At 65.4% G+C, this 228,191-nt stretch carries 214 protein-coding genes, 1 tRNA gene and 2 pseudogenes (1 of these 217 running past the window's edge); 95 read left to right on the top strand and 122 right to left on the bottom strand.

Features of this window, described 5'->3' with window-relative positions; genetic code table 11:
* The first annotated feature begins 776 nt into the window (after positions 1–776).
* Together BLS91_RS00005 and BLS91_RS00010 are read left to right on the top strand one after the other, a co-directional pair.
* Positions 777–2,027 carry a low temperature requirement protein A gene (locus tag BLS91_RS00005; RefSeq protein ID WP_158252793.1) on the top strand — a complete coding sequence of 417 codons (1,251 nt, stop codon included), beginning with the start codon at positions 777–779 and terminating at the stop codon, positions 2,025–2,027.
* Positions 2,028–2,206: 179 nt separating this feature from the next.
* Positions 2,207–2,584, top strand: a complete 378-nt coding sequence (locus BLS91_RS00010; protein ID WP_241983044.1) for a DUF7882 family protein — start codon at positions 2,207–2,209, stop codon at positions 2,582–2,584.
* 79 nt (positions 2,585–2,663) lie between these two features.
* Here BLS91_RS00010 and paaZ read toward each other — a convergent pair whose 3' ends face one another.
* The 6 genes from paaZ to BLS91_RS00040 all read right to left on the bottom strand — a co-directional run bounded on the left by paaZ (position 2,664) and on the right by BLS91_RS00040 (position 11,897).
* A complete protein-coding gene (gene paaZ, locus BLS91_RS00015) occupies positions 2,664–4,721 on the bottom strand; it encodes a phenylacetic acid degradation bifunctional protein PaaZ (protein WP_092338012.1) in 2,058 nt (685 codons plus the stop codon).
* Positions 4,722–4,771: 50 nt separating this feature from the next.
* Positions 4,772–5,665, bottom strand: coding sequence for a 3-hydroxyacyl-CoA dehydrogenase family protein (locus BLS91_RS00020; protein WP_092338014.1), 894 nt, complete (start codon positions 5,663–5,665; stop codon positions 4,772–4,774).
* Complete coding sequence (locus BLS91_RS00025) at positions 5,665–6,849, bottom strand: thiolase family protein (protein WP_092338016.1); 1,185 nt, start codon at positions 6,847–6,849, stop codon at positions 5,665–5,667. Before BLS91_RS00025 ends, BLS91_RS00020 begins: the two co-directional genes overlap by 1 nt.
* A 144-nt stretch (positions 6,850–6,993) precedes the next feature.
* Complete coding sequence (locus BLS91_RS00030; RefSeq protein ID WP_104129885.1) at positions 6,994–8,241, bottom strand: hypothetical protein; 1,248 nt, start codon at positions 8,239–8,241, stop codon at positions 6,994–6,996.
* A 64-nt stretch (positions 8,242–8,305) separates the two neighbouring features.
* On the bottom strand, positions 8,306–9,550 hold the full coding sequence (locus tag BLS91_RS00035) for a metal-dependent hydrolase family protein (protein WP_092338020.1): 1,245 nt from the start codon (positions 9,548–9,550) through the stop codon (positions 8,306–8,308).
* Between the two features lie 187 nt (positions 9,551–9,737).
* A complete protein-coding gene (locus BLS91_RS00040; RefSeq protein ID WP_092338021.1) occupies positions 9,738–11,897 on the bottom strand; it encodes a DEAD/DEAH box helicase in 2,160 nt (719 codons plus the stop codon).
* Positions 11,898–12,157: 260 nt separating this feature from the next.
* On the opposite strand from BLS91_RS00040, the gene BLS91_RS00045 reads away from it, so the two are divergent.
* Positions 12,158–12,619 carry a GNAT family N-acetyltransferase gene (locus tag BLS91_RS00045; RefSeq protein ID WP_092338750.1) on the top strand — a complete coding sequence of 154 codons (462 nt, stop codon included), beginning with the start codon at positions 12,158–12,160 and terminating at the stop codon, positions 12,617–12,619.
* A 1-nt stretch (position 12,620) separates the two neighbouring features.
* On the opposite strand, the gene BLS91_RS00050 is transcribed toward BLS91_RS00045, so the two are convergent.
* A complete protein-coding gene (locus tag BLS91_RS00050; RefSeq protein WP_092338023.1) occupies positions 12,621–13,697 on the bottom strand; it encodes a GTP-binding protein in 1,077 nt (358 codons plus the stop codon).
* Positions 13,698–13,751: 54 nt separating this feature from the next.
* On the opposite strand from BLS91_RS00050, the gene ykgO reads away from it, so the two are divergent.
* A complete protein-coding gene (gene ykgO, locus BLS91_RS00055; protein ID WP_092338025.1) occupies positions 13,752–13,874 on the top strand; it encodes a type B 50S ribosomal protein L36 in 123 nt (40 codons plus the stop codon).
* Between the two features lie 135 nt (positions 13,875–14,009).
* Here ykgO and BLS91_RS00060 read toward each other — a convergent pair whose 3' ends face one another.
* Positions 14,010–14,777, bottom strand: coding sequence for an IclR family transcriptional regulator (locus tag BLS91_RS00060; RefSeq protein ID WP_092338027.1), 768 nt, complete (start codon positions 14,775–14,777; stop codon positions 14,010–14,012).
* Positions 14,778–14,875: 98 nt separating this feature from the next.
* On the opposite strand from BLS91_RS00060, the gene hutH reads away from it, so the two are divergent.
* Both hutH and BLS91_RS20900 read left to right on the top strand, forming a co-directional pair.
* On the top strand, positions 14,876–16,459 hold the full coding sequence (gene hutH / locus BLS91_RS00065; RefSeq protein ID WP_092338029.1) for a histidine ammonia-lyase: 1,584 nt from the start codon (positions 14,876–14,878) through the stop codon (positions 16,457–16,459).
* 136 nt (positions 16,460–16,595) lie between these two features.
* Positions 16,596–18,251, top strand: a complete 1,656-nt coding sequence (locus tag BLS91_RS20900; RefSeq protein ID WP_134505219.1) for a peptidoglycan DD-metalloendopeptidase family protein — start codon at positions 16,596–16,598, stop codon at positions 18,249–18,251.
* Between the two features lie 240 nt (positions 18,252–18,491).
* Here the strand turns inward: BLS91_RS20900 and BLS91_RS00075 are convergent, their stop codons facing one another.
* The gene (locus BLS91_RS00075; protein ID WP_092338033.1) at positions 18,492–21,689 is read right to left on the bottom strand and encodes an efflux RND transporter permease subunit; all 3,198 of its coding nucleotides are present in this window, start codon (positions 21,687–21,689) and stop codon (positions 18,492–18,494) included.
* A gap of 26 nt (positions 21,690–21,715) precedes the next feature.
* Positions 21,716–23,176: a MocR-like transcription factor YczR gene (gene yczR / locus BLS91_RS00080; RefSeq protein ID WP_092338035.1), complete on the bottom strand. Its 1,461-nt coding sequence runs from the start codon at positions 23,174–23,176 to the stop codon at positions 21,716–21,718.
* 63 nt (positions 23,177–23,239) lie between these two features.
* On the opposite strand from yczR, the gene yczE reads away from it, so the two are divergent.
* Positions 23,240–23,845 carry a membrane protein YczE gene (gene yczE, locus BLS91_RS00085; RefSeq protein WP_092338037.1) on the top strand — a complete coding sequence of 202 codons (606 nt, stop codon included), beginning with the start codon at positions 23,240–23,242 and terminating at the stop codon, positions 23,843–23,845.
* Between the two features lie 278 nt (positions 23,846–24,123).
* A complete protein-coding gene (locus BLS91_RS00090) occupies positions 24,124–24,582 on the top strand; it encodes a pyridoxamine 5'-phosphate oxidase family protein (RefSeq protein WP_092338039.1) in 459 nt (152 codons plus the stop codon).
* Here BLS91_RS00090 and BLS91_RS00095 read toward each other — a convergent pair.
* The gene (locus BLS91_RS00095; protein WP_092338041.1) at positions 24,569–25,735 is read right to left on the bottom strand and encodes a M20/M25/M40 family metallo-hydrolase; all 1,167 of its coding nucleotides are present in this window, start codon (positions 25,733–25,735) and stop codon (positions 24,569–24,571) included. The genes BLS91_RS00090 and BLS91_RS00095 overlap by 14 nt on opposite strands.
* A 118-nt stretch (positions 25,736–25,853) precedes the next feature.
* On the opposite strand from BLS91_RS00095, the gene BLS91_RS00100 reads away from it, so the two are divergent.
* From BLS91_RS00100 to BLS91_RS00115, 4 genes are all read left to right on the top strand, one after another.
* Complete coding sequence (locus BLS91_RS00100; protein ID WP_092338043.1) at positions 25,854–26,648, top strand: CPBP family intramembrane glutamic endopeptidase; 795 nt, start codon at positions 25,854–25,856, stop codon at positions 26,646–26,648.
* Positions 26,649–26,734: 86 nt separating this feature from the next.
* Positions 26,735–27,613 (top strand): DUF4097 family beta strand repeat-containing protein, encoded by an 879-nt coding sequence (locus tag BLS91_RS00105; RefSeq protein ID WP_092338045.1) that lies wholly within the window; start codon positions 26,735–26,737, stop codon positions 27,611–27,613.
* Complete coding sequence (locus BLS91_RS21085) at positions 27,610–28,368, top strand: PadR family transcriptional regulator (RefSeq protein ID WP_420838484.1); 759 nt, start codon at positions 27,610–27,612, stop codon at positions 28,366–28,368. The genes BLS91_RS00105 and BLS91_RS21085 overlap by 4 nt, the downstream gene beginning before the upstream one ends.
* An 82-nt stretch (positions 28,369–28,450) precedes the next feature.
* Entirely contained in the window at positions 28,451–30,580 is a 2,130-nt protein-coding gene (locus tag BLS91_RS00115) for an APC family permease (protein WP_092338752.1), read from the top strand.
* A 6-nt stretch (positions 30,581–30,586) separates the two neighbouring features.
* Here the strand turns inward: BLS91_RS00115 and BLS91_RS00120 are convergent, their stop codons facing one another.
* Positions 30,587–31,672, bottom strand: a complete 1,086-nt coding sequence (locus BLS91_RS00120) for an NAD(P)-binding domain-containing protein (protein WP_092338047.1) — start codon at positions 31,670–31,672, stop codon at positions 30,587–30,589.
* Positions 31,673–31,824: 152 nt separating this feature from the next.
* Between BLS91_RS00120 and BLS91_RS00125 the strand changes: the two genes are divergently transcribed.
* On the top strand, positions 31,825–32,112 hold the full coding sequence (locus BLS91_RS00125; protein ID WP_092338049.1) for a DUF3073 domain-containing protein: 288 nt from the start codon (positions 31,825–31,827) through the stop codon (positions 32,110–32,112).
* Positions 32,113–32,356: 244 nt separating this feature from the next.
* On the opposite strand, the gene purM is transcribed toward BLS91_RS00125, so the two are convergent.
* The 3 genes from purM to BLS91_RS00140 are packed head-to-tail and all read right to left on the bottom strand — an operon-like array spanning position 32,357 to position 35,502.
* Positions 32,357–33,460 carry a phosphoribosylformylglycinamidine cyclo-ligase gene (gene purM, locus BLS91_RS00130; RefSeq protein ID WP_092338051.1) on the bottom strand — a complete coding sequence of 368 codons (1,104 nt, stop codon included), beginning with the start codon at positions 33,458–33,460 and terminating at the stop codon, positions 32,357–32,359.
* Positions 33,457–35,046, bottom strand: a complete 1,590-nt coding sequence (gene purF / locus BLS91_RS00135; protein WP_233197286.1) for an amidophosphoribosyltransferase — start codon at positions 35,044–35,046, stop codon at positions 33,457–33,459. Before purF ends, purM begins: the two co-directional genes overlap by 4 nt.
* Before the next feature lie 12 nt (positions 35,047–35,058).
* Positions 35,059–35,502: a hypothetical protein gene (locus tag BLS91_RS00140; protein WP_092338053.1), complete on the bottom strand. Its 444-nt coding sequence runs from the start codon at positions 35,500–35,502 to the stop codon at positions 35,059–35,061.
* 38 nt (positions 35,503–35,540) lie between these two features.
* Here BLS91_RS00140 and BLS91_RS00145 point away from each other — a divergent pair, with 38 nt between their 5' ends.
* Positions 35,541–36,458, top strand: a complete 918-nt coding sequence (locus tag BLS91_RS00145) for a ribokinase (RefSeq protein WP_092338055.1) — start codon at positions 35,541–35,543, stop codon at positions 36,456–36,458.
* A 144-nt stretch (positions 36,459–36,602) separates the two neighbouring features.
* On the opposite strand, the gene BLS91_RS00150 is transcribed toward BLS91_RS00145, so the two are convergent.
* Complete coding sequence (locus tag BLS91_RS00150) at positions 36,603–40,559, bottom strand: lamin tail domain-containing metallophosphoesterase family protein (protein WP_092338057.1); 3,957 nt, start codon at positions 40,557–40,559, stop codon at positions 36,603–36,605.
* Between the two features lie 208 nt (positions 40,560–40,767).
* On the bottom strand, positions 40,768–41,136 hold the full coding sequence (locus BLS91_RS00155; protein ID WP_092338059.1) for a sterol carrier family protein: 369 nt from the start codon (positions 41,134–41,136) through the stop codon (positions 40,768–40,770).
* Between the two features lie 52 nt (positions 41,137–41,188).
* Here BLS91_RS00155 and purD point away from each other — a divergent pair, with 52 nt between their 5' ends.
* The 3 genes from purD to BLS91_RS00170 all read left to right on the top strand — a co-directional run bounded on the left by purD (position 41,189) and on the right by BLS91_RS00170 (position 44,574).
* The gene (gene purD / locus BLS91_RS00160; protein ID WP_092338061.1) at positions 41,189–42,454 is read left to right on the top strand and encodes a phosphoribosylamine--glycine ligase; all 1,266 of its coding nucleotides are present in this window, start codon (positions 41,189–41,191) and stop codon (positions 42,452–42,454) included.
* A gap of 129 nt (positions 42,455–42,583) precedes the next feature.
* Positions 42,584–43,549, top strand: coding sequence for a phosphoribosylaminoimidazolesuccinocarboxamide synthase (locus tag BLS91_RS00165; protein ID WP_092338754.1), 966 nt, complete (start codon positions 42,584–42,586; stop codon positions 43,547–43,549).
* A gap of 194 nt (positions 43,550–43,743) precedes the next feature.
* Positions 43,744–44,574, top strand: a complete 831-nt coding sequence (locus tag BLS91_RS00170; RefSeq protein WP_092338756.1) for a VOC family protein — start codon at positions 43,744–43,746, stop codon at positions 44,572–44,574.
* A 3-nt stretch (positions 44,575–44,577) separates the two neighbouring features.
* Here BLS91_RS00170 and BLS91_RS00175 read toward each other — a convergent pair whose 3' ends face one another.
* Entirely contained in the window at positions 44,578–45,297 is a 720-nt protein-coding gene (locus BLS91_RS00175; RefSeq protein ID WP_092338063.1) for a TetR/AcrR family transcriptional regulator, read from the bottom strand.
* A gap of 96 nt (positions 45,298–45,393) precedes the next feature.
* Here BLS91_RS00175 and kynA point away from each other — a divergent pair, with 96 nt between their 5' ends.
* The 7 genes from kynA (at position 45,394) to BLS91_RS00210 (ending at position 50,604) form a co-directional block, all read left to right on the top strand.
* Complete coding sequence (gene kynA, locus BLS91_RS00180; protein WP_092338065.1) at positions 45,394–46,248, top strand: tryptophan 2,3-dioxygenase; 855 nt, start codon at positions 45,394–45,396, stop codon at positions 46,246–46,248.
* Complete coding sequence (locus BLS91_RS00185; RefSeq protein WP_092338067.1) at positions 46,245–47,144, top strand: amidohydrolase family protein; 900 nt, start codon at positions 46,245–46,247, stop codon at positions 47,142–47,144. Before kynA ends, BLS91_RS00185 begins: the two co-directional genes overlap by 4 nt.
* Positions 47,141–48,433, top strand: coding sequence for a kynureninase (locus tag BLS91_RS00190; protein WP_092338069.1), 1,293 nt, complete (start codon positions 47,141–47,143; stop codon positions 48,431–48,433). The genes BLS91_RS00185 and BLS91_RS00190 overlap by 4 nt, the downstream gene beginning before the upstream one ends.
* An 86-nt stretch (positions 48,434–48,519) precedes the next feature.
* On the top strand, positions 48,520–48,804 hold the full coding sequence (locus BLS91_RS00195) for a phosphoribosylformylglycinamidine synthase subunit PurS (RefSeq protein WP_092338071.1): 285 nt from the start codon (positions 48,520–48,522) through the stop codon (positions 48,802–48,804).
* Positions 48,804–49,502, top strand: a complete 699-nt coding sequence (gene purQ / locus BLS91_RS00200) for a phosphoribosylformylglycinamidine synthase subunit PurQ (RefSeq protein ID WP_092338073.1) — start codon at positions 48,804–48,806, stop codon at positions 49,500–49,502. The genes BLS91_RS00195 and purQ overlap by 1 nt, the downstream gene beginning before the upstream one ends.
* Before the next feature lie 101 nt (positions 49,503–49,603).
* Complete coding sequence (locus BLS91_RS00205; RefSeq protein WP_092338075.1) at positions 49,604–49,993, top strand: YciI family protein; 390 nt, start codon at positions 49,604–49,606, stop codon at positions 49,991–49,993.
* A complete protein-coding gene (locus BLS91_RS00210) occupies positions 49,990–50,604 on the top strand; it encodes a sigma factor (protein ID WP_167552404.1) in 615 nt (204 codons plus the stop codon). The genes BLS91_RS00205 and BLS91_RS00210 overlap by 4 nt, the downstream gene beginning before the upstream one ends.
* On the opposite strand, the gene BLS91_RS00215 is transcribed toward BLS91_RS00210, so the two are convergent.
* From BLS91_RS00215 to BLS91_RS00225, 3 genes are all read right to left on the bottom strand, one after another.
* The gene (locus tag BLS91_RS00215) at positions 50,594–51,460 is read right to left on the bottom strand and encodes a DMT family transporter (protein ID WP_092338077.1); all 867 of its coding nucleotides are present in this window, start codon (positions 51,458–51,460) and stop codon (positions 50,594–50,596) included. The two genes, BLS91_RS00210 and BLS91_RS00215, sit on opposite strands and share 11 nt — an antisense overlap.
* An 85-nt stretch (positions 51,461–51,545) precedes the next feature.
* A complete protein-coding gene (locus BLS91_RS00220) occupies positions 51,546–53,192 on the bottom strand; it encodes an MDR family MFS transporter (RefSeq protein ID WP_092338079.1) in 1,647 nt (548 codons plus the stop codon).
* Positions 53,189–53,833 carry a TetR/AcrR family transcriptional regulator gene (locus BLS91_RS00225; protein ID WP_158252792.1) on the bottom strand — a complete coding sequence of 215 codons (645 nt, stop codon included), beginning with the start codon at positions 53,831–53,833 and terminating at the stop codon, positions 53,189–53,191. Before BLS91_RS00225 ends, BLS91_RS00220 begins: the two co-directional genes overlap by 4 nt.
* Before the next feature lie 116 nt (positions 53,834–53,949).
* On the opposite strand from BLS91_RS00225, the gene BLS91_RS00230 reads away from it, so the two are divergent.
* The gene (locus BLS91_RS00230) at positions 53,950–54,438 is read left to right on the top strand and encodes a DUF3817 domain-containing protein (protein ID WP_241983061.1); all 489 of its coding nucleotides are present in this window, start codon (positions 53,950–53,952) and stop codon (positions 54,436–54,438) included.
* A 113-nt stretch (positions 54,439–54,551) separates the two neighbouring features.
* Here the strand turns inward: BLS91_RS00230 and BLS91_RS00235 are convergent, their stop codons facing one another.
* Genes BLS91_RS00235 through BLS91_RS00260 form a run of 6 tightly spaced genes read right to left on the bottom strand, consistent with a single transcriptional unit; the run spans position 54,552 to position 61,218 of the window.
* On the bottom strand, positions 54,552–55,754 hold the full coding sequence (locus BLS91_RS00235; RefSeq protein WP_092338085.1) for an alcohol dehydrogenase catalytic domain-containing protein: 1,203 nt from the start codon (positions 55,752–55,754) through the stop codon (positions 54,552–54,554).
* A gap of 2 nt (positions 55,755–55,756) precedes the next feature.
* Positions 55,757–56,503 carry a phosphonatase-like hydrolase gene (locus BLS91_RS00240; protein WP_092338086.1) on the bottom strand — a complete coding sequence of 249 codons (747 nt, stop codon included), beginning with the start codon at positions 56,501–56,503 and terminating at the stop codon, positions 55,757–55,759.
* Positions 56,500–57,669, bottom strand: a complete 1,170-nt coding sequence (locus BLS91_RS00245) for a TIGR03364 family FAD-dependent oxidoreductase (RefSeq protein WP_092338088.1) — start codon at positions 57,667–57,669, stop codon at positions 56,500–56,502. The genes BLS91_RS00240 and BLS91_RS00245 overlap by 4 nt, the downstream gene beginning before the upstream one ends.
* Positions 57,666–59,351, bottom strand: coding sequence for a PhnE/PtxC family ABC transporter permease (locus tag BLS91_RS00250; RefSeq protein ID WP_092338090.1), 1,686 nt, complete (start codon positions 59,349–59,351; stop codon positions 57,666–57,668). The genes BLS91_RS00245 and BLS91_RS00250 overlap by 4 nt, the downstream gene beginning before the upstream one ends.
* The gene (gene phnC, locus BLS91_RS00255; RefSeq protein WP_369827327.1) at positions 59,348–60,217 is read right to left on the bottom strand and encodes a phosphonate ABC transporter ATP-binding protein; all 870 of its coding nucleotides are present in this window, start codon (positions 60,215–60,217) and stop codon (positions 59,348–59,350) included. Before phnC ends, BLS91_RS00250 begins: the two co-directional genes overlap by 4 nt.
* Before the next feature lie 47 nt (positions 60,218–60,264).
* A complete protein-coding gene (locus BLS91_RS00260) occupies positions 60,265–61,218 on the bottom strand; it encodes a phosphate/phosphite/phosphonate ABC transporter substrate-binding protein (RefSeq protein WP_233197284.1) in 954 nt (317 codons plus the stop codon).
* 261 nt (positions 61,219–61,479) lie between these two features.
* On the opposite strand from BLS91_RS00260, the gene BLS91_RS00265 reads away from it, so the two are divergent.
* Positions 61,480–63,072: an AMP-binding protein gene (locus tag BLS91_RS00265; RefSeq protein WP_092338094.1), complete on the top strand. Its 1,593-nt coding sequence runs from the start codon at positions 61,480–61,482 to the stop codon at positions 63,070–63,072.
* A 142-nt stretch (positions 63,073–63,214) separates the two neighbouring features.
* Here the strand turns inward: BLS91_RS00265 and BLS91_RS00270 are convergent, their stop codons facing one another.
* On the bottom strand, positions 63,215–64,060 hold the full coding sequence (locus BLS91_RS00270; RefSeq protein ID WP_092338096.1) for an endonuclease/exonuclease/phosphatase family protein: 846 nt from the start codon (positions 64,058–64,060) through the stop codon (positions 63,215–63,217).
* A 129-nt stretch (positions 64,061–64,189) separates the two neighbouring features.
* On the opposite strand from BLS91_RS00270, the gene purL reads away from it, so the two are divergent.
* On the top strand, positions 64,190–66,496 hold the full coding sequence (purL, locus tag BLS91_RS00275) for a phosphoribosylformylglycinamidine synthase subunit PurL (RefSeq protein WP_092338098.1): 2,307 nt from the start codon (positions 64,190–64,192) through the stop codon (positions 66,494–66,496).
* A gap of 137 nt (positions 66,497–66,633) precedes the next feature.
* Positions 66,634–67,572, top strand: coding sequence for a hypothetical protein (locus tag BLS91_RS00280; RefSeq protein ID WP_092338100.1), 939 nt, complete (start codon positions 66,634–66,636; stop codon positions 67,570–67,572).
* 47 nt (positions 67,573–67,619) lie between these two features.
* On the opposite strand, the gene BLS91_RS00285 is transcribed toward BLS91_RS00280, so the two are convergent.
* The 9 genes from BLS91_RS00285 to BLS91_RS00325 form a co-directional block, all read right to left on the bottom strand.
* Complete coding sequence (locus BLS91_RS00285; RefSeq protein WP_092338102.1) at positions 67,620–68,630, bottom strand: aldo/keto reductase; 1,011 nt, start codon at positions 68,628–68,630, stop codon at positions 67,620–67,622.
* 121 nt (positions 68,631–68,751) lie between these two features.
* Positions 68,752–69,675: an SDR family NAD(P)-dependent oxidoreductase gene (locus tag BLS91_RS00290; RefSeq protein WP_092338104.1), complete on the bottom strand. Its 924-nt coding sequence runs from the start codon at positions 69,673–69,675 to the stop codon at positions 68,752–68,754.
* An 81-nt stretch (positions 69,676–69,756) separates the two neighbouring features.
* The gene (locus BLS91_RS00295) at positions 69,757–70,206 is read right to left on the bottom strand and encodes a chorismate mutase (RefSeq protein WP_092338106.1); all 450 of its coding nucleotides are present in this window, start codon (positions 70,204–70,206) and stop codon (positions 69,757–69,759) included.
* A 21-nt stretch (positions 70,207–70,227) separates the two neighbouring features.
* The gene (locus BLS91_RS00300) at positions 70,228–71,187 is read right to left on the bottom strand and encodes a DMT family transporter (protein ID WP_338061534.1); all 960 of its coding nucleotides are present in this window, start codon (positions 71,185–71,187) and stop codon (positions 70,228–70,230) included.
* Between the two features lie 374 nt (positions 71,188–71,561).
* Positions 71,562–72,356 carry a GNAT family N-acetyltransferase gene (locus tag BLS91_RS00305; protein WP_092338108.1) on the bottom strand — a complete coding sequence of 265 codons (795 nt, stop codon included), beginning with the start codon at positions 72,354–72,356 and terminating at the stop codon, positions 71,562–71,564.
* A gap of 84 nt (positions 72,357–72,440) precedes the next feature.
* Positions 72,441–73,727, bottom strand: coding sequence for an adenylosuccinate synthase (locus tag BLS91_RS00310; RefSeq protein ID WP_092338110.1), 1,287 nt, complete (start codon positions 73,725–73,727; stop codon positions 72,441–72,443).
* A complete protein-coding gene (locus BLS91_RS00315) occupies positions 73,728–74,213 on the bottom strand; it encodes a DUF3151 domain-containing protein (RefSeq protein WP_092338112.1) in 486 nt (161 codons plus the stop codon). It abuts the gene before it with no gap.
* A 76-nt stretch (positions 74,214–74,289) separates the two neighbouring features.
* On the bottom strand, positions 74,290–74,658 hold the full coding sequence (locus tag BLS91_RS00320; RefSeq protein WP_092338114.1) for a nuclear transport factor 2 family protein: 369 nt from the start codon (positions 74,656–74,658) through the stop codon (positions 74,290–74,292).
* 42 nt (positions 74,659–74,700) lie between these two features.
* Positions 74,701–75,336, bottom strand: a complete 636-nt coding sequence (locus BLS91_RS00325) for a TrmH family RNA methyltransferase (protein ID WP_092338116.1) — start codon at positions 75,334–75,336, stop codon at positions 74,701–74,703.
* Positions 75,337–75,410: 74 nt separating this feature from the next.
* Here BLS91_RS00325 and BLS91_RS00330 point away from each other — a divergent pair, with 74 nt between their 5' ends.
* Both BLS91_RS00330 and BLS91_RS00335 read left to right on the top strand, forming a co-directional pair.
* Positions 75,411–76,682 (top strand): Nramp family divalent metal transporter, encoded by a 1,272-nt coding sequence (locus BLS91_RS00330; RefSeq protein WP_092338118.1) that lies wholly within the window; start codon positions 75,411–75,413, stop codon positions 76,680–76,682.
* A gap of 21 nt (positions 76,683–76,703) precedes the next feature.
* Complete coding sequence (locus BLS91_RS00335) at positions 76,704–77,348, top strand: metal-dependent transcriptional regulator (protein ID WP_092338119.1); 645 nt, start codon at positions 76,704–76,706, stop codon at positions 77,346–77,348.
* Positions 77,349–77,361: 13 nt separating this feature from the next.
* On the opposite strand, the gene BLS91_RS00340 is transcribed toward BLS91_RS00335, so the two are convergent.
* Positions 77,362–78,558 carry an ATP-binding protein gene (locus BLS91_RS00340; protein WP_092338121.1) on the bottom strand — a complete coding sequence of 399 codons (1,197 nt, stop codon included), beginning with the start codon at positions 78,556–78,558 and terminating at the stop codon, positions 77,362–77,364.
* A gap of 220 nt (positions 78,559–78,778) precedes the next feature.
* On the opposite strand from BLS91_RS00340, the gene BLS91_RS00345 reads away from it, so the two are divergent.
* Complete coding sequence (locus BLS91_RS00345) at positions 78,779–79,579, top strand: HAD-IIA family hydrolase (RefSeq protein ID WP_092338123.1); 801 nt, start codon at positions 78,779–78,781, stop codon at positions 79,577–79,579.
* 19 nt (positions 79,580–79,598) lie between these two features.
* Here BLS91_RS00345 and BLS91_RS00350 read toward each other — a convergent pair whose 3' ends face one another.
* The 4 genes from BLS91_RS00350 to BLS91_RS19435 form a co-directional block, all read right to left on the bottom strand.
* Positions 79,599–80,666: an NAD(P)-dependent alcohol dehydrogenase gene (locus BLS91_RS00350; protein WP_092338125.1), complete on the bottom strand. Its 1,068-nt coding sequence runs from the start codon at positions 80,664–80,666 to the stop codon at positions 79,599–79,601.
* A gap of 83 nt (positions 80,667–80,749) precedes the next feature.
* Positions 80,750–82,210 carry a hypothetical protein gene (locus BLS91_RS00355; protein ID WP_092338127.1) on the bottom strand — a complete coding sequence of 487 codons (1,461 nt, stop codon included), beginning with the start codon at positions 82,208–82,210 and terminating at the stop codon, positions 80,750–80,752.
* Positions 82,210–82,758, bottom strand: a complete 549-nt coding sequence (pyrE, locus tag BLS91_RS00360) for an orotate phosphoribosyltransferase (protein ID WP_092338129.1) — start codon at positions 82,756–82,758, stop codon at positions 82,210–82,212. Before pyrE ends, BLS91_RS00355 begins: the two co-directional genes overlap by 1 nt.
* Before the next feature lie 288 nt (positions 82,759–83,046).
* Positions 83,047–83,235: a hypothetical protein gene (locus BLS91_RS19435; protein ID WP_134505220.1), complete on the bottom strand. Its 189-nt coding sequence runs from the start codon at positions 83,233–83,235 to the stop codon at positions 83,047–83,049.
* Between the two features lie 63 nt (positions 83,236–83,298).
* On the opposite strand from BLS91_RS19435, the gene BLS91_RS00365 reads away from it, so the two are divergent.
* On the top strand, positions 83,299–84,222 hold the full coding sequence (locus tag BLS91_RS00365) for a LysR family transcriptional regulator (RefSeq protein WP_092338131.1): 924 nt from the start codon (positions 83,299–83,301) through the stop codon (positions 84,220–84,222).
* 64 nt (positions 84,223–84,286) lie between these two features.
* Here BLS91_RS00365 and BLS91_RS00370 read toward each other — a convergent pair whose 3' ends face one another.
* The 9 genes from BLS91_RS00370 to BLS91_RS00410 form a co-directional block, all read right to left on the bottom strand.
* A complete protein-coding gene (locus tag BLS91_RS00370; protein WP_092338133.1) occupies positions 84,287–85,786 on the bottom strand; it encodes a CoA-acylating methylmalonate-semialdehyde dehydrogenase in 1,500 nt (499 codons plus the stop codon).
* Positions 85,787–85,813: 27 nt separating this feature from the next.
* Complete coding sequence (locus BLS91_RS00375; RefSeq protein WP_233197282.1) at positions 85,814–87,136, bottom strand: aspartate aminotransferase family protein; 1,323 nt, start codon at positions 87,134–87,136, stop codon at positions 85,814–85,816.
* Positions 87,137–87,236: 100 nt separating this feature from the next.
* Positions 87,237–88,373 (bottom strand): ABC transporter substrate-binding protein, encoded by a 1,137-nt coding sequence (locus BLS91_RS00380; RefSeq protein ID WP_092338137.1) that lies wholly within the window; start codon positions 88,371–88,373, stop codon positions 87,237–87,239.
* Positions 88,374–88,418: 45 nt separating this feature from the next.
* A complete protein-coding gene (locus BLS91_RS00385; protein ID WP_092338139.1) occupies positions 88,419–89,189 on the bottom strand; it encodes an ABC transporter permease in 771 nt (256 codons plus the stop codon).
* Positions 89,186–90,106 carry an ABC transporter ATP-binding protein gene (locus tag BLS91_RS00390; protein ID WP_092338141.1) on the bottom strand — a complete coding sequence of 307 codons (921 nt, stop codon included), beginning with the start codon at positions 90,104–90,106 and terminating at the stop codon, positions 89,186–89,188. Before BLS91_RS00390 ends, BLS91_RS00385 begins: the two co-directional genes overlap by 4 nt.
* Positions 90,103–91,062 carry an ABC transporter permease gene (locus tag BLS91_RS00395; protein WP_092338143.1) on the bottom strand — a complete coding sequence of 320 codons (960 nt, stop codon included), beginning with the start codon at positions 91,060–91,062 and terminating at the stop codon, positions 90,103–90,105. Before BLS91_RS00395 ends, BLS91_RS00390 begins: the two co-directional genes overlap by 4 nt.
* Positions 91,063–91,076: 14 nt before the next feature.
* Positions 91,077–92,093: a TIGR03842 family LLM class F420-dependent oxidoreductase gene (locus BLS91_RS00400; protein WP_092338145.1), complete on the bottom strand. Its 1,017-nt coding sequence runs from the start codon at positions 92,091–92,093 to the stop codon at positions 91,077–91,079.
* A 28-nt stretch (positions 92,094–92,121) separates the two neighbouring features.
* Positions 92,122–93,555 carry a dihydropyrimidinase gene (hydA, locus tag BLS91_RS00405; RefSeq protein WP_092338147.1) on the bottom strand — a complete coding sequence of 478 codons (1,434 nt, stop codon included), beginning with the start codon at positions 93,553–93,555 and terminating at the stop codon, positions 92,122–92,124.
* A 91-nt stretch (positions 93,556–93,646) separates the two neighbouring features.
* The gene (locus BLS91_RS00410) at positions 93,647–94,531 is read right to left on the bottom strand and encodes a nitrilase-related carbon-nitrogen hydrolase (RefSeq protein WP_092338149.1); all 885 of its coding nucleotides are present in this window, start codon (positions 94,529–94,531) and stop codon (positions 93,647–93,649) included.
* Positions 94,532–94,683: 152 nt separating this feature from the next.
* Here BLS91_RS00410 and BLS91_RS00415 point away from each other — a divergent pair, with 152 nt between their 5' ends.
* The gene (locus tag BLS91_RS00415) at positions 94,684–96,066 is read left to right on the top strand and encodes an aminotransferase-like domain-containing protein (protein WP_092338151.1); all 1,383 of its coding nucleotides are present in this window, start codon (positions 94,684–94,686) and stop codon (positions 96,064–96,066) included.
* 21 nt (positions 96,067–96,087) lie between these two features.
* Here the strand turns inward: BLS91_RS00415 and fgd are convergent, their stop codons facing one another.
* Complete coding sequence (gene fgd / locus BLS91_RS00420; RefSeq protein WP_092338153.1) at positions 96,088–97,092, bottom strand: glucose-6-phosphate dehydrogenase (coenzyme-F420); 1,005 nt, start codon at positions 97,090–97,092, stop codon at positions 96,088–96,090.
* Between the two features lie 174 nt (positions 97,093–97,266).
* On the opposite strand from fgd, the gene BLS91_RS00425 reads away from it, so the two are divergent.
* From BLS91_RS00425 to cofD, 4 genes are all read left to right on the top strand, one after another.
* The gene (locus BLS91_RS00425) at positions 97,267–98,262 is read left to right on the top strand and encodes a putative F420-0 ABC transporter substrate-binding protein (protein ID WP_233197281.1); all 996 of its coding nucleotides are present in this window, start codon (positions 97,267–97,269) and stop codon (positions 98,260–98,262) included.
* Between the two features lie 79 nt (positions 98,263–98,341).
* Positions 98,342–99,373, top strand: a complete 1,032-nt coding sequence (locus tag BLS91_RS00430) for a putative F420-0 ABC transporter permease subunit (RefSeq protein ID WP_092338157.1) — start codon at positions 98,342–98,344, stop codon at positions 99,371–99,373.
* On the top strand, positions 99,364–100,143 hold the full coding sequence (locus tag BLS91_RS00435; protein WP_092338159.1) for an ABC transporter ATP-binding protein: 780 nt from the start codon (positions 99,364–99,366) through the stop codon (positions 100,141–100,143). The genes BLS91_RS00430 and BLS91_RS00435 overlap by 10 nt, the downstream gene beginning before the upstream one ends.
* Positions 100,140–101,120 carry a 2-phospho-L-lactate transferase gene (gene cofD, locus BLS91_RS00440; RefSeq protein WP_092338161.1) on the top strand — a complete coding sequence of 327 codons (981 nt, stop codon included), beginning with the start codon at positions 100,140–100,142 and terminating at the stop codon, positions 101,118–101,120. The genes BLS91_RS00435 and cofD overlap by 4 nt, the downstream gene beginning before the upstream one ends.
* A gap of 220 nt (positions 101,121–101,340) precedes the next feature.
* Here the strand turns inward: cofD and BLS91_RS00445 are convergent, their stop codons facing one another.
* From BLS91_RS00445 to BLS91_RS00460, 4 genes are all read right to left on the bottom strand, one after another.
* Positions 101,341–103,023, bottom strand: a complete 1,683-nt coding sequence (locus BLS91_RS00445; protein ID WP_159433807.1) for an HNH endonuclease signature motif containing protein — start codon at positions 103,021–103,023, stop codon at positions 101,341–101,343.
* 215 nt (positions 103,024–103,238) lie between these two features.
* Positions 103,239–103,865, bottom strand: a complete 627-nt coding sequence (cofC, locus tag BLS91_RS00450) for a 2-phospho-L-lactate guanylyltransferase (RefSeq protein ID WP_159433808.1) — start codon at positions 103,863–103,865, stop codon at positions 103,239–103,241.
* Positions 103,855–104,262 carry a PIN domain-containing protein gene (locus BLS91_RS00455; RefSeq protein ID WP_233206207.1) on the bottom strand — a complete coding sequence of 136 codons (408 nt, stop codon included), beginning with the start codon at positions 104,260–104,262 and terminating at the stop codon, positions 103,855–103,857. Before BLS91_RS00455 ends, cofC begins: the two co-directional genes overlap by 11 nt.
* Before the next feature lie 2 nt (positions 104,263–104,264).
* On the bottom strand, positions 104,265–104,501 hold the full coding sequence (locus tag BLS91_RS00460; RefSeq protein ID WP_092338169.1) for an AbrB/MazE/SpoVT family DNA-binding domain-containing protein: 237 nt from the start codon (positions 104,499–104,501) through the stop codon (positions 104,265–104,267).
* Between the two features lie 135 nt (positions 104,502–104,636).
* Between BLS91_RS00460 and BLS91_RS00465 the strand changes: the two genes are divergently transcribed.
* The gene (locus tag BLS91_RS00465; RefSeq protein ID WP_092338171.1) at positions 104,637–104,987 is read left to right on the top strand and encodes a hypothetical protein; all 351 of its coding nucleotides are present in this window, start codon (positions 104,637–104,639) and stop codon (positions 104,985–104,987) included.
* On the opposite strand, the gene BLS91_RS00470 is transcribed toward BLS91_RS00465, so the two are convergent.
* Together BLS91_RS00470 and BLS91_RS00475 are read right to left on the bottom strand one after the other, a co-directional pair.
* Positions 104,984–105,772: a coenzyme F420-0:L-glutamate ligase gene (locus BLS91_RS00470; protein ID WP_092338764.1), complete on the bottom strand. Its 789-nt coding sequence runs from the start codon at positions 105,770–105,772 to the stop codon at positions 104,984–104,986. The genes BLS91_RS00465 and BLS91_RS00470 overlap by 4 nt on opposite strands.
* A gap of 48 nt (positions 105,773–105,820) precedes the next feature.
* A complete protein-coding gene (locus tag BLS91_RS00475; RefSeq protein WP_092338173.1) occupies positions 105,821–106,822 on the bottom strand; it encodes a TIGR03557 family F420-dependent LLM class oxidoreductase in 1,002 nt (333 codons plus the stop codon).
* Positions 106,823–106,930: 108 nt separating this feature from the next.
* On the opposite strand from BLS91_RS00475, the gene BLS91_RS00480 reads away from it, so the two are divergent.
* Complete coding sequence (locus BLS91_RS00480; RefSeq protein ID WP_092338175.1) at positions 106,931–107,767, top strand: exodeoxyribonuclease III; 837 nt, start codon at positions 106,931–106,933, stop codon at positions 107,765–107,767.
* On the top strand, positions 107,768–108,352 hold the full coding sequence (locus BLS91_RS00485) for an antibiotic biosynthesis monooxygenase (RefSeq protein ID WP_092338177.1): 585 nt from the start codon (positions 107,768–107,770) through the stop codon (positions 108,350–108,352).
* A gap of 82 nt (positions 108,353–108,434) precedes the next feature.
* Here BLS91_RS00485 and putP read toward each other — a convergent pair whose 3' ends face one another.
* Positions 108,435–109,940 carry a sodium/proline symporter PutP gene (gene putP, locus BLS91_RS00490; protein WP_092338179.1) on the bottom strand — a complete coding sequence of 502 codons (1,506 nt, stop codon included), beginning with the start codon at positions 109,938–109,940 and terminating at the stop codon, positions 108,435–108,437.
* Between the two features lie 157 nt (positions 109,941–110,097).
* Between putP and BLS91_RS00495 the strand changes: the two genes are divergently transcribed.
* Entirely contained in the window at positions 110,098–111,792 is a 1,695-nt protein-coding gene (locus BLS91_RS00495; RefSeq protein WP_092338181.1) for a dihydroxy-acid dehydratase, read from the top strand.
* A gap of 18 nt (positions 111,793–111,810) precedes the next feature.
* On the opposite strand, the gene BLS91_RS00500 is transcribed toward BLS91_RS00495, so the two are convergent.
* A complete protein-coding gene (locus BLS91_RS00500) occupies positions 111,811–114,627 on the bottom strand; it encodes an FAD-binding and (Fe-S)-binding domain-containing protein (protein WP_092338183.1) in 2,817 nt (938 codons plus the stop codon).
* 176 nt (positions 114,628–114,803) lie between these two features.
* Between BLS91_RS00500 and BLS91_RS00505 the strand changes: the two genes are divergently transcribed.
* The 6 genes from BLS91_RS00505 to BLS91_RS00530 are packed head-to-tail and all read left to right on the top strand — an operon-like array spanning position 114,804 to position 119,942.
* The gene (locus tag BLS91_RS00505; RefSeq protein WP_092338185.1) at positions 114,804–115,553 is read left to right on the top strand and encodes an SDR family NAD(P)-dependent oxidoreductase; all 750 of its coding nucleotides are present in this window, start codon (positions 114,804–114,806) and stop codon (positions 115,551–115,553) included.
* A gap of 7 nt (positions 115,554–115,560) precedes the next feature.
* Entirely contained in the window at positions 115,561–116,160 is a 600-nt protein-coding gene (locus BLS91_RS00510) for a carboxymuconolactone decarboxylase family protein (protein ID WP_233206205.1), read from the top strand.
* Positions 116,157–117,353 (top strand): CaiB/BaiF CoA transferase family protein, encoded by a 1,197-nt coding sequence (locus BLS91_RS00515; RefSeq protein ID WP_092338189.1) that lies wholly within the window; start codon positions 116,157–116,159, stop codon positions 117,351–117,353. The genes BLS91_RS00510 and BLS91_RS00515 overlap by 4 nt, the downstream gene beginning before the upstream one ends.
* Positions 117,346–118,506 carry an acyl-CoA dehydrogenase family protein gene (locus tag BLS91_RS00520; RefSeq protein WP_092338191.1) on the top strand — a complete coding sequence of 387 codons (1,161 nt, stop codon included), beginning with the start codon at positions 117,346–117,348 and terminating at the stop codon, positions 118,504–118,506. The genes BLS91_RS00515 and BLS91_RS00520 overlap by 8 nt, the downstream gene beginning before the upstream one ends.
* A gap of 30 nt (positions 118,507–118,536) precedes the next feature.
* Positions 118,537–119,214 carry a GntR family transcriptional regulator gene (locus BLS91_RS00525; protein WP_092338193.1) on the top strand — a complete coding sequence of 226 codons (678 nt, stop codon included), beginning with the start codon at positions 118,537–118,539 and terminating at the stop codon, positions 119,212–119,214.
* A gap of 41 nt (positions 119,215–119,255) precedes the next feature.
* Positions 119,256–119,942 carry a GntR family transcriptional regulator gene (locus tag BLS91_RS00530; protein WP_092338195.1) on the top strand — a complete coding sequence of 229 codons (687 nt, stop codon included), beginning with the start codon at positions 119,256–119,258 and terminating at the stop codon, positions 119,940–119,942.
* Positions 119,943–119,957: 15 nt separating this feature from the next.
* On the opposite strand, the gene BLS91_RS00535 is transcribed toward BLS91_RS00530, so the two are convergent.
* Complete coding sequence (locus tag BLS91_RS00535; RefSeq protein WP_092338197.1) at positions 119,958–120,692, bottom strand: fumarylacetoacetate hydrolase family protein; 735 nt, start codon at positions 120,690–120,692, stop codon at positions 119,958–119,960.
* A 52-nt stretch (positions 120,693–120,744) separates the two neighbouring features.
* Here BLS91_RS00535 and lhgO point away from each other — a divergent pair, with 52 nt between their 5' ends.
* Positions 120,745–121,932, top strand: coding sequence for an L-2-hydroxyglutarate oxidase (gene lhgO / locus BLS91_RS00540; protein ID WP_092338199.1), 1,188 nt, complete (start codon positions 120,745–120,747; stop codon positions 121,930–121,932).
* A complete protein-coding gene (locus tag BLS91_RS00545; protein ID WP_092338201.1) occupies positions 121,929–122,348 on the top strand; it encodes a cupin domain-containing protein in 420 nt (139 codons plus the stop codon). The genes lhgO and BLS91_RS00545 overlap by 4 nt, the downstream gene beginning before the upstream one ends.
* A gap of 20 nt (positions 122,349–122,368) precedes the next feature.
* Here the strand turns inward: BLS91_RS00545 and BLS91_RS00550 are convergent, their stop codons facing one another.
* From BLS91_RS00550 to BLS91_RS00565, 4 genes are read right to left on the bottom strand one after another with little or no spacing between them, the layout of a single operon-like run.
* Positions 122,369–123,025 carry a GntR family transcriptional regulator gene (locus tag BLS91_RS00550; protein WP_092338203.1) on the bottom strand — a complete coding sequence of 219 codons (657 nt, stop codon included), beginning with the start codon at positions 123,023–123,025 and terminating at the stop codon, positions 122,369–122,371.
* 54 nt (positions 123,026–123,079) lie between these two features.
* A complete protein-coding gene (locus BLS91_RS00555; RefSeq protein ID WP_198412758.1) occupies positions 123,080–124,054 on the bottom strand; it encodes a dihydrodipicolinate synthase family protein in 975 nt (324 codons plus the stop codon).
* A 4-nt stretch (positions 124,055–124,058) separates the two neighbouring features.
* Positions 124,059–124,844 (bottom strand): SDR family oxidoreductase, encoded by a 786-nt coding sequence (locus BLS91_RS00560; RefSeq protein WP_092338205.1) that lies wholly within the window; start codon positions 124,842–124,844, stop codon positions 124,059–124,061.
* Positions 124,845–124,872: 28 nt separating this feature from the next.
* Positions 124,873–125,763 (bottom strand): NAD(P)-dependent oxidoreductase, encoded by an 891-nt coding sequence (locus BLS91_RS00565; RefSeq protein ID WP_198412759.1) that lies wholly within the window; start codon positions 125,761–125,763, stop codon positions 124,873–124,875.
* Between the two features lie 194 nt (positions 125,764–125,957).
* Here BLS91_RS00565 and BLS91_RS00570 point away from each other — a divergent pair, with 194 nt between their 5' ends.
* From BLS91_RS00570 to BLS91_RS00585, 4 genes are all read left to right on the top strand, one after another.
* Positions 125,958–126,950, top strand: coding sequence for a TAXI family TRAP transporter solute-binding subunit (locus BLS91_RS00570; protein WP_092338209.1), 993 nt, complete (start codon positions 125,958–125,960; stop codon positions 126,948–126,950).
* Between the two features lie 6 nt (positions 126,951–126,956).
* Entirely contained in the window at positions 126,957–127,487 is a 531-nt protein-coding gene (locus tag BLS91_RS00575) for a hypothetical protein (protein WP_092338211.1), read from the top strand.
* Positions 127,484–129,550: a TRAP transporter permease gene (locus tag BLS91_RS00580; protein ID WP_092338213.1), complete on the top strand. Its 2,067-nt coding sequence runs from the start codon at positions 127,484–127,486 to the stop codon at positions 129,548–129,550. The genes BLS91_RS00575 and BLS91_RS00580 overlap by 4 nt, the downstream gene beginning before the upstream one ends.
* A 79-nt stretch (positions 129,551–129,629) precedes the next feature.
* Positions 129,630–130,484 carry a fumarylacetoacetate hydrolase family protein gene (locus tag BLS91_RS00585; RefSeq protein ID WP_092338215.1) on the top strand — a complete coding sequence of 285 codons (855 nt, stop codon included), beginning with the start codon at positions 129,630–129,632 and terminating at the stop codon, positions 130,482–130,484.
* Positions 130,485–130,491: 7 nt separating this feature from the next.
* On the opposite strand, the gene BLS91_RS00590 is transcribed toward BLS91_RS00585, so the two are convergent.
* Positions 130,492–131,412 (bottom strand): AEC family transporter, encoded by a 921-nt coding sequence (locus BLS91_RS00590; RefSeq protein ID WP_092338217.1) that lies wholly within the window; start codon positions 131,410–131,412, stop codon positions 130,492–130,494.
* Positions 131,413–131,493: 81 nt separating this feature from the next.
* Between BLS91_RS00590 and BLS91_RS00595 the strand changes: the two genes are divergently transcribed.
* Positions 131,494–132,309: an alpha/beta fold hydrolase gene (locus tag BLS91_RS00595; RefSeq protein ID WP_092338219.1), complete on the top strand. Its 816-nt coding sequence runs from the start codon at positions 131,494–131,496 to the stop codon at positions 132,307–132,309.
* A 75-nt stretch (positions 132,310–132,384) separates the two neighbouring features.
* Here the strand turns inward: BLS91_RS00595 and BLS91_RS00600 are convergent, their stop codons facing one another.
* Both BLS91_RS00600 and BLS91_RS00605 read right to left on the bottom strand, forming a co-directional pair.
* Positions 132,385–133,788 carry an APC family permease gene (locus tag BLS91_RS00600; RefSeq protein ID WP_276326776.1) on the bottom strand — a complete coding sequence of 468 codons (1,404 nt, stop codon included), beginning with the start codon at positions 133,786–133,788 and terminating at the stop codon, positions 132,385–132,387.
* A 166-nt stretch (positions 133,789–133,954) separates the two neighbouring features.
* Positions 133,955–134,791 (bottom strand): SDR family NAD(P)-dependent oxidoreductase, encoded by an 837-nt coding sequence (locus BLS91_RS00605; RefSeq protein WP_092338222.1) that lies wholly within the window; start codon positions 134,789–134,791, stop codon positions 133,955–133,957.
* Between the two features lie 83 nt (positions 134,792–134,874).
* On the opposite strand from BLS91_RS00605, the gene BLS91_RS00610 reads away from it, so the two are divergent.
* Positions 134,875–136,017 (top strand): cation:proton antiporter, encoded by a 1,143-nt coding sequence (locus tag BLS91_RS00610; protein ID WP_092338223.1) that lies wholly within the window; start codon positions 134,875–134,877, stop codon positions 136,015–136,017.
* A gap of 317 nt (positions 136,018–136,334) precedes the next feature.
* Here the strand turns inward: BLS91_RS00610 and BLS91_RS00615 are convergent, their stop codons facing one another.
* Positions 136,335–136,766, bottom strand: a complete 432-nt coding sequence (locus BLS91_RS00615) for a DUF3592 domain-containing protein (RefSeq protein WP_233197275.1) — start codon at positions 136,764–136,766, stop codon at positions 136,335–136,337.
* A 113-nt stretch (positions 136,767–136,879) separates the two neighbouring features.
* On the opposite strand from BLS91_RS00615, the gene BLS91_RS00620 reads away from it, so the two are divergent.
* Together BLS91_RS00620 and BLS91_RS00625 are read left to right on the top strand one after the other, a co-directional pair.
* A complete protein-coding gene (locus BLS91_RS00620) occupies positions 136,880–137,875 on the top strand; it encodes an LLM class F420-dependent oxidoreductase (RefSeq protein WP_092338227.1) in 996 nt (331 codons plus the stop codon).
* Positions 137,872–138,765: an amidohydrolase family protein gene (locus BLS91_RS00625; RefSeq protein ID WP_241983063.1), complete on the top strand. Its 894-nt coding sequence runs from the start codon at positions 137,872–137,874 to the stop codon at positions 138,763–138,765. The genes BLS91_RS00620 and BLS91_RS00625 overlap by 4 nt, the downstream gene beginning before the upstream one ends.
* 3 nt (positions 138,766–138,768) lie before the next feature.
* On the opposite strand, the pseudogene BLS91_RS00630 reads toward BLS91_RS00625, so the two are convergent.
* Positions 138,769–139,383: pseudogene (locus BLS91_RS00630) on the bottom strand (DNA alkylation repair protein); the annotation flags it as partial.
* A gap of 460 nt (positions 139,384–139,843) precedes the next feature.
* Between BLS91_RS00630 and BLS91_RS00635 the strand changes: the two are divergent.
* From BLS91_RS00635 to BLS91_RS00670, 8 genes are all read left to right on the top strand, one after another.
* Positions 139,844–141,244 (top strand): DUF6421 family protein, encoded by a 1,401-nt coding sequence (locus BLS91_RS00635; RefSeq protein WP_092338229.1) that lies wholly within the window; start codon positions 139,844–139,846, stop codon positions 141,242–141,244.
* On the top strand, positions 141,244–141,915 hold the full coding sequence (locus tag BLS91_RS00640) for an SDR family NAD(P)-dependent oxidoreductase (RefSeq protein ID WP_092338231.1): 672 nt from the start codon (positions 141,244–141,246) through the stop codon (positions 141,913–141,915). Before BLS91_RS00635 ends, BLS91_RS00640 begins: the two co-directional genes overlap by 1 nt.
* 2 nt (positions 141,916–141,917) lie before the next feature.
* Positions 141,918–143,237 (top strand): sensor histidine kinase, encoded by a 1,320-nt coding sequence (locus BLS91_RS00645; protein WP_092338233.1) that lies wholly within the window; start codon positions 141,918–141,920, stop codon positions 143,235–143,237.
* The gene (locus BLS91_RS00650; protein WP_092338234.1) at positions 143,234–143,932 is read left to right on the top strand and encodes a response regulator; all 699 of its coding nucleotides are present in this window, start codon (positions 143,234–143,236) and stop codon (positions 143,930–143,932) included. The genes BLS91_RS00645 and BLS91_RS00650 overlap by 4 nt, the downstream gene beginning before the upstream one ends.
* Before the next feature lie 96 nt (positions 143,933–144,028).
* Positions 144,029–144,913 carry an ABC transporter ATP-binding protein gene (locus tag BLS91_RS00655; protein ID WP_092338769.1) on the top strand — a complete coding sequence of 295 codons (885 nt, stop codon included), beginning with the start codon at positions 144,029–144,031 and terminating at the stop codon, positions 144,911–144,913.
* Entirely contained in the window at positions 144,910–146,022 is a 1,113-nt protein-coding gene (locus BLS91_RS00660; RefSeq protein ID WP_092338236.1) for an ABC transporter permease, read from the top strand. Before BLS91_RS00655 ends, BLS91_RS00660 begins: the two co-directional genes overlap by 4 nt.
* A gap of 17 nt (positions 146,023–146,039) precedes the next feature.
* Positions 146,040–147,122 carry a threonine aldolase family protein gene (locus BLS91_RS00665; RefSeq protein ID WP_092338238.1) on the top strand — a complete coding sequence of 361 codons (1,083 nt, stop codon included), beginning with the start codon at positions 146,040–146,042 and terminating at the stop codon, positions 147,120–147,122.
* Positions 147,119–148,804, top strand: a complete 1,686-nt coding sequence (locus BLS91_RS00670; RefSeq protein WP_092338240.1) for a long-chain-fatty-acid--CoA ligase — start codon at positions 147,119–147,121, stop codon at positions 148,802–148,804. Before BLS91_RS00665 ends, BLS91_RS00670 begins: the two co-directional genes overlap by 4 nt.
* A gap of 9 nt (positions 148,805–148,813) precedes the next feature.
* On the opposite strand, the gene BLS91_RS00675 is transcribed toward BLS91_RS00670, so the two are convergent.
* Entirely contained in the window at positions 148,814–149,482 is a 669-nt protein-coding gene (locus tag BLS91_RS00675) for a hypothetical protein (RefSeq protein ID WP_134505222.1), read from the bottom strand.
* A 123-nt stretch (positions 149,483–149,605) separates the two neighbouring features.
* Between BLS91_RS00675 and BLS91_RS00680 the strand changes: the two genes are divergently transcribed.
* Positions 149,606–150,196: a nitroreductase family protein gene (locus tag BLS91_RS00680; protein ID WP_092338243.1), complete on the top strand. Its 591-nt coding sequence runs from the start codon at positions 149,606–149,608 to the stop codon at positions 150,194–150,196.
* A 79-nt stretch (positions 150,197–150,275) separates the two neighbouring features.
* Here the strand turns inward: BLS91_RS00680 and BLS91_RS00685 are convergent, their stop codons facing one another.
* Both BLS91_RS00685 and BLS91_RS00690 read right to left on the bottom strand, forming a co-directional pair.
* Positions 150,276–151,325 (bottom strand): zinc-dependent alcohol dehydrogenase family protein, encoded by a 1,050-nt coding sequence (locus tag BLS91_RS00685; protein ID WP_092338245.1) that lies wholly within the window; start codon positions 151,323–151,325, stop codon positions 150,276–150,278.
* Between the two features lie 120 nt (positions 151,326–151,445).
* Positions 151,446–153,626 carry an ATP-dependent Clp protease ATP-binding subunit gene (locus BLS91_RS00690; RefSeq protein ID WP_092338247.1) on the bottom strand — a complete coding sequence of 727 codons (2,181 nt, stop codon included), beginning with the start codon at positions 153,624–153,626 and terminating at the stop codon, positions 151,446–151,448.
* A gap of 269 nt (positions 153,627–153,895) precedes the next feature.
* On the opposite strand from BLS91_RS00690, the gene hisC reads away from it, so the two are divergent.
* The 4 genes from hisC (at position 153,896) to BLS91_RS00710 (ending at position 157,773) form a co-directional block, all read left to right on the top strand.
* Positions 153,896–154,963 carry a histidinol-phosphate transaminase gene (gene hisC / locus BLS91_RS00695; protein ID WP_198412762.1) on the top strand — a complete coding sequence of 356 codons (1,068 nt, stop codon included), beginning with the start codon at positions 153,896–153,898 and terminating at the stop codon, positions 154,961–154,963.
* A 70-nt stretch (positions 154,964–155,033) separates the two neighbouring features.
* Positions 155,034–156,029 (top strand): ABC transporter substrate-binding protein, encoded by a 996-nt coding sequence (locus BLS91_RS00700; RefSeq protein ID WP_092338250.1) that lies wholly within the window; start codon positions 155,034–155,036, stop codon positions 156,027–156,029.
* A gap of 30 nt (positions 156,030–156,059) precedes the next feature.
* Positions 156,060–156,974, top strand: a complete 915-nt coding sequence (locus BLS91_RS00705) for an ABC transporter permease (RefSeq protein WP_092338252.1) — start codon at positions 156,060–156,062, stop codon at positions 156,972–156,974.
* Between the two features lie 7 nt (positions 156,975–156,981).
* On the top strand, positions 156,982–157,773 hold the full coding sequence (locus BLS91_RS00710; protein ID WP_092338254.1) for an ABC transporter ATP-binding protein: 792 nt from the start codon (positions 156,982–156,984) through the stop codon (positions 157,771–157,773).
* A gap of 77 nt (positions 157,774–157,850) precedes the next feature.
* Here BLS91_RS00710 and BLS91_RS00715 read toward each other — a convergent pair whose 3' ends face one another.
* The 4 genes from BLS91_RS00715 to BLS91_RS00730 are packed head-to-tail and all read right to left on the bottom strand — an operon-like array spanning position 157,851 to position 161,026.
* A complete protein-coding gene (locus tag BLS91_RS00715) occupies positions 157,851–158,612 on the bottom strand; it encodes an alpha/beta fold hydrolase (protein WP_092338256.1) in 762 nt (253 codons plus the stop codon).
* Positions 158,613–158,615: 3 nt separating this feature from the next.
* Positions 158,616–158,945 (bottom strand): biotin/lipoyl-containing protein, encoded by a 330-nt coding sequence (locus tag BLS91_RS00720; protein WP_092338258.1) that lies wholly within the window; start codon positions 158,943–158,945, stop codon positions 158,616–158,618.
* Complete coding sequence (locus BLS91_RS00725; protein WP_092338260.1) at positions 158,938–159,963, bottom strand: alpha-ketoacid dehydrogenase subunit beta; 1,026 nt, start codon at positions 159,961–159,963, stop codon at positions 158,938–158,940. Before BLS91_RS00725 ends, BLS91_RS00720 begins: the two co-directional genes overlap by 8 nt.
* Positions 159,956–161,026 carry a thiamine pyrophosphate-dependent enzyme gene (locus BLS91_RS00730; RefSeq protein WP_092338261.1) on the bottom strand — a complete coding sequence of 357 codons (1,071 nt, stop codon included), beginning with the start codon at positions 161,024–161,026 and terminating at the stop codon, positions 159,956–159,958. Before BLS91_RS00730 ends, BLS91_RS00725 begins: the two co-directional genes overlap by 8 nt.
* Positions 161,027–161,202: 176 nt before the next feature.
* On the opposite strand from BLS91_RS00730, the gene BLS91_RS00735 reads away from it, so the two are divergent.
* The 4 genes from BLS91_RS00735 to BLS91_RS00750 all read left to right on the top strand — a co-directional run bounded on the left by BLS91_RS00735 (position 161,203) and on the right by BLS91_RS00750 (position 167,550).
* Entirely contained in the window at positions 161,203–161,706 is a 504-nt protein-coding gene (locus BLS91_RS00735) for an Lrp/AsnC family transcriptional regulator (protein ID WP_092338263.1), read from the top strand.
* A 184-nt stretch (positions 161,707–161,890) separates the two neighbouring features.
* Positions 161,891–165,421, top strand: coding sequence for a DEAD/DEAH box helicase (locus tag BLS91_RS00740; protein ID WP_134505223.1), 3,531 nt, complete (start codon positions 161,891–161,893; stop codon positions 165,419–165,421).
* A gap of 222 nt (positions 165,422–165,643) precedes the next feature.
* Positions 165,644–166,960 carry a glycosyltransferase 87 family protein gene (locus BLS91_RS00745; protein WP_092338265.1) on the top strand — a complete coding sequence of 439 codons (1,317 nt, stop codon included), beginning with the start codon at positions 165,644–165,646 and terminating at the stop codon, positions 166,958–166,960.
* Positions 166,957–167,550 carry a histidine phosphatase family protein gene (locus BLS91_RS00750; RefSeq protein ID WP_092338267.1) on the top strand — a complete coding sequence of 198 codons (594 nt, stop codon included), beginning with the start codon at positions 166,957–166,959 and terminating at the stop codon, positions 167,548–167,550. The genes BLS91_RS00745 and BLS91_RS00750 overlap by 4 nt, the downstream gene beginning before the upstream one ends.
* Before the next feature lie 13 nt (positions 167,551–167,563).
* Here the strand turns inward: BLS91_RS00750 and BLS91_RS00755 are convergent, their stop codons facing one another.
* From BLS91_RS00755 to dnaK, 5 genes are all read right to left on the bottom strand, one after another.
* Positions 167,564–168,688: a class I SAM-dependent methyltransferase gene (locus BLS91_RS00755; RefSeq protein ID WP_233206203.1), complete on the bottom strand. Its 1,125-nt coding sequence runs from the start codon at positions 168,686–168,688 to the stop codon at positions 167,564–167,566.
* A 145-nt stretch (positions 168,689–168,833) separates the two neighbouring features.
* Positions 168,834–169,247: a heat shock protein transcriptional repressor HspR gene (locus BLS91_RS00760; protein WP_092338270.1), complete on the bottom strand. Its 414-nt coding sequence runs from the start codon at positions 169,245–169,247 to the stop codon at positions 168,834–168,836.
* Between the two features lie 2 nt (positions 169,248–169,249).
* The gene (locus BLS91_RS00765; RefSeq protein ID WP_092338272.1) at positions 169,250–170,251 is read right to left on the bottom strand and encodes a DnaJ C-terminal domain-containing protein; all 1,002 of its coding nucleotides are present in this window, start codon (positions 170,249–170,251) and stop codon (positions 169,250–169,252) included.
* Positions 170,244–170,858: a nucleotide exchange factor GrpE gene (locus BLS91_RS00770; protein WP_092338274.1), complete on the bottom strand. Its 615-nt coding sequence runs from the start codon at positions 170,856–170,858 to the stop codon at positions 170,244–170,246. Before BLS91_RS00770 ends, BLS91_RS00765 begins: the two co-directional genes overlap by 8 nt.
* Positions 170,859–170,867: 9 nt before the next feature.
* On the bottom strand, positions 170,868–172,742 hold the full coding sequence (gene dnaK, locus BLS91_RS00775; protein WP_092338276.1) for a molecular chaperone DnaK: 1,875 nt from the start codon (positions 172,740–172,742) through the stop codon (positions 170,868–170,870).
* 218 nt (positions 172,743–172,960) lie between these two features.
* Between dnaK and BLS91_RS00780 the strand changes: the two genes are divergently transcribed.
* Entirely contained in the window at positions 172,961–174,271 is a 1,311-nt protein-coding gene (locus tag BLS91_RS00780; protein ID WP_233197271.1) for an MFS transporter, read from the top strand.
* Between the two features lie 88 nt (positions 174,272–174,359).
* Positions 174,360–175,160 carry an isocitrate lyase/PEP mutase family protein gene (locus BLS91_RS00785; protein ID WP_092338280.1) on the top strand — a complete coding sequence of 267 codons (801 nt, stop codon included), beginning with the start codon at positions 174,360–174,362 and terminating at the stop codon, positions 175,158–175,160.
* A 45-nt stretch (positions 175,161–175,205) separates the two neighbouring features.
* Here the strand turns inward: BLS91_RS00785 and BLS91_RS00790 are convergent, their stop codons facing one another.
* On the bottom strand, positions 175,206–175,727 hold the full coding sequence (locus tag BLS91_RS00790; protein ID WP_092338282.1) for a hypothetical protein: 522 nt from the start codon (positions 175,725–175,727) through the stop codon (positions 175,206–175,208).
* Between the two features lie 86 nt (positions 175,728–175,813).
* Positions 175,814–176,395, bottom strand: coding sequence for a dCTP deaminase (gene dcd, locus BLS91_RS00795; protein ID WP_092338284.1), 582 nt, complete (start codon positions 176,393–176,395; stop codon positions 175,814–175,816).
* 71 nt (positions 176,396–176,466) lie between these two features.
* Between dcd and BLS91_RS00800 the strand changes: the two genes are divergently transcribed.
* A tRNA-Gly gene (locus BLS91_RS00800) sits at positions 176,467–176,537 on the top strand.
* 77 nt (positions 176,538–176,614) lie between these two features.
* On the opposite strand, the gene BLS91_RS00805 is transcribed toward BLS91_RS00800, so the two are convergent.
* A complete protein-coding gene (locus BLS91_RS00805) occupies positions 176,615–176,878 on the bottom strand; it encodes a hypothetical protein (protein ID WP_420838485.1) in 264 nt (87 codons plus the stop codon).
* Between the two features lie 205 nt (positions 176,879–177,083).
* On the opposite strand from BLS91_RS00805, the gene BLS91_RS00810 reads away from it, so the two are divergent.
* On the top strand, positions 177,084–177,947 hold the full coding sequence (locus tag BLS91_RS00810) for a Rossmann-fold NAD(P)-binding domain-containing protein (RefSeq protein ID WP_092338286.1): 864 nt from the start codon (positions 177,084–177,086) through the stop codon (positions 177,945–177,947).
* A 20-nt stretch (positions 177,948–177,967) separates the two neighbouring features.
* On the opposite strand, the gene BLS91_RS00815 is transcribed toward BLS91_RS00810, so the two are convergent.
* Complete coding sequence (locus BLS91_RS00815) at positions 177,968–178,372, bottom strand: MarR family winged helix-turn-helix transcriptional regulator (RefSeq protein WP_159433809.1); 405 nt, start codon at positions 178,370–178,372, stop codon at positions 177,968–177,970.
* Positions 178,373–178,674: 302 nt separating this feature from the next.
* On the opposite strand from BLS91_RS00815, the gene BLS91_RS00820 reads away from it, so the two are divergent.
* The 4 genes from BLS91_RS00820 (at position 178,675) to BLS91_RS00835 (ending at position 180,656) form a co-directional block, all read left to right on the top strand.
* A complete protein-coding gene (locus tag BLS91_RS00820) occupies positions 178,675–178,962 on the top strand; it encodes a hypothetical protein (RefSeq protein WP_092338290.1) in 288 nt (95 codons plus the stop codon).
* A 179-nt stretch (positions 178,963–179,141) separates the two neighbouring features.
* Positions 179,142–179,405, top strand: a complete 264-nt coding sequence (locus BLS91_RS00825) for a GlsB/YeaQ/YmgE family stress response membrane protein (protein WP_092338292.1) — start codon at positions 179,142–179,144, stop codon at positions 179,403–179,405.
* A gap of 204 nt (positions 179,406–179,609) precedes the next feature.
* Positions 179,610–180,020 (top strand): DUF4383 domain-containing protein, encoded by a 411-nt coding sequence (locus tag BLS91_RS00830; RefSeq protein ID WP_092338294.1) that lies wholly within the window; start codon positions 179,610–179,612, stop codon positions 180,018–180,020.
* Positions 180,021–180,068: 48 nt separating this feature from the next.
* Positions 180,069–180,656: a hypothetical protein gene (locus BLS91_RS00835; RefSeq protein ID WP_092338296.1), complete on the top strand. Its 588-nt coding sequence runs from the start codon at positions 180,069–180,071 to the stop codon at positions 180,654–180,656.
* Between the two features lie 43 nt (positions 180,657–180,699).
* Here the strand turns inward: BLS91_RS00835 and BLS91_RS00840 are convergent, their stop codons facing one another.
* A complete protein-coding gene (locus BLS91_RS00840) occupies positions 180,700–182,055 on the bottom strand; it encodes an ATP-dependent DNA helicase (RefSeq protein ID WP_092338298.1) in 1,356 nt (451 codons plus the stop codon).
* A gap of 133 nt (positions 182,056–182,188) precedes the next feature.
* Between BLS91_RS00840 and BLS91_RS00845 the strand changes: the two genes are divergently transcribed.
* On the top strand, positions 182,189–183,271 hold the full coding sequence (locus tag BLS91_RS00845) for a hypothetical protein (protein WP_092338300.1): 1,083 nt from the start codon (positions 182,189–182,191) through the stop codon (positions 183,269–183,271).
* Positions 183,272–183,277: 6 nt separating this feature from the next.
* On the opposite strand, the gene BLS91_RS00850 is transcribed toward BLS91_RS00845, so the two are convergent.
* The 14 genes from BLS91_RS00850 to BLS91_RS00915 form a co-directional block, all read right to left on the bottom strand.
* Positions 183,278–185,269 (bottom strand): bifunctional copper resistance protein CopD/cytochrome c oxidase assembly protein, encoded by a 1,992-nt coding sequence (locus BLS91_RS00850; protein WP_092338302.1) that lies wholly within the window; start codon positions 185,267–185,269, stop codon positions 183,278–183,280.
* A 251-nt stretch (positions 185,270–185,520) separates the two neighbouring features.
* Positions 185,521–185,808 (bottom strand): HU family DNA-binding protein, encoded by a 288-nt coding sequence (locus tag BLS91_RS00855; protein WP_035835256.1) that lies wholly within the window; start codon positions 185,806–185,808, stop codon positions 185,521–185,523.
* 300 nt (positions 185,809–186,108) lie between these two features.
* On the bottom strand, positions 186,109–186,414 hold the full coding sequence (rpsN, locus tag BLS91_RS00860) for a 30S ribosomal protein S14 (RefSeq protein WP_092110538.1): 306 nt from the start codon (positions 186,412–186,414) through the stop codon (positions 186,109–186,111).
* A gap of 2 nt (positions 186,415–186,416) precedes the next feature.
* On the bottom strand, positions 186,417–186,584 hold the full coding sequence (gene rpmG, locus BLS91_RS00865) for a 50S ribosomal protein L33 (protein ID WP_035880539.1): 168 nt from the start codon (positions 186,582–186,584) through the stop codon (positions 186,417–186,419).
* Positions 186,584–186,820 (bottom strand): 50S ribosomal protein L28, encoded by a 237-nt coding sequence (gene rpmB, locus BLS91_RS00870; RefSeq protein ID WP_035835252.1) that lies wholly within the window; start codon positions 186,818–186,820, stop codon positions 186,584–186,586. The genes rpmG and rpmB overlap by 1 nt, the downstream gene beginning before the upstream one ends.
* A gap of 243 nt (positions 186,821–187,063) precedes the next feature.
* Positions 187,064–187,465 carry a Fur family transcriptional regulator gene (locus tag BLS91_RS00875; RefSeq protein ID WP_092338304.1) on the bottom strand — a complete coding sequence of 134 codons (402 nt, stop codon included), beginning with the start codon at positions 187,463–187,465 and terminating at the stop codon, positions 187,064–187,066.
* A complete protein-coding gene (locus tag BLS91_RS00880) occupies positions 187,462–188,313 on the bottom strand; it encodes a metal ABC transporter permease (protein WP_092338306.1) in 852 nt (283 codons plus the stop codon). The genes BLS91_RS00875 and BLS91_RS00880 overlap by 4 nt, the downstream gene beginning before the upstream one ends.
* Complete coding sequence (locus BLS91_RS00885; protein ID WP_241983064.1) at positions 188,313–189,197, bottom strand: metal ABC transporter permease; 885 nt, start codon at positions 189,195–189,197, stop codon at positions 188,313–188,315. The genes BLS91_RS00880 and BLS91_RS00885 overlap by 1 nt, the downstream gene beginning before the upstream one ends.
* Complete coding sequence (locus BLS91_RS00890; protein WP_233197269.1) at positions 189,198–189,995, bottom strand: metal ABC transporter ATP-binding protein; 798 nt, start codon at positions 189,993–189,995, stop codon at positions 189,198–189,200.
* 7 nt (positions 189,996–190,002) lie between these two features.
* The gene (locus BLS91_RS00895) at positions 190,003–191,046 is read right to left on the bottom strand and encodes a metal ABC transporter substrate-binding protein (RefSeq protein ID WP_092338310.1); all 1,044 of its coding nucleotides are present in this window, start codon (positions 191,044–191,046) and stop codon (positions 190,003–190,005) included.
* Between the two features lie 57 nt (positions 191,047–191,103).
* Complete coding sequence (locus BLS91_RS00900) at positions 191,104–192,459, bottom strand: dihydrolipoamide acetyltransferase family protein (protein ID WP_092338312.1); 1,356 nt, start codon at positions 192,457–192,459, stop codon at positions 191,104–191,106.
* A 22-nt stretch (positions 192,460–192,481) separates the two neighbouring features.
* Positions 192,482–193,486, bottom strand: coding sequence for an alpha-ketoacid dehydrogenase subunit beta (locus BLS91_RS00905; RefSeq protein ID WP_092338314.1), 1,005 nt, complete (start codon positions 193,484–193,486; stop codon positions 192,482–192,484).
* Complete coding sequence (locus BLS91_RS00910; RefSeq protein WP_092338316.1) at positions 193,486–194,577, bottom strand: thiamine pyrophosphate-dependent enzyme; 1,092 nt, start codon at positions 194,575–194,577, stop codon at positions 193,486–193,488. Before BLS91_RS00910 ends, BLS91_RS00905 begins: the two co-directional genes overlap by 1 nt.
* 91 nt (positions 194,578–194,668) lie before the next feature.
* Positions 194,669–195,775: a histidinol-phosphate transaminase gene (locus BLS91_RS00915; protein ID WP_092338318.1), complete on the bottom strand. Its 1,107-nt coding sequence runs from the start codon at positions 195,773–195,775 to the stop codon at positions 194,669–194,671.
* Positions 195,776–195,878: 103 nt separating this feature from the next.
* On the opposite strand from BLS91_RS00915, the gene BLS91_RS00920 reads away from it, so the two are divergent.
* A complete protein-coding gene (locus BLS91_RS00920; protein ID WP_092338319.1) occupies positions 195,879–196,271 on the top strand; it encodes a phage holin family protein in 393 nt (130 codons plus the stop codon).
* An 18-nt stretch (positions 196,272–196,289) separates the two neighbouring features.
* Here the strand turns inward: BLS91_RS00920 and BLS91_RS00925 are convergent, their stop codons facing one another.
* Together BLS91_RS00925 and BLS91_RS00930 are read right to left on the bottom strand one after the other, a co-directional pair.
* Positions 196,290–197,756, bottom strand: coding sequence for a hypothetical protein (locus BLS91_RS00925; protein WP_092338321.1), 1,467 nt, complete (start codon positions 197,754–197,756; stop codon positions 196,290–196,292).
* A complete protein-coding gene (locus tag BLS91_RS00930) occupies positions 197,744–197,980 on the bottom strand; it encodes a hypothetical protein (RefSeq protein WP_092338323.1) in 237 nt (78 codons plus the stop codon). The genes BLS91_RS00925 and BLS91_RS00930 overlap by 13 nt, the downstream gene beginning before the upstream one ends.
* Positions 197,981–198,160: 180 nt before the next feature.
* Here BLS91_RS00930 and BLS91_RS00935 point away from each other — a divergent pair, with 180 nt between their 5' ends.
* Positions 198,161–198,688, top strand: coding sequence for a low molecular weight protein-tyrosine-phosphatase (locus BLS91_RS00935; RefSeq protein WP_092338325.1), 528 nt, complete (start codon positions 198,161–198,163; stop codon positions 198,686–198,688).
* On the top strand, positions 198,685–200,067 hold the full coding sequence (purB, locus tag BLS91_RS00940; RefSeq protein WP_092338327.1) for an adenylosuccinate lyase: 1,383 nt from the start codon (positions 198,685–198,687) through the stop codon (positions 200,065–200,067). Before BLS91_RS00935 ends, purB begins: the two co-directional genes overlap by 4 nt.
* 70 nt (positions 200,068–200,137) lie before the next feature.
* Here purB and BLS91_RS00945 read toward each other — a convergent pair whose 3' ends face one another.
* The 11 genes and pseudogenes from BLS91_RS00945 to BLS91_RS00995 all read right to left on the bottom strand — a co-directional run bounded on the left by BLS91_RS00945 (position 200,138) and on the right by BLS91_RS00995 (position 209,630).
* On the bottom strand, positions 200,138–200,407 hold the full coding sequence (locus BLS91_RS00945; RefSeq protein WP_092338329.1) for a hypothetical protein: 270 nt from the start codon (positions 200,405–200,407) through the stop codon (positions 200,138–200,140).
* Complete coding sequence (locus tag BLS91_RS00950) at positions 200,404–201,030, bottom strand: hypothetical protein (RefSeq protein WP_092338331.1); 627 nt, start codon at positions 201,028–201,030, stop codon at positions 200,404–200,406. The genes BLS91_RS00945 and BLS91_RS00950 overlap by 4 nt, the downstream gene beginning before the upstream one ends.
* A 144-nt stretch (positions 201,031–201,174) precedes the next feature.
* Positions 201,175–202,602: a replicative DNA helicase gene (gene dnaB / locus BLS91_RS00955; protein ID WP_092338333.1), complete on the bottom strand. Its 1,428-nt coding sequence runs from the start codon at positions 202,600–202,602 to the stop codon at positions 201,175–201,177.
* Positions 202,603–203,058: 456 nt separating this feature from the next.
* Entirely contained in the window at positions 203,059–203,508 is a 450-nt protein-coding gene (gene rplI / locus BLS91_RS00960) for a 50S ribosomal protein L9 (RefSeq protein ID WP_092110565.1), read from the bottom strand.
* Between the two features lie 9 nt (positions 203,509–203,517).
* A complete protein-coding gene (gene rpsR, locus BLS91_RS00965) occupies positions 203,518–203,781 on the bottom strand; it encodes a 30S ribosomal protein S18 (protein WP_035835236.1) in 264 nt (87 codons plus the stop codon).
* A gap of 48 nt (positions 203,782–203,829) precedes the next feature.
* Positions 203,830–204,348: a single-stranded DNA-binding protein gene (locus tag BLS91_RS00970; RefSeq protein ID WP_092338335.1), complete on the bottom strand. Its 519-nt coding sequence runs from the start codon at positions 204,346–204,348 to the stop codon at positions 203,830–203,832.
* Positions 204,349–204,594: 246 nt separating this feature from the next.
* Positions 204,595–204,963: pseudogene (gene rpsF / locus BLS91_RS20270) on the bottom strand (30S ribosomal protein S6); the annotation flags it as partial.
* 164 nt (positions 204,964–205,127) lie between these two features.
* A complete protein-coding gene (locus BLS91_RS00980) occupies positions 205,128–206,468 on the bottom strand; it encodes an ABC transporter substrate-binding protein (protein WP_092338337.1) in 1,341 nt (446 codons plus the stop codon).
* A gap of 43 nt (positions 206,469–206,511) precedes the next feature.
* Entirely contained in the window at positions 206,512–207,342 is an 831-nt protein-coding gene (locus BLS91_RS00985; protein ID WP_092338339.1) for a carbohydrate ABC transporter permease, read from the bottom strand.
* A complete protein-coding gene (locus BLS91_RS00990) occupies positions 207,329–208,135 on the bottom strand; it encodes a carbohydrate ABC transporter permease (protein WP_369827319.1) in 807 nt (268 codons plus the stop codon). Before BLS91_RS00990 ends, BLS91_RS00985 begins: the two co-directional genes overlap by 14 nt.
* 64 nt (positions 208,136–208,199) lie before the next feature.
* Positions 208,200–209,630, bottom strand: a complete 1,431-nt coding sequence (locus BLS91_RS00995) for a CCA tRNA nucleotidyltransferase (protein ID WP_092338343.1) — start codon at positions 209,628–209,630, stop codon at positions 208,200–208,202.
* A gap of 81 nt (positions 209,631–209,711) precedes the next feature.
* Here BLS91_RS00995 and BLS91_RS01000 point away from each other — a divergent pair, with 81 nt between their 5' ends.
* The 6 genes from BLS91_RS01000 (at position 209,712) to BLS91_RS01025 (ending at position 217,647) form a co-directional block, all read left to right on the top strand.
* Positions 209,712–212,030, top strand: coding sequence for a DUF6049 family protein (locus tag BLS91_RS01000; protein ID WP_092338345.1), 2,319 nt, complete (start codon positions 209,712–209,714; stop codon positions 212,028–212,030).
* Positions 212,023–213,651: a murein biosynthesis integral membrane protein MurJ gene (murJ, locus tag BLS91_RS01005; protein ID WP_092338347.1), complete on the top strand. Its 1,629-nt coding sequence runs from the start codon at positions 212,023–212,025 to the stop codon at positions 213,649–213,651. Before BLS91_RS01000 ends, murJ begins: the two co-directional genes overlap by 8 nt.
* Positions 213,652–213,830: 179 nt before the next feature.
* Positions 213,831–214,793 (top strand): thioredoxin-disulfide reductase, encoded by a 963-nt coding sequence (trxB, locus tag BLS91_RS01010; RefSeq protein ID WP_092338349.1) that lies wholly within the window; start codon positions 213,831–213,833, stop codon positions 214,791–214,793.
* 53 nt (positions 214,794–214,846) lie between these two features.
* The gene (gene trxA, locus BLS91_RS01015; protein WP_092338350.1) at positions 214,847–215,170 is read left to right on the top strand and encodes a thioredoxin; all 324 of its coding nucleotides are present in this window, start codon (positions 214,847–214,849) and stop codon (positions 215,168–215,170) included.
* Between the two features lie 146 nt (positions 215,171–215,316).
* Positions 215,317–216,648 (top strand): aminotransferase-like domain-containing protein, encoded by a 1,332-nt coding sequence (locus BLS91_RS01020; RefSeq protein WP_241983065.1) that lies wholly within the window; start codon positions 215,317–215,319, stop codon positions 216,646–216,648.
* A 42-nt stretch (positions 216,649–216,690) separates the two neighbouring features.
* A complete protein-coding gene (locus BLS91_RS01025; RefSeq protein ID WP_092338354.1) occupies positions 216,691–217,647 on the top strand; it encodes a D-alanine--D-alanine ligase family protein in 957 nt (318 codons plus the stop codon).
* 751 nt (positions 217,648–218,398) lie between these two features.
* On the opposite strand, the gene BLS91_RS01030 is transcribed toward BLS91_RS01025, so the two are convergent.
* The 8 genes from BLS91_RS01030 to rpmH form a co-directional block, all read right to left on the bottom strand.
* On the bottom strand, positions 218,399–219,349 hold the full coding sequence (locus tag BLS91_RS01030) for a ParB/RepB/Spo0J family partition protein (protein ID WP_092338356.1): 951 nt from the start codon (positions 219,347–219,349) through the stop codon (positions 218,399–218,401).
* Positions 219,349–220,302 carry a ParA family protein gene (locus BLS91_RS01035; protein WP_092338358.1) on the bottom strand — a complete coding sequence of 318 codons (954 nt, stop codon included), beginning with the start codon at positions 220,300–220,302 and terminating at the stop codon, positions 219,349–219,351. The genes BLS91_RS01030 and BLS91_RS01035 overlap by 1 nt, the downstream gene beginning before the upstream one ends.
* Before the next feature lie 76 nt (positions 220,303–220,378).
* Entirely contained in the window at positions 220,379–221,011 is a 633-nt protein-coding gene (gene rsmG, locus BLS91_RS01040; RefSeq protein WP_241983082.1) for a 16S rRNA (guanine(527)-N(7))-methyltransferase RsmG, read from the bottom strand.
* Between the two features lie 119 nt (positions 221,012–221,130).
* Positions 221,131–221,739: a Jag family protein gene (locus BLS91_RS01045; RefSeq protein ID WP_092338775.1), complete on the bottom strand. Its 609-nt coding sequence runs from the start codon at positions 221,737–221,739 to the stop codon at positions 221,131–221,133.
* A gap of 11 nt (positions 221,740–221,750) precedes the next feature.
* Positions 221,751–222,734 carry a membrane protein insertase YidC gene (gene yidC / locus BLS91_RS01050; protein WP_092338362.1) on the bottom strand — a complete coding sequence of 328 codons (984 nt, stop codon included), beginning with the start codon at positions 222,732–222,734 and terminating at the stop codon, positions 221,751–221,753.
* Between the two features lie 8 nt (positions 222,735–222,742).
* Positions 222,743–223,054, bottom strand: a complete 312-nt coding sequence (gene yidD / locus BLS91_RS01055; RefSeq protein WP_092338364.1) for a membrane protein insertion efficiency factor YidD — start codon at positions 223,052–223,054, stop codon at positions 222,743–222,745.
* A complete protein-coding gene (gene rnpA, locus BLS91_RS01060; RefSeq protein WP_092338366.1) occupies positions 223,051–223,428 on the bottom strand; it encodes a ribonuclease P protein component in 378 nt (125 codons plus the stop codon). Before rnpA ends, yidD begins: the two co-directional genes overlap by 4 nt.
* 40 nt (positions 223,429–223,468) lie before the next feature.
* Positions 223,469–223,606, bottom strand: coding sequence for a 50S ribosomal protein L34 (rpmH, locus tag BLS91_RS01065; protein WP_010204566.1), 138 nt, complete (start codon positions 223,604–223,606; stop codon positions 223,469–223,471).
* A gap of 474 nt (positions 223,607–224,080) precedes the next feature.
* On the opposite strand from rpmH, the gene dnaA reads away from it, so the two are divergent.
* The 3 genes from dnaA to recF all read left to right on the top strand — a co-directional run.
* The gene (gene dnaA / locus BLS91_RS01070) at positions 224,081–225,499 is read left to right on the top strand and encodes a chromosomal replication initiator protein DnaA (protein ID WP_092338368.1); all 1,419 of its coding nucleotides are present in this window, start codon (positions 224,081–224,083) and stop codon (positions 225,497–225,499) included.
* A gap of 492 nt (positions 225,500–225,991) precedes the next feature.
* A complete protein-coding gene (dnaN, locus tag BLS91_RS01075; RefSeq protein WP_092338370.1) occupies positions 225,992–227,149 on the top strand; it encodes a DNA polymerase III subunit beta in 1,158 nt (385 codons plus the stop codon).
* A gap of 5 nt (positions 227,150–227,154) precedes the next feature.
* On the top strand, positions 227,155–228,191 hold the 5' portion of the coding sequence (gene recF / locus BLS91_RS01080; protein WP_092338372.1) for a DNA replication/repair protein RecF. It continues 130 nt past the right edge of the window; 1,037 of the gene's 1,167 nt are visible here — the first part of the coding sequence; it begins with the start codon at positions 227,155–227,157; the stop codon falls past the right edge of the window.

A 228,191-nucleotide genomic window follows, 5' to 3' on the forward strand; every position in this document is an offset into this window, starting at 1 on the left:
TGGCATTTGACATTGTGCACGCTGTTGAGTTCTCAAGGATCGGACACACCCGACTTCAGGCCCTGTTCTGGGCTGTCGCTCCGGGGCAACTTGTCTAACTTACCCACCCAGCCAGTCGCTGTCAAATCGGCCAAACCGGGCAGTTTTCGGCATGCAAAGCACACCAAAACGCTCAGAAAACCCGACTCAACCAGCAACACACACTCGATGGGAGGCTTACTATCCTAGCCCAACTTCAACGCACTTGAAACAAGCACTCTCAGCTGATTTGGCTACGATCTGGTCCCACATGAGGCCGAAAAGCACTGCGGCTTTTCGCACCTTTGGGGTACGTATAGATACATTACGGCCACCACACCCACCCGTCAAAACGCACCCCACCCGGGCGTGTCGCCCGCGCCCGGGCCGGTCTGCACCCGCCACGCAGACCGACCAGCGTTGGCCGATGACGATCTCGACAAGCTCGATCAACGATCTATGGACCCGACTGCGCTCCGCGCCCCCCGGGCCCACTTTCTAACCCGGACCCAGTTCATAAACTGGGCCCACGGACGGGGCCTGGGCCCCGTCCTCAAAGCATGCGTAAACCGCGCGAGGAAAGCGGGCGAGGCAGCATCCGCTGGGCCGCACCCAGAACGACGACCGGGCCCACCTTCTAGCCCCGGGCCCAGTTTATAAACTGGGCCCGGGGACGGGGCCCGGGCCCCGTCCGGAATTGCACTGGTGGATGAGGGAGGTGTCGTGCGGGTTTGACCCGCACGGGGGAGACTGGGGAGGTGAGCCGATCCGGGAAGACGAAGCAGCAGCATCCGTTTGAGCATCGCGCGTGGATTCTGCGCCTGGGGTTTCGCCGGAGCCTGCTGCGGCCGGCCGATTCCGCCCGAAGCGACCGGGTCACCTACATCGAGCTGTTCTTCGACCTGATCTTCGTCTTTGCCCTCACCCAGCTGTCGCGCTACCTGTACGCCAACCAGTCCTGGGTCGGTGCGCTGGAATCGATCATCCTGGTGCTCGCGCTGTGGTGGCTCTGGGTATACACGACGTGGGTGACCAACTGGCTCGACCCGGCCAAGCTGCCGGTACGCGGCGTGGTGATCGGGCTGTCCCTCGTGGGTCTGGTGATCAGCACGTCGATCTACGAGTCCTTCGGCGATCAGGGGTTGGTCTTCGCCATCGCTTATGTCGTTCTGCAACTCGGCCGCACGGTGTTCATGGTGCTCGCCCTGGCCCGCCACGATCCGGCCCTGCACGCGACCTTTCTGCGCATTCTGCTCTGGCTGTCCGTGGCCAGCGTGTTCTGGATCATCGGTGGTCTCATGCCGTTGTCCGTGCGGCTTCCGGCCTGGCTGATCGCCCTGGCCATTGAGTATGGTTCGGCGAGCCTCGGATTTCGCATCCCCGGGCTGAAAGCGCCGGGCGTCGACGATTGGGATGTCTCCGGGCCGCACATCGCCGAGCGCAGCGCCCTGTTCGTGATCATCGCCGTCGGTGAGTCTTTTCTGGTGACCGGGTTTGCTTTCGTCGACCAGGAGGCATCCGCTCTGGGGATAACCGGGTTGTTTCTCGCCTTCGTCAACGGGCTGGCGATGTGGTGGCTGTATTTCGATCACGGCGAGCGAGCCGGCAGCAAGGCGATTGCGGCATCGAGCGAGCCGGGCCGCATTGCTCGGCTGGCATACACCTACGTGCATGCCATCATCATCGCGGGCATCGTGCTGACCTCGGTCGCCGACAAGTCGGTGCTGGAACACCCAGAGGATGCCATGACGCTGCCGGTGGCCGTGACCATCGTTGGCGGGCCGCTGTTCTACCTGGTGGGACTGTTGCTGTTTCGCTGGATCGTCACGCGCACCCTGCTCGTGTCGCACCTCGTGGGGATCGGGTTGCTCGCCCTGGCCGGTGCTGCGGGTGCTCTCTTGACCCCGCTCGGGTTGGGCGTCGTGACCTCGGTTATCTTGGTGATCGTCGCGGCCGGGGAGACGATCTCGCGCGTTCGCGCCGGCACGACCGACGACGACGCTGGCTGAGCGGATGCCGGGCCCACCTTGTGACCGCGGGCCCAGTATAGAAACTGGGCCCAGGGACGGGGCCCGGGCCCCGAACGTGGTGCGGACGGGGCAAGTGAGGACGTTGGACCCTACTAGTGTGCGCGCGCGAAAGTAATACTGAGATGAGTTGCATCGCTGAAACGGACAGGAAAGCAATCATGGGTTCACTTACGTATGACCGCGTCGTCGTGGAGATCGATGATCGCACCCTGGCGCACCTTCAGCTCGTGATTGCGCAGAAGCTGCGCCGGAGCGAGAGTTTTCTCCTGTCCTGGCAGGACTCCGCCGCGGTCGGTTCCGGTCACAGCTCGATCTGGATGAATCCGGCGATCCCGCTGTACTTCAAGTACGCCGGCGGACACGCGGCCAAGCTCAACCGACAGTGGATCGAAGACCTCAGCCGCTCAGCCAACAGCGCCCAGGGACTCTTCATCGTCAGTGAGGCCGGTTCCTTGCCCGCGACGACCCCAACCTCGCGGCCGAAGACCACGATCGAGGCGCGCACGACAGCGCGCACCGACACCGTGTTGGTTTAATCCGCGCTGCGCCCAGGTGCAAGCTGGATGACGAAAGCGGGCCCACGATCTTTGCGCGGGCCCGCTTTCGAATCCCTACCTAGTGCTTGGCGACCAGGGTCAGCACGTCGTAGGAGGCCACGAGCTCGTCGTTCTGATTGGTCAGCACGGCATCCCAGCGCACATCGCCGTAGTCGTCGGTCTCGCGCGGGGTAATCTGCTTCGCGGTGAGCGCGACGCGGATGCTGTCGCCGGGCGACACCGGCGTGACGAACTTCAGGTTCTCGAGACCCGAGTTGGCCAGCACCGGCCCAGGCGCCGGATCGACGAACAGACCGGCGGCCCAGGAGACCAGCAGGTAGCCGTGCGCCACCCGGCCCGGGAAGAACGGGTTCGCGGCGGCGGCTTCCTCGTCCATGTGGGCGTAGAAGGTATCCCCGGTGAACTGGGCGAAGGTTTCGATGTCGTCGAGGGTGACCGTGCGGTAATCGGACACGATCTGGTCGCCGATCACGAGTTCGGCCAGGCTCTTTCGGAACGGATGCGTGTCGCCGGCTCGCGCAGACGCGCCCTGGTGCCAGATTCCGGTGATGGCCGTGAGCATCTCGGGCGAGCCCTGAATGGCGGTGCGCTGCATGTGGTGCAGCACTGCACGGATACCGCCGAGCTCTTCACCGCCGCCGGCCCGCCCGGGTCCGCCGTGCACGAGCTGCGGCACCGGCGAACCGTGCCCGGTGGAGGTGCGGGCGTCATCGCGGTCGAGCACCAGCACGCGGCCGTTGAAGGCCGAGATGCCGGTCATCAAGGCGACGGCCACTGACGGGTCGTGGGTGGCGATACTGGTCACGAGCGACCCGCCACCCCGGCGCACGAGGGCGATGGCCTCATCGAGGGTGTCGTAGCCGAGCACACTCGAGACCGGGCCGAAGGCCTCGACCTCGTGCACGGCGGCAGCGGAGGCGTCGTCGAAGCGCAGCAGCAGCGGCTCGACGAAGGCACCGTCGGGAGCGAGCGCGGTCGTGCCGTCTGCGTGGAGAACGAGCGGAGCATCCGTTTGGCCGACGACCAGCTTGCCGCCGGCCTCCTGCAGGCGGGCAACCTGCTTGAGCACCTCGAGGCGCTGCGCGGCGGAGGCGAGCGGGCCCATGGTGACTCCCTGGGCGCGCGGGTCGCCGAGGACGATGCGCTCGGTGATGCGCGCCTGCACGGCCGCGATGACGTCATCCATGGCCGCACGCGGCACGATGACGCGGCGGATCGCGGTGCACTTCTGGCCGGCCTTGACCGTCATCTCGGTGACGACCTGCTTGACGAAGGCGTCGAATTCGGGGGTTCCGGCGGCGGCATCTGTTCCGAGAATCGAGGCGTTGATCGAGTCGGTCTCGTTGGTGAAGCGCACTCCCCCGGTCTGCACGGAGTCGCTCGCGCGCAGCTTCTCGGCGGTGGAGGCCGACCCGGTGAAGGCAACAAGGTCGCCGAGGCGCACGTCGTCGAACAAACTGGGCACGCTGCCGGACACGAGCTGCAGCGAGCCCTCGGGCAGCAGGCCGGAGTCGGCGAGGATGCGTACGAAGGCCTCGGCGAGGTAGCCGGAGGGCGTCGCGGGCTTCACCAGAGTCGGCACCCCGGCGAGGAAGGCCGGTGCGAACTTCTCCAACGCGCCCCAGACCGGAAAGTTGAAGGCGTTGATCTGCACGGCCACTCCGGGCAGGCGTGAATAGATGTGGCGGGCGATGAAAGAGCCGTCCTTGGAGAGCGGCTCAACCGGCCCGTCGACGTAGACGCGGGCGTTGGGCAGCTCGCGGCGTCCCTTGGAGGAGTAGCTGAACAGCACGCCGATGCCGCCGTCGATGTCGACCCAGGAGTCCACCTTGGTGGCGCCGGTACGGCTGGACAGCGCGTAGAGCTCCTGCTTGTGCTCGGTCAGCAGCAGCGCCATCTGCTTGAGCAGAACGGCACGCTGGTGAAAGGTGAGCTCGCCGAGCGATTTCTGGCCGACGGTGCGGGCGTACTCGAGGGCGGCGGCGAGGTCAAGGCCCCGGGTGCTGACGCGGGTGACGACCTCACCGGTCGAGGCGTCACAGACGTCGACGGCGGCGTCTGTGGAAGTCGGGGTCCACCAGGCGCCCTGAACGTAGCTGGGCAGGATGGTCATCATGGGGTCTCCTTCAATGCGCGTGCGGGGTGCGGTATCGGTGCGGGCGGGCATCAGGCTTCGTCCCAGCGGTAGAAGCCCTGGCCGGACTTGCGGCCGAGCTTGCCTTCGGCGACGAGCTTGCGCAGCAGCGCGGGCGGTTCGAAGCGGGCGCCGAGCTGCTGGTGCAGGTATTCGGCGATGCCGAGCCGCACGTCGAGCCCGACCAGGTCGGTCAGTTTCAACGGCCCCACCGGATGCTTGTAGCCCAGCATCATCGCGGCATCAATATCCGAGGCGCTCGCGACACCCTCCTCGAGCATGCGGATGGCTTCGAGCCCAAGGGCCACGCCGAGGCGCGACGAGGCGAATCCGGGGGCGTCACTGACGGTGATCGGAGTCTTGCCGAGCGCGGAAACCCAGCTCTGGGCATCCGCTACCAATTCGGGCGAGGTAGCGCTGCCGGTGACGAGTTCGACCAGGTTCGAGGCGGGCACCGGGTTGAAGAAGTGCAGGCCGAGAAAGCGGGCCGGGCGCTTGAGCTCGTCGGCGAGGTCGTCGATCGAGATCGACGAGGTGTTACTGGCGAGTGCGGCATCGGCGGGAAGGTGGGCCTCGACCTTCTGCAGGGCTTCCACCTTGAGTGCGCGTACCTCGGGAACGGCTTCGACGACGAGTTCGCGGTCGCTGAACAGGCCGAAATCGGCGCCAACGGCGAGGCGGGCCTCAAGCTCGGGGCGGGTCTCCCCGGTAGCGCCGCGGGTGATACTGGCGTCGACGGCGCGCAGCACTCGCTCGCGGGCGGCCGCAGCCTCGGTGTCGTCGCGCTCGACCAGAGCCACGTGGGCTCCCGCGAGCAGGAAGGCGTGGGCGATTCCGGCGCCCATGCGCCCGCCGCCGAGCACGCCGACGCGATCAGGCACGCCACTTTCGCCGCGGTCACCGAGTTCAAGTTCAGACACGCTCATCAGACACGCTCCAAAATGAGGGCCGAGCCCTGGCCGACGCCGACACACATGGTGGCGAGGCCGTGCTGGGCGTTTTCCCGCTCCATGCGGGCGAGCAGGGTGACGACCAGGCGTGCACCGCTTGACCCGAGCGGATGCCCGAGCGCGATCGCGCCGCCGTCGCGGTTGACAATTTCTTCGTCGAGGCCGAGGCGGCGGATGCACGCGATCGACTGGGTGGCGAAGGCTTCGTTGAGTTCGATGGCGCCGAGGTCGGCGAGGCTCAGGCCGCTGCGCTCGAGGGCTCGCTGAGTGGCGGCGACCGGCCCGAGGCCCATGATCTCCGGGGCCAGGCCCACGTTGGCACCGACCACGATGCGAGCGCGCGGCGTGAGGCCGTACTTTTTCACGGCCTCGCCGCTCGCCACGAGAACCGCGGAGGCGCCGTCATTGAGCGAGCTCGCGTTGCCGGCTGTAACGACGGAGCCACCGGCGACAATGGGCCGCAGGGCGGCGAGGCCCTCGAGGGTGGTCTCGCGGCGCAAGCCCTCATCGACGAGGACCTCGCCCTTTTTGGTAGGCACGCCGACGATCTCATCGACGAAATGGCCCGCGTCGATCGCGGCGGCGGCGCGCTGGTGGCTGCGAAGGGCGAAGGCATCCGCTTCTTCGCGGGTGATGCCGTCGAGGCGGGCGACCTCTTCGGCGGTCTCGGACATCGAGAAGGTGGCTTTGTCGCGGGCGGCGAGTTTGGGGTTCACGAAACGCCAGCCGATGGAGGTGTCGAACTGGGCACCGGGCTTGGCCCAGGCGCGGTCGGGTTTGGCCTGCACCCAGGGGGCGCGGGTCATCGACTCGACGCCGCCGGCGATCATGAGATCGGCGTCTCCGGCGCGGATTGCCTGCGCGGCCATGGTGATCGCCGACATGCCCGAGGCACACAGCCGGTTCACGGTGATCCCCGGCACGTGGTCGGGCAGCCCGGCCAACAGCCCGGCCATGCGGGCGACGTTGCGGTTGTCTTCGCCGGCCTGGGTGGCGGCGCCGAAGATGATCTCTTCGACCAGGCCCGGATCGATGCCGGCGCGGCGCACGGCCTCGCCGACGACGAGCGCGGCGAGGTCATCGGGGCGAACTGTGGCCAGCGCTCCGCCGTACCGACCTACGGGGGTGCGTGCTCCTCCAACGAGGTAGGCCTCAGCCATGTTTTCTCCTGACGACGGTGTCTGCGTGTGCGTGTGGAAACGAGTCGTAACTTACCGACCGTTCGGAAAGTAATTCTGGCAGACGGATGCTCGCGCGGCAACTCCCGAATTCTCAGTCGGTGCCGACGCGAGCGGTCACGCCGACTAAATGGTCTGCACCAGAATCGATGCCACCACGATCGACGCCGTCGTGACCGTGGTGAAGCCGCCCACGAGCATGGGAGTGATCAGCTCATCAAAAATCGCCTTTTGCTCGTCTGCAGTGCGCCCCACGGAACGGCTGATTTCCTGGCAGAGAATGTAATCCCCCGGAAAGCCAAACATTGCCGTCAAAGCAACGGGAATGCCCTTCAGCGGGTCCCACTTGAAAATTTTCGAGGCGATCCACCCTCCGCCGATAATGCCGATTCCGCCAACGCCGAGGATCAGCAGCACGGGCCAGAATGCCTGAAGCATGTCGTTCCAGGTGACCGAGCTCATACTCGCGAGGACGACCACGATGACCGTCGCCATGGCGAGACCGAAAGCATTTGCCCGCTGCATTGCCTTGGGCGGGAAAATTCCGAGCACGTGGCCAATGATCCCGATTGCCAGCGCCCAGATTCCATAGTTGACACCGGTGATCGATCCCAGCAACGTGGCTAAACTTCCCGAAGCCAGCAACAGCATCAGGATGATGGTCGGTTCCTGAAAGCGTTCCGGCAGCAGCTGAATTTTTTTCGCTGTGGTGGTCGCGGGGCGCGCCTGCAGGTGGGTGGCAAGTGCGGTGCGCGCACCGGCGGCACTCACACGGTCGGTGCCGCCATCGGCACTTGATGCGATCGAGTCTGATGCGGAGGTCGGTTGCAGCTGTCCGCCGTCACGAAGTTTCACCGCGTACTTACGCAGAAGAATGTTCGCCAGCGGCATGCCGATGAGGCTTTGCACGCCCAGCACGAGTGCGGGGATGACGACGAGATGATTCAGGCCCAACTCGGTCAGTCGCTCAGCGGTGATGATGTAGGCAAGGATGCCCCCGGTCACCGGCCCGGCACCGGCCACGGCCGTGGCGTAACCGAGGATCGGCGACACGACCAGCAGGATCAGCCCCGCACCGAGAACGATTCCGAACAGTGCGATCAAGATCGCTTTGTATTGCGAGCGGAGCTGACTGATCGGTATCAGCGTGCCCATGTGCGTGATGACGGCCGCCACCAGAAGCGAGCCCACGGCCGCAAACGCCGAGTTCGGTATCAGGTCGGCCGGCAGGACGCCGGTCCAGATAAGCACGAGATAGCCGACGAAGATAATCAGGAGGGACGGTATCCAGGCCTTCGACAGAATGGAAATCACCTCGCCGACGGCGAGGAGCAGAATAATCACCGTAGCGACATAAATCGGTTGTTCTAACATCAATCCAGGCCTTTTCTTCTCAACACTGAGCGAAACGTTCCGACAGGCGACGGGGCGAAATCAGCTACGCGGGGAACTGGTTTCGGCCGTCCTTCCACACCTGGTCGATCATGGTGGGGAGTGAGGCGAGCTGGTCGACGGAGTCCAGGCGAGTGTTCAGAACCACGGCGTCCGCCAGGTACGACGGAGCCAATCGCCCAATGGATCCGATGGGAGTGATGAGCTCTCCGGCCACCGACGTCGTGGCTGCGAGCACCTGCTCGAGTGTCATGCCCACTCCGGCGAGCAGGGCCAGCTCCTGCAGGTTTTCGCCGTGCACGCCCACCCCGGAGTCGGTGCCCATGGCGATGCGCACACCGGCGGCGACTGCTCGCCGAATGGATTCGCGGTGAATGTCAATCACCTGGTGGGCTTTCGCGATGACCAGCGGCGAAAGTCCGCTCTGTCCCGATGCCGCCTTGCGGATGACAGCCTCCGGCGCGGCAAGGGTGGGAACGAGGTACGCGTTCTTTTCCAGAAACAGGGCGATGGCTTCGTCGTCGAGATAGATTCCGTGCTCAATGGTGCGCACGCCCATGCGCAGAGCGTTCTTGATTCCGGCAGCTCCCTGCGCGTGCGCCATGACGTATTTGCCCTGCGCTTCGGCCTCGTCCACGATGACCCGAATCTCGGCCTCGGTGAATTGCGAGTGGCGCGGGTCGTCCGTGGGCGAGAGCACACCGCCGGTCGAGCAGATCTTGATTTGGTCGGCGCCGGCCCGAAGCATGCGTCGAGTGACCTTGCGCACTTCTTCGACTCCGTCCGCGATTCCGCTTGGGCGGCCGGGGTGCGATCCCATGGTCGGGGACTCCACGCCGGACGGCTGCCAGAAGTCCGCGTGCCCGCCGGTTTGGGACATGATGCTGATGGCTAGCCGAAGGCGCGGACCCTTGATCAGTCCGCTGTCAACGGCAAGCTTGGTGCCCAGATCGGCGCCGCCAGCGTCGCGTGCCGAGGTGATTCCGGCGCGCAGGGTGGCTTCGAGATTACGCACCGATTCGTAAAACTGCAGGGAGAACGGTTCGGTGAAGGCTTGGAGTGAGCCCGGATTCGACGTTGTGGAGTGAATGTGCAGGTCGATCAGCCCGGGCAGCACCGTCTTGCCGCTGCAATCGATCACGCTGGCGTTCGCGAAGGCCGGGTCCGATCCTGCTTGCGGGCCAACCGCCGCGACAGTGGTTCCGGTGAACACGATGTCCGCCGGCTCGGGAAGGAACCGTTCGCCGTCAAAAACGTGGGCATTCTGAAAAACAGTGGTGGAGACAGTCATGAGGACCTTTCAGTGGGTGCCGGCGGGGCGACCGGGGAGCCCATCGGCTGCGTCAGTGCGGCCGATCCTCGTGCATTTCCCCCGGTTGCCTACAACTGATCGTGCCCCTAATGGGGAAGAAAACAAAATGAGCACCCACCGAACGGTGGATGCCCATCTTGTCTACAAACGAATCTTCAAGCGGATGCTAGATGCTCGCGAGTTCGCGCACGGCCGCGTCACCGGGGGTGGCGGAGGTGTAGCTCGCGTCGATCTCGGCACGGTCGAGCAGCTCGTCCATGCGGCGCTTGCGCTGCTTGGGAATGAGCGTCACGACGGTTCCGGTCTTGCCGGCGCGGCCGGTGCGTCCCGCGCGGTGGAGGTACGTCTTGTACTCGTCGGGGGCATCGGCCTGGATGACCAGGTCGATGTCGTCGACGTGGATTCCGCGAGCAGCGACATCCGTTGCGACGAGAACGTTGACCCGGCCGCTGGTGAGCATCTGCAGGTTGCGGGTGCGGCGGGCCTGGTTGAGGTCACCGTGCAGGCTGGTGGCCTTGACTCCGGCGTCTTCGAGCTGGTCAGCGAGCTGCTCGGCGTAGGCACGGGTGCGGCTGAAGATGAGCGTCTTGCCCTCGCGGTTGACGAGCTCTTCAATGATGCGGCCCTTGTCGCGGTGCTCGATGACGAGCACGCGGTGGTCGATCGTCGAGGAGGCCTGGTCTTCACCGGCAACCTCGTGCACGGCCGGGTTGGTCAGGAATTCCTTGACCAGCGAGGCAACGCCCTTGTCGAGGGTCGCGGAGAAGAGGAGCTTCTGGCCGCCGGCTTTGGTCTGGCGCAGGATGCGCTGCACCGGCTCCAGGAACCCGAGGTCGCACATGTAGTCGGCCTCGTCGAGCACGGTGACGACAACTTCGGAGAGGTCAAGACGACCCTGGTCGATGAGGTCTTCGATGCGACCGGCGGTGCCGATGATGATGTCCACGCCGCGCTGGAGGGCGCTGACCTGACGGTACTGGGGAACTCCGCCGTAGATCTGGGTGGTGAAGAGGCCGACGCTGCGGGCGATGGGCTGCACGGTGCGGTCGATCTGCAGGGCGAGTTCGCGGGTCGGGGCCAGGATGAGCGCGCGGGGCTTGCGGGCCATCTTGCGGTCCTTGGCTCCGTTGTTCTCCATGAGTTTCTCGACGAGGGGAGCACCGAAGGCAATGGTCTTGCCGGATCCGGTCTTGCCACGGCCAAGCACGTCGCGCCCGGCGAGCACGTCGGGGATGGTCGCGGCCTGGATCGGGAACGGTGACGGAGCACCAAGGGCGGCGAGCTCGCGCACGATGTTCTCGCCGAGGCCCAGGTCGCCGAAGGTCACACCGACGACATCGGATGCCGTCGTCGCGATGGCTTCGAGACGCTCGAGTACGACGTCGTCGCCGCCGGCGAAGCTCGGCTTGGCGCCGTGTTCGCTGCGCTTCGGGTAGAACTTGCTGTCGCCATCGCTCGGGCGGTCGTTACCGAAGTCGCGACGGGGCGCACGCTCGGCGCGATCACCGTAGGACGGACGCTCCGTGCGGGCCGGACGGTCGTTGTTATAGGCCGGACGATCTGTGCGCGGGGCACGGTCACCGTAGGACGGACGCTCCGTGCGGGCCGGACGGTCGTTGTTATAGGCCGGACGATCGCTGCGCGGGGCACGGTCACCATAAGAGGGACGCTCCGTGCGGGCCGGACGGTCGTTGTTATAGGCCGGACGATCTGTGCGCGGGGCACGGTCACCGTAGGACGGACGCTCCGTGCGGGCCGGACGGTCGTTGTTATAGGCCGGACGGTCGTTGTTATAGGCCGGACGATCGCTGCGCGGGGCACGGTCACCATAAGAAGGACGCTCGGTGCGCGGAGCACTGTTGCGGTCGCCATAGGCCGGACGGTCGTTGTTATAGGCCGGACGATCGCTGCGCGGGGCACGGTCACCATAAGAGGGACGCTCGGTGCGCGGAGCACTGTTGCGGTCGCCATAGGACGGACGGTCGTTATTATACGACGGACGGTCTGTGCGGGGGCGGTCGTTGTTGTATGCAGGGCGCTCGTTGCGCTCGCTGTTGGTACGGCCACCGTTTTCGGGGCGAACGGAACGCGAGCCGTAAGCCGGACGCTCGCCCGAGGGGCGCTCGTTCGAACGCGCGGCGCGCTCGTCAGCGTTCCAGCGCTGCTTCTTGGGGGCTCCCTCGTCAGCGCGGTAGCCGCGGTGTCCGGGGCTCTTGCTGCCGGCGTTGTTGGAACCGCCGTGGCCCGATCCGCCCTTGGAGTATTTGGGATCGAAGTTCTTACCATTACGACCGACGGTGGAGTTGTGCGAATTGCCTTGAGGCATAAAGATATCTCTGGGTTGTGTTCAGTACATGGCAGAACAACATCGCACATGCGACGTAACTGAGAACCCGAGCAATCTGTGGTCGGGGCCGTTCACATACAGTGATTTTTCACCAGCGGATTACTGGGAAACCGGCCCAACTTGACTTACAAACCCATCCGCGCACAGCGCGGTGTCAAGAGCCGACTTGTCTACGCTACCCGATACACCCGGAAAAGTCACGCGCAAGTGTGCACATTGTCTCGCTCTATTCTGATGACATGACCATTTCGATCAGTATTGAGCAGCCCCGGCAGGCTGACGTCGAGGCCCTACTGGCCGCCGGAACCGTCTTCGCATACTCGCTCTACCCCGTGGAGAACACATTCCTACTTAGTACTGACGAACTCGAGCGTCCGGGCGTCGCCGTGTATGTGGCCCGCGATGCGCACGGGGCTGCCTGCGGCATGGCGGCTCTGGTTCCGCTGGACTCCGCCGACACGGCCGAACTGAAGCGACTGTTTGTGCACGCCGAGGCTCGGGGCCGCGGTGTGGCCGGCCGCCTGCTCGACCGCATCGAAGCGGATGCCGCTGGCCGCGGCATCCGCTCGCTCGCGTTGGAGACCGGCACGCTGCAGGACGCGGCGGTGGCGCTCTACCGTCGTCGCGGCTACGAGCAGATCGACCTGTTCGGCCCGTATGTCGGCGAAGAGCTCAGCCTCTGCTTCGCCAAGAGCCTCTGACTCAGGCGGCACCTTGGAGCACCCAGGCCGGGAACGGGTCGGCCAGTGTGTTCCAGAACATGGGGCCGGCGAGAAACTCGGCGTCGGTGAGCAGGCAGTCGTCAAGGTTGGCACTGAGCAGGCGCGCGTCGAGGTCGCGGCCGAAGAAGGCGATCTCCTGGCCGAGCGGGGACTCGGGGTCGTGGCTCGCCATGCTGGTGGGTTCGAAGGTGATGGTGGGACCGGCGCTGCTCCAGGAGCCGACGGTGGCGGGCCGCGTGGCGAGACGAAACAGTCCGCGGGAGCGCAGGATCTCGCCGGCCTGCTCGGCGCGGTCGCGAAAGAAGTCGGCCAGGCGCGCTGGGTGGAACGGTCGCACGTCCCGGTAAACGACACAGGTGAGCCCCTGCGGACTGCGCGAGAGCAGGGCGTCGCCGTTGAGTTGGCGCACCCAGCCCGGGCTGCGCTGCAGCCAGGCGAACATGTCGCGGCGCGGAACGGGCCAGCCGTCGGCACTGCCCTGGCCGTGTTCGGCGAACACGATGTGGCTGGCCGGGTTCAGTAGGCGCACGAAATCGCGAATATCGGCGGAATCGCTCATGGGCACGAGGTCGGTCTTGTTGATCACGACGATACTCGCCCACTCGATCTGTTCGATCAACAGGTCACCGACGGTGCGCTCGGGGTCGTTGTGGGCGTGGCCATAGTTCACGTCGTGTTCGTCGGGAGTCGGCGCGAGGGTTTCGCGGTGGAGGTCGGACCAGAATCGCTCGGCATCCAGCACGGTGATGAGGTCGCCGAGACGCACGGCGTGGCCGCTGGCCAGTCGCTCGGGTGAGTCACCGGTTTCGACGAGGGAACTGGCAATCTCGAGCGGCCCGACCGCGGTCGGTGCCTCGACGAAAACGTCGAGAGCGGATGCCTCGCCCCTGCCCGTTGGAACACTGTCGGCCGCTTCGATGAGCACAGTGCGCAGGGCGTCGGACGCCGATGTGGTCAGGGCGAACGGTTGGCGCCCGAGGTTGTGCGCCACCGACGTCTTGCCCGCGCCGGCCAGGCCGCTCACCACATTCACCCGAAGATACGTTTCTGTCTGCATGCCTGTTACTCTAATTGATATTCGTTCTCAATAAAAAATCTAAATCGGGGAAATATGAAGGTACGCAATTCGCTCAAGGCGCTCAAGGCGGTTCCGGGCTCGCAGATCGTGCGGCGACGCGGACGCACGTTCGTGATCAACAAGCTCAATCCGCGCGCCAAAGCACGCCAGGGCTAGCCGCGCGGCCTTCGCAGCGGTCGCGGCACGTGTTTGAGAAGTTGGCACTGGTTTGAACACGTGCCAACTTCCTGGAGGCGTACCACGACGCTCAGCGCGGCCAGGCTCACCGCAGGGGGCCTCACCGAGGCCGGCTCATCGCGGCCGGCCACCGATCCGACGAGACAGCTCCGCGGCCGTCGCCGCCACGGTTTCGGCGAGCGCCGGCCAATCCCCGGGTGCGAACCGGTCCTGCGCGAAGGTCACCGCAATGGCGGCGGCGGGCCAGCCGGCGTGGTCGTGCACGGCGAGCGCGACGGAGGCGATGCCGGGCGTGATCTCGCCGTTTTCGGTGGCATAGGCATCCGTTTTGACGCGGTCGAGCACCGCTCGCAGCTCGAGCCTCGTGTGCGGGCCACGGCCGTCGCGCTGTTCGAGCGCCGCCTGGTTCGGATAGAGCGCACGCAACTGGGCGGCGGGCAGGGCCGCGAGCAGGGCGCGTCCGCTGGCGGTGAGGTGGGCGGGCAGCCGCACCCCCACGTCGGAAACGAGGGACGGGCGGTGCGCGGCGCGTTCCTCGACCAGGTAGATCACGTCACGCCCGTGCAGCACCACGAGGTGCGCGCTCTCCCCCAGCCGGTCGACGAGCTGGGCGATCAGCGGGCGGCCGAGCCGGGAGAGCGGTTCCTGCCGGCTGAACCCCGAGCTCAGTTCGAAGGCGGCGATGCCGAGCCCGTAGCGGTGTTCTTCCGGCAGGTGCACGACGAACCCCTCCGCTACGAGCACGTCGAGCAGCTGGTATACGGTCGAGCGCGGCAGGCCGAGGGCGGCCGCCAGCGCTGCCGCGGGGATCGGTCCACGCTGGGCGGCGAGATGCGTCAAAACCCGCAGGGTGCTCTGCGCGGCCGGAACCTTCGAAGCCATCACGAATCCTTTCAGAGCGGATGCTCATGTCCGGTATCCCGGACACCGTCCAGCGTATCGCCCTGTTGCCCGGGCCCGCGAGGGTGTCCAATCGAAGTATGACCCTTGCAGCCACGCCCAGAACCGACCGGACCAACCCGAGCGGGGCATCCGCGTCGAGCGTCGTTGTGGGAGTCGGAGCGCTCTCGTTCGCCGACGTGATCGCCGTCGCCCGCCACAAAGCGCGCGTCACCCTCGACCCGGCGAGTCTGGAACAGGTCGGGGCGACCCGCACCATCATTGACGCCCTCGCAGCTGACACCGAGCCGCACTACGGCATCTCCACCGGCTTCGGGGCCCTCGCGACGACGTTCATCACCGCCGACCGGCGCGCCCAGCTGCAGGCGAGCCTCGTGCGCTCGCACGCGGCCGGAAGCGGACCGGAGGTGGAACGCGAGGTCGTGCGCGCCCTCATGCTGCTGCGGCTTTCGACGTTGATGACCGGGCGCACCGGCGTGCGGCCGGCCACCGCCGAGACCTACGCGGCCGTGTTGAACGCCCAGATCACCCCGGTCGTGCACGAATATGGATCGCTCGGCTGCTCCGGCGACCTCGCCCCACTCGCCCACTGCGCCCTCGTCGTGATGGGCGAAGGCCAGGCGCGCGACGCGGCCGGCGCCCTGCTCGGCGGCGACGAAGCCCTCAAAGCTGCCGGCATCAAGCCGGTCGTGCTCGCCGAAAAAGAGGGCCTCGCCCTGATCAACGGCACCGACGGCATGCTCGGCATGCTCGTGCTCGCCCTGGACGACCTCGCCCGCCTGCTCGTGACAGCCGATATCGCGGCGGCGATGAGCGTGGAGGCACTGCTTGGAACGGATGCCGTCTTCGCGGCCGATCTGCAGCAGCTGCGGCCCCAGCTCGGCCAGGCCGACAGTGCCGCGAATCTGCGCCGCCTGCTCCACGGCTCAGGCCTGCTGGCCAGCCACGCCGGCCCGGAAGACACGTCGGTGCAGGACGCCTACTCGCTGCGCTGCGCCCCACAGGTGCACGGTGCAGCGCGCGACACCGCCGCGCATGCCGCCCTCGTGGCCGGCCGCGAACTGGCCAGCGCCATCGACAACCCCGTCGTCACCGTCGGCGGGCGAGTCATGTCGAACGGCAACTTTCACGGCGCCCCGCTCGGCTACGTGCTCGACTTTCTCGCCATCGCCTCAGCGGATGTCGCGAGCATGAGTGAGCGCCGCACCGACCGTCACCTCGACGCGAGCCGCAGCAAGGGTCTGCCACCGTTTCTCGCGCACGAAGTTGGCGTCGACTCCGGACTCATGATCGCCCAGTACACCGCCGCCGGGATCGTGTCGGAGTTGAAGCGGCTGGCTGCACCGGCGTCCGTTGACTCGATTCCGTCGTCGGCCATGCAGGAGGACCACGTATCGATGGGCTGGCACGCCGCCCGCAAGCTGCGCCGCTCGCTCGACGGGCTCGGCCGGGTGCTCGCGATCGAGATCATGACCGCCGCCCGATCGCTCGACCTGAGGGCACCGCTCACTCCCGCCGCGGCAACCGGAGCGGTGCGCGACCTCGTGCGCACCGTCGCCGCCGGCCCCGGGCACGACCGCTTTCTCTCCCCCGAAATTGAGAGGGTCGTGGCGCTCGTGGCGTCGGGCGCGGTGCGCTTGGCTGCCGGCTCGGGACTGGTGTAACGCTCGACCGACCTTGTAGCGACCTTGTACGGTGAATTTGCCCCGTTGTGAGCGCAGCGGTGCCGTGCCATACTTGCGCCACGCTGGCCCGCCCGAGCCGCGTAAATCCATTACCCGAAATGGATCAGGTTCTGCAATGTTGCCACCCGCGAAGCGCCAACGCACCGTGCGGTTCGGGCGAGCGAAACCGCGGCATCGGGCCACTGTTAAGCGGATGCTGGTTCGTCGCGACGGCTGGCTCGCCGCGGTCGTTGTCACGGCCCTCGTACTCTTCGGCGCACCGATCGCGGCCAGCGCCGACGACCTGCCAGCGGGCTCGTCGGCCACGCCGACGCCCGTCGTGAGCGCCATGACGGAGCCGGTGCCCACGCCCACGCCTGAACCAACCGCGCCCGCGCCGGACCCCGTGTCGGCGCCTACTCCGGCGTCGACACCGACGCCGGAGCCCACGCCTGAACCGATCGTCGCGCCGACCCCTGAGCCCACCCCCGAACAGACCCCCGAACCGACCGCAGAGCCGACATCCACACCAACACCGACCGAGGCACCCGTTCCTGAACCCAGTGATGGTCCCGTCCCGCCGGTGACCGAAACTCCGCAGCCAACCCCCGACCCAACCGTCGCCCCCAACCTGGTTACACCGATTGATACCGCGGCAACCGCGGCACAAGCCGCGGCCACGGTATCCGCTCAGGCAACGGCGCGCGCGGCCGCAGCCCAGGCACTCGCGGCGCAGCGGACGGCCGCCGAACGGGTCGCTGCCGAGCGCTCCGCCGCCCAGGAACTGACCGTTCAGCGAGCCGCAGTATTGGCGACCGCGCTGACCCGCTCGCAGACCGCGCAGGTCGCCCTTGACACCGCGCGCCGCGAACTGGAATCAACACGCGCGAGCCAGTCGATCGCTCTCGGTCGTGCTTCCCTCGTGCACCGCCTTGCGCTGGAGGCGTCACAGCAATCCGCCGTCTCCCGGCGCAGCTTCGCGGTCCTCGCGCGCAAGCTGGCCCAGCAACAAAGCGGTGCCGGCGTCGCCGACGTCTTTCTCGGCGGGCATTCGCTGGGCAATGTGCTCGATCAGCTCAGCACCCTTGACCAACTGGACCGCGTCAGCGAGAACATTGAGACGATCCAGGCGCGCGCCGAGGCCGACTCAGCGCGCGCAGAGCGGCTAAACCAGCAAGATGCCGAGACGCGCGCCGCCGCGAGCACGGTGTCGGTCGACGCCAGCCAGGCCACACTCGACGCGGCCACGAGCGACTTCGAGCGGGCCGGCCTCGACCTGGTCGCCGCAGCAACGCAGGCCGCGACCGCCGCCGCGAGCCTGGCCGCCATCGACGTGCGCCCGATCGTGCGCACCGACGTCGGGCAGCTGAGCGACCAGGGCTGGGCCAACCCGGCACGCGGACCCATCACGGATGCCTACGGTCCGCGCCCGGTTCGCCCGCTCCCCGGAGTCGGCGCGTTCCACCACGGCACCGACATCGGGTCGAGCTGCGGAGCGCCCGTCTTCGCCGCCACCGCCGGAATCGTTCGCGCAGTGGGCTCCGTGGGAAGTTACGGCAACTGGATCCTGATCGACCACGGTGAGAGGGTGCAGACGGGCTACGCCCACCTCGCCACCGGTGAAACGCTCGTCACTGTCGGTGATCCCGTCGCCGCTGGCCAACGAATCGGCAGTGTCGGCAGCACCGGTCTGTCCACCGGCTGCCACACCCACGTCGAGGTGCGGGTCGACGGCGTGCGCATCGACCCGCAGCCCTTCTTCCTACTTCGCGGCGTCGTGCTCGGAGGCTGACGGCATCTGCACGTCGTGCTGGTTGCACCGCGACTGCGTCACCGGCAGCCGATCCTCGGGGGCCGCTATCGGCCATCCGCTGCGGCAGGTCACATTCAACGCAGGAGATGCCATTTCGGCCCCACGGGACCCGTCCACCACCCGTGAGATGCCATTTTCGGCCCCTTGGACCCCGGCCAAGGGGCCGAAAATGGCATCTCGCAAGAATCAAGGGGCCGAAGTTAGCCTCTCGCACCGAATTCAGGCGACCCGACGCACCGAACGCCGCTCGCGCGTGCCCTCGACCAGCAGGTAGAGCACCGGCAGCACGATCAGCGTCAGCACCGTCGACGACACCAGACCGCCGATGACGACGAGGGCGAGCGGCTGCGAGATGAATCCGCCGTGGCCGGTGAGGCCGATCGCCATCGGCAGCAGCGCGAAGATCGTCGCCAGGGCGGTCATCAGGATGGGCCGCAGCCGTCGGCTGGCACCGGCCACGAGGGCGTCGGGCACCGAGAGGCCGCGTCGACGGTACTGGTTGACCAGGTCAACGAGCACGATGGCGTTGGTGACCACGATTCCGATGAGCATGAGCACGCCGATCAGCGACGGCACCCCCAGCGGAATGCCGGTCACGACCTGCAGTGCGATGGCCCCCGTCGCCGCGAACGGCACCGACACGAGCAGCAGCAGCGGCTGCAGTAGCGAGCGGAACGTCGCCACCATCACGATGTAGACGATGAGAATGGCCACGAGCATCGCGATCCCGAGCTGCGAAAAGGCTTCGGCCTGATCGGCGCTGACCCCGCCGAGGGTTGCGGTTGCCCCGGTCGGCAGCGCCGTGTCGGCGAGCATCTGGCCCAGCTGCGCGTTCGCCGTGCCCAGGTCATCGCTCGCGGGGGTCGCCGATACGGTCGCCGTGCGCAGCCCCTTCGCCGTGGTGAGCGTGCTCGGACCGTCGACTTGTTCCACGGTCGCGAGGGTATCCAGGGCCACAGCTCCGGTGCGCGTGGGAATCTGCCGGGCCGCGAGATCGGCGGCAGTCGTCGGCGGCGATTGCGCCGACAGGTAGACGGTGAGGTTGGTCTCGTCGATCACGATCGATCCGATCGCGCTCGGCTGCATGGCCTGCGACACGAGCGTTCCAAGAGCGAATTCGCTCAGACCGGCCGTGGCGGCCGCCTCCCGATCGATGGTGACGGCCAGATACGGCAGCGAGGCGGCGAGGGTGCTCGCGCTCTCCTTGATCGCACCAAGTTTCTGTACCGCGCTGAGAATGGCGGTGGTCGCGGTCTGCAGGTCGGCATCCGTTGCGGCCGTGATATCGACGGCGATGTCGGAGGACGCCCCGAAACCGCTCGCCGCGGCGACCGAGATCTCGCCCACGTCGCCCAGTTTGGCCAGGGCCGTGCGCGCGTGATTTTGCACCGTATCGGCGTTGGCGCCGTCGGCGGTGGTGATCGAATAGGTCACCGCGCTCGACGTGGGCGCCCCGCCGCGGAACGCGCTCGCGGCGCTTCCTCCGCCGATCGAGAGCTGCACGATGTCGATTCCGTCCAGGTCACGCAGCGCTTTTTCGACCGAAGCGGATGCCGCATCCTGCGCGGCCAGACTGCTGCTTACCGGCAGCGTCTGGGTCACCCGGAACGTGTCCTGCCCGGTCGACCCGAGAAAATTCACCTTCATGAACGGCACGAGCGCCGCCGTTCCGCCGAGCACGAGCACGGCGAGCAAAAGCGTCGCGACGGCGTGTTTCAGGGTGAACCGAATGACCGGCAGATAGCCCTTCTGCAGCCGCCCCGGGTTCTCGCCGGCCTCGGCCGCCGCCGACAGTCGCGTTGGCAGGTTTGGTGCCATGCCGGTCGAAGCGGATGCCGCGGCCGCGTGCCGCGAGTGCCCGCCGGTCTCCAGAATCGCCGGCTCCGGTTCGGCGGCGAGCGCGGTTTGGTCAGCCGTGACGGCCTTGGGCGCCCGCAGAAACCAGTACGCGAGCACGGGAACGATGGTGAGCGACACCAGCAGTGAGGCCAGCAGGGCGATCGTCACGGTGAGCGCGAACGGTCGAAACAGTTCGCCGGTCGACCCGCCGACAAAGGAGATCGGCAGGAAGACGGTGACCGTCGTGATGGTCGAGGCGGTGATCGCTCCGGCCACTTCGCGCACCGCGAAGACAATCGTGGCGGCGCGGTCGGCACCCGCCACGAGGTGCCGCTTGATGTTCTCGATCACCACGATGGAGTCGTCGACGACCCGGCCGATGGCGATTGTGAGCGCGCCGAGAGTGAGGATATTGAGCGAATAGCCCACTCTCTGCAACCCGATAAAGGTGATCAGGACCGAGGTCGGAATGGAGATGGCCGTGACGAGGGTGGCCCGCACCGACAACAGGAACAGTAAAATCACGATCACCGCGAAGCCGAGGCCGAGCAGGCCCTCCTGGGTGAGCGCGTCGATCGACTGCTGAATGAACGGCGCCTGGTCGAACACGACCGTGAACGTCGCGGGCGCGACCGCGGCTTCAAGCTGCGGCAAAATCGCGCGCACCGCCTTCGACACGTCGACCGTGTTCGCAGCGGGAACCTTGGTGACGGCGATGGTGAGGGCGGGTTCGCCGTTCACCCGGGAGATGCTCGTGATCGGGTTTTCGACGAGCGCGACCGTGGCGACGTCACCGATGGTCGCGGGGGCGGCATCCGCTACACCGGTGAGACCGGTGGAACCAGCAATCAACGGGAGCGCGCTGATGTCGTCGACCGAGCCGAGCTTGCCGCCGGCCTGCACCGACAGGGTCGTGTCGCCCTCGGTGATGGTGCCGGCCGGAATCAGCGACCCGTTCTGCTGCAGCGCATCGCGCAGGTTTTGGGTGCTGAAGCCGCGGGCGGCGAGTTCATCGGCGTTGGGCGTGATCGTGACGCGGCGGCCGATATCGCCGACCAACGCGGCATCGCGCACGCCGGCCACGTCGCGAATATCGCCGAGCACGCTGCGTTTCAGCTGGTCGGCAAGCGCCACGGTATCACTTGAGGCGACCGCGAGCGAGATCACCGGAAAGTCGTCGATGCTGCCGCTGATCACCTGCGGGTCGACGTCGGCCGGCAGCACGCTCTTGATGCGGTTGATGGCCTGGTCAATGCGGGATTCCGCCTTGACCAGGTCGGTGCCGTAGGTGAAGGTGGCGCTCACCAACGAGGAGTTCGTGCTGCTCGTCGTCGACGTCGTTTCGAGGCCGACCAGGCCCTGAATGGCCGTCTCGATCGGGGTCGATACGTCGTCGTTGACCACCTGCGGCGACGCACCCGGATAGCTCGTGGACACGAGCAACTGCGGCAGCTGCAGCGACGGAATCAGCTCCTGTTTGAGCCCGGTCAGGGCCAGGCTGCCGAACACGGCCGCCACAATGGTGATGAGGGCGATCAACGCCCGATTCTTCATGCTCACTACCGCGAGAAAATGCACCCGCTCAGTATGCCAGTGCGCGCGGGTCAGACCACCTCGGCCAGGTACCCGGTATCAGCGAACGGATGCCGCAGCAGCGACCCCCAGGCGGCCTCCAGCGCGTCGACGGCCCGGTCGGTGTCCGGGGCGGAGTGTGAGAAAGGCAATCGCAGGAACCGCTCGAAAGCGCCATCGAGGCCGAACCGCGGACCAGCAGGCACGAGCAGGCCGTGGCTGCGCGCCGCGAGCGTGAGCTGCGAACTCACGGGACGGCCGAGGTTGACCCAGGCGGTGATGCCGCCGTCGACGTGCGGCACCTGCCAGTCGGGGAAGGTCTCGGCCAGGCGGCGTTCCAGGTGGTCGCGGCCCACGCGCAGCAGCTCACGGCGGCCGGCCAGGATGGCGGGCATGTCGGCGAGCAGCCGCGTCACGATGAGCTGTTCGAGAATGGGGGTGCCGAGGTCATTGGTGCAGCGAGCGGCCACGAGCTTGCTAATGAGCGCCGGTTCGGCGCGAATCCAGCCGATACGCATGCCGCCCCAGACGGTTTTACCCACCGAGCCGACACTCACCACTCGCGGTGCCGACCGCATGTCGGTGCAGGCCGCGAACGGCAGAAACTCGCCAGCGCGGTCAATGTCAAGTTCGGCGATGGTCTCGTCGATGATGAGGGTTGTGCACGCGTCCGCAGCGGCAGAGGCCACCCGTTCGCGTTGCTCGGCCGGCATGCTCTGGCCGGTGGGATTGTGAAAGTCGGGCATGAGATAGCCGACGACCGGGCTGCTGCGCTGAAGCGTTTGCAGCAGGGCGGCTTCATCCCAGCCCCGTGTGCCCGGGTCGTCACCCGGCCCGCCGGCCGACACGTTCACGGCGGCGAGGCGGGCGCCGGCCGCACGCAGGGCCTCGGCCGCGTGCGGATACGTCGGTGATTCGATCAGGGCGCGGTCTCCGCGGCCGACGAGCACGCGGGCCAGCAGGGCAATGGCGTGCTGGGCGCCGAGGGTCACCATGATCTGCTCCGGCGCGGTCGGCAGGCCGCGAGCGGTATAGCGGTCGGCAATCGCAGCCCGCAACTCAGGAATGCCCACGGGGTCGAACCCGGAGTCATCCAGGTGCCGCGGTAGCTCGGCGGCGGCGTGCGCTGCGGCATCCGCCAGGCCGGGCAGCGCCGGCATCGTGGCCTTGCTGAAGTCCAGGATTCCCTCCGTTTCCGGAGTGGGGCTGGGCGCGCCGGCCCCCGGCAACCGCACGATGCTGCCCGACCCGCGCACACTGCGCAGGTAGCCCGCGTCGCGCAGCTCACGATAGGCCGCCGTCACCGTGGTTCGACTGACACCGAGGCGCTCGCTCAGATCACGTTCGGCGGGCAGGCGGCTGTCGGTGGGGATACGCCCGTCGAGGGTCAGCAAGCGGATGCGATCGCTCAAGGCGCGATACGCGCTCGCTCCGCCGCGCCACTCGCCTAACAGGGTATCGAGGCCCCGAGCACTCAGGTGATTCTCGCTCATGAGGCCACCCTAGTCAGATTGGCATCTTGATAACAGGCCAGTTATGCAATTGGATTGGCAACTATGACCCGTCGAATCACGCAACTGCTTATTGGCCTCTTCCTCTACGGAATCGGCATTGCTCTGATCGTGCGTGGCGGCATCGGAGTGGCCCCCTGGGACGTGCTCACCCAGGGAATCGACAACCACACCCACCTGGGCTTCGGGCTGATCACGATTCTGACCAGTGCGGTCGTTCTGGTGCTGTGGATTCCGATCCGCCAGAAGCCGGGCTCCGGAACGCTGCTGAACGCCGTACTCGTGGGCCCGGCGGCCGACGTCGGCCTGTGGCTCATTCCGGCCGACCTCGACCTGTGGCTGCGGGTGCTCTTGTTCGCCGCCGGCCTGATGATGATTGCCGTCGCCACCGGCCTCTACATCGGGGCACACTTCGGCCCCGGCCCGCGAGACGGCCTGATGACCGGTCTGCACAAGCGCACCGGCTGGAAGATCTGGATCGTGCGCACCGGCATCGAGGTGACCGTGCTCGGCATCGGCTGGGCCCTGGGCGGCAACGTGGGAATCGGCACCGCGCTGTTCGCCGTGCTGATCGGCCCCCTCTGCCAGCGCACTCTCCCTCTCTTTGCGATCAAGCGCCCCGCGCCCGCCGCCCTCGTTCCCACGCCGTAGCAGGAGCCGCACCGAAGCCGAAGCGAGGCGAGGCCGAGCAATCTTGCGAAGCAAGGAGCGAGGCGGTTGGGTTTCCTGCGGGGTTGTGAGTTCTGAGCGAGGAGCGGGTGACCCACCCGGCGTCCCTGGAATGCCGCGCAACCACTCGAACTGCCGCTTGGCCAATCCGTGCGCCTCGTCACCAGCCGGGTCGATGCCCCGCGCCGCGGCTGCCTGGCGTCAAGGTCAAGCGGCAATGTCATGTTTCAGTGTCGGTGCCCCGGAGTACCGTTTATGGCATGGCAACGTGGCAGGAAGTTCAAGCGGATGCGCCGCAATTCGCTTCAAGGGTTCGCGCAATTTTCGACGCCGGCACCAACAAGACGATGGCCTCCCTGCGCCGGGACGGCTCCCCGCGCATCAGCGGCACCGAGCTCGTGTTCGAGCCCGAGCGCATCACCCTGGGCATGATGCCCGATTCGCAGAAGCTGCACGACGTGCTGCGCGACCGGCGGGTGGCCATCCACTCGCCCACCCTGGAACCCCCGGCAGGTCAGCCGTCGGACTGGGCCGGCGACGCGAAACTGGCCGGCGTGCTGGTAACCAAAGAGCCCAACCCGGCCGATCCGCCGGGGTCTTCGAGTTTCGAGCTGCGGGTGCACGAGGTCGTGCTCACCTACATCGATCCCGACAACACACACCTGATCATCGAGTCCTGGCACGAGGGCCGGGGGTGGAAGCGAATCAGCCGGCTGTAGGCCCGCAGAACTCGGTGATCGTGCCCTCGAGAATCTTCGCGAGTGCCCGCACCGACTCGGCGTCGGCCCACTCGGTATCGGCGTGCAGGCCCTCGCCGTCAGCGCCGAACACGACGCAGGGAATTCCGGCTTCGAGAATGAGCCCGGCATCGGTCCAGAACGGTTCGCCGCGCGTGACCGCCGGGCGTCCGAGCACCCGCTCGGCGTTGCCGGTCAGCGCCCGAACGATGGGCCAGTGTGGCTCGGCCTCGAAGGCCGCCCGCGCCACCAGCCGCGTCAGCGTGAACTGAAACTTCGGCTCCTCCACTGCCAAAGCAGTGAACAGCGCGCGCAGCTCGGACTCGACCTGCTCCGGGGACTGGCCCGGCAGCATCCGTCGTTCCAGGGTCAGCACACAGTGGGCCGCGACCGTGGCCGCATCGTCGCCGCCGGCGATCTTCGACACCCGCACGGCGCCGTGGCCGAGCGTGGGGTGGGCCGGTTCCGCGTGAAGTCGCTGCCGCAGGCCGTTGAGGGCGCCGAGCGCGAGGCCCGCATGCCAGATGGCGTCGACGCCCAGCTCGGGCTGCGAGCCGTGTGCGGCCAAGCCGGTCAGTTCGAGTTCGAACCAGGCGAAGCCGCGGTGGGCGGTAGTGAGTTCAAGGCTGCTCGGCTCGATCACCAGGGCGGCGTCGGCGCTCACTGTGCGCAGCACCTCCTCGGTGCCGATGCTGCCGAATTCCTCGTCGGCGACCAGCGTCACGATCACATCGCCGGCCAACTCGCCGGCGGATGCCCGCGCCGCTCCCACAAGAATCGCTGCGAGTCCGCTCTTGGTGTCGACGGCCCCGCGCCCGTGCACCCGGCCGTCCCGGAGCTCGCCGCTGAACGGGTCGCCGGCGTAGGTCGCGACGCCGACCGTGTCGAGGTGGGCGTTGAGCATGATCGAGCGGCCGGTGCCGGTGCCGCGCTTGACGCCGACGACCGACGGACGCCCGGGGGTCTGCTCCAGCACGGTGACCTCGAAACCCTGCTGGCGCAGCCACTGGCCGCACCAAGCCGCGATCCGGGCCTCCCCGGCGGCTCCCGGCACGAGGTCGGGGTTGACCGAATCGATGCGCACGAGCTGCTGCAAAATCGCGACCGGGTCGCTCTCGGAGGGTAAGCGGGACATCCTTCGAATCTAGGCCCTCTCGCGAGAGCGGGAAAATCGCCGCTTCCGGGGGCTGCTGCAACACTTTTTCCGCTCTCGCGGAACTGGGAACTGGGAACTGCGCTGGGTAGGGTGCAGCATGGGCACAACATCACGGTGGGGGCTGATTCCGGCGGCGCTGGTGAGCGCATCCGCTGTGCTGTTGTTTGCCGTGAGGATGCCGCTTGCCGGCTACTTCGTGCTCGCCGCAGCCCTCGTGCTCGCGTTTCTGATCAACCGGGCCCTGTTTCGCGACCTGTTGCTCATTGCCGTGGGCCTCGGCATCATCAGCACGATCTCGGTCGAGGCGAACATCAGCTACCCGAACATCGCGTTGATGGGCACCGTCCTGAGTCTCTCGGTGCTCGTGCCGTACCTCCTCTCGCGGTACTACTTCAAGGATCACGCGATTCGGTTTCCGATTCGCACCGGGCAGCGCTGGACCACCCTCGAGAAGGCGTACCTGCCGATCGTGGTGTTGCTCGGGTACTTGATTCTGCCGAGCTACTTCATCGGAAGCGGCGCGTACCAGAATTGGCCGGCGGTAACCCAGCCCGATGAGATCGCCCGACTGTTCGTGGGCGTGGGCTTCGTGGGCATCTGGGATGAACTGTTCTTCATCTGCATCGCCTTCGCCCTGCTTCGACGGCATTTTGCCGACTGGCAGGCCAATATTCTGCAGGCGGTGATCTTCTCGTCGTTTCTCTGGGAGCTCGGATATCAGAGTTGGGGGCCGCTGCTCACCGTGCCGTTCGCGCTGCTGCAGGGCTATACGTTTGCCCGCACCCGGTCACTGACCTACGTGGTCTGTGTGCACCTTCTGTTCGACGTCGTGGTGTTCCTCGTGCTCGTGCACGCTCACAATCGCGACTGGTTGAACATTTTTCTGTACTGACCCTCTTGCGCCTCTCAGGAACGCGATATATCGTGTCCTTTAGAACACGCGATATAGCGCGAGTTTACCTCTGAAAGGACAACCCAGTGTCACTGGAAAAATGGCTGGTCGCCCCCGGGCAGACCAAGATTATCGATGTCGAACTGGTGCGCAAGCTCAAGGTCGGCCTCATCGCCGGCACGGTCGACATCATCGGCCATGACGAACCCGGCGCTCGCATTGAAGTGCACGGCGTTACCGGCAAAGACCTGAAGATCTCGATGGACGGCGACCGCCTCGAGATCGACCACCCGCAGCTGCGCTGGGACAACTTCATCGAGGTCTTCGCCTCGTTCCGCGGTACCGCACGCGCCGAGGTGAGCATCTCGGTTCCCCGCGACGTCGCGCTGCGCTTTGGCGTGGTCTCGGCCGACGCCCTTGTCTCGGGCCTCCGCAATGACGCCAAACTCAGTACCGTCTCCGGTGACCTGGTGATCGACGACGTGCTGGGCGACCTCGAACTCAACGCGGTGAACGGCGAAATCTCCGTGCGCAATCACGTGGGAGCGCTGACCGTGCACACGGTATCCGGCGATATCACGGCGAGCGGCAGCATCCGTCAGTTCACGCTCGACGGGGTCTCGAGCAACGTGTTCCTCGACGTCACCGGCACGCCAGACCAGATCGTCACGAACTCGGTCAGCGGTAACCTCACCGTGCGGCTCGAGCCGGGCGTCGCCGCGCGCTACCACCTGAACACCCTCTCCGGCACGCTGCAGCTCGACGACCACACCGTGCGCACCGCGTTCGGCAAGGGCTACGAGGGCTCCACCGGCGCCCTCGACGGCAGCTGGGTCGACGTGCGCTCCAACTCGGTGTCCGGCGACATCTCGGTCGTGCGCAGCGAGATCACGAGCCCCGCATCGACCACGCAAGCGGATGCCGCAGCGCCCGCCGCGGTCCACTCTTCCCAGGACCCGGCATGAGTGCCATGTTCGCCCACGGCAGCCTGCGCCTATACCTGCTGAGCCTGCTGGCCGAGCGACCCCGGCACGGCTACGAGCTGATCCAGGCACTCAGCGACCGCTTCGGCGGCACCTACAGCCCGAGCGCCGGCACGATCTACCCGCGGCTGGCCAAGCTCGAGGAGGAGGGCCTCGTCACCAAGCAAGCGGATGGCCGCAAGACCGTCTACGAGATCACCGACGCCGGCCGCGCCGAACTGCACGCCCGCGAAGGTGAACTCGGCGCAATCGAAGACGAGGTGACCGACTCGGTGCGGCGTCTGGCCGACCAGGTGCGCACCGGAGTCAACTCCGCCATGAAGACCCTGCGGGCTGACCTCGCCTCGGCCGCCCGACAGGCGCGCGACGCGTCGTCGCCCTCGGCCCCGCGTGGCTACGACGGCACGCCGGAATCGTGGGACCCCACGGGCTCGTCCACCTGGGAGGCCCCCACGCCCCCGTCCGCAGGCCCGCCCCCGCACGCGGCCCCAACGTCGCCCGACAAACCGCCCACATCACTGACCCCGACCTCCCCGAACGAGGACACGTCTGCTCGCCTAGACTCCCGCCGCGCCCTGAACGAAGCCGACATGGTGCTGAACGAGTTCCGGCAGCAGCTGCGCACGGACCTCCGAACGCAGGCCGCCCACTCCAATGTCCCGTCGCAAACTGTGCCGTCGCTTCGTCGGCAGCTGGCCGACGTGCGCGCAAGCATCCTCGCCACCCTCCACCCCTAGCAGCGCCGACGACGGCCCCAGGAATCGCCCAAGAACAGAGGCGGATTTGACAGGGGCCGTCGTAGGTGTAGTGTCGTCCCTCGTGACACCCGAGGCGAACGCCCCAGTACCGGAAAGCCGTTCACCCAAGCGGTGGATCATCGGCGATCCGCTCCCAACCGAGCATTTGGACGGCCAACTGCTGCCCAAACACCTCGCCCTCCCCATCTTCGCGAGCGACCCACTGTCGAGCGTGGCCTACGCGCCGCAAGAACTCCTCATGATCCTGACCCTCGGCGGGCTCGCCTTTCTGAGCTTCGCGCCCTGGGTTGCCGCGGTCGTCGTCGTGCTGCTCGTCGTTGTCGTCGCCTCCTATCGCCAGCTGATCAAGGCCTACCCCTCGGGCGGCGGCGACTACGAAGTCGCGCACAAGAACCTGGGTGAGAAGGCCGGTCTGGTCGTCGCATCCGCTTTGCTGGTGGACTACGTGATGACCGTGGTCGTGTCGGTTGCCAGTGGTGTGGACAACATCATCTCGGCGATACCCGCGCTGGCCCCCCTGCGCGTCGAACTCGCCGTCGTGTTCATTATCCTGCTCGCAGCAGCCAACCTTCGCGGCGTACGGGAGTCAAGCAAGGCCTTCGCCGTTCCGACCTACCTGTTCATCGGCAGCGTACTGCTCATGATCGTCGTCGGCCTGGTTCGCGCGCTGCTCGGCGATGCGCCGGTGGCCGAATCGGCCGGCTATGACGTGAAGGGCGAGAACCTCGCGCAGGCCGCTTTCATCTTGCTTCTACTGCGTTCCTTCGCGAGCGGATGCTCCGCCCTCACCGGCGTCGAAGCCATCGCCAACGGCGTGCCCGCCTTCAAACACCCCAAGGTCAAGAACGCCCAGCGCACGCTCACCCTCATGGGCGGTATCGCCATCGTGCTGTTCGTCGGGCTAACGACTCTCGCGCTCATTTCCCAGGTGCACTACGCGGAACGCGCCTGCGACCTGATCGGCTGGGCCGAGTGCGCCACAGCTCCGCAGCGCAGCCTGATCGCCCAGGTCGCCGCGGCAACGTTCGGCGACTTCTCCATCATGTTCTTCGTGCTGCAGGCGGCCACAGCGGCCGTGCTGTTGCTCGCTGCGAACACCGCTTTCAACGGCTTTCCGCTGCTCGGATCAGTGCTCGCCCGCGACTCCTATGCGCCGAAGTCGCTCAGCACCCGCGGCGACCGCCTGATCTACTCGAACGGCGTGGTGCTGCTGGCCCTCGCGGCCTGCGTGATCATGGTGGTCTACCGGGCCAACCTCACCGTACTGATCCAGCTGTACATCATCGGTGTGTTCGTATCGTTCACGCTCGGCCAGACCGGCATGGTGCGGCACTGGATCAAACTGCTGAAGAAGAACCCGCCGAACCGGGGCTCGATCATCCTGAGCCTGTCGATCAACGGTTTTGGTGCCGCCCTGACCGGTGTGGTGCTCATCGTCGTCACCATCACCAAGTTCACCCACGGCGCCTGGCTCGTGTTCGTCATGATGCCGGTGCTGTTCTTTCTCATGATGGGCGTCAACCGGTACTACCGCGACGTCGCCAAGGAGATCGAGGTCGACCCGATCACCACCTTCGGCTCGCAGGGCGACCACGCCATCGTGCTCGTCGGCAAGATGCAGAAGCCGGTGCTCAAAGCACTCGACTACGCCATCGCCGCGCGGCATGTGAGCCTCGAGGCTGTGCACGTCTCGATCGACACCATTGAGACCAAGGAGCTCAAACGCGCCTGGGTGAAGCAGAACATCCAGGTTCCGCTGCGCATCGTCGCCTCGCCCTACCGCGACATCAGCTGGCCGCTGATCAACTACATTCGTGGCCGCCGCGACGATCACGGCTCCGAAGTCATCACCGTGTACACCCCCATCTACATCGTCGGCCACTGGTGGGAGGGCCTGCTGCACAACCACAAGGCTCGCCGCCTGCGCCAGAAGCTGATGCTCGTGCACGGCGTCACGATCGCCCTCGTGCCGTGGCTGCTCGACTCCTCCGAACTCATCTACGGCCGCAGATCCCGCCCCATTCCCGGTCAGGACCGTCGCGGCGAGCCGGTACGTTCGCGCCCGGTTTCCCGACGGCCGCTCGCACCGCCAAACGGAGCGATCGACACTGCGACCAAGTCGACCACGACCAGCGGAACCGTTCCGCCGCAGTCGCGACCCTCGGCATCCCGTCGGCGCAAGCGCAAATAGCGCCTGTTACAGCTTGGCCATGATCTGGCGCGCAATGATGCGTCCGGCTCGGTTGGCGCCGACCGTGCTGGCTTGCGGACCGTACCCGGCGAAGAAGATGCGCGAATCGGTCCAGGACGCACCGGAACCAACCGAGACTCCGCCGGCCTTTTCCCGTAGTTTGAGCGGGGCCAGGTGCCGCAGCTCCGGCCGAAAACCGGATGCCCAGACGATCGCGTCGGCCTCGGTGAAGGTTCCGTCGCTCCAGCGCACCCCGGTCGGTTCGATGCTCGCAAACATGGGCCGGGCCACGAGCAGCCCACGGTCGATGCCGGCCGCGATGCGGCGGGTGACCGGCACTCCGGTGCCGCTGACGATGCTCGGGAGGGCCTTGCCGGCACGGGCCGCACGATCCTGTTGCATCACGGCCGCGACGGCGGTCACCTCGGCGAGCTCGTCGGTGTGACTGAAGTCGATCGGGCGACGTGACGCCCAGGTCAGGTCGCTGGCCACCCCCTCAAGCTCGAGCAGAAAGCCGATCGCCGACGTGCCGCCGCCCACCACGATCACCCGCTGGCCGGCGAACGCCTCACTCGAGACATAGCTCGCGGTGTGTACCTGCGTTCCTTCGAACGTGCTCGCGCCCGGGTAGTGCGGCACGAACGGCGCTCCCCAGGTGCCGGTCGCGTTGACGATCATGCGCGCGTTGGTCTTCTGGTCGCCGAAGAGGGGTGAGCTCGTGGCTACGACCAGGTCGGACTGCAGCGGTGCCACGCTGGTCACGGTGACCGGGCGCACCACGTTCAGCTCGTAGTGCTGCTCATAGTCGCGGTAATAGTCGCTGACGACGTCGCGGGCCGGCAGGTTTCGGTCGGCCGTGTCAAAGCTCAGGCCGAGGTCTTTCATGCCGGGAAGATCGTTGACGCGGTGCGCCGACCCGAGTTGCAGGGCCTGCCAGCGGTGCTGCCAGGCACCGCCGGTGCCCGGTCCGCGGTCGAAGATGATGAAGTCCCGGCCGGCCACGAGCTCGAACCGGCGCAGGTAGAAACCCACGGAGAGTCCGGCCTGGCCGGCGCCGATGATGACGATGGGCATGCTGACAGTGCCCGTCATATCGCCCCATTCCTACGGATTAGCCTTGCGAACGGCGTCCGCGGGGCGCAAGGCCCATCATGCTAAACTAAACCCTAGTTTTTACACATTCCGTTCGGCAAATCCCGAGGGTCTCGCGACTCGCTCGGCCTGGCATCGTAAGGGGGTCACGCATGGGGCGCGGCCGTCAAAAAGCAAAGCACACCAAGGTAGCTCGGGAGTTGAAGTATTTCAGCCCGGATACCAACTACAACGCGCTCGAACGCGAGCTCACCGGGCATCCGTCCGACCCGCGTCTCGACGAGGATCTCGCCAAGTGGCCGGAGTACGAAGCGGACAAGGCCAAGAAGTCCGCTGACGCTGGCACCGCTGATTCCGCTGACGATGACGACGATCCCGACGGTGACGATGACCGTTACGTCGACCACTACGCCACCGAAGACGAGAAGAAGCGCGCCTGACGCCGCCCTCGTCGTTCGCAGCATCCGTTCGCGGCATCCGCTCGCGCTGCCGCGACTCGTAGTCGCCACGATTCGTTGATCACGGGTCGCGCAACCGTTCACTGCTTGCGCGCCTGGCCCGCCACGCGCGCAGTCAGACCGCTGCAGCGCGTGCACCAACCGGCCGCGCCGGGCGCTACCGGGCCCGGCGCAGCCCGCGCCCCCACTCGTGCGCTCGCACCGCCCGAGGCGCTGGGGCGCGGGGTTAGCTCGCGTAGGCCCCGACAAGACGCACAGCGCCACCGTTGACGCCCTTAGCGCCCTGTTCGAATCCGGTCAGGTCGTGAGCGGCGCGCGAGACCCGACCGGTGACCCAGGCGGGAATGCCGCTCGTGGCCAGCCGGGCGATGACCGACGAAGCGGATGCCGCATCCACGACCGCAAACATGCCCACTCCGAGGTTCCAGGTTCCCTCGGCGCTTTCCAGCGTGGAGCCGGCCATGTCACCGAGAACCCGGAACACCGGGGCCGGGGACCACGTGGAGCGGTCAACCTCGACCCAGGATCCGACGGGCAGCACGCGGGCGAGGTTCGCCGCTATGCCGCCGCCGGTGACGTGACTGAGCGAGTGGATAGCGCCTGCCAGCTCTGGATCGTTGATCACGTCGAGCAGCGGCCCGGTGTACAGCCGGGTCGGCTCGAGCAGAACCTCACCGACCATGCCGCCGAGGTCGGCCGAGGTGTCGGTGTAACCGATGCCGCGCTGCGCCAGGATGTGACGCACGAGCGAATAGCCGTTGGAGTGCAGGCCGCTCGAGGCCATGGCGATGACGACGTCGCCGGACACGACCCTGTCGGCGCCGAGAACCTGGTCGGCTTCGACCACGCCGGTGGCCGCGCCGGCCACGTCGTAGTCGTCAGGGCCGAGCAGGCCGGGATGTTCGGCGGTTTCGCCGCCGACGAGGGCGGTTCCGGTCTCGGAGCAGGCGCGGGCGATGCCGGCCACGATTGAGGCGATGCGCTCGGGGACGACCTTGCCGCAGGCGATGTAGTCGGTCATGAACAGCGGGCGTGCTCCGACGACGATGATGTCGTCGACGACCATGCCCACCAGGTCTTGACCGATGGTGTCGTGCTTGTCGATGGCCTGTGCGATAGCGACCTTGGTGCCGACACCGTCTGTTGACGTGGCCAGGAGGGGCTGACGGAACTTGGTGAGGAACGACACGTCGAACAATCCGGCGAAACCACCGACACCGCCCCAAACCTCGGGGCCGTGCGTCTTAGAGACGGCCGACTTCATGAGCTCGACCGCGAGGTCACCAGCCCGGGTGTCGACTCCGGCTGCTGCATATGAGGAGTTGCTCATTCTGGTCTTCCCGGGTCACCGAACGGCACCTGGCCCAGGCGGGCCAGGGCTTCTTCTTTGCGTGCGGCGGGTGCCAGCACGGCTTCCAGGTCGGAATCCGGACCGGGGTCGCATCCGTTTGCCGCTGCCGGTCGCTCCAGCAGGTTCTTGCCGAGGTGCTGCGCTTCGGGCAGCGCGATCGGGTAGACGCCGGTGAAGCAGGCGGTGCAGAGGCGTTCGCGCGGCTGCTCGGTGGCGGCGATCATGCCGTCTTCGGAGAGGTAGCCGAGGCTGTCGGCGCCGATCGACTGGCGCACCTCGTCGATCTCGAGGCCAGTCGCAATGAGTTCGGCACGGCTGGCGAAGTCGATGCCGTAGAAACACGGCCAGGTGATCGGCGGGCTCGAGATGCGCACGTGCACCTCGGCAGCGCCGGCCTCCCGCAGCATGCTGACGAGTGCACGCTGCGTGTTGCCGCGCACGATCGAGTCGTCGACCACGATGAGACGTTTGCCCTTGATCACGTTCTTGAGCGGGTTCAATTTCAAGCGGATACCACGCTGCCGGATGGTCTGCGACGGCGCGATGAAGGTACGCCCGACGTAGGAGTTCTTGACGAGGCCCTGGCCGAACGGAATGCCCGATGCCTGCGCGTAGCCGATGGCTGCCGGGGTGCCGGATTCCGGGGTGGGGATGACGAGGTCGGCCTCGACCGGGTACTCGGCGGCGAGCTTGCGGCCCATCTCGACCCGGGCCTCGTGCACGCCGCGACCCGCGATGGTGGTGTCGGGGCGGGCGAGGTAGACGTATTCGAAGACGCAGCCCTTGGGGTCGGCCTTAGCGAAGCGCTGCGTGCGCAGCCCGTTCTCGTCGATGGTGATGAGCTCACCCGGTTCAACCTCGCGCACGAAGCTGGCACCGACGATGTCGAGGGCTGCGGTCTCGGAGGCGACGACCCAGCCGCGTTCCAGGCGGCCGAGCACCAGCGGCCGCACACCCTGGGGGTCGCGGGCCGCGTAGAGGGTGGTTTCATCCATAAAGACGAGGCAATAGGCGCCGCGGAGCCGTGGCAACACCTCGAGCGCTGTGGCTTCGAGGGTGTGGTCGAGGTCGCCGGTGAGCAGCGCGGTGACCACGGCGGTGTCGGTGGTGTTGCCGCGGGCGAGTTCACCGTCAACCTGCGGGTAGCGTTCGTGCACGAGCTGCAGCAGCTCGGCGGTGTTGGTGAGGTTGCCGTTGTGGCCGAGGGCCACCGTTCCGCTCGCGGTACGCCCGAGCGTCGGCTGGGCGTTCTGCCAGCTCGACGATCCGGTCGTGGAATAGCGGGTGTGCCCGACGGCGATGTGCCCCAGCAGGGTGCTCAGCGAAGCCTCATTGAAGACCTGCGAGACGAGTCCCATGTCTTTGTAAATGAGAATTTTGGTGCCGTCGCTCGTGGCGATTCCGGCCGATTCCTGGCCTCGATGTTGCAGGGCATACAGGCCGAAGTAGCTGAGTTTCGCTACCTCTTCGCCGGGAGCCCACACTCCGAAGACACCACAAGCATCTTGTGGGCCCTTCTCATTGGGAAGAAGATCGTGATTTAACAGTCCGTCGCCACCGGGCAAGCCGCAGCCTCTTTACTTCTCGTTGAACGCTTGGGAATCATCGTTGGGGGTGCCGGAGCCAGGCTCAGCGGCACGGTCGTTGGTGCTGTGTTCGTTCGCGCCCAGTCTATCGGCGACCACCGTCATTCGCGATCGACCCACAATACGGTCGATCACCAGCGCCACAGCGGCACCGAGGGTTGTGCCGACGGCTAGGCCTCCGAGCAGCAGAAAGCCGAAAATCTGTGCCCGGTCGTACTCATCATTCTCCGGAAAGGAGACCGTGAGAATGAGGGCGAGCAGCACACCGAGGACCGCTCCGAGCAGCATGAAGTTGCGGTAGCGCGGGGCCCGGTGCACGGTCACGGTCGCCTCAGCCAGCACGGTCTCGTCGGCGCTGCCAGGTGCCGTCGCACCGCCGCTGCTGGTCGACGGGTCTTGGGGTTGTTCAGCGCTGGGCTGCTCGGAAGAACTCACCCGCTCATTGTCCCATGGGCAGATGCGAGACTGACTATATGAACACGATTGCCGTACTCGGAAGCGCCAACATGGATCTCGTCGTACGCCAGGCGCGACTCCCCCGTCCCGGCGAGACGATGTTCGGGGCCAGTTTCACGACGGTTCCGGGCGGTAAGGGGCTCAATCAGGCGGTCGCCGCCGCCCGGTTGGGAGCGGATGTGACTTTTCTGGGAGCGGTAGGAGCGGATGCCTACGGGACGCAACTGCGCGCGCTGCTGGCGACCGAGGGCATCCGTTCTACCGAACTGGCCACAGCGGATGCCCCCACCGGCACCGCCCACATCTCCGTCGTGGACAGCGGCGAGAATTCGATCGTCGTGGTGTCGGGCGCCAATGCCACCGTGACCACCTTGAGTGTGGAGCAGCGCGCGATCGTGGCCGACTCAGCCTTTCTCGTCATGCAGTGCGAGCTGCCGGTTTCTGTGCTGGTCGAGGGGATCCGGGTTGCCCGCGCGGCGGGTGTGTTCACCGTGCTGACCCCGGCGCCGGTGGTGTCGCTGCCCGCCGGTTTTCTCTCCTCGGTCGACCTGGTCGTGCCGAACCAGATCGAAGCCGCCGCGCTCACCGGGGAAAGCGACCCGGTGCGTGCCGCCGAGGTGCTGAGCGCCGGGCAGACTTGGGCGATCGTGACCCTGGGCTCGGAAGGGTCGGTCGTGGCGTTTGACGGCGAGGCCCTCGGGCTCGCGCCGGCCCGCCCGGTGACGGCCGTCGATACGACGGCGGCGGGCGACACCTTCGTCGGAGCACTCGTAGCGCGCCTGGCGGTCGATTCCGGGCGCGGCACCGCCGTAACCCCCGATCAGATGATCGAGGCTGTGCGCTACGCCACGGTGGCGTCCTCAATCGCGGTGACCCGCGCCGGCGCCACCACCTCGATGCCGGTTTCGGCCGAAGTCGCAGCAATCCTCACCTGACAGCTGCGCAGCGCGCGCGAGATGCCACTTTCGGCCCCATGAGACGCCGCCAAGGGGCTGAAGATGGCAACTCGCGCCACACCGCCACATCCGCCCCACGAAACCTCGCGTGATGTCTCAGGACCGTGCTGACTCTTGGGCCCGTTAGCGGCGCGCGCGGATTGTCACCACGGCGATTGCGGCCGCAGCTACTGCGCCGAGCAGGATCAGCGCCAGGATCCAGATGTTGAACGGCACGACGTCATCGACGACGGTGACCTCCCCGGCGGCACCGATATCGTCGCTCGGGGTGTCGGCACCGGGGGCGGCGTATGGGGCGGTGGCGGCAGCATCCGTGTGTGCGGCGGCTATCTCGGCCGCGAGCGCTGCGCTGGCGGTGTCAGCGAGGGCCTGCGAGGCAGCCGTGAGCACGGCCGGAACCACGACCCGCGACGAAATGGACGTGCTGGGCCCAGGTTCCGCGGGTGGAACAACCTCGGGCACGATCGCCTCTGGCACGACCGGCGCGGCTACGGTCAGACGCCGCACCTCGGAGTAGGCGGCAGCTCCGTGAGGATCTTCGGAGTAGGCGAACCAGCCGTGGGTGCCGATGCCGGGGTTCCAGCTCGCGGTGACTGCGGTGCCGCTGGCCACGGCCTCGAAGGCGGCGATGGGGGTGGTCGTCAGGATGTCGACGGTGAAGGCATCCGTCGCGAGGGTTTTCTGCATCGATGTCATGCCGAAGGCCGCGTAGGGAACCGTGAATTCCTGGTGCTCGAGGTCGAGAGTGGGATCGTCGGAGTTGTACGCGTTGAGGTAGGGCGAGTAGGTGCGCACGCTGATCTGTTCGGCGGCGTTGTCGAAGTGCAGCAGCCGCAGAAAGGACTGGCCGCCCTCCGGCAGGCCCTGATAGTCGAACAGCATCTGGTAGACCGAGCGGTCGGGGGTGCCGTCATCGTTGTCGTCGAACTGATCGATGCGCGTGAAGGCGTCGTGGTAGTGCCCGGAGAAGACCATGGCCACGTTGGCGTTGGGTGCGACGACCTCGTCGTAGATCTGCTGCGGCACCGCCCCGAGGCCGCCGGTGGTGAGCATGTACTCGTGCAGGTTGAGAATGGCCGTGCGCTCGGGATACTGGGCCAGCACCTCGTTGAGCCAGGCGATGCCCTCCGTGCTCGGCGCCCAGCCGAGGTAGAGCATGATGAAGTCGATTCCGCCGGCCGTGATCAGGTCGTAGTGGCCGCGGTTGTCTTCGAAAGTGCCGCCGTACCAGGGGTTGGCGTCGTAGCGTTCGGCCCCGAAATTGGTCTTGTACGCGGCGTAGTCGGCGTCTTTTTGGCCGACATCGTGGTTGCCGGCCAGTACACCGTAGGGCAACTGGGCGTCGTCGAGCATGCTGTAGGCCGCGTTGGCGTTGGTCCACTGGTGTTCGTCTTCGAAGTTGTCGACGATGTCTCCAGTGTGGAACAGATACTGCAGGTTGACGGCGGCGCGCTGCTCGAGCAGGTAGTCGTGGATGTCGAGCTGGCGCTGGTAGAACGTGTCGTTGTAATACTGGGTGTCCGATTCAACGGCGAGGGTGAAGTCGTAGTTCGACCGTGCGGTGTCGTTCACATTGTTGACCGGCAAGGTGCTCGACCGATCGGAGAGGTCGGCGCCAGCGAAGCCCTCGGAGTGCTGGATCAGCACGGTCATGACCTGGTTCTGCACGTGGTCCACGGCGGGCACCATGGCGTCGAGAGTGAACTCGGTCGCGCCGGCCCCGATGGTCACGTGCCGGTCGAATTCTTCCCACACTCCCGTCGCCAGGTTCTGCACGTAGAGCAGCACCTTGGCGTCGGCGTTCGCCGTGCCGTCCCAGCGCACCCGCGCGGTGAAGTCGGCGCCGGCATCCGCTGGCACGTCCACCTCGAACAGTTGGTAGGGAAATTGCGAGTCCGAGGTGACCGGCTCGATCGCGCCATCCAGGCGCGCCATTGCAGTGACCTGGTCCCCGGTCAGCAGTGTTCTGGTGCCCCGATCGGTGCCGTTCGCAATGGCCGTGGTACCCGAATAGCCGCGCACACTGGCGTCAGCAGCGGATGCCACGAATCCCCGCCGAAAAGTGACGTCGAGCTGGTCACCGGTCGGGTCGGTTGCCCGTGCAGTAAGGCCGAGCGGCCCCTCATCGACGACGGCGCCGTCGAGTGGCGTGATCAGTTCGTTGCCGGGTTCCTCGACCGGAGTGGAGAAGACGGTGCTGAGCTCGCCGACGTTGCCGACCGTGTCCCGGGCGCTCAGCAGCAGGGCGTGTTCGCCGTCGGCCAGCTTGATCGACGAGGTCGCATAGGGCAGCTCGATGACTCGGCCGTCGAGGGTCGCGACGAGCGAGTCGAAGCCGGCACCGGCATCCGTCCCCGCACCGTTGAGCATGAACTCGCCCTGGTAGAGCTGGCCAGCCACAGCGGATGTCGTGACAACGGGAGCCGTGTTGTCGACCGTGATCGTGCGGGTCACCGCGTCGACGCCGTTGCTCGCGAGCACGGTGTGTGCACCGTCGGCGACGGCGGTGGTGTCCCAGGCGTGGGCAACGGCCATGTACGCGTCGTCCGGGATGGTGAAGCTCGCGTCGTAGAAGTCGAACCGGCCGGCGCTGTCGCCCATGTTGAGCACGGCGGTGGGATCGGTGTAGCCGTCGGGTTGAAGGCTGCGGCCGTCGGGCAGCACGAGGCGCGGGTTGCGAATTTGAAAGTCGTCGTTGTTTTCGTTCGGGTTGATCTCCGGGGCTACTTTCGAGCCGGCCCAGACGCTGACGACCAGGTCCTCGCCCTGCGTCACGTAGCTGAGCGGCACCGGGGTCCCGATGGTTTCCCAGCCCTCGGGGATTCCGTCGTCGAAGATGCGCAGCACGTCGGTGCCGACGAGCACGCCGTTTTGAAAGAAGGTGTTCACGGCGGTGACCTCGAACACGAACTGGGGTGCGAACTCCAGCTCGGGGTTCGTTATTACGGTCTGGCCGTCGATGTCCAGGGTCATACCGTCGGTGCTGCTGTCGCCGGCGGCCGACATCATCGTGCTGCCGGCGACGAATTGGCCGTCGGTGAGGTTGAGGCGCACCGGCGAGTTGTCGACCCCGGTGAGGTCTACGCGCTTTGTCGGAGAGATGGACTCCTTGCTGCCATCATTGGCCGTGAAGTAGTACTCGTACCACCGCTTGCCGGTGAGGTCGACCCGCTGCAAGTCGTACCGGTAGCCGTCGGCGCCGTCGGTGGACAGGTTTGTGGTCGCGTACTCAGCGTCGATATTGCTCTTGAGGTGCAGCTCGACGGTTCGTGCCTGCACGTTGTCGGTGACGGTGGCCGACAGAGCGAAGTTGTACGCCGGGTCGATCTCCGTGAGCGTGTGATCGGTGATCACGGGCGCGGTCGTGTCGGCGGCGACGTTCTTGAGGTCGCTCGGCACCTGTGCCGCGAAAACGTTGCCCGGATTGGCTGCGGCCTTACCGAGGTTCAGCTGCCGCCCGGGATTGCTAGTGTCGATGCCGTATTGGATGCCGACGTTGGGGTCGACGTCGTCTGCGCCGGCGAGGTTGTAATAGGCCGTGTTGACGCTGAAACCCGTGTTGGTCAGAATTTCGATGCCGCGCGCCGAACCGTTGGCCATTCCGCCGCTGAAGACCTCGACCAGATCACGACCCATGGTGAGGTTGGAGCCGAATGCGGCGTTGAAATCAGAGTCGGTGAGGGCGTCGTTCTGGCCGTTCTTGATCCAGAAGACGAGGTTTCCGCCGGGCGCGATGACCACGTCGGTCGGGGTGCTTGGCCAGAGCACCGTTCCGCTGTTGGTGAGGTCGGCGAGCGGATACAGGTAGTTGAGCGTGTAGTCCCCGAAGTTGATGGTGGCATTCGTGGCGTTGTACACCTCGATGAACTCGCCGCCGTCGGCCGATCCGACGTTGGTCGTGTCGGGCGTGATCTCGGTGATCTGCAGCGGCGCGGTGTCGGCGTTGGAGGGAGCGGGAGTCGCCATGTCGGTGGCCGCCATGGCCGAACCAGCCGGGGCGATCATACCCGCTCCGCCGATCAACAGCACGAGGCCCAGCGCGGTCAGCGACGGACGGAAGGAACGGGAGAGAATGCGCACTGAGCAGGCCTTTGTTTCATGGGCGGTCTCGCTCAAGCTAGGGGCGTCGAAGGTCCGGCCTGTGACGTCCCGGTGAACGGACGGGGCCGCTCCGAATCAGTCCCGCGTACTGGGGATGCGATTCATAACCACGGAAATACCGAGCACGACGAGCGTTTCCAGCCTTATTCCACAGATATCGGCCGGAATCTCCGCAGTTCGGTACGCGCTAGTTCAGGGGCAGCACCGGCACGTGCCCGGTCAGGTCGGCCCGGGCCCCGGAGGCATGGATGGCGCCCGACGCGACGCCGTCGGCGAAAGCGAGGGTGCCGGTCGCGAGGCCGAGCCAGGTGGCGACATCCATTTCGACCACATTGGGCGGCGTACCGCGAGTGTGCCGCGGTCCCTCAATGCACTGCGTGGCGCCGAACGGCGGCACCCGCACTTCGAGGGTGTTGCCCTCGGCCTGTTCCGCGAGCAGTTGCAGGGTGTAGCGCACGGCTTGGGCACGGATATCCCGGCTCGCGCTGGCGCCTTCGGCGAGCGCGGCCCGCACGGCCGCCCGGCCGGCTCCGTCGTCGATGCGCGCTCGTGCCATGGTCCCAGTCTGCCGGATCAGGCGGGCGCGAGGCATCGGGTAGCCTGAAACGGTGAAAATTCTGGTCCTTGGTTCCGGTGCCCGCGAGCACGCCATCATCACCGCGCTGCTTCGTGAGCAGCCGCGTCCGAGCGTGGAGTGCGCCCCCGGCAATGCCGGTATCGCCGCCGAGGTGCCGGTCGTGGCGCTCGACCCGAACGATCCGGTGGCCGTGACCGACTACGCGGTGCTGCACGGCGTTGAGCTCGTCGTGATCGGCCCGGAGGCTCCGCTCGTGGCCGGCGTGGCCGACGCCCTGCGCGAGCGCGGCATTGCCGTGTTTGGGCCGGACAAAGCCGCCGCCGCGCTCGAGGGCAGCAAAACCTTCGCCAAACGCATCATGGATGAGGCCGGCGTTCCCACCGGCCGGGCCGTGCGCGCCGGCACCCTCGCCGAGGCCGAATCCGCCCTCGACGAGTTCGGTGCCCCCTACGTCGTCAAAGCCGACGGACTCGCCGCCGGCAAGGGCGTGCTCGTAACCCCGGATCGGCCGGCAGCCCTCGCGCACGCGACGTACTGGCTCGAACACGGCAGCGTGCTCATCGAAGAGTTTCTCGACGGGCAGGAGATCTCGCTCTTTCTGCTCAGCGACGGCCAGAACGTGCTGCCGTTCTCCCCCGCCCAGGACTACAAGCGTGCCCTCGACCACGATGCCGGCCCCAACACCGGCGGCATGGGCGCCTACTCCCCGCTGCCCTGGCTCGACGCCTCATTCGGCAGCGAGACCGCGTTCATCGACGAGATCATCGAGACCGTCGCGCTTCCGACCGTTCGTCAGCTCGCCGCCGAGGGCACTCCCTTTGTCGGGCTGCTCTATTGTGGGCTCATTTTGACGGATGCCGGCATTCGCGTGATCGAATTCAACGCGCGCTTCGGAGACCCAGAGACGCAGGTCGTGCTGCCGCGCCTGGTCACGCCGCTGTCCGGCCTGCTGCTGGCCGCCGCGACCGGCGTGCTCGGCGACCTGCCCCGGCCCGAATTCTCCGCCGACGTGGCGGTGACCGTCGTGCTGGCGAGCGAGAACTACCCGGACACCCCGCTCATCGGCCGCGAAATCACCGGGCTCGAGGCCGCCCTGGCCGTGGACGGCGTCACGATCGCGCACGCCGCGACCCGGCTTGACGATGGCAGGCTCGTCTCGACGGGCGGGCGGGTGCTCAGCGTCGTCGCCGTCGGTGCCTCCTTCGCCGAGGCTCGGGCTCGCGCCTACGAGGCTCTCGGCCACGTATCCCTCGCCGGCGCCCATTTTCGCACGGATATTGCCGCCCGCGTGGCCTGACCGCTCTCCCTCATCGGCATCGGCATCGGCATTACTCCTGCAATCTGCTGACCGGCGCCCAAACTTGCCCGTCATTTCAGGGGTCCGATGTGTCGGGCAGATTTTCTGCAGGAGTTATGCCGCGTGGAGATGCGGGAGAATGAACGGGTGAGCCAATCTGAGCACGAGTCCCCCGCATCCGTTGCCGTCTTGGACGGGTGGACCCGCGTCTACTCGGGCAAGGTGCGCGACCTGTATCTCGAGAACGGCGAGACAACGGATACTCCCTCCCTCACGACCGCAGCCCGCGTGCTCGTGGTCGCAAGCGACCGGGTGAGCGCGTTCGACCACGTGCTCGAGCCCGGAATTCCGGGCAAGGGCGAGCTGCTCACCACCCTGAGCCTGTGGTGGTTCGACCGGCTGACCGGTGTGCCCAACCACCTCATCGCCGACCACGAGCAGGTCGGCAGCGCCGTGCGCGAGCTCATTCCCTCGAGCGTCGCTGGCCGGGCCATGCTCTGCCGCACCCTCGACATGTACCCGATCGAGTGCGTCGTGCGCGGCTACCTCACCGGCAGCGGCTGGAAGGAATATCTCGAAACCCAGTCGGTGTGCGGCATATCGCTTCCGGCCGGGCTGCAGAACGGCGACCGCCTGCCCGAACCCATCTACACCCCGGCCTGGAAGGCCCCGATGGGCCAGCACGACGAGAACATCTCGTTCGAGCGCACCGTCGAACTCGTCGGGCTCACCATTGCCGCCGAACTGCGCGACCTCTCGCTGGCCCTGTTTCAGGCCGCCGGAACGATCGCCGAGAAGGCCGGCGTCATTCTCGTCGACACCAAGTTCGAGTTCGGTGCCGACCGACACACCGGCGTGACCGTGCTCGCCGACGAGGTGCTCACCAGCGACTCCAGCCGCTATTGGGATGCCGCAGCCTGGCGAACCGGCACCACCTCCGAAACCCGCATGGCCAGTTTTGACAAGCAAATCGTGCGCAACTGGCTCGCGGCGAACTGGGACGGCACCGGCACTCCGCCCGAGCTGCCGACGGAGATCGTGCAGCAGACCGCGGCCCGCTATCGAGAACTTCTCGAACGCCTCACCGGCGCCTGAGCACACCAACACCGCGGCACACCAGCACCACAGCACAGCACAGCGGCACACCAGCACACCAACACCACTGCCGGCCCATCCCGTCGCAAACGGGGGAATCCGAACACTGCGAATCGCGGAATAGCCGGGGCGGCGCATCCGTTGAGCCTGCTGTGACCCTCACTGCGAAAGACCTGCTGGCCGCCGACACCGGAATGGGCGCGGTGACCCTGCGCGTGGGCAACCTCGACGCCATGATCGCCTATTACCGCGACATCGTGACGCTGGAGTTGCAAAGCCACGACGGCCCGGTAGCGGTACTCGGGCGCGGCCAGACCCCGCTCGTGATCCTGCAGCACGCCCCCGAGCTCAAGGCCGCCGAAGCACGCTCGGCCGGGCTCTACCACACAGCGATTCTGTTCGACACGCAGGCCGACCTCGCCGCCGCCGTGTACTCGATCGGCACGAAGGCCCCCGGAACGTTCACCGGCAGCGCCGATCACCTGGTCAGCCAGGCTTTCTACTTCACCGACCCCGAGGGCAACGGCATCGAGCTGTATTGGGACCGCGACCGCACCCTGTGGAGCTGGACCCACGGCCAGGTCGAAATGGCCTCGCTCTACCTCGACCCGAACGCATTCATTTCCGAGCATATGTCGGTTGAGCCGAGCGAGGGCCATGCCATCGTCGGCCATATCCACCTCTCGGTGGGCGACGTCGCGAGCGCCCGGGAGTTCTATGTGAACCGGCTCGGCTTCGAGGCGACCGCGAACTTCGGGCCCTCGGCGCTGTTCGTCTCGGCTGGAAGCTACCACCACCACATGGCCATGAACACCTGGGAAAGCTCGGGCAGCGGCAAGCGTCGCCTGGCCCTCGGCCTCGGCGAGGTCAGCATCATCGTGCCCAGCACCGACGACGTGGGTGCCTTGGGCGAACGGATGGCCCACTACAAAGTCGACACCACTCACGACGGCCAGACCCTCGCTTTCGACGACCCGTGGGCCAACCGCATCCGAGTGAGCGCAGCCGACCCAGCGACCGTCTAACCCTTACCGGGCGGCGCGGGCCGCCCGACGGGTCAGGCCGTGCACTGTGGCCTGATAGTCCTTCACGTCGAGCGGGCGGCCGGGCAGCTTGGGCCGAGGCGCGTCGGCGGCACGCAGGCCGTCGAGCACGATGGAGAGCTGACGGCGCCACTGGCCGGCGTAACCGTCGCCGAGGCCGCCGAGCGACCCGACCATGGTGACGAGCACGGCGAGGTCGACCGCGTCGACGTCGCGGCGCAGGGTGCCGTCCTTCTTGGCGCGGGCCACCAGGCTCGCGATGAAGCCGTCGAACTCGGCAGCGGGCCTGGCTGACGGGTCGAGCTGTGCCATGCGTCGCAGGATCGGCGGCAATGACGGGGCGGCGACGAGCCATTCGGCGACCCGTTCGGTGTAGACAACGAGCGCCTCCCACGGGGTGGGGGCAGCCTCGATCTCCCCGCGCACCGCGTGCAGTTCTGCCAGAGCCAGGTCGTAGAGCGCCCGAACCAGGTCGTCGCGCGTCGAAAAGTTGCGGTACAGCGTGGCAACACCGACCTCGGCCTGACGCGCGATCTCCTCGAGTGAGGCGTCGATCCCGTACTGGGCAAACTGGGCGCGAGCCGACACTACGAGACGGTCCCGGTTCAGCCGGGCGTCGCGGCGGCGGGGCGCACTCGCTGCGGTTCGCTCGGGTGCAGACGGGGCTGGCACGCCATCCTGGGGCTTTCGGGTCGGCGGGGTCATGCGCTCCAGTCTAGAACTTTGACGTGCCCGGTTCGCTGTGGTGTTGCGCCGACAGCCGCAACCTGCGCACAATTTGAACAAGCCGAACGGAACCCGATGACTCTCAAGAACAACACCCGTGACTTCGACCCCGAGATCGTCACCGATTTTCGAGAGAAGATGAGCTACGGGGCCTACCTCGACCTACCGACCCTGCTCGACGCCCAGAAGCCGGTCAGCGTACCGGAACACCACGATGAGCTGCTGTTCATCATCCAGCACCAGACCACCGAGCTCTGGCTCAAGCTCGTGCTGCACGAACTACAGGCTGCCATCGAGGCGCTGCGGCAGGACCAGCTCGCTCCGGCTCTCAAGGGCATCGCCCGGGTCAAGCACATTCAGCGAACCCTGACCGAGCAGTGGTCGGTGCTCGCGACCCTCACGCCCACCGAATACGCCCAGTTTCGGAATTTTCTCGGCTCTTCCAGTGGCTTTCAGTCGTATCAGTACCGCGCGGTCGAGTTCGCGCTCGGCAACAAGAACCGCCGCATGCTCACGGTTTTCGAAGCGGATGCCGCTGCCCACACCCTGCTGACCGCCACCTTTGAGTCCCCCAGCCTCTACGACGAGTTTCTGCGCTACCTTCACCGGGCCGGCTACGACATTCCCGCCGCTGTGCTCGAGCGCGACGTCACCGAGGCGTGGACCTTGCACCCCGAACTCGTGCATACCTTTCGGGGAATATACGAGAACGCCTCCGAGCACTGGGCCGCCTATGAGGCCTGCGAAGAACTCGTCGACCTTGAGGACAACTTTCAACTCTGGCGCTTTCGCCACCTCAAGACGGTGCAACGCATCATCGGTATGAAGCACGGCACCGGCGGATCCAGTGGAGCGGCCTTTCTGCAGAAGGCCCTCGAACTCACTTTCTTTCCCGAGTTGTTCGCCGTGCGAACGGAGATCGGCGCGTGACCACTCACTTTCTGGTCGGCCGAGGTACCGTGCTGCCGGGCTTTCTCGACGCACACCTTCACCTGGCCCTGATCGACGGAACAGTTTTGCCGAGCGGTGGAATCGCACGGGCCATCGACCTCGGTGGCTGGCTGCCTGACGACCTCCGGACATCTATGCCCGATCTGGCATACGCGCACCAGTTCATCAACTCTCCCGGCGGCTACCCCAGCCGGGCCAGCTGGGCCGAGCCCGCCTGGAGCTGCGCGGTCGCCTCCATAGCGGATGCCACCACCGCGGTCGATTTGCAAGCCGCGGCTGGGGCATCCGTTCTGAAAATTACCCTCAACTCGGTCGCCGGCCCGGTGTTCGGCGCCGAGGTATTGGCCGCACTCGTGGGGCGGGCGCACGAACGTTCCCTGCCGGTCGTGGCGCACGCCGAGGGTGCGGGTCAAGCCGATCGCGCGTTTACCGCTGGAGTGGACGCGTTCGCCCACACCCCGTTTTCGGAGCGCCTCGCCGATGATCTCGTGACCGCGATGGCCGCCCGCATGTCCTGGATCAGCACCCTGGACATTCACGGCTGGGGTCGCCCCACTGCCGCGTTCGAGATTGCCAGCGACAATCTGCGTCGGTTCCACGCGGCCGGCGGGCGGGTGCTGTACGGCACCGACCTCGGCAACGGCCCGCTGCCGCTCGGGTTGAACTCGGGTGAGATCGCGGCGCTGCTCGACGCGGGGCTGACTCCCGGCGAGGTCTTGACCGCCCTCTGCTCGCCGGCACCGCTCGGCCTGACCCTGGCCGATAGCCGGGTGACCTTCATCCCGGGGGAACGGCCGCGCGATCCCCTGGACTTCACCGACTGGCTCTGCACCGCCCGCGCCCTCACCCGCCCCGAACTCGAGGTTCTCGCATGACTCCCAGCTTCACCAGCTCAACCGGCCAGGGCGCCCACCTCGCCTTCGCGCGACGGATGGACCGCATCGACGGCCTCGCCCACTACCGCGCCCGGTTCCTCGGCACCGACGCCGACCCCGCCACGGCCAATCCTCGCTCGTACCTCGACGGCAACTCGCTCGGCCGTCCGCTGCGGGCCAGCGCCGAACGCATCGCCGACTTTCTCGCCAACGACTGGGGCACCCGACTCATTCGAGGCTGGGACGAGCAGTGGATGGAACTTCCCCTGCAGATCGGCGACGACCTCGGCCGCACCTGCCTCGGCGCCGCGGCCGGCCAGGTCTTCGTCGGCGATTCCACCACCGTGCTGCTCTATAAACTGGCCCGCGCCGCCGTGGATTCGCGGCCGCGCCGCACTGAAATCGTGGTCGACAGCGACAACTTTCCCACCGACCGGTACATTCTGGAGGGCATTGCGCGCGAGCGCGGTCTCACCCTGCGCTGGATCGAATCCGACACTGAGGGTGGGGTAACCGCCGACCAGGTGCGCAGCGTGGTCGGCCCGCAGACCTCGCTCGTGCTGCTCAGCCACGTGGCCTACCGTTCCGGCTACCTCGCCGATATGCAGGCCATCACCGCCGTCGCCCACGAACACGACGCCCTCGTGCTCTGGGACCTCAGCCACTCGGTGGGGTCGGTTGCGGTCGATCTCGATGCCTGCGACGTCGACCTCGCGGTCGGCTGCTCCTACAAGTACCTGAGCGGTGGGCCGGGCGCACCCGCGTTCGGCTATGTAAAGAGTGATCTGCAGGACGTGCTTTCCCAGCCAATCCAGGGTTGGATGGGCGCGCAGGCCATCTTCGAGATGGGGCCGGGGTATGTGCCGGCCACCGGCATCCGTCGTTTCATGAGCGGCACTCCCGCAGTCGTGGGCATGCTCGCCATGCAGGACACGATTGCCATGATCGATGAGGCCACGATCGGGTCGGTGCGGGCGAAGTCGGTGGCGCTGACCGAGTTCGCCATCACCCTCGTCGATGAGTGGCTGGCACCGATGGGCGTCACCGTGGCCTCGCCGCGGGAGCAGACGCATCGCGGCGGTCACGTGACAATCAACCATCCGCTCATGCGTCAGGTCACGAGAATTCTGTGGGATAACGATGTCATTCCCGATTTTCGCAGCCCCAACGGCCTGCGGCTCGGCCTCGCCCCGCTCAGCACGAGCTTTGTCGAAACCTACGACGGAGTGGCCGCCGTGCGTGACGTGTTGCGCGGCATTCTGCTCGGCCAGAACGGCATCTCCGAGTGACGCGCGCCGGGCCGCCCAAGCTGCGGCCTGTAGAATTGCAGTGATTTGCCACGACTATAAGCCCCAGACTGTATGCGGAGTGCCCTGTGCCAACGATCGTCGTCGAAGTAATGCCCAAGGCTGAGTTGCTTGACCCCCAGGGTAAGGCCGTCGCTGGCGCCCTCGGTCGCCTCGGTCAGACCCAGTCAGCGCTGGCCACCGTCACCGGCGTGCGCGTCGGCAAGCGCTTCGAGATTTCCATTGACGGCGAAGCGGATGCGGCCACCCTCGCGGCCGTGCGCGAGCTCGCCGACACCGTGCTGTCGAACTCCGTGATTGAGGATGTCGTCGGCATCCACGTGCAGAACGCGCCCTCGGCAGCGGTCGTCTGATGCGCATCGGCGTCGTCACCTTTCCCGGCTCGCTCGATGATCGTGACGCTGCGCGCGCGATCCGTCTGGCCGGCGCCGACTCCGTAGCCCTCTGGCACGGCGACCACGACCTGCACGGTGTCGACGCGCTCGTGCTGCCCGGCGGGTTCAGCTACGGCGACTACCTGCGGGCCGGCGCCATCGCGAGCCTCTCCCCAATCATGACCGAGGTCATCGACGCGGCCAATAAGGGCATGCCCGTGCTCGGTATCTGCAACGGATTCCAGATGCTCACCGAAGCCCACCTGCTCGACGGCGGTCTCATTCGCAACGAAGCCGGCCGCTTCATCTGCCGCGACCAGGGCCTGCGCATCGAGAACAATACGAGCGACTGGACCACCGGATTTTCGGCGAACGCCGAGATCGTCATTCCGCTGAAGAACGGCGAGGGCTCGTTTATGGCCAGCGCCGAGACCCTGAAAGCACTCGAGGGCGACGGCCGAATCGTGGCCCGCTATATCGGCGGCAACCCGAACGGCTCGCTGAATGACATCGCCGGCGTCACCAACGCCCGCGGCAACGTCGTCGGCCTCATGCCGCACCCCGAGCACGCCGTCGAGGCCGGCTTCGGCCCCGACACCGATACCGCCATGGCGAGCGGCGTCGACGGGCTCGTCTTCTTCACCTCGGTCATCGCCCAGGCACTCGTCTCGCGCTAACGTCCTCAGAAAAGTTTCTGCGGCTGTCCTATCCACGGGCGCTGGTTCGTTCCTAAGGTAGATCCATCAACGAATGGGTTCACCATAAAAAGGAGCGCACCATGACCAGCTATGTCGCATTGATCTACTCGCCCGACATCGATTGGAGCCAGCCCGAGTTCGCCGACGGTATGGCCGAATATCAGAAGTTCGGCGAGGACACCGCGAGCGTCATCCGCGGCGGCGCCGCGCTGTACCACACCCCCACGACCACGACCGTGCGGGTGACCGGAGGCAAGGGTGGCGACGTCGTGCTCAGCGACGGACCGTACGCCGAAACCAAGGAGGCCCTTACTGGCTTCTACCTGCTCGAATGCACCGACCTCGACGAGGCCATCAAGGTCGCGTCCATGATTCCGGGAGCGTGGAACGGTGCCGTCGAGATTCGTCCAGCGCTGCCGCTGACCGTGAAGGTTCCCACGTTCGAGACGAGCGACACCGTCAGCCAGTGAGCACGGGCGAGTTCACGGGCGACCGCGCGGCTAAGCCCCGCGCGGTTTCCCGTGAACTCACTGACATTCTGCAGAACGAACGGCGCCAGGTTCTTGCCTCGCTCACCCGACTGACCGGTGATCTCGGCATCGCCGAAGACGCCGTGCAGGACGCCTCGATCCGTGCCCTGCAGACCTGGCCCGGCACCGGCATTCCGCCAAACCCGCGCGCCTGGCTGATCGTCACGGGCAAGCACCGAGCGATCGATTTGCTGCGCCGCGAGGGTTCGCGCTTTGCCAAAGAGAGGGAGGCCGCCCTGATGGAACTGCAGCAGGCTCCCGACGACTTTCCTATCGGCGTACTGCGCGACGACCAGCTGCGCCTCATTTTCACCTGCTGCCACCCGGCCCTGGCCGCGCAGGCGCAGGTTCTGGAAGCCCTCGTTGCCGTCGACGCGCTGCACGGTCTCGACGACTACTTCTGGCTGCACGCCACCCGGGCCGAACTGCTGCGCCGCCTCGGTCGGGAGTCCGAGGCAGCCGTTGCAGCGACTCGGGCGCGCGGCCTCACCGATTCGCCCGCGCAGCAGCGGTTGCTCGAGCATCGGCACCCGGGGCGTGCTACCCGTTGACCGCGATGGCGGCGACCGCGGCCAGGGCGAGGCCCATCCCCGCCACTTGCAACCGGCCGACGCGCTCCTTGAGTACGAGCACCGCGAGCAGCACGGTCACGGCCGGATAGAGGGAAATAAGCACCGACACGAGCGACAGCAGGCCGCCCTGAAATGCGTAGAGCATCGTGACGACCCCGATCACGTCGAGCACCGCCACGAGAAACGCGAACCCGAGAATCGCCCGCGGCGGCCGCGCCAGCTGCCGCGCCCCGGTCGCCACCGCGATGACGATCACGGATGCCACGGTGCGCGACACCACCAGCGGCCACAGTCCGGTTCCGGTCTCGATCTCGTGGGTGAAGACGAAACTCAGGGCGAACGAGACGCCTGAACCCACGGTGAACCAGGCGACCCGGCGGGTGAATCGTGGCGCACGCGCGCCCGAAACGGTGTGGTCGGCGACTCCCGGCGGTTCCCGGCTCACCAGAATGACCGCGACGATGGCGAGGGCGATGCCGCCGTAGGAGATCACTGAGGGGCGCTCCCCGATGATCACCCCGACGATCACCGGAATTCCGGCGACGATCACGGCGGTCAGCGGCGACACCACGCTCATCGGCCCCTCAGCGAGGGCTATATAGAACCACCACATGGCCAGGGCCATCACAGCGCCCGACGCTGCGCCGAACAGCATCGACCGCCAGGAGAATTCCCCGCCGACGAACGCGGCGGCGATCGTGATGATCACCACCGAGATCGGATACGACATGAGCACAACCCGCAGCGCGGCCACCCGGCGCGACGCGATGCCGCCGAGAAAGTCGCTCATGCCGTAAGCGGCGGCCGAAACCAGGGCGAGGACGACGCTGATCATGCGTGGTGTCGGGGTGAACTGGTGCGCATGAGTTCACGCTAGCAGCGCGCCGATACGAGAGTGGCCCGGCGGGTCACTGTTCAGATCAGTTCAACGTTGGTCGAGCGGATGCTGCCTGCTCGGCCGGGGCGCCGGCTCCTGCCGAAGCTTCCAGGCGAACGTAGGTGGCGCCATCCGTTTCGAGGGTTTCGGGCAGGATGTCACGTTCGATCGTGGTGGCGAGCGGCTTCTCGGTCACGAAGCAGAGCAGGATGACAGCCACAATGACGAGCGGCACCATGTAGAGGAACACCGGGGTGAGCGCGTCGTTGTAACCGCTGATGATGATCTGGTGGGCGGCCTCGGGAAGGTCACGCACCATGGCCGGGGTGAAGGAGTTGGCGGCACCGGCGCCACCGGCGGGCATCCGCTCGGTGAGTAGTTCGGTCAGTCGGGCGGCGAACAGGCTGCCAACCACGGCGGAACCGATGGAAGCACCGATCTGGCGGAAGTAGTTGTTCGAGGCGGTCGCCGTTCCGACCTGGGAGTTCGGGAAGGAGTTCTGCACGATCAGAATGAGAATCTGCATGCTCAGGCCGAGCCCGAGGCCCATGACGGCGAGGTAGCTGCACAGGATCCAGATTGGCAGGGTCGGGGTCATGGTGGAGAGCAGCACGAGGGCGACGCCGACGATGATCGTGCCCACGATCGGCATCCACTTGTAGCGGCCGAACTTGCTGACCAGCCAGCCGGAGCCGATCGAGCTGATCAGCAGCGCGGCCATCATCGGGATCATCAGGAAGCCGGCCTCGGTGGCGTTCGCGCCGGTGACCATCTGCAGGTAGGTGGGCAGGTAGGCGAGGGCGCCGAACATTGCGATGCCGGTGATGAGGCCGGCTACGGTCGTGAGGTTGAAGTTGCGGTCCTTGAACAGGTGCAGGGGCATGATCGGCTCGTTGGCGCGACGCTCGATCATGACGAAGGCCACGGCGGCGACGACGGTCGCGATGATGAGCGAGAGGACCAGCAGGGAATCCCAGTCGTAGGTCGTGCCGCCCCAGGTGGTGGTGAGCACGAGCCCGGTCGAGGCCAGGGCGAGCAGGCCCATGCCGGCGACGTCGAGCTTGGGGTTGGCATGGTCTTTCACCGGCAACCGCAGGAAGAAGACGGCGGTCACGATGGCGAGGGCGCCGAGGGGGATGTTCATCCAGAACGCCCAGCGCCAGCCGATGCCCTCGGTGAACCAGCCGCCGAGCAGCGGGCCGGCCACGGACGACAGCGCGAACACGCCGCCCATGATGCCCATGTATTTGCCGCGCTCGCGTGCCGGCACGACGTCGGCGATGATCGCCTGGGAGAGGATCATGAGCCCGCCGCCACCGAGGCCCTGAACGGCACGCCCGATGATGAGCCAGGTCATGTCGGGAGCGAGTCCGCCCACGATTGAGCCCAGGATGAAGATGCTGATTGCGCCGATGAACAGACCCTTGCGGCCGATCAGGTCGCCGAGCTTGCCGTAAACCGGCAACATGATGGTCGACGCGAGAATGTACGCGGTCGTCACCCAGAGCATGTGGTCGACGCCGTTGAGCTCGCCGACGATGGTCGGCAGCGCGGTGCTGAAGATGGTCTGGTCGAGCGAGGCGAGCAGCATGGTGACCATGAGCCCGGCGAAAACCAGCAGAATGTGACGCTTGCCGGGGTTGGCGGCGGCCTCGGCCGCATCGGGCTGCGGGGCAAGTGTGGTGGTCATGAAAGTTTTACGGATACCTCTCTGGCGAGCGAGATTGCTCGTGATTCAAGTTGTTCGGCCGCACCTTCGGCGTCGGTCGGGTTCATTTCGGCCCATTCCTTGACGGCCACGCGCACCGCCCCGCCGCACAGGGACAGCACCAGGTCAGCGGATGCCGCCTGCTCGGCTGGCGAGTCGCCCGCGAAGCGCGCGTCCCGCGCCACAAGGGCGGTGACCGCGCTGGCGACTTCGGTGGTCAGTTGGGTGAATTGGGCAAGCTGGGTGGTGAGTAGCTGCGGGTGCCGGCGCAGAATCTCTAGCCGGTCTTCCCGCATGGTCGGTCGGGTCGACGGCGGGCCGATGACGGTCAGCAGCAGGTGGATGACGGTGTCGAGCAGTCCGTTTTCGGCCACTCGGTCGCAGTGTTCGGCAAGCTCGGACTCTGCGATTTCGACCTGGCGGAGGCCGAGGATCGCGGCATCCTTGCTCTCGAAGTAGTTGAAGAAGGTGCGCGGCGACACATCGGCGAGCTCACTGATCACGTCGACCGTGGTGTGCTCGAGGCCATCGCGGAGCACGAGGGTGACCGCGGCGTCTTCGAGCCGCAGGCGCGTTTCGAGGCGCTTGCGGTCACGCAGGCCGAGGTTCGGTTCAGTTATCACGTGGATAATTCTTGCGCTCAGTGCTTTTTTGCGCCACTGCAAATTTACAGTGATGCAAGTTTCTCGGTGAATGCTCAGGTGGTTGTTCAGGTGCGGCTGCGACGATGGAAGCGCCCATGCCCCGCCATCACTGGAAAGTCTCGATGACCCCGCGCCTGCTGTTTCGTTCTATTGCCATTGCCGAAGCCGTCACCTGGGCGATGTTGATCGCCGGGATGCTCCTGAAGTACGTGTTCGAGGTCGGCGAGGTCGGGGTGCAGATCGGTGGTTTTGTGCACGGCCTCGTCTTCATCGCCTTTGGACTGATGGCCCTGCTCGTGGGCGTGAACCAGCACTGGGGCGTACGCCTCACTCTGATCGCCATGTTCACTGCGATCGTTCCGTTCGGCACGATTCCCCTCGACCGAGGGCTCGAGAAGAACGGCCTGCTCGACGGCGGTTGGCGGCACACCCGCACCGACGACCCCCGCGATCACACCCGGGTGAGCGCTCTATTGCGGCAAATGCTGGCCCGCCCGGTGTTGCTGACGCTGGTCATGGGCATCGCCCTGGTCGGGGTCATGGCCACCCTGCTCCGGATCGGCCCGCCCGGCGGCGCCAGCTAGCCTCCCCTCAATACGGACGGGGCCCAGGCCCCATCCCCGGGCCCAGTCTATAAACTGGGCCCTTGGACGGGGCCTGGGCCCCGTCCAAGGAGACGGAGCGCGAAGCCGGCGGGTCAGCCGAGGGTCGCGGGCGGCTGCGGGGCGAGGCCCACGCGGGGGTGGCGGGCCGTCGCGGCCAGGGCGAGTGCGGCATCCGCTCGGGCGAGGGGGAAAGTCGTTCCAACCAGGGCCGAGAACGGATGCCGGTGCCAGGCTCCCCCGAGATAGGTCACCGCCTGCGCCAGGTCGCCCGGCGTGTAGTTGTGCACGCCGCGCACGGTGACCAGGCGGCGCACTATCAACTCCGGGTCGAGCAGCACCGGGTCATCGGGCGAGACACTGCCGACCAGCACGACCACTCCGCCGACGCCGATCAGGTCCAGCGCGGTTTGCACGGCCGGCCGGGCGCCGCTCAGCTCGAGGGCGATCGTCGGCTCGGCGGCAGCGGCATCCTGCATCGCGGCGAGTACGCTCGCCACCCCGGTCGGCGACTCGCGCGGCGCGCTCGGGTCGGCGACGGCGGCGGCCCCGAAGGCGAGCGCGAGCTGACGCCGGGCGGGGTCCGGGTCACTGACCACCACGAGAGCACCGGCATCCGTCGCCATCGCGCAGGCCGTCACCCCGAGCATCCCCGCGCCGGTCACCAGCACGGTCGCTCCGGCCAGCGGCACAAGAGCGGATGCCGCCCCCAGCGCCGCGACCACCGTCGCGGTCGCGCAGGAGGCCGGCGCCAGAACCGTGGCCGGCACGTGTTCGTCGACGACCACGACCGCTGTTCCGGCACGCACCTGCACGTGGGTGGCGAATCCGCCGCTGAGTTCCCAGCCGCGCTGCATACGCTCGTGGCCGTATTTAACCAGCTCGAGGCACTTGTGGGGCAGGCCGCGGCGGCAGCGCACGCAGGTTCCACAGCTCACGGCGACCGACCAGACCACCCGCTGCCCGACCCGCAGTGGCATTCCATTTGCGGCATATGACTGATCGGTGACGGCCACGATGCGGCCGACCTGCTCGTGCCCGAGCACGAGCGGCTTCGAAGCGAGGCGGTGGCCCAAAGCCGTGTGCACGTCGGAGCCGCAAATCGTGGCCAATTCGACCTCCACCAGCACGTCGCCGGGCCGAAGCAGCACCCCGGGTACCGCCACGCACTCCAGGGGCAGGCCGACACCCGACCAGACCATGGCTTCGGCGGCGCGCGGCAACACGACCTCCCGGCCGACGCCGAGAGTGAGGGCCGGCAGCGTCACCGGTTCAGCGATTGGATCGTGTTCGGGCATGGCTACTCGATCGTTTCCTCACGCAGGCCGAGCAGTTCGGCCAGGTCGGCGACGCTCGCGACGACGACGTCGGCCCCCGCATCCTCGAGGGTGTCGGTGTCGTGCGTGCCGGTCAGCACGCCCACGACCAGGCCGGCGCCAGCGCTCAGGCCGGAGAGCATGTCGCTCGCCGTGTCGCCGACGACGACCATGGCCGCGACGCTTGACGCGCCGGTACGGAGCAGCGCGGTGAGCGGCAAGTCGGGGTATGGGCGGCCACGGCCAGCTTCGGCCGGGCAGAGGCTCACATCGATGAGGTCGCTCCAACCGAGCGCATCGATGAGCGTGTCCTGCGTCGCACGGGAGAAACCGGTGACGAGGGCCACTTTCACGCCGGCGTCCCGCAGCTCCTGGAACAGGTCGGCCGCGCCCGGGATCGCGGTCACCCCGACCTGTTCAACGAGTTCGCCGTAGGCCTTTTCGAAGGCCGCCGTCGCAGCGACCGCCGCCTCTTCGGAGTCGGTCAGCTCACGAAACACGTCGAGCTTGGACTGCCCCATGGTCTCGCGCACAAAAGCGACGGCCTCCTCGAGGTCCTCGGCGGTATCGACCAGTCCGCTGCGCTCGGCGGCGAGCACGAACGCCCGCTCGACCAGTCCGTCGTCGCTCACGGTCGTGCCGGCCATGTCGAAGACGACGAGCTCAACGTCCACGTCTTCGGTGTCGAAATCATCAAGGTCCAACTCAAGATCAAGGGGTGCGGTGCTCATGGGGTGCCTTTCAGGGTGAGGGAGGGAATGGCGAAATTGCAGACGGTCGAGATGACGTGTTCGGCCAGACCAAGCCCGGTGGTCATGCCGATTCCTGTGGTGGCCGCTACGAGGTAGACACCGGGTTCGGGCTGGTCGATGAGAAAGTCGGCACGCCCGGAGGCATAGACGCCCTGCCACCGCTCGAGCACCCGCGGGCGCCGCACGCCGAACAGTTCGGAGGTGAGCTGCAGCAGCTGTTCGAACGCATTCTCATTCTGGAATACAGAAACGGATGCCCCGCGATAGTGGGTGTCCCCCACGATCAGCGAGCCGTCCTGCAGTTGGGTATACATCTGGTTGAGGTCCAGTTCGGCCAGCAGCGGATACTCCCTCCGCAGCCGTTCGCCCAAAGTGGCTGCCGCCGGAAGGCTGGAAAATGCTCCGTAGCGCAGCAGCGACCAGCCGGTCAGCACCGGCGCGGGCAGCGGCGCGCGCAGGCCGGCGTCGACGCGCAGCATGTCGAGGCCGCACCGCACAATGCCGTCGCGCTCGGCGATCTTCGGGTAAAGCTGGTCGATGTCGTGGTTGACCGCCACGATGACCGTTCCGGCGTGGATCGGCCCGCGCGTGGTCGTGACCCGGCCTGGCCGTACGGCCGTCACCGCGGTGCGGTAGCGAAAGTCGACACCCCGGCTGGCCAGGTACGCGGCCAGACCGGCGGCGGCCTGGCGCGGATTGACCTGTAGGTCCCAGGGCAGGTGCGCGCCGCCCACCGCGGTGCCGTCGGCGAGCGGCAGACGCTCCGACACCTCCGTTGCGTCGAACAGCACGACGTCGGGCTCGCCGACGCCGAAGACCGACTCGGCTCCGCGCTGCGCCGCCAGCTCCCGCAGCACTGCCAGTTCGTCGTCGTGCCGGGCGAGCACGACCGTGCCCGACTCGCGCATCCAGACTCCGGCGTCCGCTTCGAGCCGCAGCCAGAGCGGGCGGGACCGCAGAGCGAATTCTCGGGCCGGCCCACTTTGCGGGGTGAAACACAGGTGCCCGAAATTGCGAACGGATGCCCCGCCGATGGCCGCCGCGCGGTCCACGACGGCCACGGACAGACCTCGGTCGCTGGCGGCGAGGGCGTGCCCGAGGCCCACGATGCCGCTGCCAACGACGACCACGTCGAAGCTGGTCATCGAAACACCCGCCGCATCCACATGGCCAGTCCTTCGACCGCGACCACCGTCACGAGAATCATGAGCACGATCGTGGTGACCAGGTCGTAGCGAGACCCCTGGCCTGCGTTCAGCAGGTAGTAGCCGACCCCTCCACCGCCCACCAGGCCGAGGATGGTGGCCGCCCGAATATTGGTGTCGAGCATGTAGAAGCTGTGTCCGATCAGGGCTTTCATACCCTGGGGAGCCGTGGCGCCGGCGTAGACCTGCAGCCTCGTCGCGCCGGCCGCTCGGAGGGCCTGTTCCGGACCGGGTCTGACCTCTTCGAGCGAGTCGGCGAGCAGCTTGCCGAGCAGGCCCACGCCGCCGATGGCCAGGGCGATGGTGCCGGCCTGGGTACCAAGACCAGTCACGACGATGAGCACGATGGCCAGGATGATCTCCGGAATGCCGCGGATCGTCACGAGCACCAGCCGAAAGCCGGCCCGCACGCGTCTCGACGGCGCCACGTTGCGGGCGGCGAGCGAGCCGATCACGATCGAGGCGACGATCGTGAGAATCGTCGCGGCCAGGGCGATCGCGATGGTTTCGCCCATCGCCGCGAGCATTACCGGGGCGTCATAACTTCCGAAGCTCGGCGGCCAGAACTTGGCGGCGGTCTCGGGCAAATACGACCAGACGGTGAGAAAGTCGCCCCACTTAATATCGCAGATCCAGACGCTGCCGATCACGATGAACGCGGCGAGCAGGCCCCAGACCGCGTTGCGCAGGCGGGCGTAGGTCCAGGGATGGTGCGAGGCATCCGCTTTCTGGCCGGTCACTCCGAGACGGCGCAGCAGCCGGTCGCCGATCCCGTGGCGGGTGGGCGCGAGACCGAGCATGACGGTGCGCACGGCGCTCGACACGATCTCCATGACCACACAGAGTGCGAAAATGACCAGCGCGATGCCGAGTCCGAGCGAGTAGTTGAGCGATTTGAAGGCGTAGGACATCTCGAGACCGAGCCCGGCGACGCCGACGTAGCCGAGGATGACCGAACCGCGCAGGTTGATGTCGTTGCGGTGCAGCACGGTCGCTACCCACGACGGAAGCACCTGCGGCAGCACGCCGGAGAAGAATTCCTGCATTCGGGTCCCACCGGCGGCCCGAATTGCCAGCCGGGGGCCTTCATCGATCTGCTCGATCGCGTCAGCGAACATCTTGCTGATCATGCCGATCGAGTGGATGCCGATCGCCAGGATTCCGGGCAGGGTGCCGAGTGAGAACATCAGCACGAACACCATCGCGAGCACGACGTCGGGCACCGCCCGGGCCAGCACGCCGAGAAAGCGGGCGACGGCCATCCACCCACGACCGGGCGAGGTGTTCGCGGCGGCGAGCCAGGACAGCGGCACCGAGAAGAACGCGGCAAACAGGGTTCCGAGCAGCACGAGGCCCACCGTGAGCGCGGTCAGGTAGAGCAGCTCACCCGGCGCGGGAAAGCTTATGATTCCCACGCGGGCGAAAAAGTTCTGGGCATTCCCCCAGCTCGCTACCATCTGCGGCAGCGAGATATCCACGCTGATCAGCGAGAAAACGGATGCCGCCACCAGCGCCACGAGGGTGAGTGCGGCCGCGATTTTCTGCGGGTGAGCGCGGCGTTGCGGGGCCGGCGTGGCCGCATCCGCTTGGCTGGCTTGGGGGCGTTCGAGCGTGAGCGTCACCGGCGGTTGTCCCGCGCCGAGCTGAAGGTCGCCAGGTCGAGCTCGCCCTGTTCGTCGGGCTCGCCCGCTTCACCGGTGCCCAACTCGGTGCCCAACTCGGTCTCGATCGCGTCGAGCTCACCGGTCGAGGTCGTGACGCGGCCGTAGATCTCCATCACGTTCTGCTTCGACAGCCCCTGCGTTATGGTGTCGAGCACCACCTGGCCGTGGCGCAGGCCGACGATGCGATCGCCCCAGGACAGGGCCAGATCAACCTGATGCAGGCTGCACACCACGGTGAGACCACTGTCAATGGCGATCTCCCGGATCAGTGCCATGACCTGGGCGCTGGATTCCGGGTCGAGCGAGGCCACCGGTTCGTCGGCGAGCAGAATGCGCGGGTTCTGCATGAGTGCTCGCGCGATGCCGACCCGCTGCTGCTGGCCGCCCGACAGGGTGTCGGCGCGTTGGTAGGCCTGGGCGAGTAGTCCCACCCGGTCGAGATGGCCGAGCGCAGCCAGCTTGAGGTCGCGGCGGTACCCCCAGAGGCCCAGTCTTGGCCCACGCACCCGAAACAGGGCGCCGGTCAGCACATTTTCGAGCACGGTCAGCGACCCGACCAGTTCGAACTGCTGAAAGACGAAGCCGACCTGACCGCGCAGCGCACGCAGCGGCCGGCCCTTCAGGCTCGATACCGCGGCGCCGAGCACGGTCACCGAGCCCGAGTCGGGCCGGTCGAGGCCGTCGAGGTGTCGCAGCAGGGTGGATTTGCCCGAACCGGACAGCCCAAGCAATACGACAATTTCGCCGCGGCCGACCGTGAGCGACACGTCATTGAGGGCCGTCGTCTCGCCGAAGGTTTTGGTGATGTTGCTCACGTCGATCACCGGTTCCGCGCGCGAAGCGGAACCGGTGGTGACGCTGGACTTACTGGTTAGCCCTGGCACTGCGAGGCCGACGTCTTCACGCAGATGTCGCGAATGGTGTCGTAATACTTGTCGTCGACCGGCTCGGTCGCGTAGAACGTATCGCGAAAGGCCTGGGTGTCGGCGCTCGTCACGCCCGACGCGATGATGTCGTCGATGGTGACCTGGCCGAGCACCTCGGTGAGCTGGGTCTTCAGTTCGGTCGGCAGGGTGTCAGAGACGACGATCGGTGCACCGGGAACCATGGTCTCGGCGATGACCTTGACCTTGTCGCTCTTGGCGACCTCGCTGTCCTCGGCGAAACCGACCTCACACTCCTTGCCCTCGCCGACCTTCTGCACGCTCACGTCGTGCTTGCCGGCGAACACCGGGGTCACATCGGAGACCGGGTCGACGCCGGCTTCGAGCAGGTTGTAGGAGGGGAACAGGTATCCGCTCGTCGATGACGGGTCGACGAAGCAGACCTTCTTGCCGGCGAACTCGGCGAGGGAGGTGATGGCGCTGTCTGCCGGAACGATCGCCTGCGAGTAGTAGCCGGGCACCTCGCCCTCGGTCGTCACGATCGAGGAGATCGGAGTGATGGCCGCGCCGTTGTTGGTGGCGGTGATGTAAGTGAAGCCGGAGAACGAGGCCACGTCGATCTTGCCGGCGATTGCGGCTTCGATGAGGGCGGCGTAATCGGTGGACTCGTGGTATTCCACGGTCTTGCCGGTCTCCTGCTCGATGTAGTCCATCAGCGGCTGGTAGTTGGTCTGGGTATCGACCGAGTCGGGAACCACACCGAACACCAGGGTGTTCTCATCGGCGGCGTAGCTGACGCCGTCGATGCCAGTGCCGGCCGCGTCGGCGGTGTCCGCCGAGCAGGAGGCCAGGCTCAGGGTGAGCAGAACTGCGGCGCCGGCGGCGAGGGCCGTCTTGGCGCCGAGAGAAGTGGTGCGTGAAAAAGCGCTGTGGATTGCCACGTGAAACCTTCCTGAGTCGAGGGCATTACGTGTAGCTACGTTAGGCAGGCCGCGCCAACAGCACGGGAGCCCGGGGTAACCGGCAGGTGAACGCGCCGTGGCAAGTGCGCGAGCAGGAATCCGCTCACCCACGCGGATGCCCGCGCCCGCTCACTCAAACGGATGCCCCGCCCGGTCAAAGCCACTCGGGTCACATGCACAGTTTCGCGGCAGCCCCGAGCGGTACCGTGTGCATGCCACACCGATCGAAGGAGATCCTAAGTGTTCACGAGCCCCTACGGCCCCGTTGAGATTCCCACGCAAAGCATTTTCGACTACCTGTTCGGGGACCTGACCGAGGCCGAGCTGGATCGCACCGCCGTCATCGACGGTGCCAGCGGGGCCGCTCTCAGCTACCGCACCCTGGTCGATCAGATCACCCGGGTGGCCGGCGCTCTTGCCGCCGACGGCGTCGGTCCCGGCACAGTCGTGGGCCTGCTCTGCCCGAACACGCCGGAATTCACGGCCATCTTCCACGGGATTCTGCGCGCCGGAGCCACGGTCACCAGCATCAACTCGCTCTACACTCCCGACGACATCCAGCGCCAGCTCCACGATTCCGGTGCGACCTGGCTCGTGACCGTCACCCCGCTGCTGGCCGGCGCCAAGGCGGCAGCGCACGCGGCGGGCATCTCCGACGAGAACATCGTGGTGATCGATGGTGAGCCGGGGCATCCGTCGCTGGCTGATTTACTTGCAGTGGATGCCGCCGCCCCCGCCCTCAGCATCGACCCCGCCACGCACGTGGCTGTTCTCCCCTACTCTTCGGGCACCACGGCGGCGCCGAAGGGCGTCATGCTGAGCCACCGCAACCTCGTGGCGAACGTGCAACAGGCCCGCGATCTGATCGGGGTTATTCCAGACGACAAAGTGCTCGCGCTGCTGCCGTTTTACCACATCTACGGAATGACGGTGCTGCTGAACCTCGCCTTCAAACAGCGGGCCTCGCTGGTCACCATGGCCAAGTTCGACTTCGTCGAGTTTCTGCGCATGATCCAGGATCACCGCTGCAGCTACGTCTTTATCGCGCCGCCGATTGCGGTGGCCGTGGCGAAGCATCCGCTAGTAGAGGAGTATGACCTGTCGAGCGTGCACACCATCCTCTCGGGGGCAGCCCCGCTCGACGGTGCTCTCGCCGCGGCGGTGGCCACCCGGCTGGACTGCCGCATTCTGCAGGGCTACGGCATGACCGAGGTCAGCCCGGTGAGCCACCTGATTCCGATCGACGCGCCACACCTGTCGCGCGCGTCCGTGGGAGTGACCGTGCCGAACATGGACTGCAAGCTCGTGTCGACCGAAACCGGCGAAGAGATCGAGATTCCCGAAGACGGGGTCAGCGAGCCCGGTGAGCTGCTGGTGCGCGGCCCGAACGTGATGCTCGGCTACCTGAACAACGAGAAGGCCACCCGCGAGACCATCGACGCCGACGGATTTCTGCACACCGGCGACATCGCCACGGTCAGTGCGCTCGGCGAGGTGACCATCGTCGATCGCAGCAAGGAGCTGATCAAGTACAAGGGCTACCAGATCGCTCCGGCCGAGCTGGAAGCGCTGCTGCTCACCCACCCGCGCATCAAGGATGCCGCGGTGATCGGTGCAGCGGATGCCGACGGCCAGGAGATCCCGAAAGCCTTCGTCGTCGCCGTGGCTGAGTCGGCGGTCACGGCCGAGGAGATCATGGCCTACGTCACCGAGCGGGTCGCCCCGCACAAGAAGGTGCGCGCGGTGGAATTCATCGACGCGATCCCGAAGTCGGCGTCCGGCAAGATCCTGCGCAAGGACCTGCGCGCCAAGGAAAAGGCGGCCGCCGTCTAGCCGTGCGGGCGAGCCAGTACCCGCTGCCGGACATACGGTTCCAATCGGGCATGCGCGCGACGCGACTTTTCACTTCGGTCTGACTTGCCCTCTCACTGAGAGCTGCAGTGAGGGCGCAGTGAAGACGTGTCAGGGATCGCTTTCACTTCTCACCTTTCGGAGGCGATGCCGCGAGATTGACGACGGCCTGCACCGCGGCGTGGTCCGACGGCCAGCCGCCGACATAGCGCTTCACGTTGATGGCGGCCTTGCGCACGGGGACGCCGGGCGTGACGAGGAGCCAGTCGATGCGTTTGAGATTGCGCTGCGGCGAGCGATAGTTCAAAAACGTTCCCCACTCTTCGGTGAGACGTTCGTCTGCTGTGTTCCAGGCATCCAGAAGCAGGCCTTGGCCGGTTAGGCGGTCATAGGGGGCGGTATTCGCATCCGTATTGAAATCGCCGGTCACCACAGTGGGAAGCTGCGACGCCAACACGATGCGTCGAATTACGTCGGCGGATCGCAGCCGCGAGGTACGGGAGCGGTGGTCGAAGTGCGTGTTCACGGCCTGGAAATCGACGCCCATGGCGAGATCGTGAAAGACCGCGTCAACGACGACGCGCGGAGTGTGATTGCCCCACGAGGTGGAGCCCGGCCGCAACGGAGTGTCAGAGAGGGCCGTCTGCTTCCATTCGAGCACGCGCAGTCGACGTGAATCGTAGAAGATCGGGCAGCCTTCCCCGCCCTTGTTGGCTTCCCGGCCATATCCGATCGAGCGGTAAGGATCGCCGAGCGCGTGGCGCACGAAGTTCGCCTGGTCGAACAGTGCTTCTTGCACGCCGATCAGTGCGGGCTGTTCCGCCGCGAGCAGACGTTTCAGTATTGGCCGGCGGCGCACCCACCGATCGGGGCTGCGCGGGTTGAGATGCGGCAGGCGCCGACGGATGTTGAAACTCATGACATGCAAATCCGGCGCGGCGACGGGGCCGATGAGTGCGCTGTCTGTCATGGGACCAGCCTATGGCGAGCGTTGTACTCCCGATCCGCAGTAGGTCGCACGCAGCGCCACGCTGGCCGGGCGAGGCGACCGGTAGACTTGCCGGGTCAAGCATCCGCTATCTCGGGGAGAATTCCACACGTGACCGCTGTTTCCAACACCTCTTCCCGCGGCGTCGCCGACACCGTTTCCAATGCCATTGCGACACCCGAGAAGGAGCAGCCCTACGGCGCGCTCGGGCTCAAGGCCGATGAGTACGCGAAGATTCGCGAGATTCTGGGCCGCCGCCCCACGAGTGGCGAGCTTGCGATGTACTCGGTGATGTGGAGCGAGCACTGCTCCTACAAGAGCTCGAAGATGTACCTGCGCCAGTTCGGCGACAAAGTCACCCCCGCCATGAAGAAGAACCTTATGGTCGGAATGGGCGAGAACGCCGGCGTGCTTGACGTCGGCGAGGGCTGGGCCGTCACCTTCAAGATCGAATCGCACAACCACCCCTCCTACATTGAGCCGTTCCAGGGCGCCGCCACCGGCGTCGGCGGCATCGTGCGCGACATTATCTCGATGGGCGCCCGCCCGGTCGCCGTGATGGATGCCCTGCGTTTCGGCGACATCACCGACCCCGACACCGCCCGTGTCGTACACGGCGTGGTCTCTGGCATCAGCTTCTACGGCAACTGCCTCGGCCTGCCCAACATCGGCGGCGAAACCGTGTTCGACCGGGTCTACCAGGGCAACCCGCTGGTCAATGCGCTCTCGGTCGGCGTGCTGCGCCACGAAGACCTGCACCTGGCCAACGCCCGCGGCGTCGGCAACCAGGTCGTGCTGTTTGGAGCCCGCACCGGCGGCGACGGCATTGGCGGGGCATCCATTCTCGCCTCCGACACGTTCAGCGCCGGCGGCCCGACCAAGCGCCCCGCAGTACAGGTCGGCGACCCGTTCGCCGAGAAGGTACTCATCGAGTGCTGCCTCGAACTGTTTGCCGGCAAGCTCGTCGAGGGAATTCAAGACCTCGGCGCGGCCGGCATCAGCTGCGCCACTTCTGAGCTCGCCTCCAACGGCGACGGCGGCATGTTCATCGAACTCGAGAAGGTGCTGCTGCGCGACCCCACGCTCACCGCCGAAGAGATTCTGATGAGCGAGAGCCAGGAACGCATGATGGCGATCGTCACTCCCGAGAAGCTCGAGGGCTTTCTCGCCGTCACCACCAAGTGGGACGTGGAAACCAGCGTGCTCGGCGAGGTCACCGACACCGGCCGCCTTATCATCAACTGGCACGGCGAAGAAATCGTCAACGTGCTGCCACGCACCGTGGCCGTCGACGGCCCGGTCTACGAGCGTCCGCTCGCGTACCCGACCTGGATCGACGCCCTGCAGGCCGACACCGCCTCCGTACTTCCCCGCGCGCTCGACGGCGAGACCCTGCGCGAGCAGTTCCTTGACCTGCTCGGCTCGCCGAACCTGGCCGACCCGAGCTGGATCACCGACCAGTACGACCACTACGTGCAGGGCAACACGGCGCTCTCCTTTCCCGACGACGGCGGCATGATCCGCGTCGACGAAGAGAGCGGGCTCGGTTTCGCGATCGCGACCGACGCGAACGGCCGCTACTGCCAGCTCGACCCGTACCGCGGCGCGCAGCTGGCCCTCGCCGAGGCATACCGCAACGTCGCCGCGACCGGCGCCGTTCCGGCCGGCGTCAGTGACTGCCTCAACTTCGGCTCCCCCGAGAACCCCGAGGTCATGTGGCAGTTCCGTGAAGCCGTAACGGCCCTCGCCGACGGATGCCTGGAGCTCGAGATTCCCGTCACCGGCGGCAACGTGTCGTTCTACAACCAGACCGGCGACCAGCCCATTCACCCCACCCCGGTCGTGGCCGTGCTCGGCGTGATCGACGACGTCGCCCGCCGCATTCCGAGCGGCTGGCAGGACGACGGGCACAACATCTACCTGCTCGGCGAGACCCGCCTCGAGCTCGACGGTTCGGCCTGGGCCGGCGTCGTGCACAACCACCTTGGCGGAACGCCGCCGGTCGTGGATCTCGGCCGCGAGAAGGCCCTGGCCCGCCTGCTGCACGCCGCCTCGAAGGAAGCCCTCATCGACAGCGCCCACGACTTGAGCGAGGGCGGGCTCGCCCAGGCCCTCGCCGAAGCCGTCATGCGCTTTGGAGTGGGCGCGCGCGTCTGGCTGGGTGACATTCTGGATCGGGACGGGGTGGACGCATCCACTGCCCTGTTCTCCGAATCGGCCGGTCGCGTCATCGTTTCGGTGCCGCGCGAAGACGACGTGAAGTTCCTGGGCCTCTGCGCCGGCCGCTACATTCCGGTGCTGCGCATCGGAGTGACGGACAACACCCTGCACGCCCTCGAGGTACAGGACGTCTTCGCTGCGACTCTCTCCGAGATGCGCAATCGTCACCAATCCCCTCTCCCCGCCGCCTTCGCCTAACTCCCCAGCTCGCGAGAGCGCAAAAAGTGCCCGATTGAGAAGCCCAATCGGGCACTTTTTGCGCTCTCGCGAACCTGAACGAGCTTTGGGGTGTGGATAACTCATTTGACACCAAGACGGCGCGACACACTGTTGGCATGAATCGAGCTCGCAGGCTGCCGCTGGACTTCGAGGGGCGTCCATTCAGCACGGCCGAAGGCAGTGACGCGGGCCTGTCCAAGAAGCGGATGCGCGCGTCCGACCTAGCGCGCCCCTTTCCTGCAACGCGCACCCCGCGTGCAGATAGCAGCTCGGCAGACCTTCTCATCCGCGCCTACGCACAGCGGATGTCCGAATCAGACTTCTTCAGCCATGTGACGGCTGCGCGCGTGCACGGGCTCCCGATGCCTTTTGCCGTTGAACACACGCAAACTATTCATGTCTCGACGGAGGAACCCACCCTGCGCGACCGGGTACTCGGTGTCCGCGGCCACCATGTCGCACCCAAGACGGTCACCGTCGTTGCGGTGCGCGGCGTGCGCGTCACAAGTGCGGTGGACACCTGGTGCCAGCTGTCCACCATGCTTGGGCTCGACGACCTCATCCGGATTGGCGACACGCTCGTGCGCCGCAAGCATCCGTTCGCCGAGATGCGTGACCTGCTCGCCGCCGTTCGACGGTATTCGGGGCGACGGGGCGTCAAGCTGCTGCGCGAGGCGCTGATCTGGATACGACCCGGCGTCGATTCACCCCGCGAGACCGACCTGCGGCTGCTCATCGTGCGGGCCAGCCTGCCCGAACCGGAGGTCAATGCCATCATCATGAGTCGCACCGGGGTGAAGCTCGCCACCGGCGACCTGGTCTTTCGCCGATATCGTGTTCTGCTCGAGTACGACGGCGGGCAGCATCGCACCGACGAGAACCAGTTCCACTGGGATGTTGACCGCCTCGACGCGCTCATGGAGGAGAGGTGGCGGGTGATCCGCATCAACAAATCCCACCTCCACAATCCCCCAGAGGTGATCCGCAGAGTAACGGTGGCGCTCATGGCCGGTGGCTGGCGTCCTGTCGCGAAAGCGCAAAAAGTGCCCGATTGAGAGGCCCAATCGGGCACTTTTTGCGCCTTCGCGAGGAACGAGAGTCGCTACTCGCGACCGGCTGAGACCCACTGGGGGTTGAATGATCGGGCCGCGACGATGCGGTCCGCGAGCGCGTCCAAGCGCGCTACGTGTGCGGCATCGAGACGGATGTTCGTGGCCGCGAGATTTTCGTCCACTCGCTCGGTGAAACGCGACCCGGGGATCGGGGACAGAGCAAGCCCGAGGGTACGACCCTTGTCATAGAGCCAGGCAAGCGCGACCTGCGCTGGTGAAACTGCCGCCTCGCGAGCCACCGCGATCACCTCGTCGAGAATGGGCTGGTTGGCGGCGAGGGCATCCGGGGTGAACCGGGGAAACTTATGCCGCCCGTCTGCATCAGTGAGCGCGCTGCGGTCGAATCGCCCGGTGAGCCACTGGCGACCCAGAGGCGAATACGGGACGAACCCGACGCCCAACTCGATCGCGGTAGGGACAACGTGCCGCTCGACGTCTCGGCTGATAATGCTCCACTCGGACTGCACTGCGGCGATCGGGTGAATGGCGGCAGCGCGGCGCAGCTCGTCACCAGTCGGTTCGGAGAGACCGATGTGGCGAATCTTGCCCGCCTGAACCAGTTCGGCGAGGGCCCCGACGGTCTCTTCGATGGGCACGTCGGGGTCGACCCGGTGCTGGTAGTAGAGGTCCAGGTGGTCGGTGGCGAGGCGCGCGAGGCTCAGATCGATCTGCTCGAACACGTAGGCACGATCACCACGGATGCCGCGTGCACCGATTCCCCCGCCCGAAAGGATGCCGAACTTGCTCGCCAGCTGCACCTCATCGCGTCGGGTGGCGATCAATCGGGCAATGGTGCGTTCGCTCAACCCGTTGCCGTAGACGTTGGCCGTGTCGATGAAGGTGAGGCCCGAGTCAACGGCGTGCGTCAGCGTGCGCAGGGCATCGTCGGGATCGATCGGGCCGTAGACCGGCGTGAGCGACATGCCTCCATAGCCCTGCGGGCTGACGGTGAGTCCGTCTCCCAGTGTGACTGCGGTCTGGATGGCGGGCGATGAAGTCATCTTGTCAGGATAGCCGCGCGGTGCCTCGGGGTCCCTCGTGTTACGTGCCGTCTCACGAGAGCGCAAAAAATGCCCGATTGAGAGGTCCAATCGGGCACTTTTTGCGCTTTCGCGTGAACACCTAGAGGAACGGCTCGCCGATGAGGGTCTCAGCTCGCTCCCAGAGACGACTCGCGACCGCTCGGTCTCGGGAGGTGCGGGTCGCCGGCTGACGGGTTGGCGCACCGCGGGTGAGCAGGCGCGGGCCGAAGTAGTCGCCGCCGTGGGCATCCGGGTCGATCGCGGCACGCACTGTCGACCAGGCTCCGTGATGCTTGCCCTGCGCGCCGACCAGCGTTTGCAGGCCGTCGATGACCCGCTTGGCCGGGGTGATTTCGTTGACACCGGGAAGGGTGGGGGTCAACCCCGAAATCGAATATCCCGGATGCGCCACCAGCGACTGCACCATGCCCGCCCCATTGGCCCGCAACCGTCGATCGAGCTCGAACCCGAACACCTGCATTGCGATCTTGGACTGCGCGTACGCCTTCCACCCGTTATACGTGGTGGCCAGCTGCAAATCGTCAAGCGAGGAATCCATCAGCCGGGAGATCAGCGACCCGAGGGACACGACCCGGCTGCCGGGAGTACGCCGCAAGGCCATGAGCGACCCCGCAGTCAAAGCAAAATGCCCGAGAAAGTTCGTCGCAAAGACCAGCTCGTTGCCGTCGAGGCTCACGGCGCGATCCGTCGGCGGGTGCACGATTCCAGCGTTGAGAATCAGGCCGTCGAGGCGAGGAAAAGCGCGCAGGGTTTCGCTGACGTCGCGAACTGACTGCAGATCGGCGACATCGAGCTGCAACACCGAAACGGATGCCCCCGCCACGCGGGCGCGAATCGCCGAGGCCGCGGCATCCGCTTTCACCGGGTTACGGCAGGCGAGCACGACGTGGGCGCCCGCGCCGGCGAGCTGCTCGCTAGTGAAGTAGCCGAGGCCGGCGTTGGCACCGGTGACGACAAAGGTCTTGCCGGTCTGGTCGGGCAGAGCCCGCGGGTTCCAGTTCATGAGTCCTGCTCGGCGACGAGCTGACGCCCGAAAACGTCTGTCTCGACGGTCACAGCGCCGAGATCTCCGAGCCGGCGGGAGTCACGACGCCGAGCTCGGTACGTGCGCGGTCGGCGGGTGCGGAAGCGGGTGCGGCTGCGCGGGAGCGGCCTGCTCGGCGACAGCAGCGGAAGTCGGCGCAGAGCCGGCGGCCCGCCCCGGCTGCACAGCATCCCCACCGGCGATCTTCACGTGGTGGTGGATGACCTCGGCGATGATGAAATTGAGAAACTTCTCGGCGAAGGCCGGGTCGAGATGGGCCTCCTCGGCGAGGCCGCGCAGCCGATCGATCTGCATGAGTTCACGCGCCGGGTCGGCGGCCGGCAGCCCGTGCGCTGCCTTGAGCCGCCCAACTTGCTGGGTGAACTTGAATCGCTCGGCCAGCAGATGAATGAGCGCGGCGTCGATATTGTCGATGCTTTCGCGAATGCTGTGCAGCTGCGCAATCGCAGCAGCGTCAGCGTCGCCGGGTAACTCCTCGTGTACGACCATACTTTTACGATAATGCATGGCCTAAGCGGATGCCGCCGCCTCCCGGCCGCCGGGCCGCAGCCAGCTGAATCGCAAGCGTTTCTGCGTCAGCAGGATGCCGAGCAGCACCAACAGCGCCCCGGTCGGCTCGTGCCAGGAGAATGTTTCGGCCAGCACGAGCACCCCCAGCACCACGCCAACGACGGGCGTCACGTAGGTAACCGTGGACGCGTTGGTAGGCCCCCAGGCGCGCAGAACGTTGATGTTCCAGATGTAGGCCAGGCCGGTGCCGAGCGCGCCGAGGGCCAGCAGGCACAGCACGATCGGCAGCGTCAGGTGCACCGGGCTCGAGGCCAGAACTGGGGTGAGCAGCAGCATGATCCCGCCAGCGATGCCGATATTGAGAAAGGCGAACGTGCTCGCGGCAATTGGGCGCCCACTCAGAAACCGGCGGGTGTAGCCGAAGGTGAAGCCGTAGCAGACCGCAGCGCCGAGGCAGGCGAGCTGGCCCCAGAGGTCGCCGGTGAGCGAGGAATATTGCCAGGGCCCGATGATCACGACGACACCGATGATGCCGAGCACGACACCGGCCACCTGCGCACGCACGAGCTTCTCCACCCGAAACGCGAGTGTCGCCATGAGCGCGGTCATGATCGGCGTGACGGCGTTGTAGATGCTCGCGAGGCTCGAGGAGACGTACTGCTCGGCCCAGGCGAAGAGCAGGTGTGGAATCACGCATCCGCTAATTGCAATCACCAGAAAGTGCAGCCACACCACGCCTTCCCGCGGCAGTACCGGCCCGTTGCCTATGCGCGGCCGGTTCACCAGCACGATCAGCCCCAGGGTCAGTCCGCCGAGCACGAGCCGCGACCAGGCGATCTGCCCGAAGCTGACTCCGTCGAGGGCGATCTTCATGAACAGAAAACTCGAGCCCCAGATCAGCCCCATACCGAGAAATTGCAGCAGGATGAGGCTCTTGCTGGCGGGAGGGGTCGGGGACACGTTCCGAGCCTATAGCTGGCGCCGACGCACCAGTGCCGGCGCCAGAGCACAAGGTCGGAAAAGCGCCGAAGAATGGCAGCGGATGCTGCACGCCCCCGCCTGACGTCCACCCCGGTCAAGGCGACGAAACCCGGTCTCGCCGGGTCGTCGCCGCATAACTCCTGCAATCTGTCGCCGGCGGCAGTACCGTGCCCCTGATTATGCGGAACTGAAAGTCCGCCATGAGCAATTTGCAGGAATTATGACGGATGGCTCGGGCTGCCTCGGTGGCTAAGCCAGCAAGTCCTCGCCAGGACCGGCCGAAACGGCCTCGAATCGGCCGTCGCGTCCCAGATTTCCTGAATTCGCCACCAGCCAGGTGCCGAACACAACACCTACTGGGACGTGTCGGCCCCGGCGCTCTGCTCCGCATCGCTTCCAGATTCCGGGACCGGACCGGCCGCACCCGAAGCAGCCTCAGGAGCACTTCCCGCGCTCGGACCAAAGCCGCCCCGCGGCCCGCCGCCGCTGATGGTGCCGCTTGGACCGGCCGGTCGCAGGCTGCGGTAGGTGACGAACCGGCCCTCGAACGCGTCAAGGCGTGCCTCGAGCCCGGCGCGCACGGCCGGCCACTCGTCGGCGAGGATCGAGTAGACGGCGCTGTCTCGCCAGGTTCCGTCGGCGCGCGGGCGGTCGCGGCGCAGGATGCCCTCGAATGTGGCCCCGATGCTGAGGATGGCGGCGCGGGAACGCTCGTTGATGGCATCCGCTTGAATCTTGACCCGGCCGAAGCCGTTCTCGAAGGCGGTGCCGAGCACGAGCAGTTTGGTTTCGGCGTTGACAGCGGTGCCCCAGACCCGCGGGTCGTAGGCGGTCCAGCCGAGGTGGATCGACTCGTTTACCTCGTCGATGTCGGCGAGGGTCGTGGTGCCGACGACGTCGCCATCGTTGGGGCCGCCGAGCAGACGCACCACGTAGGGCAGGCTTTCCCACTGAAAGTAGTCGTGTGCCCATTTGATGAAGCCGTCGACATCGCGGTGCAGCGTGGCCGGGCCGCCGCCATAGCCCGCGGCGAAGACTTCGGGGTGCGCGATGGCGCGCGCCAAGTCGGGCAGCACCGCACTTCCGAGCGGTTGCAGCTGCACAAAACGACCGGTCAAGGTCAGGGAATGGGGTCTCACGGCGTTCACTCGCCTAGTGTGACAGGTCAAAGTGAGGAATTGTGCCCTGATTGTGCCAACCGGGCAGATTGGGGGCCCGGTTGGCGATTACTTCTAGTCGATCAGGTCGTGCCGCACCACGATGGCTTCACGGTCGGGGCCGACGCCGATCGCGGAAGTGCGCGATCCGCTCATGCCCTCGAGGGCGAGTACGTAGTTCTGCGCGGCCTGCGGCAGGTCGTCGAAGGTGCGCACGCCGGTGATGTCCTCGGTCCAGCCGGGGAAGTTCTCGTAGATCGGAACGGCGTGGTGAAAGTCGCTCTGCGAGACCGGAACTTCTTCAACGCGCACGCCATCGACCGAGTAGGCCACACAGACGGGAATCTCGGCCAGACCAGTGAGTACGTCGAGCTTGGTCAGCACGAAGTCGGTGACGCCGTTGATGCGCGCGGTGTAACGGGCGATCGGGGCGTCGTACCAGCCACAGCGGCGCGGGCGCCCGGTGGTGGTGCCGAACTCGAAGCCGTTGGAGCGCAGGTATTCGCCCGACTCGTCGAACAGTTCGGTGGGAAACGGGCCGCTGCCGACGCGGGTCGTGTACGCCTTGACCACGGCGATAACGCGGTCGATGCGGTTCGGGGCGATGCCGCTGCCGGTCACCGCGCCGCCGGAGGTGGCGTTCGACGACGTGACGAACGGGTAGGTGCCGTGGTCGACGTCGAGCATGGTGGCCTGGCCGCCCTCGAACAATACGGTCTTGCCGGCGTTCAGGGCCTGGTGCAACAGCAGGGCGGTGTCGGTAACCATGGGGCGTAAGCGTTCGGCGTAACCGAGCAGTTCGCTGACGATCTCCTCGGCCTCGATGGCACGGCGGTTGTAGACCTTGACCAGCATATGGTTCTTCTGGTCGAGGGCTCCCTCGACCTTCTGGCGCAGAATGTTCTCATCGAACAGGTCCTGCACGCGAATGCCGACCCGGTTGATCTTGTCGGCGTAGGCCGGGCCGATGCCGCGCCCAGTGGTGCCGATCTGGCGCTTGCCGAGAAAACGCTCGGTGACCTTGTCGAGGGTGCGGTGATACGCGGTGATGACGTGGGCGTTCAGGCTGACCTTGAGCCGGGAGACGTCGACACCGCGTTCCGAGAGAGCGTCGAGCTCTTCAAAGAGCACCTCGACGTCGACGACAACGCCGTTGGCGATGACCGGGGTAACACCAGGACTCAGGATGCCCGACGGCAGCAGGTGCAGCGCATACTTCTCGTCGCCGACGACGACGGTGTGCCCAGCGTTGTTGCCGCCGTTGAACTTGACGACATAGTCGACCCGGCTGCCGAGCAGGTCGGTGGCCTTACCCTTGCCCTCGTCGCCCCACTGGGCTCCGATGAGTACGATCGCGGGCATTTAGTCTTCTCCTCGAATAACGAAAGCTTCGGTGGGCGGCGCCGGGTCGAAACCCGGGCTGCCGGTGTAAAGGGCCCCGATGATGTCGATGGCGTCCACGTCAGCATCCGTCAAAAAGGCCGTCAGGCGGGAGACCTCCTCGGCCTCACCGATCTCCTCGGCACCGCGGCGCAGCGCGAACAGGGCGCGGAGCACACCGCGGTTGGGTTCGTGGCGCCACGGAATGGGGCCGTGGCCGCGCCAGCCAGCCTTACGCAGGGCGTCAAGTCCGCGGTGGTACCCGACGCGGGCGTAGGCATACGACTCGAGGATGCGCCCCTCAGAGTGGGTCGCATCGGCCAGTTCAGCCCAGGCGAGCGGAGAGGTCGGATGCACCTGCACGACGCCGGCTATCTCGCTCCTCGCGGTTCGCCGCAGGGCTTCGAGCACCTCCGGTTCCGCGGGAAGAAGGGTCTCGGGCTCTGAAATCAAATTGTCGCCGGTCACACTGAATGCTATCAAGCCCGGGGCCGGTCTCCCCGGCGACGGGCCAGACGAGCCTGAAACGCCAGTCCCTAAATGGTTAGGCCTGGCTCTGCTGCCGCGCCGCGACCCGCCAGCCACCGTTGACGAACAGGTAGGTCGTCGACATGTTCAGCTCGGCGACGACCTCGCCGCGACGGGCGATCGCCTTGTAGACGACGACACCGGCGTGCTCGCCGAGGCGAATGATGGCGGGTTCGTGAATGCCGTAGCTCTCCCACGGAGCCGCCTGGTCGAAGTAGGCGGTGACCTGGTCGCGCGTAATGACGGCCCCCGGCACAATCATCAGACCGTCGTCGGTCATTTCGCGCTGGTAGTAGGCGCCGCCGTTCCCGCCCAGAATGGCCTCCCATCCGGCGTTTTCTTCGTGGAGGAGTCGGGCCGGAAGATCGTCAGTGATCGCAGTCATACCGTCACGCTAGCCCGTATTCAGCCCGCAAACCAGTAAAGATCAGAACCGGTGCTGAACCACCCAGGCATGCATGGTCACGGCGGCGGCCGCCGAGGCGTTGATCGACCGGGTCGAGCCGAACTGGCTTATTTCGACGATGGAATCGGCGGCGGCGATGGCCGCTTCCGACAGGCCGGGGCCTTCCTGACCGAACAGAAGCACGCAGCGTTCGGGAAATGTAAACGTCTCGATGATGACGCTGCCGGGCACATTGTCGATGGCGATAATCGGCAAGTCACCCTTCAAACACCACTCGACGAACGCGGCGACATCCACGTGGTGCAGCACGTGCTGGTAACGGTCGGTGACCATGGCGCCGCGCTTATTCCAACGCTTGCGGCCGATGATATGCACCGTGTCGGCGCCGAACGCATTGGCGCTGCGCACGATCGAGCCAATATTCATGTCGTGCTGCCAGTTCTCGATGGCCACGTGAAACGGATGCCGATGCTCGTCCAGGTCAGCCACGATCGCGGCCATATTCCAGTAGCGGTAGCGGTCGATCACGTTGCGGGTGTCGCCGTGCTCGAGCAGGTCGGCGTCGTAACGGTCTTCGCTCGGCCATTCCCCCGGCCAGGGACCGACGCCGTAGGTTGAGCGCTCTGGCGTGGAGTTGTCGACTGCAGATTCTGGCACTACCCAACCGTATCCTGCCAACTCCGCCCAGAATTGGGGTTTCGGTGCGCCTAAATTCTGGCTAGGGTTTCGGTATGTCTAAAACGGATGCCCCCGCCCCTGACCGCGTGCTCGCCAAGGCTCCCACCACGGTCGCCTCCAGCCGCCTGCTCTGGCTGCTCGGACCGGCCCTCGTCGCCGGGGTCGCCTACCTCGACCCGGGCAATGTCGCGAGCAATATGACCGCCGGTGCCCGCTACGGCTACCTGCTGGTCTGGGTGGTGGTCGCCGGCAACGTCATGGCCTGGCTCATCCAATACCTCTCGGCGAAGCTCGGCATCGTCACCGGGGCGAGCCTGCCCGAGATCCTCGGCGTGCGCATGAAGCGGCCCACCGCGCGCAGGCTGTACTGGATCCAGGCCGAACTCGTTGCCATGGCCACCGACCTGGCCGAGATCATCGGCGGCGCGGTCGCCCTCAACCTTCTGTTCAGCCTGCCGCTCATCTGGGGCGGCGTGATCACCGGCACCATCTCCATGGTCGTGCTCATGGTGCATTCTCGACGGGGGCCGCGCATCTTCGAGCGCGTCATCATCGCGCTCATGCTCATTATCACGATCGGTTTCACGGCCGGCGTCTTTATCTCCCCGCCGGATGGCGGTGGCGTGCTCGCCGGAATGGTGCCCCGCTTCGAGGGGTCGAACTCGGTGCTCCTCGCCGCATCCATCCTGGGTGCCACGATCATGCCGCACGCCATCTACGCGCATTCGTCGCTCACCCGTGACCGGTTTCCGGAGTGGCAGGGCATCGTGGCCACGCGTCGCCTGCTCTGGGCCACGAAGTGGGACGTCACCATTGCCATGGCGATCGCCGGAACGGTGAACCTGGCGATTCTGCTGCTCGCGGCATCCGCTTTGCAGGGTGTGGATGGAACCGACACGCTCGAGGGCGCTTACGCGGCGCTGAAGGACACGCTCGGGCCGATCGTTGCGACCCTGTTCGCCGTCGGGCTGCTCGCGTCGGGGCTCGCCTCGACCTCGGTCGGGGCTTATGCGGGGGCCGAGATCATGCACGGCCTGTTGCACGTGCGCATTCCGCTGCTGCTGCGCCGACTGGTCACGCTGATTCCGGCGCTGTTCATTCTCGGGGTGGGGTTCGACCCCACGCAGGCGCTCGTGCTCAGCCAGGTTGTGTTGTCGTTCGGCATTCCGTTCGCGCTGATTCCGCTGGTCTGGCTCACCGCCCAGCGCGGCCTGCTGGGAACCTTCACCAATCGCTGGTTCACGACCGCTGCCGGGGTCGTCTGCGCGTTGGCGCTGGTGGCGTTGAACGTGGTGCTGCTCTTACTGGTGTTCACCGGCGCGTGACCCGGATACCCTGAGAGGGTTATGACGCACACGACCGGCGCGGCCGAGGACTACCTCAAGACCATCTATGCCCACACCGAGTGGCAGACCGATTTGATCACCCCGTCGGCGCTCGCGGTGCGACTGGGCGTGGCACCGTCATCCGTCACCGAAATGGTCAAAAAGCTTGCCGCGAGCGGGCTCATCACCCACGTTCCTTACGGCCCACTGGCGCTGACGGATGCCGGCCGGCTGCGTGCGACCGCCGTCGTGCGGCGGCATCGCCTGATCGAGACCTGGCTGGTCGGCGAGATGGGCTATGACTGGGACCAGGTACACGACGAAGCCGAGATTCTCGAGCACTCCATCTCGGATCGCCTGCTCGAAGCCATCAACGCGCGGCTCGGTTTTCCGGCGCACGATCCGCACGGCGACCCGATTCCGGCCGCCGATGGTACCGTGCTGCGGCCGCCGGCCGTGCTGCTGGCCGACGCCACGGTCGGGCACCGGGCTGCCGTGCTGCGAATCAGTGACCGCGACCCGTCGGTGCTGCGCGAGCTCGCCGCCGACCTGATCGGGCCGGGCACCGAGTTCACACTCAGCGCGCCCTTGACCATCGTTCTAGCGGATGGCCAGAGTCGCCTGGTCACGCCCGCTGCGGCCGCGTCAATCTGGGTGACTGCCTGAGGCTGGGCAGCTTTCACGGACCGAGCAGCCCCAAGGGAATTACCGCAATTCCGTCAGTGCGCCGATAGGCGACTTTTCCGGTCGTGATAACCGCCGAATCCACGAGGTCCGGGCCGATCTCATCGGCCAGCCATCTCAGATGCCGCGTGTCCTTATCGTCTACGGTTCCGGACAGCTTTACTTCCAACGCCACCACCCGGCCATCCGGTCGCTCGATAATGAGATCCACTTCGTGCTCGCCGCCGTGGGTTCGCAAATGATGCACAGATGCCCCCGCAGCTTGTGCGTAGACGCGCACGCTCAGAGTCACCAGGGATTCAAACAGAGCGCCCAGCATCGGACCGTTGCGAAGTTCAGCCGGGCCGATATCTGCCTTATTGATGAGCGTCTCCGCTGAAACACGGAGGAGGCGCGCGGCCAGCGCAGGGTCGGCGAGGTGGTGCTTGGGCGCCTGCCCCAATCCTTTGAGGCGATTTCTGCTCGGCAGCCAGCCGGGAACCTGGTCCAAGAGCCACAGCTTGGTGAGCATTTCCCGGTAGTCCTGCGCGGTGGCTTTTGAGGGTTTGACTGCATCGCCCGAAGTCGCCGCGCGGATAATGCTGTCGTAACTCGCCGTCGTCGAGCTGGCTGCAGCGTAGGCCGCCAGCCACGCTCTGAGCGTTGCCGATCTATATTCCTTCGTTTGGAGTCGGATCGCCGGAAACCCCGACCGCGTCACCTCGGAGGCATAGTCCTCCAAAGTCAGTGGGCTTGCGCCTTCTATTGCTGCAGGCGGGCCGGCAAGAAGAGTCCCTAGTGAGACTGTAGGCGGGGTGAGCTGCCGCTCGGAGAAGGCCATCGGTCGCATCCGCAGGTGCACAATACGGCCGGCACCGGAATGCGCAGGCGCCTTCGTCGGGCTTGCGCTGCCGGCCAGGATGTACTGACCTGGCCGTGCATCGTGGTCGACGCTGCGGCGAACGGTATCCCAAATCGCTGGAAACGTCTGCCATTCATCAAGCAAAACCGGGCGGGACAACCTCGTTATCCGCTCGCGGTCTGCCTGCAGCAATGCGAGCTGATCCGGATCGTCGAGCTGAATGATGGACCCAGCCCTCCGCGACGCTGTGGCAGTCTTTCCGACAGCCTTTGGCCCGTCGAGGGCGATGGCTGGCAACCCGGCGAGCATGGCCGTCAATTCGGCATCGACGATGCGCGGCGAGTAGTCCATAGGGCTCGGTTACCATTTCTGGGGATCATACTTTACTGTTTCAAGTCCCTGTGCGTTACCGTTTCCGGAGGCCGTACTTTACTATTTCCGAAATTGGTGGCTGAGGCCCGTCGAGCGGCGACGTGGGAGCACGCGGCGGCATCCGCTTATTTGAGCGATACCCGTAACCGCGGGGAAACGTCGCGCAGCTAGGCTGAGAGTCGACGAAAAGGAGCGCCTGATGGCACGACGCGACGAGATCGAATGCTGGCTCACCGACATGGACGGTGTGCTCGTGCACGAGAACCAGGCCCTTCCGGGGGCGGCCGAGCTGCTGCAGCAGTGGACCGACTCGGGCACGCCGTTTCTGGTGCTCACCAACAACTCCATTTTCACCCCGCGCGACCTGAGCGCCCGGCTGCGTTCGAGCGGGCTGAATGTGCCGGAGGACCGCATCTGGACCTCCGCCCTCGCGACGGCGGATTTTCTGAAGTCGCAGGTTTCCGGCGGCACCGCCTTCGTGATCGGTGAGGTCGGCATCACGACCGCGCTGCACGAGGCCGGGTTCATCATGACCGAGACCGACCCCGACTACGTGGTCGTCGGCGAGACGCGCAACTACTCGTTCGAGGCGATTACCAAGGCGATCCGGCTGATTCTGGGCGGCGCGCGATTCATCGCGACCAACCCCGATGCGACCGGGCCCAGCAAGGACGGCCCGATGCCGGCGACCGGCGCGATCTCGGCGCTGATCTCCAAGGCCACCGGCATGGAACCCTACGTCGTCGGCAAGCCCAACCCCATGATGTTCCGCTCGGCGATGAACAAGATCGGCGCGCACTCGGAGAACACCGGCATGATCGGCGACCGCATGGACACCGACATCGTCGCGGGCATTGAGGCCGGGCTGCACACCATTCTCGTAATGACCGGCATCAGCGACGAAGCCGAAATCAACCGCTACCCGTTTCGGCCCGATGAGATCGTGGCCGGCGTGCACGAGCTGCTCTCGACCGAGCTCATCGAGAGCGACGAGATCTAACCCGGCGGCAAGCTGCGCGTCAGTTCGGGTAGACGATCGACTTGAGGCTGTTTTCGTCGCGGTCGCTGTCGAGCGCTTCGGCGACGTGGTCGAGGTCGAATCTGCCGGTGACGAGCGCGTCGAGGTCGACCTGCCCCGAGGCCACGAGATGGATCGCGGTCGGCCAGGTGTCGACGTAGCGAAAGATGCCCGTGACCGTGAGCTCAAGGTTTTGGATGTGCGCCACCGGGAGGGTCATCTCGGGGTTCCCAAGCCCGACCAGCACGACCGTGCCGGCCGGTCGCACCGAGCGGATGCCGCTGTCCACGGCCCGCGCCGACCCGCTGGCGTCGATGAAGGCGTTCACGTCGAGACCCAGGGTGGCGGGGTCGGTGGCCACCGGGTCGATGACCCGGGTGGCCCCGAACTTCAGGGCACGCTCACGTTTGGCGGGCACGAGGTCGGAGACGATGATCTCGCCAGCCCCGAAGGCCCGCGCGGTCTGGGCCGTGATGATGCCGATCGGGCCGGCGCCGGCGATGAGAACCGACGACCCCGGAACGATCTGGGCTTTGCGAATGCTCGCGATGGCCACCGACAGCGGCTCGAGCAGCGCGCCGGCTTCGAACGACACCGAGTCGGGAATGCGGTGGGCAAATTCGGTCTGGCTCGTCACGTACCCGCAGAACGCCCCGTCAATGGGCGGCGTCGCGTAGAACTCCATTTTCGAGCACAGGTTGTATCGGCCAGCCCGGCATTCGCGGCACGAGCGGCACGGCCGCTGCGGTTCGACGGCGACCCGCTCTCCGATGCGTGCGGCGTCGATGTCAGCGCCGACCGCGACGATGGTGCCGCTGAGTTCGTGGCCGAGCACGAGTGGAGAGTCGACGACGAAGTCGCCGATGCGCCCCTCGCGGTAGTAGTGCACGTCGGAGCCGCAGACCCCGACCGCTGCGACCTTCACGAGCACTTCATCGCTGTCGGGCGTGGGAACGGCGCGGTCTTCGATGGTCAGTTGCTGCTGGTGCAGCAGAACGCTAGTGCGCATGGTCGCCGGCAGCACGGTCTGCGAAAGTGTCGTCTCGGGCAACGCTGGTGAACTGGTCATGATGGGTCTTCCTTCTCCACGGTGTGTGGCGTTGACATCGTTGTCGGCTGGCCGATCAGGCCGCGCAGGTCAGGCCGCGCGGGTCAGGCCGGGCCGGTGCCCATGATGGTCGCGGCCAGCGGTTCGGCCGAGGCTCGGCTTACGAAGCAGTAGTAGTTGCGCGGGCCGGTGGTCCACTGTTCGTCGGTGATCGGGTAGCTGCCCTGCATTTGCAGGTTCGGGTAGGCGCCGGCGGCGTTCAGGTCGAGGATGCCGGGTGCCGTGCAGAGCAGGTTGATCTGGGCGGCGAGCGCGGCCTCGCCCGGAAACACGGTGGTCGTGTCGCCGCCGAAGCTGCCGCGATCGACCAGCTGGGCGGTGTGTGCGACGGCGCAATCGACCACCGTAAACTCTTCCTCCCACGGCGAGACATACGGTTCGAGGCACTCGCCACCGAACAAGGTGTTCCACTCGTGCGCACCGGCGGCCTGCACCGCGGTGATCTCCGGGGTTAGGGTGGGCGTGGGCGTGGGGGTCGGCGTGGGCGTCGGCGTCGCGGATTGGGTCGGTGCCGGAGCCGCTACCGGACTCGCGACCAGACGCTGGCCGAGATAAAACAGCCCAACCAGCACGATGAGGGCAAGCAGCCCGACGGCGGTCCAGACTAGGGTGGCCTGCGTTCCCCCGGCAAGGACTCGCCGGGACCGGTGTCGACTCGGCGCCTCAGTGTGCGTTGGCTGGTCGGCTTCGGCTTCGGCCAAGCGGATGCCCGCGCCCGCGTCGGGCGCATGAGTATCCGTTGCAGAGACCGGCAGCAACTCGGTTGCGGCCGTGGCCTGCGCCTCGAGAGGCTCAGGCGCGACAACGGCCGGTGACGCCGGCGCGAGCTGTTCGACAGAGGCGACCGTGGCCGTTTCGTGGTCGGCCGCGACGGGCTCAGCAGCAACAATCTCTGCCCTTATTACTGGGGCGGCCGTCACCGGACCGTCCGTGACGGGTTCGACGGCTGCCGATTCGCTCATACTCGGTTCGCTCGCGGCTGGCACAACGACGGCCGGGATGACTGCGGCCGGAACTTCGGCCGTTGGAATGGCTGGGGCGGGATCGGCTGCGGCCGCCACGACATCGGCCGCGCTGGGCTCGGGCCCTGCAGTGGACTGCTGGTCCGGCTCTGGCTCACTATCGCTCGGCGGAATGACTTGGGGCTCGGCATGAGTGGCCGGTGCAGCGTCATCCGCGGAATCAGCGGCGCCGGCGGCGGCTTCTGCTTCGACCGGTTGCGGCAGCGGGGTGGTCCACCAGGGAGCCGGCCCGGCCGGAACTGCCGGAACGGGCGGCTCAACGGGCTCGGCGACCTCGGGCTCGTCGACGACCGGCTTGGCTCGGCGCGCGCGGCGACCAAAGCGGCTCGTGGGTGCGGCGGTATCCGGTTTGGCGGCATCCGTTTTAGCATCGCCTGTAGCTTTGGCAGCTGAGTCGTCTGGCGAGTCAGCCCCGGCACCGGTGGTTTCCGGGTCGAGCTGCGACGCGAGCCAGTCGATTCCCCGCTCGTCGTCTGATGCCACTAGTTGAGCCCCAGGTCCTCAAGGGAGATCGCGGCGTAATAGGGGTAGCCGGCGGCCTCGATCACTTCGCGAGCACCAGTGTTGCGGTCGACCACGACGGCGACGCCGGCGATCTCGGCGCCGACCTTGAGCAGGGCTTCAATGGCGGCGAGCGGTGACCCGCCGGTGGTCGAGGTGTCTTCGAGCACGATCACACGCTTGCCGGCGAGGTCGGGGCCTTCAACCTGGCGGCCTCGGCCGTGATCTTTCGGTTCCTTACGAACGACGAAGGCGTCGTAGTTGGCGCCGCGGGCCGCGGCCTGGTGCATGACGGCGGCGGCGATCGGGTCGGCGCCCATGGTCAGGCCGCCAACGGCGACGACATCGGGCACGTCCTTGATCAGGTCGAGCATGACCTGCCCGATCAGTGGAGCCACCCGGTGGTCGAGGCTCACCCGGCGCAGGTCCACGTAGTACGTGGCCTTCTTGCCGCTGGTGAGAACGAAGTCTCCGTGAAAAACGGCCTCGGCCGAGATGAAGTCGATGAGTTTCTGCCGCGTATCAGTCACAATCGCCAGTTTAGGGCATGCCCGACAGCCCCCTCCGTGTCCAGAACACGAGGCGGGGGCAGGGTATTTTCCGCGGGGTTGCGAGTTTTGATGTGTGGCGGCGTCCCGCGCACGCCGATTGTTGAGCTTGTCGAAACACGCGGAGGCCTCCGGAACGCCTCAATGTCTGAGCGGGGAGCGGGTGACCCCCGCCCCCGCCGACACCCAGAAAACACAAGCAAAAGCCGCAAAACAAGCCGGCAAGCGGCTCTTTTCGCAGGCCGCTCCCGTGAATCTCGGGGGCGGAGCCTAGAAGATGCGAACCAGGTTGCGACGCTCGGTCTGACGGTAGCCGTCGCGGTGAACCTCGACGACGAGGGCTGCGATGGAAACAACGGCAACGAGCAGGATGGCGATGAGGATGAACACGAGATGCCTTTCGAAGGAGGTGGCGTGGCCCGGCACGGAGGCGACATTGCTCGTGTGTGACCCTCTCATTTGACCACTCCTGACCGTGCAGCACAATCGTATTATTCTGCATGCATTGTGTAGATTGTCTACATGGACGTGCAACGACTCGAACTGCTCCGGGAACTCGCCGACCGCGGCAGCGTTACGGCGGTCGCCCTGGCCACTCACCGCACTCCGTCGGCGGTCTCCCAGCAACTCAAGGTGCTCGAACGCGAAGCCGGGTTGCCGCTCACGCAGCGTCAGGGTCGCGGACTCGTGCTCACCTCGGCTGGCCGCGCCCTCGCCCGCAGCGCAGCGGATGTGGCGGTATCGCTCGCGAAGGCCACCGCGCTCTGGGACGAATTCCGCAACCACGCCTCGGGTGAAGTGAGCCTGGTCACCTTTCCCACGGCCGGCCAGATGCTGCTGCCCGGCGTCATCAAGATTCTGGGGCCGGACCTCCTGCTCAACTGCGCCGATGAAGACCCGGAGCTGAGCGACTTTCCCGCCTTCACTGCCGAGTACGACATTGTGCTCGCGCACTCCATGAGCGGCCAGCTCTCCTGGGCCGGGCGTGGCCTCACGGTTGTTCCACTCATGACCGAGCCGCTGGATGTGGGACTGCCGGTGGGGCATCCGCTCTCCGATCGCGCCTGGGTTGGCCCCCGCGACCTGATCGGCGAGACCTGGATCGGCGTGACCGACGGCTACCCGTTCGAACGCATTCTGCACGCGATCGAGCAGGAGGCCGGCGCCCGCCTGTCGATGTCGCAGCGTTTCGCCGACCTTGCGCTGATCGAATCGTTCGTGATTGCAGGGCTCGGCATTGCGCTCGTGCCGCGGTATACCTCGGGTGGCGGGCAGCCCGGTCGACTCGTGCTCAAACCGCTGCGCGGCATCGAATCGCAGCGGCAGATCGTGGCTCTGATGCGCCCCGACCGAGCCGAGCGCTTAGCCGTGCGCACCGTCATCCAGGCCCTGCAATCCGAGGCCGCCAAGGTTGAGCAATCCCACAGCACCGTAACAGCTCGTTGAGAGCGCAAAAAGTGCCCGATTGGATGGGCCAATCGGGCACTTTTTGCGCTCTCGCGGGGTGTGACTAGGCGTTTTGGGGGAAGCCCAGGTTGATTCCTCCGTGGCTCGGGTCGAGCCAGCGACTCGTGACCGCCTTCTCCCGGGTGTAGAAGTTCACTCCGGCGGGGCCGTAGGCCTTGGCGTCACCGAACAGCGAGTTCTTCCAGCCGCCGAAGGAGTGGTACGCGACCGGCACCGGAATTGGCACGTTGATGCCAACCATGCCCACCTGCACCTCGTTCTGAAAACGGCGAGCAGCTCCGCCGTCATTCGTGAAGATCGCGGTGCCGTTGCCGTACTGGCTCGCGTTGATGAGGTCGAGACCCTCCTGGTAGCTGGCCACGCGCACGATCGACAGCACCGGGCCGAAGATCTCGTCGAGGTAGACGGCGGAGTCGACGCTGACCTTGTCGAACAGAGTCGGGCCGAGCCAGAAGCCGTTGGGGTCACCGTCAACCTTGACGCCGCGGCCGTCGATGACGATGTCGGCGCCGTCTGCCTGGGCGATGTCGATGTAGCCGGCCACCTTGTCGCGGTGCACCTTCGTGATCAGCGGTCCCATGTCGCAGCCGCGCGTGCCGTCACCGACCGTGAGGCCCTTGACCCGCTCGGCGATCTTCGTGATGAGTTCGTCGGCCACGGGCTCAACGGCGACGATGACGCTGATGGCCATGCAGCGCTCACCGGCGGATCCGAACCCGGCGTTGACGGCGGCATCCGCGCTCAGGTCGAGATCGGCATCGGGCAACACCAGCATGTGGTTTTTCGCGCCGCCGAGGGACTGCACGCGCTTGCCGTTTCTGGCCGCGGTCTCGTAGATGTAGCGGGCGATCGGGGTGGAACCGACGAAGGAAATCGCCTGCACGGTGGGGTTCGCCAGCAGGGCGTCCACAGCCTCCTTGTCGCCGTGCACGACGTTGAGCACACCATTGGGCAGGCCGGCCTCGGTGAAGAGCTCGGCGAGCCAGTTCGACGCCGAAGGGTCTTTCTCGCTCGGCTTGAGTACGACGGTGTTGCCGGCCGCGATCGCGATGGGGAAGTACCAGAGCGGCACCATCGCCGGAAAGTTGAACGGGCTGATGATGCCGACCACGCCGAGCGACTGACGAATCGAGTAGACGTCAACGCCGGTCGAGACGTTCTCGGAGTACTCGCCCTTGGTCAGGTGCGGCATCCCGAGGGCGAATTCGACGACCTCGAGGCCACGAATAATCTCGCCGAGCGCGTCGGAGGTGACCTTGCCGTGTTCGGCGGTGAGAATGTCGGCCAGGTCTCCCTTGCGTGCGTTCAGCAGCTCGCGAAAGTTGTACATGATGGTCTGGCGGCGAGCCTGGCTCGTGTCACGCCAGGCCGGGTAGGCGGCCTGAGCGACGGCGACGGCTGCGTCGAGGTCGGCGGTGCTCGCCAGCAGCACGTTCTTGGCGACTGTGCCGGTGGCCGGGTTGTAAACGGGCGCGGTGCGGGTCGAGGTACCGGCGGCGGCTTCGCCGTTGATGTAGTGCTGAATGGTCGGGGTGTCAGTCATTGTGAAAATCCTTAATGGTTGGAACGGTTAGGCGAGAAGGTCGAGGCTGAGCACCTCGTCGTAGATGGCGAGCGCTTCGGCCACCTCAGCGTCGGTGACGACACAGGGCGGCACGACATGGATGCGGTTCTCCATCAGGAACGGCAGCAGGCCGCGGCCGAGCAGTTCGGCCTTCACCCGGGCCATGACGGCGGCGCTCACCGGTTCGCGGGTGGCCGGGTCGGCGACGAGTTCGAGCGCCCAGAACACGCCGACACCGCGTACCTCGCCGATGATCGGGTGCTTGGCCTGCAGGGCCTTGAGGCCCGGCTCGAGCACGTCGCGCCCGATGCGGGCCGCGTTCTCGACGATGCCCTCGGCCTCCATCGCGTCGAGGGCGCCGACGATCGACGCCATAGCGAGCGGATGCCCGCTGTAGGTGAGCCCGCCGGGAAAGACGGTCTCGTCAAAAGTTGCAGCGATGGCATCGGAGATGATCACGCCGCCGGTGGGCACATAGCCGGAGTTGACGCCCTTGGCGAAGGTGATCAGGTCGGGCACGACGTCGTAGGCCTGGAAGGCGAACCAGTGGCCGGTTCGGCCGAAGCCGCACATGACCTCGTCGAGAATCAGTACGATGCCGTATTTGTCGCACAGTGCGCGCACTCCGGGCAGGTAGCCGGCCGGCGGCATCATGATTCCGGCGGTTCCCGGAATCGACTCGAGCAGAATGGCCGCGACCGAGGCCACACCCTCGCCCTGGATGACGCGTTCGAGATGGTGCAGCGCGCGGGCGCACTCCTCGGCCTCGCTGGAGGCCCAGAATTCGCTGCGGTAGAGGAACGGACCGAAGAAGTGCACGTGTCCGCGCGCGAATTCGTTGGGAATGCGACGCCAGTCGCCGGTGGCGACCACGGCAGCTCCGGTGTTGCCGTGGTACGACTTATAGAGGGAGAGCACCTTGTCGCGACCGGTGTGCACGCGGGCCATGCGCATGGCGTTTTCATTCGCATCCGCTCCACCGTTGGTGAAGAAGACCTTGTTGAAACCGGCCGGGGCACGGTCGGTGATGCGCTTGGCCGCCTCGCCGCGGGCCAGGTTGGCGGTGGACGGCGCAATGGTCGTCAACAGCGCGGCCTGCTCGGTGATGGCTTGCACCACGGCCGGATGCTGATGGCCGATATTCACGTTCACCAACTGACTCGAGAAGTCAAGATACGAACGTCCGTCATGATCCCAGACGCGGCAGCCCAACCCGCCGGCGATGACGAGCGGTCTCAATGCCGCTTGTGCCGACCAGGAATGGAACACGTGCGCCCGGTCGAGTTCGCTGGTGTGCGCGTTGAGAGTTTGTGTGCTGGTGTCAGTCACGTATATCGCTGGCTTTCTGTGGTGTTGGTATGAACGGTAGGTTTGGTGAATCGGAAAAATTGTGGCCCGGGCGGCCCTCGCGGGCCGCCCGGCAGGTGAGCTAGTTGCCGCCCTCGTTGAGGGTGACCTCGGTGGGCTTCCAGTCGGTGCCCATGACATCGACGCCGTCAGCCTTCAGCTCATCGAGTGCCTTGGTCACGTACTCGTTGGAGTACGCGGTGGCGGGCGGGTCGGTGGTGATGATGGTCGCCCCGGTCTCATTCTTGGTATTCATGGCGATGTCGACCGTGTTGGCCCAGGCCGCTTCGTCGATCATTCCCACGCCGTTGCTCGACGGGAAGATGAGTTTGCTGACCTCGTTGGTCATCCACAGCTGGTGGCTCTCGCCGAGGGTCGAACCGGCCGCGGTGACGATACCGGCCGCTTCGGACGGGTTGTTGGCCGCGTAGATCCAGCCCTTGATCGACGCCTTGATGAACTTCACCGTGTTGTCGGCATAGTCGGCGTCACTTTCGAGCTTGTCGGCGTTAGCCCAGATGGAGTCCTGGAGCATCGCGGTGCCCTCGTCGTTCCAGTCGATGACGTTGAGTTCATCGGGCTGGAACAGCTCGCCGGTGTCGGGGTTGATGGTTTCCAGAACCTGGGCGTACTCGTTGTACGTCATGGCCTGGGCGGCATCGATATCGCCGGCGAGGAATCCGGTCATGTCGAAGGCCTGCTGAATGAGGTTGATGTCGCCGAGCTCAACGCCGGCTTTCTGCATGCCGGCAAAAAGTTCCCACTCGTTGCCGTAACCCCAGCTTCCGACGTTCTTGCCCGCGAGGTCGGCCGCGGTCGTGATGTCCTTGTCCTTGAGCGAGATCTGGGTGGTGGCGCTGCGCTCGAAGATCTGGGCGACGTCGGTGATGTTGGCGCCCTGCTCGATCGAGCCGAGCACCTTCGGCACCCAGGAGATGGCGTAGTCGGCGTCGCCGGCGGCGAGTACGTCCTGCGGCACGATGTCGGCGCCGCCTTCGTCGATGGTGACGTCGAGGCCCTCATCTTCGTAGTAGCCCTGGTCGAGCGCGGCGTAGTAACCGGCGAACTGGGCCTGCGCGAACCACTGCAGCTGCAGGGTGATCGGGGTGAGATCGCCGGCGGCATCCGTTGAGGGAGCAGTGCTCGCCGTGCTGCAGCCGGAGAGAACGAGCGCGCCGACGGCCGTGATTGCGCCAAGCCATGTGATGCGGTGTTTCATGGTGCCTCCTTGGTTACTGGTGCTGTGTGTGGCGGGGTGGGTGGTTTAGCCGCCGGAACGGCGGGTGACAAGCTTCTCCACGATGAGAGCTGCACAATAGAAAGCGAGTCCGAGAATGATCGAGCCGAGCACGTAGGCCCAGGCCAGCCCGTAGTTGCTGCTCGACGCGGCCGAGGTGATGGACTTGCCGAGGCCGCCGACCGGTCCGCCGAAGTACTCGGCGATCAGGGCGCTGATCACGGCGAGCGACGATGCGATGCGCAGCCCGGTGAAGACGAACGGCAGCGCGGTGGGCAGGGTGACCGCCCGAGTGGCCTGCCAGCTGGTGACGGCGTAGGCACGCATCAGGTCACGGTGCACCGGGCGCACCTGGCGCAGGCCCTTGAGGGTGTTGAAGTAGACCGGCACGAACACGGCGAGCGCCGCGACCAGCTGCCGAGCGGTCTCGGCGCCGGCGCCGAACATCGTGTAGAGCACCGGCGCGAGAGCCACGATCGGCACCACCGAGAGGGCTGCGACGATCGGTGCGGCCATCTCATCGAGCAGGCGGGCGAGCGCCGCCACGATCGCCAGCGCAATGCCGAGCACGGCGCCGATGACCAGGCCGATCAGGGAGTTACGGCCGGTGACCGTCATTCCGCCGGCGACATTGTTCAGATTGCCGGCGAATTCGGCGCCGATCGCAAACGGTGCCGGCAGGATGAACGCCTTGATCGCCAGCCCGGTGACCAGGCCCTGCCACAGCAGAATAACGGCCACCCCGAACACGATCGGGGCGAGTACGGTCTGCAGCAGTCCGGGCTGGGCGGTTCTCATCGCGTCTCGACCCCGCGAGCTCCGGTCTTCGGCACGACTCCCGTCGGCAACCCCGTGCCCGATGAATCGGGGTCGCCGTGCAGCAGATCGCGCACCTCGCTGAGGGAACGAAAGAAACCCTCGTCTTCGCGCAGGTCTTCGCCGCGGCCACTCATATCGCCAAGCCCAACGCCCACAATAGAACGGATGCGTCCGGGCCGTGGCTCCAGCACTACCACCCGGTTGGAGAGAAACACCGCTTCGGGAATGGAATGGGTGACGAAGACCACGGCGGCCTGAGTTTCGGCGCAAATGCGCACGAGTTCGTTCTGCATGCGCTCGCGGGTCATTTCGTCGAGGGCGCCGAACGGTTCGTCCATGAGCAGCAGGCTCGGGCTTTCGGCGAGCGCGCGGGCGATCGCCACGCGCTGCTGCATGCCGCCGGAGAGCTGGTCGGGATAGTGCGCCGCGAAGTCGGAGAGCCCGACCAGCGCGATCAGTTCGGCGGCACGCCCCCGCCTCGCCGCCTTGCCGACCCCGTGCAGCTCGAGCGGCAGCTCGATATTGCCGGCGACCGTGCGCCAGGGCAGCAGGCCGGCCTGCTGAAAAGCGATGCCGTAGTCCTGGTCGATGCGGGCCTGCCGGGCCGGTTTGCCGAATACCTCGATGCTGCCGCTCGTGGGCACGTCGAGGTCGGCGATGAGTCTCAGCAGCGTGCTCTTGCCGCATCCGCTTGGCCCGATCAGGCTGACGAATTCGCCGGGCGCGACGTCAAGGCTCACGTCGTCGAGGGCGGTGACGCCTGGACCCTTGCCGGCGGCGAAGATGCGGCTGACGCCGTGCACATTCACTGCGGGCACATCGACTGCGGGCACATCGCCTCCGGGCACATCGCCTCCGGGCACATCGCCTCCGGGCACATTCAGTGTGTCGGTCATGCTACTTCTCCCCTGCGAAAACGACGAAGGAACAGCCCGATCAGGCCCACAAAGCCGGCGGCGACGAGGCCGACCAGGATCGATCCGAAGATGGGTGCCCAGGGCTTGCCCGGGTCGTTGCCGGCCGCGCCGGCGTACTCAACGATGAGCCGGCCGATGCCGCCGCGCAGCCCGATCGATACCTCGGCGACGACGCTGCCGACGACCGCGCTGACCGCGGCCAGGCGCAGGGCCGGCAGCAGGTAGCCGACGCTGGTCGGCAGGCGCAGCCGCCACAGCGTCTTCCACCAGCCGACCGCATAGCAGTGCATGAGGTCGACGTGGTTGGCGTCGGGCGAGGCGAGGCCGCGCAGGGCGCCGATCGACACCGGGAAGAACGCGAGGTAGGAGGCGATCAGGGCCACCGACATCCAGCTTTCCCAGGTGAATTCGCCGAACTGGATCTGCGCGCCCCAGCGCCGCACCAGCGGGGCGATCGCGATGAGCGGCACGGTCTGGCTCAGAATGATCCACGGCAGAATCGCCGACTCGGCCAGGCGAAAGCGCTGCATCAGCAGGGCGAGGGCGAGCCCAACGGTCACGCCGACCAGCCAGCCGACCGCGGCGATGCCGAGGGTGAACAGCGAGCCCTGCAGCACCGCCTGCCACAACGGCAGAGCGGATGCCGCGCCCGTCACCGGGTCGAACAAGCGCTCGGCCATGACCGCGAGGTGCGGCATGGCGAGGTCGGTCGTGCGCGGCAACACCGTGATGCCGCCAAGAACCACTCCGTCGGCGGGTCCGAGCGTTTTGTAGAGCTCCCAGATCAGGGCGAGCAGCACGAGACCGGCCAGGCCGAACAGACCGCCGCGCAGCCGCGGGTGCACGACGGCGCTCCGGCGGCGGGACACGCGCGGTTTGGGTACGCCAAGCGCGCCGCGATTAAGCGGTGCGCTCTGCTCGGTCTGGGTGGTCATCCGCTTATTTCTTATTACTTCTTAGCCGTGATGGCGTCGGTCAGAGCCGGAATCACGGTCTCGCCGTAGACGCGCATCGTTTCTTCCTTGTTGTCGTGCTGCAGGTAACCGGCGAACTGGTCGACCCCGAGCTCCTTGAGGGCCTCGAGCTTCTCGATGTGGTCCTTCGCCGTACCGAGCAGGCAGAACCGGTCGACGATCTCGTCGGGCACGAACGCGGCGTGCTCGTTGCCGGCCTTGCCGTGCTGGTTGTAGTCGTAGCCCTCACGGTCTTTGATGTAGTCGGTGAGCGCCTTCGGCACGGCGGAATCGGCACCATACTTGGCCACGATGTCGGCCACGTGGTTGCCGACCATGCCGCCGAACCAGCGGCACTGGTCGCGCATGTGCTCCCAGTTCGAACCGACATAGGCGGGGGCGGCGACACAGAATTTGATCTCCAGCGGGTCGCGCCCGGCGTTGGACGCTGCGGTGCGCACGCTTTCGATCATCCACTTGGCCACGTCGAGGTCGGCCATCTGCAGGATGAAGCCGTCGCCCACCTCGCCGGCGAGCTTGAGCGCGAGGGGACCGTAGGCGGCGACCCAGACGTCGAGGCTCGACCCGCGGCTCCACGGAAACTGCACCGTGGCACCGTTGTATTCCACCGGGCGGGAGTTGGCGAGCTCGCGAATGACGTGGATCGATTCGCGCAGGGTCTTCAGCGTGGTGGGCGCACCGTTGGTGGTGCGCACCGCCGAGTCGCCGCGGCCGATGCCGCAGATGGTGCGGTTGCCGTACATCTCATTGAGGGTCGCGTACGTGGATGCCGTGACTGTCCAGTCGCGCGTGGCCGGGTTGGTGACCATGGGGCCGACGATGATCTTGCTGGTCTCGGCCAGGATGCGGCTGTAAATCACATACGGTTCCTGCCAGAGCAGGTGCGAGTCGAAGGTCCAGACGTGGCTGAAACCGTGCGCCTCGGCCAGTTTGGCCAGTTGCACGGTGCGCGCCGACGGCGGGTTGGTTTGAAGTACTGCTCCGAAATCCATGTCCTGTCCCTGTTATCCGGTTCTTGGCCTAAATCAAGTACTGGCTCAGGCCGCGCTTGATGTAGCGACCGTCACCCTTGGCGCCGAGATAGGCGAAATCGTCGACGACGACCTTGCCGCGGGAGATGACGGTATCGACGTGGCCGTCGATCTCGTAGCCTTCCCAGGCGGAGTAGTCCATGTTCATGTGGTGTGACTTTCCCACTCCGATAGACGTGTGCCCGTTCGGGTCGTAGATCACCACGTCGCCGTCGGCTCCGGGAGCAATCACGCCCTTCTGGCCGTACATGCCGAACATGCGTGCCGGGGTGGTGGAGCAGACTTCGACCCAGCGTTCGAGCGAGATCTTGCCGTCGACGACGCCCTGGTAGAGCAGGTCCATGCGGTGTTCGACCGAGCCGATGCCGTTGGGGATCTTGGAGAAGTCGGTCAGGCCCATGTCTTTCTGGCCCTTCATGCAGAACGGGCAGTGATCGGTGGAGACCATCTGAATGTCGTTGGTGCGCAGGCTTTGCCACATGTGGTGCTGGTGGCCTTCAGCCTTGGCGCGCAGCGGCGTCGAACAGACCCATTTGGCTCCTTCGAAGGTGCCCCACTCGTCGCTCTCGGCGCCGAGGTTGTCCTCGAGCGAGAGGTAGAGGTACTGCGGGCAGGTCTCGCCGAACACGTTCTGGCCGTTGTCTCGGGCCTGCGCAATCTGGTCCACGGCCTGCTTCGCCGACACGTGCACGACGTAGAGCGGAGCGCCGGTGAGGTTGGCGAGCATGATGGCTCGGTGGGTGGCTTCTTCTTCGGCCTGCCAGGGCCGGGTGAGACCGTGGTAGAGCGGGCCGGTGTTGCCGGCGGCGACGGCCTGCTGCACGAGCAGGTCGATGACGCTGCCGTTCTCGGCGTGCATCATGATCATGCTGCCGTTCGTGGCGGCACGCTGCATGGCCTTGACGATCTGGCCGTCGTCGCTGAGAAAGACCCCCTTGTAGGCCATGAACAGTTTGAAGCTCGAGACGCCTTCGTCGACGAGCGTGTCCATCGCGGTGAGGGAGCTGTCTTGCACGTCACTGAGGATCTGGTGGAAGCCGTAGTCGATGGCGCACTGGCCGGCGGCTTTCTGCTGCCAAGCGGCATAGCGCTCGAGCACGTCTTCGCCGGCGTACTGCACGACGAAGTCAACGATGCTCGTGGTGCCACCCCAGGCGGCCGCGCGGGTTCCGGTTTCGAAGGTGTCGCTGGCCTGGGTACCGCCGAACGGCATTTCCATGTGGGTGTGGGCGTCGATGCCGCCCGGGATGACGTACTTGCCGCCGGCGTCGATGACGCGGTCGACGTTGCTCGCCACATCGAAACCGAGCAGGGTGGAGCCGGGTGCGAGCACGGCGACGATTTTCTCGCCATCGATGAGCACGTCGGCGAGGCCTCGACCCGTGGCGTTGACCACGGTGCCGTTCTTGATCAAAGTCTTCATGGCATCCTCTTCGCTGAAAGTGTCAGGGGTAGCGGATGCTGCCGGCTGCGTTTTGCAGGCCGGCCGGCAGCATCCGCTTGTGGCCTAGTTACTAGGGGGCGACGAGGGGCTCGTAGGAGTCGGGGCGACGGTCCCGGTAGAACTGCCAGGAGTTGCGCACCTCGCGGATGACGCCGAGGTCGAGGTCTCGCACGAGGATCTCCTCGGTATCGGTCGAGGCGACCTCGCCGACGTAGTTGCCCTTGGGATCAACGAAGTACGAGCTGCCGTAGAAGGTCACGGCTTCGTCGCCGAACTCGGCCTCTTCATTGCCGATGCGGTTGTTGGCGCCGACGTAATACTGGTTGGCGACGGCGGCGGCCGGCTGCTCGAGCTCCCACAGGCGGTTGGAGAGGCCGGGCTTGGTGGCCGAGGGGTTGAACACGATCTCGGCGCCGTTCAGGCCAAGTGCACGCCAGCCCTCCGGGAAGTGGCGGTCGTAGCAAATGTAGACGCCGATCTTGCCGTACGCCGTGTCGAACACTGGGTAGTCGGTGTTGCCGGGGCGAAAGTAGAACTTCTCCCAGAACTGCGGCAGGTGCGGGATGTGGTGCTTGCGGTATTTGCCGAGGTAGGTTCCGTCGGCGTCGATGACCGCGGCGGTGTTGTAGAGCACGCCGGGCTGTTCTTCTTCATACATCGGCACGACGATGACCATCTTGTACTCGCTCGCGAGCTTCTGAAAGCGCTCGACGATGGGGCCGGGCACGGCCTGTGCGTAGTCGTAATACTTGGCGTCCTGCACGATACCGAAATACGGCCCGTGGAAGAGTTCCTGAAAGCAGATCACCTGCACGCCCTGGGCGGCCGCGGTGCGCACGAAGCCTTCGTGCTTCGCGATCATGGATTCTTCGTCGCCGGTCCAGGTGGCCTGGGTGATGGCGGTTCGAACAATGTTTCTTTTGTCGGTGCTGGTGCCGGTCGTACCCGTGTTCATGCTGTGCCTTCCACTTGCTTTCGTTAGTCAAGGGCCGATACGAACCGCGCTGTTCGTATTGTTATTATTTGACGTAAACATTTCAAATGTGTTTCTCTGTGTATCGCACGCATTAATCATCCTGTCGTCCGACGCAGCCAGGGGCAAGAGCAATGCAGAACTTTATCGACGAAATCGAACAACGCACGCCCGCAGGCATCGCCGCGGCCATCGGCCGACTGATTGCCTCCGGGCGACTCGCGCCGGGCGACCGTCTGCCGACCGTTCGAGTGCTCGCCGGCGAGCTCGGCGTGAGTCCCGCCACGGTCAGTCATGCCTGGCAGGCCCTCTCAGCCGTCGGCCTGATCGTGTCGCGTGGTCGGGGCGGCACCTTCGTTCAGGATGCCGCGCCCAAGTGGCTGCCGGCGCGCAGCCAGTCCATGGTCGGCCCGATCGGCCCGGCCCGCCTCGATCTCTCCCGCGGCACGCCCGACCCGCGGTTGTTGCCAGCGCTCGGGCCGGCCCTCTCCCGGGTATCGCAGCGCGCGGTGACGCCGAGCTATCAGGACCTGCCCATCCTTCCGGAGTTGCTCGAGGTGCTGCGCGGGTCGTGGCCGTACCCGGTCGAGACGATCACCATCGTCGACGGTGCCCTCGACGCCATCTCGCGCTGCCTCGACGCGGTCACCCGGTTCGGCGACCGGGTCATCGTGGAGAACCCGTCGTTTCCGCCGTTCTTCGACCTGCTCGACCAGCTCGGCCTCGAGCGACTCCCGGTAGCGGTCGACGAGCACGGCATTGTTCCGGCCGACTTCGCCGCGGCGCTGAAGCTCGGCCCGACCGTGGTGCTGCTGCAGCCGCGGGCGCAGAACCCCACCGGCGCCTCGATGACGGCGCATCGGGCCGAGGAGCTGGCCCGTCTGCTGCGCGCTACGCCGGCGAGCGCCGACACCATCGTGATCGAAGACGACCACTCCGCCGAGATCAGCATCGCCCCCGACGTGAGTCTCGGCCTCTGGCTGCCGGAACGCACCCTGCACGTGCGCAGCTTCTCCAAATCGCACGGCCCCGACCTGCGCATGGCCGCGCTCGGCGGCCCGGCCGCGCTGATCGACCCGATCGTATCGCGGCGCATGCTCGGCCCCGGCTGGACCAGCCGCATGCTGCAGACCATTTTGCACGACCTGCTCACCAACGGCGAGAGCATGGCCCAGGTCAGCGAGGCCCGCCGCATCTACTTCGCCCGCCAGCGTGCCCTCGCCGATGCCCTAGCCGAGTTCGGGCTTGACGTGGTGCAGGCCGACGGCATCAACACCTGGCTGCCCGTGCAGAACGAGCGGGATGCCATGGTGCGGCTCGCCGCCTCCGGCATTCGCGTGGCTGGCGGTTCGCCGTTTCTGGCCGCCCCGGATTTGTCCAACACTGGCGGCCCCGCATTCATTCGCGTGACCGCCGGCGCCCTGCCCGACGATATCCGACCGGTGGCCGAGGCGCTGGCTGCGGCGGCGCATCCGCTTGATTCGGCCGTGCACCCCATCGGTGCGCGCTGGTCGTAGCCGGATTCGTTCGCTTAGGCCTCAGCCCAGCTGGCGCAGCCGCGGGGCCAGGTCACGCTCGAACAGGTCGAGAAAACGCTTCTGGTCGTGGCCGGGCGCGTGGAAGACCAGGTGGTTGAGGCCTGCGTCGAGGTAGGGCTTGATCAGAGCGACGGCTTCGTCGGGGTCGGAGGCGACGATCCAGCGCTTGGCGACCTGCTCGATCGGGAGCGCATCGGCGGCGGCCTCCATCTCGAGCGGGTCGTGAATGGACTGCTTCTGCTCGGGCGTGAGCGACAGCGGGGCCCAGAACCGGGTGTTCTCCAGCGCGGCCTGCGCGTCGGTGTCGTAGGAGATCTTGATCTCGATCATGCGGTCGATGTCGTCCTGAGCGCGACCGACCTTGTCCAGCCCCTCGGCGACGGCGGGAAGGAGTTTCTCGGTGTAGAGCTCCATACCCTTACCCGAGGTGCAAATGAAACCGTCGCCGGCACGGCCGGCATAGCGAGCCACGACGGGGCCGCCGGCCGCGATATACACCGGCACCGGGGCATCCGGAGTGTCGTAGAGGGTGGCGCCGACGGTGGAATAGTACTCACCCGTGAAGTCGATGCGCTCGCCGGTCCAAAGCTGCCGCATGAGGTCGACGGCCTCGCGCAGGCGCGCAAAACGTTCCTTGAACTCGGGCCACTCGCCCTTGTAGCCCGTGGCGATCTCGTTGAGGGCCTCGCCCGTTCCCACACCAAGCATGATTCGCCCGGGGTACAGGCAGCCCATGGTTCCAAAGGCCTGCGCCAGCACGGCCGGGTTGTAGCGGAACGTGGGAGTCATCACCGACGTGCCGATCTGCACCCGCTTGGTGCGTTCGCCGACCGCGGCCATCCACGCCATCGCGTAGGGCGCATGGCCGCCTTCGTGGCGCCACGGCTGAAAGTGGTCGCTCACGGTGACGCTGTCGAGCCCGTGCTCTTCGGCCATGACGCCGAGTTCCACTAGCTCTCGCGGTGCGAACTGCTCCGCCGACGCTTTCAATCCCAGCTTCAACATGCGCTCTCCCTCTTGTCGTACCCAATATTCGCACTGACTCAATATTTGCACTGGCCGGTCCCTGCTACGGTATTCGTGACCACCAATTAGGTTTTATTGGTTGAGCTTGCCTCGATTTGGGCAGCAGGTCTCTGGACAATCCAGTCTCCCGTGCCCAAAATAATGAGGTTCTGCATGCGTCATTCTCGTTTTCTGTTCATCGGCGTGGCCACCAGCGCCGCTCTGCTGCTCAGCGGATGCGCCGCCGCCGCAACACCGGCCGCCACCCCGGCCGAGTCCCCCGCTGCCAGTGCGAGCTACCCGGTCACCGTGGAGAATTGCGGCACGAACCTCACCGTCACGAAGGCACCCGAGCGGATCGTGTCGATCAAGTCGTCGGCGACCGAGCTGTTGCTCGCACTCGGCCTCGGCGACCGGATCGTCGGGTCGGCCTTTCTCGACGGTCCGCTGCCCTCGGAACTCGCCACCGCGGGCGCCGACCTCAACGTGGTCAGCGACTTTCTGCCCGGCCAGGAGGTGGTACTCGGCCTGAACCCCGACTTCATCTACGGCGGCTGGGAATCCAACTTCAGCACCGACGGTGTGGGCGAACGCGACGCCCTGACGGCGCTCGGCGTCGGCACGTACGTCTCACCGGCAGCGTGCAAGGGCGACTTCATGCCGAACCCGCTCACCTTCGACTCGGTGTTCACCGAGATCGAGGAAGCCGGCGCAATCTTTGGCGTCGAGTCCGCCGCCGCCAAGCTGGTCAGCACCCTGAACGACGACCTCGCCGGACTGACGCCGTCGACCGCCGGAACCACCACGGCCCTCTGGTACTCCAGCGGCACCACCACCCCCTACGTGGGCGCCGGCATCGGCTCACCCGAAATGATCATGGACGCCGCCGGGCTCACCAATATCTTTGCCGATGTGCGCGACACCTGGACCTCGGTGGGCTGGGAATCGATCATCGAGGCCAACCCGAGCGTCATCGTGCTCGTCGACGCCACCTGGAACACCGCCGCCTCGAAGATCGCCCACCTCGAATCGGACCCGGCCACCCAGGTCCTCGATGCGGTGAAGAACCAGCGTTACATCATTTTGCCGTTCGCCTCCACCGAGGCCGGGATCCGCAACGTAGAAGCGGCGTCGTCGACGATCACCCAGTTAGCCGACCTGAACGAGTGATCTCCTCCCCCGTGACGCGAAAGCGGGTGAAGTGTTGCTTCAGCAGGGTTGAGGCAACAATTCACCCGCTGTCGCGAACCTGGCGGGGGCTCGCGTGACCCGGAGTGCGTACCTCGGGTGGTTCGTTGCGGCCTCTATCGCGCTCATTCTCGTGTGCGCGGTCGCGGTGACCATTGGGCCGGCAGCCGTCAGCCTCGCGCAGGTGGCGGGCAGCATCGGCGCCCACCTCGGGCTCGCGGCCCCGCCGGTACCAGTGTTGGTCGACTCGATCGTCTGGCAGCTGCGGCTCCCCCGAGTGCTCACGGCCGCGCTGGTCGGCGCCGGCCTCGCCCTCAGCGGCGCGGTGATGCAGAGCGTGACGCGCAACCCCCTCGCCGACCCGTACCTGCTCGGGTTGTCGAGCGGGGCATCCGTCGGAGCGGTGTGCGTGGTCATTCTCGGCATCGGATTCGCCTTGCCGGCCGCAGCCTTTCTCGGCGCGCTGCTCGCTCTTGTCGCCACGCTCAGCATCGCCCGGGTCGGTGGCACGATCACCCCGGTGCGGGCCGTGCTCGCCGGGCTGGCCATCGCCCAGCTCGCCGGCGCGCTGACCTCGTTCATCATCTTCTGGGCCGCCAAGGGCGACTCCTACCGGGAGATTCTCAACTGGCTGCTCGGCTCCGTGGCCGGCGCCACCTGGGAGAGTGTCGCGATCGCCGGAACGGCCGTTTTGGTCGTGGGCACCGGCATCCTCTTGTCGGCGACTCGGCTCGACGCGTTCGCGTTCGGTGACACCTCGGCGGCGAGCCTCGGTATCAACGTGAACCGCACCCGCTGGGCGCTGCTCGGATCGGTGGCCTTGCTGACCGGTGCCATGGTGGCCGTCAGCGGATCGATCGGGTTCGTGGGGCTTATCCTGCCGCACCTCGTGCGCGGCGTCAGCGGGCCGGGACACCGCCGACTGCTGCCGCTCGTGGCCGTCTGCGGCGGGCTGTTCCTGGTCATTGCCGACACGCTCGCCCGCACAGTGTTCGACCCGCGCGAGCTTCCCGTGGGGATCATCACGGCGTTCATCGGCGTGCCGGTGTTCATTCTGCTGATCAAGAGAAAGAAGTCGCACCTGTGGGCGTAGACCTCGACCAGCTGTCGTTCTCGATCGACGGCACCAGAATTCTGCGGAACGTCTCAGCGTCGCTGCCCACCGGCAGCGTCACCGGCCTGCTCGGCCCGAACGGCGCCGGCAAGTCCACCCTGCTACGGCTCATTGCCGGCATCGACAAAGCGGATGCCGGCACCGCCGCCCTCGACGGCGTCTCGGTCGGGTCACTGAACCGGCGCGACGCGGCCCGACGCATCGCCCTGCTGGAACAGAATGCTGCACCGAGCGTGGAGCTGACCGTGCTCGAAGTCGTGCTGCTCGGGCGCATTCCGCACCGCACCAGGCTCATGGGCTCCTTCAGCGGCGACGAGGATCGCGCCGTCGCTCTCGATGCCCTCGAGGCGGTAGGTGCCCTAGCGCTCGCCGACCGGTCCTGGCACACCCTGAGCGGCGGGCAGCAGCAGCGCGTGCAGATCGCGCGGGCCATGGCGCAGCAACCGAGCCTGTTGCTGCTCGACGAACCGACCAACCATCTCGACGTGAGCGCCCAGCTTTCGCTGCTCGGCCAGGTAAGGGAGCTCGGGGTGACGTCCATCATGGCCCTGCATGATCTCAATCTCGCGGCGGCGTATTGCGACCACATTCTGTTGCTCGACGGCGGCCTGCTGGTGGCCTCCGGCACGCCCGCCGAGGTGCTCACCCCGGAGATCATCGGCGCCGTCTACGGCGTGGACTGCTTCATTCTGGAGCATCCGCGCGGCGGGCATCCGGTCATCGTCTATTCGGCGGCGGTGTCGGCGTGAAGCGAGTCACGGTTTTGGCCGGCGGCGTCGGCGGTGCCCGCTTCACTCGCGGGCTGCTCGCGCACCTCGCCGTTGTCGCCCCGGACGCGGCCGTGACGGTGATCGTGAACACCGGCGATGACATGTGGCTCGACGGGCTGCGAATCTGCCCCGATCTCGACACCGTCATGTACACACTCGGCGGCGGCATCAACGAGGAGCAGGGCTGGGGGCGCCCCGACGAATCCCGGCGCGCGTCGGCGGAGATCGCCGCCTACGGCCGCGGCTGGTCGTGGTTCACCCTCGGCGACCTCGACCTGGCGACGCACATCGTGCGCACCGACCTGCTGAGAAACGGCTCAACCCTGTCGCAGGCCACCGAATTTCTGTGCCGCCGCTGGCAGCCCGGGGTGCGCTTGCTTCCCATGAGCGACCAGCCGGTCGAAACCCACGTATGCCTCGCCGAGAATATCGATGATCACACGGCGGGCGACTATATTCACTTTGAAGAATGGTGGGTTCGGTATCGGGCTCGAGTGGCGATCACCGGGTTCGAGCAGCGCGGACTGGCCGACTCGGTCGCCGCACCCGGTGTGCTCGCGGCCATCACCGAAGCCGACCTCGTGGTGCTACCACCGTCGAACCCGGTCGTGTCGGTCGGCACGATCCTGGCCGTGCCAGGCGTGCGCCAAGCCCTGCGTGCCACTCGCGCGCGCGTCGTCGGGGTATCCCCGATCATCGGCGGCGCGGCGGTGCGCGGCATGGCCGATGTCTGCCTGCACACCATCGGCGTCGAGACCAATGCTCTCGCCGTCGGTCTGCACTACGGCGCGCGCACGAACGGCGGACTGCTGGACGCCTGGCTGATCGACGAAACGGATGCCGCGGCGCTGCCCGCTCTCTTGCATGCTGGCATCCACTCTGCTGCTGCGCCGTTGTGGATGACCGACCTGCCCGCGACAACCGCGATGGCCGCGGCCGTGCTGGCTCTTGTCTGACAAGAAATCTCGCGAATCTGCATTGGTCTGGCTTCGCTCAACTGGCTGCGTTGATCTGGTTGAGCTGATCTGATCTGGCTGAGCTGATCTGGCTGCGTTGATCTGGCTGAGCTGATTCGGCTGACCTGATTCGGCTGACCTGATCTGGCTTGATTGATTGATTGATTGATTGATTGATCTAGCTTGATTGATTGATTTGACCGGTGTCGCGAGCTAGACGTTACTTTTCCCAGGTGGGCTTCTCAACAGCGGTGGCGGCGCGGTTTTGGCCGGCGGGGCGCCAGGTGTGGGTGGGGTCGAAGATGAGGGGTCCGCGGATCCAGGGGCGTCCGTCTCGCATGTCGATGTCCCAGCCTGAGGTGTCGATGCTTGAGTGGGCGGCGTTGCAGATCAGCACGGCGTTATCGATATCGGTGAGGCCGCCCTGGCGCCAGGGGACGACGTGGTGAACCTGGGTGAGATGGGGTGGCACGGTGCAGCCGGGGATGACGCAGCCGCCATCGCGGGCGGCCAACGCTCGGCGTTGACTGGCGCTGAAGAACCGGTTGCTGGCGCCGAGGTGCAGGATTTTGCCGGTGTGGCCGAACAGGATGGGTTGGTAGCCGCCGGCGCAGATGAGTTCGTCGACTTGGTGGGGGGTGAGGGGGCCGTCGATGCCGTCGATCCAGCCGGCGCCGCGGCCGTCGAGGAGGTCGGTGATGTTGATGTGTACGAGCACGGTCGGGGCGGCTCCGCCCATCGTCGGGGTACCCGGGTGTCGGGCGGCGGCTTCGAATACGGCGCGGAGGATGCCGGCCTGCTTTTCACTACGGGAGCGGGTGTCGTCGGGTTGCTGCGGGCACGGACTGAGGAGGTGCGGACTGATCCTGTCGGACGCCCGGGTCGCGGCGCCGTCGGCGCCGGGAACCGGGTTGGCCGCGGCGGCGAACAGGTACGCGTCACTCAGTTGACCGGCACAGACGTTGCCGAGGGTGGCGCGGTCGAGGGTGGTGAACCAGCCGTTGAGGCTGTAGCCGCCATTGCTGAGGGTGCCGAAGGTGAGCCAGCTGCGCCGCTCGGTCGGGGCCTCGCCGGGCGCGCTGCCGTCGGGGGCGAGGCGAGCTTTCCACTGGATGCCCTGCTGCCGCAGCAACTCCGGCGCAAACGCGATGCCAGCACCGGGCAGGTCTTCAGTTTCGGGAGTGATCGCACCGGAGCCGCTGGCCACCAGAGAGCGTTCGACCCGGTCGAGGTCGGACACCAGCACGGAGGAGCGCAGGCCGTCGAGCACCTGCACGATCACCCGGGCCTGTTCCAGGCCGAGCTCCCCGCCCTGCAGGGCCTCTCCGAGCACCGGGTAGGTGGGGGCCAGCGGGCGGCCGAGCAGCATCCGCTGCCCAGCCTTCTCACCGAGCACGGCCCGCTGACGTACTTCGTTGCGGGAGAGGCGGGCGAGGGCGCAGACCAGTTCGACGCCGCTGCGACAGCCGAGCCGACGGGCCAGCGTCGGCGCAGCCAGAGACGCGGCCGCACGCGCCACGCTCGGAGAAGCCGCATCAGCCGCAGCACCCTCCGGGATCACGGATTCCGCACCAGCCTTGCCCGAACCAGCCTTCTCCCGGGCTGCATTCTGCGCGGCGGCGGCGCTCTGATCAACAGCAGCCTGGGCGGCGGCTTTCGCTGCGGCAGCATCAAAGTATTCGGAGCGGCGCAGCACATCCGACGTGGAGAGCACCCGGGCCCCGTCGACGACCCGGCCCACGCTCTCCACCGCCAGCACAAGGGTCAGTGATTCTTCATCGCCCAGCAACCCGAACGACACCCCACCCAACGCCGCCAACAGAATCTCCCGAGCCTGCTCCACCGCCACAACGACGGGGTTCGAACTGGCCTCGTTCGGGTTTTCCATGAACATGGGCGCCATTGCCTCCTTGACACCCATTCTACCGCAAATCGAACACAAAAGCGAGAGAAACTCAGAAATAGTCTTGCCAGCAAAGTTGATCGATTAATCCATGATTGCCGCTCTTAGCGCCTCTCCCGCCCGTCAATACGTAAACCGTCGCTCGCAATTCACGGCCTCAGCGTCGTGGTGCCACTTGTGCGGTTTCGAAGTAGTAGACGATTCAGTATCATGAACTAGAACAGAGCGCTCGTGTGCGGCCCAAGTCCGATCAGTCGCGCGGCTTCGAGGTCGGCCGCGGTGTCGACGTCGCGCCGCAGAGACGAAGTCGGCGGCAGGTCGAGCACGACGTGTCCGTCGCCCTGGTGCGCATCGCGGGAGCCGAGACCGAACCGCGGCGTGACCGTGACTCCTACGCGGGCGAGCAGGGTCGTCGTGCCCACACCTTCGGCATCGGGCACCATCGAGCGCGGCTGCGCTGCGCCGAGCGCGAATGCAGCGTCGATGTCACCTGGCCGCAGGGCGGGCAGATCCCCGGTCATCACCGCCAGATTTACTTGGGGATAGGCGAGCCGAGCGGCAGCGATGCCCTGCACGATCCCGGCGTTCAAGCGGGCATGCCCCGTTTCAACGACCGGCGCCTCCGGCACGATGACAGCACCGAGCCCGCCGAGCAGCGCGCCCAAACGCGCACTCGCGGTCACCACGAACACGCGCTCCACAGCGGATGCTGCCACCAGCGCCGTCACCGTGTCAAGCGCGAAAGCGTCGGCGAGCGCCGCCCGCCCCGGCCCGACACCGAGCCGGCTCTTCGCCTCGGAGCTTCCCTTCACCGGGACGACGACGACCCAGTTATCGGCCAACGATTTCAACCCGAACGCCAACGGCGTCATATGTTGGCTTGGCGCGAGAATCCCGGGTGGCGAGAACACAATCGTTTTCCTGCGCCGCGAGGGCCACCACGGCGTCGTAGACGGCACCACCGGCAATGCCCAAGTTCGCGAGTAAGGCTGGCAAACGAAAGGCCGTTTCGGCGGTCATCACAAGGGGCAGAGCAAACCGCGACGCCAGGAGCCGGGCTGCCGTTTCAGGCGCAAGCCGGGCCTCGCTCGGCAATCTCGTGAGCACCGAATAAGTTTCCGCCAGAGCGTGACCCGCCAAGGCGACTTCACGCCCCTGCCACCAGTCAACGACAGCGTGGTGCGCTGGGTGGGTCGTGACGAGCAGTGGCACCGCCACACTGGTATCGAGTGCGAGCACCTTCAACGACGTCCGGCATCGATCAGGCCGAACATGGTGTCATCGTCTATGGCCGTCGAGGACGTAGCGACGAGGACCCCGTCTTCGTCGACGAGCCGAGCCGTTCGCCCTGCCGGTACAACCTGCAGCCCGCTGCCGTACTGAGAAATATCCACGGTTGAACCGGGATGGAGCCCCAGCGCATCGCGCAGGGCCTTGGGAACCATGAGACGCCCGACCGCGTCGAGGGAAACTTCCATAGGGAATACGTTACCAGCGACTTCCCGCTCCAGCTAGGGCGATCCCTGGCGCGCCCGGCGCGCGGTAGCCTCAAGGGTCGACTGCAAACATCCGTCGACTCGATTACGTTCGCTTTGAACGGCCCAGGAGGTTCCATGTCACTCACCACTCAGTCCCGCACGTTGCCGATGGCCATCATGATCTACCTCGAACGCAGCGCCAGCGCGAAGCCCGCCTCCGCTGGAGCAACCTTCACCGAAAATGCGGTCGTCATCGATGACGGCAAGACCTACATGGGCGAGACGGCCATCACCGCCTGGCTCGCCGGCGGCGCCGCCGAATTCGAGTACACGACCACCCAGCTGCGCACCGAGAAGGACGAGTCGTCGACGACCGTCGTCAACCGCGTCGAGGGCAACTTTCCGGGCCGCAGCGTCGACCTGAACTACCGCTTCGAGCTCGACGCCGAGAGCGGCCTGATCCAGGCCCTCACCATCTCGATCTAGCTTTTACCGGCCGCTGCAGCCAAGCCGGCCGCGAACCCCTCGGCATACCCTTCAGCGCGCGCTTCGGCTGTGCCGAGTCGGAACATGTCGGTGTCGCTCGGGCGCTGCAGCGCCCGAGCGCCAGCGGCGTCCAGCTCGCCGACCAGTCGTCCGAGTCCGCGCACGACGGCGACCGGGTTGCCGCTGGTCTTGCCCTTGACCAGATCGGCGGCGCCGGCGATCTCGTCGGCGATCGCCGCGACGGTGACGTCGAGGCGACGACCCGAGACATCCGCTGTGCCGCGCAGGTCGTCGAGCACGGCGAGCCCTGCCGCGCCAATGGCGATGTCGGTCTGGCCTTCCCGCCAGGGGCGCCCGGCGGTGTCCGTGATCAGCACGCCGAGGCGCAGCCCGGTGCGTTCGCGGAGGGCCGAGCAGATCGCCCGCGCCGACGCGTCCGGATCGACCGGCAACAGCAGCACCACACCCTCGGGTGCATTGCTCGTGTCGACGCCGGCCGCCGCCATGACGAGGCCCTGCCGGTTCTCGACGATGCGGGTGACCCCGCCCGGGTGCGCCCGCGATGCTACGACGCGCACGGTCTCGTCGGTAATCGCCTGTTCGCGGTCGGCGGCCTGAACGACGCGTCCCTCAGCTTTGGAGACAATCTTGCTGGTCACCGCCACAATGTCGCCGTCGGCGAGGCGGGACTGCGCGGCTTCAGCGATCAGGTCCGCGAGGTCGTCGCCGGCAGTGATCTCGCCGAAACCCCCGAGCGTGAATACTTTGAGACCGAACAGCTCCATGGCGCCCACTTCGGCGGCGGCAGCGTCGGGCAGCGAATCGTGCGGCATCTAGCGCACCAGTTTCGGCAGAACGGATGCGCCGAAGACGTCGATCCACTGTTTCTGGTTACGGCCAACGTTGTGCAGGTAGATACGGTCGAAACCGAGGTCGACGAACCTCTGAATGTATTTGCGGTGCTCGTCGGGGTCGGCCGAGATGATCATGCGACCCTCGAAGTCCTCCGGGCGCACGAGTTTGGCCAGCTGCTCGAACTCGAATGGCGAACGGATGTCGCTCTTCGGAAATCGCATGCCGCCGTTCGGCCACTCGTGCAGCGCATTGGCCATCGCCTCTTCGTCGGTCTCGGCCCAGCTCAGGTGCAGCTGCAGCACCCTGGGCATCGTCGAGGGGTCTTTTCCGGCCTCGCGCGCACCGTCGTCGAATTTGCCGAACAGCATCGAGATCTTCTCCAGCGGGGCGCCGACCGTGATCAGGCCGTCGGCCAGCCGACCGGCGCGCTTGGCGGTGACCGGGCCGGCGGTGGCGACCAGAATCTCGGGGGCAACCGGCGGCATGGTCCACAGCCGGGTCGACTCGAGCTTGAAGAACTGGCCGGCGTGCTTGACGTCCCGGCCGGCCAGTGAGCCGGCGAACAGTTTGGAGATGATCTCGATGGCCTCGAACATGCGGTTGATGCGCTCGGGGGCCTCGGGCCAGTAGCCGCCCACGATGTGTTCGTTCAGAGCTTCTCCACTGCCCAGTCCCAGCCAGTGTCGGCCGGGGTACATCGAGGCGAGCGTCGCCGAGGCCTGGGCGACCATGGCGGGGTGCCAGCGAAACGTCGGGGCGGTCACGCCGGGCCCGAAGTTGCCGGTGGTGCGCTCGGCGATCGAGGCGAGCACGCCCCAGACAAAGCTCGACTGCCCCTGCGCCGGAACCCAGGGCTGAAAGTGGTCGGCCGCCATCACACCGGTGAAACCGTGCTGCTCGGCGTACGCCGAGAGTGCGACCGCTTCGGCCGGTGGAAACTGCTCCAACATAGCCGCATAGCCAATTTGCAATTGGGTCACTGTGACCTTTCCGCGCTCAAGAATGTTGTACCCATTCAATCGCAACACGGCCGGGGTCGCTTCCGATACCGCCGCCTGGCATCCGCTTCAGGCTTATAGGCTTGACGAATGCGCATTGCCACCTGGAACGTCAACTCCGTTCGTGCCCGCTCCGGGCGAATCGTCGACTGGATGGAACGCGAGGACATCGACGTTCTCGCCATGCAGGAGATCAAGTGCAAGCCGGAGCAATTTCCGTCGCAGGCGTTCGAGGATGCCGGCTACGACCTGGCCATTCACGGCCTCAGCCAGTGGAACGGTGTGGCGTTCGCGAGCCGGGAACCGATGACGGATGTTGTCACCACCTTTCCGAATATGCCCGGCTTCCAGAAGGGGTCAGTTGGCCCTGACCAGCCGCTCGAGGCGCGCGCGCTCGGCGTGACCGTGACCGACCTGCGGCTGTGGAGCCTCTACGTGCCGAACGGTCGCGCGCTCGGCGACCCGCACTACGCCTACAAGCTGGCCTGGCTGAAGGCGCTCCAGACCCACACGGCCGAGGAACTCAGCCAGCACCCCGCGCTCGCGCTGGCCATGATGGGCGACTGGAACGTCGCGCCGCGCGACGAAGACATGGGCGACCCGAGCTTCGTGCCCGGGCTCTCGACCCACATCTCTGTGGCCGAGCGGGCCGCGTTTGACGCCTTCGAACGGGCAGGACTGACCGACGTCGTGCGGCCGATCGTGCCCGAAGGGTTCACCTTCTGGGACTACAAGCAGCTGCGTTTTCCGCGCAACGAGGGCATGCGCATCGACTTTATTCTCGGCTCCCCAGCCTTCGCCGATCTGGTGACGGATGCCAGCATCCACCGCAACGAACGCAAGGGCGACGCCCCGAGCGACCATGTGCCGGTGCTCGTCGACCTCGATCTCGGCGGCGATGACGACGACCGCCCGATGATTTTCTAAATGGCTCTCACACCCCCATCCGCGTCACCATCCGTCACCGTTTCCATCACCCGCACGGTCGATCCGGCGCGCTTCACCGAGGCGAGCGAGTGGGTGCAGTACGGCATCAACCTCGCCCACAAATACGCCGGGTTTCTCGGGTCGGGCTGGGTGCGGGGCAGCGAAGATTCCGCGACCTGGAACATGCTGTACCGCTTCTCCGACCCCGAGAGTCTTGAGGCCTGGGAGAATTCCGACGAGCGCACCGAGTGGCTCGAGGCCGGAACCGACCTGGTGCTCGACGCCCACGTGGAGAAACGCACCGGCATCGAGGGTTGGTTCGACGGCATGCAACCGGAGCCGGGAGAACCTGCCCTGGTGCCGCCGCCGCGCTGGAAGCAAGCGATCAGCATCTGGCTCGGCTTCTTTCCGGTCAACCTCGTCTTCACCCTGCTCGTGACCTGGTTCGTTCCCGGCTGGGGCGACCTCGCGACGGCGCTCAAGGTGCTGCTGACCACCCTCGTGCTCACGCCGCTGATGGCCTACTTCGTGCTGCCGTGGGTGACCCGGATGCTGCGTCCCTGGCTGCAGAAACAGCCCCGCTGACCAAGGCCAACACCAACACCAACGGCATCCGTCGGCGAGAAGCCGACGACGGATGCCGCCCAGGTGTGAAGCGCGAGGTGCGTTAGACGGACACCTTTTCGGGCGCCACGTACTTCGAGTGCGCCTGTTCGGCGGCCAGATCGAACTCGGCGTCGATCTCAGCGTTCGGCTTGTAGGTGAGCAGCGAAACGACGACGGCCACGATCAGGCTGGCGGCGAAGCCCGGCACGATCTCGTACATCACGCCGGCCAGGGGGGAATTTCCCCAGATGAACACGACGACAGCGCCGGTGACCATCGAGGCGAGCGTGCCCCAGGTCGAGAGCTTCTTCCAGAACAGGGAGAGGAGTACGACCGGTCCGAACGCGGCACCGAAGCCGGCCCAGGCAAAGCCGACCAGCGCGAGGATGGTCGTGTCGCGGTTCAAGGCGATGATGCCGGCGACGACTGCCACGAGCAAAACTCCGATACGGCCGAGCATCACCAGGTGCTTCGACGAGGCGTTCTTCTTGCCGACGATCTTGTAGAGGTCTTCGACCAGCGCCGAGGACGAGACGATCAGCTGCGAGGAAATGGTGCTCATGATAGCGGCGAGAACGGCTGCCAGGACCAGACCCGCGATGAACGGGTGGAACAGGGTCTGAGCCAGCATCAGGAAGACCGTTTCGGGGTCGGCCAGAGTCAGGTCCGGGTTCTGCTGGAAGTAGGCGATGCCGATGAGGGCCGTCGCGACGGCACCGAGGGCGGTGAGAATCATCCAGCCGATGCCGATGCGGCGACCCGCCGTGGCATCCTGCGGGGTGCGCATGGCCATGAAGCGCACGATGATGTGCGGCTGGCCGACGTAGCCGAGGCCCCAGGCTGCGGCGGAGATGATGCCGAGTGCGGTTCCACCGGCCGTGAGCGAGAGCAGGTCGGGGTTGAACTCACGAATGGAGTCCAGGGTGGCCGTGATTCCGCCGGTGGCGTTGAGGGCCACGACGGGAATCGCAATCAGCGCGACCAGCATGAGAATGCCCTGGGCGACGTCGGTGAGGGTGGCGCCGAGAAAACCGCCGAACAGTGTGTAGAGCAGGGTCACTCCGCCGACGATCAGCATGCCAGTGAGGAACGTCGAGCCGAAGGACGTCTCGAAGAACACGCCGCCGGCGACCATGCCGGAGGCCACGTAGAAGGTGAAGAACACCAGGATGATCACGCCGGAGACGATGCGCAGCAGGCGTGATGAGTCTTTGAGCCGGTTCTCGAAGAAGCTCGGGATGGTGATCGAGTTGTTTGACACGAAGGTGTAGGAACGGAGCCGCGGGGCCACGAACTTCCAGTTCAGCCAGGCGCCGATGGTCAGGCCGATGGCCATCCAGGCTTCGACCAGGCCACCCACGTAGATTGCTCCGGGAAGGCCAAGCAGAAGCCAGCCGGACATGTCGGAGGCTCCGGCGCTCAGGGCTGCTGTGCCCGGTTTGAGGCCTCGGCCGGCGAGCATATAGTCGTCAAGATCTTTCGTTTGCCGAAAGGCAAAGTACCCGATGGCGACCATGCCAACGAGGTATAAAACGATTGCGATTAACTGAAATGTTTGATCCGTCAATGGGATTCCTTTGTTGGGATGCCCGACGTACTGGACGTGATTACCCGAGGTGCCGGGCAAGCTCAAAGCTCCAGTCTCGCAGAAACACGGGCTTTTTACCATTGTTTGTCCCCCATTTACTCTTCCAGCTCGCGAGGGTGTGCGATCCTGAGTGGTCATGCACACAAATGACAGAGCTGTCGGCGTTGACCGCAAACTGACCAATTATGCCGACCGGGATTTCAGCAAATTCATTCGGCGGGCCTTTCTTGCCTCGGCCGGATTGGACCCCGAAGACCTCGACCGACCGGTCGTTGGCATCGTCAATACCTCCTCGGATTTCACGACCTGCCACCGGGATATGCCTCAGCTCATCGAGAGCGTGAAACGCGGAGTACTCGAGGCCGGCGGCCTGCCCTTCGTCTTTCCGGTCATGTCCATCGGTGAAATTCTGACCACCCCCACGAGCATGCTCTTTCGCAATCTCATGGCCATGGAACTCGAAGAGCAGCTCGGCAGCCAACCGATGGATTCGGTGGTTCTGCTGGGAGGCTGCGACAAGACCGTGCCGGCCGAACTCATGGCGGCAGCGTCTGCCGACATCCCGGCAATCTCGCTCGTCGTCGGCCCGATGTCCGTCGGAAGCTACAAGGGCGAACGGCTCGGCGCCTGCACCGACTGTCGCCGCCTGTGGTCGGAGTTCCGCGCCGGTACGATCGACGAGACCACCATCGGCGAGATCAACCAGGAACTCGCGCCGACCGCCGGTACCTGCATGGTGATGGGTACGGCCTCAACCATGGCCTGCGTCGTTGAAGCGATGGGAATGTCGCTCCCCTTCGCAGGCACCGCACCGGCCGTCTCCGCCCACCGGCTGCGGCTCGGCGTGCAGACCGGCCGTCGGGCCGTCGAGATCGCCGCCGCCGACCGCCGACCGTCGCAGATCATGACTGCGGGGGCATTCCACAACGCGGTGACCGTACTCGCTGCCATCTCCGGTTCGACGAACGCGATCATCCACCTGACCGCGATTGCCCGGCGGCTCGGCATTGAGCTCGACCTCGACGACTTTCACGAGATCGCGGCGCGCACTCCGCTGCTGGTGGACTGCAAACCGGCCGGCCAGAACTACCTGCCGGACATGCACCGCGACGGCGGGGTGCCCGCCCTGCTCAAAACCCTGTCCCCGCTGCTCGACCTCGATGTGCTGACCATCACCGGCCAGATCCTGGGCGAAGCCCTCGACGGAGCCGTTGCTCCCCAGGCCTGGCAGAGCACGGTGCACGCGCTCGACGATCCACTCGGACCGACCGGTGCGCTCGTGGCGTTGACCGGCTCCCTCGCGCCGGACGGCGCCGTGATCAAAGTGGCAGCGGCATCCGCTCACCTGCTGGTGCATGAGGGGATCGCTGCGGTGTTCGATTCCCTCGATGATGTGGAGGCGCGGCTGAACGATGAGAGTCTCGCGCTGACCCCGGATCACGTGCTGGTCATGCGCAACATCGGCCCGGTCGGGGCCGGCATGCCGGAAGCCGGATCGATTCCCATCCCCCGCTATCTGGCCCGGCAGGGCGTTCGCGACATGGTGCGCATCTCGGACGGGCGCATGAGCGGCACCGCCTATGGCACGATCGTGCTGCACTGTGCACCGGAGGCCGCGATCGGCGGGCCGCTCGCGTTGGTTCGTGACGGCGATCGGATTCGGCTCGACGTGCCCGGTCGCACAGTCGACCTGCTCGTGGACGACGAGGAGCTCGCCCGTCGGCGTGCCGACCTGCAGCTGCCGGCCCTGCCTGCGCGCGGCTGGAGTCGACTGCACGCGTCGACGGTTCTGCAGGCCCCAGAGGGTGCCGATCTGGCCTTCCTGCAATAGGTACTGTTGCGCTAGTTGTCAGGACGGGTCGAGCAACTGCGCCAAGTGGATGCCGCGGCGGTCGCTGAGATCCTGCAGCTGGGTTCGGCAGGAGAAGCCATCGGCGAGCATCACGGTCGCAGCCGCGGCGCCGCGCACCGCCGGAAGAAGTTGCTGTTCGGCCACGGCGATCGACACGTCGTAGTGGCCGCGCTCCACGCCGAAGTTGCCGGCCAGCCCACAGCATCCGCCCAGTTGGGTCAGTTCGGCGCCGGCCTGCTGCAGCAGCGCAGCGTCGGGGCTCCAGCCCATCACGGCGTGGTGGTGGCAGTGCGGTTGGGCCACGACGGTGGTGCCTTGAAGGTTCGGCGGCAGGTAGTCGGGGAGCGTCGCCAGAAATTCGGCGAGCGTATGGGTGGCCGCGGCCACCGGCTGCGCCGCCTCATGGCCGAGTAGTTCGAGGGCGTCGGAGCGGAGCACACCGGTGCAGGAGGGCTCGAGTCCGACGATCGGGATACCGGCGTGCGCGACCGCGGCGAGCTGGCCGACGGTTTTGCCGAGAATGGTGCGCGCCGCATCGAGCTGCCCGGTGGAGATCCAGGTGAGGCCGCAACACAGCGGCTGCTCGGGGATCTGCACGGTGCATCCGGCGGCTTCCAGCACCCGCACTGCGGCACGGCCCACCTCCGGCGTGAAATAGTTCGTGAAGGAATCCGCCCAGAGCAGTACCGGGCGCGCATTCTCGGCGCTAGGGCGCGGCTCGCGAGCCTGAAACCAGTCAGTGAAGGTCTGTTCGGCGAAGGTTGGGATCGAGCGACGGTGGTCGATGCCGGCCAGCCAAAGAGCCAGTCGGCTCAGCAGGGGCAGCCGCACCAGCCGGTTGAGCAGCTTCGGGGCGACGGAGGCCAGGCGAGCCCACCTTGGCAGCCAGCCCAGCGAGTAGTGGGTGATCGGGCGCAGCCGACCCTTGAAACTCTGGTGCAGCACCTCCGCCTTGTAGGCCGCCATGTCCACCCCGGTCGGACAATCCGAGGCGCAGCCCTTGCAGGACAGACACAGATCGAGGGCATCGTGCACTTCCGGTGAACGCCAGTTCGCGCCACCCTGGTTGATCATCTCCTGCAGCACCCGGGCCCGGCCCCGCGTGGAATCCTTCTCATCCCGGGTCGCCAGGTAGGAGGGGCACATCACGCTGTCGCCGGTGTTCTCGGCTCGACACAGGCCCACTCCGGTGCAGCGGTGCACGGCCTGGCTGAAGTCGCCCCCGTCAGAGGCATAGGACAGGGCCAGCCCGGTGCGCACCGACGGCGCGTGCGCCGAGCGGATGTCCGCATCCAGCGGGCGCGGATCCACGACGATCCCCGGGTTCAGCACGTTGTCCGGGTCCATGATGGCCTTCACCGAGCCGAACAGGGCGAGCGCGGCCTCGGAGTACATGATGGGTAGCAGCTCGCTCCGGGCCCGGCCGTCGCCGTGCTCGCCGGAGAGCGACCCGCCATAGCTGGCCACGAGCCGGGCCGCATCCGTCATGAACGCCCGGAATCGGGCCCGGCCGTCGGCGCGGCCGAAGGGAAAATCGAGGCGGACGTGCACGCAGCCATCGCCGAAGTGCCCGTAGGGAAACCCGACCAGGTCGTGCTCGCGCAGAAGCTCGTCGAAGTCGCGCAGGTAGGCGCCGAGGCGCTCCGGCGGAACGGCGGCGTCTTCCCAGCCGGAATGGGCCGGTGCCCCCACCGGCGACCGACCGGCCAGTCCGGCGCCGTCTTCCCGAATCTTCCACAGTTGGGCGGCCTGGCGCGGGTCGGTGATCACCCTCGCGTCCACCGCGGAATCGATCTGGCTCACGCGCAGGGCTCGGTCACTGACCTCCTGCGGGTCTCCGCCGGACACCTCGATGAACAGCCAGGCCGTGCCGGCCGGAAGGTCGGGAACGGCCTCTCGGCCTTTTCGGGTGCGCACGACATCGACGATGCGCGAGTCGAGCCCCTCGCAGGCGGTCGGCTGAAAGGGCAGCACGGCCATGACCGCGTCGCCGGCCGAACCGATGTCGGAGAAGCCGAGCACGACCATCCGCTTGTGAGCGGCGTCGGCGACCAGGCTGACGCCGGCTTCCAAGACGATCGCCAGGCTGCCCTCGCTGCCGACCAGCGCGCGCCGCAGGTCGAAATCGCGCTCGGGCAGCAGATGTTCGAGGGCATAGCCGGAGACCTGGCGGCCGAAACGGCCGAGTTCGGTGCGGATGGTGCCGAGTTCACCGCGCACGAGTTCGCGGAGGGCGTCGGTTTGGGGCGAGGCGGGGGTGCCGTCGCCCCCGAGAAAGAGCCGTTCGCCGGTTCCGGTCAGCACGTCAAGGTGGGTCACGTTGTCGGCGGTTCGGCCGTAGGCCAGGGTGCGCGAACCGCAGGCATTGTTGCCGATCATGCCGCCAATGGTGCAGCGGGTGTGCGTCGACGGGTCGGGGCCGAAGCGCAGACCGAGCTTGAGCGCCGCCTGCTGCAGGGTGGCGTGCACCGTTCCCGGCTGCACCACCGCCGTGCGGGCCTCGGCGTCAATCGACACGACCTGGTTCAGGTACCGGCTGAAATCCAGGATGACGCCGGCACCGATGGCGTTTCCGGCCACCGACGTGCCGGCGCCGCGCGAGGTGAGGGGAATGCCCCGGTCTAGGCAGAGCGCCAACGTCGTGGCCACGTCATCGACGTCGCGCGGCAGCACGACGGCCGACGGAACGACGCGGTAGAGCGAAGCGTCCGAGGAATACGCCGCCCTCGTCGTGTCGTCGTCGCGCACATGCCGCACCCCCCGGGAGCGCAGAGCGGTGGCCAGAGATTGCGGCTGTGCGACGACGGTGTGCATGGGTAGCAATGCTACCGGCGTCGTATTGTGCACAATGCGCTCCGAAAGTTCTTGCGCCCGAGTCTTTGACTCCCGCCTCAAATTGGATACAGTATCCAAATGAGCCTTTGCAACGATGCAATCCAACCGACACTCGCTCCGGCGCACGTTCCGGCACCCTGTGGCCGGAGCACGCGATGACCGGCACGACGAATGACTGGCTCGGCCTCGCCACCCAGCGCGTTCTCGTGGCGGGTGCCGGGGGAATCGGCACCGCCTGCGCTCTCGCCTTTCTGGAGGTTGGTGCCCAGGTTGTCGTGGCCGATCTCAGCCCAGAGCGTCTCGCCGAGCTGGATCCCCGCATCATCGGCGTACAGGCAGACCTGACGACCACGGCCGGGTGCGAGAGTGTGGTCGCCACGGTGGTGGAACGCCTCGGCGGCCTCGATGTGCTCGTGCACGCCGTGGGGATCAACCATCGGGTTCCCGTGCTCGACCTGAACGACGACGACTGGCAACGCATCCTCGACGTCAACCTCTCCAGCGCATTCCGTCTCGGCAAGGCTGCCGGCCGAATCATGATCGATGCCGGCTACGGGCGTCAGGTATTCTGCTCCTCGGTTTCGAGCACCCTCGCCCACGCCGACCACGCGCCGTACGCGGCGAGCAAGGGCGGCCTCAACCAACTCGTGCGGGTGATGGCGCGCGAATGGGCCGCCTCCGGCGTCACGGTCAACGCCATCGCGCCGGGTTACACCGAGACCAAGCTGACCCGCGCACACCTGGACCGGCCCGGAATGCGGGACCACTACATCGAGCTGGTGCCGGCCGGCCGGCTCGGCACCGTGGATGACCTCACCGGTTCCGTGCTCTTTCTGGCCTCACGCCAGGCGGCCTTCGTCACCGGTCAGGTGCTGTTCATCGACGGCGGGCGGACCCTTGTCTGATCGGGCCGTGATCGAACACGCACAGGGCGGGCGTCTTCCGCTGCTGTCCCCGTCCGACCTCGACCCCGCCGGGCGACGCCTCTACGACGAGATCATCGCTCCCCCGCGCGGCGACGGGCCGTTCCTCGTGGTCGACGATGACGGGCTGCTGGCCGGCCCGTTCAACGCGCTGCTGTACTCCCCCGCCCTGGGTCAGGCCGTTTCGGCCCTCGGTGCCTCGCTGCGTTTTGCCGGCACGCTCGAGAACCGCACCCGCGAACTGCTGGTGTGCTTGATCGCCGCCGTATATGGCTGTGAGTACGAGTGGTACGCCCACAGCCGAGTGGCGGCCACGGTCGGCATCACGCCGCTTGAATTGCGGGCGCTCGCCCAGGGGGTGACGCCCGAGACGGCCACCGAGGCGGAGGCATCCGCTCTCGCCTTCGCGCTGGCGCTCGTGCGAGACCGCGCCGTCGATGCGGCCACCCACGCTCGGGCGGAACAGCATCACGGCCACGCCGGCCTGGTCGAGATCACCATCTTGGCCGGGTATTACCAGCTGCTGGCCGGTCTATTGATCGCGTTCGACGTTCCCGCTCCGTCTGGCGTCACGGAGGTCTCCTCATGATCGACACCGATACCGGGTCGCCGCTCGGCGGCATCAAGGTCGCCGATTTCTCCCGGGTATTGGCCGGTCCGTTCGCCTCCATGATGCTCGCCGACTTTGGAGCCGACGTCATCAAGATCGAGCACCCGGCCGGGGACGACACCCGGGCCTGGGTTCCGCCGGTCGACGCGAACGGCATGGGCTCCTACTTTGCCAGCGTGAACCGCAACAAGAGATCCATCGTCTGCGACCTGCGCACCGAAGCCGGGTTGGCCGAAGCCCGCAGCATCGCCCTCGCCGCCGACGTGGTGATCGAGAATTTTCGTCCGGGCGTGATGGAAAAGTACGGACTCGACGATGCTTCGCTCCGACTGGAGCGACCGGATCTGGTCTACTGTTCGATCACCGGTTTCGGTACGGATGCCGGGGCTCACCTTCCCGGGTATGACCTGCTGGTGCAGGCCGTCGGTGGTCTCATGAGTGTGACCGGATCCCCCGATTCCGAGCCCAGCAAGGTGGGCGTCGCGCTCGTCGATGTGATCACCGGCCAAAACGCCGTCGTGGGAATCCTCGCCTCACTGCGGGTGCGCGATCGCACCGGGCAGGGGCAACGCGTGGAGGTGAACCTGCTCTCCTCGCTGCTGGCCGGCATGGTCAACCAGTCGTCGAGCACGCTCGCCACCGGAACGGCGCCGCGCCGAATGGGAAACGCACACCCGAGCATTGCGCCCTACGAAACCTTCAGCACCCAGGATGGCCCGATCGCCGTAGCGGTCGGCACCGACAAACAATTCGTCAACCTGGTGCGCGTACTCGGTCTGCCCGAGCTGGCCGACGACGACCGTTTCGGCAGCAATACCGAGCGTCTGGCCCACCGGGCTGCGCTCAAGGAACTGCTCGAGGAGCGCTTGCAGCATCGGCCTGCCGCAGAGTGGTCGGCCGCTCTGCTCTTGGCCGGAGTACCGGCCGGCAAGGTGAACTCGATTCTCGAAGCGCTCGAGCTTGCCACGACGCTCGGCCTTGCTCCCGTCGTGGACGTGACAGACGGCTCCCGTACCAGTCGGCAGATCGCTAACCCGATTCGCCTCTCCCAGACCCCCGCGCGCTATCTGCGACCGCCACCGTTGCTCGGCGAACACGCCGGAGCCACGTTCAACACCACAGCACTGAATACCACAGCAACCACCACGACCAGAAGGACAGCCCATGCTTGACACCTCAGATCTCATCGGCATTGAATCCCTGCTCACCGACACGGAGATCGCCCTGCGCGGAGAAGTTCGTTCCTTCGTCGACTCGACGATCAAACCAAACATTGCGAATTGGTACGAGAAGGCGATTTTTCCGCTCGAAATTGTGCCGGAAATGGCCAAGCTCGGTCTTCTCGGCATGCACCTCAAGGGCTACGGCTGCCCCGGGCGCACGTCGGTGGAGTATGGCCTCGCGGCGATGGAACTGGAGGCAGGCGATTCCGGGCTGCGCACCTTCGTGAGCGTGCAGGGCTCCCTCGCCATGAGCGCGATTCACAAGCACGGCTCCGAGGAGCAGAAGAACGAGTGGCTGCCCCGCATGGCCGCCGGTGAGATCATCGGCTGCTTCGGCCTGACCGAGCCGACGGCCGGGTCTGACCCGGGAAGCATGACCACCTTCGCCCATCGTGATGGCTCCGACTGGGTGCTGAACGGCACGAAACGGTGGATCGGACTCGCCTCGGTGGCCCAGGTGGCCATCATTTGGGCGATGACCGGAGACGGTATCCGCGGGTTCATCGTGCCCACCGACACTCCCGGCTTCGTCGCGACCCCGATCGAGCCGAAGCTGTCGATGCGGGCGTCGATCCAGTGCGAAATCCAGCTCACCGACCTGCGACTGCCGGAGTCAGCGATGCTGCCGAAGGCTCGCGGTCTGCGCGGACCATTCGAGTGCCTCAACGAGGCGCGCTACGGCATCATCTGGGGCGCGATGGGCGCTGCCCGAGACAGCTACCTGACCGTTCTCGACTTCTCTCGCGAGCGGATGCAGTTCGGCAAGCCGCTCGCCGGCTACCAGCTGACCCAGCAGAAACTCGTCAACATGGCACTCGAAATCAACAAGGGAACCCTGCTGGCCCTGCAGATCGGGCGGCTCAAGGACCTCGGAACGCTGTCGACCCACCAAATCTCGGTGGGCAAGTTGAACAACTGCCGGGAGGCCATCGAAGTCTGCCGGGAAGCGCGGGCCATGCTCGGCGGGAACGGCATCACCCTGGACTATTCCCCGATGCGCCACGCGAACAACCTGGAAAGCGTGCGCACCTATGAAGGTACCGATGAGGTGCACACCCTCATTCTCGGGCAGCACATCACCGGCATCGCGGCCTTCCGCTGAGTAAGTGTGAGTGAGGGGTGGGTTAGAGTCATGACCGTGACACGACTAACTCCCCCCTCGGTGACCGGCCCCCGGCCATCGACGGCCCCGGAATTCGTCCTCAAGGAGCTGCGGCGGCTGATCGTCGTCGGCGAGCTGGTTCCCGACCAGCCGCTTCGCCAGGACACGCTCGCCGAACGCCTCGGGGTGAGCCGGGTGCCGGTTCGCGAGGCACTGAACACGCTGGCAGCCGAGGGTCGGGTGGTGCACGAGCCGCACCGTGGCTACCGGGTGGCGCGGTTGTCGTTGGGCGACCTGCTGGAGGTCTACCGACTTCGGCAGCTGCTCGAGACCGAAGCCGTGCGCACGACCATGGCCAATCCGCCGGCCGGCGTGCTGAGCGATTTTCGCGACGCTGCCCGCGCGGTCGAAATCGCCAGCGACGGTGGCGACCTCCTGGCGATGACCGAAGCCAATCGACGGTTTCACTTCGTGCTGGTGGCGGCAGCCGGGCTGCCGCGGCTGGAACGTATTGTCGGAGCCCTGTGGGACTCGACCGAGGCCTACCGGCTGCTGTACTACGAAACCCCCAGCAACCGGGAGCGCGTGGAGAGTGAACACTCGCAAATGGTGGAGGCTTTCGCCGCCGGCGACACCGACCGGCTGATCCAGCTCCTGGACGATCACCGGCGACACGCCACGAACGCGCTCCGTGCCCTGCTGACTTAGAGCACCAAACTCGTCCAAACTATAGCCGGTAGGATTTTACTATGGCACGAGACGACGCACCGGAACGCACAACGCACGCTGACAAGGTCTACGCCCTCTTGTTCGGCCAGTTGATGAACGGCACGTTCGATCCGGGTGCCGCGCTGAACATTCCCACGCTGTCGCGCAAGTTCGAGGTGAGCCAGACTCCGATCCGCGAGGCGCTCGCCCGTCTCGAACACACCGGGCTCGTGCATCGCGAAGCTCTTCGGGGCTACTTCGTGGCACCGCTGTTCAGCGAAGTCGAGCTGGATAAGCTGATGGAAGCCCGGCTCGTGCTCGAGCCGGCCCTGGCTCTGGAGGCTGGCCGGCGGGTGACGCCGGAGTTCCTTGCGAAACTCCTGGTGCCGATCGATGACCTGCTGCGCCTCTCGGAGTCCCAGGTGGTGCGTTCCTTTCGGGAGTACTGGTCGGCTGACGAGGATTTTCACTCTCTCATCGCCGAGCAGTCGGCGAACCCCTTTCTCGAGGGGGCCTATCGGTCCCTCGGCGGTCAGGTGCAGCGCTTTCGCCTGTTCGTGAAACTCGGTTCAGCGGATGCCCGGTTCGCTGCTGCAGAACACCGGCAGATCTACGATGCTTTCGTGGCGCGTGCGCCCGAAGCCGCTGCCGACCTGATGCGCCACCACATCGAGAGCGCCCGGTTGCGCGCTCTCAGTGATCGCAAAACCATCCTCGCGAACGAATAGCGGCGATTCGCCGGGTCAGACGACGCGAAAGCTCAGCTCGCCGATTCCGTCGACACCACCACGAACCTCGTTGCCGGCCACGATGGCGCCCACTCCGGCCGGAGTGCCGGTGAAGATCAGATCGCCCGGCCGGAGGGTGACGAAGCGCGACAGCGACGCGACCACTTCCGGAACGGACCAGATCTGGTCGGCGAGATCGCCGTGCTGGCGACTGTCGCCATCCACGCTCAGCCACACGGTTCCGGCAGCCGGATGGCCGATTCGGGCTGCTGCCACAAGCGGGGTGCAGGGGCCTGAGAAGTCGAACCCCTTGGAGAGATCCCACGGCCGCTTCAGCGCCTTGGCCTCGTCCTGGAGGTCGCGGCGCGTCAGGTCGATCCCGGCGCCGTAGCCCCAGACGTGGCTGAGGGCATCCGCTACCGTGATATCGCTGCCGCCGGCGCCGATCGCCACGACGAGTTCCATCTCGTAGTGCAGATTGGCGGTCTGCGGCGGGTAGGGCACCTTGTGCGGGGCGATCCCGAACTCCGGAACACCCTCGTCGACGGCGAACACGGCATCGGCCGGCTTGGCGAAGAAGAAGGGGGGCTCCCGATCGGGGTCGTTACCCAGTTCGCGCGCGTGATCGGCATAGTTGCGCCCCACGCAGAACACCCGGCGCAGGTAGTAGCGATCATCCGAGTCGATGATCGGAAGGCTGGGCGCGGTCGGCGGCGAGGAGACGGCAGACAGTGGATTGATCGGGTGCATTATTTCACTATAGTATGCTCTCAGTAAGCAAACTATAGGCGGGATCGAATCAATGAAGACTCACGTCATCGTCGCCGGAGCGGGCATCGTCGGACTTTCCACCGCGTACGAGCTCACGCGCCGAGGCCACCGCGTGACCGTGCTGGAGAAGGAACGCGGCGTTGCGGCGCACCAGACCGGCAACAATTCCGGCGTCATCCACTCCGGCCTGTACTACACCCCCGGAAGCCTGAAGGCGACGCTGGGCCAGGCCGGGGCCATTTCAATGGAGCGCTTCGCGAAAGACAACGGAGTCGCCATTGATATCTGCGGAAAACTCGTTGTCGCCACGAGTTCGTCTCAGATACCAGCGTTGGAACGACTCTACGAACGCGGCCAGGCCAACGGAGTGGGCTGCAGCATCGTCAGCGCGTCCGAGGCGCGCGAGGTTGAGCCTCACGTCAACGCCGTGGCCGCGTTGAAGGTGCCATCCACCGGCATCGTGGACTATCGCGGCGTGTGCGCCGCACTGCGTCGGCTGATCGAGCAGGGCGGCGGTGAAGTTCTCTTCGACCAGAAGATCGTCGGCGTGACGACCCATCCGGACGTGGTGACGGTCACCACGAAAGTGGCGGAATATCGCGCCGACGAGTTCGTGAACTGCGCCGGGCTGCACAGCGACCGGGTCGCCAGTCTGGCCGGCCTGAAACCCGACGTGCGGATCATTCCGTTTCGGGGCGAATACTTTGAGCTCACGCCCGAGTCGACGCACCTGGTGAACGGCCTCATCTATCCGGTGCCGAACCCGGCGTTTCCGTTCCTCGGAGTGCACCTGACCAAAATGGTCAAGGGGGGCGTTCACGCCGGACCCAATGCCGTCTTCGCCCTCGCCCGCGAAGGCTATACCTGGCTTCAGATCAACCCCCGGGATACCTGGGAAAGCGCCAGATGGCCAGGTTTGTGGAAGTTGGGCAAGAAGTTCTGGCGAAACGGACTCGATGAGGTCGCCCGTTCCCTGTCGCAGAAGCGCTTTCTGGCAAGCCTGCGCGAGCTCGTTCCCGCACTGGCCGACGACAGTCTGGTGCCCACCCACGCCGGAGTACGCGCTCAGGCCATGCGACGAGACGGCAGCCTGGTCGACGATTTCTACTTTGAACGCGCCCCCCGGCAAATTCACGTGCTGAATGCGCCATCCCCCGCCGCGACGGCCGGGCTGGAAATCGGCCGGGCTGTTGCCGATGAATTGGCAGCCCTACGATGACCGAGCCGACGCGCGTGGTGCTGCCGCGCATTCTGGTTCCGGCCGCCCTGCCGGCGCGGGATCGCGGCAACGGCGCATCCACTGTTGCTCTCGTCACCAAAGCGATTGGCGCAGACACTTTTCTCAATGGCCTGACGACCTTCGAACCTGGGGCAGCGATCGGCCACCACAGCCACAACTGTATCGAGAGCGTGGTCGTCGTTCAGGGTGAAGCAGTCGTGAACATCGACGGCGTTGAAACACGGTTGTCGACCTTCGACACCACCTTTGTTCCCGCCGATATTCCGCATCACTTTCGCAATGCGTCGCTGGTCAACCCCATGCGCATCCTCTGGACCTACGGGTCAGCCGATGCGACCCGCACGATGGTGGACACCGGTGTCACGGGCCGAATCGACGGCGAAGACCACGGTTAGCCCCTTCCCGTTGAACGGCGCTAGGCGCGCGCGTCGCCGAATCTGCGGTCGACGAAAGCGTGATGGGCGATGCCGAGGTGGGCAGCCATGAGCGCGGCCGCCACCTCGGGGTGCTGTTTCAGGATGGCGACGGCGAGATCACGGTGAAACGCCACGCTGCGGGCGATATCCTCGTCGGAGTAGTAATAGAAGGTACCCAGCGACAGGGACGACGCCGTGAGCGTACGCACGATCTGAACCAGTCGGGGGGCTCTGGCCGCCGCCAGAATGAGATCGTGGAACTCCTGGTTATTCGTCAGGAGTTCCGCGCGATAGCTCGGCGACCGCGCTTCAATGATCGCCTCCATCGCCCGCACCGATTCAAACAACGCATCGGCTTCATCGTCCGAGCGGATGAGCGCGGCCAGCCCCGCCGCTTTGGACTCCAAATTTTGTCGCAGGTCAAAGACTTCGTCGATGTCCGAGCGGGTCAGCTGCGCCACGAAAGCACCCCGATGGGGTTCCGTGATGACCAGACTTTCCTCGGTCAACCGGCGCAAGGCCGCACGCACGGGAGAACGGCTGACGCCGAGCTCAGCGGTGAGAACGGACTCGAGCAGGTGCTGGCCTGGTGGATAGGCACCCGACACGATGCGGCCCCGCACCACCGCGTAAACGCTGTCGTCTGCACCTGCCATTGTTCTTCCCGTTCTCAGTTGACTCGGCTGCTGTACAGCAGCTGTAGCTTAGCGTCAGTGTTCTCGCGACATTTTCGCCCGGGGGTCATGGTGCGACAAACGTTCCAGCAGGTAATCAACCTCGGCCTTGGTTGTTTCTGTCATTCGGCCGGACGGTGACCGTTGGGCTGCGGAAGCGAGAACACCACGGCGCGCGAAGACGTACTTGCGAACCGCCAGACCGATTCCCGGCTGCTGCTCGTAACGAATAAGCGGCAGGTGGGCGTCGAACAGGTCGTGGGCCGCGTCGCGGTTCCCCGCAGCGGCCAACGCTACCGTGTCGACGAGCATTTCCGGAAAGCAATAGCCGGTCATGGCGCCGTCGGCACCACGTTCCGTTTCGAAGTCCAGAAAGAGGCCGCCATTGCCGCAGAGGATCGACAGCCGAGGCATGCTGCCGTCAGCTTCATAGCCGCGCAGGGTGGTGATCTTCTCGAGCCCCGGCCAATCCTCGTGCTTGAGCATGAGGGCGTTGTCGTTCTCGAGGGCAATCCGTCGAATCACCTGGGGCGTCATCACCACCGAGAAGGTCAGCGGGTAATCCTGGATAACGAACGGTGTTTCGGCGCCGATGGCCGCACTGGCACCCGCGTAGTAACCCACGATTTGATCGTCGGTGCGCAGCGAAACGGGTGGGGCAATCATGACGCCCGCCGCTCCGGCATCCATCACGGCCGCCGTTAGGGCCTGCATCGCCGCAAAGCCCGGTGCGGACGCTCCGACGATGATGGGAAAGGTCGTGCGTTCCACGAACCGCGTGGCGATCCGCACGGCTTCCTCGGCCGAGAGCTTCGGTGCTTCGCCGAGCTGTCCCAGAACGGTCAGCCCATCGACACCAGACTCGTTGTAGAACTCGATCAGGCGGTCGAGCGAGACGTAGTCCACCGCCCCGTCCTCGAGGAAGGGGGTGGGGGCGATGGCGTAGACCCCGGCGGTAGAACGCGAAAATGCTCCCGCCTTCGCCATCGTGCTAGCCGTGTGCGCAGTCATCCGCTCAGACACTGGCGATCAATCCTCCATCAATACGAATGGTCGACCCGGTGATGTAGGAAGCCGCCTCGCTGGCCAGGAACGCGACCGTTTTGCCGTACTCATCGGGGGTGCCGTAGCGGCCGAGCGGAATAGCGGCTTCGCTCTCGGCGGTCACGTCGGCCACCGCACGATTCTCGCGTGTCGCCTTCGCTTCGTCGAGAAAGGCGATGCGGCCAGTAAGGATGCGGCCGGGCAGCACGGTGTTCGCGGTGATGCCATCGCCACCGACTTCGCGTGCCAGGGTCTTTGACCACCCGACCAGGGTCGACCGCAGGGCATTCGACAATCCCAGATTCGGGATGGGGGCGATCACTCCCGAACTCGTGCTCGTGATGATGCGACCCCACTGTCGTTCGCGCATTCCGGGAAGCACTCGATCGGTCAGTGCGATCACCGGAAGGACCATCGATTGGAAGTAGCTGGTCCACTCTGCGGCGGGTACTCCGCTGACCGGCGTTGGTTTGGGTCCGCCGGTCATATTGATGAGGATGTCGATTCCGCCCAGGCGCTGTTCAATCAGGCTGACCTGTCGGTCCATCTCGACCAGATCGGCGAGGTCCCAGGCGAAGGCTTCGGCTCGGCCTCCGGCGTCGGTGATGGCGCTGACGGTGGCAGCGGCCCCCGCCAGGGTTCTGCTGGCGACAGCGACAGAAACTCCCTCGGCGGCCAGGGCGCGGGCGATGGCTCCTCCCAGGCCACCGCCGGCACCCAGCACGAGTGCCGTTTTCGTTCCGATTCCTAGGTCCATGGTGATCCTTTCGTTGACGTGCCGGCGGTCAGTTCTCGTTGCGCGCGAGCGTGGATTCGAGCAGCCAAGCTACCGCTGAGTCAATGTGATCTGCCGTGCCCGAAGGTGCCGGGCTTTCGCGCAGGGAACGAATCGTCTGCTCGTAACGCCCTGACGTGCCGGCGAGTACCGTTCCCGGCAGGCCGATGTCATTCAGCTGGGCGATGGCCCGATGAACCTCGTGGGATCGCCGCTCGGCGTGCACCACGTGCGTGCGCACGATGGCGTTGAGAAATTGCGTGAATCCGGCCTGGTTGATGTCGTCGAGAACCAGGTACAGCTCGTCCCGAACACCCTGGCTCTCGGCCGCGATCAGGCATTCCACTCCGAGGGCTTCCAGCCCCTTGGTGAGCACCGTGCGCAAAAGCTTCAACGTCATGGCATCGCCCGGTTCACCATCGGCGAGTGCACGGGCCGGGGCCTGAACCGTCGCGAAATCGGCCAGCGCGGTTTCCGCTCGAGGCCCGGCGAGCAGGATCGGGGTCTGCAACCCGGTGAGTGCGATGGCGCCCATGATCGCGGCGTCGACATACGCGACGTTCCTGGCGGACATCCGCTGGCCCATTTCTTTCTTGCCCGCGGTGGTCGCGGTACTCAGATCGACGTAGACCGTGTCGGCACGAAGAAAAGGCAGGGCGGCTTCGGCCGCGCTGTCTGCGACATCGCCGGGCACGCAGGCCCAGACCCGATCTACCTCGCCGAGCCACTCGCCAATGGTTTCCTTCAACTCGACGTCGAGGTGCCGGGCGCATTCCCGGGCTTGCGATGAGGGGAACGAATCGCACAGCACCACGTCGAATGCCGCTGCCGCGGCGGCAGCATAGAGCCGTCCGACCTCGCCACAACCGATGATGGCCAGCTTCATTGGGTTCCTGTCCATCGAATTGATTGGGTTCACACTAACTGCATTGATCCCGACTGTACGAAATTTAGACAATCCTGTCAATGTTGAGGAATTACATGCCGATAATTCGGGTTTGTTGACGTAGATGGTACGACGAATGTATAAATGTACAGAGGGATGATCACATTCCCAAGCCCGCTCGAACCAATGAAGTTTGGAGCACACAGCTCATGACCATCCGCTCTCGTTCAATCCCGCAACGACGCACAGTACGCATTGCCATTGCCGCTCTCGCGGTACCGGCCCTCTTTCTCACCGCCTGCAGTGACGGCGGCGGCGCGGCCGGCGGCTCCACCGCCCTGTCCATTGCGGCCGGGGGCACCGGCGGTGTGTACTACCCGCTGGGTGGCGGTATCGCCACAATGATCGGCAACGACATCGAAGGGTACAGCGCCACCGTCCAGGAAACGAACGCATCCGTCGACAATCTGCTTCTGATCCAGACAGGCGCGGCCGACTTGGCCCTCGTGGTGGGCGATGTGGTCTCCGATGCCGTGGATGGTGTCGGTTCCTTCGCGGACAATCCTGCCGACATCTGCTCGCTCGGTAACCTCTACAACAACTACATGCAGCTGGTCACCTCGTCCGGCACCGGCATTGAAAGCGTTGAAGACATGAAGGGCTTGCGCGTCTCCGTCGGATCCCCGTCCTCGGCCACCGAAGTCGGCGCCGTCCGCATTCTCGAAGCCGCCGGCATCAACGTAGAGACCGACATCGACCGCCGCCAGCTCGGCGCCGCCGAGACCGCCGACGCACTGCGCGACGGCACGATTGACGCCGGCTTCTGGTCTGGCGGCCTCCCCACCGGTGCGCTGGTCGACTATGCCAGCACCGGCGACATGGTGCTGGTGAACTTCGGCGAATACGCCGATGCTCTCGCCACCGAATTCGGTGCCTACTACGTCGAACAGGACATCCCGGCCAACACTTACGAGGGCCAGACCGAAGCCGTGTCGGTGATCGTCTCGCCGAACCTGCTGGTCGCCAGCAATGACATGGACGAGACCCTGCAGGAGCAGATCACGGCAGCCATCTTCGACAATAAGGAAGCCCTGATTCAGGTGCATCCGGCAGCCGAGGAACTGGACGCCGCGACGGCCGGTAACGTTCCCTACATCACCACCTGCGCGGGCGCCCAGACGTACTTCGACCAGGCCAGCTAAACCGCGATGCGCAAGCCAGCCGTTGCCATCGCGGCGGCGCTCGTCACGCTCACCGTCGGCGCTTTCGGCCTCGTCACCGCCTTCGGGCCGGTCGGCGCCAGCGCCGACGGGGGCGGCGAACGGATGATCGTGGTCCGTGACCAGGACGGCGACGTGCTGGCCAGCCTTCCGCTGAACGGAGACTCGTTCTCCGTCAGCTATCGCAATTCGATCTACCAGACCATGGCTGAGGAACGCTACGTCGTTGCCGCCGACGGAAAATACGAACTGGTCGAAATAGCGGCCGATCAGCTGGCCGTGATCGAAGAGTATTACGCCGTGCCCGACGCTCCGCGCCGCGCATCGCCCGGCGACCGACGCGCCTATGTCGTCGAGCCGGACCCCAGGCATCCGGCCGTGTTCGAGGCACTCTCGATCGCGGCAACCGACCTCGGCGAACGAACCATTCACATTCCCGGGTCGTCGCCCTACGCACTCTGGCAGCTTGTCGACGATGCCGCCCCCTACCTAGTACTTGAGATCGAGGAGACACCATGACCCAGGAAACGGGCGGCAGCGCAGCCGTCAACACCAAATCACCGCCGAGCGCACCGGGCGGCACCGCATCGGACCTGCTCGACGAGGCCGATCCCAAAATCGATGAGGAAGCGCTACTCGCGGAGTTCGATGCTGAAATACCCGCCCGAAAGCTCAGCGGTGTTCCCCAGCTCGTGGTCAAGATCATGGGGGTCGCTCTTTCCCTGTTCGGTCTGTACTGGGTTTTCAACCCGATGGCCTCGCAGTTCTACCTCCCCGCATTCCTGATGCTCGCCCTGTCGGCCACCTTTCTCGCCTACCGTGGTTGGGGCAGCAAGAACAAGGCCAAGGCCCCGGGCGCGAAAGACAACCCCCGCGTCGCGGACTGGTTACTCGCCGTGGTCGCGGTTGTGCCCTTTGCGTACATCATCTCCGACTGGGACGCATTCTTTCGTCGGGCGATCATTCCCACCGACCTCGACGTCATCATGGGCACGCTCGCCATTCTGGTGACTCTCGAAGCCGCGCGCCGCACCGTGGGTCTGATGATCCCCATTGCCGTCATTGTCTTCTTCGCCTACGCCCACTGGGGTTCCTATATTCCGGGCGTGTTCGGCACCTCATCGTTCGACTGGTCCCGCCTCGTCGGTCACAACATTATGGGCACCCAGGGATTGTTCGGCGTTCCCACCAATGTGGCGGCCACCTTCGTGATTCTGTTCACCCTGTACGGCGCCGTCCTGACCGGTTCCGGGGCGAGCAAATTTTTCATCGATCTCTCGTTCGCAGCCTTCGGACGATCCGCTGCAGGCCCTGGTCGCACTGTCACCCTGGCCGGCTTCCTGCTCGGCACAGTTTCCGGTTCCGGCGTTGCCACCACGGTGACCCTCGGTGGAATCTCCTGGCCACTGCTGCGCCGTGCCGGCTACCCGCGCGAGCACGGCGGCGCCCTACTCGCGGCTGCCGGTATCGGCGCGATCATGGCTCCGCCGATGATGGGTGCTGCGGCCTTCATCATCGCTGCTCTGCTCGGCGTCTCTTACCTGCAGGTGCTGATCTGGGCCATCATTCCGACGATCCTGTACTACTTCGGACTCATCCTCTCCATTGAAATGGACTCGCGCCGCTTCAAGACGACCGACGTGAAGATGGAGGTGAAGCCGATCGGCAAGCTCCTGCTGCGGTTCGGCTACCACTTCAGTTCGCTCGCTGCGATCGTGGTGTTCATGTCGTTCGGGATGACGCCGTTCCGCGCCGTTGTCTACGCCACGGTGCTTGCCCTCGTGCTGAGCTTCTTTGATCGCTCGTCGTGGATGACGCCACGTCGAATCTGGGACGCCTTGGCCACGGGAGCCGCCGGCGCCATGTCGATCATCCCCGTGATGGCCGCGGCCGGCCTCATCGTCGGCGTGCTCACTCTCACCGGCCTCGGGCTGAAGCTGGCGGGCATCATCGTGTCCGCCGCCGGCGGCAACCTGCTGCTGACGGCCATCCTCTCCGCTGTCGCGGTCACCCTGCTCGGCCTGGCCGTTCCGGTCACGGCGAGCTTCATCATCTCCTGGGTCATCATCGGTCCGGCCCTGCAGGACGTCGGTGTGCCGGCATTCGCCGCGGCCATGTTCATCTTCTACTACTCGGTGCTCAGCGAGGTGTCCCCGCCGACGGCGCTGTCGCCGTTCGCAGCATCCGCTATTACCGGTGGCAAACCCATCACGACGATGTGGCTGACCTGGAAGTACACCCTCACGGCCTTCCTGGTGCCATTCGTATTCGTGCTGTCCGAGGCCGGGATCGGCCTGCTCCTGCAGGGTGGGGTCTGGTCAATCGTGCTGGCGACTGTGACTTCCCTGCTGGCTGTCGCCGCTCTCGCTGTCGCAACCGGCGGCTGGCTCTGGGGCCCGGCGAAGTTGCCGGAGCGGCTCCTGATCGGTGGCGGTGCCTTGCCGCTCGTCACCCTGTCCCTCCTCCCCATGGCCATCGGGGTCGGCATGATCGTGCTGGGAATCGTCGTGCACCTGATCGGGCGTCGGCGTCGGGCCGCCGAGACAGCCGAACCGGCAGTCTCACACAGCACCACGGCCTGATCCGCAGGGTGACCAAGCGTGTTGGTCGCCCCCCGCTTCACCCTGTAGACCACATTTCGCGCTACGTGAAAGGCTGCCCATGCGTCTCTGTACTGTTCGTGAAGGTTCGTTTGAAATCGCCGCCGTCATCCTTCCTGACCGCGGAGTAGCGCTGATTCGCGATCTCCTGCCGGGCTTCACGGGCGACGTGCTTGAGGTCCTGACTGCGGGCACAGCAGATGCGATCGAGGCGGCAGCTCTCGCCGCTGACGCTTCGGTCTTTCGCCCGACGGATTCCGTGGCGTTCGGTGCGCCGTATCGGCATCCCCGCATGTTGTGGGGCATCGGATTGAACTATATGGAACATGCGTCGGATCTCGCCGAGGGCGTACCGGACGAGCCGGCCTCGTTCATCAAGGGCGACCACACCATCATCGGTCCGGGCGAGAACATCCCGATCCCCTGGCAAAGCATCCGCACCACCGCTGAGGCCGAACTGGGCATCGTGATCGGACGATACTGCCGCAACGTAGAACCGGACGATGCGTTGGGCTATGTGGCCGGCGTGGTTCCGCTCCTCGACCAGACGGCCGAAGATATCCTGCAGAGAAATCCCCGGTTTCTGACGCGGTCGAAGAACTTTCCCGGGTTCTTCTCCTTCGGGCCGAGCATCGTTCCGTTGTCAGAAGTGTTTGAGTCCTACGATTCTTTGGCCGACGTCACGGTGTCAACGGTCATCAACGGTGCCGTTCATCGCAGTAACACCGTTTCAAACATGCGCTACGACCCGGCTTTCCTCATCAGCTTTCACAGCAAGGTCATGCCGCTCTATCCCGGCGATATCATTTCGACCGGAACGCCCGGTGCGGTGCAGGTTCGGCCGGGGGATGTCGCGGAGTGTCGCATCCCGGGGATCGGTGTTCTGCAGAATCCCGTTGTGGACCAGTCGCGCTAAAGCGCAGTCACGCCAGCAGGGCCGCGACGACGATCAATGCCGGCATTGAGAGGATCGTCGTGAGTAACACGGTGTCGCGGGTGACGACGATCGCCCGGTCGTAACGCGAGGCGAAGTTGAAAATGTTCTGCGCGGTCGGCAGGGCCGACACGGCGACGACCGCGAACAGCTGGGCGCCGTCGAGGTCGAACACGAAATGACCGAACAGGTACGCGATGATCGGTGCCAGTACGACCTTGATCACCGTGGCCACGACGACCTGTTTGCGGCCGGTGCCTGCCTGCAGCAGGCGCTGGCCGTGCAGGGACATGCCGAACGAGAGCAAGACCATGGGAATGGCTGCTCCGCCGATGAGCTCGAACGGTGCCAGTACCGGGTCCGGCAGGGTGATGCCGGACACCGCAACGACCACACCGGCGAGTGAGGCGAGAATCATCGGATTGCGAAACGGTTGGGTGAGGATCGATCGCAGGGATGCCCGGCCGTGGGTGGCCAGGTCGAGAATCGCCAGAATGGTCGGGGCCAGAATCACCAGCTGCAGCAGCACCACTGGCGCCACATACTGGGCACTGCCGAGCACATAGATGGCCACCGGCAATCCGATGTTGTTGACATTGATATAGGTCGCGCTCGACGCACCCAGCACCGTCTCGGCCAACGGAGTGCGAAAGAACAAGCGGGACGCCACCACATAGAGCAAAGCGCCCACGAGGACCGTGCAGACGATGGCGGCCAGAAACTCGGAGAACAGCACCGAGACGTCAGCGTGCGAGAGCACGGTGAACAGCAGCGCGGGGGTCGCGACGAAGTACGCCATGCGGTTGAGCACCCGGCCGGCGCCCGCCCCGACCAGACTGAATCGCTCGGCGAAGTACCCGATCAGGATCACAAATCCGATAATCGAAAACCCGACCAGAACACCGCCCATTTAGTTGAGCCTACGGGTTCACTCAGCTGATCTCCCGCGCGGCCCTTTCGGTCGTGCGATCGACGTTGCTACGATCCAAGCATGCCCCGACTCGACGTTCCTGGCGCTTCCCTCTACTACGAGACTCAGGGAGACCCCGCCTCGCCAGCCCTGCTGCTGATTCACGCGGGCATCGCGACCCTGCGCATGTGGGATCCGCAGGTAGCCGCCCTCGCAGCGCACCACTACGTCATCCGCTTCGACACCCGTGGTTTCGGTCAGACCACGGCCGAGAATGTGGAATTCTCCAACCGAGCGGATGCCACGGCGCTGCTCGATCATCTCGGCGTCGCTCGCGCCACCCTGATCGGCTGCTCACGCGGAGGCACGATCGCGATCGACTTCGCCGTGGCGACGCCCGAGCGAGTCGCGGGCATCGTGACGATCGGGTCAGGGCCCAGCGGGTTTCCCGATGTGGAACTCACCGAGAAGGAAGATGCCCTGTTCGACAAGCTGGATGCGGCCTTCGAAGCCCGCCAGTGGCCGCGGCTGGCGCGGCTCGAGGTTGCGCTGTGGGCGGTTGGACCCACGCGCAAGGCGGCCGACGTAGATCCCGCTTTTCTGGCCCTCGCGCAGGAACTGAATCTGCGCAACGTCATCCACGCCACGGAAGCGCCGATCCTGATTCCGTTGGAGCCGCCGGCGCTCGACCGGGTGAGTGACATCGACGTTCCCGCGCTGGTCACTGTGGGTGAGCTCGACGTCACGTCATCGCTGGCGCAGTACGAGTTCTTGTTGGAGATGCTGCCGCAGGCCAGCGGATGCACGTTCCGCGACACCGCGCACCTGCCGAGCGTCGAGCATCCGCTGGAGTTTCAGCGCGTACTGATCAGCTGGCTCGCGACCAACAGTCTCTGATCCCTCTTCCTCTCCTGCTCCGGGCAGAAACAAACCGCTGCCCGGTTCTCCCACACCCGAACCGGGCGACCCGAGTCAGGAGCGGCGCGCGCCCAGGCGCTCCAGCAGGCGCTCCTCGGCGTCGTGACCGGGCGCGATTCCGGCCGGAATGCGCAGGTAGAAGAAGACGCCGCCGACCCACCACAGCCCGAATAACACCCAAGGCTCGAACGACAGCGCCGCCGGCATCCCGGGCATATACAGGCTGAGCAGGCCCAAGCACAGGGCGGCAGCGGCGACGCCGATCACGACTCCGCCATTACCCTTGCCGCCCACGCGCAGCGGGCGGTCCATTTTCGGTTCGCGGCGGCGCAGCACCACGAAGGCGACGGCCACCAGAATGTAGGCCATGACGATGCTCGGGGCACCGGAATCCACGAGCCAGCGGAGCATCTGCGTGCCGAAGAACGGCGCCACAAACGACAGGGCACCGATGAAGGAGAGCGCGTTGGTGGGGGTACGAAACTTGGGGTGCAGCCTGCCAAACCAGGCCGGCAGCATGCCCGAACGCGCCATGGAGAACATCAGGCGTGAAGCGCCGAGCAGCAGGGAGTTCCACGAAGTGAGAATTCCGGCGATTCCGCCGGCGATGAGCACCTTCGCCATGACATCGCTGCCGAACAAGGCGCCCATAGCATCCGCTGTGGCGATATCGGCCTGGCCGATGGCGGCAGCCGGCATCGACGACGAGGTGGTGAGTACGATCATGACGTACCAGATAGTCGCAAGAATCACAGCGACGACGACAAGCTTGCCGATCTGTCGCGGCGCCACATTGACCTCTTCGGCCGACTGCGGAATGACATCGAAACCCACGAAGAGAAACGGCACCACGACGAGCACGGCGAAGAATCCGCCCATGCCGCCCGTGAAAAACGGTTCCATGTGCACGGTCGAACCACCGGTGAACGACCCGAGCACGAGCATCGCGCCGACGATCAGCAGGAACAATACGACGAAGGTCTGCACGACACCGGCCAGTTTCACACCACGGATGTTGATGCCCGTGATCACGACGGCGGCCACCGCTCCCACCAGCGCCCAGGTCAAATACACCTGCTCGCCGGCGATCTGCCAGAGCGGAATCTGACTCAGGTCGGGAAAGAGGTACCCGGCCGTGCGTGGCAGTGCCACGGCTTCGAACGCCACGATGGTGACGTAGCCGCCGGTGATTGCCCAGGATCCGACGAACGACCAGCGCGGCCCCATGGCTCGCAGCAAAAAGTTGTGTTCGCCGCCGGCCTTGGGCATGGCCGCGGTCAGCTCGGCGTAGGTGAGGCCGACGATACCCATGATGATGCCGCCGGCGATCATGGCCGTGACGGCACCCAGCGTGCCGGCGTCGTTGATCCAGCCGCCGGTCAGCACGACCCAGCCGAAGCCGATCATGGCTCCGAAGCCGAGAGCGAGCGCATCTCGATTTCCAAGGACTTTGAGCAGAGAATTCGGCGTGTGGTGATGGTGCGTGGTAGTGATGGTGTCCCCGATTGTTTCGGCTCACGTCAACGCTGATGCGACGTCGGATGGTGTGCTGGCCGCGAACCGGTCGGCCCGCCGCGAGCGCTTGTCTGCCTTGATTCTGTCACCCCGGCGGCGCCGCAGAACGTTATCCGTGGCCGACCCAGCGATCCATTGACCGGTAAACGCCGAAAACACGGCCGGCGATGGCGTCCCACGCGGTCAGCGGCAACACGCCGCGGAGCACCTTCGACAGGTTCACCGTCCATGGCAGTAACAGCTGCGGCTTGCCGGCGAGCATCGCCCGCCAGACCCGATCCACCACGTATCCCGGCGTCATCAGTGGGGTGAGCAACGGCCCGCGAGCCCCCGTGAACATGCCGGTGTCGATGTAGCTCGGGCACACCGTGGTCACCTTGACCTGCCCGTGGCCCTGCTGCACTAGTTCGAGCCGCAGCGAATCGCTCCAGCCGATCAGGGCCGCTTTCGAGGCGGCATAGACACTCATGCGGGGGGTGCTGAGGGTGCCGGCGGCCGACGCGATGTTTACAATGCGTGATTCGCGGTATCCGCTCGCAATCATCGCCGGCAGAAACTCGCGGGCGATGTACATGGGCGCGAGCGCATTGATCTGCATCGTCGGGCGGGTGTCGGCGCCGTTGTCGTGCTCCCAGAAATACTTGCCGCGCACGATACCGGCGTTGTTGATGACCACGTCGGGGTCGCCGACCTCGGTGCGCACCCGCTGCGCCGTCTGCGCGATGGCCCCCAGATCGGCGATATCGACAACGTAGGGCGCGATCGTCGTGCGCCCGTTAGACCGATCGTTCAGGATGGCGGTGGTCGCCGCGAGCGCGGCACCGTCGCGATCCCAGAGAATGAGCGCTTTCGCCCCCTCGGCGACAGCGCGCTCGGCATACAGGCGGCCCATTCCCATGGCTGCTCCGGTAATCAGCACGCGGGCTCCGGCGACGGTTCGACTCATACTCCCATCATGCCGCCTGCGGCGGCTTGGCGGGACTACGCTCGATGCAGCGCGCGATTGCGGCAGACCGTGGGGAGGTGCGTATGGACTTTCGGACCCTCGCGATCATCTCCGTGGTCGCCCTGCTCGGGCCGCTTTTGGCTACACCGCGCCGCTGGAACATTCCCGTCGTGATCGGCCAGCTCGCCGCCGGCGTGATCGTCGGCCGCACGGGTTTCGGCCTCATCGACGCGACCGACCCTACGCTGACTCTTCTAGCGGATGTCGGATTCGCGTTAATCATGTTCGTGGCCGGCACGCACGTGCCCGTTCGCGCCGGTGCGATTCGCGCCGCCCTCGCCACCGGCCTGGTAAGGGCAATTCTCGTGACCGTCTCGGCGACCGCCCTCGGCGTGGCGATCGCGATGGTCTTCGGAACCCAGCATGCACCCCTTTATATAGTGTTGCTCGCCTCCTCGTCCGCCGCGCTCGTGCTGCCGCTCATTCACTCGCTGGGGCTGCGCGGCCGATCGATGCTCGAGCTGACCGCGCAAGTCGCGATCGCCGACATCGCAGCGATCGTGGCCCTGCCGCTGGCCATCGACCCGCCCAATGCCGGCCGCGCCGCCCTCGGCGCTGCCGCTGTCGCGCTTCTGGCCGTGGTCATCTACATTGTGTTGGCCAGGCTGGAACGCAACGGCTCTCGCGTAAAGCTGCACAAGCTGTCGGCCAATCGCAAGTTCGCTCTCGAGCTGCGCATCCAGCTGGCCATTCTGTTCGCCCTGTCGGCCGTGGCCGTGTTCAGCCACGTCTCGGTCATGCTCGCCGGCTTCGCTTTCGGCCTCGCCGTCGCTGCGGTCGGCGAACCGCGCCGACTGGCCCGCCAGCTGTTCGCCCTCGCCGACGGATTCTTCGGGCCGCTGTTCTTCGTCTGGCTCGGCGCCTCGCTCGCGCTGCGCGACCTCGCGGACCACCCGGAGATGATCGTGCTCGGCCTCGTGCTCGGTGTCGCCACCCTGCTCACCCACGCGACCACCCGCGTGCTCGGACTCCCCCTGTCGTTCGGACTGCTGTCGGCGGCCCAGCTCGGCATTCCGATCGCAGCGGCAACGATCGGCACCCAGTTGCGCGTGCTCGCCCCCGGGGAGGCAGCGGCCCTGCTGCTGGGCGCGCTCGTGACCATCGCGGTGACCGCGGTGGCGAGCGGATGGGCCAAGCCGCGCGCGGCATCCGTTTCGCCGGTCTGACCGGCAGCCGGCGATCGCCGCCTGCGCCCGCTCCGCGGACTCGGCCGGGTCACGATCGCTGGCCCATTCCTGACGGAATCGCGGGGGTAACCGCAGGGTGGGCACGTGGTCCTGCACGAGGTGCAACTCGTCAGCGGTCAACAGGAACCGAGGCATTGCCGCCCCCGCCCCCAATGATTCCATCACGCGTCCCCGTATAGTCCTTCACCACCTACCGAGAATGCGCGCGCATCTCGGGCCAGCATCCGCTTTGCTGCACACGATCGTCCTGGGCGTAGTTAGCAGCCCTGGGAAACGCCCATTCGCGTTTGTGGGCCTCAGACGAACATCAGCACGATGCCGGCCACACCGGCGAGAACACCGATGCCGAGCAGCACCAGGCCGATCAGGCGCAGACCCTTGCCGTCGAGGTCGGGGTCGTGCGTGCGGCACTTCTCGGGCTGGCGATTGCGAAACCAAACGCGTACGTCATCTCCGGGCGCCAGGTGGTGCGTCTCCTGGGTGTCGGCTGAACGCTCGTGCACATCGCCGTCGTTATCAAACCAGCGGATGACCGTGGCCGGCCCCGCCTGTGCTGTTCCCGACGCTGTTGTTCCCCACGCTGCGATCACGGCGGTCGTGCGCGTCCAGCGGCCACTGATGCCGCGCACAGACAGCCCGACGATATAGAGGACTGCACCGATGATGAGGCCGACGAGTGTGAGAATCTCGCTCATGATGCCGGCGAAGTCGAGCGCGTGCACTGCCACCGCCATCCGTTGTCACGTGGGTCGTATATATCGAGGTTCCCTGGCGGCGCAAGCACCACTGGCTAAATCGTATCGTTTCACGTCAGGCCAGCAGGCCCGTCTAGGCTGAATCCATGCGATTTGGACTCTTTGTACCCCAGGGCTGGCGACACGATCTGGTCGGAATCGAACCGGCGGCGCAGTGGGCCACCATGAGCGGCCTGGCCGCGCACGCTGATGCGGGCGCCTGGGAGTCGATCTGGGTGTACGACCACTTTCACACCGTTCCGGTGCCGAGCGAGCAGGCCACCCACGAGGCCTGGTCGCTCATCTCCGCTTTCGCTGCGACCACGAAACGGGTGCGCCTCGGGCAGATGTGCACCTGCATGAGCTACCGCAACCCCGGCTACCTGGCCAAGGTCGCCTCGACCGCCGACATCATCTCCGGCGGCCGCATCGAGATGGGCATTGGGGCCGGCTGGTATGAGCATGAGTGGCGCGCCTACGGCTACGGGTTTCCCGGCCCAGGCGAGCGCCTCGCTCGGCTCGACGAGGGTGTGCAGATCATGAAGCAGGCCTGGACCACGGGCACGGCGACCCTCGACGGTGTGCACTATCAAATGGATGGCGCGATCTTTCGGCCGCTTCCGTTGCAAGCCGGTGGTCTTCCCATCTGGATCGCCGGCGGCGGCGAAAAAGTCACCCTTCGCATCGCCGCGCAGTACGCCGATTACACCAACTTCGACGGCTCACCGGACGGCTTTTCGCAGAAGAGCGCGCTCCTGGCCGAGCACTGCGTGGCTCAGGGAACCGACTTTGGGCGCATCGTGCGCTCGGCGAACTACAACACCGTGATCGGCGCGACCGAGGCCGAAGTTGCCGAACGGCTGAACGCGATCGAGGCCCGGGTGGCCCCCTATCTCGGTGCCGAGGGAGCCGAGAAGTTCATGGCCGAGTATCGAAGCGGCAAGGCGCAGGGCGTTGGCACGCCGGAACAGGTCGTTGAGCGTCTGACCGCCATGAAGAAGCGCGGCCTCGGCTACGCAATCCACTATTTTCCCGAGGCGGCCTACGACCGTTCCGGCATCGAACTGTTCGAGCGCGAGGTCATGCCCGCCCTGAAGCAATGATGCTCACCGACAACGAGGTACCGGCCTGGTGGCGCGGCCTCGGCCTGCCCGGACTGGTCGACCTGCACACCCATTTTCTGCCAGAGCGGATGCTGCGGCGCGTCTGGGCGCACTTCGACGAGATCGAACCGCTGATCGGCCTCGAGTGGCCGATCCACTACCGCGACGATCAGGATTCGCGCCTGGCGACGATGCGGCGCCTGGGCGTGCGGCGCTTCACCGCGCTGTCCTACGCGCATCGCCCGGGAATGGCGGCTTCCCTGACCGATTTCTCCCTCGAACTGGCAGCGGAGCACGCTGATTGCGTGCCGAGCGCCACGTTCTACCCGGAGGAGGGCGTGCTCGAGCAGGTGCAGTCCGCCCTCGATCGCGGCGCTCGGGTGTTCAAGATTCACGCCCAGATCGGGGGATTCGACCTGCGCGAGCCCCGGCTCGACCCGGTCTGGGGGCTGCTCGCCGATGCCGGGATTCCGGTCGTGATCCACGTCGGCAGCGGGCCGGTGTCCCGGCCGGGGATCACCGGGCCGGACAAGCTTGCGGGAGTTTTGGCGCGGCATCCGCTGTTGACGGCCGTCGTCGCCCATCTCGGCGCCCCGGAATACGGCGAGTTTCTCGATCTCGCCGAACGCTACCCGTGGGTGCACCTGGACACCACCATGGTCTTCACCGATTTCTTCGAGCAGTTCGCACCGTTCGACCCGGCCCTGCTTCCACGGCTGGCCGACCTGCCCGACCGGGTGGTGCTCGGCAGCGACTTTCCCAACATTCCGTACCCGTATGCGCACCAGCTCGAGTCCCTCGAACGCCTGCGCGACCGGGAACCGCGGCTCGACGACGACTGGCTGCGCGCCGTCTGCTGGTACAACGGCCTGCGGCTGATCGGCGAATAGCCTCTATCGGGCGGCGCGGTAGGCGGCGCGCTGCTCGGGGCGGAGGTGCTCGGTGGCGTAACTCAGGGCCGTGCGCGGCATCTGCGCGGTGTGCTGGTCGAGAAATGCGAGCAGCAGGTTTCGGTCGATGCGCTTGCCGACCTCGCGCAGCATCCAGCCGACGGCTTTGTGCATCAGCGGCTGCTTGTCGTTCAGCGGGAGCGCGGCGAGCTCGAGCGTGGTGCTCGCGTCGCCACGCATGATCAGGCCGAGCGTGCCGACCATCGCCACGCGGCGCTCCCACAGAATGTCGCTCTGTGCCAGCTCGGTGAACACGTCGCGCGAGAGATCAAACCGGTACTCACCGAGCAGGGTCGGAGCTGAGCAGTCGACCAGATCCCAGTTGTTGACCCGGCCGCGGCCAAGGGCCCTGAGGTAGGCCTCGGCCAAACGCGTGCGGGCCGCATCGTCGCGGGAGGCGGGCTTGCTCGCCCGCTTGAATTGGGCAACCAGAATCAGCAGTCCAGTCATGCGGTGCTCGTGAATAGGGCTGTCGAGCAGCAGATCGACCTCGTTCAACGGCAGGTCGACGAAACGCTTCACAACGGTGCGCAACACCGGAACTTTCATACCGATAAATACGTCACCCTCGCCGTACTGGCCGGGACCGGTCTAAAAGAAACGAGCAACGCCGACGGCAAGCTCGGGGTCGGCGAGCACGGCGAGATCTTCGGTGACAGCGGAGGCCGTCGGGGAACAGGGCATCAACGCAGACCATCGCGGTCGCATTTCTCAGGTGCTCGTGCAGAACTGCGGAGATTCTCGATCGGTGCGGGCGTGCCTGCTACACAGAGCGCGTATCGAAGGGTGCGGTGCACGACGACGGCGAGCAATCTCCGCAGTTGTGTACCGCCACTCCGGTAAGAAGTGCGCGAACGGGGCCAATGCGGCGATTCTCAGCGCGAAAACCCGGCCAGGCACGTTGTTCGTTGCAAGAAATCGCAAGAAAACGCCGCGCGGCGCCCGATATTCTGAAGGTGTGTCTTTTTGGCGCGCACGCCCGCCGCAACCGCGGCACACACTCGAATCGGAGGTTCCCATGTCGATATCTGTTGAAAAAACACACGTAGCTAACGCTCTGGTCGGAGAGCCCGAGGTTCTCGAAGACACCCTCGCCAAGCACCCCTCCTGGCTCAGCCTCAAGGCAGCCGCGACGGCACTGCAGGGTGTGCAGTCGCAGAACGGGTCGATCACCGACGCCGAACGGCACACGGATGCCGCAGCATCCGTTTCGCGCATCACCGCAGCCATCACCGACCTCGCGCCGCACTTTGCGCACGACGCCGCGTACCTGGCAGCCCTGGTCACCGACTTCGATCGCTGGGTGTCGGAGGAATTCGGCGTGCCCGACTTCTACGACTCCCTGATGGCCTTTCAACCGCAGCAGCACCGCGTGAACGGGCTGCGCCACCTCGTGGTGTTCCCGATGTACACGCAGAACGGCAGCGCCAACCGCCTGGTTGAAGCCGTGCTGATCGAGGTCATCTGGCCGGAATTCGTCGGCGAACTCGAAGCCGGCTACACGAACAAGCTGTTCGTGCCGATTCGTTTTCTCGACTTCACCCCTGGCTATGACACCAACTCAGCCGTGCTGTTTCCCGAGACGGTCGCCATGCGCGAAATTCCGACGTTCACCTGGGGGGCGATCTTCGCCGACCGTGAAGCCGCCCGTTTTCGCCGGGTTGTGCGTGCGGCCGCCGAAATCACCCGGCTCGAGCTACCCGCCGACGCCGCCGCGCTACTGGGCGACCAGCACCTTACTGAAGAAACCTTCGTGATGTGGGACCTCATCCACGACCGCACGCACATGCGCGGGGATCTGCCGTTCGACCCGTTCATGATCAAGCAGCGCATGCCGTTCTTTTTGTATTCGCTCGAGGAGTTGCGCTGCGACCTGACCGCGTTTCGTGAATCGGTCACGATCGAAGGCAGTGAGCTGGCAAGCCCCGAGGCGCGTCGGCACGCGAAGCTGGTGCAGTACGCGGTCATCTTCGACCGCATCTTTCGGTTCGCCATCACCGGTAACCGGGTGCGCAACTATGACGGCCTCGGCGGTCAGTTATTGTTCGCTTGGATGCACCAGCACGGTGTGCTGCACTGGACCGACACCCGCCTCAGCTTTGACTGGGATGCCGTGCCCGAGGTGGTCATTGCACTCGGAGCGCAGATCGACGAGCTGTACTGGGCGTCGATCGACCGGCCGAAGAAGGCACACTGGCTCGCGGCCTACGAGATGATCTCGAAGACCCTCACGCCCAACCCCGCGTCGACCTGGGCCCGCGGACTGCCGCTCGACGTGCTCGCCGGCGCACCGAAGGGCTACACCGACCAGGTTCTCGACGACGAATTTCCGCTGTCGATGTTCTTCGAAGCGCTCGAGAAGAAGATGCGCACGGTCATCGAATCCACGGCCGGCATCACCGGCAGCGCGGTCGGCTGATGAGCGCCAGCTCGGCCGTCGCTGGTCGCACCGTGCTGATCGCCGGTGCGACCAGCACGGCCGGGCTGGCCGTCGCGCGCTCACTAGCGGATGCCGGCGCGCACGTGATTGCCGTCGGCTCCGCTCGAGCACGACTCCAGTCGGTGCTCGACGTCGCGCCGGACGCCGCGTTGTATGAGTGCGACCTGACGGATTTTGCCGCAGTGACCGCTCTGGCGGCCCAGGTCTCCCCCATCGACGGTCTCATCCACCTCGTCGGCGGCTGGCGCGGCGGCGGCGGGCTCGCTGGCCAGACCGATGAGGACTGGGATTTTCTGCACTCGCACGTGGTCACCACGCTGCGCAATACCACGCGGGCTTTCAATGCCGACCTGCTGGCCTCGTCGGCCGGGCGGCTCGCCATTGTCTCGAGCGTGTCCGTCGACCGGCCTCTAGCTGGCGGCGCAAACTATGCGGCCGCGAAGTCCGCGGCCGAGACCTGGGTGCGCGCGGTCGGTCAAGGATTTACGAAAGCCGGCGACACGGCCGCGGCCGTGATTTTCGTCGTGCGTTCGCTGGACGGGCTCGAGACCGAGCTGGCTACCCGCGTGAGCGGTTTGTGGGACGAGGCGGCGGCATCCGCTAATGGTAGCCGGGTGCTGCTTGCGTCGGAGGATCCCGCTAGCGTGTAGTCATGAGCACCACAGACTCCCCCCTCAGCGACGAGTGGCGGAGGCCCACCCCCAGCGGGCCGAGCCTGCGTAAGGACCTGTGGGTCGCGCTGGTTCTGGCCGCCGCGACCGCCGTGAGCGTGTCGCTCACCCGTACCTCCGGCGTCTTCAGTGACTCCCCGGTGTGGATCGTGGCGTTGTGGGTCGCACTCATCACCCTGCCGCTCGCGCTGCGTCGTCGCTGGCCCGAAGTCGTGGCTCTGACGGCCTCGGTGGTTTTCGCCGCCGGCGCCATGCTCGAAGCCGGCGACATGCTGTTCTCCAATATCTGCCTCTATATTGCTCTCTATTCGGTCGGTGCCTGGGGCCGCCACCGCATCGCCGCCAAGTGGGTGCGGGTCGCGATCGTGGCCGGCATGTTCATCTGGCTGTTCGCGCAACTGATCGTGCAGGCCAACCAGCTCACCATGATGCCCGACCTCTCGCGCGACGGCTTCTTCTCCCCCTACGCGGCGTTCGGCGTTCTGCAGGTCTTGATCAATCTGGTCTATTTCGGTGCGGCCTGGTATTTCGGCGAATCCGCGTGGATTTCCGCGCGCAACGGCGCCGCCCTGAAAAGCAGCACCGCGGAGCTCGTAGCCGAGCGCGAGCGCACGGCCGCCCAGGCCATCACCCTGGAACGGGTGCGCATAGCCCGCGAGTTGCACGACGTCGTCGCCCACCACGTGTCGGTCATGGGCGTGCAGGCCGGCGCGGCCCGGCGCATCCTCTCGAGTGACCCCGGGCAGGCGGCCGACGCGCTCACCATCATCGAACAGAGCGCGCGCAGCGCGGTCGATGAACTGCACACCATGCTCGGAGCCCTGCGTGGCGACGATGCGCCGGGTAGTGAACCCACCAGCCAGAGCAGCAGCACGCGCGGCATCGCCCAGCTCGGCGAACTTGCCGACGAGAGCCGCACCGCCGGCGTTCCCGTGCGCTTGTCGATCGTGGGCGATGAACGTGCGATTCCCGCCACGATCGGCCTGAGCATCTATCGCATCGCCCAGGAAGCCCTGACCAACACCCGCAAACACGCCGGCCCCGGCGTCAGCACCGACCTCCGCTTGCGCTACGAAACGGATGCCGTCGAGCTCGAGATCACCGACGACGGCGTCGGCCCGCGGCGACAATTCGCCGCGGCGCTGCCCGGCGGCGCGAGCGCCGAGACCACCGGGCTCGGACAGCGGGGCATGCGCGAACGGGTCGCTGCCGTCGGCGGCGAACTGCACCTCGGGGGACGACCGCGCGGCGGCTACCTCGTGCGTGCCCGGTTTCCGCTCATGAAACGAGAGAACGCATGAGCGAGCCGGCCGGCATCCGCGTGCTGCTCGTCGACGACCAGGCTCTCGTACGCGCTGGGTTTCGTATCATTCTGCAGTCCGAGCCGGGCATTCTCGTCGTGGGCGAGGCCGCCGACGGCGCCGCCGCTCTCGTTTTGGCCCGAACGTTTCAGCCCGACGTCATCTGCATGGACGTGCAGATGCCCGGCGTCGACGGCCTCACCGCCACCCGGTCCATCGTCGACGACCCGTCGATCCACGCCGCGGTGCTCATGCTCACGACCTTCGACCGCGAGGAATACCTTTTTGCCGCACTGCAACACGGCGCGAGCGGTTTCATCCTGAAGAATTCCACGCCCGAGGCGCTGATCGAGGCCGTTCAGGTGCTCGCCCGCGGCGATGCCCTGCTGGCCCCGGATGTGACCCGGCGCGTGATTGAGCGATGCGTGAACCCGGGTGGGGCATCCGTTTCACCGGTTGCAGCGGTGCCGAGCGAGCTGCAGGAGCTGACCGAGCGCGAGTCCGAGGTCTTCGCGCTGCTGGCCCAGGGCCTGGCCAACGCCGAAATTGCCGCGCAGCTCTTTCTCGGCGAGGCCACGGTGAAATCACACGTCTCCAAGGTGCTGATGAAGCTCGGGCTGCGCGACCGCATCCAAGCCGTTGTCTACGCCTACGAGCACCGCGTGATCGTGCCCGGAGGCGCGCTCGAGGCGTAGCTCCGCCGCCCGGTGGAGACCGGTTCACCCGCCAGGCGGATGCGTCGCCTGAACGCCCCGCGCTACCGTGAAGGCACACGCAACGAGAGGGCGAGCATGCTCGACATCAGGGGAGTCACCAAGAGCTATGGCATCAGAGAGGTACTCACCGACGTGAGCTTCACTGTCGGGGACGGCCGCATGACCGGCTTCGTCGGCGCCAACGGCGCCGGTAAAACCACGACAATGCGAATCATTCTCGGCGTACTCTCGCCGGATACGGGCACCGTTTTCATCGACGGCGTGCCGGTCACCGCGAGCGACCGCCGCCGGTTCGGCTACATGCCCGAAGAGCGCGGCCTCTACCCGAAGATGAAGGTCGCCGAACAGCTGGTGTACCTGGCGCGCCTGCACGGGCTGACGCCGGCATCCGCTCGCCGCAATACTGCCGACCTGCTCGAGCGTCTCGGGCTCACCGAACGCGCCGGCGACACCGTTGAGTCACTCTCGCTCGGCAACCAGCAACGCGCGCAGATCGCCGCCGCGCTCGTGCACGATCCCGAGTTTCTCGTGCTCGATGAGCCATTCTCCGGCCTCGACCCACTCGCGGTGGAGGTCGTGATGAGCGTGCTCGCCGGCTACGCCGCCCAGGGCGCGCCCGTGCTGTTCTCCTCGCACCAGTTGGACATCGTCGAACGGCTCTGCGACGACCTCGTCATCATCGCCGACGGCGAGATTCGCGCGAACGGTTCCCGCGAGGCGCTGCGCGAGCAGCACAGCAGCCCCCGCTTCGAAATTCGCACGCAAGGCGACACTGGCTGGGTCCGCTCGCAGCCGGGCATTACCGTGATCGACTTCGACGGCGACTTCGCCGTTTTTGAAGCCGAAACGGATGCCGCCAGCCAGGCCGTTCTGCAGCACGCGATCACGCTCGGCGCCGTTCACAGTTTCAGCCAGCAGAGGCCCACCCTCGCCACCATCTTCAAGGAGGTCATCGCATGAGCAACGCTACCCGCCCGGTGCACACCGCGCCCACCTTCGCCCAGAGCGTTTGGCTGGTCTCCAACCGGGAGATCACGGCCCGCCTGCGCAGCAAGTCCTTTCTGATCGCGACCGGCATTCTGCTGCTCATCTCCGTGGCGTCGGTCGTCGTCGGCAGTCTTCTCAGCCAGAACACGACTCTGACCAAGGTCGCCGTCGTCGGCACGGCCATCAGCGTCGTCGAACAGACCGAAGCCTTCGACATCGTCGAATCCGACACGGTCAAGGAAGCCGAAGCGCTCGTGCGCGACGGCTCGGTCGACGCGGCCGTTGTGCCCTCTGGCAGTGCCGATTCGCTGCTCGGAATCACGGTGATCGCCCTGGATTCAGCGCCGATCGATGTTCTCGGCACGCTCAGCGTGAGCCCCGATCTGAAGATTCTCGAGCCGGCCTCGCAGAACGGTTTTCTCGCCTACCTCGTTGCCATTGGCTTCGGCATCATCTTTCTCATGTCGGCGACCACGTTCGGTGCCACTATCGCCCAGAGCGTCGTCGAAGAAAAGCAGACCCGCATCGTCGAAATTCTCATGTCGACCATCTCGGTGCGGGCCCTGCTCGCCGGCAAGGTGCTCGGCAACAGCCTGATGGCGTTCGGGCAGATCGTGGCCATCGGATTGCTGGTCTCCGTGGGCTTGGCAGTGACTGGGCAACGGGTGCTGCTGGCCGATGTGGGCCCGGCCATCATCTGGTTCGCCGTGTTCTTCGCCTTCGGATTCGTGCTGCTCGCCTCACTCTACGCGGCCACCGCCTCGATGGTGTCACGGCAGGAAGACGTCGGCTCGGCGACCTCGCCGGTGCTGTTCCTCGTCATGATCCCGTACTTTCTGGTGGTCTTCTTCAACGACAACCCGCTCGTGCTGGCGATCATGTCGTACGTTCCGTTCTCCGCGCCGGTCGGCATGCCGGTGCGAATCTTCCTCGGTGACGCCGAGTGGTGGGAGCCCGTGCTCTCCCTTGTCGTGCTGGCCCTGTCGACGATCGTGGTGATTCTGATCGGGTCGCGCATCTACTCCAACGCGCTGCTGCGCATGGGCGCCCGGGTGTCGCTGCGCGAAGCCCTGCACAAGTAGGGCGGACAGCCAGCCGAATGCGGGAGGATGGAGGGGTGACCCAACTCCATGATCTGTCCTCCCGCGGTTTCGCCTCCGACAACTACTCCGGCATTCATCCGGAAATTCTGGAGGCGATGAGCCAGGCCAACGGCGCCCACCAGATCGCCTACGGCGAAGACGTCTATACGGCGCGGCTGCAGGAGGTCTTCGCCGACCAGTTCGGCGCCGGCGTCGAAGCTTTTCCGGTGTTCAACGGGACCGGCGCCAACGTCACCGGGCTGCAGTCGATGCTGCCGCGCTGGGGCGCCGTGATCTGCTCGGCCACGGCGCACATCCACAACGACGAGGGCGGAGCCCCCGAACACGTCGGCGGGTTCAAACTGCTGCCGGTGGTCACCCCCGACGGCAAGCTCACCCCCGAACTCATCGACCAGGAAGCGTGGGGCTGGGGCGATGAACACCGCGCCCAGCCGCTCGTCGTGGCTATCACCCAGACCACCGAACTCGGCACCGCCTACACCGTCGACGAGGTGCGCGCCATCGCCGACCACGCCCATTCCAAGGGAATGACGCTGCACATGGACGGCGCCCGCATCTCCAACGCCGCCGCGAGCCTCGGGGTGCCGCTCCGCGCCTTCACCCGTGACGCCGGCGTCGACGTGCTCAGCTTCGGCGGCACGAAGAACGGCATGATGCTGGGTGAGTGCATCGTGGTACTGAACCCGGCGGCATCCACTGGCTTGAAGTTTCTGCGCAAGTCGAACATGCAGCTCTCCAGCAAGATGCGCTTCGTCTCGGCGCAACTGATCGCGCTGCTCGAGCGCGACCTGTGGCTGCGAAACGCCTCCCACTCGAACAAGATGGCGGCCCGGCTGCGCGGCGCGCTCGAAAGCGCCATCGCCGATGGCACCATCACCGGGCTGGCCTTCAGCCAGGCCACCCAGGCCAACGCCATCTTCGCCACCTTGCCGGCCGGCGTCGCCGACCGGTTGCGCGAGTCGTTCAGGTTCTATGACTGGGATGCGTCGAAGAATGAGGTGCGCTGGATGTGCGGCTTCGACACCACCGAGGACGACATCGACCAGTTCGTCGCCGCGATCACCCGGGAGTTGTCATGACCTTCAGGGACCAGCCCTGGCTCGCCTCGTACGCGCCGGGCGTTCCCGGCACGATCGAGGAGACCACCGAAACTCTCACCGACATGATGGAGACCTCGGCCGAACGGTTCGCACCGTGCATCGCCCTGGACTTCTTCGGCGAGACCACCACCTACGCCGAGCTCGGCGAGCAGATCTCCCGCGCCGCCAACGGCCTGCGCAAACTCGGAGTGAGCCCCGGCGACCGCGTTGCCATCGTGCTGCCGAACTGCCCGCAGCACGTCGTTGCGTTCTACGCGGTGCTGCGCCTCGGCGCCATCGTGGTCGAGCACAATCCGCTCTACACCGACCGGGAGCTGCGCCACCAGTTTGAAGACCACGGCGCGAAGGTCGCCATCGTCTGGGACAAGGTCTACGAGTCGGTGCGCACTTTTCCGGGTGATATGGGGGTAGCGGATGTCGTTACCGTCGACCTCACCCGCGCGATGCCGTTCTCGAAACGGCTGGCTCTCAAACTGCCGATCAAGAAAGCCCGGGATGCCCGCGCCTCGCTCACCGCCGCACCCGGAAAGGGCGCAATCACCTGGGAGTCGATCGCGGGCGCTCGCAAGCTGCACCCCTCGCACCAGCGCCCGCTGCTGACCGACACCGCCGTGCTGCAGTACACCAGCGGCACGACCGGCACCCCGAAGGGCGCCATTTTGAGCCACTACAACCTGCGCGCCAACGCCGCGCAGGGCTCCGCCTGGGTGGCGGGCCTCCGCCCCGGCGATGAAACCGTCTACGGCGTATTGCCGATGTTTCACGCCTACGGCCTCACCCTGTGCCTCACCTTCGCGATGAGCATCGGCGCCCGCCTCGTGCTGTTTCCGAAGTTCGATGAGAAGCTCGTGCTCGACGCCGCCAAGCATGCGCCGCCCAGCTTTCTTCCGGCAGTGCCCCCGATCTACGACCGCCTGGTCACGGCCGCAGCAAAGAAAAGGGTGAGCCTCGCCGGCATCCGCTTTGCGATTTCGGGCGCCATGAACCTGCCGGTGTCGATCGTGGAACGCTGGGAGAAAGTCACCGGCGGACTGCTGGTCGAGGGCTACGGCATGACCGAGGCGTCACCGATCGTGGCCGGCAACCCGATCGGCCCGAGCCGCCGCCCCGGAACGGTGGGCGTGCCGTTTCCGAGCACCGACATTCGCGTCGTCGACCCCGACGACCCCACGGTTGAGCTCGGCTTCGAAGAAGAGGGCGAGCTGCTCGTTCACGGCCCCCAGGTCTTCTCGGGCTATTGGGACCGGCCCACCGAGAGCGCCCAGGCGCTGCTGCCCGGCGGCTGGCTGCGCACTGGCGATATCGTGCGGGTCTCCGCCGACGGCTTCATCACCGTTGTCGATCGCATGAAAGAGCTCATCATCACCGGCGGTTTCAACGTGTCGCCGTCCGAGGTGGAAGAAGCGCTGCTGTCGCACCCCGACATCACCGATGCGGCCGCGGTCGGCCTTCCGAGCGCGAACGGCGGCGAAGACGTCGTGGCTGTGGTGGTACTGCGGTCCGGTACGGAACTCGACGTGGCCGCGGTGCGCGAGTACTGCCGCACCCGCCTGTCGGCCTATAAGGTGCCGCGCCGCATCGTGGAGGTCGACGACCTGCCGCGCAGCCTGCTCGGCAAGGTGCTGCGCCGCGAGGTGCGAAACCGTCTGCAGGGCAAGTAGCCGGCGCAGCTAACCGTGGTTGGGGCAGTAGGACCGTAGCTGCTTTTGGTACAGGGTCTCCGGAAGGAAGTCCTGCACCTCCCCCATGGTCGGCGCCGGCGTCGGCTGCCCACACACGAGCATGGTGGCGATGAGGCCGTTCGTGGTTGTCGTGAGCAGTCCGGAGCCCACCTCGCTGCCGGAGCAGCTCAGGTCGAAGGCAACCTGAATCTGATTGGTTTGAAAACCCATGATGGTTGTCCCCACGAGTGGAACGGACGGTTTCGCCGCCTCGAAGTCAACCTGCGGATGCCCGAGGTCCGTCGTCTCCGTCTGCCCGGTGCGTTCAAACTCCGCCAACAGAAAATCGATCCACTCGGGCGTGAAATAGTCGCGGGAGAGCAGATCGTCGCTGACGAGACTGGAGGTGTAGGTGAGCTCGGTGTCGACAGCGGACTCCGTGCCGTCGGCGGCGACGGTGAGCTCCCGGTGACCGAGCGTGGCCGGCTCCGCATCCTGCATTGGGTGCCAGGTCAGTTGCGCATCGTGCTGGCTGCAGGCAACCGGTTCCGGGCTCGAAACGGATGCCGTCGGCGTCACGTCCGCAGGGAAGAAAGCGCTGCAGCCGGCCAGCGCGACCACGATCGTGGTCGCCACTGCCAGTACTCCGACGGAACGAGACCTGGCCTGATTCATCACGGTCCCACCCCTTGTCGTCACATCGCGTAATGACACCCTAGACGGAATAGTGCGCAGTCTGCAGCGTTATAGATCGTGGGTCAACGCAGCCCCGCCTACGTTCCTCGATCAAAGGATTCGCCCATGACCCTCATTGCAGACACGAACCGTCGCGCCGACACCGCATCTCCTCTCATCGAGATCCTGGCCGAGCGCTGGAGCCCGCGCGCCTACGACAAGAGCGCTGTCATCGACGAGGCCACCCTCACGACCGTGCTCGAAGCGGCCCGTTGGGCTCCCTCGGGCAGCAACCGGCAGCCGGCCCGGTTCATCGTGGCTCGGCGCGGTTCGGCGAGTTTTGTCAAGATCCACGATGCCCTCAAGGGGTTTAACCAGGTGTGGGCCGATTCGGCATCCGTTTTGATCGTCAATGTGGCGCAGCTGCCGGCGGAGGGCGAACGCCAGAACCCGTGGGCGCGCTACGACCTCGGCCAGTCCGTTGCGCACCTGTCGATTCAGGCCCAGCACGAGGGTCTGCACACGCACCAGATGGGCGGATTCGACGGTGCTGCCATCGCGGCGGCCTTCGACCTCACCCCCGAGCAGGACGTCGTCACCGTCACGGCGCTGGGAGTGCTTGGCAATGCCGACGATCTCACCGCCGAGCTGCGCGAGCGCGAGGTTGCTCCCCGCACCCGCCTCCCCCTCAGCGAGTTGCTCCTCAGCAACGACTAGTTCTGCCCGTTTTGCGAGAGCGCAAAAAGTGCCCGTTTGAACACGTCAAACGGGCACTTTTTGCGCTCTCGAGGGGCTGCTAGGGGCGGAGGAGCACCTTGATGGCCCGGCGCTCGTCCATCGCGGCGTAGGCCTCGGCCACCTCAGCCAGCGGCAGCTGCAGGTCGAAGACCCGGCCAGGGTTGATCTGGCCGGAGAGAACCTCCGGCAACAACTCCTCGACATAGCTCCGAACGGATGCGACGCCTCCGTTCACCCCCACGTTGTTTCCGAAGAGGGTGCGGATCGGCAGTTCGGCGCCGCCGTTGGGAACGCCGACGTAGCCGACCATTCCGCCGGGGCGAGCCGAACGAATGGCCTGGTCCATGGATTCCTGGGTTCCGACGCACTCGAGCACATAGTCGGCGCCGATACCGTCGAACAGGGCCTTGACGGCGGCAACACCCTCATCGCCGCGCGCTTCGACAATGTCGGTCGCGCCGAATTCGCGGGCCACAGCCTGGCGGTCGGCGTGGCGGGACATGGCCACGATGCGGCTCGCACCGAGGCGCTTGCTGGCAAGGATGGCGCAGAGTCCGACGGCTCCGTCACCAACGACGACCACGGTTGAGCCCGGCTCCACGCCAGCCGAGACGGCCGCGTGGTGCCCGGTGCCCATGACGTCGGCGAGGGTGAGCAGGCTTGGAACGAGGTCATCGCTCGGAACGGTGGGCGTGGCAACGAGCGAACCATCGGCGTGGGGAACACGCACGCGCTCGCCCTGGGCTCCGTCGGCGAATCCGCCGAGCTGGTCTTCGGCGCCCCACCAGCCGCCGTTGAGGCAGGAGGTGCTCACGCCGTTCTGGCAGTTGACGCAGGTGCCGTCACAGTCGTAGAAGGGGGCAATGACGAAGTCTCCCACCTTGATCGTCGAAACACCGGCACCAATGGCTTCGACGATGCCGACGAATTCATGGCCGATACGGTGCGGCTCTTTGGTGGGGGCGATCCCCCGGTACGGCCACAGGTCGGACCCGCAGACGCAGGCGGCGACCACCCGAACGATGGCATCGCCACCGGTCGAGAGGACGGGTTCGGGAACTTCTTCGAGGCGAACATCCCGTTCGCCATAAATCACAGTTGCGAGCATTGTTCGAGCCTATCCGGGCGAACCTGTGCCTCGCCTCCGTGTTCGTTGTTCGCGCGAGAGCGGGAAATGTGCTGCTTCAGTGCTGCTGAAGCGACGAATTTCCCGCTCTCGCGTCACGGGTTAAAGCAGGTCTTCTTCGAGGGGAACATCGAGCAGCGCGGGAGCGGATCCCACGGTGAGCGCATCACCGTCTTCCGCGAGCGCCACCAGCACCGTGTCGCCGTCCCGAATATCGCCGGCGAGCAAGGCCCGCGCCAGGCGGTCGTCGATTTCGCGCTGCATCAGGCGCCGCAGTGGACGAGCACCGTAGATAGGGTCGTAACCACGCTCGGCCAGCCAGCGGCGGGCATCCGGTGTCACGGCCAGCTCGAGGCGGCGCTCGGCGAGCCGCTTCTGCAACCGGTCGACGTCGAGTTCGACGATCTCACCGAGCTCTTCGGTCGTGAGCGAGGAAAACACCACGATGTCGTCGAGCCGGTTGACGAACTCGGGCTTGAAGGCCTGCCGCACCAGGCCCAGCACGGCCTCCTCCTTCTGCTCCAACGACAGGGTCGGATCGACCAGAAACTGCGAACCGAGGTTTGAGGTGAGCACGAGGATGGTGTTGCGAAAGTCCACCGTGCGACCCTGGCCGTCGGTGAGGCGACCGTCGTCGAGCACCTGCAGCAGCACGTCGAACACCTCGGGGTGCGCCTTCTCCACCTCGTCGAACAGAATCACCGAGTACGGGCGACGCCGCACGGCCTCGGTGAGCTGCCCTCCCTGCTCGTAACCGACATACCCCGGAGGCGCTCCGACCAGGCGGCTCACCGAGAACTTCTCGCCGTACTCACTCATGTCAATGCGCACCATGGCTTTTTCATCGTCAAACAAAAACTCGGCGAGCGCCTTGGCCAGCTCGGTCTTGCCGACGCCGGTCGGGCCTAGGAACAGGAACGATCCGGTCGGCCGGTCGGGGTCGGAGATGCCGGCGCGCGAACGTCGCACGGCATCGGCCACCGCCCGCACGGCGCGCTTCTGGCCGATCAGGCGGTGGCCGAGCTCATTTTCGAGGTTCAACAGCTTGTCGGTTTCACCCTGCAGCAGTCGGCCGACCGGAATTCCGGTCCAGGCGGCGACCACGGCGGCAATGTCCTCGCTCGTGACCTGGTCGTTGACCATGCGCGGGCCGACGGATTCTTCCTTCTCGGCGTCGGCGAGCGCACGTTCCATCACCGGGATATCGCCGTAGAGCAGCCGGGAGGCCTTTTCGAGGTTGCCCTCACGCTGGGCCCGGTCGGACTCGATGCGCGCGGTGTCGAGCCGCTCGCGCAGTTCGCCGACCCGGTTGAGCGAGGCCCGCTCGTTGTCCCAGCGCGCCTGCAATTCTTTGAGGCTGGCCTGGCGTTCGGTCAGATCATCGCGCAGCTTGACCAGCCTCGCCTTCGAGGCGTCGTCCTTCTCCTTCTTCAAGGCGAGCTCTTCGAGCTTCAGGCGGTCGACGCTGCGCCGCAGCTCGTCGATCTCCACCGGCGAGGAGTCGATCTCCATGCGCAGCCGGCTCGCGGCCTCGTCGATCAAGTCGATGGCCTTGTCGGGCAGCTGGCGCGCGGTGATGTACCGATTCGAGAGGGATGCCGCGGCCACGAGAGCAGAATCGGCGATCGTCACCTTGTGGTGGGCTTCATAACGTTCCTTGAGTCCGCGGAGAATGGCGACGGTGTCTTCCACCGACGGTTCGTCGACGAGCACGGGCTGGAAGCGGCGCTCGAGCGCGGCATCCTTTTCGATGAATTCGCGGTACTCGTTGAGTGTGGTGGCGCCGATCAGGCGCAGCTCGCCACGGGCCAGCATGGGCTTGAGCATATTGCTGGCCGCGACGGAACCTTCGCCGCCGCCGGCCCCCATGAGGGTGTGCAGTTCGTCGACGAAGGTGATGATCTGCCCGTCGGCGTCGTTGATCTCCTTGAGTACGGCCTTGAGCCGCTCCTCGAACTCACCGCGATACTTGGCGCCGGCCACGAGGGCGGCCAGGTCGAGGGAGACCAGCTGCTTGTCTTTGAGCGAGTCAGCCACGTCACCGGCCACGATGCGCTGGGCCAGCCCTTCGACCACGGCGGTCTTGCCGACGCCGGGCTCCCCGATGAGGACCGGGTTGTTCTTGGTGCGCCGGGTGAGCACCTGGCTGATCCGGCGAATCTCGGCGTCGCGCCCGATCACCGGGTCGAGCTTGCCACTGCGGGCGATGTCGGTGAGGTTCACCCCGTACAGTTCGAGGGCCGTCTTGGCGTCTTGCTGCGGTGGTTGCTGACCGGCTTGCATGAGCTGTCTCCTCTAAAGTTGAGCCTTGCTGACTCAAGTTTAGTACCAGACGGCTGGCCACCGAAATAGGCAGCCCAGGACTAAATAATTGAGCAGTTTGTTCGGCAAATCGCCCCTGGAACCAGTCAAATAATGCAGTTTGTGTCGTTCATATTGGTCGAATTGTCAAACTTCTGCCCGTTCACTACGCTCTGAATCAACCCGTCATTGCCGACGTCCTACTCGACGCGCATGTCTGGCACGCCCGTCACGAGTGAGGTTGAGAGATTATGGTGCAGCAACGCGAAGCCATCAGCAGGCTGCCCGCCTACAAGCAGGGCACCGCGGCCGGCGACTCGGGGGCGTATAAGCTTTCCAGTAACGAGAATCCGTACCCACCGCTCGCCTCGGTAACGCAGGCCATCGCATCCGCTCTCGGGGAGATTCACCTGTACCCGAGCATGGCCGTCGCCGAGGTCACCGAGCGCATCGCGGAGCGGTTCAACGTATCGAGCGACAATGTGGCCTTCGGAGCCGGGTCGGTCGAGGTGTTGTCACAGATCATCCACGCGAGCGCGGGGGCCGGCGACGAGGTCATCTTCGCCTGGCGTTCGTTCGAGGCCTACCCAATTCTGGTGCAGGTTGCCGGAGCGACGCCCGTCGCGGTCGCCCTCACCGCCGATGAGTGCCACGACCTGCCAGCCATGGCCGACGCCATCACGAGCCAGACCCGGCTGATTTTGGTCTGCAACCCCAACAACCCCACCGGTGCGTTCGTCACGGCCGACGAACTGCACGCCTTCATGGCGCGGGTGCCCGAGAACGTGCTGGTCGTCGTCGACGAGGCCTACGTGCACTTCAACCGGGACACCGCCTCGGCCGTTGGCATCGACTTTTTTCGCCGCTACCCGAACGTGGCCGTGCTGCACACTTTCTCCAAGGCCTACGGCCTGGCCGGTCTGCGCATCGGCTACGCGATCGCGCCCACCGCGGTCGCGGCCAACCTGCGCCGCGTTGCCCTGCCGTTCGGCGTGACCGCCCTCGCCCAGCGCGCCGCCCTCGCCTCCCTCGACGCCGAAGCCGAGCTCACCCTGCGCATCGACGAGATCGTCGCCGAACGCACCAGGGTGCTCGCCGCACTACGGGCGAGCGGATGGCGCGGCGCCTCCTCGCAGGGAAACTTCGTTTGGCTGCGCACCTTCAACGACACCGACCGGGTAAACGCGGTGTTCATTGCCGAAGGTATCCTGGCTCGGGCTTTTCCCGGCGAAGGCCTGCGCGTGACGATCGGCACGGCAAAGCAGAACGACCGTTTCCTGGTCGCCGCGAGCGCCGCTCTCACTCCCGCCGCCGTCTAACCACCCTCAACGTTCGGCCGCAGGTTCCCGCGCGCCGTGTCAGCATGAATTCAAAGGAGAATTTTCCAGCATGAAGCACACCAAATCCTTGTCCGGCCTGGCCCTGGTGGCCGCGAGCGCCTTCGCACTGAGCGGCTGCGCGGCCAGCGAGCCGGCAGCATCCACTGCAGATGACATGATCACGATCGGCATCAGCCAGATCGTGCAGCACCAAGCACTCGACGACGCCCGCGAGGGCTTCAAGAAGGCCTTTGCCGACGCCGGCTACGTCGAGGGCACCGACATCGAGTTCGACGAGCAGAACGCGCAGGGCGAGCAGGCCACCGCGAGCACCATCGCAGCCAAGTTCGCCGCCGACAAGGTCGACCTCGTGCTCGCCATCGCCACGCCCACCGCGCAGGCCGCCGCTCAGACCATCATCGACATCCCCGTACTGTTCACCGCGGTGACCGAGCCCGAAGAAGCCGGACTGGTCGCGAGCTGGGAGAAGCCGGGCAGCAACATCACCGGAACCAGTGACCTGAACCCGGTCAAGGAGCAGCTCGAACTGATTCAGGAGATTCTGCCTGACGCCAAGTCGGTCGGCGTGATCTACAGCTCGGGCGAGGTCAACTCCGATGTGCAGGTTGAGCTCGCCAAGCAAGCAGCGAAGGACCTCGGCCTGACCATCAAGGAAGCCACCGTCACCAACTCGAGCGAGGTCGCCCAAGCCACCGAGTCGCTCGGCGACGTCGACGCCATCTACATCCCCACCGACAACCGCGTCACCGAGGGCCTTGAAGCCGTCATCCAGTACTCCGAGGCGAACCAGATTCCGCTGTTCGGCGCCGAAAACGGGCAGGTCGAGCGTGGCGCCATCGCGACCTACGGCATCAGCTACACCGACCTCGGCTACCAGACCGGCCAGATGGCCATCCGCATCCTCGAAGACGGCGAGAACCCGGCCGACATGCCGGTGGAGACCCTCGACACGATCGAATTCATTCTCAACCCGGTCGCTGCCGAGCGCATGGGCGTGACCCTCTCCGAGGAACTCATCGCCAAGGCCGACCGAATCATCGAATAACAGCCACTCCTCTACCGAAGGAATAACCAGATGAACGCGGCTCTCGAACTCGGCCTGCTCTACGGAATCATGGCGTTGGGTGTCTACCTGACCTTTCGAATCCTCAACTTTCCCGACCTCACCGTCGATGGAAGTTTCACGACCGGGGCCGCCGTAGCCGCGTCGCTCATCATCAACGGCGTGCCCGCTCCCCTCGCCACCCTTGCTGGGGCGGCGTCGGGGGCGGTGGCCGGCCTGGTCACCGGCGTTCTGTACACCAAAGGCCGCATCGACGGCCTGCTCGCGGGCATCCTGACGATGATCGCCCTGTGGTCGATCAACCTGCGCATCATGGGCAAATCTAATTTGCCCCTGTTGCGGGAGGATACCCTGATGACCCCGCTGCGTGACGCCGGTCTGCTTGGCGGGGCCTGGAGCATCCTGCTTTTCGCCGTCGCCGCCCTCGTTATCAAGTTCGCGATCGACTGGTTTCTCAGCACCGACCTCGGCCTGTCGATTCAGGCGACCGGCAACAACGAGCAGATGATCCGCAGCCTCGGCGTCAACACCCACCGCACGACCATTCTCACCCTGGCGATCTCGAACGGACTCGTCGCCCTGTGCGGCGCGCTCATCGCGCAGTACCAGGGCTTCGCCGACGTCAGCATGGGCATCGGCCTCATTCTGGTCGGGCTCGCCTCGGTCATCGTCGGCCAGGCCGTCTTTGGGCGTCGCAACATCTTCCTCGCGTCGCTGGCTGTCATCGGCGGCGCCGTCATCTACCGCTTGGTGATCTTCTTCGCCCTCGGCGCCGGCCTCAACCCCAACGACATGAAGCTCATCTCGGCGCTCCTCGTCGTCGCCGCGCTGCTGCTGCCGCGCTGGGGCTTCTTGAAACGCATCCCCTCGCTGCGCCAGATGCGTTCCGCCGCCGCCGTGAAACCTAACTACGTGAAAGCCAACTAGGAGTCTCATGCTGCTCATCGAGAACATCACCAAGACTTTCTTTCCCGGCACGGTCAACGAACGCGTCGCGCTGAACGACGTGTCCCTGCAGCTGAACACCGGCGATTTCGTCACGGTCATCGGCAGCAACGGCGCCGGCAAATCCACCCTGCTCAACATGATCAGCGGCAAGCTTCCGATCGATTCCGGCGACCTGTCAATCGATGGCAGTTCCGTCAAGCGGATGCCCGACTACGCACGCGCCGCGTACGTCGGCCGCGTCTTTCAGGACCCGATGGCCGGCACAGCGCCCGACCTGAGCATCGAGCAGAACCTGGCGCTCGCGCTTCGCCGTGGCAAGCGTCGCGGGCTGGCCTGGGGCGTCACCCACAAGCGCCGCGAGTTCTTTCGCGAAGAGCTTCTCTCGCTCGAGCTCGGCCTCGAAAACCGGCTCAAGGCCCGGGTCGGGCTGCTCTCCGGCGGCCAGCGCCAGGCGCTGTCACTGCTCATGGCGAGCTTCACCCAGCCGCGCATCCTGCTGCTCGACGAGCACACCGCAGCGCTTGACCCCCAGCGGGCCGAACTGGTCACGACGCTCACCGAGAGTATCGTCGCCAAGCACCACCTGACCACCCTCATGGTCACGCACAACATGGAACAGGCGCTTCGCCTCGGCAACCGGCTCATCATGATGCACGAGGGGCAGATCATTCTCGACGTAGACGCCGAGCGCAAGGCCACCATGACCGTGCCCGACCTGCTCGCCGAGTTCGCCAAGATCAAGGGCGCGTCCCTCGACGACCGGGCGTTGCTCGGGTAGTTGGAGACGACGAGAAACGCCGACTCGGCGCTGCGTTGGTGCGCGGGCCGAGTCAGCGGCTTTTGCGGTTCAGCTGCTTAGCGGGCGAGAAACTCGATCGCGGCCTGCTTGAAGGCGCGGGAGCTCACCGCGTTCATGTGGGTGCGGGCGGGCAGCCAGAGCACCTCGGAGTCGGCGGCCAGCGCCGCGAGCTCGGCGGTTCCGGTCGCGAGCACGTCGCGGTCGCCCGTGACGAACAGCAGAGGCCGCACAGGAACGGATGCGCCGGGCTCGAAACGTTCCTTCTTAATCGCAGCGACCAGCCGCAACAGCGCGGGGGTGTTAGCACCCGGCGCAAGCTGCATCAGGGTCATCAACGAGGCGGTCGACTCGTGGGCGATCTCCTCGGAGTCGGAAAGAAATATTAGAGCCGCATCGAGATCGAAGTCGGCGAGTGGATCCTCGGCGCTCATGCCGCCGAGGACCGCGCGATTGACTAGGTCGGGCCGCTCGGCGGCGAGTTCCCAAACCAGGCGCGACCCGAGGGAATAGCCGACCAGGTCGACTCCGGAGGCTGGATCGCCCGCCTCGCGTGGCCTGGCACCGGCGAGGGCGAGCACCTCGAGAACGGCGGCGCGCAGGCGGCTGGGGGCGTAGGCATCCATTTCGAGCGGTGCGGCGCTCTCGCCGTGGCCGAGCAGGTCGACAGTAAATACGCGCCGGCCGGCGGCTGTGAGGTCGCGCAGCCAGCCGGTCGCCTCCCAGTTGAGGGCGGTCGACGAGGCGAAACCGTGCACGAGCAGCACCGGGGCAAGGCCAGCGTCGACGGCGGGTTCGTGCTGCTGCCAACTGGTGAGCATTTTCTAGTCCTCGTCGAGCACGGCCGAGAGGCGTACGCGGCGTTTCGGCGCGGCCTCGGCCGGCACGGTTCCCACGATGCCGGCAGAATCGTCGGCGACCGTGAACGTGATCAGCGGAGTGTCAACGAGCACCACGTCGCCGGGCTCGCCGTGCAGCGTGAGCACGATGCCGGCGATTGGTGACGGCAATTCGACCGACGACTTCGTCGTTTCCACCTCGACGAACGGCTGGTTGCGTTCGACCTGGTCGCCGACCTTGACGAGCCATTCGAGCACGGTCGCTTCGAGCAGTCCCTCACCGAGGTCGGGCAGGGGAAAAGAGATTTCAGCCACGGCGGTACTCCAATACGCGTTGAACTCCGAACAGAATTCGGTCAATGTTGGGAATGTACTCGTCCTCCAGGTCGCCGGACGGGTACGGCACGTCGAAGCCGGTCACCCGCTCGACCGGCGCGCGCAGCGTGTCGAAGCAGCTCTGCGAGACGAGCGCGGCCACCTCGGCGCCGAGGCCAGCGGTGTGCGGCCCCTCGTGCACGACGATGGCGCGACGGGTGCGCGAAACGGATGCCGCCAGCCCCGCTTCGTCGATCGGCTTCAGCCAGCGCAGGTCGAGCACCTCGAGTTCGATGCCGTCTTCCGCGGCCAGCTCCGCCACCTGGAGGCAGCGGGAGACCATGGCGCCCCAGGCGATGAGGGTCGCATGCTTGCCCGGGCGGGCGATCACCGAGCCCTCGAGGGCGGAAGTTTCTTCGTCAGCAGCCAGGTCGACCCCGGCCTTGTTCCAGTAGCGCGCCTTCGGTTCCATGAAGATGACCGGGTCGGGCATCGAGGCGGCGTGCTTGAGCAGGTGATAGGCCTGCTGCGGGTTGGCGGGCGACACGACCTTGAGTCCTGGTACGTGCGCGAACAGCGATTCGAGGCTTTCGCCGTGATGTTCGGGGGCGCGAATTCCGCCGAAGCTGGGCACGCGCAGCGTCACCTGCATCGGCAGGGTGCCACGGCTGCGATAGTTCATGCGAGCCAGCTGGGTGATGATCTGATTCACGGCCGGGTAGGCGAAGCCGTCGAACTGCACCTCGGGAATCGGGTGAAAACCCGCCATGGCCAGACCGATCGCGGTACCGAGAATGCCGGACTCTGCCAGCGGGGTGTCAAAGACCCGGTTCGCGCCGAAGCGCTGCCGCAGGCCGTCTGTCACCCGAAAGACACCGCCGAGCACGCCGACGTCTTCGCCGAAGATGAGGGCGCGGTCGTCGGTGTCGAGAATCTCGCCGAGCGCGCGGTTGATGGTCTGCTGCATGGAGAGCTGCAGGAGCGGCGTCTCACGCACGAGTTCTAACGTGTCAGACATGCTCGGATTCCTCTCTCCACTGGCGCTCCTGGGCGCCGAGCGTCGGGGTTGATTCTTGAAAAACGAAGTTGAACATTTCGCTTCCGGGGCGGCTTTCGAGGGCCACCACGCCGTCGCGAATCTCGTCGGCCCGCGTTTGGGCATCAGCGTCGGTTTTGTCGAAGAAGGCCGCATCGGCCACGCCCTGCTCGACCAGCACCGAACGAAACCGCCTGAGAGGATCTTCGCCGCCGTCGATTTTCTCGTCATCGAGGGTGCGGTAGCGGCCGGGGTCGTCGCTCGTGGAGTGCGGGCCGCGCCGATAGGTCATGGCCTCGACCACGACCGGGCCGAGTCCGGCGCGGGCGTGGGCGACCGCGCGCTGAGTGGCGTCCAGCACGGCGAGCACGTCGTTGCCGTCGATCCGCAGGGCCGGCATGCCGTAGCCAGCAGCGCGAGCGGCGACCGAGCCGCCGGCCACCTGCTGCTCGGTGGGCACCGAAATGGCCCAGCCGTTATTCTGCACGAAGAACACCACCGGCGCCTTCAGAATGGCGGCGAAGTTCATGGCCTCGTGCACGTCACCCTGCGAGCTCGCGCCGTCGCCGAGAAACGCCAGACCAACGCCGAGACCGTCCGGCGAGGCCCCGTTCAAAGTCTGACCGTGCGCCCAGCCGACCGCGTGCAGCACGGATCCGCCGACAACCGCCTGAAATGGCGCGAAGTGGCTGGCGACCGGGTCGTAGAGCCCGCCGTGCCAGATGGCCTTGTGGGTCGACATGTACTCGACCATGTTCAGGCCGAGCGTGTACGCCACGCCCATCTCGCGGTAGGTCGGGAAGACGAAGTCTCGGGTCGTGTCGACGGCGAAGCCAGCGCCGACCTGGGCTGCTTCCTGGCCGAGCATCGGCGCGTAGCCCGGAATGAGACCCTGCCGCTGCCAGGCCACGGCCGAGGTATCGAGCTGGCGCACGTTCGCGAGCATTCGGTACAGGTCGCGGAGGCGGGCCGGGCCTGGAGCTGCGGCATCCGCTTGAGAAGGGGGCAGGGTGTCGAGCGTGGCAGCGAGTGCGCGAGGCGCCATGCTGGCTCCTTCCATCGATGGGCGGGTCACAGTAAAGTTAGTGACTTTGCCCAGCGTTCGCCACAGTGACTAATTGGAGTGCACAATCTGCGAATAATTGTGCGTATTTGAGTCAAATCACCGTACAGTTAGTACATTCATCACCACAGCATTACCGGCACGCGAAAGGTCACCTTATGGACATCGATTCCTTGGATTCCCGCCTCGTCACCCTGTTCTGCGAGCGCCCCAAGCTCTCGGTGCTCGAGGCCTCGCGCCGGCTCAAGGTGGCCAGGGCAACGGTGCAAGCCCGACTCGACCGGCTGATGAGCCGCGGGGTGATCAAGTCGTGGGCTCCGGCGCTCAACCCGAGCGAGTTCGGGTTTCCGGTCACCGCCTACTGCTCGCTCACCGTGCGGCAGGATGCCGGCCACGCCGTCGTCGTCGCGGCCCTCGCCAAGATTCCGGAGATTCTCGAACTGCACACGGTCTCCGGCGACAGCGACATGCTCGCTCGGGTCGTCGCCCGGTCGAACGCCGACGTGCAACGGGTGCTCGACCTGATCGTCGCGACGCAGACGGTCGTGCGCTCCTCGAGCGTGATCGTGCTCCAGACCCACATCGAGGCGCAGGCTCTCGCCCTGTTGCAAGCCACGGCCGCTCCCACCAGCGCCCCCGGACCGGCCGATTTTCGTGGCTAATTCAGGAAATTTGGCGACCTCCGGCTCGCGGCGCCCAGACGAGTGCGGCGAAACCATCCCGCCCAGGAGGATCTCCTGAATTAGCCACCGCGCAGCCCCGTGAGACACCAGGTTGAGCGCGGGCGGGCAGCCTCCCGTGAGATAATAAAGGTTGGTCCCTTTTTCTTACGGAGCTCCCACACCTATGGCCCATTCCCTCAGCACGCACGAGATCGCCCGCATCGTCGGCAGCCAGTCGTTCTCGCGCGGTGAACGATACGCCCGCAACGGACACGTCACCGAACAGTCCTGGGCCGCGTCGGGAACACACCTCACCGGTCGCGTCAGCGGCACCAGCCCGCAGCCATACACCGTGCTCGTGTCTTTCACGCTGAATGCCGCCGGCCAGGCCGTTCGAGCCAGCGGTACCTGCACCTGCCCGATGGGGAGCAACTGCAAGCACGTCGCCGCTCTGCTTCTGGCCAGCCGCAGCACGCCCGCCGAGCTGAACGCCGAGCGCACCGCCTCCAACGTGCGGGCCATCGGCGACCGCCGCACCCCCGTCTTCGAATCGACCTTCGTGCCGGCCGCCTACCAGCCACCCGCCCCGGCCCCCGTTGTTCCCATTCGCCCGCCGGTCCCCGCCTGGCGCGCCGCCCTGGCTCCTTTGGCCAAGCCGACCGGCGAGGCCTCCATCAGCACGGCCCTCGCGCTGCAATTCGACCTGCTCGACCCCGCTTACAGTCCCAACCGGCGCCCTGGACCCCGTCGCCTCGGCGCCCGCCCCATGGTCATGGGCAAGAAGGGCAAGTGGATTCGGGGCAACCTCACCTGGGACAACCTGTCTTGGACCCCGGGTACCTACAACCGCGGTCACCGCAAGATTCTTAACGCCCTCTACGCCCTCTCGGCCACCGGTCAGCGCTATTACAGCTACACCGACCACTGGCTCTACCTCGACAACTTCGAGAACAAGGCCCTCTGGGACCTTCTGCACGAAGCCCGGTTGAGCGGTCTGCCCATGGTCTGCGCGACGGATGCCCAGAATCCCGTTCTGCTCTCCCCGACGCCGGCGGCGCTCGAGATCGACATTCGCCGCGACGACGAGGGGCTGCTGTTGACCCCACTGCTCGTACTGAACGAGCAACTGCATCGCGGTGCCGAATTCGGATTTATCGGGGACCCTGCGCACGGTGCGTACACCTTCATGAGCCCGGCCGACCCGCTCGCGACCGGCAAGCAGCTCACGCTCGCCCCGTTGAATGCGCAGGTCAGCTCCGAGATTCGGGCCCTCGCGGTCACCGGCGGCTTCGACATCCCGGCCGACGATGAGGCCGCGTTCCTCACCGACTACTACCCATTTCTCCAGCAAAAACTGAGCCTGACCAGCCACGACGCCTCATTTGAGCTGCCCAAGACAGCCCGTCCGCAGCTCGCACTCACCATCACCCACCAAACGGATGCCCGCATCACCCTCGCCTGGGAGTGGCAGTACGTCGCGCCCACCGACACAGCCAAGCCCGCCGCGGCAACCACTGCTGCGACCGGCGGCTTGGGCGGAGCTACTGCGACCGGCCCGGCGGAGGCATCCTCTTTTGTTGCCGCTGCCGACCACGCCGACACCACGACTGCCGCGGTCGCCATTGAAGCCGTGCTGTACCGCCACCCCCTGCGCCCCACGCCGGGCGACACCCGCTTTCGCGATGCGACCCGCGAGAGCGACATCCTGCATGAGGTCGAACGCACGATTGCGTCGTTCGTCGCCCTCTGGCAGCCCGCCACCCCGATCAGCCAGGCGCGATTGCTCGAGCACTCCGAGCTGCGCGGTGCCGTCATGATCAGCTTTCTCGGTGAGACCGTGCCGAAGCTCGAAGCGGCCGGCATCGTCGTGCAGGTCTCGGCCGACGCCCCGAGCTACCGCGAAGCCGACGAAGCGCCCGTGATCAGCCTCGCCACCTCCGAAAGTACCGATACCCGTGACTGGTTCGACCTCGCCGTCACCGTGACGATCGAGGGCGAAGACATTCCCTTCGACGACCTCTTTCGCGCGCTGGCCACCGACCAGGACCTGATGATCCTCGACAGCGGCACCTATTTCAGCCTCGACCGGCCCGAGCTGCAGCAGCTCCGACGCCTGATTGAAGAGGCGCGCGGTCTGCAAGAGAGCAACGCCGGTACGCTCGGCCTCAGCCGTTTTCAGGCCGACCTCTGGGACGAACTACAGCTGCTCGGTGTCGTCGCCGAACAGGCCGCCACCTGGCGCAGCGCTGTCGAGGGATTGTCTGAGGCCGCACCGATCGCCGAACGTCCGCTTCCGCCGGCCGTGCACGCCACCCTGCGCGCCTACCAGCAGACCGGGTTCGACTGGCTCAGTTTTCTCTACGACCACCAGCTCGGCGGCGTGCTCGCCGACGACATGGGGCTCGGAAAGACCTTGCAGGCCATCGCCCTCATCGCCCACGCTCGCGACACGCAGCGCGCCTCGGAAGGCACCGCCCGCAAGCCGTTCCTCGTCGTCGCCCCGACAAGCGTCGTGTCGAACTGGGCCGCCGAGTGCGCCAGATTCGCGCCCGACCTCGCCACGGTCGCCATCACGCAGACCGCTGGTAAGCGCGGCTCCAGCCTGCAAGACGAAATGGGCCAAGCGGATGTCGTGATCACCTCCTACACGCTCTTTCGCCTCGATTTCGAGGAGTACAACGCCCAAGACTGGGCCGGCCTGCTGCTCGACGAAGCCCAGTTCGTGAAGAACCACCAGAGCAAGGCGCACGTCTGCGCGCGCCGCCTGCGCACCCCGTTCAAGCTGGCCATCACCGGCACCCCGATGGAAAACAACCTGATGGAACTGTGGTCGCTGCTTTCCATCACCGCGCCCGGCCTGTTCCCGAGCCCCAGCCGCTTCGCCGACTACTACCGCAAACCCATTGAAACGGATGCCGACGCCGACCGGCTTGCGCAGCTGCGCCGCCGCATCCGCCCATTCATGCTGCGGCGCACCAAGGCCGAGGTAGCCAGCGATCTGCCCGAGAAGCAGGAACAGGTGCTCGAACTCGACCTGCACCCGCGGCACCGCAAGGTCTACGACATGCACCTCGCCCGCGAGCGCCAAAAGGTACTCGGCCTGATCGAGGACATGAACGCGAACCGGTTCGAGATCTTTCGCTCGCTCACCATGCTGCGCCAGCTCAGCCTCGACGCAAGCCTGTACGACGCGAAGTATGACGCGATCCCGTCGACCAAACTCGATGCCCTTCTCGAACTGCTGGAGGATACCGTCGCTGAGGGCCACCGCACGCTCATCTTCAGCCAGTTCACCCAATACCTCGGCAAGGCGCGCGACCGACTCGACGCCGCTGGCATCAGCTACTCCTATCTCGACGGCAAGACCCGCAACCGGGCCAAGGCCATCAGCGACTTCAAAGAGGGCACCAGCTCGGTCTTCCTGATCAGCCTCAAGGCCGGCGGATTCGGCCTCAACCTCACCGAGGCCGACTACGTTATTCTGCTCGACCCGTGGTGGAACCCGGCGACCGAGGCCCAGGCCGTCGACCGAGTGCACCGCATCGGCCAGACCAAGAACGTCATGGTCTACCGCCTCGTCTCCAAAGACACCATCGAGGAGAAGGTCATGGCCCTCAAAGCCACCAAGGCCCGCCTGTTCGAGAGTGTCATGACCGACGGCGCCCCAGCCGGCACCGCCCTGACGGCCGCCGACATCCGCGAGCTCCTGGCCTGACTCGCCCTGCCCGCCTTCCCGGCGCACCTATATGGACGGGGCCCGGGCCTGGGCCCTGGGCCCAGTTTATAAACTGGGCCCAGGGCCGCAAGGTGGGCCGGCAACCGCCGAACGCCCCGCTGGCGTATACAGGCTGAGCAGCCAGAGCTGACACCCAGCGTTCACCCAGCACCCCTAGACTGCACGCGACGGCCCCACCTCGCACCCTGCAGAAACGGTCCTATGTCCAACATCTTCGATCGGATCGACGCCCGACTCGCGACGACGCTCACCCCGAGCCGCCGCCTGATGCTGCAGCGGCCGCGCACCCTCGTGCTCGGTTTTCTCGGTCTCCACACGGTGTTCCTGTTCGCGCTGCTGCCGACCATCCTCACCGGCGGGGTTCTGGGAGACCTGCCGCTGTACCGTACCTGGGCTGAACTCGGCCTGGAGCACGGCGTGTGGCAGGGTATCGACACCGAGTGGGTGTACCCGATCGGCGCCATGCTGCCGATCGCCTTGGCGGGCATCGCCGGCCCCCTGCTCTACCAACTGCTCTGGTTTCTGATGACGGCCGCGTTGAACGCCATCGCGGTCGGGGCGCTCACCGACTGGGGTCGGCGCCGTAGCGGCTTCAAATCGGCCTGGTACTGGCTGTTCGCGTCGTTTCTGCTGAGTCCGGTGGGATTGCTGCGGCTGGAAGGAATCACGGCGCCACTGGTCATCGTCTCTCTCCTGCTGCTCGCGAAACGGCCGGTTGTCGCCGCAGCCGTGCTGACCCTCGCCACCTGGATCAAGGTCTGGCCGGCCGCCGTCGTGCTCGCGGTGGTCACCGTCTCGCCCCGCCGTCGCACGGTGGTGCTCACCGGCGCGGCCGTGTCGGCGGGGGTGGCGACATCCGTTTGGCTTCTGGGTGGCTGGCAATTTCTCACCGGATTCGTCACTGAACAGTCCGACCGTGCCCTGCAACTGGAAGCGCCCATCACGACTCCGTGGGTGTGGCTGGCCACACTTGGCCACCACGGCACGGTCATCTACGAGAATTTCGCCATCGCCACCCGCGAGGTGAGTGGTCCAGGCACCACCCTCGTCGCCTCACTGATGACGCCGGTCATGTTCGGTACCATCGCGGCGATCTTCGTACTGATGCTCATTGCTCAGCACCGCCGAGCGGATGCCGCCCAGCTGTTGCTGGTCGGCGCCCTTGCCCTGGTCAGCGCCTTCATCGTCTTCAACAAGGTGGGGTCACCGCAGTACATGCTGTGGCTGGTGCCGGTGGTTGCGGTGGGTGTGGGCACAAGCTGGGCCGAGTGGCGGGTGCCCGCCGTGCTGATGCTGGCTATCTCGGGACTGACAACACTGATCTTCCCGATCTTCTACCTGCCGCTCATCGACGGCGACCTGTTCTCACTGCTGCTGCTCACCGCGCGCAACGCTCTACTGGTCGTCCTGTTCGGCTGGTCGGTCAAGCATCTGGCGCGACTGGCCTGGGCTGCGCCGGGTCGAGAGATCTTGACCCGTCGCACACTCCCAGTCGGCCAAGGCAGAATAGACGGGTGACCACGACGACGACCTTCGCCCTCATCCGCCACGGCCAGACCGATTGGAACGCCGCCGCGCGAATCCAGGGCGCCACCGACATTCCGCTCAACGACGTGGGGCGCGGCCAGGCAGCGGATGCCGTCGCCCCCCTGAAACGCTATGACTGGGACTTCATCGTCTCGTCGCCGTTGTCACGTGCGGCCGAAACCGCCGACCTCATCGGCGAACAACTCGGACTCGACGAGGCCCGGCGCATTCCGGGTCTGATCGAGCGCAACTACGGGCCAGCCGAGGGGCTCAGCGCCGGCTCTGAACTCGACGCGCTGCGTTTCCCCGGCGGATTCCACGGCGCCGAGACCGAGGAAGCTGTCGCTGCTCGGGGTATCGACGCCCTGCGCGAGCTGGCCAGCGAGCACCCTGGAGCCCGCATCATCGTCGTCGCGCACGGCACGCTCATTCGTTTGAGCCTCGCGCAGGCTCTCGATGCGCGCATCGAGAGCATCAGCAACGCCTCGCTCAACCTCGTGCACCATCACCACGCGCACGGCGACGACACTATCGTCTGGCAGCTCGACGTGTTGAACGGTGAGCCGCTCGTGCACGCCTGACCTGGTCAATCCCCTAGCGGCCGGTCGACACCGTTACGGTGAACTTGGTGTTGCGGCCAACCTGGCGGGTCGAACCGACGATGCGGGTGAGCATCGGGCGGTAACCGAGGTGCGTGTTCCACACTGTCCACAGCTCGCCGCCGGGCGCGAGCACCCGGGCCGCGTCGTTGAACAGCTTCTCGGCGAGGCCGGCATGCACCGACGCTCCAATATGAAACGGCGGGTTGAGCAGAATCAGGTCGGCGGAGTCATCGGCTTGGCCGGACAGGCCGTCGGCGCGCACCACGGTGACCCGATCGGCCAGCGCGTTGGCATCGACGGTTGCGCGAGCGGATGCGACGGCCACGGCCGACTGATCCGTCGCCAGCACTCGCAACAGCGGTCGCTGCGCGGCCAGTGCCGCGGCGAGCACACCGGTACCGCAGCCGAGGTCGATGGCACGTTCGGCGTCGGGCTTCATGCGGTCGAGCACCTCGAGCAGCGCCCGGGTGCCGATGTCGATGCTGGTTCCGGCAAAAACGCCGCCGTGGCCTCGTACGGTCAGGTCGAAGTCGTCGTGCTTCTCACTGTGCGGCCAGTCGGTCGTTGACGTGGCCAGGGGCGACGAAGCAATCAGCACGCGGGACTTCTGGCGGGCCGGGCGCACGTTGAGGGCGCCGAAGTGGCGGCGCAGCACCTCGTTCATGCTCACGGTCATGTGCTTGATGCGGCCGCCGGCGAAGACGATCACATCGGGCGCGGCGTACTTCGCGATGGCGCCGGCGATCTCGTCCAGCTCATCGAGGCTTTTTGGCAGCTGCAGCAGCACGACGTGGGCGTCCTTCAGCAGTTCTTCGCCGAGCGGAAGGGAGCGGTAGGCATCCGTCAGGTTGACGCCGGAGGCGTTGCTGTCGAGCGCGTATTCGCCCGAGAGCGCGTCCTGGTAGACGCGAATACCGCGCGCGTTGTGCAGCGCTGCGGCACCGAGGGTGAGGGCGCCGTAGCGGTCCTCGAGCACGACGACTCCGCCGGAACGGTATGCGGCGAGCGCGCCGGCAGCTTCATCGAGAATGAGCCGGTCGCTGGCATCGACGGCGAAGAGGTTCTCGGCCTCGATGTCAGGCCTGCGGCGCAGTCGGTCGAAATCGAATTCGTTCACGTTGTCTACTGTGCCTTTCAACGGCGTAAACGTGTTGGCGTTCCGCGGCGCGGACTGGTCGTGCGTGCCCGATTCGGACATGGTTCCCCCTAAAAGTGGTGCTGGTGCAACCAGTTCGTGCTGTGAAACAAAAACGTGGAGCTGACTATGGTCTGGGCTGCCGCCAGATGACAATCTGGTTGCTGCGCCTGGTGCGAGTGCCCGCCTTCATTGAAATGACGTCGCCGGCCGAGCCAGCCGCGAAAACGCGGCGGCCCGGACGGTTCAGTAGTTCATCGGCGAGCGTCGATTCCAACTCGCGCACACGGTTTTCGAGACCGCGCACGTGATCCTCGAGTTCGAGGATACGACGGATGCCTTCCAAACTCACGCCCTCCGAGCCCAGTTCCGCAATTTCACGGAGCTTTGCCACGTCGAGCATCGAGTACCGTCGGCTCTTGCCGGGGGTGCGTTCCGGGCTGACGAGGCCCAGGCGATCGTATTGGCGCAGGGTTTGCGGGTGCATTCCCGCAAGCTCAGCGGCCGTGGAAATCACGAAAACCCGGGTGGTCTCGTCCATGATCAGCCCTTCGCCCGCGCGATCAATTCATCGCGCGGGTTTTCCTTGGGCAGCGCTTCGGCGAACGCGGCAAGTTTCTCTTCCGCATCCTTCGAGAGGTGCGAGGGAACCGCGACCTGCACAACAGCAAGCAAGTCGCCCGTGCCCTTGGCAGTGGTGACGCCGCGGCCCTTGACCCGCAGCACGCGGCCACCGGGAGTGCCAGGGGCAACGCGCAGCTTGACCGGGCTGCCACCGAGCGTTGGCACCTCGATCGTCGCGCCGAGGCTGGCCTCGACGAAAGTCACCGGCACGGTCACGCGCAAGTTGAGGCCATCACGTTCGAACACCGGATGCTTGCGCACGGTGATCGTGAGCACGATATCGCCGGTCTCGCCGCCATCGGGGCTGGGCTGGCCCTTGCCGCGCAGGCGAATCTTCTGCCCGTCGGCGACACCGGCCGGAACCTTAACCTTGATCGGTCGACCATCCTGCGTTTGCAGGCTGATCTGGTCGCCCTGCGTCGCCGTGATGAAGTCGATGGTCGTCGAAGCGATCACGTCTCGACCGCGGGTGGGCGCGCCCGACCCGCGGTAGCCGCCGGTGGGGTTGCCGAAGCCGCCCCCACCGCCACCACCGCGCCCGAACATACCCCCGAGGATATCGTCGAAGCCGCCCTGCTCGAAGGTGTAGCTCTGCTGACGGCTTCCGCCGCCGAACATGCCGCCGAAGGCGTCCTCGAACCCGCCGCTCTGGGCCCGGCCGCCGGGCGCGGCGAACCGCGCCCCGCTGCCCATGGCCCGAACGGCGTCATATTCCTTGCGCTGGGCTGGGTCATTCAATACCGAGTGCGCCTCGCTGAGCTCCTTGAACTTCGCCTCAGCGGTGGGGTTCCCCGGGTTGGAATCCGGGTGGTACTTGCGAGCCAGCTTGCGGTACGCCTTCTTCAACTCGGCCGGCGTGACATCTTTCGATACCCCGAGAACCTTGTAGAAGTCTTTGTCGAACCAGTCCTGGCTAGCCATCGCTCGGTACCTGAACGACGACCTTGGCCGCGCGCAGCAGCGTGGAGCCGAGGTAGTACCCCGTCTCCGCGACGTCGCCCACGGTTTCGGTGTCGACGGCGGCACTGGGCTGCTGGAAGATCGCCTCGTGCATGGTCGGGTCGAACGGTTCGCCGACCGTACCAAACGAGGTCAGTCCGAGACGCTCAACGCTCGCCCGCAGCTTGGCCGCGATCGTGGCGAAGGCGGAGTCGGGCACGAGATCGCCGTGCTTTTCAGCACGGTAGATGTCGTCGAGTACTGGAATCAGCACCTTGACGATATCCCCGGTCACGCGCTCTTTCTCGATGGCACGGTTGGCTTCGGTGCGCCGACGGTAGTTGGCGTACTCGGCCGTGACGCGCTTGAGGTCGGCGAGGTGTTCGCTCGTCGGCTCAGAAACTTCGCGCTCCGCCGCGTCCAGAATGTCCTGAACGGTCAGTTCGTCTTCTTCGATGCCATCGGCCGAAGCCGCCGCATCGCCGTCAGCAGCGGATGCCGATTCCTCCGGCAGTCCCGCACCCGCCGCGGCGGTGCCGTCATCGGGCACCCCCACAGCGTCGTTGTCTGGATGTTTCTTGTCAGCCATAGTTGCGGCCTACTTCTTCTTCTCGTCTTCGTCGTCGTCCACAACCTCGGCGTCGACAACGTCTTCGTCTTTGTTCTCGTCGGCGCCGGTCTCGTCGGTGCCGGCTTCGTCAGAGCCGGCTGCGGCATCCGCTTGGCTGGACTTGTAGATGGCCTCGCCGAGCTTGCCCTGGCTTTCGTTGAGCTTGTCGAACGCGGTCTTCACCGCGTCCTCGTCGTCGCCGGCGAGAGCAGACTTGAGGGCGTCGACGTCAGCCTGCACCTCATTCTTCACGTCTTCGGGCAGCTTGTCGACGTTGTCCTTGATCAGCTTCTCGATCGAGTAGGCGAGCTGCTCGGCCGTGTTGCGGGTCTCGGCGACTTCGCGCAGGCGCTTGTCTTCTGCGGCGTGCTCTTCACCCTCGCGCACCATGCGCTCGATGTCTTCCTTCGCGAGCGAGGAACCGCCCGTGATGGTCATCGACTGCTCGGTACCGGTGCCCTTGTCCTTGGCGGACACGTGCACGATGCCGTTGGCGTCAATGTCGAAGGTGACCTCGACCTGCGGAATACCGCGCGGCGCCGGAGCGATGCCGGTGAGCTCGAAGGTTCCGAGGTTCTTGTTGTCGCGGGTGAACTCGCGCTCGCCCTGGAACACCTGAATCGCAACGGACGGCTGGTTGTCGTCGGCCGTGGTGAAGGTTTCGCTGCGCTTGGTCGGGATGGCCGTGTTGCGCTCGATCAGGCGCGTCATGATGCCGCCCTTGGTCTCGATGCCGAGGCTCAGCGGGGTGACGTCGATGAGCAGAACGTCCTTACGCTCGCCCTTCAGCACGCCGGCCTGGAGCGCGGCGCCGACAGCGACGACCTCGTCCGGGTTGACGCCCTTGTTCGGGTCCTTGCCGCCGGTCTCGCTCTTGACGAGCTCATACACGGCGGGCATGCGGGTAGAACCACCGACGAGAACCACGTGGGCGATGTCGCCGACCTTGACGCCGGCCTCACGGATGACGTCCTGGAAGGGCTTCTTGGTGCGGTCGAGCAGGTCTTCGGTCATCTTCTCGAACTGGGCGCGGGTGAGCGTCTCGTCGAGGTTGGCCGGACCATTTTCGGTCAGCGACAGGTAGGGCAGCTGGATGCTCGTCGACATGCTCGAAGAGAGTTCCTTCTTGGCCTGCTCGGCAGCTTCCTTGAGGCGCTGCTTGGCGATCTTGTCCTTCGACACGTCAACGCCGGTGGTCTCCTTGAAACGCTTGATCAGGTGATCAACGATGCGCTGGTCCCAGTCGTCGCCGCCCAGGCGGTTGTCACCAGCGGTCGAGCGCACCTGAATCGTCGAGAAGTCGTCGTCCTTGCCCACCTCGAGCAGCGACACGTCGAACGTTCCGCCTCCGAGGTCGAAGACCAGGATGAGCTCGTCTTCCTTGCCCTTGTCGAGGCCGTAAGCCAGCGCGGCGGCGGTGGGCTCGTTGATGATGCGCAGCACGTTGAGTCCGGCGATCTCGCCGGCCTCCTTGGTGGCCTGACGCTCGGCGTCGTTGAAGTACGCGGGCACGGTCACGACGGCGTCGGTGACCTTCTCGCCCAGGTACTGCTCGGCGTCACGCTTGAGCTTGGCGAGAATACGCGCCGAAATCTCCTGCGGGGTGTACTTCTTGTCGTCGATGCCGACGGTCCAGCCGGTTCCCATGTGGCGCTTGACGCTGGAGATGGTGCGGTCGACGTTGGTGACGTTCTGGCGCTTGGCGGTTTCTCCGACGAGAACCTCGCCGTCCTTGGTGAACGCGACCACCGAGGGGGTGGTGCGCAAGCCTTCAGCGTTGGCGATGACGGTGGGTTCTCCACCTTCGAGCACGGCCACCACAGAGTTGGTGGTTCCGAGGTCAATACCTACTGCACGAGCCATGTGGGTTGTTCTCCTTCAATCATGTGCGAAACGAACTACAAAGTAATCTCAAGACTTGAGCCTCGATGACTCAAGTCTCCCAGACCGGCTTGGCCACTGTCAATTCTGGCGGCTGAAAGTTGAGTGTGAGTGACTCAACTTTAGAAGAGCGGATGCTGCCGCCTCAGCAGCGAGACTGCCAAACCCACCTGTTTACCCCGGGGCAGTAGATTGTGCACGTGACCGAGACTGTCGCCGTAGACGCTGGTGCCGCTCCAACGCGCGGGCGGGTGGTGGCCTGGGCGTTCTGGGACTGGGGCTCGGCAGCGTTCAACGCCGTCGTCACGACCTTCGTCTTTACGGTCTACATAACAGGCTCATCCTTCGGCGACGAAGACGTCATCTCGGCCCAGCTCGGTTGGGCGCTGGCGATTGCCGGCCTCGTGATCGCCGCGCTGGCCCCAATCACCGGTCAACGCTCCGATACCTCCGGCCGCCGCAAGTTCTGGCTCGGCGTCAACACCTTCATCGTCGTTGCACTGACCATAGCCATGTTCTTCGTGCAGGCGAGCCCGAGCTACCTCGTATTGGGCCTGTTCCTGGTCGCCGCAGGCAACGTCTTCTTCGAATTCGCCGCGGTCAACTACAACGCCATGCTCGCCCAGGTATCAACGCCGCGCACGATCGGCAAGGTGAGCGGGTTCGGCTGGGGCATGGGCTACCTCGGCGGCATCGTGCTGCTGCTCATCGTTTACTTCGGCTTTATTCAGCCCGAGGTTGGCCTGTTCGGAGTGACGGGCGACAACGGCTTGGCTGTGCGTGTGTCCATGTTGCTCGCGGCCGCCTGGTTCGGCCTGTCCGCGCTCCCCGTGCTGTTGCGGGTGCCGGAGTACCGGGCGCCTCAGGCTGCACGCCGCGAAAGAGTCAGCTTCTTTCGAAGTTATATTGTGCTCGGCCACGACATTGCCCGGTTGTGGAAGACCAGCCGCCAGACGGTGTACTTCCTCATCGCGAGCGCGGTGTTCCGCGACGGCCTGGCCGGCGTCTTCACCTTTGGAGGAGTACTCGCGGCATCCGTTTTCGGATTCTCCCCCGGCGAGGTCATCATCTTCGCCATCGCGGCGAACGTGGTGGCCGGTATTGCCACCATGAGCGTCGGCGCGCTCGACGACCGCCTCGGTGCGAAGCCCGTGATCGTGACCGCTCTGGTCGGGCTGCTGGTGAGCGGGCTCCTGGTGTTCTTTCTGCACGACGGTGGGCAGATCGTGTTCTGGACCGCAGGGCTGGCACTGTGCTTGTTCGTCGGTCCGGCCCAGTCGGCCAGCCGCACCTTTCTCGCCCGACTCATCCCGGTGGGCCGCGAGGGCGAGGTCTTCGGGCTCTATGCCACGACTGGTCGGGCCGTGAGCTTTCTCGCCCCGGCTGCCTTCGCGCTGGCGGTGACCATCTTCGGCGAGACCTACTGGGGCATTCTCGGCATCATGCTCGTGCTGCTGCTCGGACTGCTGCTGCTCATTCCCGTCTCAGCCAAACAGCAGCAGATTCGGTAGCTGGGCGCCAACAGGCGTTTGCCTGAGCATCCGCTGAAATGAGGCTGTTCCCTCGCTTGGAGGCCAGAAGCCGGTCAGACTGAAGCGCATGACACTTACCCAGCTACAGAAGGCCGAACTCTTGCTCTCGCTGCACGTGCCCGGCGAGCCACTCATCGTGACCAACGTGTGGGATGCCATCACCGCCAAGATCGTGGCCGACGCCCCCGGCGTCAAGGCCCTCGCCACCGCGAGCCACTCCATCTCGAATGTGCGCGGCCTGCCAGACGGCGAAGGCCTCTCGCTCGATGAAGCCATCATTGCCGCCACGATCATCGCCAGCGCGGTGGATCTGCCGGTCTCGGCCGACTTCGAAAAGGGGTATGCACCGGATGCCGCGGGCGTGACCCGCAACGTGCGTCGCCTCATCGAGGAATCCGGCATCGTCGGCATCAATATCGAGGACTCAGTCGGCGCCCCGAAAGCGCCCCAGTTCGACATCGAGACCGCCGCCGCCCGCGTGGCCGCAACTCGCGCCGGCGCCGACCAGAGCGGCATTCCGCTCGTCATCAACGCCCGCGTCGACACTCTGGCCGGCGGCGGCGACTGGGACGAAGCCGTCGCCCGCGCCAACGCCTACCTCGGAGCCGGCGCTGACGTCATCTTCTTCCTCGGCCTGACCGACGAGGATAAGGTGGCCCGCGCGATCGAGCAGGTCAACGGCAAGATCTCGGTGATCGGCGCCCCCGGACTCGTGCCGCTGAAGCGCCTCGCCGAGCTCGGCATCAGCCGAGTCAGCTTCGGCCCCGGCACTCTAGGACTAACCCTCGCGGCCCTGCAGGCCGCGGCCACGAACCTCACCGCACTGGGTGAGTACCCCGCCGACCTCGGGTTCAAGTTCGCCCTGTAAGCCGCCCGCGCATCGAGGCCATCAGCATCCGCTTCTCTCACGCTTCTAGCGGATGCGGGTGGCCTCGTTGTGCTCGATCAGTTGCCAGGTCGCGCCCTCGTCGGCGGAGACCCAGCCCTCCCACTTGTAGCTGTTCGGGGTAATGGCGGTGAAGTTCCAGCGGATCGGGCGGCCGTCGGTTCGGGTGCCCTCTTGCCGCACGCCGTGGCGGTACGGGGTGGCTATGAGCTGGCAGTACTCGCCGAGAGCCGGCGCGAAGTAGCTCACGCGCCAGGCGCCGGCCAGGGAATCGTAGACGCGCACGGTGGTGGCGACGGTTTCAAACCCAGACGGATGCGTCGTGCTCGCGACCACCTCGATGTCCTGCACGGCGCGGCCGTCGAGAATGAACTCGACCATCCACACAAAGTCGCGTTCAATCCACTCGCCGGTGGCCTCGTCGAGGCGGGTGCCCTTGGCTGCCCAGGAGCCGACCATCTGGCCGAAGCGATGCATGCGCCCGGGGTATTCCGGGGTTGGGCCGGCAGCGATGAGCGCCTCGTCGAATCGGGTGGGCATGGAGGTCATACCCAGATTTTACCCGAACCGAGGTTACGTTCGATGTATTACGTTTGCGGGGCTCGCGGGCATCCGCTTACCCCCAAATGGGCGCGTCAGCGGGAGATGACGGTGCGGTGAAAGTTTTGGAACGATCTCGACGCCGTCGGGCCACGCTGGCCCTGGTAGCGGGAGCCGTATTCGCTCGAGCCGTACGGCTTCTCGGCTGGGGAGCTGAGCTGAAAGAAGCACAGCTGGCCGATCTTCATTCCGGGCCAGAGCTTGATCGGCAGGGTCGCGACATTGCTGAGCTCGAGCGTGACGTGGCCGGAGAAGCCGGGGTCGATGAACCCGGCCGTGGAGTGCGTCAGGAGGCCGAGGCGGCCGAGTGAGCTCTTACCCTCGAGCCGAGCAGCAACGTTGTCGGGCAAAGTGACCTGCTCGTAGGTGGCGCCGAGCACGAACTCGCCCGGGTGCAGAATGAACGGCTCGTCGGGCTTGGTCTCGATGAGGTGGGTCAGCTCTGGCTGGTCTTCGGCCGGATCGATGTAGGCGTACTTGTGGTTGTCGAACAGCCGAAACAGGCGGTCGAGGCGCACATCGATGCTCGAGGGTTGGATCATCGCCGGGTCGAGCGGCTCCAAACCGATTCGTCCAGCATTGAGTTCGGCCTTGATATCGCGATCGGAGAGCAGCACGGTGCCAGCCTAGCGGCGCGGGGTTGATATGCTGGCACGGTTCCGATTGTTGTTCATCCACGGTCGGGCGCGCGGATGTAGTTCAATGGTAGAACTTCAGCTTCCCAAGCTGATAGCGCGGGTTCGATTCCCGTCATCCGCTCCCTGCAAGCCCGGTCGCGTTCTCACTGGACAACTTCGCGCGGTGTTGCCGGTCTCCGACCCCACACAGTTGTCTAGTCAGCTCATTTCTCCCGGCACCGGCACCGGCACCGGCACCGGCAAAGCGTCCATGGCCTCAATCCCCGCGCCGATCTGGGCGCCGTCGGTCGCGTCGATCAGGGGCGCCTGCCAGCCGCCGAAAGCGAAGCCACCGGCGGTGTCTTCGTCGGGGCCACCGGGAGCCTGCGCGACTCCGTCGAGCGTGGTGAACAGGTCGATGTGGATGCGGCCGGCCATGACGGTCTCCTTGCAACGGAACGTGCCGACATACTGGCCGTCCACGATCGCGCTGTCAGGGAGCCAGAGCGAGCCGGGTCACCGTGCTCGCCCGAAAACCACAAGCGGGGCAGGGGCGTTCGAGCACCCAGGTTCAGTCAGACGTGTCAGGAACAATAGGCATGGCTTCATGTTAGCGACCAAGCGGCGTGGCGCTCCGGGCGAACTGTCATGGTGCGCCCGATACCGTGGAGACAGGATAGGGAGACAGATGACGGTACTCATTGCTGGATGCGGCGACCTCGGCACCGAGGTGGGCCTGCGGTTCGCCCAACTGGGGCACCGGGTGGTGGGACTGCGGCGCAACGCAAGCGTACTGCCCGCCGAAATTGACGGGCAATCTGTTGACCTCAGCATCACAAAACCCGTTATTCCGGCAGACACCGAGTTCGTCGTCATCGCCATCTCCGCTGGCAGCCCCACCGTCACGGCTTACCGTGCCGCCTACCTCGACGGCCTGCGTAACCTGCTGGATGCGATCGATGACGCGCAGGTCACGCCGCGACGCGTGCTGCTGGTGTCATCGACCGCCGTCTTTGACGTCAACGACGGCAGCCGGGTCGACGAGCAGACCCCCGCCAACCCGAAACCCGGCACCGATTCCATCGTGCTTGACGCCGAGCGGATGCTCCACCAGCGCCTGCCCGCCGCCACGGTACTGCGCCTGGCCGGTATCTACGGCCCCGGCCGGGAACGGCTGATCAAGCAGGTACAAAACGGTGCCGGGCTTTCCGCCCAGTCGCGCCACACCAACCGCATACACCGGGACGATGCGGCCGCCGCGATCGTTCATCTGCTTCTTCGCACTGAGCTCCCGGCTCCGCTCTACCTCGGCGTCGACAACGCGCCGGTACCGGCCAACGAGGTGCTGACCTTTCTCGCGGCCGAGCTCGGCCTGCCCGCGCCAACCGTCAGAGAGTCAAACGAGCCGACTTCGAACCGCGAAAGCCAGCGCGGCGGCGACAAGCTACTCAGCAACCAGCTCTTACGTCAAACCGGGTTTACATTCAGCTATCCATCGTACCGAGAGGGCTACCGAGCGCTTCTCTCCGGGCGAGGCACGCGGCACCGCTAGGCCCGCTCCTGCCGAAATACCTACGTTGTTGGTCCGGCCGGGCCGTCCTCGGAGCCCGATGCGATGATGACTGCCATCGAAGTCAACAGCAACCCGAGCCGAGTCTGGTCTTCCGGCGTCACGTTGCGGGCGGCGTGAGCGAACAGCACTTGAAATTCGTTTTGAAATTTCGCCGCAGTTGCTTGTGCCGCCGGGGTCAGTTCCAGCAGAAGGCTGCGTCGGTCGTGGGGGTGCGGCACGCGGGTGAGCATATCTAGGGCCACGAGATGACTGGAGATCGCAGTTACGGCGCCCGTTGTCATCTCCAGGGACTCAGCGAGCATCTTGGGGGTAATTCTTCCAGCCTCGGCTACCCGGGACAGGGCGCGCAATTCACTGCTGGACACGCCGATCTCGGCCGCGACCTGACTGCGGTTGTGGTCCATAGCGCGGAGGAAAGCGAGAGCCGGTACCGACAGGCACTCCTGGGTGCGTGCCAAGTTGATTGCTTCATCCATGCGTTCCTGACCTCTGGTCGTTACTAATTCCCCGCACTGCAGGTCCGTGTCGTTGCCCGTATCAGGGCTTTCCGTTCCGCCAGTGTATCGGAGCGATCAATTCCTAAAGCTTCTCACAACGTGAATAGTTAAAAGTTTGAGTTACTTGCCGTATATTTGACAATCCGGTGAGTCAGTGGCCCCCACCTGGGGCTCGCAGACCTATGCGCCCATGAGCTCACCACAATGAAATGGATCAGGCGATGCAGAGCTACCGGTTGACGATCAATGATGACTGGTTTTACCTGTCGAACGAGTACAACATCGCAGATTTGAAGGCAACCCTGGCCTCCGCCGTGCATAGCGGCGGTGGCTTCGTGGACATCGTCAGCTCCGTGCAAGCGCAGGTGTCCCTGCTGATCACTGCTTGTTCGGTGGTGAAACTTGAGACCATTGCCGAAGAAGACCTGCCCGACGCCGACTTAGGGTCATCGATCGTCGGACCGACTTATATCGATGAAGACTATTGGCTCGACTGAGCGTTTCACGACGGCACACGCAGAATTCGCTGACCTGCAGCCACTGTTCGGGATTAACGTCAAATCGGCGATTTTGCGCCATTGACGAGAAGCAGGCACCTGAGTACGTTCACGCGAACAGCGCACCTGCATTGCGCCCGCACACCCACTGACAGCACGACTGACTGAAAGGTAGTCTCATGAGTTTCCTTGGATTCCTTCTGCTCGGCCTCATCGCCGGCGCCATCGCGAAGGCAATCCTGCCCGGTCGCCAGGGCGGAGGCTGGTTCATCACCCTGTTACTCGGCGTGGTCGGCGCATTCCTGGGCGGCTGGCTCGGCGGACTCCTGTTCAACGTGAACCTGGGCGATTTCTTCTCCCTGACCACGTGGATTCTCGCCATCGTAGGATCGCTCATTGTTCTTCTCATCTACGGGGCGATCACGAGCCGGCGCAAAGCCTGACCCAGTCCGCCGCCGAAAGGCGGCGCTCCACCCAGTGCGGCGCCCAGTTTTTGGGTGCCGCACTGTTTTGTGCCGACCTTGTTACACGTGTCCACACCCATTTGGGGATATCGGGGCCACAATTAGTACCAATCCGAAGCGGATGGAGCTCCGAACACATAGCAACCACGGGTTAACCCGTGAATCACATAGGAGGCACCTGAAATGCGCACATCACCCAATCGTCTGATCGCAACCATCTTCGGCGCGGTCTACGTTCTCGTCGGACTTCTTGGCTTTGCCGTCACTGGCAGTGTCGGCTTCATCGCCACCCAGGGCGGACTACTCCTCGGCATCTTCGAGGTCAACCCGTTGCACAACGTTGCGCACCTTTTGATCGGTGCCGCCCTACTCATTGCCGGCCTCTCCAACGCCATGGCAGCCAAGGCCACCAACACCACTATCGGTGCCGTCTACCTGCTCCTTGGTATTGTCGGGTTCTTCATCGCGAGCACCTCGTTGAACATCCTGGCGCTTAACACCGCCGACCACTTCCTGCACCTCGCCAGCGCGATCGTGCTTCTGGGTGTCGGCCTCACCGCCGATAAGACGGTTCGCACCCACGCCACGGCCTGACAACCGGCAACACTCCATCCCTTCGCAGCAGATCATCCAAGGAGCATCATGTCCGCGGTCATTCGCACCTGGCTCGGCTTCGCCGCTCTCGGCGCCGCTCTGATCCATCTGGCCGTGGGCGTAACGGCTCCGTTTCCCCTGTCGGTTCTTCTGGTCGGGTTCGGCATCGCTGAACTCGGCTGGGGAATCGCCACCCTCGCCACCGGCCGTGTCCTCACGCCGCGCATCGTCGTCGGTGCGGCCCTCATCCCGGTCTTCATCTGGGGCGTGACGGCCGCGCTCGGCAGCGGACTCGGCGTCACAAGCGCCCAGACCGGTCTGCCGCTGTACCCGATGGTCGTGGCGTCACTATTCAACATTTTCCTGGCCGCAACGGTGGCCATCGCCCTGCGGCGCGCACCGAACGAAATCCCTACGGCCGTCGGTGCCGCCTCGCCCGGCACGTTAACACCCGGCTCACCAACACCAGGCGGCTGGCGTTTTCTCACCGGACTAGTCGTCGGAGGATTTCTGCTCTCGGCGCTCACCACCCCGGCCCTCGCCGCAACCGAGGTCGGCTCGCACGCGGTGCCCCATGGTTCCCACGGGGTTACCGAGTTGATCGTGCCGGACTCGGGCGGCCACGGGTCACACTAGGTTCCTCGCAGAGAAGTGAAACGGGCCCCGCCGGGCAGCAGTGTCAGGCGGGCAGCCCGGTTTCCGGGTCGGTCGATGCCGATCCCGACACACCCAGTCCGGCCAGGTCGGCCACCGGCGGTACCACCTCAATGTTCATGAATCGCTTCACGTTCTCGTCGACGATGATGTCGCTCGGCCGCAACGGGCGGGTCAGGTACAGCCCGTCCAGACTGGTCAGCCGGCTCAATGCCACATAGGTCTGGCCAGGGCTGAACACCCGGGCACCGAGATCCACAATGGCTCGCTCGTACGTCGCACCCTGCGATTTGTGAATCGTGACCGCCCAGGCCAACCGCAGCGGAAACTGCGTGAATTCAGCCACGACATCCCGACTCAGCTTTTTGGTCGCGGCGTTGTAGGTGTACTTGTACTTCTCCCATACGGTCGGCTCGACCTCGTGCACGTCACCGTCGATATCGACGAACACCGTCGAGGTAACCTTGGTCACCGTGCCAATGCTGCCGTTCACCCAGCGCGGGCCTCCATCGAGCGGTGAATCGTTGCGCAGAAACATCACCTGCGCTCCCACCTTGAGCTCGAGCACCTCGTCGGCCGGAAACTGCTTGCCGCCGAAATCCCCGGTGATGTCAGCCTTCGCGGTGAGTGATTTGCCCGACAGCTTCTTCAAAGCGGATGCGTTGATGCGGTTCACAGCGTCGTTGCGGGTCGCCAGGGTGATCAGGCCCTCGCTCGGCGGCGTTCGTGCTCCCGCACCATTCAGGGCACCACCGATCTCGGGAGTGACCTGGCCGTGCCGTACAGCGTTGAGCATCAGCTTGAAGTCATTGTCGCGCTGGCGATGAATCTCGGTGAGCTCGAAGATACGCAACTCCGCGTCACGCCAGACCTTCGCATCGAAGAACCACATCGACCGATAGTGGTCGGCGAAATAGGCGCGCTCGTCGGGGCCGCCCGGCACCGGGGCGAGCTGGTACGGGTCGCCGAACAGCACGATCTGCACCCCGCCGAACACGTCGAATGGCCGCTGCCTGGCCTGGCGCAGGCTGCGGTCGATCGCGTCCATGAGGTCGGCGTTGACCATCGAAACCTCGTCGATCACGAGGGTGTCGATGGTGTTCAGGAGCTTGCGCACCTGGTCGTTCTGGTCGATCGGACTGTCAGCGATCACGCCGATCGGCAGGCGAAAGAGCGAGTGAATGGTCTGGCCGCCCACGTTCAGCGCGGCGACGCCGGTGGGCGCGGCGATCACGATCTGTTTGCTGGTGTTCCACGACAGGTGGTTCAGCAGCGTGGACTTACCCGTTCCGGCCCGGCCGGTGACGAACACGTTCTGCTTGGTGCCCTCGATTGCCGCGAAAACCAGCGCCTGTTCACGGCTGAGCGGAATCTCTGACACGGCACACTCTCTCTGACAGCCAAATGCTGCACAAGACCAGTGCAGGGGACATCCCACTGTAACCGCCCAGCCCGCACTGGCGCGAGATGGCGCGTGGCCGACTGGCCGACCCACCTCCCCATACAATATTCAAGTGACCATTCCCGCCGAACAGCATCGGGCGAGCGGGCGCCGCGGCAGTATGCTCCGGGCCGTTCTCGCCATCGTGGTGGTCGCCGGGCTGCTCGCGGCCGGTGTCGCCGGCACCATCAGTGCCCTCAATCGCACGGTGTACAGCGCCGGCGGCTTTGTAGAGCAGTACCTCGACGCCCTCGCCCGCGGCGACACCGTCGGAGCCCTCGCCCTCGGCGGCGTCATGCCCGGCACGGCCGATCTCGCGGCCTGGGGGCTGACCAACGAGGTCGCGAAGGATCTGCCGGAGACGCTGCTGCGGGCATCCGTTTTGGGCGGTCTTGACAATATCGAACTCGCCAGCACGACCGACACACTCGCCACCGACGACGGAACCGCCCAGACCGTGGTGTTCGACTTTGACCTGAACGGCACCGCGTCGAGCATGGTGTTCACCGTCGAGCGGGCGGGCACCTTCGGCGGTGTTTTCAACGCCTGGGCTTTCAGCACCAGCCCCCTCGCCGTACTGCAGGTCTCTGTACTGCACGAACGGTCGTTCACGGTCAACGGCCTCACCCTCGATACGCGCGCCCACAGCGCAGCGGATGCCCCCGCCACGTTCTCCACGTCCGCCGCGTATCTCGCCTTCGCTCCGAACCGCTACACCTTCGAACACGAGTCGGCCATGCTGACCGCCGAGAAGGCCACCGTGCGCGCGACGGTGGCCGGTCCCACCGCCGTCGAGGTCAACGCCTTGCCGAACGAGGCTATGGTGGGCCAGGTGCAGTCGGAGTTGAACAAGTTCCTCGACGACTGCGCCACCCAGACGGTGCTGCAACCGACCAGCTGCCCGTGGGGCATCACCATCGACGACCGCATTGAGAGCACTCCGGCCTGGTCGATCACCGCGTACCCCACCGTCGCGCTCACGCCCGGCGAGCTGTCGTTTGAAATGGGTGCCACCCCCGGGCAGGCCCATATCGTGGTCGACGTGCAGTCACTGTTCGACGGCGACGTCAGCACCCGCGACGAAGACGTACCGTTCACGATGGGGCTCAGCGTGGTCGTGCAGCCGAGCGGCGCCCTCGCCATCCAGCTGCACTAGGCCCGGCTAGTTGCTCGGGGTCTGAGCGTCGCGCTGGGCGATACGGGCCAGGTTCGCGTTGTAGGCGATCAGCTCGGCGTCCTCGTTGCGGTCGGCCTTGCGGTCCAGCCGCTTGGTGACCTTGGTGTCATCGCGGCTCCACATGACGGCCACGACGACGGCGAGCACGAAGGTGGGCAGTTCGCCGATTCCCCAGGCGACGCCGCCGCCCATCTGCTGGTCGGCGATGGCCGAAAGCCCCCAGGTGCGACCCATGGCGCCGTACCAGTCGGCCAGGAGCAGCCCGGTGCCGCTCATCAGGGCGAGGCCGAAGAAGGCGTGGAAGGCCATGGTCACGAGCAGCAGCAGCAGACGGAAGGCGTAGGGCAGCCGGTACGGCACCGGGTCGATGCCGATCAGGGACTGCACGAACAGGTAGCCGGTGATGAGAAAGTGCACGATCATCCACTGGTGGCCGATGTGGTCCGTGGTCGCCCAGCTGAAGATCGAGGTGTAGTAGAACACCCAGAGCGAGACCCCGAACAGTATGGCGGCGACGATCGGATTGGCGACGATGCCGGCGAAGCGGGAGTGCACCGCGGTGAGGATCCACTCGCGGGCGCCACGACTTCCATCCTGCCGTTTGGCGATGGCCCGCGCGGCGAGCGTCACCGGGGCGCCCGGCACGAGCATCAGGGGTACGAGCATGGTCAGCATCATGTGCATGAGCATGTGGGTGGAGAACAGGTACTTCTCATAGACGTTCACGCCACCGTTGGTGATGTAGAACAGGGTGAGCATGCCGAGAATCCAGAGCACGCTGCGGTAGATCGGCCAGGCGTCACCGCGACGATGCAGTCGGCAGACTCCGGCGAGGTAGAAGAAGATGCCGAAGGCACAGAACAGAATCCAGGCGAGGTCGAAGTTCCACTCGGTGAAGTAGCGCGAGAAGGTCAGCTCGGGCGGCAGCAGTTCACCGGTCAGAATCTGCGCCGGCGTCGACTGGGGAATCTCCGTTGCGACCACCTGGGCGACCGGAGTGGCCGTGCGGGCGAGGGCTGCGGCGACACCGGAGGCGAGGCCCATGAAACCGAGCTCGGTCACGACCAGCCACCAGAACCACGGGCTGCGCGCCGGTCCCGAGCGCTGCATCCGCTTGATGAAGAATTGGCGGTGCAGAATGCCGAAGCCACCGAGGGCGATGAGGGCGGTGACCTTGACCAGCACGAGAATACCGTAGGGGCTCGACAGGTTGTCCCAGCTGCCGATGCGCAGCTCGGCGCTGACGTAGCCCGACGCAGCCACGACGATGAAGGAGATCAGCGCGAGCGAAGAATACCGCCCAACCACCGAGCGGATGCGTTCGCCGTCCAGTTGGGTGCGCAGCACGATGATGGTGAGCAGGCCGCCCAACCAGATCGCCGCGAAGACGAGGTGCAGGCCGAGGGCGGTGATAGCGGCGTTGTGCCCGGCAGCGCCCGCGGAGTGCCCCTGCTGGGCCATGGGTAGCAGCGAGGTGAGAGCCAGCACGGTCACGAAGACCAACGCGGTCTGGTTGCGCACGGCGAAGCACAGCACCGTGACGCCGGCGGCGATCAGTGTGGTGGCGAGCCAGGCCTGCCCCAGTTCGATCTGGCTGAAGAATTGGCCGACCGTGGCGCTGAACTGATCGCTGATTCCGAAGGGCACGTTGGTGACCTGCAGAAAGGTCAGAAAGCCCGTGACAGCGGATGCGACGGCGAACACGGCCGCCGACGCCGCGGCGAAGTCCAGGGCGGTGCCGAACTCGCGTTCCTTGGGGCTGAGCGCGAAGAGAGTGAGCACGAGGGCACCGATCGTGCCGGCCGCCGCGAGGTTGACCACGAGCTTGGCGATGGGGAGCCCCCAGCGCACCACCGGTCCCGGGTCGGCCAGTAGCTGGGCCGAAGCTCCGCCGCCATAGGCCAGGGCAACAAGGGTGGACAACACAGCGACCAGCAGCAGGGCTGCCGGTCCGAGAACGCGGACGAGACGGGGCACCTGCCCAGCTTATTCGCCCGACCCTGGGCATCCGTCGCGCCTGGTGCGTTCATGGGCAGCAACGAGGACGCCGAGCGGTGAGTTTGCCGCTCATCTTGGGTCGAAACTCACGGCTCGGCGTCGGTAACTCACAGCTCGGCGTCAGAAGAGTGCCCGGGGACCCAGGCAGCCACCCGAACACGCGAAACGGATGCCACGGGCCTGAAAAAGGGGCGCCGACCGTAGTCGACGCCCCTTCTCTACAGCAAAAGCTACTTGGCGGCAGCCTTGAGCTTGCTTCCGGCGGTCAGCTTGACGCGGTGGCCGGCAGCGATGGCGATCTCTTCGCCGGTCTGCGGGTTGCGGCCGGTGCGAGCAGCGGTTGCGGTGCGCTCGACGCCCAACCATCCCGGGATGGTGACCTTGCCATCAGCGGCAACGGTCTCGGCCAGGGTTGCAAAGAATGCGTTCAGAACGCCGTCAACGGCGGCCTGGCTCTGTCCGGAGTCAGCGGCAACCTTGGCAACGAGCTCGGTCTTGTTCAGCGACTTGTCAGCCATTGAGTGTCCTCCTCGGACCTTCGTCTGTATAAACAGCGATATTCGTAATACGGATGCTCCTCGAGAGAGAAGCCCCGTTGGTCGGTTCGACCGAGTTGAAATCTAGCATTGATCCGCCAAAATCCCCGGATTTACGGCGATTTCCGACCATTTCAGGGCAGTTTCACCCTCTCGAGCACTCGATTTTCGCTCTCCGCGAAACATCCGCGAACACAAAACGGGATGCCGACAATAAGTCGACATCCCGTTTGGATGATTCAGAGGCCGTCGAAGACAAGCTTCAGCGGCTGCCAGCAGAAGTTACCAGCTGGACTTGGTGATGCCGGGCAGCTCGCCGCGGTGCGCCATGTCGCGAAAACGAACGCGCGAGATGCCGAACTTGGAGAGGTGGCCACGGGGACGACCGTCAACGGCGTCACGGTTGCGCAGGCGCACCGGGCTCGCGTTGCGCGGCAGCTTCTGCAGGCCCTTGCGAGCGGCTTCACGCGACTCGTCGGTGCCGGCCGGGTCGACCAGGGCCTTCTTGAGCTCAAGGCGCTTGACGGCGTACCGCTCAACGATGACCTTGCGCTGGTTGTTCTTGGCAATCATGCTCTTCTTCGCCATGTTTAGCGCTCCTCACGGAAGTCAACGTGCTTACGGATGACCGGGTCGTACTTCTTGAGTACCAGACGGTCGGGGTCGTTACGGCGGTTCTTCTTGGTCACATAGGTGTAACCGGTTCCAGCCGTGGAACGAAGCTTGATGATCGGACGTACGTCATGAGCCTTAGCCATTAGATCTTCACCCCACGAGCGAGAACGTCCTTGACGACGCTCTCGATACCACGAGCATCAATGACCTTGATGCCCTTTGCGGACAAGGTCAGTGTGACCTTGCGACGAAGCGACGGCACGTAGTACGTCTTCTTCTGAACGTTCGGGTCGAAACGACGCTTGGTGCGTCGGTGCGAGTGCGAAATGTTGTGTCCGAAGCCGGGAACAGCTCCGGTCACCTGGCATACAGATGCCATTGTTACCTCCATTACCGAAGAGCGAATGCTCTTCCCAAGATCCCTTGTCGACGGGCAGAACCACATCAGCTCCGAGCAAACTCAGAACCGGGGGAGAATCGCCCGCAATGTACGCACACAGGCGTAGCAGCTGTCAACGCTACTAGATTCCCGCACCTCTCGCAAACTGAACTGGCCGCGAGGCGGGTGAAGTGTTGCTTCAGCGAGGTCGAAGCAACACTGCACCCGCTTTCGCGAAACGGTTCAAGCGGATGCTGCGGCCTTGGCCGTGCAGGCGGCGCACAGCCCGAAGACGTCCACGACGTGGGCGGCTTGGGTGAACCCGTTCTGGGCGGCGACGTCTTTGGCCCACCGCTCGACGGCATCCGCTTCGATCTCCACCGTGAGGCCGCAGTTGCGGCAGATCAGGTGGTGGTGGTGCAGGTTGGTGCTACAGGCGCGGTACAGGCTCTCGCCCTCCGGCGACTGCAGGGAGTCGGCGTCACCCTTGACGGCGAGGTCGGCGAGAGCGCGGTAGACCGTGGCTAGGCCGATCGGAGATCCGGTGGCGTGCAGGGCGGAGTGCAGGGCCTGGGCACTGACGAAGCCGTCGTTTGCATCGAGGGCGCCCCGTACGGCCTCACGCTGCCAGGTGTTTCGCTTCATGCTTTCAACCGTAACGATGTTCGCGTGGGTCGGCGTGCATCCGTTTGGCCGGGCGCGCCTGCTGCAGCGACCAGCCGTCGAAGAACCAGGGCGAGCAGAAAGAGGGCGGCCGCCGTCAGGGCGATCGCCGGGCCGGCCGCCACGTCGAGGGAGCGGGACAGCAGCACGCCAACGACACCGGCCACCGCGCCGATTACGGGCGCGATGACGAACATCTGGGTGGTCGTGCGTGACACGAGGCGGGCTGCCGCAGCGGGGGCTGCGATCAGGGCGATGGCCAGGATGGCGCCGACGGCCGGCATCGCCGTGACGACCGTGGCCGTGATGAGCACGAGCGTGAGCAGTTCCATGGGCCATTCGTGATATCCGGCCGCGCGAAAACCGCCAACATCGAAGGTCGAGAACATGATTTGCCGGCCGAACAGCACGATGCAGAGCACGGCGAGACCCAGCACGACGGCCACGAGGGTCACGTCCTGGTCGGTCACTGTGAGGATGGAGCCGACCAGGTAGGAGTCGACCTTGACCGGCAGCGAGGGGTTGAGCCCCTGGAGCAGAACCCCGAGAGCGAAGCCGGCGGTGAGCAGAATGCCGGAGGCGACCTGATTGCCCTGACGTTTCACCCGCCCGATCATGGTCATGATGCCCACGATGAACACGCTCGCCACCGCGGCCCCCAGCGGGATACTCACGCCCAGGATGGCCGCGCCGACCGCTCCGGGAAACGTCGCGTGGGTGAGGGCCTGGGCGAAGAACGTGCGCTGGCGCAGCACGACGAGCGTGCCGACCAGGCCGCTGAGGGCCCCGATCAGCAACGCGGCCAGGAGAGCCTGTTCGAAGTAACCCATCAGTGCGCCGCCGATCCCGCAACAACCCGCGTTCGATGCGGGCCGCCGATTCGGTCGAGGACGAGCCGTAGTACCAGGGCCAGCACGTAGCCGGCGACAAGAACGAGTACGACGGTGGCTCCGCTCGGCAGGTCGACTCCGCCGTTCACCGACGCTTCGTAGCCGAGCGCGAGCCCCACCCAGGCGGCCAGGATCGCGAAGCCGGCGGCGACCGGAAAGAGCAGCCACAGGCGATTGGTCACCAGCCGCGCCACGGCGCCCGGCACGATCAGCACGGCGAGCACGAGCAGGTTTCCCACGGCGCTGCTGGCCGCGACCACGACCAGGGCGATGGCAACGTTGAGCAGAATGTCGAGTACGAGCGGCCGGTAGCCGGCCGCCGCGGTGCCCTCCAGGTCGAAGGCGCGAAACACCTGCTCCTTGAGCGTGAACCCCACGATGATCAGCGCGATCAGGCAGACCACGACGGTCTGGTTGACCTCGGCCGGGCTGACGGTGAGCAAACGCCCGAAGAGCAGTGCGTCGAGCTGGCCGACGTAGTTTGTTTCCCGTGAAACAACGATGATTCCCACGCTGAACATGGCCGTGAAGACGATCGCGATCGCGGCGTCTGAGGTGACGGCCCGTCTAACGATCACCGTGAGCACGACAGCGGCAAGAAGGGCCGCGATCAGTGCTCCCACGAACAGGCCGTCGCGCCCGCCCCAGACGAATCCGATGGCCACGCCGGGAAAGACCGCGTGCGTGAGTCCGTCACTGATGAACTCGAGCCCGCGCAGGTTAACGAGCACACCCACGAGCCCGGCCACGAGGCTGAGCACGACGAGCACGAGCAGCGCCCTGGCCATGAACGGCAGGTCGAAGGCTGTGATGAGGGCATCCACTCAGTGACCTCCGTGGCCGGGAACCACGATGGTGTGCTCGTCCATTTCCACACCGACCGAGCCGAACGCCCTTTGCACGTTGGCCAGGGTCAGCACCTCATCGCGCGGACCGAAGGCCACCTGGGCGCCGTTGAGCAGCAGAACGCTCTCACACACGGCCCGAGCGAGGTCGAGGTCGTGGGTGGACACGAGCACCGCGACACCCTGTTGCTTGAGGCGTTTCACCGTTTCGATGAGGGCGTCCCGGTTGACCTGATCGAGGCCGTTGAACGGCTCATCCAGCAACAACAGACGCGGGGCGGATGCCACGGCGCGCGCCAGCAGACCGCGCTGCTGCTGCCCGCCCGACAGCTCACCGAAGCGTGTCTTGGCGCGGTTGCCCAGGCCGACGGTCTCGAGCGCCTCGGTCACGGCCCGGCGGTCGGCCCGAGCGGGCACGCGCCACCAGCCGAGGGACCGGTAGCGGCCCATCATGACGACCTGCTCGAGTGAGACCGGAAAATGCGGGTCGAGTTGGTCGGTCTGCGGTACGTAGCCGATGTAGCCGGCCGGTGCCGGCCACTGTCCGAGCACCTCGACAGTGCCAGCCGTGCGGGTGATGAGCCCGAGAATGCCTTTGAGCACGGTGGACTTGCCCGAGCCGTTGGGGCCGATCAGGGCAACGGCCTGGCCGGGCGACACGGTGAAGTCGATTCCGGTCAACGCGGCCTCGGGACCGTACGCGAACGACGCTGCCACCACTCGAAGAGCGGCGGCAGCGTTCGCTGGGGGGGTTACTTGAGAAGTGTTCTCGATCACGTGTTAACTATTGCAGGTCGGCGGGCAGCGGCGAGGGTGTGACGCCCCAGGATTCGAGCATGAGCGTTGCATTGTGCAGTTGCGCCTTGATGTAGGTGTCTCCGGCGCTTCCGGTCGGGCCGAGCGAGTCGACATAGAGAGCTTCGTCGCCGGAGTAGACGGTGACACCGGCTTCGGTCGCGATCGTCTCGGCGGTCTTGGGGCTGAGCGACGCCTCGGAGAAGACGGCCGTGACGCCGGTGGCCTTGATGGCCGCGACCAGGGCGTCGATCTCGGCGGCGCTCGGCTCGGCGTTGTCATCGAAGCTCGGAATCACGGAGCCGACATAGTCGATGTGGTACGCCGCGGTGAAGTACCCGAGGGCGTCATGATTGCTCACGAGCAGGCGCTCGCTCTCCGGTACGGTGTCGACGTTGGTGCGGATCCACTCATCAAGGTCGGTGAGCTGTGCCGTGTACGCGGTGGCATTGGCTTCGAAGGCGCTTGCATTGCCCTGGTCGGCGGTCACGAGGCCGTCGGTGATCGTCTGCACGATGGTCTCGGCGTTGTGCACGTCAGTCCAGATGTGCGGGTCGCCGCCGTCGTGGGCGTGCGCGTCGTCTGTGGCGGGCGCATCGGCTTCATCGGTGTGGGCATCCGCTTCGTCGGCGGTGTGATCCTCGCCGGCGCCGACCTCTGAGATGGTGATGCCGGTATCGGCGTCGATCGTGACGCCGTCAAAGCCCGAGGCGGCGATGGCGTCGTCGAGCCACTCTTCGAGTCCGACGCCGTTGATGACGAGCACGTCCGCGGCACCGAGCGCGGTCAGGTCGGCCGCGGACGGGTCGTAGCTGTGGGCGCTCTGGTTGGGCTGAATGAGCTGGGTGAGATCCACGCCGCTGGCGTTACCGATGACATTACGAGTGAAGTCGGCGACCTGGGTGGTCGTCGCGACGATTTGGAGGTCGGCGTCCGCGCCGTCGGCGCTCGCGGTCGTGCCAGCCGAGCACCCCGAGAGGGCGAGGGCGGTCGACGCGAGGAGTGCGGGAACGATAAAGGATCTCTTGTGCATCCCCCGAGAATAGCCTTGCTGATAATGATTGTCAAAACCATTAGCGGGTCGTTGCGATTACTCGAGCAGCAGGGCCGGCTCCTCGATGATGCTCGCGACGTCGGCGAGAAAACGGCTCGCGACATCACCATCGACGACGCGGTGGTCGAAGCTCGCGCCGATCGTGGTCACGAACCGGGCACGCACCTCACCGTCAACCACCCACGGCTTCTGCTTGATCGTGCCGAGGGCCACGATTCCGGCCTCGGGAAAGTTGAGAATGGGCGTACCGGTGTCCATGCCGAACACGCCGATATTGGTGATCGTGATCGTGCCATTGCTCATCTCGGCCGGGCTGGTCTTGCCGTCACGAGCGGTTATGGTGAGCTTCTCGAGCGCCGCAGCGAGTTCGAGCAGGCTCATGTCCTGCGCCTCCTTGATGTTCGGCACGATCAGCCCGCGCGGTGTGGCCGCGGCGATACCGAGGTTCACGTAGTGCCGCACGATGATCTCCTCATCGGTGAACGTGGAGTTCACCGTGGGGTTGCGGCGCACCGCCCAGATCATGGCCTTCGCCATGATCAGCAGCGGCGACACCCGAATGCCCGCGAAGTCGGTCGAGGCCTTGAGACGTTTGACGAATTCCATGGTGCGCGTGGCATCCACGTCAACGAACAAGCTCACGTGCGGCGCGGTGAACGCGCTCTTCACCATCGCCTGGGCAATGGCCTTGCGCACGCCCTTCACCGGGATGTGTTCGTCGCGATCCGTCGGCCATTCCGGTGTCTGAATGTTGCGGAACACACTGGCCTGGGTCGCCCCGCGCAGCACGTCTTCCCGCGTCACGTCGCCGACCGGACCGGTCGCCTCGACCAGAGACAGGTCGACGCCGAGGTCCTTGGCGAGTTTACGAATGGGCGGCTTGGCCATGACCGGCCCAGCGGATGCCGCGCGTCGCGTCGGTTCCAGCGGCTCGGCCCGCGCACGCACCGGCGCTTGGGGCGCCAGGGTTTCGTGGGCGACGCTCGAGGTGTGGCGCCGACGCCGGGTCGGCATGGTCGCGGCGGCGCCGCGGCCCACGAGCACGGGTTCGGGCGCCTCATCGCTGATGCTGCTGCCGGTGTCGGTGGCCAAGTCGGTGACGTCGGTGGTCTCGGCGACGGGGGCAACGGCATCCGTTTGAGAAACCGAGACGTCGGAGTTGATCGTGATGATGAGGGTGCCCACGTCGACGGTGGTTCCGGCTGCGACCAGGATTTCCCCGACCACGCCGACGAACGGTGACGGCAGCTCGACCAGCGATTTGGCCGTCTCAATTTCGACCAGCACCTGGTTGATCGTCACGGTGTCGCCGGGGGCGACCTTCCATTCCACGATCTCGGCCTCGGTCAGGCCTTCCCCGACGTCGGGGAGGGTGAATTTAGAAACGCTCATAAGAGGCCTTTCCTGACGTTCATTAGTAGGCGAGAGCGCGGTCGACGGCTTCGAGCACCCGGTCGGGGCTGGGCAGAAAGTGCGTCTCGACGGCAGCCGGTGGAAACGGTGTGTCGAAGCCGGAGACCCGCAGCACGGGCGCTTCGAGCGTGTAGAACGCGCGCTCGGCGACCGTGGCGGCGATCTCGCTGCCGACGCTCACGAAGCCGGGCGCTTCCTGGGTGACGACGAGGCGACCGGTTTTCGCCACCGAACCGAGGATTGGTCCGTAATCGATCGGGGAGATCGAGCGCAGGTCGATGACCTCGAGGCTGATGCCCTCGGTGGCGGCGAGTTCGGCGGCCTGCAGCAGCACGCTCACCATGGCGCCGTGACCGACGACGGTGACGTCGGTGCCGGCGGACGCGACGCGGCTGGCGTGCAGCGGCGTTCCGCTCTCACCGAAGCGCACCTCGCCCTTGGGCCAGTAGCGGCTCTTCGGCTCGAAGAAGATTACCGGGTCGTCACTCGCGATAGCTTCCTGCATCATCCAGTAGGCGTCGTGCGGGTTGGACGGGCTGACCACGCGCAGACCGGGGGTGTGCGCGAAATAGGCCTCCGGGCTCTCCTGGTGGTGCTCGATCGAGCCGATGTGTCCGCCGTACGGAATGCGGATGACCACCGGCATGATCAGGCCGCCCTCATGGCGATTGCGCATGCGGGCCAGCTGGCTGGTGATCTGGTCGAAACCGGGAAAAACGAATCCGTCGAACTGGATCTCGCAAACCGGGCGAAAGCCGCGCATGGCCAGGCCGATGGCGGTGCCAATGATGCCGGATTCGGCGAGCGGGGTATCAAGAACCCGCTTGTCGCCGAATTCGGCGATGAGCCCCTCTGTCACCCGAAAAACGCCGCCGAGCGGGCCGATGTCCTCGCCCATCAGCAGCACCTTGGGGTCATCCTGCATCGCTTGACGCAGTCCGGCATTCAGAGCCTTCGTCATGGGCAGCGAAGCGGATGCCACGCTCGTGTCGGTCGCAGCGTTCATCAGTTCTTACCTTCGTCAAAAGACGCTTCGTAGCGTTCCAGCCAGGCCTTTTGCTCAGCCACGAGCGGATGCGGTTCGGCGTAGACGTTGTCGAAGATCACCGATTGCTCTGGGCCGGTGATTTCCAGAGCGCGACGACGGGCATCGGCCGCGAAGTCGGCCGCTTCTTCATCGACGGCGTCGAGGAATTCCTGCTCGATGCCCCGGCCCTGCAGGTAGCTGCGAAAGCGCACGATCGGGTCGCGGGCCACCCAGTAGGCGAGTTCCTCCGGGTCGCGGTACTTGGTGGGGTCGTCGGCGGTGGTGTGCGCACCGACCCGGTAGGTGAGCGCCTCGATCAGGGACGGGCCCTGGCCGGAGCGAGCGTCATCCATCGACTTTGCCGTGACGGCGAAGCTCGCGAGCACATCGTTACCGTCGATCTGGGTGCCCGGCATGCCGAAGCCGCCGGCGCGCAGATAGAGCGGAGTGCGGGATTGCCGTGCGACCGGCACCGAGATGGCCCAGTGGTTGTTCTGCAGAAAGAACACCTGCGGGGTCTGGTAGCTCGCCGCGAAGACGAGCGCCTCGTTGGCGTCGCCCTGCGAGGATGCACCGTCGCCGTAGTAGACGATGACGGCCTGGTCGGTCTCTGGGTTGCCGGTCGCGGTCGACCCGTCGAGCTGCATGCCCATGGCATAGCCGGTGGAGTGCAGGGTCTGCGAGGCGAGCACGAGGGTATAGAGGTGAAAGTTTCCGTGCTCTTCGGGTACCCAGCCGCCGAGGGTGACTCCGCGCAGCATGCGCAGGATGTCCACAACGTCGAGGCCGCGGATCATGCCGACGACGTGCTCCCGGTAGGAGGGGAACACGTGGTCCTGCGGCCTGGTCGCGTAGGCCGACCCGACCTGGGCGGCTTCCTGGCCGTGGCTTGGCACCCAGAGGGCCAGCTGGCCTTGGCGCTGCAGGTTGGCCGCCTCGGTATCGAACTTACGCACCACGACCATGTCGTGGTAAAACCTGCGGTGGTCGGCCTCGGTGAGTCTGTTGAGATAGGGAAGAAACTCCTCGGCGGCGGCGTTGGGTTCGAACGCGCCGTTCGGAGAGATCATCCGCACGCAGGTCTCGGCCCCATCGAGGCCAAAGGGAGCGGATGCTGCAAGGCGTGGCGCAGTCGCGTCGTTTCGGGTGGCTGACACCGTACTAACCTATCTTCCGAGCTGGGTGATCGGCGGGAAGAGCGTCGACAAGATCCGCGCTCATTAGTAGGAGTGTCGCCACAGCCTGCTCCTCACCGATAGAAACTCGAATACCTTCGGGCGCGAACGGACGAACGACGAGGCCGGCCTCACCCAGCGCCTCGGCCACAGTGGTCGTTTCAGCACCGGTCGGCAGCCACAGAAAGTTCCCCTGGGGCGCAGGGATGTTCCAACCCTGTCGGGTCAGCTCCTGCCAGGTCGCATCGCGACGCGCGGCGATGACGCGAACCCGCTCGAGCAACTCCTTCTCCGCTTTCAGGGACGCGATCGCGCCGGCTGCGGCCTGCGCGGTGACCGAGAGTGGAATCGCGGTCGATCGGGCGGCGTTCAGAATATCCACCGGGCCGAGCGCATAGCCAACCCGCAGCCCGGCAAGGCCGTAGGCCTTGGAGAAGGTGCGAAGAACGACCAGATTGGGGTAGCGGGCGAGCAGTGGCGGGCCATTCACGGCATCCGCTTGGGTGACGAACTCGATATATGCCTCATCGAGAATGACCAGGAGGTCGGTCGGCACGACGGCCATGAAGGCCTCGAATTCGTCCTTCGTGACGATCGTGCCGGTGGGATTGTTCGGCGAACAGACAATGATGACCCGGGTGTTGTCGCTGATCGCGGCGGCCATCTCGGGCAAATCATGGCCGTGATCGCTGCGATTGGGCACGCGCACGCTGGTAGCACCGGCGACGGCCACGAGGGAGGGGTAGGCCTCAAACGACCGCCAGGAGTAGAGCACTTCATCGCCGGGGCCGGCGGCAGCGAGAATGAGCTGGGCCAGCAGGGCCACCGAGCCGGAGCCGACATGCACCTGGTCAAAGTCGAGGCTGTACTTGGCGGCGAGGCGTTCGCGCAGAACCAGCGCCGAGGCGTCCGGGTAGCGGTTGTAGGCCGTTTCGGCCGTGACTGCCGCGATTACACCGGGCAGGGGGTCGAACGGGTTCTCATTGCTGGAGAGTTTGAAGGCACTGGCGGCGGCCGGTTTGCCCTGCTTGTAGGCCGGGAGGGCGATGATCTCCGGGCGCAGTCGGACTGAGGGGCGGTCTGAGAGGCTCACTCGGTGAGTCTACGCCCGGATATATTCGCTGTTGAGAATGAATGTTCGCTTGACTTTCGGCCGCCACGACCTGCATGGCCCGAGCCAGTGAGATAGTAGGGGCATGGCCAGATTCCTGATCCAACTGATCGTCAACGCGGTAGCCCTGTGGTTCACCGCCCTGCTCGTGACGGGGGTGCACGTCACGCCCTACGCGCCGGATGCCGGTGCCAGCGTGCTCACCTATCTTCTGATTGCGCTCATCTTCGGCTTCGTGAACACCGTTGTCGGCGGGGTGCTGCGCGTCATTGCGTTTCCGCTCTACATTCTGACGCTCGGACTGTTCGCGTTGATCGTCAACGGCCTGCTCCTGCTGCTCGTGGGTTGGCTTTCCGGTTTCCTGGGCTTCGGCCTCGTCGTTGACAGCTTCTGGTGGGGCGTACTGGGTGCCCTCGTACTCGGCATCATCTCCTGGCTGCTCGGGCTGATTCTGCGCCCGGTCACCGCACGCGACTGAGCTGCGGCAGGAAGAAACCTACTGCGGCGCAGGCCTTTCCGGCACGCGGCTGCCGCGCCACAAGACCGCCTCGCCCGCTTCGCTCCCCAGAACGTCGGTCACGGTGTCCCGAAAGCCCTGCAGGTTCGCCTCCGGAGATGCATCAATGAGCAGCGCTGTCTCGCGGTACGTGTCGAGGTTGTGAGCCGGCAGGGCGGCCCCGGCTGGGAGCGGTTCGGAGGCGAATGCCTCACGGCGCACGGTCACCCGGTCATCGGAGTCGGTCAGGCTGTCTCCGCCCATCGCAGGTACGATGTCGTCGGTGTGCTCGACCGTCAGGGTGGCTACGCCGTCCGGCACGGGCACCTTGGATTCGGGTGCCCCAAAGGTGGCCACCGCCTGCACGTTGAACCAACTGTACGCAGCCACCTGGGTGGCGATCAGGCCGCCCTGGGAATGGCCGGCAAGCACAACAGGGTCGGACGGTGCGATTCCGGCCGCCTTCATGGCGCTTATCACGGTCTCGAATGAACCCGCGGTCTGCCCGGCCATCGCGGTGATGTTGGAGGTGAGGTCTAAGGGGTCCGTTTTGGCGATGGCATCCCATTCAACGGTTCCACTGATGTAGACCGCCCACGACGGATGCTCGGCGTCGCCATAATTCTCGATGCGCACCTGCGGCTTCCCTGCGACGGCCTTCGGGATTCGCTCAGCAAGGTCACCGACACCAGTGGGTGGCGTCGGTTGGGTTGGAGTTCCCACGGCAGCCACGCTCACCGGACTTTCCCGGAACACGCCTCCGTTGCGCGCCACGGCCAAAACGCCGAGCGCTGTGCGTGAGATGCCGATGACACCCAGCCCTTCGTCACCGAAAGCCCGACCAACGGATCGCGGTGTACCGGCCAGGCCCCAAGCTACGTCGTCGAGCGACGAGGCCGCAGCTCGTACCAGGGCTACCACGTTCGGGTTCGTGAGAAGGCGGGGGTCGAGCTCGTCCGCACCGTTGCGGGCGGCCGGCGACCGGGAGGGCGAACGCAGACTTCCATGAAGCCCTATGCGCCCGACGCTGGCAGCACCGGCCATGGAGACACCGAACGGCGTGCCTGCAAGGGCAAAAACGCCACCTCGAAGTAACCGGCCCAGGCCATATGCGAGATCTGCGGCACCCATCAATGCAGCCTCCCGGGCGACACGCTCCACGTATCCGTAACTTCTAGCCGCTGCAACGAGATTGTCCGCGGTAACACCGCAGTACTCGTGAAGCGAATTCAGCCGGCCGGCCACCTGGAGCAGATCAGGCCAGGGGTCCTGGCCCAGCCAGTTCGCCGGCCAGTACGGGTCCAGATTGCGGATCCGATACGCGCGACCCACCCAGTCGGCCAAATCATCTCGCAGAACGTTCAGGAACTGTGCCTGGGCCAACACTTCATCGGTGGCAACGATGGTCGTACCTCCGACCGAGACGGTCAGGTCGCCGTCAGCGAGGCCGTCCCTCACGCCGGACACAGCTCCTCCTCGAGGTAGATCTGGTTTCGCACGCTGGCCACCGCCTCGTGCAGGTAGTGCAGCACAACATCGAGGTGTTGCACGATGTCTGCGACGCAGCCCGAGTAAGCCCGCTGAGATTTGGAACTCCAGAATTCGCTGGGGTCCAGGGCGAGCAACTGGCGACGTTTGCCCTCGATTTCGGCATGCAGGCCGAGCAGGAGATCGCGCTGGGAATGCATCATCGCCAGGTGCTCAGGACTATATGGCCCACCCGGCATCCGCCCCACTGCGTCCATGACACCTCCAGGTCGCGACAATCGTCGCAGAATCCGCGACGCACCCGGCTGCCCGTCGCGCAATCTGTGCACAGAGACCGAATACTGGGCGTGTGGAGAAGGCGAAACTGCTCCAGAATGGAAGACATGTCCTTCGCGTCACTCACCCCCGACGAGTCGACGCCGTTTCGAATCATTTTCGTCTGCACCGGAAATATCTGTCGGTCGCCCATGGCCGAGGTTGTGCTGCGCGACCTCGTCACGAAACTCGGACTCGGACGTCTCATCGCGAGCAGCTCGGCCGGCACCGGAGACTGGCATGTGGGTGAGCAAGCCGACGGTCGCACGATCACGGCCCTGGCCAAGCGCGGCTACGACGGCAGCCACCATCGGGCCCGCCAGTTTGACCCGCTGTGGTTCGCCGAGCACGACCTCGTCGTCGTGCTCGACCGCAGCCAGGAGCGCATTCTGCGCAACTGGGCCCTGGAGGATCGCGATCGCGCCAAGGTGCGCCTGCTGCTGAGCTTTGACGCCCAGCAGGCCGCCCTGTTCGACGTGCCTGACCCCTACTATTCCGACGATGCGTTGTTTGACGCCGTATTAGGCATGATTGAGAGGGCAAGTCACGCACTTGTGAAACAACTTGCACCCGCAATTCGACAGGGAGTCCGATGAGTCACCTACCCGTACAGGTTCTGAGCCCGCTTGATGGCCGCTACCGAGCCGCCGTTTCCGATCTGGGCGAGTTCCTGTCCGAGGCCGGTCTCAACCGGGCCCGCGTGCGCGTCGAGGTGGAGTGGCTGATCACCCTCACCGACCGCAGCCTGTTCGGTTCCGCGCCCCTGAATGACGAGCAGAAACTCGCCCTGCGCACGCTCGTGACCGACTTTGGCCAGCCCGAGATCGACGAACTGGCCGAGCTCGAGGCCACCACCCGCCACGACGTGAAGGCCGTCGAATACCTCGTTCGCCGACGCCTCGGCACACTGGGCCTCGATCACATCAGCGAGCTCACCCACTTCGCGGCGACCAGCGAGGACATCAACAACCTCTCCTATGCCCTCACCGTGCGGGATGCCGTGCAGACCGTCTGGCTGCCCAAACTGCGCCTCGTGATCGGAGCACTTCGCAGCAACTCGCTGGAATTTCGAGCGGATGCGATGCTGGCCCGTACCCACGGGCAGCCCGCGACGCCGACCACCATGGGTAAGGAACTCGCCGTGTTCGCCTACCGCCTCGAACGCATCGTGCGGCAGATCGAGGCCGGCGAATACCTGGGCAAATTCAGTGGCGCCACCGGAACCTTCGCCGCCCACGTGGTCGCCGATCCGTCCGTTGACTGGCCGGCCGTCTCGCGCGAGTTCGTCGAGGGTCTCGGCCTCGGCTGGAACCCGCTCACGACGCAGATCGAGTCGCACGACTGGCAGGCCGAGCTGTACTCCCGCGCATCCCACGCAAACCGCATTCTGCACAACCTGGCCACCGACATCTGGTCCTACATTTCAATCGGCTACTTCCGCCAGATTCCCCAGGTCGGTGCCACCGGCTCCTCGACGATGCCGCACAAGATCAACCCGATTCGCTTCGAGAACGCGGAAGCCAACCTCGAACTGTCCTGCGCCATCCTGGACTCACTCGCGGCTACCCTCGTGACCAGCCGCCTGCAACGCGACCTCACCGACTCCACCACCCAGCGCAACATCGGAGTCGGCTTCGGGCATTCGTTGCTCGCGCTCGACAATATCCTGCGGGGCCTCGGCGAGATCGACATAGACCGTGCGCTGCTGGCGAGCGACCTCGACTCCAACTGGGAGATTCTGGGCGAGGCGATTCAGACCGTGATTCGCGCTGAAGTCTCGGCCGGCCGCTCGTCCATCGAAGACCCATATGCCCTTCTCAAGGAGCTGACCCGCGGCAAACGCATCACGAGCGCGGACCTGGCGGCATTCGTTTCGGCCCTCGATATTGGCGAAGCGGCCAAGACCCGCCTTCGGGCCCTGACCCCTGGTAGTTACGTCGGCCTCGCCGCCGCCTTGGTTGACTACCTGCCGTAGTCGTCACCAGTTACAGGAAAGCACCTTCGCCCACAGGGACGAAGGTGCTTTTTTGGCGCTGCGGTGCCGGCTAGTGTCCGTTCTGCTCGTCGAGGTCGGTCTGCTCCGAGGCATTGGGCTTCATGCCGAGCACGAGCATGGCGATCACCACGAGCGCCACGATGAACGTCACGCCGAGTCCGATAACGGAGAGCATGACCTCGCGCGTGGTGCCCAGAATGGTCAGCCCGACGAACAGGGCCATTCCGGCCGAAATGGCGAGCAATTCGACCGGCTTCAGTCGGTCAGAGCGGCTGGGCTGGTGCGCCGAGTTGGGCGCGCCAGGGGTCTTCTTGGTCACAGTGAGTCCAAATCTTTAGGCGCGGTGTTCGTTGGTGCGGTGTTCGTTGGTACGGCGGCGTCGCGGCGCTGCCTGGGCGAATCCCATTTGATGGAGAGGCCGGCGATGGGCAGAAAAACAGCGAGAAAGACCAGGTAGGCACCGAAGAGGCCGACCGAGACGACCGGATTGGGCGGCAGAAGCAGAAAGAGCAGGGCGAGGATCGCGGTGCCGATTCCGGTATACAGCCAGTCTTTGGCTGGCAGCGGGCGTTTGCGCACCCGGATGCCGGCATAGATCTCGAGAAAGCCGGTGACGGCTCCCCAGACACTCACGATGAAGAGAAAGAACCCGTGGCCTCCGGCGTGAAAACCGAGCGCTGCCGCGCCGGCGACCATGCTCACGATGCCCTGGATCAGAAACAGGCTGCGGTCGGCAGCGACGGTAAGGGTACGCGGGCCGGTGAGAACGAGGAGCAGGCCACTCGCGAGCGCGAAAACACCGAATACGAGCAGACCAAGCTGAGCCGAGTGGTCCCGGTTGAAAGTGATGATCGCTGCGGGAACCACGGCGATCAGGGCGCGCCCAACGGCCACGGACCAGTACCCGGAACCGACGTGTGATGGTGCCTGGGCGTTTGCCACGCACGACCTCTTTCGTTGCAAAATTTGTCAGGCTCAGTCTACGCGGCGAGACCGTGCGGATCTGCGAGCGGGCTGCACGCGGTGCGCTTGGCCGCGACGAACCGGGCCCGGCACGATCAGGCTCCTGCATGAAGCAGTGCCGAGCTACCCGCCGGCCACCATGTCAGCGAACCGGGAGTAGTGGCCGTGGAAGGCAACGGTGACGGTGCGGGTGGGGCCGTTCCGGTGCTTGGCCACGATGAGGTCGGCCTCACCGGCGCGCGGGTTATCCTTCTCGTAGGCACTCTCGCGGTGCAGCAAAATCACCATGTCGGCGTCTTGCTCGAGCGAACCCGACTCACGAAGGTCGGAGATGGCCGGCATCTTGTCGGCGCGCTGCTCCGGACCTCGGTTGAGCTGGGACAGCGCAATAACCGGAACCTGCAGTTCTTTGGCAAGCAGCTTGAGCGCCCGGGAGAACTCACTGACCTCTTGCTGTCGCGACTCGACTTTTTTGCCGCTGGTCATCAGCTGCAGGTAGTCGATAATGACCATCTTGAGCCCGACGCGCTGCTTGAGCCGGCGACACTTGGCTCGAATCTCGACCAGGGTCATGTTCGGGCTGTCGTCGATGTAGAGCGGCGCGTCGTTGATGCGACCGCGGGTGGCCGCAATAGTGGTCCAGTCGCGGGCCTCGACGGTGCCCTTGCGCATGCTCTGCAAGGGAACGGATGCCTCCGCCGCGAGCAGGCGCATGGCGATTTCACTGCGCCCCATTTCGAGGGAGAAGAAAATGCTCGGCATGTTGTGGTGGATCGAGGCCGACCGCGCGAAGTCGAGGGCGAGGGTGGACTTACCCAGTGCCGGACGGGCGGCCACGATGATGAGCTGGCCACCATGGAACCCGTTGGTGAGTTCGTCGAGGTCGGCGAAGCCCGTGGGTACGCCGCTCATCTGGCCGTCTTTGAGCTTGGCGGCCTCGATTTCTTCGATGGCCGCCGTCACAGCGTCGGTGAGCGGAACGTAGTCCTCGGTCTGGGTGCCCCCGGTGACGGCGTAGATTTCGGCCTGAGCCGTGTTGACGAGGTCGAGCACCTCACCCTCGGCGGCGTAGCCCATCTGCGCGATGCGCGTACCAGCTTCCACCAGCCGGCGCAGCAGCGCGCGTTCGGCGACGATGGTGGAGTAGAACCCCGCGTTGGCAGCGGTGGGCACCAGGCTCGTCAGGGTGTGCAGGTAGTCCGCACCACCGGCACGGGACAGTTCACCGACCTTGGTGAGCTCATCGGTGACCGTGATGACGTCGGTCGGCTCGCCCTGGGCGTAGAGGGAGAGAATCGCGTCGAAGATGATCTCGTGCTTGGGGATGTAGAAGTCTCCGCCCTGCACGGTTTCGACGACGTCAGCGACGGCGTCCTTGCTGAGCATCATGCCCCCGAGGGCGCTCTGCTCGGCAAGAAGGTCGTGGGGCAGCGCCCGCTCCGACTTCCACGCTTCAGCGGGCCGCTCCAGACGGCCCTGCCCACCACCGGTCGACGAACCGTACTCGTTTGACGCTGGCTGGTTGGCCAGGCCCAAATGGGCGATCGACACTCGGTACCTCTTTCACTGTCGTGACTCTAGGTGTATCAGGACCCACCGACACGGGACGCACTCACCCAGCCCGAGCCAGATTCCGCTACTGGATCACCCTAAGGAGCCGGTAGCACGACCCACAAACACCCCTGTGGATAACTCTGTGGAAAATCTGCGCGAAACGCCGTGGAGATTGTGCAGAACCTGTGCACTCACTTGTGGACGGATTTTAAATATTTGCAAATAACTGCTGGTTCATCAGGAGTTTAAGTTCTGCACATGGGTGTGAATAAAGTAGCCTCAATCAACCCTTGAACCTTGCCGATAGGAATGCTCACCTGTGCACAAAAGCAGTGGGTCAATGCCCCAAAAGTGGCTCTTAACGCCCCATAGCGGAGGATTCCTTACGGAACCCCCCGCTATGGGAGTGGTACAGGCGACCGGCCAAAAAGCCCGGCCTGCCGAGGTGCGATGCTACTTGGCAGCGACGACCACGAGAGTGATCGTGGCGCTGAGCTCGTCACGAAGACGAACCGTTGCCGTGTGCTCACCGGTCAGCTTGATGGCGGTGAGTTCGATCTTGCGCTTGTCGACCGTGCCGAGACCTGCGGCTGCAACGGCGTTAGCCACATCCGTGGTCTTGACCGAACCGAACAGGCGTCCGCCGGCGCCGGCCTTGACGACCAGGGTGACCTTGGTGTTCTCAAGTTTGACCTTGAGCGCCTCAGCCTCTTCGAAGGTGGCGTGCTCTCGCGCAGCGCGGGCTGCCTTGATCTGCTCGATCTGCTTCTCGCCACCGCGGGTCCACGCTACAGCGAAGCCCTTGGGAACGAGGTAGTTACGAGCAAACCCGTTCTTGACGTCTACGACGTCGCCGGGTGCACCGAGGCCGGAGACCTCATGCGTCAGAATCAATTTCGACATTTGGTTTCCTTACCGGCCTGAGCCTGCGTAGGGCAGCAAAGCCATTTCGCGGGCGTTCTTGACGGCACGGGCGATGAGGCGCTGTTCCTGAACGGAAACGCCTGTGATGCGGCGGGCGCGGATCTTTCCACGCTCGGAGATGAACTTGCGCAGGGTGGGGACATCTTTGTAATCAATGACACCAACCCGAATCGACTTCGCGGGAGCAGCGTTCTTGCCACCCTTAGCTCCGCGAAGCGGCTTGCGGCGGTCGCCGCTCGACTTTCCAGCCATGATTTCCTTACTTTCTAAAAAGAGGTGTTAGCTACGCGCTAGGCGAGCTTAGAAGGGGGTCTCGTCGCTGAAGTTACCTGGGCTGTTCCAGACGTCTCCACCAGATGCTGCTGGCGCAGCAGTCTTGGCGGGGGCGCTGGGTGCCCATGGCTCATCGTTGCCCTGGCCGCCGGCAGCGGGTGCACCACTGCGAGGGCCGGAGGACTGCGCACGAGTGAGGGAAGCGGTGGCGTAGCGCAGCGAAGGACCAATTTCGTCGATCTCGAGCTCCATGCTCGTGCGCTTTTCACCTTCCTTTGTCTCATACGAACGCTGCTTGAGACGCCCGGAAGCGATGACACGCGACCCCTTGGTCAGTGAACCTGCAACGTGCTCGGCGAATTCACGCCAAACGCTCGCACGCAGGAACAGCGCGTCGCCATCTTTCCACTCGTTGGCCGCACGATCGAACGTACGCGGAGTGGAAGCGATGGTGAAGTTGGCAACCGCCAGCCCGTTCTGCGTGTAACGCAGTTCCGGATCGCTGGTGAGGTTGCCCACCACGGTGATTACGGTCTCGCCAGCCATGGGCTACTTGTCGCTTGCCTTGTCGGCAGCGGCCGGCGCAGGAGTCGCCTTGGCAGCAGCAGGCTTGGCAGCGGCAACCTTCGCGGCGGGAACCGCGGTGGAGGCAGCAGCAACCGGAGCAGCAGCATCGGCCTTCGCAGCAGCGGCCGGAGCCTCTGCAACGACGGCTTCTGCTACGACAGGCTTGGCAGCAGCGGCGACCTTGGCGGCCGGAGCGGCAGCGGCTGCAGCAGCAGCGTCAGCCTTGGCAGCGATGACCTTCGGGTTGGCAGCCTTGCGAGCAGCCTTCTCTGCGGCCAGCTTGGTGGCAACGACGACCTGGGCGATGCCCTCTTCGGCGCGGAGCACCTTGGTGCGCATGACGGCCTCGGACAGCTTCAGCTGACGGTCGAGCTCGACCGTGGCTGAGGCGTTCGCGGTGAAGTCAACAACGGCATAAATGCCTTCGGTCTTCTTGTTGATCTCGTAAGCGAGACGACGACGACCCCAGACATCAACCTTGTCAATGCTGCCACCATCGTTGCGAACAACGTTGAGGAACTTGTCAAGGCTGGGAGCAACGGTGCGCTCATCGATCTCGGGATCGAGGATAACCATAAGTTCGTACTGATGCATGACTAACCCACCTCCTTCGGACTAAAACGGCTGCAGAATTTCTGCAACAGGAGGGTTGTGCATGTGCTGCAGGCGGAGGCCGGGAATCCGGCACGCAGGCAACCTGTCCAGACTACCGGATGCCGCGCGCATACGCCAGTCGACCTGCCCGTCGTTGGGTCGACCTACTCGGTCTGAGTGGCATTAGCGGCATTCTGGGCGGCACGGACACCGGAGTCCACTGGCGTGCGGCCGATGAATACCTCGTCGAGCAGCGGCCGCATGGCGTTTTCGGCGGCCGGCCAACCGGCTCCCCGCGGTGCCGGCGCCGTTCCGGCGGCCAGCACGTCGTAGAACGGGCTGATGTCGACATTCTCCGAAGTCCAATAGGCCGCGTAGGCCGGCTGCGCGGCCAGCACGGCCGGAGACGCCGCACCGGATGCCCCGATGAATTCTGATCCGGCGGCACTCCCGAGCCATTCCAAGACCCGCTGCGTTTCGGCCGGATGCTGGGATGCCGCATTACCGGCGGCCGCGATGCCATCGACACCGCTGATCGCACCGGCCGGGCCGCTGGGCAGGCGCACAACGCCCCAATCGAAGTTCGCCCCGGCGCTCACGTTGGCGAGGTTGTAGACACCACTCTGAAACAGGGCCATCTTGCCCTGCAGAAACTGCTCGCGGCTGAAGTCGCCGTTGGTGTTCGTATCGGCGGCCGACGGAGCGACCTGCCACTTGTTCATGAGATCGACCAGGTACTGGAACGAGGCGATGCCGGCGTCGGACGCGAAGGCATACTGGTTGGACTCGTCCTGAAACTGGGCACCATTGGAGGCCAGGTAATTCAGCACCATCGCCTGCAGGTCGTAGCCGGCGTTGTAGCCATATTGGCTGAGGTTGGAACCGTCGAACTCGGCGCTGTCGGCCGTGTTCCCGTTGTAGTCCTTGGTGAGTTTCTGCAGCACGCCAATGAGGGTGTCGTTGTCACCGGTGGGATCCCAGGTGAGTGCGGACACGTCGTCGGCGGTCAGGCCGGCATCACCGAGCAGGTCAGCGTTGTAATACACCGCAATGCCGGGGTCGGCCAGCTGCGGCACTCCCCACAGCGTGGCGTCCCTGGTGTACTGGGCGACGACGGGTGCGGACCAGCCGGCCTGGGCATCCGCTGGCAGGGCCGTCGTAATGTCAAGCAGCGCCCCCGCGTCGGCGTAAGCGGGGTAGCTGCCGCCGTCGACCCAGAAGACGTCGGGCGCCCCAGCACCGGCGACGTCGGTGCGAAGCTTCTCGAAATAGTCGTCCCACGGCACGATTTCGACGCCGACCTGGATGTCGGGGTTGTCCCGTTCGAAGGCGGAGAAGGACTTCTCGTAGGCGGCCGCGACCTGTTCATCCCAGAGACGCACGGTCACGGTGGTGGCATCGCTGGATGATTCGGAGCTGGAGAAGTTCAGGGCCGTGACGGCCCCGGCAATGACGAGCAACACGCCGGCAACGCCGGCAGCAATGATGGTGGAACGCTTGGCCATGATGTCCTTTATTGACGGATCGAACCTTCCCCAGTGAACCAGCCTACGCAGATCCCGAGATGGTGATCGACCGCACAAAGCTGCGCTGAAACAGGAGAAACAACAGGAGCAGCGGCACTAGGGCGAGCGTCGTGGCCGCCATGACGAGGGTCCAGTTGCCATTGAACTGGCTTTGCAGGCTCGCTGTGGCGACGGTCACGACCCGCCATTCACTTCCGGTCGTGACCACGAGCGGCCACATGAAACTGTTCCAGTTGCTCACGATCGTGATCAGGGTCACCGTGGCGATAATCGGACGCGACAGTGGCACGACGATCTCGACCAGCACGTCGAGGGTGTTCGCACCGTCGAGCCGGGCAGCATCGATGAGTTCCTGGGGGATTCCACGAAAGTATTCGCGCAGCAGGAAGATCGCGTAGGGGGAAGCAAACGCGAACGGCAGCACGAGACTCCAGAACGAGTTGCGCAGCCCGGCCTCGGTCATCATCAGGTACAGGGGAATGACCAGCACGACGGGTGGGATCATCAGGGTCGACAGGTATACCCAAAACAACACCTGGCGGCCCGGAAAATCAACCCGAGCGAAGGCATAGGCGGCGAGAATCGAGCAGATCAGCTGCCCGACCAGAATCAGTACCGCCGCCAGGATCGTGACCACGATGGCACGACCGAATTGTGCCGGTCCGGTCAGCAGCAGCGCAAAATTGTCGAGCGTGAATGGGTCAGGCCAGCTCAGGGCTGGCTCCTGCGCGAACTGCTCCCGGGTCTTGAACGCCGTCAGGATGCTCAGCAGGAACGGCCCGAGGGTGAACAGGGCACCGAGCACGAGCACCACGTAGACGGCGGCCGTTGAGGAGAATCTAGTCCATTTCATAGGTGACCCTCCGGCGAAAATAGAACTGCTGGGCGAGGGTGATGACCACCAGGATGACCAGCAGAACGACCGCCATGACGGCCGCACGACCGAGGTCGAAGGCGTCGAAAGCTTCGTAGTAGATGCGCGCCGCTACGACATCCGTTGATCGTGCCGGGCCGCCCTGGGTGAGCGCGTACACCTGGTCGAAGACCTGAAAGGCCGAGATGACCGTGGTGACGAGCACGAAGAACATGGTAGGACGCAGCAGTGGCAGCTTGATGTGCCAGAACATCTTTACCGCGCCGGCACCGTCGATGCGGGCCGCCTCGAGAATCTGCCCTGGAATGTTGAGCAGCCCGGCCATGAAGAACAGCGTGACGTAGCCGACGTTGGTCCAGATCACCACGGCAGCCACGGCCGGCAATGCGAGCGCTGGGTCGCTGAGCCACTCAACGCGCTGACCGAGCAGGGTGTTCAGGGCTCCGTCGGTCGGCGCGAGAATCCACTTCCACACGACTCCGAGAGCCAGCGGAGCACAAATCCACGGCAACACGTAGATGGTGCGAAACCAGGCCGACCCCGGCAGACCTCGGGTGAGCAGTGTCGCCGCGCCGAGCCCGATCAGGGTTTGAATCGGCACGACGAGGGCAACGAAGATCAGCGTGACCAGCAGGGAATTGCCGAAGACACCGTCGCTGAGAACGGACTGGTAGTTGTCGAGACCGACGAAGGTGATCGGGCCGATCAGGTCCCAGCTCTGAAAGCTGAGCCAGAGCACGACCAGCACCGGGAGTAGGAGAAAGCAGACCACACCGAACAGGCTGGGGGCGAGAAGGGCATAGCCGGTGATCGCACTGCGTCGACGGAGCCTCCCTCTACTCCGCACGCTCCGCCCACCACTGAACCAACCGGCGGGTGGCTTCTTCCTCACCCAGCGGGCCATCATCGAGACGCTGCTCGAGCAGATACCGGTAGGCCTCTCCCACCTCGCGGCCTGGCTTCAGGCCGAGCACCACCATGATCTGCTCGCCGTCAAGGTCGGGACGCAGGGCTCCGAGCTCTTCCTGCTCGTTCAGCGCGGCAATGCGCTGTTCCAGGTCGTCGTAGGCGAAGCCGAGACGGTCGGCCTTGCGCCGGTTGCGGGTCGTGACGTCGGCGCGGGTCAGAATATGCAGCCGTTCCAGCTGGTCGCCGGCGTCGCGCACGTACCGGCGCACGGCCGAGTCGGTCCAGGCGCCCTCCGTGTAGCCGAAGAATCGCAGGTGCAGCTCGATCAGACGGGCGACGGCGTTGATGGTGTCGTTGTCAAAGCGCAGGGCGCGCAGGCGCTTCTTGGCGAGCTTGGCACCCACCACGTCGTGGTGGTAGAAACTCACGACGCCGCCGGGTTCCAGCTTGCGGGTGGCCGGCTTGCCGATGTCGTGCAGCAGGGCGGCGAGACGCACGATCAGGTCTGGGGCCTCCAGGTTGCCGCGCGAGGTCTCGTAGCCCATCGCCTGCTCCAGCACCGTGAGCGTGTGCTGGTAGACGTCCTTGTGGTGGTGGTGCTCGTCGATCTCGAGCCGCAGGCCGGGAATCTCCGGCAGCACGATCTCGGCCAGGCCCGATTCCATCAGTACCTCGATGCCGGCGCGCGGGTCCCTGGAGACCAACAGCTTCGAGAGTTCGTCGCCGATGCGTTCGGCCGACACGATACGGATGCTTTCCCGCATCTTCTCCATGGCCACTGCGGTATCCAGATCCAGCGTGAAACCCAGCTGGCCCGTGAACCGAGCCGCGCGCAGCATCCGCAGCGGGTCGTCACCGAAGGACACCTCCGGAGTGCTCGGGGTGCGGAGGCGCCCGGCGAGCAGGTCATCGATGCCGCCGGCCGGGTCGACGAGCGTGAGCTGGGGCAGGCGCAGGGCCATGGCGTTGACGGTGAAGTCCCGGCGGAGCAGGTCGGGTTCCAGGCTGGTACCGAACACCACGTCGGGTTTGCGGGTGGTGCCATCGTAGCTGTCCGCCCGATAGGTGGTGATCTCCACGGTTTCACCGGCGAGGCTCGCACCGATCGTGCCATACGCCCGACCGATGTCCCACTGGGCTTCGGAGAGGGGTTTGACGAGCGCGAGAATCTGATCCGGTGTCGCATCCGTGGTGAAATCAAGGTCGTGCAGCGGGCGGTCCAGGAACGCATCGCGAACCGGGCCGCCGACCAGGGCCAGCTCGTGGCCGACCGCAGCAAATGCGTTCGCGAGACGAGAAACGGTGGGGGTGGCAGCCAGGTCGCCCAGTCGTGCGAGGGCTGCCGCGACGCTCTGCATATGCCCCATATTAGTTGCCATCAGGGGGGCACGCAGACTCGGTGCAGGCGGCTCTAGGCTGACACGCCGTAGAATCCCCCTATGGTGGCCGAGTCAGATTCCGCGCATCGGCCCGCGCTCCCGGCTGCCGCGTGCAGCGCCGTGCGCCCGGCCCGGCGCGCGATGAGTCGTCGCCGGCCCGGGCCGATTACGGCGTTTCTGGTGGGAGCTCTGACCCTGGCGTCGCTGATTTTTGCACCGATCTTCGTTCTAGCGTCGGCTCAGGCCGACCCGGCGACCGGCTCCGTCGCGAGCGCCACCACCCCCGCTGACACCGTCGGCGTCACGGTCGCGCCGACCACGTCGCCGCAGCTGGTACCTGGCCAGGACCTGGTTCTAACGGTGACCGTGCACAACAACACCAGCGCCGACATTCCGATCGGCCGAGTCGATGTGTACCTCGCGCAGCTCGCGCTGACCACCCGGGCGGCACTCGATAGCTGGCTCCGGCCCGATGACGACGCAAATTCCGGCGACCAGCTGGTGAGCGTGCCCACCACGGAAGGTATTCCGGCTGGTGCCAGCACGAACCTGAGCGTCACGGTTCCGGCTGCGGCCGTGGGATTGACAGATGACAACGCGTGGGGAGCGCGTGGGATCGCCGCGATTCTCGTTGCGGGTGACGTGATTCAAGCTGAGGGCCGCGGCACGTTTGTCTGGTCCCAGGGCAGCGCGATCACCCCGGTCGCTCTCGCCGCTATTTTGCCGATCACGACCCCGGAAAGCGCGACCGGCCTGATCACCTCGAAGGCACTCGAGTCGTACACGAGCTCGGTCGGTCTGCTCTCGCGCCAACTGGATGTCGCCATTGATGCGCCCACCGCGACGATCGCCATAGATCCGCAGATCATCGCCTCGATTCGAGTGCTCGGCACGGCCGCTCCGGCGTCGGCCGTGGCCTGGCTCGACCGTCTGGCCGGTGCGAGCAATGACATCTTCCCGCTCGGCTACGCGGATGCCGACATCGCGTTGCAAGCGCAGGCGGGCGCCACGACGCTGCTCGCGCCCACCTCTTTCGTGTCGGCGATCGACGCGAGCCTGTTCGTCGTGCCCTCGGCCACACCGCTCCCGGAAGACACCACCGACCCGACCGATGTGCCCAGCGTCACGTCACGAGCCAGGGCCCAAGCCACCGCGTCTCCGACACCCACCCCGACACCCACGCCGGAACCCGGCGCAACGGTCATCCCCTCGACCAGCGACCTGCTGGCCTGGAACTACACGAGCACCGCTATCGGCTGGCCGGTCGCCGGGCAGGTTGCGCGCGCCGATCTTGACGTCTTTGCCGCGAGCGGCCTGACCACGACCATCCTCTCCAGCGGGAACGTCGAACAGTCAGACGTCTTCACGCCGAATACCGCGTTCGCTCTTCCGGGCGGGCTTGGTCTGGTCAGCGACTCCGCACTGTCGGCCGCCATCCGTACCGCGGCCGAAGCCACGACCGAGGACGAGTGGCGGGTCAGCGTCTCCGAGGCGGCTTCGCTGCTCGCGGTTGTGTCTGCGGAGAACCCCAACTCGGCACGCACATTGTTGGTCACCTTCAACCGCAGCAGTCAGGAAAGCGCGACCCGGGTCGCTCAGACGCTTGCGGCCCTCGATTCGACGACCTGGTCGAACGCGGCCCCGCTGCAGGCTGCCCTGGATTCCGCCCCGGGCACTACGGTGACTTTTCGGGACCAGGCCATTGACACTAACCGGGTCACGCTCGCCCGATCGCTGTTGCAGCGCGAGGCGGCAATCGCCGAATTCGCGACCATTCTGGCCGATCCGCTGGCGTTCACCGCGCCGGCGCGATTGGATTTGCTGACCCTTCTGGACACAACCTGGGCCTCGCAGACTGAGGCCTGGGCTGACCAGGTGCGGGCGAACCTCGCTGCCTCCTTCGACCTGATCCACGCCGTGACCGTGACCACCCGCGGGCCGATCATTGTGGTGGGCAGCAAGGTCGACCTGCGCATAACGCTCAACAACGCCCTGGACCAGGCCGTCACCGTGCGCACCGAGATCGTGCCGTCCAACGGGCGACTCGTGGTCGGTGAAACCCTCGAGACGACCATTCAGCCGAACTCCGCGCAGGCCGTCTCCGTACCCCTCAGCGCCGCTGTCGGTAACGGCGATGTCGTCCTGCGGGTCACCCTGTTCACCCTGAATGGCACCCCGCTCGGCCAGCCGGCTCCGATCGATGTCAGCGTGCGCGCCGACTGGGAAGGTGTTGGCGCGAGTATCTTCGCCATTCTCGTCGTCGGCTTCTTCGGTTTTGGTATCTGGCGCAACATCGTGCGCCGACGCCGCGAGAAATCGGCCGAGGCATCCGCTGTCAGTGAAGAGACGGTGTTACCCACGGCGGTGCCCGATGCCTGACCCGGCTCCCAGCGGCAGTGGAGGTATCGGCCGGGCCAGTGCGTTCTTGGCCTCCGGCACGATAGTGTCGCGCATTCTCGGCTTCGTGAAGGTCATCGTTTTGGCCGCCATCATCGGCCAGTTCGGTGCCGCGGCCGACACGTTCGCGATCGCCAATCAGCTGCCGAACACCATCTATGTGATCGTGGCCGGCGGAATCCTGACCGCCGTTCTGGTTCCGCAAATCGTTCGAGCCAGCCTCCACGCCGACGGTGGCACGGCGTACATCAACAAGCTGCTCACCCTCGCCCTGGTCGTGCTGTTTGCGACGACCCTCATCGCTACCCTGTTGGCCCCGACCATCACCGGGTTCATCGGCTTGAACCTCCCCCAGAACGAGAAGGCACTGGCCGTGGCATTTGCTTACTGGTGCCTTCCGCAAATGTTCTTCTACGGGCTATACACCCTGCTGGGCGAAGTGCTCAACGCCCGCAAATCTTTCGGACCGTTCACCTGGGTGCCAGTGCTCAACAACCTGGTGGCCATCATCGGCCTGATCGTTTTCGCGACGCTGTTCAGCCCTGACCCGTTCGGTGCTCGATCGGCCGCCGAGATCACGTCGGCCATGGTCGCCGTACTGGGCGGCAGTGCCACCCTCGGCGTGATCACCCAGGCCGTCGTGCTGTTTTACTTCTGGCGCCGCATCGGATTGCACTACCGCCCGGATTTCCATTTTCGCGGCGTGGGTCTCGGTGCCGCCGGCAAAATGGCGAGCTGGACCTTCGGGATGCTTCTGCTCACGACTTTCGCGGGCATTGTCGAAACGCAGGTCGTGACGCTCGCACACGGTGAGGCATCCGTTGCCGTTCTCGCCACCGCCTGGCTAATTTTCATGCTGCCGCACTCCGTGATCACGGTGTCGGTCGCGACGGCGTACTTCACCCGCATGAGCGAACATGCCGCACTCGGAAGCTGGTCACTGGTGCGAACGGATGCCTCGAGCGCGATTCGGGGAACGTCGCTCGTGATTGTGCTCGCCGCGGCCGTCATCGCGGTCTGCGCTTACCCGTTTGCGGCGATCTTCGTGACACCGTTCGACCAGGTGCAGTCGATCGGCAACGTCATCATCGCGTTCATTCTGGGGCTGGTGCCATTCTGCGTGTTGTTCGTTCTGCAGCGCACCTTCTACGCCCTCGGTGACACGCGTACACCGTTCTTTTTCACCCTGTTCCAGGTCGTTCTGCTGATTTGCGCCGTGCTGGCCTGCGCGTGGCTGCCCACGGAATGGATCGCCGTTGGCATCGCCGCGTCGATCACGGTGACCGGTACGCTGCAGGCAATCTTGGCCGCCATTCTCCTGCGCCGCCGAATGCACGGTATCGACGGACGACGCATTCTGCGCAGTCTCGTGAAATATCTGGTCGCTGTGATAATTCCAGTGGCTGCCGGCCTGACCCTCACGACCCTCCTGGGGGGCAATGTCGACTGCGGATTCGCCGTGTCCTCGAGGCTCACGGCCATGGTCTCCATGGTGTTGATCGGGGTCGTCATGTCCGCGGCCTACTTCGGACTGCTCCTGGTCATGCGCAGCGGCGAGCTCACGGCCTTTCTGGCGCCCCTGCAGCGCCGCTTCGGCCGCTAACGCGTTCCCGGCCTGACACGCGGCTCAGCGCCCCTGTGAGTGGTGCGCCTCGCTGGCGGTGGCTGGGTACCGGCGGCTCTTGCTGGGAGGCCGCGGAATAGCATCGGATTAGGATGTGTTGTATCGAAGCGTGAGGCGGGATATTGCCCGTCTTGCCCACCACTGCAAGGAGTGTGCGCGTGCGTCAGATCATCATCATCGGTTCCGGACCGGCCGGCTATACCGCGGCAATCTACGCCGCGCGGGCCAACCTCAAACCGCTTCTGATTGCCAGTTCGGTGGAGGCTGGCGGTGAGTTGATGAACACGACCGACGTTGAGAACTTTCCCGGCTTTCCGGAGGGCGTCCAGGGACCCGATCTGATGACCAAGATGCAGGAGCAGGCAGAGCGCTTTGGCACCGAGGTCGTCTACGACGACGTCGAATCGGTCGACCTGTCCGGCCCGATCAAGACGGTCGCCCTCGGTAATGGTGACGTGGAGCAGGCACTCACGGTTATTTTTGCCACCGGTTCCGCCTACCGCAAGCTCGGCCTCAACGACGAAGAACGTCTCTCCGGCCGCGGTGTCTCCTGGTGTGCCACCTGCGACGGTTTCTTCTTCAAGGGCAAGGAAATCGCCGTCATCGGTGGCGGCGACTCCGCCATGGAGGAAGCCACCTTCCTCACCCGATTCGCCTCGAAGGTGCACGTCATTCACCGCAAGGGTGAACTGCGCGCCTCCAAGATCATGCAGGAACGTGCTTTCGCCAACGACAAGATCGAGTTCACTTGGAACTCCGAAGTCGTCGGTATCACCGGCACCGAGGCCGTCGATGGTCTGACCCTGCGCGACACCGTCTCCGGCACCGAGAGCAGCCTTCCGGTCGGCGGCGTGTTCGTGGCGATCGGCAACGACCCGCGCACGCACCTCGTGCACAAGCAGCTCGACCTCACCCCCGAGGGCACCATTGCCGTCGCGGGCCGGTCATCCCTGACCAGCCAGGCCGGTGTCTTCGCGGCCGGTGACGTGATCGACTCCAGCTACCGCCAGGCCATCACGGCTGCTGGCTCCGGCTGCGCGGCCGCCCTCGATGCAGAGCACTACCTCAGCACTCTTCCCCAGGACCTGCTGGCCTCGGCCAGTGAACCCGAACTCGTCTGATTTTACTAAAACCTAAGTTTACCAGTACTAAGTTACCCAAGAAGGAGACACACATGACTGCACGCGCCGTAACAGAGGCCAACTTCGAACAGGAAGTCATCAACAACGAGAAGACCGTTCTGGTGGACTTCTGGGCCGAGTGGTGTGGCCCCTGCCGCGCCGTCAGCCCCATTCTCGACCAGATCGCGGCCGAAAACGCCGACAAGCTCGACATCGTCAAGCTCAACGTCGATGAGCACCCCGCTCTGGCCGCCAAGTACCAGATCACCTCCATCCCTGCGATGAAGGTCTTCCAGAAGGGCGAGGTCGTCAAGACCGTCATCGGCGCCAAGCCGAAGCCGCAGCTCGAGAAGGACCTGGCCGACTACCTCGTATAACCGACTCAACCCAGAAAACCCGCCCGGCTTCAACCGGGCGGGTTTTTTGGTGCCCGGGGTCACCCCATACGATGAAGACGACAGCAGAACGGATAGGTGACGTGACAATTCAAGGCTCCACTGCCGATAACAAGCAGTCCGGGCCTGTGCAGACAAATACTGTGCAGGGCGGCAACAACCTCGACCCGTGGTACCACCACTACGCCGATCGCGCCGCCGGCCTTAAAGCCTCCGAGGTACGCGCGCTCTTCGCCGTGGCCTCCCGCCCCGAAGTCGTCTCCCTCGCCGGCGGTATGCCCTACGTTGCGGCCCTGCCCCAGGACCTCGTGATCAATGCCATGGAGCGCGTCATGCGCGAGAAGGGCGCTACCGCACTGCAATATGGCTCTGGTCAGGGAGTTCCCTTGCTGCGCGAGCAAATTCTCGATGTCATGGCACTCGAGGGCATCAAGGCCAATGCCGATGACGTGGTTGTTACCACCGGTTCGCAGCACGCCCTGGAACTGGTCAGTAAGTTGTTCCTCAACCCCGGAGATGTCGTCATCTCCGAAGGCCCCAGCTATGTCACCGCCATGGTGATCTTCAAGTCGTACCAGGCCGAGGTCGACCATGTACCGATGGACGAGAACGGCCTGATCCCGGCCGCGCTGATCGAGCACATCGCCGCCCTCAAGGCAGCCGGTCGCACCATCAAATTCCTCTACACGATCCCCAGTTTTCACAATCCGGCCGGCGTCACCCTCAGCTGGACACGCCGCATGGAGATTCTCGAGATCTGCCGTTCGAACAATATTCTCGTGCTCGAGGACAACCCCTACGGACTGCTCTACTTTGACAAGCAAGCACCGGATGCCATTCGCTCACTCGAGCGCGACGGTGTCGTCTACCTGGGAACCTTCTCCAAGACCCTGGCTCCCGGCTTTCGGGTTGGCTGGGCTCTCGCCCCGCACGCGATCCGCGAGAAACTCGTGCTCGCCAACGAAGCTGCCGTGCTCTCCCCCAGCTCCTTCACCCAGATGGTGATCTCGGAATACCTCTCCACCGCCGACTGGAAGGGGCAGATCAACACCTTCCGCGGTGTCTATCACGAGCGCAAGAACGCTATGCTGGCCGCCCTCGAGGAGTACCTCCCCGATTTGACCTGGACCAACCCCACCGGCGGATTCTACGTCTGGGTCACCCTGCCCGAACAGCTCGATTCCAAGGCCATGCTGCCCCGCGCGGTCAAGGAACTGGTAGCGTACACGCCCGGGACCGCGTTCTATGCCGACGGTGACGGGCGCCAAAACATGCGTTTGGCCTTCTGCTATCCAACGCCGGAGAGTATCAGAGTCGGCATCCGTCGCCTGGCCACGGTCATTCGCGGCGAGCTTGATCTGCTCGACACCTTCGCCGGCACGGGTACACTGGGCGCCGCGCCCGACCGGCCCGGCGCCAGAAATCAACGCTATGCCGGTCCACCGGCCAACATCTCCTAGATATCCACGTTCACCCACACCAAGCTAGGGAAAAACCTGATCATGAGCGAATTCAACTCCCTTAATATCGTTATTCTGGCCGGCGGAATCTCCCACGAACGTGATGTTTCGCTGCGCTCGGGGCGACGGGTAGCGGATGCCCTCACGGGCGGGGGCCACACGGTCACCGTGATCGATCCCGGGGCCAACCTCCTGACCACTCTCACCGAACAAGCCCCCGACGTGATCTGGCCCACCCTGCACGGAGCTACCGGAGAGGATGGCGCCCTGCTCTCCCTGCTGGAGACCACCGGCATCCCGTTTCTCGGCTCAACTGGGCCCGCCGCCGCCCTGGCCTGGAACAAGGGCACGGCCAAGGAGCTCGTGCGCCGAGCTGGTTTTGCCACTCCCCCGGCTATCGCCCTCTCCACCGAGACATTTCGGGACCTCGGGGCCACGAGCGTACTTGAGCACCTGATCGGCGCAATCGGCCTGCCCCTGGTCGTTAAACCAGCTCAGGGCGGTTCCTCTCAGGGTGTCACGATCGTGCGCACCGCAGCGGACCTGCCCCGTGCCATGGTCGACGCGTACACCTACGCCAACACCGCCCTCGTTGAGGCCTATATTGACGGCGTTGAGGTTACGGTGGCGGTAATTGACACCGGGACCGGCCCCACAGCTCTGCCGATCGTTGAAATCGTGCCCGTTGACGGCGTCTACAGTTTCGAGGCACGGTACAACGCCGGCGAGACAGACTTCTACACGCCGGCTCGCCTTTCCGACGAGGCCTCAGCGGCGGTTTCCGCAACCGCAGTCGCCATTCACACACTGCTGGGCCTCCGCCACCTGAGCCGTATCGACCTCATTGTCGATGCCGCAGGTACCGCCTGGTTCCTGGAGGCCAACGTGCTTCCTGGCCTGACGGAAACGTCACTGGTGCCGCAGGCGATCGAGGCCACCAACCAGACCCTGGGTTCCACCTACTCCGCCCTGGCCACGAACGCCCTGACGGGCCAGTAGGCCTTACGTTTCACGTGAAACCTGCGCGGCCTCAGCGTTGTTTCACGTGAAACACCACGACAGGACTCCCTCAGGCCAGCCAGCGGGAGTGCGACTGCGGTCTCGACGAGCTCGACCGGCGGTCTGTGGGCAATTCATACGGCCACGGGATACTGTTTCACGTGAAACACTCCGTTGCAGCTCCCGCGAATTGCTCGCGGGACGGCAATTACGGTCTCGACGAGGCCGACCGACGGGCCGTGGCCGTTTCACGTGAAACATCGCGACAGGCGTCCCGCAAACCAGCCAACGGGACGGCGATTACGGTCTCGACGAGCTCGACGGCCGCTGGGTGGGCAATTCACGTGGCCGCGGGATACTGTTTCACGTGAAACATCGCGACAAGATCCCCGCAAACCAGCCCATCGGTAGGGCGATGGACTTCTATACAAGCTCTGCCAACGGTGTGGGCAGAGTGAATTCAGCAACATAGGGGCGGCGGCGGGTTTTTCGCGCAAGTTGCGAGTTTTGAACGTCTTTCAGCGGACTCGCGCACGCTTTTCGCGAGAAGCCCCTGAAAGACCTCGATGTCTAAGCGGGGAGCGAATGACCCGTCAACGCCCGCCGCGCCCGTACAAGCGCCATCAAGATCGACCAAGCCATGGACCGCAGTAAATAGTTCGCCGTCAGCCGTGAACCGTGGGGCGGTTCACAGAAAAAAATGCCCCGCCGCGCGCCATGTTTCACGTGAAACGGCCCACGGGGGGATGAACTAGCTCGCGCTAAAGGCCGGTTCGCCGAGAACGGTAAGAATGCGGTTAAGATCGCCAATTGTGGCGAAATCAACTGTGATCTGGCCTTTTCTAGCCCCAAGATTGATTTTGACGCGCGTGTCGAGTCGTTCTCCGAGGTGCTCAGCGATTTCATCGAGGTGCCCCTGGCGTCGACCAGGAAGTGGTTTAGCCTTAATCAGTCTTGGCACGGATGTCGCCGCAGCCTCGGCCGCCCGCACCGAGAGATCCTCTTCGACGATCTTGTCAGCCAAGCGAAGCATGCCAGCCAGGTCACCCACGGACAAAATCGCCCGCGCATGGCCAGCCGAGAGCACGCCGGCCGCAACTCGTAGCTGCACCGGTACCGGCAATTTCAGCAGACGCAGGGTGTTGGTGATCTGCGGCCGCGATCGACCAATTCTGGTCGCCAATTCTTCCTGTGTGATATCGAAGTCAGCGAGCAGCTGCTGGTAAGCGGATGCCTCTTCGAGCGGATTCAGCTGGGCGCGGTGTAGGTTTTCCAGCAGCGCGTCGCGCAGCATATCGACATCGGCGGTCTCTCGAACGACAGCTGGAATGCTGTCGAGCCCGACCTCTTTGGTCGCGCGAAGACGACGCTCGCCCATGACGAGTTCGTACTTGCCCGGCTCATCCGCTAATGGCCGCACGACGATCGGTTGCAGAACTCCGACTTCGCGAATGCTGTGCACGAGTTCAGCGAGGTCATCCTCGTCGAAAATAGTGCGCGGCTGGGCGCGGTTGGGCACGATGTCCTGCGGGTTCAGGTGGGCCAGACGCGCTCCGGGCACGGGAACGAGCTCGGGGGAGTCATCCGTTTCACGTGAAACACTACGCGGAAAAAAGACATCAACCGGCCGGGGAGCCGACGCGTCGTCCTGCACCGGGATGAGTGCGCCGATACCGCGGCCGAGGCCGGTTCTTTTCGCCATTAGTGCTTATCTTTCATTTGGGGCTTATCTTCGGTTCGGGGAGCACCTCGATGGGCCATTTCTGCTGCTGCTTCGAGGTAGGAGAGCGATCCTGCGGAGTTGAGGTCGTAACTGACGACGCTCTGACCGTAGCTCGGGGCCTCAGAAACGCGCACAGAGCGCGGAATAGCGGTATTCAGCACCTCTTTGGGGAAGTGATCGCGTACTTCCTTGGCTACCTGGGTCGCCAGATTGGTACGGCTGTCGTACATGGTCAACAGAATCGTTGATACCACGAGGTCGGGGTTCAGGTGTTTCTCGATCAGGGCAATGTTCTTGAGCAGCTGGCTCAGTCCTTCGAGGGCGTAGTACTCACACTGAATTGGAATGAGCACCTCGCGGGCCGCGACGAAGGCATTGATGGTGAGCAGCCCCAAAGATGGCGGGCAGTCAATGAAGACGTAGTCGTAGGGCTCGGCCATCTCGGCCAGGTAGAGGTCCAGTGCCCGGCGCAGGCGTTGCTCGCGTGCGACAAGCGACACCAGTTCAATCTCAGCACCAGCGAGGTGGATGGTAGCGGGAACGCAGAACAGTGCACCGAATTCCGGGCTCTTCTGCACGACTTCAGACATGGGCATGTCGTTGATGATGACGTCGTAGACGCTCGGCGTCTCGGCGCGGTGCTCCACTCCCAGGGCGGTGGAAGCGTTACCCTGCGGGTCCAGGTCGATGACCAGCACGCGGGCTCCCTGCCGCGCGAGGGCGGCGGCAAGGTTGACGGCGGTCGTTGTCTTGCCGACGCCACCCTTCTGGTTGGAGATCGTCAGCACCCGGGTCTTGTCGGGTTTGGGCAGTTCGCCGGCCGCGATAACCTGGCGGCGCCGCGTGAGTTCAGCGATTTCGCGGGCGAGCGGCGTTGTGCCGTCGAACCCTCCCGCCTTGCCCGTGCGCTGATCTTCAGCAGGATGTTTCACGTGAAACCTTTGCGTTCGACGATTGATGAGCCACCCGAAAGGGACCCCCGAACACCAAATCTGGTGACATTCGGGACTAGTCCACTGTAGCCCGGATGACCCGGGTTACCTCGGGCAGCACGCCCGCGCCGAGGGTAATAACCTCGACATCACGCAGGCGGTGCTTGCGAATAGCCTTTGCTGCGGCGTCGACTTCACGCTGGGCACCCTCACCCTTCATGAGAATGAGCTCGCCGCCGGCACGCAGCAGGGGCGCCGTCAACGGGATGAGCTTGCTGAACGCACTCACCGCACGGGCCGTGACCTGGTCGAGCGGATGCGCCAGCCTCGCCTCCTCCGCTCGCGCCCGCACCACGGTCACATTGGCGAGGTGAAGTGCAGCAACCTGATCATTCAGCCAGGCCACCCGACGCTCCATCGGCTCGATCAGGACGAAGTTCACATCCGGCCGAGCAATGGCCAGGACCAGGCCGGGAAGGCCGGCACCGGAACCCACATCACCGACGAGGCCCGGACGCAGCAGTGGTGCAACAATGGCGCAATTGAGAATATGGCGAGACCACAGCCGGGGGAGTTCCAGCGGGCCAATCAACCCCAGAATTTCGCCCTGATCAGCCAAATTATTCGTAAAAGTGCGAATGACGTCGAGCTGGGAACCGAAGAGGCCGGCGGCGCCGGCCGGTTCGGTCTCCAGCTCCACCGAATCGATTGGAACCGCGTCGATGGCAACCGAGTCGGACGCGACCTGTTCAGGGGTCGCCTGTTCAAATTTATTCAAGACTGAACGGGTTGGTTCCGGCGTGGCAGATTCCGACATGACCAGCGAGACTAGGCTGCGGTGATGACGGTGTGGCGGTCTCGACCCTCGCCGGAGGACTCGGACCGGTAGCCACCGCTCGCGGCGACGATATCGTGCACGAGCTTGCGCTCGTAGGAAGACATGGCCGGCAGGTCAGCTTCCTTCGAGCCGGCAACGATCCGCTCTATGGCCCGCGCCACAAGGGTGGCAAGCTCAGCTTCGCGCGCCTCGCGGGACCCGCCGATATCGAGGATCAAGCGTGAAAACGAGCCCGTCTTGTTCTGCACGGCGAGGCGCGTCAGCTCCTGCAGGGCGTTGACGGTTTCCGGCTTGGACAGCACGCGCAGGTTGTCGGCGTCGGAGGCCTTGACCGAGAGGTACGCGCGGCCGTTTCGGGCATCGATGTCGATGTCGCCGTCCAGGTCGCAGATGTCGAGAAATTCTTCGATGTAGTCGGCGGCGATGTCGCCTTCACGTTCGAGCTGGTCGGTCGTGAGGGGAACCTCGGCGACACTGCCCGTCTCTGGAGCGGTGGGGGAGGAGGCATCCGTTGTGGCGGGGGCAGTGGGAACTGCGCTGTCAGCAGAGACGGTACTGGTCTCGGTGCTGAGCTCGGTGAGGCCGGTCTTGTCCGTCACGGTGATCTCCACTACTTCTTCGGGCCGGTTTGCTTCTTGGCGCGGGCCTTACCAACCGGCTGCTGACGCTGCACGGGCTTGGCGGGCTCCTCGACCACAATGATGTCACCGTCGGTCGCGATGAGTTTACCCTTGCGGGCGAGGCGCTCTTCGCGGGCCTTGGCGGCCTCACTGCCGGGAGTCGGCATGTTTCGAATCACCAGGAACTGCTGAATCATCGTCCAGAAGTTGGAGGTAAGCCAGTAGAACATGACGCCGAGCGGAAAAGCCACACCGGAAAAGGCGAAGACGAGGGGGAGCAGGTAGAGCATGATGCGCTGCTGCTTGAACATGGGGCTCGCCTTGGTCTCCGGCGACATGTTCTTGGAGACGATCTGCAGCTGCGTGATGAATTGCGACGCGGTCATCAGCACAACCATGGTGGCGGCGATGATCATGACGGTGAGGTTGAACTCGTTGCCGGCGATCCATCGCGTCCACTGTGAGGCGAATGTGTCGTGCAGCGGGGCGTTTCCGAACAGCGTCGCGCTACCGAAGCTCTCGGCGAGGCTCTGATTGAGCGGCCCGACACCGGCGTTGGAGCGCTGGGCGTCGTTCAGCACCGAGAACAGGGCGAAGAAAATCGGCATCTGCAGCAGCAGCGGCAGGCAGGAACTCAGCGGGTTGGTACCCGTCTTCTTGTACATGGCCATGGTCTCGCGGGACATTGCCTCACGCGAGAACTGGTCCTTCTTGCCCTTGTACTTGTCCTGGATCTTCTTGAGCTGTGGGGCAACCTCGAGCATCTTGCGTTGGCTCTTGATCTGCCGCACGAAGATGGGAATGAGGGCGGCCCGCACGACCAGAACGAGGCCGACGATGGACAGCACCCAAGTGAGACCGTCGTCGTAGCCCAGTCCCGCGATTTCCATCTGCGAAAAGAGCCAGTGGAAGGCCACGAGCAGCAGCTCGACCACCCATTTCAGAGGCCAGAGGATCGTACCTATGAGGTCCATACTGTGGGTTAGCCCTTTCCGTGGCTAGGTGCGACAACAAAACCGAACTTCGTCACGCGGTAGCGACGTTTGCTCTTGAGCGGTACATCATCAATGCCGCCTTCTGACCACGGATGACAATGGCTCAGTCTGCGCGCAGTGAGAGCCGAACCCCACGCTAGTCCGTGTTCCTGAACGGCTCCCAGTGCGTAGGCCGAACAAGACGGGTAAAACCGGCACACATCTCCATACAGCGGAGAGATTACAGCGCGATATACGCGAAGAATGACGACACCCACATTGCGGGGTATCAGGATGATCGTCCCGCGTATCGAGTTCATCGCCCCGGACTGCCCTTCCGCGCCGGGAGCGGGCGAGCAAGCGAGCGTTGGACTTCTTCGTACAGCGTCTGCCACGCCGCACCTTGCGCCGTCGGCAAAGCGCGGATGACGACATCCGTTCCTGGCGGAACCAGGGAGAGCAGTTCGTACGTAACCGCCTTGAGGCGGCGGCGAACGAGATTGCGCCTCACGGCGTCACCCACATTCCTTGCGACAATGAAGCCGAACCGTACCGGAACGCCGGCGGCACCCGAAGCAACCTCAGCGCTCTTTCGTACATAGAGAACGGTGTGCGCACCAACGATCCGCACACCGCGCCGAACGACGCCTTGATAGTCGCTGCCGCTCGTGATGCGATTTACGTGAGCGAGCACGAGAACCCGGCGACCACAACGAACCTAGGCAGACTCTGGCCTACGCGGAGAGTTCGGTGCGACCCTTGCGACGGCGAGCACCAAGGATGGCGCGGCCCGCACGGGTGCGCATGCGCAGACGGAAGCCGTGCACCTTGGCGCGACGACGGTTGTTCGGCTGGAAGGTTCTCTTGCTCATAGTTCAATCTCCACGTATTTGAATCACCGCTGGCCAAATTCCCCTCGGCCAGAACAGCAGCGCGCACAGAAGTTAGAAGCCCGCGGGATGGGGTCAACTGATTAAAACTACGGCCTCGGCCACGTCTGGTCAAACTCAGGCCCCGAATCGGCCCATTCTCCACAATAATGACTCCAACACAGATACCAACCGGAGAAGCCGATTCACCGCTGAATTCGCCTCGCTGAGCGGGATTGACTACCGTAAAGACAAGTTATCCACAGGTTGGTGGCATCAACCTGAGAATTAGGTCGGTTTTATACACAAGCGGTGGATAACTTTAATGATGAACTCGAACCCAGATTTCGAACCAGGCCCCAAAACGCCCGCAGTGCGGGCCAACTGACGGCGGCTTGCCGGTGTTCAACAGCGGCCCCGCACCCGTCCGCCGCGGTCCAGTAGTGAAACACCCGAAATACACAGATTGTAGGAACAATGGCAGACGTAGAAGCGCCGATAGCTGAAACCTGGCGGTCCGTTCTGACCACGTTGGAATCCGACGCCACGATCACCCCCATGCTCTACGGGTTCCTCAGTCTGGTCGAGCCGAAGGGCATCGCCGCCGGTACCTTCTACCTCGAAGTGCCGAACGAGTTCACGGCCAGCATGCTCAATCAGCGGATGCGGGTTCCCCTGCTGACCGCGATGGGTCAGCTCGACGAAGCCACTGCGGTGTCGACCTTCTATGTGGTCGTCAACCCGGAGCTCGAGCAGGAATCCCTGCGCCCGGTGCAACAGACACTGACCCCACCCGATGTCATCACCCCCGCCCCGCCGCAATCGGTATTCGAAGGTGCCGTTCCGGCGCAGCCGCACGAGACCCGACTCAACCCCAAATACAGTTTCGACAACTTTGTGATCGGCCAGTCCAACCGATTCGCGCACGCGGCTGCCGTGGCCGTGGCCGAAGCTCCGGCGAAGGCCTACAACCCTCTCTTCATCTATGGATCATCGGGGCTCGGCAAAACTCACCTGCTGCACGCGATCGGTCACTACGCCATGAGTCTGTACCCGGGCATCCGCGTACGTTATGTCAGCTCCGAAGAGTTCACCAACGACTTCATTAATTCGATCGCGAACAACCGAGGCTCGGCATTTCAGGCCCGATATCGCAACATCGACATCCTCATGATTGATGACATTCAGTTTCTGCAGAACAAAGCTGAAACCCAGGAAGCCTTTTTTCACACCTTCAACACGCTCCACGACCATAACAAGCAGGTGGTGATCACGAGCGACCTGCCGCCGAAGCATCTGACCGGCTTCGAAGACCGCATGCGCAGTCGATTTGAGTGGGGCCTGATCACGGATGTCCAGGCACCCGACCTCGAAACCCGCATCGCTATTCTGCGCAAGAAGGCCCAGAGCGAGAAGCTGCAGGTTCCCCACGACATTCTCGAGTTCATGGCGTCAAAGGTTTCCTCCAATATTCGCGAGTTGGAAGGAACATTGATTCGGGTCACCGCCTTTGCGAGCCTCAATCGCACGCCGGTGGACATGGACCTGGTGCAGACGGTGTTGAAAGACCTCATCACTCTGGATGAGGACAACGTCATCGCCCCGGTCGACATCATTACGAACACGGCCAACTACTTCAAACTATCCGTCGACGACCTATACGGGTCGAGCCGCTCGCAAGCGATTGCCACTGCTCGCCAAATCGCCATGTACCTGTGTCGTGAGCTCACCAACCTCTCCCTCCCCAAGATCGGTCAGCTTTTCGGTAACCGGGACCACACCACGGTGATGTACGCGAATAAGAAGATCAGCGAACTCATGAAGGAGCGTCGGTCGATCTATAACCAAGTGACCGAGCTCACCAATCGCATCAAGCAGGACCACCGATACAAGTAGGTCCTAGCAGCAAAATACCGACCCCTCGCGGAAGCGAGATCACAGATACAAGTAGGCATGTCCAAAGCAAAATTTCGGCCCCACCGGAAGCTCGTACGAGTTCTGACCCGGAGGGGCCCAAATTTTTTTAGTTTTCACACCTGTGGATAACCCTGTGGAATTAACTCACACAACCGGTCGTCGCCTGTAGAAACTCGAGGCCTGCCTGTAGAAACTTGTAATTACCACGAGTTGCGCTTGCTCAAACGAATGACAAACTTCCACAGCTCGCCCACAACTTACAAGCGTGTAGTTCCCAATGCCTGAGCGGTTTTCACAGAGTTATCCACAGTTTCCACAACGGTTAAGAAGATTAACAAGAATTCTTTAACCTTCATCCAGCCGACAACCTTGAGAGCCAGGGCCCTCAGAGCAGCACGGTACTGAATAGACCTGTGACAACAGCTAGCATTGAGGCCCACCCATCCGCCCGTCGAACGCAAGGAATGTTTCGTGAGATTTCAGGCCAATCGGGATGTCTTCAGCGAAGCAGTTTCCTTCGCGGTCAAACTTCTGCCCCAACGCACGACCCTGCCGATTCTGAGTGGTGTACTCATCGAGGCGACAGCAACGGGCTTGATTCTGTCGTCGTTCGACTACGAGGTCTCTGCCCAGACCGAGATCGTCGCCGAAGTTGAAGAGACCGGAAAAGTTCTCGTCTCCGGCCGGCTCCTCGCCGAAATCGCCAGCCGTCTCCCCAACGCTCCTGTGCGGTTTTCCACGGAAAATTCGCGCATCAAGGTCAGCTGTGGATCGGCCAGCTTCACCCTGCTGTCCATGCCTGTTGAGGAATATCCGAGCATTCCCGTGGTCACCACCCAGTCCGGCCTCGTACCGGCTGAGGAATTTGCTGCGGCTGTCGCTCAGGTTGCCGTCGCTGCCTCGCGGGACGATGTCACCCCAGTCATCACCGGGGTGCAACTCGAGGTCACCGAAAATAGCCTCAGCCTCGTAGCCACCGACCGGTACCGTGTCGCGGTTCGGGAAATCGACTGGGATCCGGGCAGCAACACCGCCCCCAATGAAGCAGGAACAATCACCGCACTCGTGCCGGCCCGTACCCTGCAGGAGGTCGGTAAGACTTTCGGTCACAGCGGAACCATTTCGGTTTCTATCACCAACAGTGACGACCGCGAACTGATCGCGTTCACCGCGAACAAGAAGACCGTCACGTCGCTGCTGATCAAGGGTAATTTTCCTCCCGTTCGTCGCCTGTTCCCGGCCACCGTTGACAACTACGCGGTGATGAACACGGCGGACCTGATCGAAGCCACCCGCCGTGTGCAGCTCGTGTTGGAACGTGAAGCCGCGCTGCGCTTCACTTTCGACGCCTCCGGCGTCACCCTCGAAGCCGTAGGATCCGAGCAGGCCCAGGCTTCGGAAACCATCGATGCCATTCTCTCCGGCACCGAGACCGTCGTCTCACTCAAGCCGCAGTTTCTCCTGGACGGGCTCAGCGCCGTGCACTCCGAATTCGTGCGCATCTCGTTCACGAAAACGGAAAACCCGAATAAGCCCGGGCCGGTATTGATCACCAGCCAGACTTCGCGCGAGCAGGCCGGAGTGGACAGCTACAAATACCTGCTGCAGCCCAACCTGCTCCTGCGCTAACAGCGGTGCGAGTTACTCACCTCTCGCTGACCGACTTTCGCAACTATGCGAACGCCGAGGTTGGTTTCGTTCCGGGCCCGAACCTCATCGTCGGCCGGAACGGCCAGGGCAAAACCAACCTGGTCGAAGCGCTCGGCTTTCTCAGCACGCTCGGATCGCACCGAGTCTCCACCGACAAGGCCATGATTCGCTCCGGGCAGGATGCCGGCATTATTCGGGCCCGACTCGAATACAACGGCCGGGATATCCTCGCCGAAGTGCAGCTGAACCGCTCGGGGCAAAACCGGGCGCAGGTCAACCGGTCAGTCATCAAGACCCGCGATCTGCCCCGCTATTTTTCGAGTGTGGTGTTTGCTCCGGAAGACCTGGCCCTGGTGCGTGGCGACCCTTCGGGGCGTCGTAAGTTTCTCGATCAGCTGTTGGTGCTGCGCAGCCCGCGGCTGGCCGCAGTGCTCAGTGATTACGACCGGGTGCTCAAACAACGCAATACCCTGCTCAAGTCGGCCCGGGCCTCGGGAGTGCGCGGCAACCAACTCTCCACACTCGATATCTGGGACGAACGGCTGGTGGAGTTCGGCTCGGAAATCATCGACGAGCGCGCCAAACTCGTGCAACAGCTTGGTGAACCGTTGCGGGCGGCCTATCGTGCTGTCGTGAATGAAGATCATGGTCCGGCGTTGGTGGCGAGCCTCAGCATCCTGGGCGCCGACGAAGATGCCGATCTCGGCGTTCTCCCGGCCAGCGTCCCGCAATCTGCGGCTTCGGTGGAGTCGTCTACCAATGATATCTTTCGAACGGCGCTGGTCGGACTGCGAAAACGCGAATTGGAGCGGGGTATCACCCTTGCCGGACCCCACCGCGACGATCTGGTCTTCATGCTCAATGCCTTGCCGGCCAAGGGTTACGCCAGCCACGGGGAGTCGTGGTCGTTCGCACTGTCCTTGAAACTCGCATCCGCTCAGCTGTTGCGGCAGGAGTCAGCCAGCGGTGATCCGGTCCTGATTCTCGATGACGTCTTTGCCGAGCTCGACCTGCAGCGTCG

It is taken from the genome of Cryobacterium flavum (assembly GCF_900103805.1).
Lineage (GTDB): Bacteria > Actinomycetota > Actinomycetes > Actinomycetales > Microbacteriaceae > Cryobacterium > Cryobacterium flavum.

Coding starts and splice junctions, on each gene's coding strand:
- BLS91_RS00685 (WP_092338245.1), bottom strand. CDS start 151,325: ATGCTCGCAACTGTGATTTATGGCGAACGGGATGTTCGCCTCGAAGAA.
- BLS91_RS00410 (WP_092338149.1), bottom strand. CDS start 94,531: ATGAACACGGGTACGACCGGCACCAGCACCGACAAAAGAAACATTGTT.
- BLS91_RS00835 (WP_092338296.1), top strand. CDS start 180,069: ATGTCCGCGGTCATTCGCACCTGGCTCGGCTTCGCCGCTCTCGGCGCC.
- purB (WP_092338327.1), top strand. CDS start 198,685: ATGAGTCACCTACCCGTACAGGTTCTGAGCCCGCTTGATGGCCGCTAC.
- BLS91_RS00900 (WP_092338312.1), bottom strand. CDS start 192,459: ATGAGCGTTTCTAAATTCACCCTCCCCGACGTCGGGGAAGGCCTGACC.
- yidC (WP_092338362.1), bottom strand. CDS start 222,734: ATGGACCTCATAGGTACGATCCTCTGGCCTCTGAAATGGGTGGTCGAG.
- BLS91_RS00230 (WP_241983061.1), top strand. CDS start 53,950: ATGCCCCGCCATCACTGGAAAGTCTCGATGACCCCGCGCCTGCTGTTT.
- BLS91_RS00575 (WP_092338211.1), top strand. CDS start 126,957: ATGCGCAAGCCAGCCGTTGCCATCGCGGCGGCGCTCGTCACGCTCACC.
- hydA (WP_092338147.1), bottom strand. CDS start 93,555: ATGAAGACTTTGATCAAGAACGGCACCGTGGTCAACGCCACGGGTCGA.
- BLS91_RS00560 (WP_092338205.1), bottom strand. CDS start 124,844: ATGGACCTAGGAATCGGAACGAAAACGGCACTCGTGCTGGGTGCCGGC.
- rpmH (WP_010204566.1), bottom strand. CDS start 223,606: ATGAGCAAGAGAACCTTCCAGCCGAACAACCGTCGTCGCGCCAAGGTG.
- BLS91_RS00725 (WP_092338260.1), bottom strand. CDS start 159,963: ATGTCTGACACGTTAGAACTCGTGCGTGAGACGCCGCTCCTGCAGCTC.
- BLS91_RS20900 (WP_134505219.1), top strand. CDS start 16,596: ATGTTGCCACCCGCGAAGCGCCAACGCACCGTGCGGTTCGGGCGAGCG.
- BLS91_RS00595 (WP_092338219.1), top strand. CDS start 131,494: ATGCCCCGACTCGACGTTCCTGGCGCTTCCCTCTACTACGAGACTCAG.
- BLS91_RS00500 (WP_092338183.1), bottom strand. CDS start 114,627: ATGCACACCGTCGTCGCACAGCCGCAATCTCTGGCCACCGCTCTGCGC.
- hutH (WP_092338029.1), top strand. CDS start 14,876: ATGACCCTTGCAGCCACGCCCAGAACCGACCGGACCAACCCGAGCGGG.
- trxA (WP_092338350.1), top strand. CDS start 214,847: ATGACTGCACGCGCCGTAACAGAGGCCAACTTCGAACAGGAAGTCATC.
- BLS91_RS00970 (WP_092338335.1), bottom strand. CDS start 204,348: ATGGCTGGCGAGACCGTAATCACCGTGGTGGGCAACCTCACCAGCGAT.
- rpsR (WP_035835236.1), bottom strand. CDS start 203,781: ATGGCTGGAAAGTCGAGCGGCGACCGCCGCAAGCCGCTTCGCGGAGCT.
- kynA (WP_092338065.1), top strand. CDS start 45,394: ATGACTCTCAAGAACAACACCCGTGACTTCGACCCCGAGATCGTCACC.
- BLS91_RS00505 (WP_092338185.1), top strand. CDS start 114,804: ATGACCGGCACGACGAATGACTGGCTCGGCCTCGCCACCCAGCGCGTT.
- BLS91_RS00370 (WP_092338133.1), bottom strand. CDS start 85,786: ATGACTGACACCCCGACCATTCAGCACTACATCAACGGCGAAGCCGCC.
- BLS91_RS00985 (WP_092338339.1), bottom strand. CDS start 207,342: ATGAAATGGACTAGATTCTCCTCAACGGCCGCCGTCTACGTGGTGCTC.
- BLS91_RS00485 (WP_092338177.1), top strand. CDS start 107,768: ATGGCTCTCACACCCCCATCCGCGTCACCATCCGTCACCGTTTCCATC.
- BLS91_RS00365 (WP_092338131.1), top strand. CDS start 83,299: ATGGACGTGCAACGACTCGAACTGCTCCGGGAACTCGCCGACCGCGGC.
- BLS91_RS00220 (WP_092338079.1), bottom strand. CDS start 53,192: ATGACCACCACACTTGCCCCGCAGCCCGATGCGGCCGAGGCCGCCGCC.
- BLS91_RS00765 (WP_092338272.1), bottom strand. CDS start 170,251: ATGGCTAGCCAGGACTGGTTCGACAAAGACTTCTACAAGGTTCTCGGG.
- BLS91_RS00655 (WP_092338769.1), top strand. CDS start 144,029: ATGCTCGACATCAGGGGAGTCACCAAGAGCTATGGCATCAGAGAGGTA.
- BLS91_RS01030 (WP_092338356.1), bottom strand. CDS start 219,349: ATGGCGAAAAGAACCGGCCTCGGCCGCGGTATCGGCGCACTCATCCCG.
- BLS91_RS00700 (WP_092338250.1), top strand. CDS start 155,034: ATGAAGCACACCAAATCCTTGTCCGGCCTGGCCCTGGTGGCCGCGAGC.
- BLS91_RS00935 (WP_092338325.1), top strand. CDS start 198,161: ATGTCCTTCGCGTCACTCACCCCCGACGAGTCGACGCCGTTTCGAATC.
- BLS91_RS00895 (WP_092338310.1), bottom strand. CDS start 191,046: ATGCACAAGAGATCCTTTATCGTTCCCGCACTCCTCGCGTCGACCGCC.
- BLS91_RS00580 (WP_092338213.1), top strand. CDS start 127,484: ATGACCCAGGAAACGGGCGGCAGCGCAGCCGTCAACACCAAATCACCG.
- BLS91_RS00735 (WP_092338263.1), top strand. CDS start 161,203: ATGGACATCGATTCCTTGGATTCCCGCCTCGTCACCCTGTTCTGCGAG.
- BLS91_RS00345 (WP_092338123.1), top strand. CDS start 78,779: ATGGCACGACGCGACGAGATCGAATGCTGGCTCACCGACATGGACGGT.
- BLS91_RS00460 (WP_092338169.1), bottom strand. CDS start 104,501: ATGGAAGTTTCCCTCGACGCGGTCGGGCGTCTCATGGTTCCCAAGGCC.
- BLS91_RS00285 (WP_092338102.1), bottom strand. CDS start 68,630: ATGACTTCATCGCCCGCCATCCAGACCGCAGTCACACTGGGAGACGGA.
- BLS91_RS00310 (WP_092338110.1), bottom strand. CDS start 73,727: ATGCCCGCGATCGTACTCATCGGAGCCCAGTGGGGCGACGAGGGCAAG.
- BLS91_RS00380 (WP_092338137.1), bottom strand. CDS start 88,373: ATGAAACACCGCATCACATGGCTTGGCGCAATCACGGCCGTCGGCGCG.
- BLS91_RS00170 (WP_092338756.1), top strand. CDS start 43,744: ATGGGCGCGGTGACCCTGCGCGTGGGCAACCTCGACGCCATGATCGCC.
- BLS91_RS00465 (WP_092338171.1), top strand. CDS start 104,637: ATGTCACTCACCACTCAGTCCCGCACGTTGCCGATGGCCATCATGATC.
- BLS91_RS00125 (WP_092338049.1), top strand. CDS start 31,825: ATGGGGCGCGGCCGTCAAAAAGCAAAGCACACCAAGGTAGCTCGGGAG.
- BLS91_RS00095 (WP_092338041.1), bottom strand. CDS start 25,735: ATGTCCCGCTTACCCTCCGAGAGCGACCCGGTCGCGATTTTGCAGCAG.
- BLS91_RS00020 (WP_092338014.1), bottom strand. CDS start 5,665: ATGAGCGTGTCTGAACTTGAACTCGGTGACCGCGGCGAAAGTGGCGTG.
- BLS91_RS00920 (WP_092338319.1), top strand. CDS start 195,879: ATGGCCAGATTCCTGATCCAACTGATCGTCAACGCGGTAGCCCTGTGG.
- BLS91_RS00030 (WP_104129885.1), bottom strand. CDS start 8,241: ATGTTAGAACAACCGATTTATGTCGCTACGGTGATTATTCTGCTCCTC.
- BLS91_RS00785 (WP_092338280.1), top strand. CDS start 174,360: ATGACACTTACCCAGCTACAGAAGGCCGAACTCTTGCTCTCGCTGCAC.
- BLS91_RS00650 (WP_092338234.1), top strand. CDS start 143,234: ATGAGCGAGCCGGCCGGCATCCGCGTGCTGCTCGTCGACGACCAGGCT.
- BLS91_RS00090 (WP_092338039.1), top strand. CDS start 24,124: ATGGCAACGTGGCAGGAAGTTCAAGCGGATGCGCCGCAATTCGCTTCA.
- BLS91_RS00905 (WP_092338314.1), bottom strand. CDS start 193,486: ATGAACGCTGCGACCGACACGAGCGTGGCATCCGCTTCGCTGCCCATG.
- BLS91_RS00120 (WP_092338047.1), bottom strand. CDS start 31,672: ATGACGGGCACTGTCAGCATGCCCATCGTCATCATCGGCGCCGGCCAG.
- rplI (WP_092110565.1), bottom strand. CDS start 203,508: ATGTCGAAATTGATTCTGACGCATGAGGTCTCCGGCCTCGGTGCACCC.
- BLS91_RS00660 (WP_092338236.1), top strand. CDS start 144,910: ATGAGCAACGCTACCCGCCCGGTGCACACCGCGCCCACCTTCGCCCAG.
- BLS91_RS21085 (WP_420838484.1), top strand. CDS start 27,610: ATGAGTGCCATGTTCGCCCACGGCAGCCTGCGCCTATACCTGCTGAGC.
- BLS91_RS00045 (WP_092338750.1), top strand. CDS start 12,158: ATGACCATTTCGATCAGTATTGAGCAGCCCCGGCAGGCTGACGTCGAG.
- yczE (WP_092338037.1), top strand. CDS start 23,240: ATGACCCGTCGAATCACGCAACTGCTTATTGGCCTCTTCCTCTACGGA.
- BLS91_RS00145 (WP_092338055.1), top strand. CDS start 35,541: ATGAACACGATTGCCGTACTCGGAAGCGCCAACATGGATCTCGTCGTA.
- BLS91_RS00830 (WP_092338294.1), top strand. CDS start 179,610: ATGCGCACATCACCCAATCGTCTGATCGCAACCATCTTCGGCGCGGTC.
- BLS91_RS00590 (WP_092338217.1), bottom strand. CDS start 131,412: ATGGGCGGTGTTCTGGTCGGGTTTTCGATTATCGGATTTGTGATCCTG.
- BLS91_RS00680 (WP_092338243.1), top strand. CDS start 149,606: ATGACCCTCATTGCAGACACGAACCGTCGCGCCGACACCGCATCTCCT.
- BLS91_RS00340 (WP_092338121.1), bottom strand. CDS start 78,558: ATGGACTACTCGCCGCGCATCGTCGATGCCGAATTGACGGCCATGCTC.
- BLS91_RS00165 (WP_092338754.1), top strand. CDS start 42,584: ATGCGGGAGAATGAACGGGTGAGCCAATCTGAGCACGAGTCCCCCGCA.
- BLS91_RS00350 (WP_092338125.1), bottom strand. CDS start 80,666: ATGACCAGTTCACCAGCGTTGCCCGAGACGACACTTTCGCAGACCGTG.
- BLS91_RS00930 (WP_092338323.1), bottom strand. CDS start 197,980: ATGATGCATTCCCAGCGCGATCTCCTGCTCGGCCTGCATGCCGAAATC.
- BLS91_RS00640 (WP_092338231.1), top strand. CDS start 141,244: ATGAGCGCCAGCTCGGCCGTCGCTGGTCGCACCGTGCTGATCGCCGGT.
- BLS91_RS00235 (WP_092338085.1), bottom strand. CDS start 55,754: ATGCCCGAACACGATCCAATCGCTGAACCGGTGACGCTGCCGGCCCTC.
- BLS91_RS00605 (WP_092338222.1), bottom strand. CDS start 134,791: ATGAGTCGAACCGTCGCCGGAGCCCGCGTGCTGATTACCGGAGCAGCC.
- BLS91_RS00770 (WP_092338274.1), bottom strand. CDS start 170,858: ATGGCTGACAAGAAACATCCAGACAACGACGCTGTGGGGGTGCCCGAT.
- BLS91_RS00155 (WP_092338059.1), bottom strand. CDS start 41,136: ATGGCACGAGCGCGCATCGACGACGGAGCCGGCCGGGCGGCCGTGCGG.
- BLS91_RS00395 (WP_092338143.1), bottom strand. CDS start 91,062: ATGACCACCCAGACCGAGCAGAGCGCACCGCTTAATCGCGGCGCGCTT.
- BLS91_RS00240 (WP_092338086.1), bottom strand. CDS start 56,503: ATGAGCACCGCACCCCTTGATCTTGAGTTGGACCTTGATGATTTCGAC.
- BLS91_RS00555 (WP_198412758.1), bottom strand. CDS start 124,054: ATGACTGCGCACACGGCTAGCACGATGGCGAAGGCGGGAGCATTTTCG.
- BLS91_RS00715 (WP_092338256.1), bottom strand. CDS start 158,612: ATGCTCACCAGTTGGCAGCAGCACGAACCCGCCGTCGACGCTGGCCTT.
- BLS91_RS00480 (WP_092338175.1), top strand. CDS start 106,931: ATGCGCATTGCCACCTGGAACGTCAACTCCGTTCGTGCCCGCTCCGGG.
- yczR (WP_092338035.1), bottom strand. CDS start 23,176: ATGAGCGAGAATCACCTGAGTGCTCGGGGCCTCGATACCCTGTTAGGC.
- BLS91_RS00810 (WP_092338286.1), top strand. CDS start 177,084: ATGACGGTACTCATTGCTGGATGCGGCGACCTCGGCACCGAGGTGGGC.
- BLS91_RS00855 (WP_035835256.1), bottom strand. CDS start 185,808: ATGGCTGACAAGTCGCTGAACAAGACCGAGCTCGTTGCCAAGGTTGCC.
- fgd (WP_092338153.1), bottom strand. CDS start 97,092: ATGTTGAAGCTGGGATTGAAAGCGTCGGCGGAGCAGTTCGCACCGCGA.
- BLS91_RS00670 (WP_092338240.1), top strand. CDS start 147,119: ATGACCTTCAGGGACCAGCCCTGGCTCGCCTCGTACGCGCCGGGCGTT.
- BLS91_RS00635 (WP_092338229.1), top strand. CDS start 139,844: ATGTCGATATCTGTTGAAAAAACACACGTAGCTAACGCTCTGGTCGGA.
- murJ (WP_092338347.1), top strand. CDS start 212,023: ATGCCTGACCCGGCTCCCAGCGGCAGTGGAGGTATCGGCCGGGCCAGT.
- rpmG (WP_035880539.1), bottom strand. CDS start 186,584: ATGGCTAAGGCTCATGACGTACGTCCGATCATCAAGCTTCGTTCCACG.
- BLS91_RS00710 (WP_092338254.1), top strand. CDS start 156,982: ATGCTGCTCATCGAGAACATCACCAAGACTTTCTTTCCCGGCACGGTC.
- BLS91_RS00995 (WP_092338343.1), bottom strand. CDS start 209,630: ATGCAGAGCGTCGCGGCAGCCCTCGCACGACTGGGCGACCTGGCTGCC.
- BLS91_RS00425 (WP_233197281.1), top strand. CDS start 97,267: ATGCGTCATTCTCGTTTTCTGTTCATCGGCGTGGCCACCAGCGCCGCT.
- BLS91_RS00760 (WP_092338270.1), bottom strand. CDS start 169,247: ATGGACGAGACCACCCGGGTTTTCGTGATTTCCACGGCCGCTGAGCTT.
- yidD (WP_092338364.1), bottom strand. CDS start 223,054: ATGAACTCGATACGCGGGACGATCATCCTGATACCCCGCAATGTGGGT.
- rpmB (WP_035835252.1), bottom strand. CDS start 186,820: ATGGCATCTGTATGCCAGGTGACCGGAGCTGTTCCCGGCTTCGGACAC.
- BLS91_RS00910 (WP_092338316.1), bottom strand. CDS start 194,577: ATGATCTCTCCGAACGGCGCGTTCGAACCCAACGCCGCCGCCGAGGAG.
- BLS91_RS00625 (WP_241983063.1), top strand. CDS start 137,872: ATGATGCTCACCGACAACGAGGTACCGGCCTGGTGGCGCGGCCTCGGC.
- BLS91_RS00525 (WP_092338193.1), top strand. CDS start 118,537: ATGACCGTGACACGACTAACTCCCCCCTCGGTGACCGGCCCCCGGCCA.
- BLS91_RS00245 (WP_092338088.1), bottom strand. CDS start 57,669: ATGACCAGCTTCGACGTGGTCGTCGTTGGCAGCGGCATCGTGGGCCTC.
- BLS91_RS00060 (WP_092338027.1), bottom strand. CDS start 14,777: ATGGCTTCGAAGGTTCCGGCCGCGCAGAGCACCCTGCGGGTTTTGACG.
- lhgO (WP_092338199.1), top strand. CDS start 120,745: ATGAAGACTCACGTCATCGTCGCCGGAGCGGGCATCGTCGGACTTTCC.
- BLS91_RS00535 (WP_092338197.1), bottom strand. CDS start 120,692: ATGCACCCGATCAATCCACTGTCTGCCGTCTCCTCGCCGCCGACCGCG.
- BLS91_RS00495 (WP_092338181.1), top strand. CDS start 110,098: ATGCACACAAATGACAGAGCTGTCGGCGTTGACCGCAAACTGACCAAT.
- BLS91_RS00610 (WP_092338223.1), top strand. CDS start 134,875: ATGGACTTTCGGACCCTCGCGATCATCTCCGTGGTCGCCCTGCTCGGG.
- dnaA (WP_092338368.1), top strand. CDS start 224,081: ATGGCAGACGTAGAAGCGCCGATAGCTGAAACCTGGCGGTCCGTTCTG.
- BLS91_RS00330 (WP_092338118.1), top strand. CDS start 75,411: ATGTCTAAAACGGATGCCCCCGCCCCTGACCGCGTGCTCGCCAAGGCT.
- BLS91_RS00040 (WP_092338021.1), bottom strand. CDS start 11,897: ATGCCTCAAGGCAATTCGCACAACTCCACCGTCGGTCGTAATGGTAAG.
- BLS91_RS00545 (WP_092338201.1), top strand. CDS start 121,929: ATGACCGAGCCGACGCGCGTGGTGCTGCCGCGCATTCTGGTTCCGGCC.
- BLS91_RS00515 (WP_092338189.1), top strand. CDS start 116,157: ATGATCGACACCGATACCGGGTCGCCGCTCGGCGGCATCAAGGTCGCC.
- BLS91_RS00730 (WP_092338261.1), bottom strand. CDS start 161,026: ATGGCGCCTCGCGCACTCGCTGCCACGCTCGACACCCTGCCCCCTTCT.
- BLS91_RS00570 (WP_092338209.1), top strand. CDS start 125,958: ATGACCATCCGCTCTCGTTCAATCCCGCAACGACGCACAGTACGCATT.
- BLS91_RS00520 (WP_092338191.1), top strand. CDS start 117,346: ATGCTTGACACCTCAGATCTCATCGGCATTGAATCCCTGCTCACCGAC.
- BLS91_RS00620 (WP_092338227.1), top strand. CDS start 136,880: ATGCGATTTGGACTCTTTGTACCCCAGGGCTGGCGACACGATCTGGTC.
- BLS91_RS00470 (WP_092338764.1), bottom strand. CDS start 105,772: ATGGAGCTGTTCGGTCTCAAAGTATTCACGCTCGGGGGTTTCGGCGAG.
- BLS91_RS00295 (WP_092338106.1), bottom strand. CDS start 70,206: ATGGTCGTACACGAGGAGTTACCCGGCGACGCTGACGCTGCTGCGATT.
- BLS91_RS00565 (WP_198412759.1), bottom strand. CDS start 125,763: ATGGACAGGAACCCAATGAAGCTGGCCATCATCGGTTGTGGCGAGGTC.
- BLS91_RS00585 (WP_092338215.1), top strand. CDS start 129,630: ATGCGTCTCTGTACTGTTCGTGAAGGTTCGTTTGAAATCGCCGCCGTC.
- BLS91_RS00980 (WP_092338337.1), bottom strand. CDS start 206,468: ATGGCCAAGCGTTCCACCATCATTGCTGCCGGCGTTGCCGGCGTGTTG.
- BLS91_RS00320 (WP_092338114.1), bottom strand. CDS start 74,658: ATGACTGCGATCACTGACGATCTTCCGGCCCGACTCCTCCACGAAGAA.
- purQ (WP_092338073.1), top strand. CDS start 48,804: ATGCGCATCGGCGTCGTCACCTTTCCCGGCTCGCTCGATGATCGTGAC.
- BLS91_RS00815 (WP_159433809.1), bottom strand. CDS start 178,372: ATGGACCACAACCGCAGTCAGGTCGCGGCCGAGATCGGCGTGTCCAGC.
- BLS91_RS00880 (WP_092338306.1), bottom strand. CDS start 188,313: ATGGGTTACTTCGAACAGGCTCTCCTGGCCGCGTTGCTGATCGGGGCC.
- BLS91_RS00010 (WP_241983044.1), top strand. CDS start 2,207: ATGGGTTCACTTACGTATGACCGCGTCGTCGTGGAGATCGATGATCGC.
- BLS91_RS00825 (WP_092338292.1), top strand. CDS start 179,142: ATGAGTTTCCTTGGATTCCTTCTGCTCGGCCTCATCGCCGGCGCCATC.
- BLS91_RS00215 (WP_092338077.1), bottom strand. CDS start 51,460: ATGATCAGCGTCGTCCTCGCCCTGGTTTCGGCCGCCGCTTACGGCATG.
- BLS91_RS00820 (WP_092338290.1), top strand. CDS start 178,675: ATGGATCAGGCGATGCAGAGCTACCGGTTGACGATCAATGATGACTGG.
- BLS91_RS00205 (WP_092338075.1), top strand. CDS start 49,604: ATGACCAGCTATGTCGCATTGATCTACTCGCCCGACATCGATTGGAGC.
- BLS91_RS00280 (WP_092338100.1), top strand. CDS start 66,634: ATGAATCGAGCTCGCAGGCTGCCGCTGGACTTCGAGGGGCGTCCATTC.
- BLS91_RS00705 (WP_092338252.1), top strand. CDS start 156,060: ATGAACGCGGCTCTCGAACTCGGCCTGCTCTACGGAATCATGGCGTTG.
- BLS91_RS00445 (WP_159433807.1), bottom strand. CDS start 103,023: ATGGCGCCCATGTTCATGGAAAACCCGAACGAGGCCAGTTCGAACCCC.
- purM (WP_092338051.1), bottom strand. CDS start 33,460: ATGAGCAACTCCTCATATGCAGCAGCCGGAGTCGACACCCGGGCTGGT.
- BLS91_RS00745 (WP_092338265.1), top strand. CDS start 165,644: ATGTCCAACATCTTCGATCGGATCGACGCCCGACTCGCGACGACGCTC.
- BLS91_RS00875 (WP_092338304.1), bottom strand. CDS start 187,465: ATGAAGCGAAACACCTGGCAGCGTGAGGCCGTACGGGGCGCCCTCGAT.
- BLS91_RS00190 (WP_092338069.1), top strand. CDS start 47,141: ATGACTCCCAGCTTCACCAGCTCAACCGGCCAGGGCGCCCACCTCGCC.
- BLS91_RS01000 (WP_092338345.1), top strand. CDS start 209,712: ATGGTGGCCGAGTCAGATTCCGCGCATCGGCCCGCGCTCCCGGCTGCC.
- dnaK (WP_092338276.1), bottom strand. CDS start 172,742: ATGGCTCGTGCAGTAGGTATTGACCTCGGAACCACCAACTCTGTGGTG.
- ykgO (WP_092338025.1), top strand. CDS start 13,752: ATGAAGGTACGCAATTCGCTCAAGGCGCTCAAGGCGGTTCCGGGCTCG.
- BLS91_RS00290 (WP_092338104.1), bottom strand. CDS start 69,675: ATGAACTGGAACCCGCGGGCTCTGCCCGACCAGACCGGCAAGACCTTT.
- BLS91_RS00690 (WP_092338247.1), bottom strand. CDS start 153,626: ATGCAAGCCGGTCAGCAACCACCGCAGCAAGACGCCAAGACGGCCCTC.
- BLS91_RS19435 (WP_134505220.1), bottom strand. CDS start 83,235: ATGAGAGGGTCACACACGAGCAATGTCGCCTCCGTGCCGGGCCACGCC.
- BLS91_RS00530 (WP_092338195.1), top strand. CDS start 119,256: ATGGCACGAGACGACGCACCGGAACGCACAACGCACGCTGACAAGGTC.
- BLS91_RS00550 (WP_092338203.1), bottom strand. CDS start 123,025: ATGGCAGGTGCAGACGACAGCGTTTACGCGGTGGTGCGGGGCCGCATC.
- hisC (WP_198412762.1), top strand. CDS start 153,896: ATGGTGCAGCAACGCGAAGCCATCAGCAGGCTGCCCGCCTACAAGCAG.
- BLS91_RS00390 (WP_092338141.1), bottom strand. CDS start 90,106: ATGACCGACACACTGAATGTGCCCGGAGGCGATGTGCCCGGAGGCGAT.
- BLS91_RS00175 (WP_092338063.1), bottom strand. CDS start 45,297: ATGACCCCGCCGACCCGAAAGCCCCAGGATGGCGTGCCAGCCCCGTCT.
- BLS91_RS00270 (WP_092338096.1), bottom strand. CDS start 64,060: ATGACAGACAGCGCACTCATCGGCCCCGTCGCCGCGCCGGATTTGCAT.
- BLS91_RS01025 (WP_092338354.1), top strand. CDS start 216,691: ATGAGCGAATTCAACTCCCTTAATATCGTTATTCTGGCCGGCGGAATC.
- BLS91_RS00035 (WP_092338020.1), bottom strand. CDS start 9,550: ATGACTGTCTCCACCACTGTTTTTCAGAATGCCCACGTTTTTGACGGC.
- BLS91_RS00400 (WP_092338145.1), bottom strand. CDS start 92,093: ATGGATTTCGGAGCAGTACTTCAAACCAACCCGCCGTCGGCGCGCACC.
- BLS91_RS00335 (WP_092338119.1), top strand. CDS start 76,704: ATGACGCACACGACCGGCGCGGCCGAGGACTACCTCAAGACCATCTAT.
- BLS91_RS00415 (WP_092338151.1), top strand. CDS start 94,684: ATGCAGAACTTTATCGACGAAATCGAACAACGCACGCCCGCAGGCATC.
- BLS91_RS00665 (WP_092338238.1), top strand. CDS start 146,040: ATGCGGGAGGATGGAGGGGTGACCCAACTCCATGATCTGTCCTCCCGC.
- BLS91_RS00100 (WP_092338043.1), top strand. CDS start 25,854: ATGGGCACAACATCACGGTGGGGGCTGATTCCGGCGGCGCTGGTGAGC.
- rpsN (WP_092110538.1), bottom strand. CDS start 186,414: ATGGCGAAGAAGAGCATGATTGCCAAGAACAACCAGCGCAAGGTCATC.
- paaZ (WP_092338012.1), bottom strand. CDS start 4,721: ATGATGACCATCCTGCCCAGCTACGTTCAGGGCGCCTGGTGGACCCCG.
- BLS91_RS00385 (WP_092338139.1), bottom strand. CDS start 89,189: ATGAGAACCGCCCAGCCCGGACTGCTGCAGACCGTACTCGCCCCGATC.
- BLS91_RS00050 (WP_092338023.1), bottom strand. CDS start 13,697: ATGCAGACAGAAACGTATCTTCGGGTGAATGTGGTGAGCGGCCTGGCC.
- BLS91_RS00790 (WP_092338282.1), bottom strand. CDS start 175,727: ATGACCTCCATGCCCACCCGATTCGACGAGGCGCTCATCGCTGCCGGC.
- BLS91_RS00645 (WP_092338233.1), top strand. CDS start 141,918: ATGAGCACCACAGACTCCCCCCTCAGCGACGAGTGGCGGAGGCCCACC.
- BLS91_RS00025 (WP_092338016.1), bottom strand. CDS start 6,849: ATGGCTGAGGCCTACCTCGTTGGAGGAGCACGCACCCCCGTAGGTCGG.
- BLS91_RS00740 (WP_134505223.1), top strand. CDS start 161,891: ATGGCCCATTCCCTCAGCACGCACGAGATCGCCCGCATCGTCGGCAGC.